This window comes from Xanthomonas sp. BRIP62418, assembly GCF_003993495.1.
Classification (GTDB): domain Bacteria; phylum Pseudomonadota; class Gammaproteobacteria; order Xanthomonadales; family Xanthomonadaceae; genus Xanthomonas; species Xanthomonas euroxanthea.
The window spans coordinates 1-230,686 of the sequence record NZ_QEZG01000040.1; the positions used below are offsets into that span (position 1 = coordinate 1).

The 230,686-nt window shown below is 66.6% G+C and carries 191 protein-coding genes, 1 tRNA gene, 1 other RNA gene, 2 pseudogenes and 1 riboswitch (1 of these 196 cut by a window edge); of the genes and pseudogenes, 89 read left to right on the forward strand and 106 right to left on the reverse strand.

Annotation, left to right across the window (positions count from 1 at the left end):
* Positions 1-79: 79 nt before the first annotated feature.
* The 15 genes from EO174_RS12950 (at position 80) to queE (ending at position 13,292) form a co-directional block, all read left to right on the forward strand.
* Positions 80-607, forward strand: a complete 528-nt coding sequence (locus tag EO174_RS12950) for an N-acetyltransferase (RefSeq protein WP_126944855.1) — start codon at positions 80-82, stop codon at positions 605-607.
* 11 nt (positions 608-618) lie between these two features.
* Entirely contained in the window at positions 619-1,257 is a 639-nt protein-coding gene (locus EO174_RS12955) for an alpha/beta hydrolase (RefSeq protein WP_343132546.1), read from the forward strand.
* Positions 1,258-1,331: 74 nt separating this feature from the next.
* Positions 1,332-2,060, forward strand: a complete 729-nt coding sequence (locus tag EO174_RS12960) for a YebC/PmpR family DNA-binding transcriptional regulator (protein WP_104584708.1) — start codon at positions 1,332-1,334, stop codon at positions 2,058-2,060.
* 112 nt (positions 2,061-2,172) lie between these two features.
* Entirely contained in the window at positions 2,173-2,697 is a 525-nt protein-coding gene (gene ruvC / locus EO174_RS12965) for a crossover junction endodeoxyribonuclease RuvC (RefSeq protein WP_016904120.1), read from the forward strand.
* 157 nt (positions 2,698-2,854) lie between these two features.
* Positions 2,855-3,439, forward strand: coding sequence for a Holliday junction branch migration protein RuvA (gene ruvA / locus EO174_RS12970; RefSeq protein WP_023904818.1), 585 nt, complete (start codon positions 2,855-2,857; stop codon positions 3,437-3,439).
* A 52-nt stretch (positions 3,440-3,491) separates the two neighbouring features.
* Positions 3,492-5,399, forward strand: a complete 1,908-nt coding sequence (locus tag EO174_RS12975; RefSeq protein ID WP_126944861.1) for a potassium transporter Kup — start codon at positions 3,492-3,494, stop codon at positions 5,397-5,399.
* A 130-nt stretch (positions 5,400-5,529) separates the two neighbouring features.
* Positions 5,530-6,564, forward strand: coding sequence for a Holliday junction branch migration DNA helicase RuvB (gene ruvB, locus EO174_RS12980; protein WP_126944864.1), 1,035 nt, complete (start codon positions 5,530-5,532; stop codon positions 6,562-6,564).
* Between the two features lie 52 nt (positions 6,565-6,616).
* Positions 6,617-7,075 (forward strand): tol-pal system-associated acyl-CoA thioesterase, encoded by a 459-nt coding sequence (ybgC, locus tag EO174_RS12985; protein WP_126944867.1) that lies wholly within the window; start codon positions 6,617-6,619, stop codon positions 7,073-7,075.
* Between the two features lie 11 nt (positions 7,076-7,086).
* Positions 7,087-7,866 (forward strand): protein TolQ, encoded by a 780-nt coding sequence (gene tolQ, locus EO174_RS12990; RefSeq protein ID WP_016904125.1) that lies wholly within the window; start codon positions 7,087-7,089, stop codon positions 7,864-7,866.
* A 235-nt stretch (positions 7,867-8,101) separates the two neighbouring features.
* On the forward strand, positions 8,102-8,551 hold the full coding sequence (gene tolR / locus EO174_RS12995; protein WP_016904126.1) for a protein TolR: 450 nt from the start codon (positions 8,102-8,104) through the stop codon (positions 8,549-8,551).
* Positions 8,541-9,581 (forward strand): cell envelope integrity protein TolA, encoded by a 1,041-nt coding sequence (gene tolA / locus EO174_RS13000; RefSeq protein ID WP_104584700.1) that lies wholly within the window; start codon positions 8,541-8,543, stop codon positions 9,579-9,581. Before tolR ends, tolA begins: the two co-directional genes overlap by 11 nt.
* Positions 9,582-9,843: 262 nt before the next feature.
* Complete coding sequence (tolB, locus tag EO174_RS13005) at positions 9,844-11,163, forward strand: Tol-Pal system beta propeller repeat protein TolB (protein WP_104584698.1); 1,320 nt, start codon at positions 9,844-9,846, stop codon at positions 11,161-11,163.
* A gap of 57 nt (positions 11,164-11,220) precedes the next feature.
* Positions 11,221-11,739: a peptidoglycan-associated lipoprotein Pal gene (gene pal, locus EO174_RS13010; RefSeq protein WP_016904129.1), complete on the forward strand. Its 519-nt coding sequence runs from the start codon at positions 11,221-11,223 to the stop codon at positions 11,737-11,739.
* A gap of 6 nt (positions 11,740-11,745) precedes the next feature.
* A complete protein-coding gene (gene ybgF / locus EO174_RS13015; protein ID WP_126944870.1) occupies positions 11,746-12,564 on the forward strand; it encodes a tol-pal system protein YbgF in 819 nt (272 codons plus the stop codon).
* A gap of 44 nt (positions 12,565-12,608) precedes the next feature.
* Entirely contained in the window at positions 12,609-13,292 is a 684-nt protein-coding gene (gene queE / locus EO174_RS13020) for a 7-carboxy-7-deazaguanine synthase QueE (protein ID WP_104584694.1), read from the forward strand.
* A 190-nt stretch (positions 13,293-13,482) separates the two neighbouring features.
* Here queE and EO174_RS13025 read toward each other — a convergent pair whose 3' ends face one another.
* The gene (locus EO174_RS13025) at positions 13,483-14,349 is read right to left on the reverse strand and encodes an aldo/keto reductase family oxidoreductase (RefSeq protein WP_126945326.1); all 867 of its coding nucleotides are present in this window, start codon (positions 14,347-14,349) and stop codon (positions 13,483-13,485) included.
* 526 nt (positions 14,350-14,875) lie between these two features.
* Between EO174_RS13025 and EO174_RS13030 the strand changes: the two genes are divergently transcribed.
* Positions 14,876-15,097, forward strand: coding sequence for a hypothetical protein (locus EO174_RS13030; RefSeq protein ID WP_126944873.1), 222 nt, complete (start codon positions 14,876-14,878; stop codon positions 15,095-15,097).
* On the forward strand, positions 15,094-15,417 hold the full coding sequence (locus EO174_RS13035; protein WP_164739163.1) for a hypothetical protein: 324 nt from the start codon (positions 15,094-15,096) through the stop codon (positions 15,415-15,417). Before EO174_RS13030 ends, EO174_RS13035 begins: the two co-directional genes overlap by 4 nt.
* A 228-nt stretch (positions 15,418-15,645) precedes the next feature.
* Here EO174_RS13035 and EO174_RS13040 read toward each other — a convergent pair.
* The 3 genes from EO174_RS13040 to EO174_RS13050 form a co-directional block, all read right to left on the reverse strand.
* Positions 15,646-15,721, reverse strand: a tRNA-Lys gene (locus tag EO174_RS13040).
* 47 nt (positions 15,722-15,768) lie between these two features.
* The gene (gene queC / locus EO174_RS13045; RefSeq protein ID WP_016904340.1) at positions 15,769-16,443 is read right to left on the reverse strand and encodes a 7-cyano-7-deazaguanine synthase QueC; all 675 of its coding nucleotides are present in this window, start codon (positions 16,441-16,443) and stop codon (positions 15,769-15,771) included.
* Positions 16,444-16,676: 233 nt separating this feature from the next.
* On the reverse strand, positions 16,677-17,570 hold the full coding sequence (locus EO174_RS13050) for a LysR family transcriptional regulator ArgP (RefSeq protein ID WP_126944876.1): 894 nt from the start codon (positions 17,568-17,570) through the stop codon (positions 16,677-16,679).
* 103 nt (positions 17,571-17,673) lie between these two features.
* Here EO174_RS13050 and EO174_RS13055 point away from each other — a divergent pair, with 103 nt between their 5' ends.
* On the forward strand, positions 17,674-18,297 hold the full coding sequence (locus EO174_RS13055) for a LysE/ArgO family amino acid transporter (RefSeq protein ID WP_104584718.1): 624 nt from the start codon (positions 17,674-17,676) through the stop codon (positions 18,295-18,297).
* 26 nt (positions 18,298-18,323) lie between these two features.
* Positions 18,324-18,749: a GNAT family N-acetyltransferase gene (locus EO174_RS13060; protein WP_126944879.1), complete on the forward strand. Its 426-nt coding sequence runs from the start codon at positions 18,324-18,326 to the stop codon at positions 18,747-18,749.
* 140 nt (positions 18,750-18,889) lie between these two features.
* On the opposite strand, the gene EO174_RS13065 is transcribed toward EO174_RS13060, so the two are convergent.
* Complete coding sequence (locus EO174_RS13065; RefSeq protein WP_126944882.1) at positions 18,890-21,049, reverse strand: methyl-accepting chemotaxis protein; 2,160 nt, start codon at positions 21,047-21,049, stop codon at positions 18,890-18,892.
* Positions 21,050-21,564: 515 nt separating this feature from the next.
* Positions 21,565-21,771, reverse strand: coding sequence for a hypothetical protein (locus EO174_RS13070; protein ID WP_016904346.1), 207 nt, complete (start codon positions 21,769-21,771; stop codon positions 21,565-21,567).
* A gap of 117 nt (positions 21,772-21,888) precedes the next feature.
* Between EO174_RS13070 and EO174_RS13075 the strand changes: the two genes are divergently transcribed.
* The gene (locus EO174_RS13075; RefSeq protein ID WP_126944885.1) at positions 21,889-22,599 is read left to right on the forward strand and encodes an rRNA pseudouridine synthase; all 711 of its coding nucleotides are present in this window, start codon (positions 21,889-21,891) and stop codon (positions 22,597-22,599) included.
* Positions 22,600-23,743: 1,144 nt separating this feature from the next.
* On the opposite strand, the gene EO174_RS13085 is transcribed toward EO174_RS13075, so the two are convergent.
* From EO174_RS13085 to EO174_RS13105, 5 genes are all read right to left on the reverse strand, one after another.
* Entirely contained in the window at positions 23,744-24,505 is a 762-nt protein-coding gene (locus tag EO174_RS13085; protein WP_241240010.1) for a hypothetical protein, read from the reverse strand.
* 155 nt (positions 24,506-24,660) lie between these two features.
* Entirely contained in the window at positions 24,661-25,065 is a 405-nt protein-coding gene (locus EO174_RS13090) for a response regulator (protein ID WP_104584674.1), read from the reverse strand.
* A gap of 78 nt (positions 25,066-25,143) precedes the next feature.
* A complete protein-coding gene (locus EO174_RS13095; RefSeq protein ID WP_126944888.1) occupies positions 25,144-25,626 on the reverse strand; it encodes a hypothetical protein in 483 nt (160 codons plus the stop codon).
* A 138-nt stretch (positions 25,627-25,764) separates the two neighbouring features.
* The gene (gene recQ, locus EO174_RS13100; RefSeq protein WP_024939934.1) at positions 25,765-27,561 is read right to left on the reverse strand and encodes a DNA helicase RecQ; all 1,797 of its coding nucleotides are present in this window, start codon (positions 27,559-27,561) and stop codon (positions 25,765-25,767) included.
* Between the two features lie 242 nt (positions 27,562-27,803).
* Complete coding sequence (locus EO174_RS13105; RefSeq protein ID WP_102580821.1) at positions 27,804-28,361, reverse strand: Dps family protein; 558 nt, start codon at positions 28,359-28,361, stop codon at positions 27,804-27,806.
* 90 nt (positions 28,362-28,451) lie between these two features.
* On the opposite strand from EO174_RS13105, the gene hrpA reads away from it, so the two are divergent.
* Positions 28,452-32,573, forward strand: a complete 4,122-nt coding sequence (gene hrpA, locus EO174_RS13110) for an ATP-dependent RNA helicase HrpA (RefSeq protein WP_126944891.1) — start codon at positions 28,452-28,454, stop codon at positions 32,571-32,573.
* A gap of 106 nt (positions 32,574-32,679) precedes the next feature.
* Here the strand turns inward: hrpA and EO174_RS13115 are convergent.
* From EO174_RS13115 to EO174_RS13165, 11 genes are all read right to left on the reverse strand, one after another.
* Positions 32,680-32,756, reverse strand: a non-coding RNA gene (locus tag EO174_RS13115) — sX9 sRNA.
* Positions 32,757-32,818: 62 nt separating this feature from the next.
* Complete coding sequence (locus tag EO174_RS13120) at positions 32,819-35,455, reverse strand: TonB-dependent receptor (RefSeq protein ID WP_126944893.1); 2,637 nt, start codon at positions 35,453-35,455, stop codon at positions 32,819-32,821.
* 102 nt (positions 35,456-35,557) lie between these two features.
* Positions 35,558-36,592 carry a glucokinase family protein gene (locus EO174_RS13125; RefSeq protein ID WP_126944896.1) on the reverse strand — a complete coding sequence of 345 codons (1,035 nt, stop codon included), beginning with the start codon at positions 36,590-36,592 and terminating at the stop codon, positions 35,558-35,560.
* Between the two features lie 301 nt (positions 36,593-36,893).
* On the reverse strand, positions 36,894-38,435 hold the full coding sequence (locus EO174_RS13130) for a PhoPQ-activated protein PqaA family protein (RefSeq protein ID WP_126944900.1): 1,542 nt from the start codon (positions 38,433-38,435) through the stop codon (positions 36,894-36,896).
* Between the two features lie 64 nt (positions 38,436-38,499).
* Entirely contained in the window at positions 38,500-39,012 is a 513-nt protein-coding gene (locus EO174_RS13135) for a hypothetical protein (RefSeq protein WP_126944903.1), read from the reverse strand.
* A gap of 163 nt (positions 39,013-39,175) precedes the next feature.
* Positions 39,176-40,279: a pyrroloquinoline quinone biosynthesis protein PqqE gene (gene pqqE / locus EO174_RS13140; protein ID WP_126944916.1), complete on the reverse strand. Its 1,104-nt coding sequence runs from the start codon at positions 40,277-40,279 to the stop codon at positions 39,176-39,178.
* Positions 40,276-40,554, reverse strand: a complete 279-nt coding sequence (pqqD, locus tag EO174_RS13145; protein WP_115677205.1) for a pyrroloquinoline quinone biosynthesis peptide chaperone PqqD — start codon at positions 40,552-40,554, stop codon at positions 40,276-40,278. The genes pqqE and pqqD overlap by 4 nt, the downstream gene beginning before the upstream one ends.
* Complete coding sequence (pqqC, locus tag EO174_RS13150; protein ID WP_126944919.1) at positions 40,551-41,303, reverse strand: pyrroloquinoline-quinone synthase PqqC; 753 nt, start codon at positions 41,301-41,303, stop codon at positions 40,551-40,553. Before pqqC ends, pqqD begins: the two co-directional genes overlap by 4 nt.
* Positions 41,300-42,199, reverse strand: coding sequence for a pyrroloquinoline quinone biosynthesis protein PqqB (gene pqqB, locus EO174_RS13155; RefSeq protein ID WP_104584653.1), 900 nt, complete (start codon positions 42,197-42,199; stop codon positions 41,300-41,302). The genes pqqC and pqqB overlap by 4 nt, the downstream gene beginning before the upstream one ends.
* A gap of 66 nt (positions 42,200-42,265) precedes the next feature.
* Positions 42,266-42,346 carry a pyrroloquinoline quinone precursor peptide PqqA gene (gene pqqA, locus EO174_RS13160; RefSeq protein WP_002812057.1) on the reverse strand — a complete coding sequence of 27 codons (81 nt, stop codon included), beginning with the start codon at positions 42,344-42,346 and terminating at the stop codon, positions 42,266-42,268.
* A complete protein-coding gene (locus tag EO174_RS13165; protein WP_126944922.1) occupies positions 42,315-42,659 on the reverse strand; it encodes a hypothetical protein in 345 nt (114 codons plus the stop codon). The genes pqqA and EO174_RS13165 overlap by 32 nt, the downstream gene beginning before the upstream one ends.
* Here EO174_RS13165 and EO174_RS13170 point away from each other — a divergent pair.
* Both EO174_RS13170 and EO174_RS22960 read left to right on the forward strand, forming a co-directional pair.
* The gene (locus EO174_RS13170; protein ID WP_164740196.1) at positions 42,637-44,820 is read left to right on the forward strand and encodes a bifunctional (p)ppGpp synthetase/guanosine-3',5'-bis(diphosphate) 3'-pyrophosphohydrolase; all 2,184 of its coding nucleotides are present in this window, start codon (positions 42,637-42,639) and stop codon (positions 44,818-44,820) included. The two genes, EO174_RS13165 and EO174_RS13170, sit on opposite strands and share 23 nt — an antisense overlap.
* A 240-nt stretch (positions 44,821-45,060) precedes the next feature.
* Entirely contained in the window at positions 45,061-46,575 is a 1,515-nt protein-coding gene (locus tag EO174_RS22960; RefSeq protein WP_164740197.1) for a hypothetical protein, read from the forward strand.
* Between the two features lie 60 nt (positions 46,576-46,635).
* Here EO174_RS22960 and EO174_RS13190 read toward each other — a convergent pair whose 3' ends face one another.
* Positions 46,636-48,738 (reverse strand): glycosyltransferase, encoded by a 2,103-nt coding sequence (locus EO174_RS13190; RefSeq protein WP_164740198.1) that lies wholly within the window; start codon positions 48,736-48,738, stop codon positions 46,636-46,638.
* Between the two features lie 241 nt (positions 48,739-48,979).
* On the opposite strand from EO174_RS13190, the gene mrcB reads away from it, so the two are divergent.
* The 5 genes from mrcB (at position 48,980) to EO174_RS13215 (ending at position 55,874) form a co-directional block, all read left to right on the forward strand.
* On the forward strand, positions 48,980-51,424 hold the full coding sequence (gene mrcB / locus EO174_RS13195) for a penicillin-binding protein 1B (RefSeq protein ID WP_119131132.1): 2,445 nt from the start codon (positions 48,980-48,982) through the stop codon (positions 51,422-51,424).
* 14 nt (positions 51,425-51,438) lie between these two features.
* The gene (locus EO174_RS13200; protein ID WP_104584642.1) at positions 51,439-51,963 is read left to right on the forward strand and encodes a hypothetical protein; all 525 of its coding nucleotides are present in this window, start codon (positions 51,439-51,441) and stop codon (positions 51,961-51,963) included.
* Between the two features lie 245 nt (positions 51,964-52,208).
* Positions 52,209-54,215 carry an ATP-dependent DNA helicase gene (locus EO174_RS13205; protein WP_115677716.1) on the forward strand — a complete coding sequence of 669 codons (2,007 nt, stop codon included), beginning with the start codon at positions 52,209-52,211 and terminating at the stop codon, positions 54,213-54,215.
* Positions 54,216-54,243: 28 nt separating this feature from the next.
* Complete coding sequence (gene tsaB / locus EO174_RS13210; protein WP_126944931.1) at positions 54,244-54,963, forward strand: tRNA (adenosine(37)-N6)-threonylcarbamoyltransferase complex dimerization subunit type 1 TsaB; 720 nt, start codon at positions 54,244-54,246, stop codon at positions 54,961-54,963.
* A complete protein-coding gene (locus EO174_RS13215) occupies positions 54,960-55,874 on the forward strand; it encodes an ADP-ribosylglycohydrolase family protein (RefSeq protein ID WP_126944934.1) in 915 nt (304 codons plus the stop codon). The genes tsaB and EO174_RS13215 overlap by 4 nt, the downstream gene beginning before the upstream one ends.
* A gap of 83 nt (positions 55,875-55,957) precedes the next feature.
* On the opposite strand, the gene EO174_RS13220 is transcribed toward EO174_RS13215, so the two are convergent.
* The gene (locus tag EO174_RS13220) at positions 55,958-56,833 is read right to left on the reverse strand and encodes an energy transducer TonB (RefSeq protein ID WP_104584634.1); all 876 of its coding nucleotides are present in this window, start codon (positions 56,831-56,833) and stop codon (positions 55,958-55,960) included.
* Positions 56,830-57,780 (reverse strand): glutathione synthase, encoded by a 951-nt coding sequence (gene gshB, locus EO174_RS13225; RefSeq protein WP_104584632.1) that lies wholly within the window; start codon positions 57,778-57,780, stop codon positions 56,830-56,832. Before gshB ends, EO174_RS13220 begins: the two co-directional genes overlap by 4 nt.
* A gap of 239 nt (positions 57,781-58,019) precedes the next feature.
* On the opposite strand from gshB, the gene pilG reads away from it, so the two are divergent.
* The 10 genes from pilG (at position 58,020) to EO174_RS13280 (ending at position 73,340) form a co-directional block, all read left to right on the forward strand.
* Positions 58,020-58,421, forward strand: a complete 402-nt coding sequence (pilG, locus tag EO174_RS13230; protein ID WP_104562659.1) for a twitching motility response regulator PilG — start codon at positions 58,020-58,022, stop codon at positions 58,419-58,421.
* 17 nt (positions 58,422-58,438) lie between these two features.
* Positions 58,439-58,801 carry a response regulator gene (locus tag EO174_RS13235; RefSeq protein ID WP_126944939.1) on the forward strand — a complete coding sequence of 121 codons (363 nt, stop codon included), beginning with the start codon at positions 58,439-58,441 and terminating at the stop codon, positions 58,799-58,801.
* Positions 58,801-59,331, forward strand: coding sequence for a chemotaxis protein CheW (locus EO174_RS13240; RefSeq protein ID WP_014508568.1), 531 nt, complete (start codon positions 58,801-58,803; stop codon positions 59,329-59,331). The genes EO174_RS13235 and EO174_RS13240 overlap by 1 nt, the downstream gene beginning before the upstream one ends.
* A 39-nt stretch (positions 59,332-59,370) precedes the next feature.
* A complete protein-coding gene (locus tag EO174_RS13245; RefSeq protein ID WP_104584630.1) occupies positions 59,371-61,407 on the forward strand; it encodes a methyl-accepting chemotaxis protein in 2,037 nt (678 codons plus the stop codon).
* A gap of 113 nt (positions 61,408-61,520) precedes the next feature.
* On the forward strand, positions 61,521-68,834 hold the full coding sequence (locus EO174_RS13250; protein WP_126944942.1) for an Hpt domain-containing protein: 7,314 nt from the start codon (positions 61,521-61,523) through the stop codon (positions 68,832-68,834).
* A gap of 7 nt (positions 68,835-68,841) precedes the next feature.
* Entirely contained in the window at positions 68,842-70,029 is a 1,188-nt protein-coding gene (locus EO174_RS13255; protein WP_126945341.1) for a chemotaxis protein CheB, read from the forward strand.
* 35 nt (positions 70,030-70,064) lie between these two features.
* Positions 70,065-70,541, forward strand: a complete 477-nt coding sequence (locus EO174_RS13260) for a chemotaxis protein CheW (RefSeq protein ID WP_119127710.1) — start codon at positions 70,065-70,067, stop codon at positions 70,539-70,541.
* 282 nt (positions 70,542-70,823) lie between these two features.
* On the forward strand, positions 70,824-71,351 hold the full coding sequence (locus EO174_RS13265) for a GNAT family N-acetyltransferase (RefSeq protein WP_115677709.1): 528 nt from the start codon (positions 70,824-70,826) through the stop codon (positions 71,349-71,351).
* 196 nt (positions 71,352-71,547) lie between these two features.
* The gene (locus EO174_RS13275) at positions 71,548-72,612 is read left to right on the forward strand and encodes a N(4)-(beta-N-acetylglucosaminyl)-L-asparaginase (RefSeq protein WP_126944948.1); all 1,065 of its coding nucleotides are present in this window, start codon (positions 71,548-71,550) and stop codon (positions 72,610-72,612) included.
* Positions 72,609-73,340: a copper homeostasis protein CutC gene (locus EO174_RS13280; RefSeq protein ID WP_126944951.1), complete on the forward strand. Its 732-nt coding sequence runs from the start codon at positions 72,609-72,611 to the stop codon at positions 73,338-73,340. Before EO174_RS13275 ends, EO174_RS13280 begins: the two co-directional genes overlap by 4 nt.
* A gap of 1,489 nt (positions 73,341-74,829) precedes the next feature.
* On the opposite strand, the pseudogene EO174_RS13305 reads toward EO174_RS13280, so the two are convergent.
* Positions 74,830-75,882 (reverse strand): annotated as a pseudogene (locus EO174_RS13305) (sialidase family protein); the annotation flags it as partial.
* Between the two features lie 111 nt (positions 75,883-75,993).
* Between EO174_RS13305 and EO174_RS13310 the strand changes: the two are divergent.
* Complete coding sequence (locus tag EO174_RS13310) at positions 75,994-77,373, forward strand: alpha-L-fucosidase (protein ID WP_119127716.1); 1,380 nt, start codon at positions 75,994-75,996, stop codon at positions 77,371-77,373.
* A gap of 304 nt (positions 77,374-77,677) precedes the next feature.
* On the opposite strand, the gene EO174_RS13315 is transcribed toward EO174_RS13310, so the two are convergent.
* From EO174_RS13315 to EO174_RS13365, 10 genes are all read right to left on the reverse strand, one after another.
* Positions 77,678-77,893, reverse strand: a complete 216-nt coding sequence (locus tag EO174_RS13315) for a hypothetical protein (RefSeq protein WP_104582973.1) — start codon at positions 77,891-77,893, stop codon at positions 77,678-77,680.
* A 318-nt stretch (positions 77,894-78,211) separates the two neighbouring features.
* Positions 78,212-80,059 carry a beta-galactosidase family protein gene (locus EO174_RS13320; protein ID WP_126944960.1) on the reverse strand — a complete coding sequence of 616 codons (1,848 nt, stop codon included), beginning with the start codon at positions 80,057-80,059 and terminating at the stop codon, positions 78,212-78,214.
* Positions 80,060-80,407: 348 nt separating this feature from the next.
* Positions 80,408-82,750, reverse strand: a complete 2,343-nt coding sequence (locus tag EO174_RS13325) for a GH92 family glycosyl hydrolase (protein WP_126944963.1) — start codon at positions 82,748-82,750, stop codon at positions 80,408-80,410.
* Between the two features lie 134 nt (positions 82,751-82,884).
* A complete protein-coding gene (locus EO174_RS13330; protein WP_126944966.1) occupies positions 82,885-84,336 on the reverse strand; it encodes a glycoside hydrolase family 125 protein in 1,452 nt (483 codons plus the stop codon).
* 439 nt (positions 84,337-84,775) lie between these two features.
* Positions 84,776-87,436: a glycoside hydrolase family 3 C-terminal domain-containing protein gene (locus EO174_RS13335; RefSeq protein WP_126944969.1), complete on the reverse strand. Its 2,661-nt coding sequence runs from the start codon at positions 87,434-87,436 to the stop codon at positions 84,776-84,778.
* Between the two features lie 531 nt (positions 87,437-87,967).
* Positions 87,968-90,658, reverse strand: a complete 2,691-nt coding sequence (locus EO174_RS22970) for a glycoside hydrolase family 2 protein (protein WP_164740200.1) — start codon at positions 90,656-90,658, stop codon at positions 87,968-87,970.
* 21 nt (positions 90,659-90,679) lie between these two features.
* Positions 90,680-93,166, reverse strand: coding sequence for a family 20 glycosylhydrolase (locus EO174_RS13350; protein WP_343132548.1), 2,487 nt, complete (start codon positions 93,164-93,166; stop codon positions 90,680-90,682).
* 246 nt (positions 93,167-93,412) lie between these two features.
* A complete protein-coding gene (locus EO174_RS13355) occupies positions 93,413-94,468 on the reverse strand; it encodes a glycosyl hydrolase family 18 protein (protein WP_126944972.1) in 1,056 nt (351 codons plus the stop codon).
* A 14-nt stretch (positions 94,469-94,482) separates the two neighbouring features.
* Positions 94,483-96,168 (reverse strand): alpha-L-fucosidase, encoded by a 1,686-nt coding sequence (locus EO174_RS13360; protein ID WP_126944975.1) that lies wholly within the window; start codon positions 96,166-96,168, stop codon positions 94,483-94,485.
* 210 nt (positions 96,169-96,378) lie between these two features.
* Positions 96,379-99,057, reverse strand: a complete 2,679-nt coding sequence (locus tag EO174_RS13365) for a TonB-dependent receptor (protein ID WP_126944978.1) — start codon at positions 99,055-99,057, stop codon at positions 96,379-96,381.
* A gap of 716 nt (positions 99,058-99,773) precedes the next feature.
* On the opposite strand from EO174_RS13365, the gene EO174_RS13370 reads away from it, so the two are divergent.
* Positions 99,774-100,772 (forward strand): glucokinase family protein, encoded by a 999-nt coding sequence (locus EO174_RS13370; protein WP_206515073.1) that lies wholly within the window; start codon positions 99,774-99,776, stop codon positions 100,770-100,772.
* A gap of 141 nt (positions 100,773-100,913) precedes the next feature.
* On the opposite strand, the gene EO174_RS13375 is transcribed toward EO174_RS13370, so the two are convergent.
* Both EO174_RS13375 and bioA read right to left on the reverse strand, forming a co-directional pair.
* Positions 100,914-101,648 (reverse strand): 16S rRNA (uracil(1498)-N(3))-methyltransferase, encoded by a 735-nt coding sequence (locus EO174_RS13375; protein ID WP_104648203.1) that lies wholly within the window; start codon positions 101,646-101,648, stop codon positions 100,914-100,916.
* Entirely contained in the window at positions 101,639-103,057 is a 1,419-nt protein-coding gene (gene bioA / locus EO174_RS13380) for an adenosylmethionine--8-amino-7-oxononanoate transaminase (RefSeq protein WP_126944984.1), read from the reverse strand. Before bioA ends, EO174_RS13375 begins: the two co-directional genes overlap by 10 nt.
* A 41-nt stretch (positions 103,058-103,098) precedes the next feature.
* Between bioA and nudE the strand changes: the two genes are divergently transcribed.
* The 7 genes from nudE to EO174_RS13415 all read left to right on the forward strand — a co-directional run bounded on the left by nudE (position 103,099) and on the right by EO174_RS13415 (position 109,367).
* Positions 103,099-103,647: an ADP compounds hydrolase NudE gene (gene nudE, locus EO174_RS13385; RefSeq protein WP_164739160.1), complete on the forward strand. Its 549-nt coding sequence runs from the start codon at positions 103,099-103,101 to the stop codon at positions 103,645-103,647.
* A complete protein-coding gene (gene cysQ / locus EO174_RS13390; RefSeq protein WP_104582985.1) occupies positions 103,644-104,444 on the forward strand; it encodes a 3'(2'),5'-bisphosphate nucleotidase CysQ in 801 nt (266 codons plus the stop codon). Before nudE ends, cysQ begins: the two co-directional genes overlap by 4 nt.
* Positions 104,445-104,604: 160 nt before the next feature.
* Positions 104,605-105,564, forward strand: a complete 960-nt coding sequence (gene mazG, locus EO174_RS13395) for a nucleoside triphosphate pyrophosphohydrolase (protein WP_343132547.1) — start codon at positions 104,605-104,607, stop codon at positions 105,562-105,564.
* On the forward strand, positions 105,561-105,896 hold the full coding sequence (locus EO174_RS13400) for a YnfA family protein (RefSeq protein ID WP_104648201.1): 336 nt from the start codon (positions 105,561-105,563) through the stop codon (positions 105,894-105,896). Before mazG ends, EO174_RS13400 begins: the two co-directional genes overlap by 4 nt.
* A 321-nt stretch (positions 105,897-106,217) precedes the next feature.
* Positions 106,218-107,327, forward strand: coding sequence for a glycine cleavage system aminomethyltransferase GcvT (gene gcvT / locus EO174_RS13405; RefSeq protein WP_104648200.1), 1,110 nt, complete (start codon positions 106,218-106,220; stop codon positions 107,325-107,327).
* A 144-nt stretch (positions 107,328-107,471) separates the two neighbouring features.
* Positions 107,472-107,867, forward strand: coding sequence for a glycine cleavage system protein GcvH (gene gcvH / locus EO174_RS13410; protein ID WP_104533961.1), 396 nt, complete (start codon positions 107,472-107,474; stop codon positions 107,865-107,867).
* Between the two features lie 1,020 nt (positions 107,868-108,887).
* Positions 108,888-109,367 carry a hypothetical protein gene (locus EO174_RS13415; RefSeq protein ID WP_039519650.1) on the forward strand — a complete coding sequence of 160 codons (480 nt, stop codon included), beginning with the start codon at positions 108,888-108,890 and terminating at the stop codon, positions 109,365-109,367.
* A gap of 131 nt (positions 109,368-109,498) precedes the next feature.
* Here the strand turns inward: EO174_RS13415 and EO174_RS13420 are convergent.
* A pseudogene (locus tag EO174_RS13420) lies at positions 109,499-109,594 on the reverse strand (pyridoxine 5'-phosphate synthase); the annotation flags it as partial.
* Positions 109,595-110,078: 484 nt separating this feature from the next.
* Positions 110,079-111,422 carry a serine hydrolase domain-containing protein gene (locus EO174_RS13425; protein WP_180496716.1) on the reverse strand — a complete coding sequence of 448 codons (1,344 nt, stop codon included), beginning with the start codon at positions 111,420-111,422 and terminating at the stop codon, positions 110,079-110,081.
* Positions 111,423-111,792: 370 nt separating this feature from the next.
* Between EO174_RS13425 and EO174_RS13430 the strand changes: the two genes are divergently transcribed.
* On the forward strand, positions 111,793-113,154 hold the full coding sequence (locus EO174_RS13430; RefSeq protein WP_126944987.1) for an MFS transporter: 1,362 nt from the start codon (positions 111,793-111,795) through the stop codon (positions 113,152-113,154).
* Between the two features lie 541 nt (positions 113,155-113,695).
* Positions 113,696-114,049: a DUF1304 domain-containing protein gene (locus EO174_RS13435; RefSeq protein ID WP_119131152.1), complete on the forward strand. Its 354-nt coding sequence runs from the start codon at positions 113,696-113,698 to the stop codon at positions 114,047-114,049.
* Between the two features lie 247 nt (positions 114,050-114,296).
* On the opposite strand, the gene EO174_RS13440 is transcribed toward EO174_RS13435, so the two are convergent.
* Both EO174_RS13440 and EO174_RS13445 read right to left on the reverse strand, forming a co-directional pair.
* Positions 114,297-116,771, reverse strand: a complete 2,475-nt coding sequence (locus tag EO174_RS13440; RefSeq protein WP_104582992.1) for an acyl-CoA dehydrogenase — start codon at positions 116,769-116,771, stop codon at positions 114,297-114,299.
* Positions 116,768-117,691, reverse strand: a complete 924-nt coding sequence (locus tag EO174_RS13445; protein ID WP_164740201.1) for an alpha/beta hydrolase — start codon at positions 117,689-117,691, stop codon at positions 116,768-116,770. The genes EO174_RS13440 and EO174_RS13445 overlap by 4 nt, the downstream gene beginning before the upstream one ends.
* Positions 117,692-117,828: 137 nt before the next feature.
* Between EO174_RS13445 and EO174_RS13450 the strand changes: the two genes are divergently transcribed.
* Complete coding sequence (locus EO174_RS13450; RefSeq protein ID WP_104582993.1) at positions 117,829-118,437, forward strand: TetR/AcrR family transcriptional regulator; 609 nt, start codon at positions 117,829-117,831, stop codon at positions 118,435-118,437.
* A 105-nt stretch (positions 118,438-118,542) separates the two neighbouring features.
* Here EO174_RS13450 and EO174_RS13455 read toward each other — a convergent pair whose 3' ends face one another.
* From EO174_RS13455 to EO174_RS13465, 3 genes are all read right to left on the reverse strand, one after another.
* Positions 118,543-121,380: a TonB-dependent receptor gene (locus EO174_RS13455; protein WP_104648198.1), complete on the reverse strand. Its 2,838-nt coding sequence runs from the start codon at positions 121,378-121,380 to the stop codon at positions 118,543-118,545.
* Between the two features lie 240 nt (positions 121,381-121,620).
* The gene (locus EO174_RS13460; RefSeq protein ID WP_180497030.1) at positions 121,621-122,457 is read right to left on the reverse strand and encodes a hypothetical protein; all 837 of its coding nucleotides are present in this window, start codon (positions 122,455-122,457) and stop codon (positions 121,621-121,623) included.
* Between the two features lie 152 nt (positions 122,458-122,609).
* A complete protein-coding gene (locus tag EO174_RS13465) occupies positions 122,610-123,500 on the reverse strand; it encodes an Hsp33 family molecular chaperone HslO (RefSeq protein WP_126944990.1) in 891 nt (296 codons plus the stop codon).
* A 74-nt stretch (positions 123,501-123,574) separates the two neighbouring features.
* Between EO174_RS13465 and mtgA the strand changes: the two genes are divergently transcribed.
* The 3 genes from mtgA to EO174_RS13480 are packed head-to-tail and all read left to right on the forward strand — an operon-like array spanning position 123,575 to position 125,752.
* Positions 123,575-124,315 (forward strand): monofunctional biosynthetic peptidoglycan transglycosylase, encoded by a 741-nt coding sequence (gene mtgA, locus EO174_RS13470; RefSeq protein WP_104582997.1) that lies wholly within the window; start codon positions 123,575-123,577, stop codon positions 124,313-124,315.
* Between the two features lie 2 nt (positions 124,316-124,317).
* Positions 124,318-125,364 (forward strand): glycosyltransferase family 2 protein, encoded by a 1,047-nt coding sequence (locus EO174_RS13475; protein ID WP_104582998.1) that lies wholly within the window; start codon positions 124,318-124,320, stop codon positions 125,362-125,364.
* Positions 125,324-125,752 carry a CBS domain-containing protein gene (locus EO174_RS13480; RefSeq protein WP_104648196.1) on the forward strand — a complete coding sequence of 143 codons (429 nt, stop codon included), beginning with the start codon at positions 125,324-125,326 and terminating at the stop codon, positions 125,750-125,752. Before EO174_RS13475 ends, EO174_RS13480 begins: the two co-directional genes overlap by 41 nt.
* Before the next feature lie 642 nt (positions 125,753-126,394).
* Here EO174_RS13480 and EO174_RS13485 read toward each other — a convergent pair.
* The 4 genes from EO174_RS13485 to EO174_RS13500 all read right to left on the reverse strand — a co-directional run bounded on the left by EO174_RS13485 (position 126,395) and on the right by EO174_RS13500 (position 131,790).
* The gene (locus EO174_RS13485) at positions 126,395-128,350 is read right to left on the reverse strand and encodes an AsmA family protein (RefSeq protein ID WP_126944993.1); all 1,956 of its coding nucleotides are present in this window, start codon (positions 128,348-128,350) and stop codon (positions 126,395-126,397) included.
* Positions 128,351-128,408: 58 nt separating this feature from the next.
* Positions 128,409-129,053 (reverse strand): hemolysin III family protein, encoded by a 645-nt coding sequence (locus EO174_RS13490; RefSeq protein WP_115677689.1) that lies wholly within the window; start codon positions 129,051-129,053, stop codon positions 128,409-128,411.
* A 75-nt stretch (positions 129,054-129,128) separates the two neighbouring features.
* Positions 129,129-130,733 (reverse strand): peptide chain release factor 3, encoded by a 1,605-nt coding sequence (locus EO174_RS13495; protein WP_115677688.1) that lies wholly within the window; start codon positions 130,731-130,733, stop codon positions 129,129-129,131.
* Positions 130,734-130,869: 136 nt separating this feature from the next.
* Positions 130,870-131,790 (reverse strand): M23 family metallopeptidase, encoded by a 921-nt coding sequence (locus tag EO174_RS13500; RefSeq protein WP_115677687.1) that lies wholly within the window; start codon positions 131,788-131,790, stop codon positions 130,870-130,872.
* Between the two features lie 128 nt (positions 131,791-131,918).
* Positions 131,919-132,039: riboswitch (SAM riboswitch) on the forward strand.
* Between the two features lie 71 nt (positions 132,040-132,110).
* Between EO174_RS13500 and EO174_RS13505 the strand changes: the two genes are divergently transcribed.
* From EO174_RS13505 to EO174_RS13515, 3 genes are read left to right on the forward strand one after another with little or no spacing between them, the layout of a single operon-like run.
* On the forward strand, positions 132,111-133,142 hold the full coding sequence (locus EO174_RS13505) for a homoserine O-succinyltransferase (protein ID WP_126944996.1): 1,032 nt from the start codon (positions 132,111-132,113) through the stop codon (positions 133,140-133,142).
* The gene (locus EO174_RS13510; protein WP_126944999.1) at positions 133,139-134,356 is read left to right on the forward strand and encodes an O-succinylhomoserine (thiol)-lyase; all 1,218 of its coding nucleotides are present in this window, start codon (positions 133,139-133,141) and stop codon (positions 134,354-134,356) included. Before EO174_RS13505 ends, EO174_RS13510 begins: the two co-directional genes overlap by 4 nt.
* Positions 134,353-135,441, forward strand: coding sequence for a homoserine dehydrogenase (locus EO174_RS13515; protein WP_164740202.1), 1,089 nt, complete (start codon positions 134,353-134,355; stop codon positions 135,439-135,441). The genes EO174_RS13510 and EO174_RS13515 overlap by 4 nt, the downstream gene beginning before the upstream one ends.
* A 201-nt stretch (positions 135,442-135,642) precedes the next feature.
* On the opposite strand, the gene EO174_RS13520 is transcribed toward EO174_RS13515, so the two are convergent.
* On the reverse strand, positions 135,643-136,638 hold the full coding sequence (locus EO174_RS13520) for an alpha/beta hydrolase (protein WP_104583005.1): 996 nt from the start codon (positions 136,636-136,638) through the stop codon (positions 135,643-135,645).
* Between the two features lie 113 nt (positions 136,639-136,751).
* Positions 136,752-138,134: an L-serine ammonia-lyase gene (locus EO174_RS13525; protein ID WP_119131157.1), complete on the reverse strand. Its 1,383-nt coding sequence runs from the start codon at positions 138,132-138,134 to the stop codon at positions 136,752-136,754.
* A gap of 85 nt (positions 138,135-138,219) precedes the next feature.
* Here EO174_RS13525 and EO174_RS13530 point away from each other — a divergent pair, with 85 nt between their 5' ends.
* Positions 138,220-138,453 (forward strand): glutaredoxin family protein, encoded by a 234-nt coding sequence (locus EO174_RS13530; protein ID WP_126945002.1) that lies wholly within the window; start codon positions 138,220-138,222, stop codon positions 138,451-138,453.
* 674 nt (positions 138,454-139,127) lie between these two features.
* On the opposite strand, the gene EO174_RS13535 is transcribed toward EO174_RS13530, so the two are convergent.
* From EO174_RS13535 to EO174_RS13545, 3 genes are read right to left on the reverse strand one after another with little or no spacing between them, the layout of a single operon-like run.
* Complete coding sequence (locus EO174_RS13535; protein ID WP_126945005.1) at positions 139,128-139,697, reverse strand: YceI family protein; 570 nt, start codon at positions 139,695-139,697, stop codon at positions 139,128-139,130.
* Positions 139,698-139,708: 11 nt separating this feature from the next.
* Positions 139,709-140,272, reverse strand: a complete 564-nt coding sequence (locus tag EO174_RS13540; protein WP_126945008.1) for a cytochrome b — start codon at positions 140,270-140,272, stop codon at positions 139,709-139,711.
* A 2-nt stretch (positions 140,273-140,274) separates the two neighbouring features.
* Positions 140,275-140,940, reverse strand: a complete 666-nt coding sequence (locus tag EO174_RS13545; protein WP_119131161.1) for a YceI family protein — start codon at positions 140,938-140,940, stop codon at positions 140,275-140,277.
* A 96-nt stretch (positions 140,941-141,036) separates the two neighbouring features.
* On the opposite strand from EO174_RS13545, the gene EO174_RS13550 reads away from it, so the two are divergent.
* The gene (locus EO174_RS13550) at positions 141,037-144,612 is read left to right on the forward strand and encodes a hybrid sensor histidine kinase/response regulator (RefSeq protein WP_126945011.1); all 3,576 of its coding nucleotides are present in this window, start codon (positions 141,037-141,039) and stop codon (positions 144,610-144,612) included.
* Positions 144,613-145,091: 479 nt separating this feature from the next.
* Entirely contained in the window at positions 145,092-148,628 is a 3,537-nt protein-coding gene (locus EO174_RS13555; RefSeq protein WP_232099341.1) for a two-component regulator propeller domain-containing protein, read from the forward strand.
* Between the two features lie 72 nt (positions 148,629-148,700).
* On the opposite strand, the gene mdtD is transcribed toward EO174_RS13555, so the two are convergent.
* Positions 148,701-150,122 carry a multidrug transporter subunit MdtD gene (mdtD, locus tag EO174_RS13560; protein ID WP_126945014.1) on the reverse strand — a complete coding sequence of 474 codons (1,422 nt, stop codon included), beginning with the start codon at positions 150,120-150,122 and terminating at the stop codon, positions 148,701-148,703.
* A gap of 445 nt (positions 150,123-150,567) precedes the next feature.
* On the opposite strand from mdtD, the gene EO174_RS13565 reads away from it, so the two are divergent.
* Positions 150,568-152,106, forward strand: a complete 1,539-nt coding sequence (locus tag EO174_RS13565; protein WP_126945017.1) for an AraC family transcriptional regulator — start codon at positions 150,568-150,570, stop codon at positions 152,104-152,106.
* Here the strand turns inward: EO174_RS13565 and EO174_RS13570 are convergent.
* The 17 genes from EO174_RS13570 to EO174_RS13650 all read right to left on the reverse strand — a co-directional run bounded on the left by EO174_RS13570 (position 152,103) and on the right by EO174_RS13650 (position 165,040).
* Positions 152,103-153,887 (reverse strand): hypothetical protein, encoded by a 1,785-nt coding sequence (locus EO174_RS13570; protein ID WP_126945020.1) that lies wholly within the window; start codon positions 153,885-153,887, stop codon positions 152,103-152,105. The two genes, EO174_RS13565 and EO174_RS13570, sit on opposite strands and share 4 nt — an antisense overlap.
* Before the next feature lie 39 nt (positions 153,888-153,926).
* The gene (locus EO174_RS13575; protein WP_104583015.1) at positions 153,927-154,613 is read right to left on the reverse strand and encodes a glycoside hydrolase domain-containing protein; all 687 of its coding nucleotides are present in this window, start codon (positions 154,611-154,613) and stop codon (positions 153,927-153,929) included.
* A 41-nt stretch (positions 154,614-154,654) separates the two neighbouring features.
* Positions 154,655-155,701, reverse strand: coding sequence for an NUDIX hydrolase (locus tag EO174_RS13580; protein ID WP_206515070.1), 1,047 nt, complete (start codon positions 155,699-155,701; stop codon positions 154,655-154,657).
* Between the two features lie 4 nt (positions 155,702-155,705).
* Positions 155,706-156,341, reverse strand: a complete 636-nt coding sequence (locus EO174_RS13585) for a hypothetical protein (RefSeq protein WP_126945023.1) — start codon at positions 156,339-156,341, stop codon at positions 155,706-155,708.
* The gene (locus tag EO174_RS13590) at positions 156,338-157,408 is read right to left on the reverse strand and encodes a hypothetical protein (protein WP_126945026.1); all 1,071 of its coding nucleotides are present in this window, start codon (positions 157,406-157,408) and stop codon (positions 156,338-156,340) included. The genes EO174_RS13585 and EO174_RS13590 overlap by 4 nt, the downstream gene beginning before the upstream one ends.
* Before the next feature lie 19 nt (positions 157,409-157,427).
* Entirely contained in the window at positions 157,428-157,787 is a 360-nt protein-coding gene (locus tag EO174_RS13595) for a hypothetical protein (protein WP_015472452.1), read from the reverse strand.
* A 67-nt stretch (positions 157,788-157,854) separates the two neighbouring features.
* Positions 157,855-158,517 carry a RebB family R body protein gene (locus EO174_RS13600; protein ID WP_126945029.1) on the reverse strand — a complete coding sequence of 221 codons (663 nt, stop codon included), beginning with the start codon at positions 158,515-158,517 and terminating at the stop codon, positions 157,855-157,857.
* Complete coding sequence (locus EO174_RS13605; RefSeq protein WP_011051980.1) at positions 158,514-158,759, reverse strand: RebB family R body protein; 246 nt, start codon at positions 158,757-158,759, stop codon at positions 158,514-158,516. Before EO174_RS13605 ends, EO174_RS13600 begins: the two co-directional genes overlap by 4 nt.
* Before the next feature lie 23 nt (positions 158,760-158,782).
* On the reverse strand, positions 158,783-159,118 hold the full coding sequence (locus tag EO174_RS13610; protein ID WP_119131168.1) for a hypothetical protein: 336 nt from the start codon (positions 159,116-159,118) through the stop codon (positions 158,783-158,785).
* 106 nt (positions 159,119-159,224) lie between these two features.
* On the reverse strand, positions 159,225-159,503 hold the full coding sequence (locus tag EO174_RS13615; protein ID WP_011051978.1) for a RebB family R body protein: 279 nt from the start codon (positions 159,501-159,503) through the stop codon (positions 159,225-159,227).
* A gap of 52 nt (positions 159,504-159,555) precedes the next feature.
* Positions 159,556-159,822, reverse strand: a complete 267-nt coding sequence (locus EO174_RS13620; protein WP_011051977.1) for a RebB family R body protein — start codon at positions 159,820-159,822, stop codon at positions 159,556-159,558.
* A gap of 30 nt (positions 159,823-159,852) precedes the next feature.
* Complete coding sequence (locus EO174_RS13625; RefSeq protein WP_011051976.1) at positions 159,853-160,122, reverse strand: RebB family R body protein; 270 nt, start codon at positions 160,120-160,122, stop codon at positions 159,853-159,855.
* 22 nt (positions 160,123-160,144) lie between these two features.
* Positions 160,145-160,438: a RebB family R body protein gene (locus tag EO174_RS13630; protein ID WP_011051975.1), complete on the reverse strand. Its 294-nt coding sequence runs from the start codon at positions 160,436-160,438 to the stop codon at positions 160,145-160,147.
* A gap of 796 nt (positions 160,439-161,234) precedes the next feature.
* On the reverse strand, positions 161,235-162,299 hold the full coding sequence (gene hemE / locus EO174_RS13635; RefSeq protein ID WP_104569691.1) for a uroporphyrinogen decarboxylase: 1,065 nt from the start codon (positions 162,297-162,299) through the stop codon (positions 161,235-161,237).
* 14 nt (positions 162,300-162,313) lie between these two features.
* The gene (locus EO174_RS13640) at positions 162,314-162,565 is read right to left on the reverse strand and encodes a WGR domain-containing protein (RefSeq protein ID WP_104533988.1); all 252 of its coding nucleotides are present in this window, start codon (positions 162,563-162,565) and stop codon (positions 162,314-162,316) included.
* Between the two features lie 823 nt (positions 162,566-163,388).
* Entirely contained in the window at positions 163,389-164,501 is a 1,113-nt protein-coding gene (gene aroB / locus EO174_RS13645; protein ID WP_126945033.1) for a 3-dehydroquinate synthase, read from the reverse strand.
* Positions 164,498-165,040, reverse strand: coding sequence for a shikimate kinase (locus tag EO174_RS13650; protein WP_047129095.1), 543 nt, complete (start codon positions 165,038-165,040; stop codon positions 164,498-164,500). Before EO174_RS13650 ends, aroB begins: the two co-directional genes overlap by 4 nt.
* Before the next feature lie 343 nt (positions 165,041-165,383).
* Between EO174_RS13650 and pdxH the strand changes: the two genes are divergently transcribed.
* From pdxH to EO174_RS13695, 9 genes are all read left to right on the forward strand, one after another.
* A complete protein-coding gene (gene pdxH, locus EO174_RS13655; protein ID WP_104583021.1) occupies positions 165,384-165,983 on the forward strand; it encodes a pyridoxamine 5'-phosphate oxidase in 600 nt (199 codons plus the stop codon).
* Positions 165,980-166,450, forward strand: a complete 471-nt coding sequence (aac(6'), locus tag EO174_RS13660) for an aminoglycoside 6'-N-acetyltransferase (RefSeq protein ID WP_126945036.1) — start codon at positions 165,980-165,982, stop codon at positions 166,448-166,450. The genes pdxH and aac(6') overlap by 4 nt, the downstream gene beginning before the upstream one ends.
* Positions 166,451-166,590: 140 nt before the next feature.
* A complete protein-coding gene (locus EO174_RS13665; protein ID WP_005995044.1) occupies positions 166,591-167,007 on the forward strand; it encodes a YjfI family protein in 417 nt (138 codons plus the stop codon).
* Positions 167,008-167,019: 12 nt separating this feature from the next.
* On the forward strand, positions 167,020-167,790 hold the full coding sequence (locus EO174_RS13670; RefSeq protein ID WP_104583023.1) for a PspA/IM30 family protein: 771 nt from the start codon (positions 167,020-167,022) through the stop codon (positions 167,788-167,790).
* 25 nt (positions 167,791-167,815) lie between these two features.
* Positions 167,816-168,898, forward strand: a complete 1,083-nt coding sequence (locus EO174_RS13675; protein ID WP_119131172.1) for an ion channel — start codon at positions 167,816-167,818, stop codon at positions 168,896-168,898.
* Complete coding sequence (locus EO174_RS13680) at positions 168,895-169,572, forward strand: YjfK family protein (protein ID WP_164739157.1); 678 nt, start codon at positions 168,895-168,897, stop codon at positions 169,570-169,572. Before EO174_RS13675 ends, EO174_RS13680 begins: the two co-directional genes overlap by 4 nt.
* Positions 169,573-169,609: 37 nt before the next feature.
* Positions 169,610-170,014 carry a DUF350 domain-containing protein gene (locus EO174_RS13685; protein ID WP_047126964.1) on the forward strand — a complete coding sequence of 135 codons (405 nt, stop codon included), beginning with the start codon at positions 169,610-169,612 and terminating at the stop codon, positions 170,012-170,014.
* Between the two features lie 12 nt (positions 170,015-170,026).
* Entirely contained in the window at positions 170,027-170,602 is a 576-nt protein-coding gene (locus EO174_RS13690) for a DUF1190 domain-containing protein (RefSeq protein WP_104583026.1), read from the forward strand.
* 1 nt (position 170,603) lies between these two features.
* Positions 170,604-171,770: a glutathionylspermidine synthase family protein gene (locus tag EO174_RS13695; protein WP_126945038.1), complete on the forward strand. Its 1,167-nt coding sequence runs from the start codon at positions 170,604-170,606 to the stop codon at positions 171,768-171,770.
* 562 nt (positions 171,771-172,332) lie between these two features.
* On the opposite strand, the gene EO174_RS13705 is transcribed toward EO174_RS13695, so the two are convergent.
* Positions 172,333-173,703: an MFS transporter gene (locus tag EO174_RS13705; protein WP_126945044.1), complete on the reverse strand. Its 1,371-nt coding sequence runs from the start codon at positions 173,701-173,703 to the stop codon at positions 172,333-172,335.
* A 99-nt stretch (positions 173,704-173,802) separates the two neighbouring features.
* On the opposite strand from EO174_RS13705, the gene soxR reads away from it, so the two are divergent.
* The 6 genes from soxR to EO174_RS13740 all read left to right on the forward strand — a co-directional run bounded on the left by soxR (position 173,803) and on the right by EO174_RS13740 (position 184,106).
* A complete protein-coding gene (gene soxR, locus EO174_RS13710; protein ID WP_104583137.1) occupies positions 173,803-174,249 on the forward strand; it encodes a redox-sensitive transcriptional activator SoxR in 447 nt (148 codons plus the stop codon).
* A 211-nt stretch (positions 174,250-174,460) separates the two neighbouring features.
* Positions 174,461-176,452: a M1 family metallopeptidase gene (locus EO174_RS13720; RefSeq protein ID WP_164740203.1), complete on the forward strand. Its 1,992-nt coding sequence runs from the start codon at positions 174,461-174,463 to the stop codon at positions 176,450-176,452.
* 790 nt (positions 176,453-177,242) lie between these two features.
* Positions 177,243-180,401 carry a TonB-dependent receptor gene (locus EO174_RS13725; protein ID WP_164739155.1) on the forward strand — a complete coding sequence of 1,053 codons (3,159 nt, stop codon included), beginning with the start codon at positions 177,243-177,245 and terminating at the stop codon, positions 180,399-180,401.
* Positions 180,402-180,600: 199 nt separating this feature from the next.
* Positions 180,601-181,362, forward strand: coding sequence for a SapC family protein (locus tag EO174_RS13730; RefSeq protein ID WP_126945047.1), 762 nt, complete (start codon positions 180,601-180,603; stop codon positions 181,360-181,362).
* A 4-nt stretch (positions 181,363-181,366) separates the two neighbouring features.
* Positions 181,367-182,404: a cupin-like domain-containing protein gene (locus EO174_RS13735; RefSeq protein WP_126945050.1), complete on the forward strand. Its 1,038-nt coding sequence runs from the start codon at positions 181,367-181,369 to the stop codon at positions 182,402-182,404.
* 184 nt (positions 182,405-182,588) lie between these two features.
* Positions 182,589-184,106 (forward strand): tryptophan halogenase family protein, encoded by a 1,518-nt coding sequence (locus EO174_RS13740; protein WP_126945053.1) that lies wholly within the window; start codon positions 182,589-182,591, stop codon positions 184,104-184,106.
* A 169-nt stretch (positions 184,107-184,275) separates the two neighbouring features.
* Here the strand turns inward: EO174_RS13740 and EO174_RS13745 are convergent, their stop codons facing one another.
* The 4 genes from EO174_RS13745 to EO174_RS13760 all read right to left on the reverse strand — a co-directional run bounded on the left by EO174_RS13745 (position 184,276) and on the right by EO174_RS13760 (position 189,390).
* On the reverse strand, positions 184,276-185,283 hold the full coding sequence (locus EO174_RS13745; RefSeq protein WP_126945056.1) for an MBL fold metallo-hydrolase: 1,008 nt from the start codon (positions 185,281-185,283) through the stop codon (positions 184,276-184,278).
* A 236-nt stretch (positions 185,284-185,519) separates the two neighbouring features.
* Positions 185,520-185,924: a hypothetical protein gene (locus EO174_RS13750; protein ID WP_126945058.1), complete on the reverse strand. Its 405-nt coding sequence runs from the start codon at positions 185,922-185,924 to the stop codon at positions 185,520-185,522.
* A gap of 244 nt (positions 185,925-186,168) precedes the next feature.
* The gene (locus tag EO174_RS13755; protein WP_126945061.1) at positions 186,169-187,566 is read right to left on the reverse strand and encodes a trypsin-like peptidase domain-containing protein; all 1,398 of its coding nucleotides are present in this window, start codon (positions 187,564-187,566) and stop codon (positions 186,169-186,171) included.
* 438 nt (positions 187,567-188,004) lie between these two features.
* Positions 188,005-189,390 (reverse strand): APC family permease, encoded by a 1,386-nt coding sequence (locus tag EO174_RS13760; RefSeq protein WP_126945064.1) that lies wholly within the window; start codon positions 189,388-189,390, stop codon positions 188,005-188,007.
* 194 nt (positions 189,391-189,584) lie between these two features.
* On the opposite strand from EO174_RS13760, the gene EO174_RS13765 reads away from it, so the two are divergent.
* The 6 genes from EO174_RS13765 to cydB all read left to right on the forward strand — a co-directional run bounded on the left by EO174_RS13765 (position 189,585) and on the right by cydB (position 197,719).
* Positions 189,585-190,349, forward strand: coding sequence for a LuxR family transcriptional regulator (locus EO174_RS13765; RefSeq protein WP_104583040.1), 765 nt, complete (start codon positions 189,585-189,587; stop codon positions 190,347-190,349).
* 277 nt (positions 190,350-190,626) lie between these two features.
* Positions 190,627-191,568: a proline iminopeptidase-family hydrolase gene (locus EO174_RS13770; RefSeq protein ID WP_104583041.1), complete on the forward strand. Its 942-nt coding sequence runs from the start codon at positions 190,627-190,629 to the stop codon at positions 191,566-191,568.
* Between the two features lie 810 nt (positions 191,569-192,378).
* The gene (locus tag EO174_RS13775; RefSeq protein ID WP_126945067.1) at positions 192,379-193,440 is read left to right on the forward strand and encodes a polysaccharide lyase family 1 protein; all 1,062 of its coding nucleotides are present in this window, start codon (positions 192,379-192,381) and stop codon (positions 193,438-193,440) included.
* 263 nt (positions 193,441-193,703) lie between these two features.
* Positions 193,704-195,092: an amino acid permease gene (locus EO174_RS13780; protein ID WP_126945070.1), complete on the forward strand. Its 1,389-nt coding sequence runs from the start codon at positions 193,704-193,706 to the stop codon at positions 195,090-195,092.
* Between the two features lie 213 nt (positions 195,093-195,305).
* Positions 195,306-196,703: a cytochrome ubiquinol oxidase subunit I gene (locus EO174_RS13785; protein WP_126945073.1), complete on the forward strand. Its 1,398-nt coding sequence runs from the start codon at positions 195,306-195,308 to the stop codon at positions 196,701-196,703.
* Positions 196,703-197,719 carry a cytochrome d ubiquinol oxidase subunit II gene (gene cydB / locus EO174_RS13790; RefSeq protein ID WP_126945076.1) on the forward strand — a complete coding sequence of 339 codons (1,017 nt, stop codon included), beginning with the start codon at positions 196,703-196,705 and terminating at the stop codon, positions 197,717-197,719. Before EO174_RS13785 ends, cydB begins: the two co-directional genes overlap by 1 nt.
* Positions 197,720-197,755: 36 nt before the next feature.
* Here the strand turns inward: cydB and EO174_RS13795 are convergent, their stop codons facing one another.
* From EO174_RS13795 to EO174_RS13865, 15 genes are all read right to left on the reverse strand, one after another.
* Positions 197,756-198,595 (reverse strand): prolyl oligopeptidase family serine peptidase, encoded by an 840-nt coding sequence (locus EO174_RS13795; RefSeq protein WP_164740204.1) that lies wholly within the window; start codon positions 198,593-198,595, stop codon positions 197,756-197,758.
* A 106-nt stretch (positions 198,596-198,701) separates the two neighbouring features.
* The gene (mgtE, locus tag EO174_RS13800) at positions 198,702-200,063 is read right to left on the reverse strand and encodes a magnesium transporter (protein WP_104583046.1); all 1,362 of its coding nucleotides are present in this window, start codon (positions 200,061-200,063) and stop codon (positions 198,702-198,704) included.
* A 143-nt stretch (positions 200,064-200,206) separates the two neighbouring features.
* Positions 200,207-201,937, reverse strand: coding sequence for a phosphoenolpyruvate--protein phosphotransferase (ptsP, locus tag EO174_RS13805; protein WP_104583047.1), 1,731 nt, complete (start codon positions 201,935-201,937; stop codon positions 200,207-200,209).
* A gap of 58 nt (positions 201,938-201,995) precedes the next feature.
* Entirely contained in the window at positions 201,996-202,265 is a 270-nt protein-coding gene (locus EO174_RS13810) for an HPr family phosphocarrier protein (protein WP_016904613.1), read from the reverse strand.
* Positions 202,258-202,650, reverse strand: coding sequence for a PTS sugar transporter subunit IIA (locus EO174_RS13815; RefSeq protein ID WP_016904612.1), 393 nt, complete (start codon positions 202,648-202,650; stop codon positions 202,258-202,260). The genes EO174_RS13810 and EO174_RS13815 overlap by 8 nt, the downstream gene beginning before the upstream one ends.
* A 523-nt stretch (positions 202,651-203,173) precedes the next feature.
* Positions 203,174-204,046: an RNase adapter RapZ gene (gene rapZ, locus EO174_RS13820; protein WP_164739153.1), complete on the reverse strand. Its 873-nt coding sequence runs from the start codon at positions 204,044-204,046 to the stop codon at positions 203,174-203,176.
* The gene (hprK, locus tag EO174_RS13825) at positions 204,043-204,993 is read right to left on the reverse strand and encodes an HPr(Ser) kinase/phosphatase (protein ID WP_016904610.1); all 951 of its coding nucleotides are present in this window, start codon (positions 204,991-204,993) and stop codon (positions 204,043-204,045) included. Before hprK ends, rapZ begins: the two co-directional genes overlap by 4 nt.
* Positions 204,990-205,448, reverse strand: a complete 459-nt coding sequence (locus EO174_RS13830) for a PTS sugar transporter subunit IIA (RefSeq protein ID WP_104583048.1) — start codon at positions 205,446-205,448, stop codon at positions 204,990-204,992. The genes hprK and EO174_RS13830 overlap by 4 nt, the downstream gene beginning before the upstream one ends.
* 21 nt (positions 205,449-205,469) lie before the next feature.
* Positions 205,470-205,787: a ribosome-associated translation inhibitor RaiA gene (gene raiA, locus EO174_RS13835; RefSeq protein ID WP_006451270.1), complete on the reverse strand. Its 318-nt coding sequence runs from the start codon at positions 205,785-205,787 to the stop codon at positions 205,470-205,472.
* Between the two features lie 88 nt (positions 205,788-205,875).
* Entirely contained in the window at positions 205,876-207,315 is a 1,440-nt protein-coding gene (locus tag EO174_RS13840; protein ID WP_126945079.1) for an RNA polymerase factor sigma-54, read from the reverse strand.
* Between the two features lie 40 nt (positions 207,316-207,355).
* Positions 207,356-208,075 (reverse strand): LPS export ABC transporter ATP-binding protein, encoded by a 720-nt coding sequence (gene lptB, locus EO174_RS13845; protein ID WP_016904606.1) that lies wholly within the window; start codon positions 208,073-208,075, stop codon positions 207,356-207,358.
* Positions 208,075-208,623, reverse strand: a complete 549-nt coding sequence (gene lptA / locus EO174_RS13850; RefSeq protein WP_104583050.1) for a lipopolysaccharide transport periplasmic protein LptA — start codon at positions 208,621-208,623, stop codon at positions 208,075-208,077. The genes lptB and lptA overlap by 1 nt, the downstream gene beginning before the upstream one ends.
* Positions 208,601-209,176, reverse strand: coding sequence for an LPS export ABC transporter periplasmic protein LptC (gene lptC / locus EO174_RS13855; RefSeq protein WP_104583051.1), 576 nt, complete (start codon positions 209,174-209,176; stop codon positions 208,601-208,603). The genes lptA and lptC overlap by 23 nt, the downstream gene beginning before the upstream one ends.
* A complete protein-coding gene (locus EO174_RS13860; RefSeq protein WP_104583052.1) occupies positions 209,173-209,721 on the reverse strand; it encodes an HAD hydrolase family protein in 549 nt (182 codons plus the stop codon). Before EO174_RS13860 ends, lptC begins: the two co-directional genes overlap by 4 nt.
* 49 nt (positions 209,722-209,770) lie before the next feature.
* Positions 209,771-210,772 (reverse strand): KpsF/GutQ family sugar-phosphate isomerase, encoded by a 1,002-nt coding sequence (locus EO174_RS13865; RefSeq protein ID WP_104648157.1) that lies wholly within the window; start codon positions 210,770-210,772, stop codon positions 209,771-209,773.
* 53 nt (positions 210,773-210,825) lie between these two features.
* On the opposite strand from EO174_RS13865, the gene EO174_RS13870 reads away from it, so the two are divergent.
* The 3 genes from EO174_RS13870 to EO174_RS13880 all read left to right on the forward strand — a co-directional run bounded on the left by EO174_RS13870 (position 210,826) and on the right by EO174_RS13880 (position 212,766).
* Positions 210,826-211,053 carry a BolA family protein gene (locus tag EO174_RS13870; protein ID WP_104543115.1) on the forward strand — a complete coding sequence of 76 codons (228 nt, stop codon included), beginning with the start codon at positions 210,826-210,828 and terminating at the stop codon, positions 211,051-211,053.
* Positions 211,054-211,171: 118 nt separating this feature from the next.
* The gene (gene murA, locus EO174_RS13875) at positions 211,172-212,446 is read left to right on the forward strand and encodes a UDP-N-acetylglucosamine 1-carboxyvinyltransferase (protein ID WP_104583054.1); all 1,275 of its coding nucleotides are present in this window, start codon (positions 211,172-211,174) and stop codon (positions 212,444-212,446) included.
* Entirely contained in the window at positions 212,443-212,766 is a 324-nt protein-coding gene (locus EO174_RS13880; RefSeq protein ID WP_104583055.1) for a hypothetical protein, read from the forward strand. Before murA ends, EO174_RS13880 begins: the two co-directional genes overlap by 4 nt.
* A gap of 210 nt (positions 212,767-212,976) precedes the next feature.
* Here the strand turns inward: EO174_RS13880 and EO174_RS13885 are convergent, their stop codons facing one another.
* The 5 genes from EO174_RS13885 to purM all read right to left on the reverse strand — a co-directional run bounded on the left by EO174_RS13885 (position 212,977) and on the right by purM (position 216,853).
* Positions 212,977-213,660 (reverse strand): DUF3108 domain-containing protein, encoded by a 684-nt coding sequence (locus EO174_RS13885; RefSeq protein ID WP_115677656.1) that lies wholly within the window; start codon positions 213,658-213,660, stop codon positions 212,977-212,979.
* 3 nt (positions 213,661-213,663) lie between these two features.
* The gene (locus EO174_RS13890) at positions 213,664-214,491 is read right to left on the reverse strand and encodes a DUF3108 domain-containing protein (protein ID WP_126945082.1); all 828 of its coding nucleotides are present in this window, start codon (positions 214,489-214,491) and stop codon (positions 213,664-213,666) included.
* Positions 214,492-214,556: 65 nt separating this feature from the next.
* Positions 214,557-215,210, reverse strand: coding sequence for a phosphoribosylglycinamide formyltransferase (gene purN, locus EO174_RS13895; protein ID WP_126945085.1), 654 nt, complete (start codon positions 215,208-215,210; stop codon positions 214,557-214,559).
* 36 nt (positions 215,211-215,246) lie between these two features.
* Positions 215,247-215,705 carry a hypothetical protein gene (locus EO174_RS13900; RefSeq protein ID WP_126945088.1) on the reverse strand — a complete coding sequence of 153 codons (459 nt, stop codon included), beginning with the start codon at positions 215,703-215,705 and terminating at the stop codon, positions 215,247-215,249.
* 14 nt (positions 215,706-215,719) lie between these two features.
* Positions 215,720-216,853 carry a phosphoribosylformylglycinamidine cyclo-ligase gene (purM, locus tag EO174_RS13905; protein WP_206515071.1) on the reverse strand — a complete coding sequence of 378 codons (1,134 nt, stop codon included), beginning with the start codon at positions 216,851-216,853 and terminating at the stop codon, positions 215,720-215,722.
* Between the two features lie 22 nt (positions 216,854-216,875).
* On the opposite strand from purM, the gene EO174_RS13910 reads away from it, so the two are divergent.
* From EO174_RS13910 to hda, 3 genes are read left to right on the forward strand one after another with little or no spacing between them, the layout of a single operon-like run.
* Positions 216,876-217,988 (forward strand): DUF2066 domain-containing protein, encoded by a 1,113-nt coding sequence (locus tag EO174_RS13910; protein WP_164739151.1) that lies wholly within the window; start codon positions 216,876-216,878, stop codon positions 217,986-217,988.
* On the forward strand, positions 217,985-219,151 hold the full coding sequence (locus EO174_RS13915) for an AI-2E family transporter (RefSeq protein WP_104583061.1): 1,167 nt from the start codon (positions 217,985-217,987) through the stop codon (positions 219,149-219,151). The genes EO174_RS13910 and EO174_RS13915 overlap by 4 nt, the downstream gene beginning before the upstream one ends.
* Positions 219,148-219,849, forward strand: a complete 702-nt coding sequence (gene hda, locus EO174_RS13920) for a DnaA regulatory inactivator Hda (protein WP_119131193.1) — start codon at positions 219,148-219,150, stop codon at positions 219,847-219,849. The genes EO174_RS13915 and hda overlap by 4 nt, the downstream gene beginning before the upstream one ends.
* Positions 219,850-220,535: 686 nt before the next feature.
* Here hda and murU read toward each other — a convergent pair.
* The 4 genes from murU to EO174_RS13945 form a co-directional block, all read right to left on the reverse strand.
* Positions 220,536-221,246: an N-acetylmuramate alpha-1-phosphate uridylyltransferase MurU gene (gene murU / locus EO174_RS13930; protein ID WP_126945097.1), complete on the reverse strand. Its 711-nt coding sequence runs from the start codon at positions 221,244-221,246 to the stop codon at positions 220,536-220,538.
* Positions 221,243-222,265 (reverse strand): phosphotransferase, encoded by a 1,023-nt coding sequence (locus EO174_RS13935; protein ID WP_126945100.1) that lies wholly within the window; start codon positions 222,263-222,265, stop codon positions 221,243-221,245. Before EO174_RS13935 ends, murU begins: the two co-directional genes overlap by 4 nt.
* A 58-nt stretch (positions 222,266-222,323) precedes the next feature.
* Positions 222,324-222,596, reverse strand: coding sequence for a GlsB/YeaQ/YmgE family stress response membrane protein (locus EO174_RS13940; protein WP_104583065.1), 273 nt, complete (start codon positions 222,594-222,596; stop codon positions 222,324-222,326).
* Between the two features lie 169 nt (positions 222,597-222,765).
* Positions 222,766-224,259, reverse strand: coding sequence for a M20 family metallopeptidase (locus EO174_RS13945; protein WP_115677650.1), 1,494 nt, complete (start codon positions 224,257-224,259; stop codon positions 222,766-222,768).
* A 157-nt stretch (positions 224,260-224,416) separates the two neighbouring features.
* On the opposite strand from EO174_RS13945, the gene EO174_RS13950 reads away from it, so the two are divergent.
* Both EO174_RS13950 and EO174_RS13955 read left to right on the forward strand, forming a co-directional pair.
* Positions 224,417-224,791, forward strand: a complete 375-nt coding sequence (locus EO174_RS13950; RefSeq protein ID WP_321186573.1) for a helix-hairpin-helix domain-containing protein — start codon at positions 224,417-224,419, stop codon at positions 224,789-224,791.
* A 476-nt stretch (positions 224,792-225,267) separates the two neighbouring features.
* On the forward strand, positions 225,268-226,041 hold the full coding sequence (locus tag EO174_RS13955) for a HutD family protein (RefSeq protein WP_126945357.1): 774 nt from the start codon (positions 225,268-225,270) through the stop codon (positions 226,039-226,041).
* Positions 226,042-226,173: 132 nt separating this feature from the next.
* On the opposite strand, the gene EO174_RS13960 is transcribed toward EO174_RS13955, so the two are convergent.
* The 5 genes from EO174_RS13960 to EO174_RS13980 form a co-directional block, all read right to left on the reverse strand.
* A complete protein-coding gene (locus tag EO174_RS13960; protein WP_126945103.1) occupies positions 226,174-227,910 on the reverse strand; it encodes a sulfite reductase flavoprotein subunit alpha in 1,737 nt (578 codons plus the stop codon).
* A complete protein-coding gene (locus EO174_RS13965) occupies positions 227,907-228,881 on the reverse strand; it encodes an FAD:protein FMN transferase (protein WP_164740205.1) in 975 nt (324 codons plus the stop codon). The genes EO174_RS13960 and EO174_RS13965 overlap by 4 nt, the downstream gene beginning before the upstream one ends.
* 67 nt (positions 228,882-228,948) lie before the next feature.
* Positions 228,949-229,752 (reverse strand): DUF4198 domain-containing protein, encoded by an 804-nt coding sequence (locus EO174_RS13970; protein ID WP_126945106.1) that lies wholly within the window; start codon positions 229,750-229,752, stop codon positions 228,949-228,951.
* Between the two features lie 173 nt (positions 229,753-229,925).
* Complete coding sequence (locus tag EO174_RS13975) at positions 229,926-230,441, reverse strand: DUF2271 domain-containing protein (protein WP_126945109.1); 516 nt, start codon at positions 230,439-230,441, stop codon at positions 229,926-229,928.
* 20 nt (positions 230,442-230,461) lie between these two features.
* On the reverse strand, positions 230,462-230,686 hold the 3' portion of the coding sequence (locus tag EO174_RS13980) for a PepSY-associated TM helix domain-containing protein (RefSeq protein ID WP_119131201.1). The gene runs 414 nt beyond the window's last position; 225 of the gene's 639 nt are visible here — the last part of the coding sequence; its start codon lies beyond the right edge, outside the window; its stop codon occupies positions 230,462-230,464.

Sequence of the window (230,686 nt, forward strand, 5' to 3'; positions counted from 1 at the left end):
CCCCAATCCCCAATCCCCGCTTGCGGCAACGAAGCCGCATGCGCGAAGCTGCCACGTCCCCCCGGCATGAGACGCCCGCATGACCCGCATCCGCCGCGCCACACCGGACGATGCCGAAGCCTTGTCGCTGCTGGCTGCGCAGACGTTCACCGAAACCTTCGGGCATCTGTACCCGCCAGAGGATCTGCACGGCTTTCTGCAGGAGACCTACGCGGTCGAGCGCGCACGCATCGTGCTGGCGCATCCGGACTATGCGATCTGGCTGCTGGAGATGGACAACCTGCTGGTCGGCCACGCCGCCGCCGGGCCCTGCGGGCTGCCGCACCAGGACGTGCGTCCCGGCGACGGTGAGCTCAAACGGCTGTATCTGTTGAAGGACTACCAGAACAGTGGCTGGGGCAGCCGCCTGTTCGAGACCACGCTGGAATGGCTGGAGCGCGACGGCCCGCGCACGCTGTGGATCGGCGTGTGGTCGGAGAATTTCGGCGCACAACGCTTCTACGCCCGCTACGGTTTCGAAAAGGTGGGCGAGTACGATTTCCCGGTCGGCAAGATCCTCGACCGCGAATTCATCCTGCGCCGCACCCCGCGCATTGCGGCCGACTGAGCGACACGCCGATGCCAGCGGGTGCGCGACGTGCGACCGCAACCGCCGGCGTGCTGCTGGTACACGGCGTCTGGAATACCGCGCACTGGCTGTTGCCGCTCGCGCGTCGGCTGCGTGCCGAGGGCCTGGCGCCGGCGCTGTTCGGCTACGCCAGCGTGCTCGGCGGTCCGGCGCAGGCGGTGCCGCGGCTGATCGAACGCCTGCAGGCGACCGGCGCGCAGTGGCTGGTCTGCCATAGCCTGGGCGGGCTGGTCGCGCTGCAGGCCCTGCGCACCGCGCCCGCATTGCCGGTGCGCCGGGTGGTCTGCCTGGGCTCGCCGTTGTGCGGCAGCGCTGCGGCGCGCGGCCTGGCCCGGCGCGGCGGGCGCTGGGCGCTGGGGCGCAGCGCGGCCTTGCTGCAGCACGGTGTCGCGCACTGGGACGGCGAGGCGGAGATCGGCCAGGTCGCCGGCACCGTCGCGCGCGGGGTGGGGCGCTGGCTGGCGCCGCTGGACGGCGGCTCGGACGGCACCGTGGCGCTGGCCGAAACCCGCCTGCCGGGGCTGCGCGACCATTGCGTGGTGCAGGCCAGCCACAGCGGTCTGTTGCGTTCGCCCGAGGCCGCGCAGCAGGTGCTGCGCTTCCTGCGCCACGGCCGGTTTGGCCACTGAACGCCGCGCCCCGGTGCGGGCGAGCAATCAGGTAAAATTCGCGCCCTGTCATTCAAGCCAGTCTGGAACCACCCATGGGTAGAGGCCCCTCCATCGAAGGCCGCAAGAACGCCTCCGACGCCAAACGCGGCAAGATGTTCACCAAGATCATTCGCGAGATCAGCGTCGCCGCGCGCGGCGGCGGTGGCGATCCGTCCAACAATCCGCGCCTGCGCGTGGCGGTGGACAAGGGTCTGTCGGCGAACATGTCCAAGGACGTGATCGAGCGCGCCATCAAGAAAGCCACCGGCGAGCTGGAAGGCGTGGAATACGAGGAAGTGCGCTACGAGGGCTACGCCCCCGGCGGCGTGGCGGTGATCGTGGACTGCCTGACCGACAACCGCGTGCGCGCGGTGGCCGACGTGCGCCATGCCTTCAGCAAGTGCGGCGGCAACATGGGCACCGACGGCTCGGTGGCCTTCATGTTCAAGCGCCTGGGCGTGCTGAGCTTTGCCGCCGGCACCGACGAAGACACCCTCACCGACGCGGCCATCGAAGCCGGCGCCGACGACGTGGTGGTCTATCCGGAAGACGGCGCCATCGACGTACTGACCGCCCCGGAGGCCTTCGCCCAGGTCAAGCAGGCGCTGACCGCCGCCGGCCTGGAGCCGGCCCACGCCGAAATCACCTTCCGCGCCGAAAACGACATCGCCGTCGACGGCGACACCGCCGTGCAGGTCCGCAAGCTGCTCGACATGCTCGAAGACCTGGACGACGTCCAGGACGTGTATTCGAACGTCGACCAGTCGAGTCTCGGCGCCTGATGAAGGCCGGGATGGCGGGATTCGGCATTCGGGATTCGCAACAGCAATGCGATCGCCGTACTGCATGCGCATCACCAATCCCGAATCCCCAATCTCCAATCCCGGCCGCTCGATGACCCGCATCCTGGGCATCGATCCCGGCTCGCAGCGGACCGGGCTCGGCATCATCGACGTCGATGAGAGCGGTCGCAGCCGGCATGTCTATCATGCGCCGCTGGTGCTGCTGGGCGAGGGCGACTTCGCCCAGCGGCTCAAGCGCCTGCTGCACGGGCTGGGCGAGGTGATCGAGACCTACCGGCCGCAGGAAGTGGCGATCGAGAAGGTGTTCATGGGCAAGAGTGCCGATTCCGCGCTCAAGCTCGGCCACGCGCGTGGGGCGGCGATCTGCGCGGTGGTGCTGCGCGACCTGCCGGTGCACGAGTACGCTGCCACCGAGATCAAGCTGGCGCTGGTCGGCAAGGGCGGGGCGGACAAGGTGCAGGTCCAGCACATGGTCGGCATCATGCTCAACCTGAAAGGCAAGCTGCAGGCCGACGCCGCCGACGCACTGGCGGTCGCCATCACCCACGCCCACGTGCGCGCCACCGCGCAGCGCCTGGGCGTCAATACCCAACAGGCCTGGAGCCGCAAGAAATGAGAATCGGGATTCGGGAGTCGGGATTGGGGATTCGAAAAAGCGGGTCCGCCTGTGCTGAGCTGATGGGGCTGTACGCGGCAGTCGTTAACGGCCGCGCGGGGAATAACCAATCCCCAATCCCCAATGCCCAATCTCGGCACCTCCTTGGAGGTGCCCAATGATCGGCCGCCTGCGCGGGATCCTGGCCTACAAGCAGCCGCCGTGGCTGGTGATCGACGTGGGCGGGGTGGGCTACGAGCTGGAGGCGCCGATGAGCACCTTCTACGACCTGCCCGATGTCGGCCGCGACGTGATCCTGTTCACCCACTACGCGCAGAAGGAAGACAGCGTGTCGCTGTACGGATTCCTGCGCGAAGGCGAGCGCAGGCTGTTCCGCGACGTGCAGAAGGTCACCGGCATCGGCGCCAAGATCGCGCTGGCGGTGCTGTCCGGGGTCAGCGTGGACGAGTTCGCCCGCCTGATCACCAGCGGCGACATCACCGCGCTGACGCGCATCCCCGGCATCGGCAAGAAGACCGCCGAGCGTATGGTGGTGGAGCTGCGCGACCGCGCCGCCGACTTCAGCAGCGGTGCGCCGATCACCGGCCAGCTCGGCCCGGATGCGGTGTCCGAAGCCACGGTGGCGTTGCAGCAACTAGGTTACAAGCCGGCCGAGGCCGCACGCATGGCACGCGAGGCCGGGGCAGAAGGCGACGAAGTCGCCACGGTCATTCGCAAGGCCCTCCAGGCCGCGCTCCGCTAGGCTGCGCTGTCTTCCTCTCCTTCACGCCACTTGGCGATACCCTGCCCACTTCATGTCCCAGACCCCCACTTCCGCAGCTGGCCACGGCCATGCGCCTGCCAATAGCCATATGGCCTTGGTCATCGGCGCCATCGGCGTCGTCTTCGGCGATATCGGCACCAGTCCGCTGTACACCCTCAAGGAGGCGTTCTCGCCGCACTACGGGCTGACCAGCGATCACAACACCGTGCTGGGCGTGCTGTCACTGGCGTTCTGGGCGCTGATGGTCACGGTGACGCTCAAGTACGTCACCATCATCATGCGCGCCGACAACGAGGGCGAGGGCGGCATCATGGCCTTGATGGCGCTGACCCAGCGCACCATGCGCAACGGCTCGCGCTCGGCGTACGTGGTCGGCATCCTCGGCATCTTCGGCGCCTCGCTGTTCTTCGGCGATGGCGTGATCACCCCGGCCATCTCGGTGATGGGCGCGGTGGAAGGCCTGGAAATCGCCGCGCCCAGCCTGCATCCCTTCATCGTGCCGATCACCGTGATCGTGCTGCTGGTTGTGTTCATGGTGCAGCGCTTCGGCACCGAAAAGGTCGGCAAGGTGTTCGGGCCGATCACCTGCCTGTGGTTCCTGTCGCTGGGGGCGATCGGCGCCTGGAACATCATCGATGCGCCGGAAGTGCTGAAGGCCTTCAATCCGTGGTGGGCGATCCGCTTCTTCATGGAGCATGGCTGGCACGGGGTGTTCATCCTCGGCGCGGTGGTGCTGGCGGTGACCGGCGGCGAGGCGCTGTACGCGGACATGGGCCACTTCGGCGCCAGGCCGATCCGCCACGGCTGGTATTTCTTCGTGCTGCCGATGCTGCTGCTCAATTACCTGGGGCAGGGCGCGCTGGTGCTCAATCACCCCTCCGCGCTGAAGAACCCGTTCTTCGAAGCGGTGCCGGGCTGGGCGCTGTATCCGATGATCATCCTGGCCACGCTGGCGGCCGTGATCGCGTCGCAGGCGGTCATCACCGGCGCCTATTCGGTGGCCCGCCAGGCGATGCAGCTGGGCTACATCCCGCGCATGCTGATCAAGCACACCTCGCGCACCACCATCGGCCAGATCTACGTGCCCGGCATCAACTGGCTGTTGATGGTGATGGTGATCGCGCTGGTGCTGATCTTCCGCAGTTCCACCAATCTGGCGGTGGCCTACGGCATCTCGGTGTCGATGACCATGCTGATAGACACGCTGCTGCTGGCGCTGGTGGCGCGGTCGTTGTGGCCGCGCTGGCGCAACTGGGTGCTGCCGCTGTGCGTGGTGTTCTTCTTCATCGAGCTGGCCTTCGTCATCGCCAATGGTGCCAAGCTGCTGCAGGGCGCCTGGTTCCCGCTGGCGCTGGGCATCGTGGTGTTCACCCTGATGCGTACCTGGCGCCGCGGCCGCGCGCTGCTGCGCGAGGAAATCCGCAAGGACGGCATCCGCATCGACAGCTTCCTGCCGGGCCTGATGCTGGCCCCGCCGGCGCGCGTGCCGGGCATGGCGGTGTTCCTCACCGCCGACCCGATGGTCGTGCCGCATGCGCTGATGCACAACCTCAAGCACAACAAGGTGCTGCACGAGCGCAACATCTTCCTCAACGTCGACACCTTGCCGATCCCATACGCGCCGGCCGACAAGCGCCTGCAGATCGAATCGATCGGCGACGAGTTCTACCGCGTCTATGTGCGCTTCGGCTTCATGGAGACGCCGGACGTGCCGCTGGCACTGATGCGCTCCTGCGACCAGGGCGGCATCCATTTCGACCCGATGGACACCACCTTCTTCGCCAGCCGCGAGACCATCGTGGCCAGCGCCAACCGCGGCATGCCGATCTGGCGCGACAAGCTGTTCGCGCTGATGCATCGCAACGCCGCCCCGGCCACCGGCTTCTTCCGCATCCCCGGCAACCGCCTGGTCGAGCTGGGCGCCCAGGTCGAGATCTGAGGCCGCCTGCGGCGGCCCGGGATTGGGGATTGGGGAGTCGGGATTGGCAAGAGCGTAGCGCCGGAGGCGCCTCGCAGCCCATACTAGCTAGCTGCCAATCCCGAATGACGAATCCCCAATCCCAGCTCTAATGGACCGCATCATCGCCAGCAATGCCACCCGCGAAGACGATGCCGCCGATGCGAGCATCCGGCCCAAGCGCCTGGCCGACTATCTCGGCCAGCAGCCGGTGCGCGAGCAGATGGAGATCTACATCGAAGCGGCCAAGGCGCGCGGCGAGGCGATGGACCATGTGCTGATCTTCGGCCCGCCCGGCCTGGGCAAGACCACGCTCAGCCATGTCATCGCCAACGAGCTGGGCGTGAACCTGCGCTCGACCTCCGGCCCGGTAATCGAAAAGGCCGGCGACCTGGCCGCGCTGCTGACCAATCTGCAGCCGCACGACGTGCTGTTCATCGACGAGATCCATCGCCTCTCGCCGGTGGTGGAAGAAGTGCTGTACCCGGCGATGGAAGATTTCCAGATCGACATCATGATCGGCGACGGCCCGGCCGCGCGCTCGATCAAGATCGACCTGCCGCCGTTCACCCTGATCGGCGCCACCACCCGTGCCGGCCTGCTGACCGCGCCGCTGCGCGACCGCTTCGGCATCGTGCAGCGGCTGGAGTTCTATTCGCCGCAGGAACTGACCCGAATCGTGATTCGCTCGGCGGCGATCCTGGGCATCGACTGCACGCCCGAAGGCGCGGCCGAGATCGCCCGCCGCGCGCGCGGCACCCCGCGTATCGCCAACCGGCTGCTGCGGCGTGTGCGCGACTTTGCCCAGGTCAAGGCCGCCGGGCATATCGACCTGCCGGTGGCGCAGGCGGCGATGCAGATGCTCAAGGTCGACCCGGAAGGCTTCGACGAGCTCGACCGGCGCATGCTGCGGGTGATCGTCGAACACTTCGACGGCGGTCCGGTCGGCGTGGAATCGCTGGCCGCCTCGCTGTCGGAGGAGCGCGGCACGCTGGAAGACGTGATCGAGCCCTATCTGATCCAGCAGGGCTTTCTGATCCGCACCGCGCGCGGCCGCATGGTCACCACCAAGGCCTATCTGCACCTGGGCCTGAAGCCGCCGCGCGATCGCGCCCCGGGCATCGGCGAGCCGGGAGAGCTGTTCTGATGGTGCCCCGTTTGTCGCTCGCCCGGCCCGTCTCGACCAACCCTCCGTGCCCATGACCGCCGACGCCCGATTCCCGTCTCCCGATTTTCCGCCAGTATTCAGTTGGCCGACACGCGTGTACTGGGAAGATACCGACGCCGGCGGGGTGGTCTACCATGCGCGCTACGTCGCCTTCATGGAGCGTGCGCGTACCGAATGGATGCGCGCGGCCGGTTACGGGCAGGAACGCCTGCGCCAGCAGCACGAGCTGGTGTTTGCGGTTCGCTCGATGCAACTGGATTTCCTCAAGCCGGCCCGGCTCGACGATGCGCTGTCAGTGTCGGCAGTGTTGCTGCGATGCAGACGGGCCAGCCTGCTGTTTGCGCAGTCGGTACGTCGCGAGGGCGAAGTGCTGCTGACCGCCGAGGTGCGCATTGCCGCACTCGGCACCGGCGACTTCCGCCCGCGCGGGATGGACGATGCGCTGTATGACGTGTTGAAAGCTCTAGAAACCCCAGAATCCGATTACTGAGGAACAAACGGATGTCGATTGCATTGCTCCTGGCCCTGCAGGACACGGTAGTGGAAGCACTACCGCAGGACGTTGCCGCCGCTGCGGCACAGACCGCCAGCGTGGCGCACAACAGCAGCATCAACTATGTCGATCTGATCCTGCGGGCGAGTATCCCGGTCAAGATCATCGTGCTGCTGCTGCTGATCGGCTCGTTCATCAGCTGGGTGATCATCTTCCGCAAGGCGCGCGCCTTCAAGCAGGCCAACCGCGAGGCGGACGAGTTCGAAAACCGCTTCTGGTCCGGCGCCGATCTGGCCAAGCTCTACGCATCGGCCACCGACCGCAACCGCACCGTCGGCGGCCTGGAGTCGATGTTCGAGAGCGGCTTCCGCGAGTTCTCGCGGCTGCGTGACCGCCGCCGGCTGGACGGGCGGGTGCAGCTGGAGGGCGCGCAGCGTGCCATGCGCACCGCCTTCACCCGCGAAGTCGACCAGCTCGAGCGCAATCTCGAATTGCTGGCCAACATCGGCTCCACCGCGCCGTACGTCGGCCTGGTCGGCACCGTGTTCGGCATCATGGTGACCATGCACGACATGGTCAGCAGCGGCGAGCAGGCCGGTATCGCGGCCGTGGCGCCGGGTATTTCTGAAGCCCTGTTCGCCACCGCCATCGGTCTGTTCGTGGCAATTCCGGCCGTGTGGGCCTACAACCGCTTCACCACCCGCGTGGAACGGCTGTCGGTGCGCTACGAGACCTTCGCCGACGAGTTCAGCTCGATCCTGCAACGCCAGGCCGGCGCGGACGAGTGATGCACGCGCCCTGCGACAGCCGGCAGGTAGGCCAATCTCCTGCCATGGCCCGCACACCCCGGTGCGCGGACGTGGCCGGGGTGGCAGCCGCTCATGCCCGATTCCCGCTGCGCAGGGACTGGGCAGGCCAGCCACGCGCGACAGCTCGCACCCGCGTGTGCGAGGGATTGGATGGGCGAGTCCGCCGCAAGAGCCCGCACATCCATGTGCGGGGGATCAATAGGAACGTTCCGCGATGATTTCCGGTATTTCCCGCCGTAAGAAGCGCAAGCTCAAATCCGACATCAATGTCGTGCCGTACATCGACGTGATGCTGGTGCTGCTGATCATCTTCATGGTGACCGCACCGCTGCTGACCCTGAGCACTGACGTGAACCTGCCGAGCTCGCGCGCCAAGGCGCTGGAGAGCAAGCAGGATCCGGTCGTGGTGGTGGTCGCTGCCGACGGCCAGCTTGCCCTGCAGCTGCCCAAGGGCAAGCCGCAGGCCATGGACGTGGCCGCGCTGCAGGCGCAGCTGGCCGCGATCGTGGCGCAGGACAAGGACGCGCGCGTGGTGGTGGCCGGCGATCGCGCCGCGCCGTATCAAAAGATCATGGACGCCATCGACGTGCTCAAGCAGGCCAAGGTCGAGAAGGTCGGCCTGATCTCCGACTCCGGCGGCACTGCAGGCAGCGATGCACGCTGACGCACTCCCCACCCAGACCGCACGCGAGGATGGCTGGCTGCGACCGGTCATGCTGGCCCTGGTCGTGCACGTGCTGGTCGCGCTGGTGTTCATTGCCGGCTGGCTGTGGTCGCCCGAACGCTCGGTCGAGCCGGCGGCGGGCGATCCCAGTATGGAAGCCTCGCTGGACGTGTCCGCGGCCGAAGCACGCGTCGCGCGCCAGGCGCTGAAGGCCACGCCGGTGGAGGCACCGCCACCGCCCGCGCCGCTGCCCGAGCCGGCGCCGGAAGATACCGTGCCGCCGCCGCAGCCGATTCCCGAGCCGCGTCCGCAGGATGCGCCCACGCCGCAACAGGCGCAGGCACAGGAGCGCGTCGCGCAACCCGACAAGGTCGACCAGGACCGTGTCGATGCGCTGGCACTGTCGGCGGAAAAGGCCAAGCAGGAGCAGGAAGCCAAGCGCCGCCAGGAGCAGATCGACCTGACCGAGCGCAAGCGCCAGGAAGAGGCCGAGCAGAAACTGCGCCTGGCCAAGCAGCAGGAAGAAGCCGACGCCAAGAAGAAGCAGGCTGCCGCGCAACAGGCTGCCGCCGATGCCGAGCGCGAGAAGAAGATCGCCGAGATCCGCCGCCAGCGCGAGCAGGCCACCAAGGAGGCCGCGCTGGCCGAGCAGAAGCTGCGCCAGGTCGCCGCCGCGCGCGCGCAGCAGGCCTCGTCGGCTGCCGCCGCCAGCGCGCAACCGACCGCAGGGCAGGGCGGCACCAGCACCGATCTGTCGGCCAAGTACGCCGCGGCGATCCAGCAGAAGGTGCTGGCGCAGTGGGTGCGCCCGCCGTCGGTGCCGCCGGGCCAGAAGTGCACCATCAACATCCGCCAGTTGCCCGGCGGCAGCGTGATGGAAGCCAAGGTGGCGCCCGGCTGCCCGTACGACGAGGCCGGCCAGCGCTCGATCGAGGCCGCGGTGCTGAGCGCCCAGCCATTGCCGTATCGCGGATTCGAGTCGGTCTTCCAGCGCAACCTGACGTTTGTGTTCACCGCCCAGGACCAGTAAGCACAGGTCACGGGTGGCCGGGGCGCGGCAGCACAGCCTGCGCTGCGCCTCGGCAGGGAAGCGGTAGCGATCCACTGCCTGGTGCAGGTCTGCCGGGCAACCGAGCGGCGCGCCACCGCAAGCCCGCTGGCTCTAAACTGACGCAAGCGCCTGCTGGTGGACCACTCGCTCCATTTTCACGCTGTCTCGTTCACGATTGCGAGTATGTTCACTCGCTGATTGGTATCCCTTGCACACTTTTCCTGCCCGATCCGAGCCGTCCATGAAAAAACCGCTGCGTTGGCTAGCTGCCTTGACCGCCCTGTTGTTGCCGCTGAGCGCACTTGCGCAACAGCAAGGGCTCACCATCGATATCGTGGGCGGTAGCGCCTCGGCGACACCGATCACCGTCGTGCCCATGCCGTACCAAGGTTCCGGTACTGCGCCACAGACCGATGTGTCTGCCGTCGTCGGCGCCGATCTGGACCGCTCCGGCCAGTTCCGCACGCTGCCGGTTGCACAGATCGTCGAAAAGCCGACCCGTGGCACCGAGGTGCAGTTCCAGACCTGGCGCACGCTCAAGCAGAACTACATCGTGGTCGGCCGCGTCATGGACGCCGGCGAAGGCGCCTACCGCGTGGAGTACGAACTGTTCGACGTGGCCAAGGGCGAGCGCCTGCTCGGCCTGGCGATGACTGCGCGCGCCAACGCGATGCGCGATGTCTCGCACCAGATGGCCGATGCGATCTACGAGAAGATCACCGGCGTGCGCGGCGCGTTCTGGACCCGGATTGCCTACGTGACCGCCAGCGGCAAGGGTGGCGCGATGCGCTATGCATTGATGGTGGCCGATTCGGATGGCTACAACCCGCAGACTATCGTGCGTTCGGCCGAGCCGCTGCTGTCGCCGAACTGGAGCCCGGACGGCAAGAAGCTGGCCTATGTGAGCTTCGAGCGCGGCAATTCCTCGATCTACCTGCAGGACATCGCCACCGGCGCGCGTGAACTGGTGTCCAGCTTCCGCGGCATCAACGGTGCGCCGTCGTTCTCGCCGGACGGGCGTCGCCTGGCGCTGGCACTGTCGCGCAGCGGCAACCCGGAAATCTACGTGATGGACCTGGGCAGCAAGCAGCTGACCCAGCTGACCAACCACTTCGGCATCGACACCGAGCCGACCTGGGCGCCGGATGGTGGCAGCATCTACTTCACCTCCGATCGCGGCGGTCGTCCGCAGATCTATCAGGTCTCTGCCAGCGGCGGCAGCGCCAACCGCGTGACCTTCCAGGGCAACTACAACGCCACCGCTAGCGTGTCCTTCGACGGCAAGAAGATCGCCGTGGCGCAGGGCAGCGGCAATAGCTACCGCATCGCCATGATGGATCGCAGCCTGGGTTCGCCGAGCTGGAGCACGCTCTCGCCGGGGTCGCTGGACGAGTCGCCTAGCTTTGCGCCGAACGCCAGCATGGTGCTGTACGCCGCACGTGAGGGTGGCCGTGGCGTGCTCTACGCCGTCTCCGCCGACGCTCGCGTCCGCCAGCGTCTGGTCCTGGCCGATGGCGATGTGAGAGAACCCGCATGGGGGCCTTACCGAACCGCGCATTAATGTTAATATTTCGCTGCGTTAAACCACTCATTGGCCCAGAGCCTCCATAGGTATCCCATGAACAAGTCCACCCGCGTCTTGCTTGTCTCCCTGTTGTCCGTTGCCGTGCTGGCCGGTTGTTCGAAGAAGGTGAAGGAAACTCCGCCTCCTGCGACTGACACCACCGCTGGTTCCTCCGTTCCAACCGGCCCGTCCACCTCTGGCCTGTACGGCCCGGGCGACCTGGATACCGATGCCTGCCTGCGCCAGCGCGTTGTCTACTTCGATCTGGATCAGGACTCCCTGAAGCCGGAATTCCAGGCCATCATGGCGTGCCACGCCAAGTACCTGCGTGACCGTCCGTCCTCGCGCATCACCCTGCAGGGCAATGCCGACGAGCGCGGTTCGCGCGAGTACAACATGGGTCTGGGCGAGCGTCGCGGCAATGCCGTGTCGTCCTCGTTGCAGGCTGCCGGCGGTTCCGCCAGCCAGCTGACCGTGGTCAGCTACGGCGAAGAGCGTCCGGTCTGCACCGAAACCAGCGAAAGCTGCTGGTCGCAGAACCGTCGCGTTGAAATCGTGTACACGGCTCAGTAAGAAGCGATGCGCTTTCGAGTGACATCCCTGTTCGTCGCGGCGGCCCTTGTGGTCGCCGCGCCGGCGCACGCGCAGCGAGCCAGTCTCGCTGATCGTGTTGCCGTGCTTGAGCAACAGCAGGCCAACAGCCAGGCCAACAACGATCTTCTCAATCAGCTGCAGCAGGCGCGTTCGGACCTGCAGGGCTTGCGAGCGACCGTGGAGCAGCTGCAGCACGACAACGAACAACTCAAGCAGCAGTCCAAGGACCAGTATCTGGATCTGGACGGACGCCTGAACCGCCTGGAAGGGGCAGGTGGCGCAACGCCGCCATTGCCATCGCCCGCCGGCAGCGTCACACCGGCCCCGGCTCCTGCCGCGCGGCCTGCAGCGGCGGCAACTTCCGAGAAGCCGCCCAGCGTACATGGCGATCCAGGCACGATGGCCGTCAGCAATGACGAACGCACTGCCTACAACGTCGCCTTCGATGCATTGAAGAACGGCAAGTACGACGATGCCTCGCAGTTGTTTTTGAGCTTTCTCGAGCTCTATCCCAATGGCGTCTACACCCCAAATGCCTTGTATTGGTTAGGCGAAAGCTATTACGCCACCCGAAATTTCCAGCTGGCCGAGGCGCAGTTCCGCGATCTGGTCAGCCGCTATCCCACGCATGACAAGGCCTCTGGCGGCCTGTTGAAGCTTGGCCTGTCGCAGTATGGCGAAGGCAAGAACGACGAAGCCCAGCAGACCTTGCAGCAGGTCGCAACGCAGTATCCCGGCTCCGACGCAGCGCGCGTGGCCCAGGAGCGTCTGCAGTCCATCCGTCTCGGCCAGCAACTGCGCTGAGCCGTGTTGCGTTCGCGCCTTCGGGCGTGGCGCATACTTTGCCCATGAACGCCGCCGCCGTCCCCAGCGAGATCGTCCAGTCGCCGTTGCCGCGATTAAAGATCACCGAAATCTTCCTGTCCCTGCAAGGCGAAGCCGAGGCCGCCGGCTGGCCGACCGTGTTCGTGCGTCTGACCGGTTGCCCGCTACGCTGCCACTACTGCGATACCGCCTACGCCTTCCATGGCGGTGAATGGCACGACATCGACGCGATCGTTGCCGAAGTCGCCGGCCACGGCGTGCGCCATGTCTGTGTGACTGGCGGCGAGCCGCTGGCGCAGAAGCGCTGCCTGGTGCTGCTGCAGAAACTGTGCGATGCCGGCTTCGATGTTTCGCTGGAGACGTCCGGCGCGCTGGACGTGTCGGCGGTCGATCCGCGCGTCTCGCGCGTGGTCGACATCAAGACCCCCGCATCCGGCGAGCAACTGCGCAATCGCTGGGAAAATCTGCCGCTGCTGACCGCACGCGACCAGATCAAGTTCGTGATCTGCAGCCGCGCCGATTACGAATGGGCGCGCGAGATCGTCGCGGCCCATGCGCTGGACCGCCGCTGCACGGTGTGGTTTTCGCCCAGCAAGAGCGAAGTGACGCCGCGGCAGCTGGCCGACTGGATCGTGGCCGATCGTCTGCCGGTGCGCTTCCAGATGCAGCTGCACAAGCTGCTGTGGAACGACGAACCGGGGCGCTAGGCGCGACCGACACGACGCCTGCGCGTACCGCCAGGCAGGCGTACCCGATACCCGGCATCGGCGTCTGCCAAGCGTCCACCGTGCGTGCTGACGCGCCGTCCGCATCCGCCTGGCGAGCACTGGCGATGTTGCGTTGGCCGCTCCGATCCGGCGCTCGGCGCGCTGCCCGGCGGGAGGCAGCGGTGCGCGTCTACGCAGCGATCCTGTTCAATTCTTCGACGGCATCGGCCGGCAGTTTCAGTTCCGCTGCGAACAGATTGGCGCGCAGGTGCGCCACCGACGAAGTTCCCGGAATCAGTAGGATGTTGGGCGAGCGCTGCAGCAACCAGGCCAGTGCCACCTGCATCGGGGTTGCGGCCAGGCGCCCGGCAACAGCGGCGAGCGTGGACGATTGCAACGGCGAGAAACCGCCGAGCGGGAAGAACGGCACGTAGGCGATGCCGTCGCGCGCGAGCGCGTCGATGAGGGCGTCGTCGTGCCGATGCGCGACGTTGTACATGTTCTGCACGCAGACGATGTCGGTCATGGCGCGTGCCTCGGCCACCTGCGTCGCGGTGACGTTGCTGATGCCGATGTGCCGCACCAGGCCATCGCGCTGCAGCGCGATCAGGGTCTCCAGCTGTTCGGCAATCGAGCCTTCCGCCGGTTCCTGCGTCTTGAACATCACGCGCAGGTTGACCACCTCCAGCGTTTCCAGCCCCAGATTACGCAGATTGTCGTGCACCGCCTCGACCAGTTGCTGCGGCGAGAAGGCCGGCAGCCAGGAACCATCCGCGCCGCGGGCGGCGCCGATCTTGGTGACGAGGGTCAGCGCCTGCGGGTAGGGATGCAGTGCCTCGCGGATCAGTTGATTGGTGGTGTGCGGCCCGTAGAAATCGCTGGTGTCGATATGGTTGACGCCGTGCGCCATCGCGTCGCGCAGTACCGCCAACGCGCCTTCGCGATCCTTGGGCGGGCCGAACACGCCGGGCCCCGCGAGCTGCATCGCGCCGTAGCCGATGCGGGCGACGCTGCGATCTCCAAGAAGAAACGTGCCGGCTTTTTCGATGTTGCTCATGGCGTTGCGCTCGCGTGTCGTTGAGCCAACAACGATAGGAAACGTGGCGCGGCATGTGAATTCGCATTTGCTGCGGAGCCGGTTCGCTCCCGCCAGGGCGTGTGACATATGGGCGCAGCCGCATCGGCCCAGCCGATCGTCCAGCGGGATGTGCCGAAGTTTCAGCTTTTGCTGGCGCGGCGGGCAGTGCTTTCGCCGCGTCGCGTCGCAACCGCCGCGTCGTCGCGGCGGTGTGTCTTTGCGTTGACAGGCGCCAAGCGGCGGAGCGAGTATTCCAGCGTCGCCGCCCATTCGGCGACCGGGATTGGTCTCCCGACGACTCAGGCGCACCAGCGCCCATCGATCGATGCAAGGCGCTTTTTTGTCGCCCTACATCGCGCGGGGGTGCGTGCTTGCCATCTTTATGGCGGGCGGTACGCGGGGGGCTTCGGCCCCGCCGGTCCCTGAGTCCGGTAGACCAACCCGTACCGTCCGCCACCCCGCTTGGTCTCGGGTTGGCGGACTCCACTCTACTCAGGAGTTCTGCATGTACTACGACACCCAAGAAGCATCCGCGTCTGCGGCAGACCGAATCGTCCACCATTTCGATCCGGCCGCCAACGCATTCGAATGGAACCGTGCAGCCTCTTTCAACCTGACGCCGCGCGGCGAAGGCCCCAGCACACCCGTTCACCCGCTTACGTCTGCCTACCGTCGTCTGGTTGCGGTGATCGTTGGCGTCGATGGCCCCTCGGAGATGCAGCGATGAGCGCCAACAGGCAATTCCGCGTCTGTGAGGGTGTGGTTCTCAGCGTCGAGGCGATGCAGGGCTATGTGCTGGCGATGCTGCATTCCGACGCGCGGCCCGATGCGTCGCCTGTCCTGATCGCCTGCGAAGCCACTGGCTTTGATGAGGTCTTGCCGGGCAGCGATGCGCAGAGCGTCGTGCTGGGCCGCCTGCATGTCTGCATGCGTGTGGACGCGGCAGTGGACGTGCTCAGGTGGCTGCGCAAGCAGGCGCGCGCCGTCGGGGCCGCGCGACGAACGCGGCGCGTGCAATCGCGTGTCCAGAAGACGCGAGCCAGGTGATCAGCGGGAGTGACACGGCCGCCAGCACCGGGCCCGGGACCTGACGGCCGGCGCAGCGTGATCGGGCGGGAGGGGCCGGCTTGGGTGGCGCCGCGCGCGCTGCGATAGGCGCTGCACCCCATCCAACCGCGTGGCCGTGCAACACGTTGCATGGCTGCGCAGTTGCCGGTGGATTGTCCGCAGGCACAAAAAAAGCGCCCTGGGCGCCCTTTACGTTGTTGATCTGATTGGTGGGCCGTGATGGATTCGAACCATCGACCAAAAGATTAAAAGTCTTCTGCTCTACCGACTGAGCTAACGGCCCACTGTCCCGGCAGCGCGCCGGGGTGCGCATTCTACCCTACACCGGCGTCAAGGCGAAATGGCGTAGTGGGTGGGGTCCGGGACGCCGGCGTCGGCAAAACCGGCCGCGCGCAGGCGGCAGGCGTCGCAGTGGCCGCAGGCGCGTCCGTCGGCGTCGGCGCGGTAGCAGGACACGGTCAGGCCGAAGTCCACGCCCAGGCGCACGCCTTCACGCACGATGTCGGCCTTGCTGAGGAACTGCAGCGGTGCATGCACGCGCAGGCCGGCGCCTTCCACGCCGGCCTTGGTGGCCAGGTTGGCCAGCACTTCGAAGGCGCGCACGAATTCGGGCCGGCAGTCCGGGTAACCGGAATAATCGACCGCGTTGACGCCGCAGAACAGGTCGTTGGCGCCGATTACCTCGGCCCAGCCCAGCGCCAGCGACAGCATGATGGTGTTGCGCGCCGGCACGTAGGTGACCGGAATGCCGTCGCCACCGGCGTCGGGCACGTCGATGTCGTCGGTGAGCGCCGAGCCGCCGATGCTGCGCAGGTCCACGTCCACCACCTTGTGCGCGATCACCCCCTGCGCGGCGGCCACGCGCGCGGCGGCGTCCAGCTCGGAGGTATGGCGCTGGCCGTAGCGCACGCTCAGGGCATGCACGGCAAACCCCTGCTCCTGCGCAAGCGCGATGACGGCAGCGGAATCCATGCCCCCGGACAACAGAACAACGGCTTTTTTCATGACGGATCGGCAATCACAACGGAATAGGCGGAAAGGCTAGCAGGCTCGGCGTGGCACGGCGAGCCGGTCGCTGCTGCGGCGGCAGCGCGATGCCGGGCAACGCGGCTGTGCCAAGCGCGCGCGGGCAGGGTAGCGACCGTATCTGCACGTCAATTCGGTGCGACATCCTGCCGGCAGTTGCGCGCCTCGGGCTTCGGAGGTGCCTGCCCGCTTCGCGTGCGGCACGGCCGGTCTCAGCGCAGGCTCGCGGCCGCCGCCTTGCGCAAGGCCTGGCCAAGTTGCTGCAGGGCGCGCGAGCGCACTGCTGCGCACTGCCAGTACAGCGGCACATCGAGCCAGCGGCCGGGATCGATGATGACCACCTGCCTGTCACGCACGGCGGGGGTGACCATCGATTCTGGCGCCAGACACCAGCCGAGTCCGCGTGCGGCAGCTTCGACAAAGCCGGTCGAGGTTGGCAGGTAGTGGATCGGCGGCGCCACCTGCACGCGGGTGATGCGGCGGACGAAGCGGGTTTGCAGCGTGTCCTTTCGGTTGAACACTAGCATCGGTGCGCGCGCGAGAGCCGCTGCACTCAAGCCCTGCGTGAAGTGCGTCGCAACGAATGCGGCCGATGCGATGGCGTGATAACGCATCACTCCCAGCGCTTGCACGTTGCAGCCCTGCAACGGCTTGCGCTCGGCAGTGACGGCGCCGAGCACCGCGCCCGATCGCAACAACTCCAAGGTGTGGTCCTGGTCGTCCATCTGCACATCGAACAGAAAACCATGTGCGCGATGCAGCGCCGACAAGGCCGCCAGGAACCAGGTCTGCAGCGAGTCGTCGTTGACGGCGATGGCCAGCGTGCGCGGATGCCCGGCGTTGCTGTCGCCGGGAAGGAAATCGGCAATCGCTTCGGACTCCAGTACCTGCATCGGCTTCACGCGGCGCAGCAGGCGCTCGCCGGCCGGAGTAGGGCGGCAGGGAGCCTTGCGGATCACCAGTACCTGGCCGAGCCGGTCTTCCAGTGCCTTGACCCGCTGCGAAATTGCCGACGGCGTCACCGACAGCCGCCGCGCAGCGGCGTCGAAGCTGCCTTCCTCGAGAACGGCAGCGAATGCAGCCAGTTGCGGATGCAGCAGATCCATGGCGTCCGGCAGGATTAGAAATTCTAAGCAGGATACAGAAGATTTAGTTTTCCTAATTGCAGCGGAACGCCCAGCATTGGCGCCTGTGATCCGGGAGGTGCTCGTGTTACTTCAAGCCGCAATCTCTGGCTTCATCGCCAGCGCAGGTCTCATCATTGCAATCGGTGCGCAGAATGCATTTGTGCTGCGGCAGGGACTGCAGCGCCAGCATGTCGGTCTGGTGGTGGCGATCTGCGCGTTCGGTGACATCGCGCTGATCGTGCTGGGCGTGGCCGGGATTGGCGTGCTGGTAACGCAATGGCCGGAGTTGTTGCAGGGACTTCGCTATGCGGGAGCTGCATTTCTTGCGGCATATGGCGCGCTGGCTGCACGCAGGGCCTGGCGTGGCACCAGCACACTGGCGCCGGCGCAGACCGGCGCGCAACGCTGGCAGCGCGCCATGCTGGCGTGCCTGGCCTTTACCTTTCTCAACCCGCACGTCTATCTGGACACGATGCTGCTGCTCGGCAGTCTGGCTGCGCGTTACCCGGGTCCGTTGCGCTGGGCGTTCGCGTCGGGCGCGTGCCTGGCCAGCATCACGTGGTTTTCCGGGCTGGGCTATGGCGCGCGTCTGTTGCAGCCGGCTTTTCGCGATCCGCGCGCATGGCGTGTGCTGGATGCGGCGATCGCGGGATTCATGCTGGTGCTGTGTGCCCTGTTGTTGCTGCCCTCGCAGGCGCTACCCTGAGGCCTCACCGTCCCGGAGCTAGTGTCATGTCGCCGCTGCGTGTCTCCACCGATCCATCCGCGCTCGATATCGCGCTGATCCATCGCTACCTGGCGCAGCACACCAGCTGGGCCAGGGACATCCCGCTTGCGGTGGTACAGCGCTCCATCGCCAATTCGCTGTGTTTTGGCGGGTTCTTGGAGGGCAGGCAGGTCGCCTTTGCGCGCGTGGTTTCCGACTACGCAACCGTTGCGTACCTGGGCGATGTGTTCGTGTTGCCCCCGCACCGGGGCAAGGGCTATGGCAAGCAATTGATGGACGCGGTCATGGCGCACCCCGATCTGCAGGGGCTGCGCCGTTTCAGCCTGGCAACCAGCGATGCGCACGGCCTTTATGCGCGCTACGGCTTCACCCCGCCGCTGTCTCCGCAGTCGCTGATGGAGCGCTATTTTCCCGGGCTCTATACGCGCTAGCGTTGTCGTGCCGACTGCCGCGCGGCCGCACCGGCATGGTGCGGCGCGCGGCAGAAGGGCGCCTCAAGCTGCTGCCGCGCTGCGTGAGGCGAGCCGCGTAATGCGACCGACCTCGCCATGGTGCAGTGCCGACCGCTGGCTCAGGCGTGGCGGGCCTTGCTCAGCAGCTGTGCGACCGGTGCCGCTGCCTGCTGCCGCGTCTGCCGTGCGTCGATCTTGAAGATCGCCACCGCATCGGTGAGCTGCACCGCCTGCTCTTCCATCGCACGCGCGGCAGCAGTGGCTTCTTCCACCAGTGCGGCGTTCTGCTGCGTGGTTTCGTCCATATGCGTGATGGTCTGGTTGACCTGCTCGATGCCGGCCGACTGCTCCTGGGAGGCTGCAGAAATTTCGCCCATGATGTCGGTGACACGTTGCACGCTGGCCACCACCTCGCCCATGGTTTCGCCGGCGCTGTGCACCAATGCCGAGCCCTCGGCCACGCGTTGCACCGAGTCGTCGATGAGGTCCTTGATCTCCTTGGCGGCGCCGGAGGAGCGCTGCGCGAGCGTGCGTACCTCCGAGGCCACCACGGCAAAGCCGCGCCCCTGTTCGCCGGCACGTGCGGCTTCCACTGCCGCATTCAAGGCCAGGATATTGGTCTGGAAGGCGATGCCGTCGATGACGCTGATGATGTCGGCGATCTTCCTGGACGAGGCCTCGATACCGCTCATGGTGTCCACGACCTTGCCGACCACTTCGCCCCCTTGCGAGGCAACGCGTGCGGCGCCGATCGCCAGCTGATTGGCCTGGCGTGCGCTTTCGGCATTCTGCCTGACGGTGGAGGTGAGTTCCTCCATCGATGCTGCGGTTTCTTCGAGATTGGCCGCCTGCTGTTCGGTCCGTTGCGACAGGTCCTGGTTGCCGGCGGCGATTTCGCTGGCCGCGGAGTTGATCGACACGGCCGATTGCTGGATGTTGCCGACGATCTGCGCCAGCTGGTTGGCCGTGGCGTTGGCGTCATCGCGCATCTGTGCGAAGACACCGCGGAATTCGCCACTCATGCGTGCGGTGAGGTCGCCTGCGGCGATGGACTGCAGCAACGACGACAGCGACTGCAGGTTGCCGTCGGCCGTGGACATCAGGTGGTTGAGGCTTTCGACCATGATGCGGAAGTCGAACTGGAAGTGCTCGGCATCGCCGCGCGCGCTGAAGTCGCCATTGGCCGCGGCCTGGGCGAGATGCTTGATCTGGTGATTCATCGCCGACAGGTTGAGCTTGACCTGCGACATGGTGTCGCTGAAAACGGCCTTTTCGCCGGGCAGCGGCTGCATGTCTTCGGAGAGTTCGCCAACGGCATACCGCCCCATGATGCGTGCCAGATCGGTTTGCACTGCCACATGCGAGGCAACCAGCAGGTTGGTGTCGTTGGCCATGCGCCCGTAGTCGCCCGGGAAGGCCGCCGCATCGATACGGAAGCTGATCTGGCCGTTGTCGTGATGCCTGGCCATGTCGGTTTGCGCGGTGATCAGGTTACGCAGCTGCAGCTGCATCTTGTCCATGGCCTTGAGCAGGCGGCCGGTTTCGTCGTTGGCGCTGGTGTGCACATCGTTGTGCAGGTTGCCGGCTGCAATGGCCTCTGCAGTGCGTGTGGCCTGGCTGAGCGGCTGGGTCAGGCTGCGGGTGATCAACCAGGCCAGCAGTGCACTGATGGCCAGCGCGGTGATGCCGCCACTGGCCAGGATGACCTTGCCACGATGCATCGAGGCAACGGCGGTTTGATAGGCTTCCTTGCTGAGCCGGCGCTCCAGCTCGGCATTGGCGCGGATGGCCGCCTGCTGTGCGTCCATCGCGACGGCGGCGTCGCCCTGCAGCAAATCCTGCGCTTGCTGGTTCTGGTCGTGAATGCCGTACTGGAGAATCTGGTTGTTGAACTTCACCGACACGTCGCGCTTTTCCTGCAGCAGCTGGAGCGCGTTCTTTTCAGGGGCACTGCTCGGCAAGGCCGTCAGTGCGTCATGCGCCTCCTTGTAGCGTGCACGGTTTTTTTCGATCATCTCCATGCTGCGGCGGTTGGCGGCATCGCCGGACACCATCACGATGTCGCGCAGGCCGATCGCCACATTGGTATTGGCGTCGAGCATTTCCGAGGACAGCTGGATCTTCTCCATGTTGCTGTTGACGATGGTATCCAGCTCGAAACGGGCGTTGGACATGGTGACCAGGCCGGTCGCAACAAGCAGGCCCGACAATAGGATCAAGATGCCAAAGGCCATGCCCAGGCGACGGCCGACATTGAGGCGTTGCAGATATGTATTCATTACCGCATCCAGGTAGTGCAGCTGAGGGGCTCGATGAATGGGTCATCCACCAGAGCGTCTTGCCCAGCTAACGGCCGGATCGCGACGAGCTAAAGGTACGTATCTGAAATGACTTAGATTGAATTCATCGTGCGGAAGAAATTTCCCGACAGCCGTCCGCAGCGGCCTGACACCCGTGCATGCACTGCGTGTTTGTGGCGTCTATCGCTGGATCGAAGCATGCCAACCGCAGAACGATTTTCCGACGTTTCGCCGACATGTGGCGACCCCCTGGAGCGCAGCGGATGCTTTGACAGGATCGCATCCGCTATGTATCGCAATACCTGCAATCCGCTTGTCTTTGGTAAGCGCCGGTGCTGGTGCAGCGGCGTGTTCCGGCGATGCGATCTACTCTGATGCCATGCGACACGGGCCTTGCCACGTGCACCTTGCAAGCCGGCATGGCCGGCTGTTGAAGCGGCGCCGCGCATCGCGCGTGAGGCGTCACGCGCATGGCGGCACTGTGGCTCTTGCGCTCAACCTTCCAGCGCAGCAAGTACCTCGGCATGAAGCTGCTCGGCGCCGCTTTCAGTATTGAAGCGTGCAAAGATTTCCTCGCCGGAGAGCAGGCCGACCCGGACCGAGTGGCAATACGATCCGAAGTTTTCGCCTGCGTTGAAGGGATCGCTGATGACGGAGATGTGGTTGAGGCGGACCCGGGTGGTGCCAAACTTGATGAACATCTGCAATCTCCTGTGTGAGCGCCCAGTTTCCCACTTTGTCGGGCAGCGCAGAAGCCGGCCTCACGCATCCGTCGACCCAGCACGTACACTGCCGTCCCCTGAAGCCGAGCCCGCCCGATGTCCGATCCGATCCGTCTCGATAAATGCGTGGCCGCGCGGTTTGGCTGCTCGCGTGGAGAGGCGCAGCAATACATCGAGGGCGGCTGGGTCAGTGTGGACGGGGTCGTGGTCGAAGAGCCGCAAGCCTTGGCGACCGCGGCGCAGGTGACGCTGGCAGAAAACGCCGTGCTCGAACCTGCCGAGCCTGCCACGCTGCTGCTGCACAAACCGGCAGGCATGAGCGCCGAGGCGGCGCTGGCACTGGCCACAGTGGAAACGCGCAGCGCCCTGGACCAGCTCGAGATGCGTGTGCTCAAGCGGCACTTCCTGCGTCTGCAGGCGCCGCTGCCGTTGGAGGACGCGGCGAGCGGTTTGCTGGTACTGAGCCAGGACGGCCGCGTCCTGCGCAGGCTCAGCGCCGACGCTACCTCCATCGAACAGGAATTCCTGGTGGAGGTGCGCGGGGACCTGCGCCCATATGGCATGGCGCGGCTTGCGCATGGCCTGGTGTATCAGCAGCGCAGCCTGTCGCCGTGCAAGGTGAGCTGGCAGAACGAGGAGCGTCTGCGCTTTGCGATCAAGCACGTGCAACCCGGCCAGCTGCGTTACATGTGCGGGGAGGTCGGGCTGGAGGTGGTCAGCATCCGGCGCCTGCGCGTGGGCCGCGTGTCGCTGGGCAAGCTGGCCATCGGCCAATGGCGCTATCTGCCGACAGGCGAGCGTTTCTGACGGGCAGCGCGTGATGGATGCGCGTGGCTGCCATGCGGCGGCATGCCGCTGCTGCCGACATGCATGCAGCAAGCATTGCGTAACGGCACCATGGCGGTGTCACTGCCCGGCGCCGTTGTTCAGGCCATTGCGGCATTGATGCGCTGTCAGGCCCACACGTAAAACGTAGCGACCGTGCCGGGCAATAGCGACGCGCGTCGGCCGAGTCTTGCGCGCTCGGCAATGCACTGCGATTGCGGGGTGAGCGCAAGCTGCGTTGCGCATCCCGATGCCGGGGTCGCCTGGTTCGTGGCTTACTTCTTGTTGCGTTTTTTCTTGGCGCGCGTCACCAGCCAGAACACAACGGCAATCACGCCGACGACCAGAATGATGAAGGCCGGTGACAGAAACGAATTGTCGCCCATGGGAATTTCCTGAAAATCTTCGCAGCCGAGTGCTGCACTGACGTCAGCCTAGCGAGCGGCCTGCTTGATGGCGTGAAATACGCTGCAGCGGCCGCGCGCAACCGCGCCGCGTCGCCTGGCCCCGCAAGCGCGCGCGACGGCTGCAAGCGCGTTCGCGTGTACCTGCGTGCCGACGCAGCGGCTGCAATACAGGCGCGACCGAGCACGTGTTCGCCTGCCGGCGGCAAGCTGACAGGTCTGCAGCCGGAAGCGCAGGAACAGCAGCGACCAGCCACCTGCTGGGGAGAGGCTGGCAAACCAATGCATCCGACGGCGTCGCGCAAGCTCAGCCAAGGCGGATATCGGCACGGATCCAGCTGCAGGTTCGGGAATCTCGTAACGTCCGCTGGAGCACAGGCGCAGTGGTCGCACACGCATCAGATGGTTCGACGGCACACTCGAGCGAGCCGCCTGTGCGTGCGCACGGCTGACTTCTTCGCCTGAAAGGCGCGCGCATCCACGCTGGTGGACGATCAACCAACCACGACCCAGGCGCGTCACGCGATGCCGGCGATGTTCCGGCGGGGGGCGTGCTCAGCGCCTCGCGAGTTGAACGGCCCAACAGGCCTCGCGTCCGGTGGCTGCAGTTTAAATGGGGCGTGCGGCACGTAAATCGGGACTGCGCCGACAGCGTGTCGGGTCATCCCCGACGATCGTCAAGCCGTCGGGCTGCGCTCGTCCCCGAGCGCAGCCATGTCAGGTCAGGGGAAGGTTGCGCTGCAGCGGAAGCCGGCGCAGTCGATCTGCACCGTACTGCCGCCACTGCAGGCGGCGGTGAAACGCGTGGCGCTGTGTGCCTGCACCGTGCCGCAATTCAGGCCGCTGCTGATGCCCTGGGCGCGTGTGCTGGCCGATTCGGTGGACATCGCCGGGCCCGCAGGCGCAACCGTGGCTGCGACCTTGCTGGCCGGTGCTGCTGTGCCTGCCTGCACAGGCGGGGCGACCTCGCCTGCCAGCGGCAGCGTGACGGCTTCGCCGGGTGCACTTTCGGTGCCGGAGGCGGTTGCCGCGACGTGTGCGTTGTCGCCCTGTAACGGCTGGCCGCGGTCCTCGCGGTGGCGGTCGAAGCTCAGCGTCTGTCCGAATACCAGCTGGATCCAGCTCGGGTAGGTGTAGCCGGTGCCCTTGCCGTGATCGACGATGGCGCCGATCGCGCCGCCGATCAGGATGTTGCCCCAGATCCCGATGTTGGCGCGCGAGATGGAACGACCGGCGGCATTGCGCTGACCGGGCAGCACGCAGCTGACTTCCAGGTCGCGCGAGGACCGGCGTACCTGCACGGTCTGCCCGGACTTCAGGGTGAACCGTCCCTTGTCGTTGCTGAGGGCGCAGTCGGCGCCAGCGATGAGGTGCCCATCGGCAGTTTTGGTATCCACACGGATGGGCTGGGTCGCGTCGTTCATGACCGTCGCGCAACCGCTCAACGCAGCCATGGCCATGGCTGCGGTCACTAGGTGTTTCATGTTGTCCCCTGGCGTAAGGCATGGTCGGGCCAGGCGGGCATGGCGCCGCGTCCCTGGCACAACCGTGTCGTGATCAATCCCCGTTGCCGACACATCGCATCGGCCGCCACTTCATACCGGGATTGTGGGTCGCCGTCCAGTCGCGACCCTCTGCATCAGGCGACCGGAGTGGGAAGTATCCGGTGCTTGGCCATCACGCTGCGGATCGCGCTCAGCAGCTGCTCGGGGGTATACGGTTTCTCGAGGAAGGCCACGCCATCCGGCAGGATCTCTTCCACATACTCCACCGCCAGCCCGGAGGTGAGCAGCACGGGCAGGTTGTAGGGGGCGTGCGCGGTCTTGAGCGCCAGATCCACGCCGGTCAGGCCGCCCGGGAAATGGATGTCGGAAAACAGCACATCGACGCGCGGGTCGCTTTCGATCAGGGCCAGGGCCTCCTCGACCGAGCCGGCGCTGCGGCAGGTAAAACCATAGCTTTCCAGCACAAGGCAGCTGAGTTGTCGGGTGCCATCGCCGTCTTCGACGACGAATACAACTGGCCGTTCCTTGTTCTGTGACATGAGCACGTCTCGTAAGGCAGGCCACATTCTCAGCGATGCGGCAGTGAACCCTCTGTCAACGCAGACGGAGCCGTACGGTTACCAGCCGAACGGGCCAGGACCATAGCCGCCGGGGCCGTAGCGCGGCCCGAATAGCGGGCCTTCGCCGCGCCCGACACTGATGCTGACGCCGATCTGATGCGCCTTGCCGTCATCGTCGTAATAGGTCTTGCAGGAATTCAGGTTGACCGCCTGCCAGTTGCTGTTGCCGCCGCGGTTGGAGTAGCCCATGCCGGTTTCGACCGCGCCATGCAGCTTGCCCTGGCATTGTTCGGCGCGTTCGGCCGCAAGCGAGGCCGCGCTGGGGCGGGTCAGCGCAGGCTTGGGGCCGCTCTTGTCGCCATAGAAGGTGCCCGGCGGGTCGGTGCTGTACGCGGGGTCGGAGCGGTACTGCACCGGGGCTTGCGGAACGCTCAGGTCCAGCGATTGCGCCGATCCCGGCTCGGCGCTGCGCCCGCCGGCCTGGGCGAGCGCGCTGCCGGCGGCAAACAGAGTGGCCAGGAGAAGCAGGCTGCGTTTCATCGGATGGACTCTACCAGGAGGGACAGACAGCGCGTGCCAGATCGACTTGTGAAACTAGCAACGGCTGATTGAATGCGCGCTGTCGATTGCGCGGATTTTCATGCCGGCGCCGTCACCGCGATGGCACACGCTGCTGCATCAGCCCTGCTCGCGCACAATCTCGATCAGCTGCGCCCCATAGCGGGCGAGTTTGCCGCCGCCGATACCGCCGACACGCGAGAGTGCGTCGATGCTGGTGGGCCGCTGTTCGGCGATATTGCGCAGCGTGCTGTCGTGGAAGATCACGAAGGCCGGCACGTTCTGCTCCTTGGCCAGCTCCGCGCGCAGGCCGCGCAGGGCGTTGAACAGCACCAGGTCCTGCGGCTGCACCGGCAGGCCGGTGCGTTGCGCGCTGCGCTCGCGCCCGGCAGCCGGGTTCTCGCGGCGCATCATCACCTGGCGCTCGCCCTTGAGCACCTGGCGGCTGGCGTCGGTCAGGCGCAGGCCGCCATGGCCTTCGCTGTCGACCTCCAGCAGGCTGGCGGCCACCAGCTGGCGGAACACCCCGCGCCAGGTGCGCTCGTCCAGGTCGCGGCCGATGCCGTAGGTGCTCAGCTGGTCGTGGCCGAGCTGCTTGATGCGCTCGTTCTCGCTGCCGCGCAGGATGTCGATCAGGTGGCCGACACCGAAGCGTTGCCCGCTGCGGTACACGCAGCTGAGCGCCTTCTGCGAGGCCACGGTGGCGTCCCACGCGGCGGCGGGCGTCAGGCAGTTGTCGCAGTTGCCGCAGGGCTTGGGATAGGTCTCGCCGAAGCCGGCCAGCAACACCTGGCGGCGGCATTGCATCGATTCGCAGTAGCCGAGCAGGTGATCGAGCTTGGCGCGCTCCAGCCGCTTGCGCTCCTCGGCTGCCTCACCCTGTTCGATCATCTGCTTGAGCAGCACCACATCGCCCAGGCCGTAGCAGAGCCAGGCCTCGGCCGGGTCGCCATCGCGGCCGGCGCGGCCGGTTTCCTGATAATAGCCTTCCAGCGACTTGGGCAGATCCACATGCGCCACGAAGCGCACGTCCGGCTTGTCGATGCCCATGCCGAAGGCGATCGTGGCGGCCATGATGATGCCGTCCTCGCGCAGGAAGCGGCGCTGGTTTTCCGCACGCACCTCGGCCGGCAGGCCGGCGTGGTAGGGCAGGGCGTTGAAGCCTTGCGAGCACAGATACTGCGCGGTCTCTTCGACCTTGCGCCGCGACATCGCATAGACGATGCCGGCCGAGCCGCGGTGACGGCCCAGGAACTCCTGCAGCTGCTTGCGCGCGTTGTCCTTCTGCACCACGGTGTAGCGGATGTTGGGGCGGTCGAAGGAACTGACGAAGTGGCGCGCGTCGACCAGATCCAGGCGTTCGGCGATCTCGCGCTGGGTCGGCGGGTCGGCGGTGGCGGTCAAGGCCATGCGCGGGATATGCGGCCAGCGTTCGTGCAAGACGGTGAGCTGGCGGTACTCGGGGCGGAAATCGTGGCCCCATTGCGAAACGCAATGCGCCTCGTCGATGGCGAACAGCGCGATGCGGCTGCGTTCCAGCAAGGACAGGAAGCGCTGGGTCAGCAGGCGCTCCGGCGCGACGTAGAGCAGGTCAAGGTCGCCGGACAGCAACGCACGTTCGACCCGCTGGGCGTTTTCCGCGTCCAGCGTGGAATTGAGGAATTCGGCGCGCACGCCGAGCTGGCGCAAGGCCTCGACCTGGTCCTGCATCAGTGCGATCAGCGGCGAGACCACAATGCCGATACCGTCGCGCAACAGCGCCGGCACCTGGTAGCACAGCGACTTGCCGCCGCCGGTGGGCATCAGCACCAGGGCATCGTTGCCTGCCGCGACGTGTTCGACAATGGCTTGCTGTGGGCCGCGGAAGTCGTCGTAACCGAAGACGCGGCTGAGCAGTTCGTGGGCGGGGGAAGACATCCGCCTAGGATACCGCGCGGGTCAAGCCCTGGCCGGTGTCAGGCGGGCGGTGTTGCGCAACGGTGCGTCGGGGATTGCCGCGATGTGAATGCCGGGGGACATGTTTCGCGACGCGGAGAGGACCGCAACCCGCCGAGTCAGGGGCGCGCCGAAGGCGCGGGGTGTGGCCGGCGATGGAGCAGGGGCCCAAGGTTCCGGTGCAGCGAAACCTTGGGCACACTCGCAGGGGCCAGGCCCAGGGGTTACTGCAGCAGCGAGCGCAGCATCCAGGCGTACTTCTCGTGGGTCTGCAGGCGCTGGGTCAGCAGGTCCACGGTCGGGTCGTCGCCGGCGTCGTCGGCGGTGCCCAGCACCTTGCGCGCGGTGCGGCAGACCGCTTCGTTGCCGCTGACCAGCTGGCGCACCATTTCACGCCAGTCGGCACTGTCGCTCAGCCCCTGTTCTTCCGGGATCGAGGTCAGGGCGACGAACTCGCTGTAGGAGCCCGGTGCGTTGTAGCCCAGGGCGCGGATGCGCTCGGCCACTTCGTCCAGCGCCGCCCACTGCTCGGTGTACTGGGTCTCGAACATGGTGTGCAGCGAGTTGAACATCGACCCGGTGACATTCCAGTGGAAGTTGTGGGTCTTCAGGTACAGGGTGAAGGCGTCAGCCATGTAGCGGGCCAGACCGTCGGAGATCTGCTTGCGATCACCGTCCTTGATCCCGATATCGATGTGTGGTGCCGATGCTGCGGCGACCGGCAGTGCGTCCAATGCTTCATTGATGACGACGGGCTTGTTGGCGTTCTTTTTCTTGGACATGGGAATGGTCCTCCTGAGGAAACAGATATCGGGTCACAATAGACAGGCTAAAGGATCCGCTGTCATTCAATCTTTCACATTTTTCGATCAATGAGCGCTATCGACACCGACCTTGCCAACACCTTGCGTGAGCGCCGCCGCGCCGTCGATGGCGCGATGAGCCGCGACCGTGGCCGGTTGCTCGGTCTATGGTCGCGCTGGCAGGGCAAGCCCGGCAACCCGCAGGTGCGCGAGGCCTTCGAGCAGGCGCTGGCAGCGTCGCAGGCGCAACGCCAGGCGCGTGCCGAGCAGCAGCCGGCCATCACGCTGGACGAGCAACTGCCGATCGCGCGCGAGGCCGAGCGCATCATCGCGCTGATCCGCGACCATCAGGTCGTCGTCATCGCCGGCGAGACCGGCTCGGGCAAGACCACCCAGCTGCCCAAGCTGTGTCTGGCGGCCGGGCGCGGCGCGGCCGGCATGATCGGCTGCACCCAGCCACGCCGGATCGCCGCGCGGGCGGTGGCCGCGCGCGTGGCCGAGGAGCTGAAGACGCCGCTGGGCACCACGGTGGGTTTCCAGGTGCGCTTTACCGACCGGGTCGGCGAGCAGTCGCGGATCAAGTTCATGACCGACGGCATCCTGCTGGCCGAGATCGCCAGCGACCGCTGGTTGTCGGCCTACGACACCATCATCGTGGACGAGGCGCACGAGCGCAGCCTCAACATCGATTTCCTGCTCGGCTATCTCAAGCAGCTGCTGCACAAGCGCTCCGATCTGAAGTTGATCGTCACCTCGGCCACCATCGACACCGAGCGCTTCGCCCGGCATTTCGACAACGCGCCGGTGATCGACGTGGAAGGCCGGACCTTCCCGGTCGAGGTGCGCTACCGGCCGCTCGAAGGCGAGGCCGACGACGGCGGCGACGGCGAGCGTGGCAATGGCCGCGATGGCGAGCGCACCGTCAACGATGCGATCGTGGCGGCGATCGACGAGATCACCCGCATCGATCCGCGTGGTGACGTGCTGATGTTCCTGCCCGGCGAGCGCGAGATCCGCGATGCGCACCAGGCGCTGGAACGGCGCAAGTACCGCGAAACCGAAGTGGTGCCGCTGTACGCCCGGCTGTCGGCGGCCGACCAGGACCGCGTGTTCAACCCGGGGCCGCGCCGGCGCCTGGTGCTGGCCACCAACGTGGCCGAAACCTCGCTGACGGTGCCGCGCATCCGGTATGTGGTGGATCCGGGCTTTGCGCGGATCAAGCGCTACAGCCCGCGCCAGAAGCTGGACCGCCTGCATATCGAGCCGATCTCGCAGGCCAGCGCCAACCAGCGCATGGGCCGCTGCGGCCGCATTGCCGAAGGCATCTGCTACCGCCTGTATGCCGAAGCGGATTTTGCCGCGCGGCCGGCATTCACCGACCCGGAAATCCGCCGCTCGTCCTTGTCGGGCGTGATCCTGCGCATGCTGCAACTGGGGCTGGGGCGGATCGAGGAGTTCCCGTTCCTGGAAGCGCCGGACGAACGCGCAGTCGCCGACGGCTGGCAGCAGTTGCTGGAGCTGGGCGCGATCGATGCCAATCGGCGCCTCACCGCCATCGGCCGCCAGATGGCGCGCCTGCCGGTGGACGTCAAGCTGGCGCGCATGCTGGTGGCTGCGCAACAGCACGGTTGCCTGCGCGAGATGATCATCATCGCCGCGTTCCTGGGTATCCAGGATCCGCGCGAGCGCCCGCCCGAAGCACGCGAGGCGGCCGACAACGCGCACGCGCTGTTTGCCGATGCACGCTCTGAATTCGTCGGCATCCTGCGGTTGTGGGAGGCCTACCGACAGGTGCACGAGGACCTCACCCAGTCCAAGTTGCGCGATTGGTGCAACCGGCATTTCCTCGGGTTCCTGCGCATGCGCGAATGGCGTGAGCTGCATCGGCAGCTGCGCCTGTTGTGCGAGGAGCTGGGGTGGAGCGAGGAGCCGGCCGCTGCGATGCTGGCGCCATTGCTGGCAGGTGCCAGCGCGCCTGCGCGCGAGGACGGGCACAACGCCAACCGGCCGACGCGCGGGCAGTTGCATCGCGCTGCGCGGCTGGCGCGTGAAGGCAAGCCGGATCCGACTGCGCCACCTGCGCAAGCCACGTCCGCCGCTGCCAGCAAGCAGGCCGACCTTGCCGAGGCCTCGGCGCGCATCAGCGAGCGCGAACGCGCGGCGGCGTATCAGGCCCTGCATCGTGCGCTGTTGGCCGGCCTGCCCACGCAGATCGGCCATCGCACCGAAAAAGGCGATTTTCTCGCCGCGCGGCAGCGCCGGTTCGTGCCGTTTCCCGGCTCGGCACTGGCACGCAAGCCGCCGCCGTGGATGCTGGCCGCCACGCTGCTGGATACGCAAAAAGTCTGGGGCATGACCAATGCCGCGATCGAGCCGGACTGGGCGATCGCCGAGCTGGGGCATCTGCTGGCACGCAAGCATTTCGACCCGCATTGGTCGCGTGCGCAGGGGCAGGTGGTGGCATCCGAGCAGATCAGCCTGTTCGGCCTGGTGCTGGCGCTGAAAAAGCCGGTCCACTTCGGCAAGATCGATCCGGCCGGCGCACACGACCTGTTCGTGCGCCAGGGCCTGGTCACCGGCGAGATCAATACGCGTGCGGCGTTCATCGCCGACAACCTCAAGGTGCTGGAGCAGGCGCGCGAGGAAGAAGCCAAGCTGCGTCGTGCCGGCATCGTCGCCGACGAAGACTGGCAGGCGCGCTGGTATCTGGATCGCATCCCGGCCGAGCTGCACTCGGCCAGCGGGCTGGATGCATGGTGGAAGACCTTGCCGCCGGACAAGCGCCGCGGCCTGCACTGGACGTTGAACGACCTATTGCCCGGCGAAGGCAGCGAGGCCGACCGGTTTCCGAAGTATTTCCCGCTGGGCGATGCGCGGCTGCCCTTGCATTACCGCTTCGAGCCGGGCGCCATCGATGACGGGGTGACGCTGGATGTGCCGCTGCACCTGCTCAATGCGCTGGATCCGGCGCGGCTGTCGTGGCTGGCGCCGGGCTTCGTCGCCGACAAGGCATCGGCCCTGATTCGCAGCCTGCCCAAGGCGCAACGGCGCAACTATGTGCCGGCGCCGGATTTCGGGCGCGCGTTCTACGAGGCCTACAGCATCGCCTCGGCCGACGCTATCCGTGGCGAGCTGGCGCGCTTCCTGACCAAGGCCACCGGCACGCAGGTGGCGGCGCTGGATTTCGACGAAGAGTCGCTGGACACGCATCTGCTGATGAACCTGCGCCTGCGCGATGACGACGGCAAGGTACTGGCCGAGTCGCGCGACCTGGACGGATTGCGCGCACGCTTTGGCGAGCGTGCCGGCCAGGCCTTCGCCGCACGCGCGGGGCGCGCGCTGGCGGCCGAGGGCTTGCGCGATTTTCCGTCCACGCCGATTCCCGAGCAGGTGGCCGGCGAAGCCGGCGTGCCGGCGTATCCGGCGCTGGTGGACCAGGGCGAAGATGCGGCGCTGCGCATCTTTGCCGACCGCAACGAAGCGGCGCAGGCGCATCCGCGCGGCGTGCGCCGGCTGCTGGAAATCGCGCTGGCCGACAAGATCAAGCAGGCGCGCAAGCAACTGCCGGTGTCGCCCAAGACCGGCCTGCTGTACGCGGCGATCGAATCGCAGGAGCGGCTGCGCGGCGATCTGGTCGATGCCGCGCTCAACGCGGTGCTGGCCGATGGCCTGGGCGCGATACGCGACCCCGGTGCCTTTGCGCAGCGCCGCGACGAGGCCGGCAAGCGCCTGTTCGGCGAGGCGATGGAACGGCTGACGCTGGCCGAAAGCATCCTTGGCGCCGTGGCCGAACTCAAGCCGCTGCTGGAGGCGCCGTTGATGGGCTGGGCGCGCGGCAACCTGGACGATATGGAACAGCAGCTGCGCGCGCTGGTGCATGCCGGCTTCCTGCGCGAAACACCGGCCGAGGCACTGGCCAGTTATCCGCGCTATCTCAAGGCGATGATCCTGCGGACCGAGCGTGCCAAACGCGATCCGGCCCGCGACCAGGCGCGCATGCTCGAACTCAAGCCGTTCGTGGATGCATTGGACCAGGCGGCCGCGCGTGGGTTGCAGCAACGTGATGAGTGGCAGTCGCTACGCTGGGATCTTGAGGAATTGCGCGTGTCGGTCTTTGCGCAGGAGCTGGGCGCCAGGTCGGGCGTGTCGGCGAAGAAGCTGTCGCAGCGGGTGGCGGCGTTGCGCAACTGAGTGGTGCTGGCGCTGGTGACGACGGCTTGCCGTCATCACCAGCGCGCTGCCATCAGCGCAGTCCTGTCATCAACGGGTTGCTCATGCCGCGCGCTGCGCTTGAAGCCACTAACGAAACATAGCGGCCAGTGGTCGGCTGGGCGTGGACGGCGCGCCCGGAACCGGCCTGCACGAGGTGTACGTGCCGATTCCGAGCACGGGCCGCGCCCGCCTGGCGGTGAGCGCAGCCGTTTTGCCAGCCGCTGCTAGAACTTCATGTGCAGGCTTGCCATATAGCGGCGCCCGCTTCTGTAGCGACCGGCCAGGTGGTCGGTGTCGCCGAGATACTGCAGGTATTGCTCGTCCAGCAGGTTCTGCGCGTCGATCTGCAACGACCAGTTCGGACTGAACGCATAGCCGATGCTCGCGCCGAGTTCGGCATAGTCGTCCACGCTTGCCGGCGCGGCGCCGGCCACGTAACCGCCGGCCAGGTAGCTGTCGCGCCAGTTGTAGGTCAGCCGCGCGTTGAGCGGGCCCTTTTCGTAGTACGGGCTGACTGCCACGCTGTTGCGCGACTGGTAGGGCAGCGCGTCGCCGGTGTTGTTCTGCCCACTGGCGTAGGTGTAGTTGGCGGTCAGGCCAAAGCCGCTGTCGCCGAACGGCTGCTGGAACGCGATGTTGAAGCCCTTGACCTTGCCATCGCCGGCGTTGCGTGGCCGCTGGATGCTGTAATCGCAGTAGCCATCGGCGGTGCAACCGTTGCTGCCGAGCAACTGCGCCCAGCTTTGCGGCGCGGTATCGCGTAGCGCGTTGTACTGGCGTTCCACGCTGGCGCTGGTATCGATGTAGTTGTCGATCTTCTTGTAGAACAGCGACCACGCCACCACCGACTGCTGGGCAAAGTAATACTCGGCCGACAGGTTGAAGTTCCAGGATTCGTACGGAGACAGCTCGGCATTGCCGCCGCTGCCGGTCAACGTGGTGTCGTTGAGGAAGGTGTTGTTGACCATCTGGTTGTACGGCGCCCAGGCGATCACCTTGGCCGCGGCAAACCGGAACACCCAATCGTCGGCGGCCTCGTAGGCCAGCGTGAGCGAGGGCAGCAGGAAATCCTCCTTGCGCGTGCGGGTCTGCCACAGGCTGTCGGCGTTCTGCAGGGTGGGCGTGCCGCTGTAGACGAAGCCGCTGCCCTCGGTTTTCGAATCCACATAACGCAGCCCGAGATTGCCGCGCAGGCCGCCGCCGGAGAAATTCAGCTGGGCATAGGCGGCGTTGTTGGTCTGCTGCAGCGCCCAGGTGTTGTTGAGGTAGCTGGCCGGGTCCGGCGCGCCGTAGTCGACCGGGCTGTTGCGGATCCAGTCCAGCACATTGTTGCGGCCTGCCTGCACGTGCCGGCCGTGGTCCGGATAGAAATCCGGCAGATCGGTGAGCCCGATCGTGCCTACATCGGTCAGCGTTCCCGGCGTCACGCCGCCATAGACGTTGAGCTCGAAGCGCTCCTCGTGCTTGCCATGACGCACGCCCAGCAGCAGTTGATTGAACACGCTGTCGAATTGCAGATTCAGATCGAGCTGGCCATAGGTGTCCTTGCTTTCGGTGGAAAAGATGCCGTTATTGCCGAACCAGCCGTCGGCCGAGCCCCAGTTGGCCGGATCGCGCGCACGCGCCGGGTCGTCGAAGCGGATGCCGCGCCGCGTGTCCCAGCTGAAACCGCCGTTATAGAACGGTTCGATGAAGTACTGCGACAGGTCCTTGTTCTCGGATCTGCTTTGGCCCAGCTGCCCGTTCACTCCCCAGCCATCGCCGCGAAACGCGCCGCGCAGGTCCAGGCCCTTGGTGGTGACTTCCGATTCGCGCACGTTGTTGTCGTAGATCACGGTGCCGCCGAGCGGGTCGGCATTGGCGCCGGAATGCCCACTGGTCACCACGCCGTTGCGCAGGCCGCCGAGTTGATCCACTGCCGCCACGGTGCCGGCATTCCAGGTCAGGAAGCTGTACATCGACTGGTTGTAGTTGTCGAAGTTCTCGTTGATGTACAGGCCGCTGAGGTTGAATTCCAGCGCCTCGCTGGGCTTGAGTTGCAGGTTGACCACGGCGCTGTCGCGCTCGCGATCCTGCTGGAACCAGGCCGCGTTGATCGAGTTGGGCACGTCCGCATCGGCGGGCACGCCGCCTGCGGCATTGGCAAATGTGCTGGCCGGCGCATAGCCGAACACTTCCATGCCGCGGCGATCGACGCGCTCTTCGTAATGCTGCGCCGATACCGCGATGCCGAAGGTGTCGGCCGCGTTTTTCCAGCTATACAGCAGCGCGGCATTCGGTTTTCCTTCGCTGGCCTGTGCGCTGTAGCTGTAGCCGACGGATGCGGCCACCTCGTTGACGTCCAGGTCCAGCGGCTGCCGGGTATGCATCAGCACCGTGCCGCCCAGGCTGCCCTCGGTCAGGCGTGCTTCGGAGGATTTGAGGATTTCCGCGCGGCCCAGGATCTGCGGCGCCAGCAAGGTGTAGTCGAATCCGCGGCTGGGTTGCTCGCCGTAGAGCCAGATCGCCTGTGCCACCGGGTGGCCGTCCAGGAAGGACAGATTGAGGCTGGGGTCGGTGCCGTCGATGCTGACGCGCTCGCCCTGGCCGAAGCGCCGGTCCAGGGTGACGCCGGGAATCTGCGACAGCGCCTCGGCCACGTTGGTGCTTGGAAACTTGCCGATGTCTTCGGCGGTGATCGCTTCGGAAATGCCGGCGTTGTTGCGTTTGGTGTCGAGCGACTTTTCCAGGCTGGCACGGATGCCGACCACCTGCACGGCATCCAGGTCGGTGGCCTGTCGGTCGAGCGCGTCCTGGGCTTGCGCAGCGAATGCCAGCGACAACGCGATCGCGCTGGACAGCAGGGTGATGCTGTATTTCATGATGTCTCTCCTCATCACGCACAGGGAAGGACGGCGGGCTGCTGCTCGCCGGATGCGGGGTCTTGCAGACGCGCGCTCGGGACCGAGCGCGTGGTGGATCGCTTACGACAGGTCAGCGTGGTGTTGCAGATACCAGTTAGCCGCGCCAAGCACGCCCAGTTGCCCGTGCTCGACCAGCTTGACCGGGATGCGTTCGAGCACCGCGCGCATGCGGCCCTTGGCCAGAAAGCGTTCGCGGAAAGCGCTGTTCTGCAGGAACGGCCCGATCGTCGGCAAGAAGCCGCCGGCCAGATAGATGCCGCCGGCCGCGCCGTAGGCCAGCGCCATGTCGCCGACCGCGCTACCCAGCACGGCGGAGAAGATCTGCAGGCACTCGCGTGCCAGCGCATCGTCTTCGTGCAGCGCGGCATGCGTGATCGCGGCCGGCAGCCGATGGCGCGGGGTGGCGCCATGCAGTTCGCACGCGGCGTTGTACAGGTGCAGCAGGCCGGGCCCGGACAGCACATGCTCGAGTGGCAGATAGCGCTCGCCACGCAGCAGGATCCGCAGCAACTGCAGTTCCATCACGTCGTTGCTGGCCAGGGCGACCTGGCCGGCTTCGGTGGCGAGCACGATCGGCCGCGGCCTGGCATCGATCCAGACCGCCGCACCCAGCCCGGTGCCGGGGCCGACCACCAGGATCGGGCCGGTGGCGCGCGCATGCCGCGGGGTCGGCCCGCTCAGTTGCAGCGCGGCGCGTTGCTCCATCAAGGGGGCGGCGTAGGCCACCGCTTCGAAATCGTTGACCAGGTGCACGCTGGGCACGGCGAGCGCGGCGCGCATGCGGCCAGGCGAAATCGTCCACGGCAGGTTGTTGCTGATGAAGCTGCCATCGTCCAGTGCGACCCCGGCACTGGCGATCACCACGGCTTCGACATCGCGTCCGGTCTGCAGGAAGTCGGCAAGGATGGCGTCCAGACTGGCGTGTTCGGCGCAGCGGTAGGTGCGGTAATGCGCCAGCTCGGCTGCAGCGTTGTCCGCCTGCGCGATGTGGCCGACCCGCACATGCGTGCCACCGACGTCGGCCGCGATGAAGCCGGTGGCAACCGGTGCGGTGGGCAGGCCGGTAGCGAGAGCAGAACGCGAAGTCGCAGCCACGTGCAGTCCTTTGGGTTCGTCCGGTCGGCCAATGCAACCGGCGAGTAGCGGCCTGTGTAGAAGTTGGTGACAACGATGTCAATGGTTCAGTCGGGTTGGATCGATCTTGCTGGCAGGCTCAAGTGCAGGATCGCCCGATTCAGCGCTGTCTGCGCGGAGGCGATTGCGCAGTGCGGAAGGCGCGCGCGGGTCACTCCTGGCCTGCGACGGTGGCGCTTGTCGCCATCCGGGGACTGGACCATCGTGACATCGACATCGACATCGACATCGACATCGACATTCGATACCGACAGCCTGGTTGTCAGTTGTCGGCGGAGTCGCCCAGTCGGCGCGCGGCTGCCGTAGAGGCAGCGCCCGGCAAGGTGCTGCAGGCCGCGCCGTCGGTGGGTGGTGCCTGCGTCGGGTACTGCTGCTTGCCGAGCACATAGGTCTGGCTGGTGGCGACGAAGCCGTCCGCGTAGGTGGCCTCGACGAAGTACGCGCTCCAGCCGGCTTCGGGCATCCGTACCGGTACCGACACGGTGTTGCCGCGTGCCGGCGTGATCGGCGTGGCGCTGTAGCGAATGCCGCAGGCATGGCGGAAGTCGCGCGCCACCGGGTTGCTCGCCTGCCACAGGCGCAACTGCACAGGGCGCTCGGAGGAGTGGAAGCGGAGCTGCGGGTGTTCGCCTGCGCGCAGCGAATCGCGCACCTTTGGCAGCGCGCGTTGCTGCTGCAGCCGGGTCACGAAGGGCACCAGGCTGTCGACGATGAAGGCGCGGATGCCGTTATGCGCGCTGTTGGGCACCATGCGCAGCGCCTTGCTGCCGGGCAGCGCGTTGTAGAAGAACTGCGTGTTGTCCGGCAGGAAAAAATCGTCGCCACTGGCATTGACGATGTACTTGGGCACGGCCAGGCGTTTGCGCTGCGGCGTGTGCAGATAATGCAGCGGATCCTGCAGTTGCACCAGTTGCGCAAAGGCCGGTGTGTGCAGCTGTGTGGTGATGCCCTGCCTGGCGTAGGCGTTGAATGCGATCGGCCAGTTGCCGCCATAGCTCCGGTACATGTGCTCGAGCACCGCCGGCAGATTGAGGATGTCGATCACCAATGGCACCACGGCCTCCACGCGCGCATCGGCAATGGTGGCATGCCAGCTCGCCCAGCCACGCTTGGAGGCGCCGGCGAGGATGAAGCGATGAATCTGCAACGGCGCCAATTCGCGTTCGGCCAGGCTCATGGTGCGCGCGATGGCGGCGGCCATCGGCACATGCAGCGGCAGGGTCTTGCGTTGCTGCGGCGATGCCAGAAACAGCGACCAGCTGTAGGCGACGCTGTCGTCTTCGCGGCGCGGCGTGCCGTCGTTGCGATAGGTCAGCGCCTGGCTGGGGATATCGCCCAGCGCAATCACCACGGTGCGGCTGCGCTTTGCCAGCGTCGCCAGGGCCTCGGGCGACAACTCGCTGGACGGCTGCGGCGCGCCGCCATCGGCTGGATGACGGGTGCCATTGGTGGAGAGCAACAGTGCACGTGTCGGCAGCGCATCCGTGGGGACATAGATCGCGACATCGTGTTGCCAACTGGCCGGCTGCACCAGTGCCTCGGGCGACCATTGCTGCGAGGTCAGCAGGTAATCGCGCCGCTCGACGCCGGCCACCGGGCGGGTGGCCACACGCCGGTAGACCAGCGGCTGGCGTTCGATGGCATCGTGATAGCACACCAGCGCCTGGTCGATGCCGACCTCGGGCGCGTCGGCGCACTGCTGCGCTGACAGGGCGGCTGCAGGGGCCGCGCCTGCAGGCGCAGCACCTGCAAACCAGCCCAGCGACGCCAGCAACACCAGGCTGCAACGTGTCATCGACCGCATGCGTGTTCTCCCAGTGGCGTGGGTGCGCCAGCCCGCTGGCGGGCCGCGCGGTGCCCGGTTGGGCTTACTTGATCCGGCGGACCTTGGCCTGGGTGTTGTAGCCCTCGATCTGCAGATACCACACGCCGACCAGGCCCGGCTTGATCTTGACCTTGGGCGCGGTCTTGCGCACGCCCGACAACGTGGCGGCGTCGGTCTGCTCCCAGTCCTGGCCATTGGCGAGCGTGTAGACGCGCCCGGTCGAAAAACCCTTGAACTCGCCAACGATGCTGCTCTCGATCGGCTCCTTGCTGCCGAAATCGAAGAAGCCGCGGTTCTTGACGATCACTTCCTGGCGGCCGGCTTCCTTGGCCTGTTCGACCACGACCGCAGCTTCCTCGGCGACCTTGCCCTGCAGCCAGTCGTTGAGCGCGGCCAGTTCGCCGGCATCGAGCTTGTCCAGGCCGGCGGCCTTGAACTGTTCGGCGCTCATCTGCGACTGCAGGTCGCCCTGCACCGCGCGCTGTGCCAGGGCCGGGGTGGCGTTCAGGGCAAGGGTCAGGCAGACCAGCAAGGGAATGCGGCGCGCGAGCGACATGGAAGCCATCCAGAAGACGAAGAGGCCGCTAGTGTAGACGCTGGAGCGCAGCGTGCAGCCTGAGACCACAGGTGCTGATGTGTGCGGGACAGCCCAAGCCGCCTCGCACAGCGTGGAGGCACCACCAGGGTGTGGGGGCGCTCCGCCACCGGCGACGTAAGGTCTACGCGGGCACTTTCGCGCGCTCGGGACGGCGGTAAACCAACTCCGGTGCCGGCGCTGCAGCTTCGCGTTCGGCGGTGGCGCGCACCTCGGCATGCCGCGGCGAGCGTTCGCAGACCGGGTCCAGCGTGGCGGCATCGCCGCTGAGCGCCAGCGCCTGGCAGCGACAGCCGCCCCAGTCGATCTCGCGCTTGGGGCAGCCCTGGCAGACCTCGGGCATCCACGCGGTGCCGCGGAAGCGCACGAAGGCCTCGCCGTTGTTCCAGATGTCGGCCAGCGAACGCTCGCGCAGGTTGTCAAAGCGCAGGCCGTCGATGGTTTCGGCTGCGTGGCAGGGCAGCACGTCGCCGCGCGGGGAGATGTTGACGAAGCGCTGGCCCCAGCCGCCCATGCACGGCTTGGGCTGGCGGGCGTAGTAATCGGGGGTGACGAAGTCGATCGCCAGGCGGTCGCCGAGCTCGCGGCGGGCGGTTTCCACCGCATCAATCGTGGCCATCAGCTGCGCGCGGCTGGGCATCAGCGCGGCGCGATTGCGCAGGCCCCAGCCGTAGTACTGGGTGTGCGCCACTTCGATGCGTTCGGCCTGCCACTCCAGCGCCAGCGCGATCATGCCGGGCACGCGCTCGGCGTTATGGCGATGCAAGACCGCATTGAGCGTCAGCGGCAGGCCGCGCGCACGTACGGCGGCGGCAAACGCGCGCTTCTTCGCCAGGCTGTTGCGATAGCCGGCGATACGGTCGGCACCGGCCGGGTCGACATCCTGCACGCTCAGCTGCACATGCTCCAGCCCGGCCGCCTGCAGCTGGTCCAGCATCGGCTCGCCGCCGGCCACGCCGGAGGTGATCAGGTTGCTGTACAGCCCGAGCGCGCGTGCGTGCGCCACCAGCTCGGGCAGGTCCTTGCGCAGCATCGGTTCGCCACCGGAAAAATGCGCCTGCAGCACGCCCATGTCGGCTGCCTGCTGCAGCAGCGAGCGCCAGCCGGCGGTATCCATTTCCTCGCGCAGCGCCGCCAATGCGATCGGGTTGGAGCAATACGGGCAGGCCAACGGGCAGCGATGGGTCAGCTCCAGCAGCACCGACAGGGGTGGCGGGGCGATGGTCATAGCCGCAGCAGACGCTTTTGATGCAGCGTGTTGGTGAGTTCGATCACGTCAACTTCGATATCGGCCGCGTCGGCATCGAATTCGCCTGCCAGTTCCTGCGCGATCTGCGCCAGCGAGCGCGCGCCGTCGTAGCGCTGCGCCACCACCAGTGCGATCTCGTCCAGCTCGACCACCCGTTCCGGCGCCAGCAGCACCCATTGGTCGCGCGCGCGGTCGTGCTGCAGGCGCACGCCTGCGCGCAGGGCCGGCTGGCTGTCGCGGGTGATGCTGCTCACGCTGCGGCCCGGCTGGCGTCGCGGGCGGGTACGAACGCATCCGGCCACACGATGCCCGGGGCGACGTAGGCCACGTGCAATGCGTCCAGCTGCGCCCACAGCACTGAGCACTTGAAGTGCAGCGCGGCCTTGACCAGGTCCTGTTTCTCGACGGTATCGGCGTGCTGCTTGACGTAGTCCAGCGCAAAATCCGAATCACGGGGCGCTTCGGTCAGGCGATGCTCGAAATAGGCCAGCGCTTCGGGCGAGACGAAGTCGTAATGCTTGAGCATGCCGGCCACGCGCCGGCCGATGATGTTGGGGGCGAACAACTCGGTCAGCGAGGAGGCGATCGCTTCGAGCAGGCTTTTTTCGCGCACGAACTGCAGGTAGGCCTGCACCGCGAACCGGGTGCCGGGCAGCAGCGCACGGCCGGATTCCACCAGCGTGCGGTCCAGGCCGAGCGCGTCGGTCAGGTGCAGCCAACGGGCAATGCCGCCATCGCCGGGGCTGTTGCCGTCGTGATCGAGGATGCGTTGCCGCCAGATCCGCCGCAACGCCGGGTCGTCCATGCGCGCCAGGATCGCGGCGTCCTTCAATGGAATGCAGCGCTGGTATTCGAAGCGGTTCAGCGCCCAGGCCTGGACCTGGCCGCGATCGAGCTTGCCCTCGTGCAGCAGCGCGTGGAAAGGATGCTGGTCGTGATACAGGCGGGCGCCGATGGCGCGCAGGTCCGCCTCCAGTTGGTCCGGGGTGAGCAGGGTGGTCACAGGGTGATCTCCAGGCCGTCGTAGGCGACGTCCCAGCCGCTGGCACGCGCACTGGCGTACTCCGGCGAGTGGATGTCGAGCACGGGATTGGTGGTGTTGAGATGGATGAAGATCTTGCGCGCCACCTCCAGCGGGGCAAACGCGGCAATGGTGCCGTCGGGGCCGTCGATGCTCATGTGGCCCATGCGCTGGCCGGTCTTCTGGCTGATGCCCAGTTGCACCATCTCGTCGTCGCGCCACAGCGTGCCGTCGAAAAACACCAGCTCGGCGCCTTGCAGGCGCGCGCGCAAGGCATCGGTCATCGCCGCGCAGCCGGGGATGTAGTGCACGCGGTGCTGGCCATCGTCGATGGTCAGCCCGAGGGTTTCTTCATTGGAGCCGGCCAGGTCGCCGCCGCTGCGCGATTCCATGAACAACGGCACCTTCCCCGGCACCGAGAAGGGCGTCAGCTGCAGGCCCAGCAGCGATAGTGGCGTCTCCAGCGCAAACGGCTGGCGCTGCACGTAAGCCGGATTGACTGCATCGAAGATGGGGTTCTGCGACAGCAGGTCCAGCACGCGGCGGCTGGCATGCAGCGAGAACGCCTGGCTCTCGCGCATCGACAGCAGCCCGGCGATATGGTCGATCTCGCCGCTGGTCAGCAACACCGCTTCGATCGGCGAATGCCGCAGACCGCGTTGCGGCCAGAGCGCGGGCGTTGCGAGGAGTTGTTGACGGAAATCGGGTGAGGCGTTGATCAGGACCCAACGCTGGCCATCGGCGCTGACGGCGATGCTGGCCTGGGTACGACGTTGGGCACCGTCGGCTTGTTGCCATGCCCGCCGGCTGGCGGGTGTGTGGCAATTCCACTGCGGGTGCCCACCGCCGGCCGCCGATCCCAGAACGATGATGCGCATGGAGAACTGTTACCTATCTGCCGGCAATCGCCGGTCATGCATCGGGAGGAAGGGCGGCAGGTGCGCTCAGAATTCGCCGGAGACGTAGCAGTTGATCTCGGCGCCACAGTTGACTTCACGAACGACAGGCTTCTTCCAGGTCTTCATCGGCTACCTCGCAGTTGGTTGGAATGACGTGGCCGCGGCAGGACGCAGCGGCGACGCCAATGGAGGATAGGCAGGCGGTCTGGGCGAGTTGTAAAAAGCATGTAAAAAGCCGATTGACCGTGCTGATCGGCTTGCGGCGCTGCACCAATCGTGGCCCGCAGCGGTTGCGAATCAAGACCTTGGCGGGTGAACCGACCATAAGCGCAGGCGCATGCCAGTGCGCCGACCACGGCGCACTGCGCGTTGTGGAGAAGGTGACGCGCACGTTACCGTAGCTGTCAGCCCCTTTGTTGTTGCCGATCGCCGTGTCCACCGCTGTGACCAGTTCCTCTTTCGAGCGTCTGCATGCCTTGCTGCAGCGTCCTGCCCTCGCATCGATCGCGCCAGACCTGCGTGACGCGCTGGCGCAGGCCTGGCACCAGCAGCCTTCGCCGAGCGAGGACGTGCCCTGGGCGCTGCTCGCCGACACGCTGGACGCGTTGGGGTTGCTGGCGGCCGACGAGGCGACCCTGATTGCGGCACTGTTGCTCGACCTGCCGGCGCTGCGCGGCGCGATCGCCGGCCTGCCCTGGCAACCGGCCGAGCGCCGTGTGGCGGTGGAAGGACTGCTGGACGGGCTGGATGCGGCCGACCAGGTCTGGGCCCTGCACGCCGGTCGCGAGGCCGGGCGCAACAGCGAAGGCCTGCGGCGGCTGTTGCTGTCCATCATCCACGACCTGCGGGTGGTGCCGATCCTGCTGGCACGGCAGTTGGCGCGCATGCGCGTGGCCGACCGCCTGAGCGAAGAGCAGCGCCGTGCACTGGCCCAGCTCACCCGTGACATCCATGCGCCGCTGGCCAACCGGCTGGGCATCTGGCAGGTGAAATGGGAGCTGGAGGACCTGGCGTTCCGGCACCTGGAGCCGGACACCTACCGCCGCATCGCCCGCGAAGTGGACGAAACCCGCGTGGCGCGCGAGCGCTATCTGGATGCGGTCAAGCGCACCTTGTCGACGACGCTGGCGCAGCAGGGCCTGCGCGCGGACGTGAGCGGGCGGCCGAAGCACATCTACAGCATCTGGCGGAAGATGCAGAAAAAGCGCCTGTCCTTCGACCAGCTGTACGACATCCGCGCGGTCCGGGTGATGGTCGACGACGTGGCCGCCTGCTATGCCGCCCTGGGGGCAGTGCACTCGCTGTGGGCACCGGTGCCGAGCGAGTTCGACGATTACATCGCCCGGCCCAAGGCCAACGACTACCGCTCGCTGCATACCGCGGTGGTCGGCCCGGAAGGGCGCACCATCGAAGTCCAGATCCGCACCCACGAGATGCACGCGCAGGCCGAGCTCGGCGTGGCCGCGCACTGGAAATACAAGGAAGGCGGCAAGGGCGGCGAGAAGGCCTTCGACCGCAAGATCCAGTGGATGCGCCAGTTGCTGGAACAGGTGCAGGACGGCGACCACGGCGAACTGGCCGGTGCGCTGGATGCCGAGCTGATCGAAGACCGCGTGTATGCGCTGACGCCCAAGGGCGAGGTCATCGACCTGCCGCAAGGCGCCACGCCGCTGGACTTCGCCTACCACGTGCACACCATGGTCGGGCATCGCTGCCGCGGCGCGCGCGTCAACGACCGCATCGTGCCGCTGACCTACCGGCTGCGCAGCGGCGACCGGGTGGAGATCATGACCGCCAAGGAAGCCGACCCGCGCCGCGACTGGCTGCTGGCGTCCAACGGCTTTCTGGCCAGCGGGCGCTCGCGCGACAAGGTGCGCGCCTGGTTCCACAAGCTCGACCGCGCGCGCAACGTGCAGGCCGGCAAGGACCTGCTCGATCGCGAGCTCAAGCGGCTGGGCCTGCAGCACGCCGACCTGGGCGTGGCCACGCGCAAGTTCCACGCCGAGACGGTCGACGACCTGTACATCCAGGTGGCGCTGGGCGATACCGGGCCCAACCAGGTCAGCCGCGCCCTGCTGGAGGCCGAACGGGCCGCCTCGCAGCCCGCGGTCCCGGCGCCACCGCGGCCCACCGCGCGCCGCGAGGGCCTGGGCAAGTCCAAGTTCACCGTGCAGGGCGTGGGCAATCTGCTGGTGCAGCTGGCACGCTGCTGCCAGCCGGTGGCGGGCGAGCCGATCGCCGGCTATCTGACCCGCGGCCGCGGCATCACCGTGCATCGCACCGATTGCGCGGCATTGTCGCGGCTGGCGGCGGCGCATCCGCAGCGCGTGCTCCCGGTGGAGTGGGGCCAGGCCGGCAGCGGCTACGAAGTGGATGTGCAGGTGCGCGCGGTCGACCGCCGCTGGCTGCTCAAGGACATCACCAACCTGATCGCGCAGGAGGACGCGCACGTGCTGGAAATCAACAGCGACAACGTGCGCGACACCGGCAGGGCGCAGCTGCGCCTGCGCCTGAAGGTCAGCGATTACGGCCAGCTGTCCAGTCTGCTTGGCAAGCTGGACGCGCTGCCCGGCGTCAACGAGGTGCGGCGACTCGGTTGAGTGCGCCGCCGCTCGCCGGCGCCAATCGCTTTGGAACAGACCGCACCCACAGCAAGCGAGGGGTGCCTGCCTGACGATTCCCGATTCCCGATTCCCGATTCCCGATTCCCGATTCCCGATTCCCGAATCCCGAATCCCGAATCCCGAATCCCCCAAGCCCACATCGTCTTCGCAGCAGACAGCTACCATGACCCGGTGAACGCGTCCCCCTCAGGTCGCGCCAAGGACGGACGCCACCGCATGTTCCCGCTTCCGCGCTGGGCCCGATCGCCCCGCCTCTGGGCGCCATTGCGCAGCCGCGCGCTATGGCGCGTGGTGCTGGTGTTGTGCGCCTGCCTGTTGCTGGCCGCGGTCGTGCTGCGCAAGCCGCTGGCCGATTGGCTATGGCCGGACACGCGCATCCAGCAACTGCTGCAGCGCGGCGATGCGGCGCTGTCACGCGGCCACCTCAGTGCGGCCGACGGCAACGGCGCGCGTGAACTGTTCGCGGCCGCGCTTGCCCTGGACAGCGACCGTGGCGAGGCCCGCGCCGGCCTGGCGCGCACCGGTGCCGCCGCCGTGGTGCAGGCACGTGCGGCGGTCGCAGCCGGGGACGCCGCCGCTGCACAACGTGCGTTGACGCTGGCGAACGCGCTGGAGGTGCCGCAGGCGCAGACCGCCCCGGTCGCGCTGCGCCTGCGCGCGCTGCAGGCGCGTCGGGCCGGCCTGGATGCCTTGTTCGCCCAGGCGGTGTCCGCGCAACAGCAAGGGCGCCTGGATGGCAGCCCGGACAGTGCGCTGCCGTTGTACCAGCGCATCCTGACCCTGGCGCCGGACCGTACCGATGCGCTGGAAGGGCGCGAGGACGCATTGACCGATCTGCTGGCGCAGGCCCGCCACGCACTGGCGCGCGATGCGCTCGGCGATGCGGCGCTGTTGCTGGCCGCCGCCAAGCGCTACGACCCCGGGCATGCCGATGTCCCGCTGACCGAGGGCCACTACCACCGCGTGCTGGAACAGCGCCGTCAGCGCGCCGAGGGCCTGTTGCGGCGTGGTCGCCTGGCACCGGCCTCACGCGATTTCAACGCAGTGCTGGCGGCCGAGCCGGAGGATGCGGCCGCCCGGCGTGGGCTTGAGCGGGTGGCCGGCGAATATGCCGCGCAAGCCGGCCGGCAGGCGGCGGACTTCCAGTTCGACGCCGCGCTGCAGTCGCTGCAGGAAGCGAAAGCCTTGCTGCCGGGCGCTGCGTCGATCGCCCAGGCCGAGCAGGCCATTGCGCGTGCACGCGATGCACAGCGCAGCCCGGAAACCGGGTTGTCGCGCGGTACCCGCGAGCGCCGCCTGCGCGCGCTGCTGCAGCGGGTCACGGATGCCGAAGCGCGACAGCAATGGATGACGCCTCCCGGCGCCAGCGCCTACGACGCGGTGCGTGCGGCGCAGGCGCTGGCACCGCGCGATCCACGCGTGCTGCAGGCCGCCGCACGTGTGGTGCCTGCCAGTCAGCGCTGCTTCGAGGACGAGCTGCGCAACAACCGCCTGCGTGCCGCGCGCGGCTGTCTGGATGCCTGGCAGGCGCTGATGCCCGGTGACGATGCGCTGGCCGGCGCGCGTCGCCGGCTAGCGCAGCGCTGGGTCGCGGTGGGCAGCGAACGCCTGGGACAGGAGGACGCTGCCTTCGCACGGCGCGCGCAGGACGAGGCGCACCAGCTGGATCCGGAGCTGCCGGAATTGGCCGAGTTCACACGCCGGGTCAAGGCGGTGGCGGAGCAGCGCTGACGCCGCGGCCGCCTGCGGCGGCGGCGCCCTGCACGCCCTGCCCGAACTCCCGGCGGCCACTCACCCTGCAATAAACAGCTCGCGCACCGTGCCGCGTGCCGCATCCAGCGAAAAATGCCGGGCCACGTTATGCAAGCCGTTGTCGGCCAGGCGCTGCCACAGCGCCGCATCGCGATACAGCCGCACGATTGCATTGGCGAATGCGTCGGCGTCGTCGGCCACGCAGACGTCCTGGCCGTCGCGCAGATGCATGCCTTCCACCGCGCAGGTGGTGCCGACCACCGGCTGCCCATGCGCCATGCTCAGATTGATCTTGCCCTTGACGCCTGCGCCGAAGCGCAGCGGCGCCACCGCGATGCGTGCGGTCTCCATGAACGGCAGCAGATCCGGCACATGCCCGTGCAATTGCACGCCGGGGCATTCGTCGGCCAGCAGTCTCAATGCCTCGGGCATGTCCGCGCCGATGCAATGGAAGATCACCTCCGGCAGGTGCGCGCGCACCTGCGGAAAGATCGCGCTGAGGAACCACTGCACCGCATCCACATTCGGGGAATGCCGGAAGCCGCCGACGAACACCAGGTCGCGGCGTTGCTCGAAGCGGTGACCGCTGCCGGCCACCTCATGCAGATTGGAGAGCAGGGCGGTGCGGATCTGCGGTGCGTCCGCCTGCAGTTGCGCCTGTTCGGCCGCCGAGACCAGCAGCGTGACGTCGGTGGCGGCCATGATCTCCAGTTCGCGCAGGCGGGTGCGTTCTGCCGCGCGCAACAGGTTGGCATCGCCGGCCAGCTCGGCCCCGCGGCGCTCGCGCAGGTAATGCAGGTCGACGGTGTCGAACAGCGTGCGCGCTTGCGGGGCGTAGCGTCTGAGCAGCGGCAGGCAGGCGTGCGCAACGTGGTGACGCACCAGCAGCACCACGGCAAACCGCGGGCCGTGCGTGCGCAGCCAGCTGCCGAAGCCCTCGAGAAACGGCGCGTACCAGACTTCCACGCCCAGTTGCTGCAGTGCCTGCGTGTGCCGTCCGGCGTGCTCGCGGCGGGTTGGCACGAACACCACGTGCGCGCCTTCTTCGCACAGCAGGCGGATCAGATTGAACTGCCGCAACGAGCCGGAGTCGCGATCCGGCTGCGGCACGCATTCGTCCAGGATCAGCACCTGGCGCTGGCCACGATGCAGCAGCGCAGGTCCGGGAACCGTGCCGACCGGCAACTGCGTTGCCAGCGCCTGCTGCCACTTGTCGGCGAACACGCCTTGATTGCGCACCTGATACGCCTTTACCCCGGTACGGGTGTCGGTGCCATTGCTGGTGCCCTCGTCATGCACCACCACGCTGGCCGGCTGCACCAGCACCCGGTAGCCGGCCGCACGCACCGCAAAGGCCAGGTCGGTGTCCTCGTAGTACGCCGGCATGTAGCGGCGATCCAGCCCGCCCAGCGTCTGCAACAACGCGCGTGGCAACGCGATCGCCGCACCGGAGCAATAGTCCATCGCACGCACATAGGCGTAGCGCGGGTCGTCGGCCGATTCGAAACGGCCATAACTCCACGCGCTGCCATCGGCGAATACCACGCCGCCGGATTCCTGCAGGCGTCCATCCGGATACACCAGCTGCGCGCCGACCAGGCCGGCGGTGGGGTGCTGGGCAAAGGTGTCGATCAGCCGATCCAGCCAGCCGGGCTGCGGGATGGTGTCGTTGTTGAGCAGCACCACGTAGTCGCCGCGTGCCAGTGCGATGCCGTCGTTGCAGGAGGCGATGAAACCGCCATTGCTGACGCGCCGGTGGTAATGCAGGCCTTGCACCTGCGGCAGCTGCGTCTGCGTGGCATCGCTGCTGCCGTCGTCCACGACGATGATCTCCACCTCCAGCAACGGCGGATGCGCCGCCAGTGCGCGCAGGCACGCCAGCGTGTGGGCGATGTGGTTGTAGACCGGAATCACCAGCGTCACGCGCGGGACGGCGCTGTGCGGAACGGCAAACGCGGCAAACGGCGCCGCCTCCGGCAACCACAACGGCGTGCCGAGCGCCGCCGGCGGCGCCTGCGTATGCACGCGAATGCGCTGCCAGGTGGCGCGCCAGCCGCGCGTGCGCATGCTTGCCACGCTGCGGTGGATCAGCCCGAGCACGCGATTGAACAGATAGCGTGCATCGGCCAGGGACATCGACATTCCGTTGGAACTCCAGACATGGCGTGACGAAGAAAACCCAGCGGGCAGTCGTCGGTGGGCAAGGACCGCGCAAGGCAGGCGCAGGGTACGAAGGGTACCCGCAGATGCAAAGCGCGGTCCGTGCCCGCCTGCCGGCAGGCGTCGCAGGTTTTGTTAGCCGCTCTTAAGTCAAAGGGTCCGGCTGACCACAACCACGACAGCGCTGCGCTAGACTCGCCGGACTCTACATTCTCGCATCCCTGTGCCCCGACGCCACGACAACGACGCTCCCGACGATTTCGAGGACGATTCCACCGAGCAAGGCTCCCGCTGGCAACGCAGGCTGATTGTCTGGGCCTTTGCGGCATTCGCGCTGGCGCTCGGTTTCCTGATTCCCTATACGGTGTATCTGAACAAGCAGGTCACCCAGCGTTTCGGCGAGCTGCGCTGGCAGATCCCGACCCGCGTGTACGGGCGGCCGTTGGTGCTGGCGCCAGGCAATGCGCTGGATGCGGCCACCCTGAAGACCGAGCTGGATGCAGCCTCCTACCGCGACGACGGGCAGGCCAAGCTGGCCGGCACCTACCAGCAGGACGGCAGCCGCTTCACCATCGCCAGCCGCGGCTATGTCGATGTGGACGGGCGCGTGCCCGCGAAGCGCGTGGAAGTCAGCCTCTCCGGCGGGCGCGTGGCCAGCCTGCGCGACGCCGGCGACCGCAAGGCGCTCAAGAGTGCGCGGCTGGATCCGGCGCGCATCGCCACGCTGTACGGGCAGAAGCAGGAAGAACGCCGCCTGGTGCGCATGGAAGAAGTGCCCGAGCTGCTGGTCACCGGCCTGCAGGCGGTCGAGGACCGCGACTTCAACAGCCACCACGGCATCGACCTGAGCGGCATGGTGCGCGCGGCCTGGATCATGGCGCGCTCCGGCGGCCAGGTCCGCCAGGGCGCCAGCACCCTGACCCAGCAGCTGGCACGCAGCGGCCTGCTCGGCATCGGCAAGGAACAGACCCTCACCCGCAAGTTCAACGAGATCCTGTACGCGGTGATCATGGAGGCGCGTTACGACAAGCGCACCATCCTGGAGGCCTATCTCAACCAGGTCTACCTGGGCCAGCGCGGCGGGCAGGCGATCCACGGCGTGTCCTCGGGCGCGGAGCTGTGGTTCGGCCGCGAGCTCAATTCGATGACCACCGAGCAGATCGCCTTGCTGATCGGGCTGGTCAAGGGGCCGTCCTACTACGACCCGCGGCGTAACCCGGAGCGCGCGCTGGATCGGCGCAATTTCGTGCTGGGCAAGCTGCACGAAAACAACCTCATCGACGCGGCCGAATACAAGCGCGCACTGGCCGCGCCGCTGGGCGTGCCCACCGAGCCCGGCCTGGTCGCGGCCAATCGCTTCCCGGCCTATGTGGACTTGGTGCGGCGCCAGCTGGCGCACGACTACCCGGAAGGCGTGCTGCAGGGCGCCGGCATGAGCGTGCTGACCGGCATGTCGCCGTCCGCGCAGGCGTATGCCGAAGGCGCGGTGACCGGCACCATCAAGCGGCTGGACAACAAGAAGCGCCCACCGCTGCAGGCCGGCCTGGTGCTGACCGACGTGCACAACGGCGATGTACTGGCGGTGGTCGGCAGCCGCGATGTGGCCAAGCCGGGCTTCAACCGCGCGGTCGAAGCGCAGCGGCAGGTCGGCTCGTTGCTCAAGCCGTTCGTGTACCTGCTGGCGCTGGCCTCGCCGGATCGCTGGGCGCTGTCCAGCTGGGTCGACGATGCGCCGGTGACGGTGCAGCTCAGCCGCGGCAAGACCTGGTCGCCGGGCAATTCCGACAACCGCAGCCACGGCACGGTGCGGCTGATCGATGCGCTGGCGCATTCCTACAACCAGGCCACGGTGCGCGTGGGCATGCAGGTCGGCCCGGAGCGCATCGCCCAGCTGATCCAGGTCCTGGCCGGCATCAAGGCCGATACCAATCCGTCGTTGATCCTCGGTGCGACCGACCAGAGCCCGTATGGCATGGCGCAGCTGTACCAGTTCCTGGCTGCCGGCGGCGAGATCCAGCCACTGCATGCGGTGCGCGGCGTGCTCGATCCGCAGGGCAAGCTGCTCAAGCGCTACGACAAGACCCCGGCGCCGGCGCAGGAGGGCGATTCGGTGGCGGCCAACCTGATCAGCATCGCGCTGCAGCAGGTGGTCAGCGGCGGCACCGCACGGCAGTTGCTGGGCGATGGCCTGGGGCGGCTGTCGCCGGCCGGCAAGACCGGTACTTCCAACGACGGCCGCGACAGCTGGTACGCCGGCTACACCGGCGACCACCTGGCGGTGATCTGGATGGGCAATGACCAGAACGAGCAGACCGGCCTGTACGGCGCCACCGGCGCGATGCGGGTGTGGTCGAGCATCTTCGCGCGGCTGCCGAGTGCGCCGTTGAAGGTCAGCGGCAAAGGCCTGGACTGGCAGTGGGTGGATGCGGCCGGCACCGGCGTCACCGATGCTGGCTGCCCGGGCGCGCGCCAGTTCCCGTTCGTGGTCGGCTTCACGCCGGCCTACGCCCCCTGTGCCGGCAATGCACCGTCGATCGAAGGCGTGCCCGGCGACGCAGCCGCGCCGGCCGAGCAATCCAGCGGTGGTGGCTGGCGTCGCTTTTTCGGTCTGGAAAAGAAGCCGGAAGACCCCGCGCCGGCGCCCGCCGCGGCTCCACCTGCACGTTGAACTGGAGTGACCCGATGAACCGACTGCACCGTCTGCTTGCCCTTGCTGGCGTGTCTGCCGCACTGACCGCCTGCGTCAGCGCGCCGCCGCCGCCGCCGCCGACCCCGGTGGACCCGACCACGCCGACACAGCGGCTGTTGCTGATCGAACGCGAGGCCGGCGTCGACGACACCGAGCTGTCGGTGCAGCCATTGCGCGACCCGCAGGTGGACGATCTGCGCGAGACCGCCAAGAGCAAGCGTCAGTCCGGTGATCTGGCCGGCGCGGCGGCGGCGCTGGATCAGGCCGTGGGCCTGGTCTCCGGTGATCCGGCCATCCTGCAGGAGCGTGCCGAAGTGGCGGTGCTGCAGGCCGATTGGCCCGCCGCCGAGCGGTTTGCCAAGCAGGCCATCGAGCTGGGCTCCAAGACCGGGCCGTTGTGCCGTCGGCATTGGGCCACCATCGAACAGTCGCGGCTTGCGCGCGGCGAGAAGGAAAACGCCGCCTCGGCCAAGTCGCAGATTGCCGGCTGCACGGTGCCAGGCGTGAAGCGCTACTGAGCACGCAGCGATGCCGGTTGCGCGTGCCGCAAGGCGAGCGCGGCGGCGTGTGCTGCAGCCGGTGTCGCGCGCGCAGCCGTGCGACGCGCCATTGTCGCCCGCACCGCCGCCAGCGGCGCCGTGCAGTGCGGCGTGCGGCATATGCCAGCTGCGGGGGCGGTTGCCGTCGCTGGCCCGCAGGCGCAACCCACCCGGCATCACCGCGCACGCGCTAGGCTGTCGCGCTTGCCCCAGCTTTCGGTCCCATGTCCCAACTTGCCACTGCCAGCATCGAGGCGCTCAGCGAGGGCGGGGCGCTTGCGCGTCAGCTCGATGCGTTCGCGCCGCGTGCTGCGCAATTACGCCTGACCGGCGCCATTGCCGAGGCGTTCGAAGCGCGCGATGTGCTGTTGGCCGAGGCCGGCACCGGCACCGGCAAGACCTACGCCTATCTGGTGCCGGCGCTGCTGTCGGGGCTGAAGACCATCGTGTCGACCGGCACGCGCGCGCTGCAGGACCAGTTGTTCCATCGCGACCTGCCACGCGTGCGCGCCGCGCTCGGCATCGGCCTGCGCAGTGCGCTGCTGAAGGGCCGCGCGAACTACCTGTGCAAGTACCGCACCCAGCAGGCGCGCGGCGAACCGCGCTTTGCCACGCCCGAGCAGGTCTCGCAGTTCCAGCGCATCGTGGCCTGGAGCGGGCGCACCCAGTTCGGCGACATGGCCGAGCTGGAAGCCTTGCCGGACGACTCGCCGCTGCTGCCGCTGGTGACCTCCACCGTCGACAACTGCCTGGGCACCGAATGCCCGTTCTACGGCGAATGCTTCGTGGTGCAGGCGCGCCAGCGCGCGCAGGCGGCCGATCTGGTGGTGGTCAACCACCATCTGCTGCTGGCCGATCTGGCGCTCAAGCAGGAAGGCTTCGGCGAGATCCTGCCCGGCGCGCAGGCCTTCGTCATCGACGAGGCGCACCAGCTGCCGGAACTGGCGGCGAACTTCTTCGGCGAAAGTTTCGGCATGCGGCCGTGGCAGGAGCTGGCGCGCGATTGCATGGTCGAAGCGCGCCTGGTCGCCGGTGCGCAGGCCAGCCTGCAGGAACCGATCCTGGCCCTGGACGAGGCCTTGCGCGGCCTGCGTGCGGGCATGGAAGGCCTGCCCTCGCGCGGCACGCAATGGCGCGCGCTGGCCAGGCCGCAGGTGCGCGAAGGCTTCGATGCGGTGCTGTCGTCGCTGGCGCGCCTGGGCGAGGCCTTGCTGCCGCTGCGCGAGGCCTCGCCCGGCTTCGATGGCTGTTCTGCGCGCGCGCAGGAAGCGCTGGCACGGCTGTCGCGGTGGCTGGGCGAGGACGCGCCAGTGCCGGATTTCGACCAGGAGCTGCCGGACACCGTCGACAACGACGTGCTGTGGTACGAACTCAGCCCGCGCGGGTTCCGCTGCCAGCGCACGCCGCTGGATGTGTCCGGCCCGCTGCGCGAGCACCGCGAGAAATCCCATGCGGCCTGGGTGTTCACCTCGGCCACGCTGGCGGTGGGCGGCGAGTTCGACCACATCGCGCAGCGCCTGGGCCTGAGCGATCCGGTGACCCTGTTGCAGCCCAGTCCCTTCGACTGGGCGCGCCAGGCGCTGTGCTATCTGCCGCCGAACCTGCCCGATCCGGCAGCACGTGGATTCGGCACCGCGCTGATCGCGGCGCTGACGCCGGTGCTGGAGGCCTCCAACGGCCGCGCCTTCCTGTTGTTCGCCTCGCACCGCGCGCTGCGCGAAGCGGCCGAAGCCTTGCGCGGTGCACCGTGGCCACTGTTCGTGCAGGGCGAAGCGCCGCGTGCCACCTTGCTGCAGCGTTTCCGCACGTCCGGCAACGGCGTGCTGCTGGGGTCGGCCAGCTTCCGCGAGGGCGTGGATGTGGTTGGCGATGCCCTGAGTGTGGTGGTGATCGACAAGCTGCCGTTTGCCGCGCCCGACGACCCGGTGTTCGAAGCGCGCCTGGATGCGATCCGCCGTGACGGCGGCAACCCGTTCCGCGACGAACAGCTGCCGCAGGCGGTGATCGCGCTCAAGCAGGGCGTGGGCCGGCTGATCCGCAGCGAGACCGATCGCGGCGTGCTGGTGCTGTGCGACCCACGGCTGGTGAACAAGGGCTACGGCCGCACCTTCATGACGTCGCTGCCGCCGTTTGCGCGCACCCGCGAGATCGGCGATGTGCGCGCGTTCTTTGGCGTCGCCGAGCCAGTGGGCGACAATGGCGTGCTCGCGCTGCCGTTCGGCGACGCCTGAGCGTCCCCTTCCTGCCTGCGGTCCTGCCATGAAAGTCCTCGCGTTCGAGACCTCCACCGAAGCCTGTTCCGTCGCGCTGCACATCGACGGCCGCGTGCTCGAACGCTTCGAACTGGCGCCGCGTCGGCATGCCGAACTGGCGCTGCCGTGGGCCGAACACCTGCTCGCCGAGGCCGGGATCACGCGCCGCCAGCTCGATGCGATCGCGGTCGGCCGTGGCCCGGGCGCGTTCACCGGCGTGCGCCTGGCCATCGGCATCGCGCAAGGCATCGCGCTGGGCCTGAACCTGCCGGTGCTGGCGGTGTCCACGCTGCAGGTGCTGGCCTTGCGCGCGCCCGCCGAGGCGAGGCAGGTGCTGGCCTGCATCGATGCGCGCATGGGCGAGGTGTATGCCGGCGTCTTCGCGCGCGATGGCGACACACTGCAGGAGCTGGCAACGGAAGTGGTGTGCGCACCGCAGGCCTGTGTCGTGCCGGACACGCTGCACCGCTTTGCCGGTGTCGGCAGCGGGTTCGCCGCTGCCGATGCAGTGCTGCAACAGCGGTTCGCAACGCAGCTGACCAGCATCGATGCCGCCGCGTTGCCGCATGCGGCCGACCTGCTCACGCTGGCCGTGCCGGCGCTGCTGCGCGGCGAAGGCGTGGCGCCGGAGCGGGTGGAACCGGCCTATCTGCGCGACAACGTGGCGCTGACCCTGCTCGAGCAGCAGGCCGCCCGCGCAGCCAAGGCCGCTGGCGCCGCGCCATGAACGACGACCTGCAACGCGCGCGTTTCCGCGGCTGCCTGCTGGGCCTGGCGGTGGGCGATGCGCTCGGCACCACGCTGGAATTCTGCGCGCCCGGCAGCTTCACGCCGATCGACGACATGCGCGGCGGCGGCCCGTTCGCACTGCGCGCCGGGCAGTGGACCGACGACACCTCGATGGCCCTGTGCCTGGCGCACAGCCTGCTGTATCGGCAAGGCTTCGACGCCGCCGACCAGATGAACCGCTATTGCAACTGGTACCAGCACGGTTACCTCAGCAGTACCGGCGCCTGCTTCGATATCGGCGCGACCGTGCGGCAGGCGCTGGAGCGCTATCTCGATGGCGGGCCGGCCTTCAGCGGCAGCACCGATCCGCGCTCGGCCGGCAATGGCTCGCTGATGCGGCTGGCGCCGGTGGCGATGTATTACGCGCACCGCCCCGCCGAGCTGGGCGAGCGCGCCGCCGACAGCTCGCGCACCACGCATGCCGCTGACGAAGCGCTGGATGCCTGCCGGCTGTTCGCCTTCCAGTTGCGTGCCGCGCTGCTCGGCAGCCAACGCCAGCAGGTGTTGCAGGCCCGCTGCGAAGGGCTGTCGACACCGGCGCTGCGAGCGTTGTCGGTGCGCGACCATCGGGCGGTTCCCGCCGCCGGGATCCGCGGCACCGGCTATGTGGTCGATGCGCTGTCGGCGGCGCTCTGGTGCTTCGCCACCACCGACACGTTCGCCGATGCGGTGCTGCGTGCGGCCAACCTGGGCGACGATGCCGACACCACCGCGGCCATCTGCGGTCAGCTGGCCGGTGCGTTCCATGGCATCGATGCAATTCCCGCCGCCTGGCGCGCGCGCGTGCAGGATGCCGACGCCATCATCGACCTGGCCGATCAGCTCTACGCAGCGGCGCAGGTCACCTGAGGCCGCACGCACCGCACGCGCCAACGCCGTCTGCCGGGCAGGCATGCCGCAGAAGGACGCGTCCTGATCGGACGCGCGACAGCTCAACGATCGTCGTGCAGCTCGCCGCCAGGCAGGAACAGCCAGGTGCGGGTGACCTGCAGGATATCCACGTCGTCCTTGGTCCTGGGCAACGGCGGGAACGGCTGTGCCAGCTGCACCACCCGCAGCGCTGCCGCATCCAGGGTCGGGGTGCCGCTGGAGATCAGCACGCGGCTGCTTTCCACGCTGCCGTCGCGGCGCACGCCCACGCTGATCACCACCTTGCCGCCGAGCCGGCGCCGGCGCGCCTCGTCCGGATAGTTGAGGTTGCCGACGCGCTCGGCGCGATCCACCCAGGCACGCAGGTAGTTGGCGTAGGCGTATTCGCGGGTACTGGCCGAGACGAACTTGCGGTTGGGGCGCTTGGCGTATTGCTCCGAGCGCAGATGCACCTCGGCGGCAAGCCGGGCCATTTCCGCGTCGCGTTGCACGCGTTGCGCATCGGTGGGCGAGAGCGGGTCGGTCTGCGGGTTCGGCTGCGCGGTGGGCACGGTCTGCTCGCCGCGGCGACTGGTGACCACGCGGGTCTGGGTCGGGTCCGGCGCCTGCACCGTGGTCGCACGCTGCGCCTGCGGTGCCAGCCCGCTGCGGTCCTGCGGCACCACGCCGGGCTGGCTGTCGCGCGGGCGTTGCGCGGTGGCGTGATCGCCGCCGCCCTGCTGGTTGGCCTGGGCCAGGAAATCGGCCTGCCTGGGCGTCAGCGGGGTGCTGGTCTGGCTGAAGATCACATCCAGCGTCGGCACCAATGGTGCGTCCTCGCTGACCGCAAACCCCACGCCGAGGATCAGCGCGCCGTGCAGCAGCAGCGAGATCACCAGCGTCGCGGTCAGCCGGCGACGCTCGTCCACGGCAGCCGGCTGTGCCGCGGCCGCGCTCATTGCGCCGCGCCGGCCTCGATCGCGTCGAACAGCAGCCCGGCGATGTTCAGGCCGAACTGCGCATCCAGCTCGCGCACGCAGGTGGGGCTGGTGACGTTGACTTCGGTCAGGTAATCGCCGATCACGTCCAGGCCGACGAAGCGCATGCCGCGGCGGCGCATTTCCGGGCCCACCTGCGCGGCGATCCAGCGGTCGCGCTCGGACAGCGGCCGGCCTTCGCCGCGCCCGCCGGCGGCCAGGTTGCCGCGGAATTCGTCGCCTTGCGGAATGCGGGCCAGGCAGTAGTCCACCGGCTCGCCATCGACCAGCAGGATGCGCTTGTCGCCGGCGGTGATGTCGGGGATGAAGCGCTGCGCCAGGGTCAGCTTGCGATTGCCGTCGGTCAGCGTTTCCAGGATCACGTTGAGATTGGGGTCGCCGGTGCCGCTACGGAAGATCGAGCGCCCGCCCATGCCGTCCAGCGGCTTGAGCACGGCCTGGCCGTGTTCGAGCACGAAGGCCTTCAGTGCCGCCGCATCGCGGCTGACCAGGGTCGGCGGGCAGCACTGCGGAAACAGCAGCGCGGCCAGCTTCTCGTTGTAGTCGCGCAGGCCCTGCGGGTCGTTGACCACCTGCGCGCCGGCGCGCTGGGCCACGCTCAGTACCTGGGTGTCGTAGATGAACTCCGCATCCACCGGCGGGTCCTTGCGCATCAGCACCACCTGGCCGGGACCGAATGCCAGCTCGGCGAACTCGCCCAGGGTGAACCAGCCGGTCGTGTCCTCGCGCACGCTCAGCGGCGCGACCTGCGCCACCGCGCGTCCCTCGCGCAGGCTGAGTCCGCCGGGGCGTACATACTGCAGGCGGTGACCACGCCGCTGCGCTTCCAGCAACATGGCGAAGGTGGTGTCTTTGGCGATCTTGATGGAGGCGATGGGATCCATCACCACGACGACGTCGAGCGACATGGGCAGCTAAACCTTTAGAACAGGCTGCCGATGGTAACTTCAAGCGGTGGGCGATGGCGCGCCCGGCCGGTCGTGGATGCGCGACTTGCCGGCCGACCCGCAGCCGTCCACAGTCGGAACGTCCGCCTGGCGGGCCCCCGGCAACGCACCCTTGACAGTCAATGCGGGTCTTGGGATATACATGTCGTTTCGCAGCGACGCCGGAAGGGAAGAAGCGTCGCGCGTCCGGGGATATTTGCATGACTGAAAACATGGCTGCGGGTGGGGAACTCGCAGGACTGAAGGTGATGGTGATCGATGATTCGAAGACCATTCGCCGCACCGCCGAAACGCTGCTGAAGCGGGAAGGCTGTGAAGTAGTGACGGCGACCGATGGTTTCGAGGCACTGGCCAAGATTGCCGACCAGCAACCTCAGATCATTTTTGTCGACATCATGATGCCGCGCCTGGATGGGTACCAGACGTGCGCGTTGATCAAGGGCAACCAGCTCTTCAAGTCGACGCCGGTGATCATGCTGTCGTCCAAGGACGGCCTGTTCGACAAGGCACGCGGCCGCATCGTCGGCTCCGAGCAATATCTGACCAAGCCGTTCACACGTGAAGAACTACTGAGCGCGATTCGCACGTACGTCCACGCCTGACCAGGGGGAAAGGCAACATGGCTCGAATTATATTGATCGAGGACTCGCCCACCGACAGGGCAGTCTTCAGTCAATGGCTGGAAAAAGCAGGCCATACGGTCGTCGCCACCGACAATGCCGAGGAGGGACTTGCGCTGATTCGCGGCCAGGCGCCCGATCTGGTGCTGATGGACGTGGTGCTGCCCGGCATGAGTGGCTTCCAGGCAACGCGTGCATTGGCGCGCGACCAGGCCACCAAGGACATCCCGGTGCTGCTGGTCAGCACCAAGGGCATGGAAACCGACAAGGCCTGGGGGTTGCGACAAGGTGCCAGCGACTACATCGTCAAGCCGCCGCGCGAAGACGACCTGATCGCCCGCATCAAACAACTGGTGCGTTGATGCGTTCTCCATTCGACATTCTCGAAGACTACGAGCGTCGTAGCCTTGCGCACGCCACGCCGCTGCCGGAACGCCAGTTCTCGGCCGATATCTGGCGCGGGGTCGGTTATCGCGTCGGTACCCGGCGGCTGGTCTCGGATTTCCGCGAAGTGGCGGAAATCGTGCCGATGCCGCCGGTCACGCCGGTGCCGGGCGCCCAGCCCTGGTTGCTGGGCGTGGGCAACCTGCGCGGCAACCTGTTCCCGGTGATCGATCTGAAGCAGTTCCTGGAGGGCCGGCGGACGGTGCTGCAGGAAGGCCAGCGCGTGCTGATCATGCGCCAGAGCGGCGGCGACGTCGCGCTGACCATCGACGAGCTGTACGGCCAGCGCAGCTTCGAGCAGGCCCAGGCGGTCGAACCCGGCGAGCTGGCACAAGGCCGCTACGCCCACTTCATCGACCGTGCCTTTCGCAACGAGACGCAGGACTGGGGTGTGTTCTCCCTGGCGTTGCTGTCGCGCACCCCTGAATTCCGGCAGGCCGCGGCCTAAGCCGCGGCCCCGCCACGTCATACAGATCGAGGTCGAACCATGAGTACCGCCCCGGACGCCCGCAAGACCAACAAGCTCGGCAGCGTCAGCACCAGCTTCTGGCTTGGTTTGCTGGTGTTGTCGATGATCGTGTTCGGCGCCAATACCGGCGTCGCCACCTGGCAGGGCAGTCGCCTGGCCGGTGCCGGTACCGGTGCGGCCGATCTGCAGGTGCTGTCGCAGCAGCTGGCCAACCAGGGCCGCGAAGCGGTGTCCGGCGACCCGAAGGCGTTTGCCGCGTTCAAGGAGACCAAGGGCCGCATCGACAGCACAGTCAGCGAACTGGATGGCCGCTACGGCAAGGAAGGCTCGGTTGCCAGCGCGATGGCCCAGCTCAAGGCGACCTGGGTGCCGCTGAGCAAGAATGCCGACCAGATCATCGCCAGCGAACCGGCGGTGCTCGGCCTGTCCGGCAACGCCGAACGCTTCTCCGGCAGCGTGCCGCAGTTGCAGGCGCAGTTGAACGAAGTGGTGCGCGCGATGACGGTCAGCGGCGCGCCCGCGGCACAGATCTACAACACGCTGCAGCAGGTCGTGGTCGCCGGCACCATGGCGCGCCGGGTGACCGAAATGCGCGCCGGTGGCGCCAATGCCGCCGCCTCCGGCGATGCGCTGGCGCGCGACGCGGTGGTGTTCACGCAGATGCTCGAAGGCCTGCGCGCAGGCAACGACGAGCTGGGCATCGCCGCGGTGCGCAACCCGGCCGCGCTGTCGGCGCTGGAGCAGTCGCAGGCGCAGTGGGCGACGATGAAAAAGGACGTCGACGCCATCCTGGCCAGCTCGCGCAACCTGTTTGCCGCGCAGTCCTCGGCCGCCGCGCTGACCGCCGGTTCGAACAGGATGCTGGACGACAGCAAGAAGCTGTTCGATGCGTTCTCGGCATTCGGCTCGGTGCGCGACACGCGCCTGTTTCCGAACTTCTGGCTGGGCGTGGTGTCCGGCCTGCTGGCGTTGCTGGCCATCATCGGTTTCGTCTGGAGCTCGGTGCGGGTGCGCTCGCGCGAGCAGGACGTGCGTTACCAGGCGCAGGTGGAATTCAACAGCCGCAACCAGCAGGCGATCATGCGGCTGCTGGACGAAATCAGCTCGCTCGGTGAGGGCGACCTGACGGTCAAGGCCTCGGTGACCGAGGACATGACCGGCGCGATTGCAGACGCCATCAACTACGCCGTGGACGAGTTGCGCCACCTGGTGACCACCATCAACGACACCTCGGCCAAGGTCGCCGTGTCGACGCAGGAAACCCAGGCCACGGCGATGCAGCTGGCCGACGCGGCGGGACAGCAGGCCAACCAGATCACCACTGCCTCCGAGCGCATCAGCGAAATCGCCGCCAGCATCGAACAGGTCTCGCGCAACTCCACCGAGTCGGCCGAAGTGGCGCAGCGCTCGGTGGTGATCGCCGCCGAGGGTGCCGGGGTGGTGCGCGAGACGATCCAGGGCATGGACCAGATCCGCGACCAGATCCAGGAAACCTCCAAGCGCATCAAGCGCCTGGGCGAATCCTCGCAGGAGATCGGCTCGATCGTGGAACTGATCAACGACATTTCCGAGCAGACCAACATCCTGGCGCTCAACGCCGCGGTGCAGGCCGCCTCGGCGGGCGAGGCCGGCCGCGGTTTCGCGGTGGTGGCCGACGAAGTGCAGCGCCTGGCCGAACGCACCTCGGGTGCGACCCGGCGGATCGAAGGCCTGGTGCAGACCATTCAGGCCGATACCAACGAGGCGGTCAGCTCGATGGAGCAGACCACCTCCGAAGTGGTGTCCGGTGCACGCCTGGCCGAAGACGCCGGCACCGCGCTGACCGAAATCGAGCGCGTGTCCAATGCCTTGAACAACCTGATCAAGAACATCTCCATCGCCGCGCACCAGCAGTCGGCCGCAGCGACGGACATCACGCAGACCATGGGCGTGATCCGTCAGATCACCAGCCAGACGTCGCAGGGTGCGGAGCAGACGGCCGAGTCGATCGGCAACCTGGCTCAGCTCGCTGCCGATCTGCGCCGTTCGGTCGCCGACTTCAAACTGCCGGCGTGAGCACGACGCGGAACGGGAAAGGATCAGCAGATGGCGCGTAGTCGCATGACGTCGATGCAGGAACAGACCGGTGGCCGCCTTGGCGGTACCCCGGCCGTAGGCAGGGGGCTGCAATGAGTGCGCTTCGCGATGCGATGAGTCACGCCGCGCTGGGCTGGGTCAAGCCGGAGCTGGACGAAACCTTGCGCCAGGCGCGCAACGAGATCGAGTACTTTGCCGAAGAACCGTCCGACACCAGTCGGATGCGCTTCTGCGCCGGCTATCTGCACCAGGTGCAGGGCACCTTGCGCATGGTCGAGTTGTACGCCCCGGCGATGGTGGCCGAAGAGCTGGAGCTGCTGGCCCAGGCCGTGCAGGTCGGCGAGGTGGCCGACCGCGACGAAGCCTGCGCCATGCTGATGCGCGGCACCGTGCTGCTGCCCGATTACCTGGAGCGCCTGCAGAACGGTCACCGCGATATTCCGATCGTGCTGCTGCCGCTGCTCAACGAGATCCGCGCCACCCGTGGCGAGCCGGGCCTCAGCGAGAGCGTGCTGTTTGCCTTCGATCCACAGGCCGGCGTCGCCACCGAGGCCGAGCTGGATCATGCCCGCGGCAGTCTGAGCGGGCGCAATCGCGAGTTGCTCGACACCGTCGGCAACGCGGTCAAGGAGGAATTGCTGCGCGTCAAGGATGCGCTGGACCTGCACCTGCGCACCGGCGGCGAGATCGCCGAACTGCAGACCCAGGTCAAGGATCTGGGCAGCGTCGCCGACACCCTGGGCATGATGGGCCTGGGCGTGGCGCGCAACGTGGTCGTGCAGCAGCGCGATGCGCTGGCGCGCGTGGTCGATGGCCAGGTGCAGATGGACGAAGGCGTGCTGCTGGACATCGCCGGCGCGCTGCTCTATGTCGATGCCTCGCTGGATGACCAGGTCGCCAGCCTCGGCGCCGATGTGGGCGACGGCAATGAAGCCAGCAACAGCGCCACGTCGTCGGAAGTGCGGCGCACGGTGGACGTGCTGGCGCAGGAGGCGATCGCCAATTTCGGTGCGGCGCGCGAGCATTTCGTCGCCTTCATCGAGACCAACTGGGACCACGCGCGCCTGACCGATGTGCCGCATCTACTTGGCGAAGTCGGCGGTGCCTTGCGCATCCTCGAACTGCCACAGGCTGCCGACTATCTGGAAGGCGTGCGCCGCTACGTCGACCTGGAACTGATCGGCAAGCAGCGCGTGCCCAGCGGTCGCCAGCTGGACACCCTGGCCGACGCGATGGCCAGCCTGGAGTACTACCTGGAAGCCCTGCGCGAGCGCCGTCCCGGCCGCGAAGAGATCCTGGACATCACCCGCAACAGCCTGGAGACGCTGCGCTACTGGCCGCTGCCCTCGGGCCAGCCGTCCGAGCTGCCGGTCGGTGCCGATCAGCCGGGCAGCGTGGCCGAGCCGCTCGCCGCCTCGCTCGCACAGCAAGCCGGTGCCCCGGCGGCGGCCAACGACGCCGCACCGACGCCGTCGCTGGAATGGGCCAACGAAACCGTGGTCGAGGCGCCGTTTGCCGCCAGCGTGGTGCACGACACCGGCGCTGCCGCCACCGATACGGTGTTCTCGTTCGACCCGGTCGCCGCCGAGGAAACCGTCTCCGGCCAGGCGCACGTGCCGTTTACGGTGGCACCGCTGGACCTGTCCGACGATGGCGCGCAGGCGCCCGGCGACTGGCAGCTGGAAACCACCGAGCAGGCCGCACCGATTGCCACGTCCGTGTTCGACCCGGTGTCGGCCGAGCAGGACGGCAGCGTGTCGGCCGATGCCGCGCAAGTCAGCTACACCGTAGATTTGAGTGCGCTGGAGCAGGACGACAGCGCCACGCCGGCGGTTGCCGAGCAGGCGCCGTTGCAGATCGAGCAGATCGCATTGCCGGGCGATGCCGACCAGACCGAGGCACCGCTGGATTTCATCGCGCAGGCCGGAAGCGGCCGCGTGCAGACCAGCATCGACGATGCGTTCTCGCCGCCACCGTTGCCGCCCGTCGCGCCGCAGGAGCCGGCCGACCCGTTCGTCGAATCCGTGCCCGAACCGCAGCCGGCCCCGGCCGACGACGCCGCCGGGCAGGGCACTGCGCGCGTGCAGCAGGCGGTGGTCAGCGAGTTCGAACTGGACGCCGCATCGACGGCGTTCCTGGCCCAGCTCGATGCGGCCGCCGCGCAGTTCGAGGTGGAGCGTCCGCAGGCAGCGCAGGCGCCCGATGCCGACGCCCAGGCTGCGAAGGCAGCGCCCGGACCGGCCGTGAGCGAACCGCTCCAGGCCGGTGCTGATGCCGATGCCGGCATCTTCGGTGGCTTTGGCGACAGCGATATCGACGACGATATCCGCGACGTGTTCCTGGAGGAATTCGACGAAGAACTGGTCAACCTTGGCCAGCTGCTGCCGGTATGGCGTGCCGCGCCGCACAGCCAGGACAACCTGCGCCCGATCCGCCGCGTCTTCCACACCTTGAAGGGCAGCGGCCGTCTGGTCGGTGCGCACGTGCTCGGCGAGTTCAGCTGGAAGATCGAGAGCATGCTCAATCGCGTGCTCGACAATTCGCGGCCGGCCAGCCCGGCGGTCGTGGCGATGGTCGAGCTGGCCTACGAGGTGCTGCCGCAGTTCAACGCCGCCTTGCGCGACCAGGGCCGCATCAGCGCCGACCTGCCGGCCATCCAGGCAGTTGCCGAGCGCGTGGCCGCAGGTGAAGAGGCCTATTACGTGGCCGCACCGGCGATGCCGGTGGCGGCGGAGGTTGCCTTCGTTCCGGCAGCGGCGGGCATGTTCGCTGCGAGCGGCGGCACACCGGCGTCGGTGGACAGCGTGCTGCGCGAGATCCTGGAAGCCGAAGTCGCCACCCATCTGGACACTGTCAACGCGTGGCTGCAGGCCAGCCAGGCCGAGCCGCAGTTGGCGAGCGAAGAATTGCTGCGCGCCGTGCACACCATGAGTGGCGCGTTTGCGATGACCGACGTGCCGGAAATCACGCTGGTGACCACGCCGGCGGAGAGCTACGTCAAGCGTCTGCTCGCCGCCTCGCTGACCCCGTCGCAGGAGGGCATCGACGCCATTGCCGCAACGGCGGCGGCAATCGCCACCACCGTGACCGCCCTGCGCGCCGATGCGCCGTTGATTCCGTCGTTTGCGCCGTTGACCGAGCGCCTGCGCGCGCTGGTGGAGACGCTGCCGGAAGCGCAGTGGCCGCCGCAGGCATTCCTGGACGAACTGGAGGATCTGGAGGCGCCGGGCGAGATGGCCGTCGGCAGCGCGTCGGCGGTCGAGCTGACCGGTGCGCAGGACCTGTCGCCGTATCTGGACGCCAGCGCACTGCCGTCGGATGCGGCCGATACCGGCGCGCCCGTGCATGCCGCCGATGACGTGGCGCAGGATGCCGCAGCGCCCGCCGACGCCGACGCCGACGCAGCGATTGCGGTGGACGAACTGGCCGAGGCCGAGGCCGAAGACACCTCGGCGCTTGCGCTGGAAGCACCGGCACCACACGACGAGGCGCAAGCGGCTGACGTTGCTGCGCCGGAGCAGGAGCAGGGCGCCGATTCGCTCGAGGCCGCGCAGGCACTGGCCGCGGATGCACGCGCATCCGATGCGGTCACCGGGCAGGCCGTCGACGCGTTGCACGGCGATGCTGTCCAGCACCAGCACCAGCACACAGACGACGCCGAAGCCGCGTCGCTTGGCACCGATGCGCACGACACGCCGGCCGATGAGCCGGTAGTCGACGCCGATGCCTGGGATGCGACCGGACTGCAGCAGGCCGGCAGTGTCGATACGATGTCGCACGAGCCAGCAGGCGACGTACCCGGGGCAAGCGAGCACGTGGCCGTGGACGAGCTGTCCGACGCGGAAGCCGCGTTGGGTGAGACGCAGACGCTCGCCACGCCGGACGCCGGGCAGTTCGATGCCGAGCACGCAGACGCCGGGCAGCAGTGGCCGGGCGAGCACGCGGCCGTGCACGACCAGCAGGATCAGTACGACGGCAACGTCACCGCACAAACCGGGGCAGGGGCGGGTGATGGCGTAGCGTCCACCGACGACGCGCCTGTCGAGACCATCGAAGCATTGGAAGCGGTGCATGCGCAGGGCCCGTTGGCCGACCAGACGCACGCGGAGACGAACGAAGACTGGACGGCGGATACCGCGGCGCTGGACGGCGAATCGGCCGGGCAAGACGACCACGTTTCCACATCTCACGACGAGGCTACCGGTGCGCAGGCCCAACACGCGCAGCTGCCTGTCGACGAGGCAGCGCAGTACGACGCTGCCGCGTTGTCGCACGCTGCCGACGCGCACGTTGGCGAACAGCAGCAGGTGGAAGACACTGCGCGGTCGGGCGAGCAGGCGTCTGCCGGACAGCACGCCCCGTTGGACGAGCCGGTGTACCTGCAGGAACCTGCGCATGCGTACGAGCCGGCGCAGTCGGAAGCGCACGTCGATTCGGGTGAGCAGGAGCGCGTCGACGGACAAGCGCATGCGCATGCCGATGAAATCGAGCACGTTGCAGAAGAGGATGACGCTGCGGCAGCGCAGCAGACGGCAGAGGCAGAGCAGACTGCAGAAGCAGAACAGTCCGCAGACGCGGAGCACGCTGCGGAGGCACAGCAGGCTGCCGAAGCGCTACCCGAACACACCATCGAGTCGGTGCAGGCCTTCGAGATGGCGCAGGTCGCCGACCAGGTCGAAGAGACCGGCGATCCGCAATCGGAAACTGCACCGGAGCTGCAGTCGGACCTCGTTGCTGACGCGGATGCGGAAACCCATGCCGATGCCGAGGTCCACGCGCAGCATCGCGACGCAGACGCAGACGCAGACGCAGACGCAGACGCAACACTCGGCGCGACTACCGCAACCGATCCTGCCGAGCATTCCGAACACGTCGAGCAAGTTGAAGGCGTTGGGCAAACCGAACACGTCGAATACGTCGAGCATCTGGAGCCCGGCGAACCCGGCGAACCCGGCGAACCCGGCGAATCCCCAAGCGAACCCGAAGACGCCGCAGCCGTGGCCTTCAGCGCGCCGGTGGAAGACGCCGCGGCGGCCGAGACCACCGCCAACGCTGTGGGCGCAGCCTTCGATACCGGCCCGCTCAACTTCGACCAACTCGATGGCGAACTGGTCGACATCTTCGTCGAGGAAGGCCGCGACCTGCTGGACCATTGCGATGGCCTGATCGCCCGCATGCGCGAAGTGCCGGAAGACCGCGAGGTCCTCAACGGACTGCAGCGCGACCTGCACACGCTCAAGGGCGGCGCGCGCATGGCCGGCATCAATGCCATCGGCGATCTCGGCCATGCGATCGAGTCGCTGCTCGAAGCAGTGGCGGCCAACCGGACCGACATCGACCGCGACGACGTGCGCCTGTTCGAGCGCGGCTTCGATCGCCTGCATCAGCTGTTGACCCGCACCGGCATGCACCGCGCCGTGGCGATGCCGACCGACCTGGTGGACGCCTTCGAAACCCGCACCCGCGGCCGCAATGCCGCAGAACCCAGCGACGCCGATGTGCGCGCGATCGCCAGGGCATCGGTGGAGCCGGCACCGCTGTCGGCGCCGGTGCCGGTCGAGGGCCAGAGCGAGGACGACTTCCTGCCGCGCGTGCAGCAGGAGCAGGTGCGCGTGCGTGCCGACCTGCTCGACCGCCTGGTCAACCACGCCGGCGAAGTGGCGATCTACCGTTCGCGGCTGGAACAGCAGATGGGCGCCTTCCGCGGCGCCATGGGCGAACTGGATCGCACCAACGCCCGTCTGCGCGACCAGCTGCGGCGTCTGGATCTGGAAACCGAAGCACAGATCGTGGCGCGCTATCAGCGTGAGCAGGACCAGGGCGACCGCACCTTCGATCCGCTGGAACTGGACCGCTTCTCTACCCTGCAGCAGCTCAGCCGCGCGCTGAACGAATCGGCGGCCGACCTGGGCGGCTTGCAGGGCGTTCTGGAAGACCTGTCGCGTCAATACGACGGCCTGCTGCAACAGCAGTCGCGCGTCAGCTCCGAGCTGCAGGACGGCCTGATGCGTGCGCGCATGGTGCCGTTCGACGGCCTGGTGCCGCGCCTGCGTCGCGTGGTCCGCCAGGCCGCGACCGATACCGGCAAGCAGGTGCATCTGCTGCTGGAAGGCACCCAGGGCGAACTGGATCGCAACGTGCTCGATCGCATGGTCGCGCCGCTGGAACACATGCTGCGCAACTCGGTGGCGCATGGCCTGGAAGCGCCGGAGCAACGGCGCGACGCGGGCAAGCCGGAAGAGGGCAGCATCGCGATCCGCCTGCGCCGCGAAGGCTCGGAAATCGTGCTGGAAGTGGCCGACGACGGCGCCGGGCTGGATCGCGAGGCGATCCGTCGCCGCGGCGAGCAGCGCGGCCTGATCGAACCCGGCCAGGAGCTCAGCGAGGCCGAGCTGGACGGGCTGATCTTCGCCTCCGGTTTCAGCACCTCCGAGCAGGTCAGCCAGCTGGCCGGCCGCGGCGTGGGCATGGACGTGGTGCGCAACGAAGTGCGTCAGCTCGGCGGCTCGGTGGACATCCACTCGGTACGCGGCCAGGGCGTGACCTTCACCTTGCGCCTGCCGCAGACGCTGGCGGTCACCCAGGCGGTGTTCGTGCGCATCGGCGACACCACCTTTGCGGTGCCGGTGGGGTCGGTCAGCGGTATCGGCCGCATCTCGCGCAGCCGCTACGAGTCGGGCGAGGGTGGCTACCACTACGCCGGCGAAGAGTACGTGCTGCACGATCTCGGCTCGCTGGTCGGCCAGGCCGCCGCGCGTGCCGATGGCCAGGCGCAGGTGCCGTTGCTGCTGGTGCGTGCAGGCGACCTGCGTGCAGCGGTGGCGATCGACCAGGTGCTGGGCAACCGCGAAATCGTGGTCAAGCCGGTGGGTCTGCAGATCGCCTCGGTACCGGGCATCTACGGTGCCACCATCACCGGCGATGGCCGCGTGGTGGTGATCCTGGACGTGGCCCCGCTGGTGCGTCGCTATCTCAGCCAGCCGGCGCGTCCGGCGCTGGAAACTCCGGCCGAATCGCAGCGCCAGGTGCCGTTGGTGATGGTGGTGGACGATTCGCTGACCATGCGCAAGGTCACCAGCCGCGTGCTGGAACGCCACAATCTGGATGTGACCACCGCACGCGATGGTGTCGAGGCACTGGAACTGCTCCAGGAGCGCGTGCCCGACCTGATGCTGCTGGACATCGAAATGCCGCGCATGGACGGCTACGAGCTGGCGACCGCGATGCGGGCCGACCCGCGCTTCAAGGCGGTGCCGATCGTGATGATCACCTCGCGCAGCGGCGAGAAGCATCGCCAGCGCGCCTTCGAGATCGGCGTGCAGCGTTACCTGGGCAAGCCTTACCAGGAGTTGGATCTGATGCGAAACGTGTATGACCTGCTGGGGATCGCCCGTGTCCGAGACTAATGGCGCAATGGGAACTCCGGTCGCCCTGCTGGGCCGGCCCGGGCAGGCGCGCGAGCGCCTGCGTGAAGCGCTCGGCCTGGCCGGCGCCCACGTGGTGCTGGAAGACGAACCGGCGGCGGTGGACGTGCAGATGCTGCGCGATGCCGAGCCGGTGGCGGTGCTGGTCGCGCTGGAGCCGTCGATCGAAGACGCGCTCGAGGCACTGGAGCCAGCCTTCAACATGCCCGGCGTCACGGTGATCTTCGACGAGGCCGAGCTGACCGTGCGCCGCGAGGGCTGGGAAGCGCAACGCTGGGTGCGCCATCTGGCCGCCAAGCTGCATGGCCATGCCGATGTGTTGCCGCCAGGCACCGAGAGCGAGCCGTCGCTGCATCCGGAACCGGGCCTGGAACTGGCGCCGCGGCAGCACTCGGACCTGCAGCTGGACCAACACCTGCAGGCAGCCGCGCACGCGTTCGACAGCGTGCCCGGCGATGCCTTGTTCGCGCGTGGCGCGGGCACGTCCGAGGCCGCAGCGGCGGCTGACAAACCGGCCCTGACGCTGGGCGATTCCAGCACCTGGGGCCTGGTCGACGAGGTCGCGGTGGTGGTGCGCCCGCGCGCCGAATTGAACATGGACGCGCTGTCGACCGGCGGGCTGTCGCTGGTGGAGCTGGATCAGGTCGGTACGACCACCGGTGCGGTGCTGGTGCTGGCCGGCATCGGCGGCCCGGATGCGATCCGTCGCCTGCTGTCTGCGCTGCCGCCGGAGTTTCCGCGCGCCGTGCTGGTGCGCATGACCCTGGATGGCGGCCAGTACGGCAACCTGGTGCGGCAGATGGGACGCGTGTCGGCGTTGCCGGTCGACCTGGGCGAAGCCGGCCAGGTGATTACGCCGGGCAGGGTCTATGTGCTGTCCGACGATATCGGCGTGCAGCACCATGCCGGCGCGCTGGCATTCGTCGCGCAGGCCGATCCGGCCGGGCTGGTGGCCGCGTTGCCGCCGGCCGACAGTGCGGTGCTGATGCTCAGCGGCGCCAACGAGGCGCTGGTCGAGCCAGCGCTGGCGCTGGCCGAGCAGGGCGGCTGGCTGGCCGGTCAATCCGCCGACGGCTGCTACGACCCGGCCGCGGCGGCGCGTCTGGCGCGCCAGGGCATTCTGACCGGCGACCCTGCGCAGCTGGCGCAGGCGTTGGCGCAGCGCTGGCCGGCGTAAGCCGGGCGCTTCCTCTCAAGAACGGAACAGGTGCGATGAGCTACGCCAACAATGACGAAATCCGCGGCGTCCTGATCCAGGCCGGCAGCGAGCGCGTGCTGCTGCCCAACGCCACGGTGGCCGAGGTGATGTCGCGGGTGGCGGTCGAACCGATGGCGGAGATGCCGCGCTGGGTGGTCGGGCGCATCGACTGGTATGGCTGGAAGGTGCCGCTGCTGTCGTTCGCGCGTCTGAGCGGCATGGGCGACGAGCCGACCGCAGTCAACAACAAGGTGATCGTGCTCAAGGCCTTGGGCGGCAATCCGGCGCTGCCGTACTTCGCCTTGCTCACCGCTTCGTTCCCGCAGCTGATCTCGGTGCCGCGCGATGGCCTGCTGGCCGATGCGTCCGAAGATGCGCTGCCCGACGGCGTGCACATGCGCGTGCTGCTGGGCGAGCAGAGCGCATTGCTGCCGAACCTGGACGCGATCGAAGCGCAGCTTGCGCAGGCGCTGGCGGCGCTTGCCGCGTAACACGCCGTTGCTGGACGACGACACTGCCGGCTTGCCGGCGATGTCGCGATGAAGGGCGGGATGGGCGCAGCAACGGCCAGGCGGGCATTGCCGTTGCTGGGTGCAATGGGTGCCGGCATGGCCGATGCCTGAGATCTCTTGCTGCCTGTGGGCGGCCGTTAGCGGGGGCGTGATCTGTATGCGTCAGCCTGATCCACACAGCACGCATGCCGCGCGCACGGCGCGACCGCGGCCGTGACGAGCCTTCCCGTCTTCGCACCCGTCCAGCACGCCGACGGTGTGATGCTGTGCGATCTGGCCGTCGTCGATCCGGCGGCGATGGCCGACTACCACAGCCGTAATCGCGCGCATCTGGCCGCTGCGATGCCGCTGCGGCCGCCGGCCTTCTACACCACCGACGGCTGGCGTCGGCTGAGCATCGCCTACCGCACCGCAGTGCCCGGCGAGCGCGAATTGCAACTGGTGTTGCTGCGCGAGGCGCAGGTGATCGGCACGGTCGGCCTCACCCAGATCCAGCGCGGTGCCTTCCAGGGCTGTCATCTGGGTTACGGCCTGGATGCGCAGCAGCAGGGGCGCGGCTTGATCCAGTGGGCGGCCACGCAGGGCATCGCGTTTGCGTTCGGCCCGCTTGGCCTGCACCGGGTGATGGCGCAATACGTCCCCGACAATCTGCGCAGTGCGCGCGTGCTGCAACGGCTGGGCTTTCAGATCGAAGGCTATGCGCGCCGTTATCTGCAATTGAACGGCGTCTGGCGCGACCATGTGTTGACCAGCAGGTTGCGCGATGACGCTGACGCCTGTGGCGGGTGAGTCTTTTCGCCCCTGATCGTGGGGGCGGCCCGGCTGCGGCGCGCATGCAGCAGGCCCGACGCAGCGCTGGTTGTGCGCGGATCCGCAGCCGACAGCGCCGCAAGGCGGTTTATCGGCGCGCGGCGCTGCCGCATGATGGAAGGCTGTCGCCGCGCAGTGCGGCTGCCTGTTTTCTTCCTGCATGGAGTTCGCCCGGATGATCCAACGTCGTCACTTCCTCAAGAGCGCCACGCTTGGTGCGATCGCCTCCGGCCTGGCCGGGTGGGGCGCGCGTGCGCAGGCGGCCGTCGGTGCCGGCACGGGCGGACGCGTTGCCGCGCTGCCGCGCGGCGCGGCGCGGGTGATTTCCACCTGGGATTTCGGCATTGCCGCCAACCAGGCAGCCTGGAACATCCTCGGCAGTGGCGGTATCGCACTGGATGCGGTGGAAGCGGGCGTGCGCGTGCCCGAAGCGGACCCGAGCAACCCGACCGTCGGCCTGGGCGGCTATCCGGACCGCGACGGGCGGGTGACGCTGGACGCCTGCATCATGGATCATCTGGGCAATTGCGGCGCGGTGGCATCGCTGGAAGACGTGGTGCACGCGATCTCGGTGGCACGCGCGGTGATGGAAAAGACCCCGCATGTGATGCTGGTTGGCGATGGCGCGCGGCAGTTCGCGCTGGAACAGGGCTTTCCGCAGACCAAGCTGCTCACGCCCAGCTCCGAAGCGGCGTGGAAAGAGTGGTTGAAGACCTCCAAGTATTCGCCGGAAGCCAATATCGAAAACCGCGCCTGGCGTGATGCCAAGCTTCCGGGCGGCAAGGACAACCACGACACCATCGGCATGCTGGCGCTGGATGCGCACGGCAACCTGTCCGGCGCGTGCACCACCAGCGGCATGGCGTGGAAGATGCACGGCCGGGTCGGCGACAGCCCGATCATCGGTGCAGGCCTGTACGTGGACAACGAGGTGGGCGGCGCGACCTCGACCGGCGTCGGCGAAGAGGTGATCCGCAATGTCGGCAGTTTTGCGGTGGTGGAAATGATGCGCCAGGGCAAGTCGCCGGCCGATGCCTGCCGCGAGGTGGTGATGCGGCTGATCCGGCGCAAGCCCGAACTCACCCGCACCTTGCAGGTCGGATTTCTGGCGATGAACAAGCGCGGCGAGGTGGGGGCGTTCGCGATCCAGAAGGGTTTCAGTTATGCGGTCTGCGATGCGCAGCGGCAGGACCTGCTGGTGCCCGGCGAAAGCCACTACACCACCGAGCCTGCGGCATGAGCGTGTCGGGGCTGGAGGTGGCCGCCGATTCGGTGGGTTCGGCATTGGCGGCGCAGGAAGGTGGTGCGATGCGGGTCGAGCTCTGCGGCGGCCTGGACGGCGGCGGGCTGACGCCCTCGTTCGGCACGCTGGCGGTGGTGCGTGAGCGGTTGCAGATTCCGCTGTATGTGTTGATCCGTCCGCGCGTGGGCGATTTCGTCTTCGATGCGGCGGAGGTCGAGGTGATGCGGCGCGATGTGGAGCAATGCGTGCGGCTGGGCTGCGATGGCGTGGTGTTGGGCGCGCTGGATCTGCATGGGCAGGTCGACATGGGCACGATGCGGGTGTTGATCGCCGCGGCCGGGTCGCTGGGTGTGACCTTCCACCGTGCGATCGACGTCAGCGCCGATCCGGCGCGTGCGCTGGAAGATGCGATCGCGCTGGGGTGCGAGCGCGTGCTGACCTCCGGTGCGCGTGCAAGCGCGCTGGAAGGGATCGACACCATCGCAGCGCTGGTGCAGCAGGCGGGCGACCGTATCAGCATCATGCCCGGTGCGGGCGTGTCCGAAAGCAACGTGCTTGCGCTGCGTAACGGCACGGGGGCGCGCGAGTTCCATGCCTCCTCACGTGGCCCGGTTGCGGCGCAGGTGCATGCGCCGCATGCGTATATCTCCGACCTGGGGGGCGACTACCAGCGCACCGATGTGGCGCGTGTGCGGCGGGTTGTGGGGTTGTTGCAGGAGCTGTGAGGCGCTGTGTCTCGATGGTGGAGCATGTGATCCGGGACCTCTTTGCACGCCGTGGCCGGCAACCAGGTGAAGTGAAGACGTAGCATGGGATCTGTAGTTTGGCTGCCGGGTCCTCGACCAACCAGGCTTTGTTGCGTTGAAACGGCGGCAACGCTCAGGAGCATGTTGTGTTGAGCTCAGACGGGGCACTGTGGAAGAAACGAACGCAACGCGTTTGATCTGCTGCTTCGTTGCAGGGCCCTTGCCCGCCCACCATCGCGGGACACGCCGCAAGTACGTCCCTGTAGGCTCTGGCGCGGCATCCATGCCGCTCAAGGTCCCGCGACGGTGAGCGGGCAAGGACCGGTCGAAATGGTCGGTGTGCGTGGACAAGCGCAGGAGCTGCGGTCGGCGAGTTGCTTGTGCAGTTCCATCAGTGCACGACCAACGTAGGAGGCGCGATGTCCTTGCCGGTTCCGGGACCCTTGGCGGCATGGATGCCGCCACGGAGCCTCCAGGGATGGATTCACGGCGTGTCCCGGAAGTGGTGAGGGCATCGCGCCCTCGACCAACCAGGCTTTGTTGCGTTGAAACGGCAGCAACGCTCAGGAGCATGTTGTGTTGAGCTCAGACGGGGCACTGTGGAAGAAGCGAACGCAACGCGTTTGATCTGCTGCTTCGTTGCAGGGCCCTTGCCCGCCCACCATCGCGGGACACGCCGCAAGTACGTCCATGTAGGCTCTGGCGCGGCATCCATGCCGCTCAAGGTCCCGCAACGGTGGACGGGCAAGGACCAGTCGAGATGGTCGGTATACGTGGACAAGGGCAGGAGCTGCAGTTGGCGAGTTGCTTGTGCAGAGTTGCTTGTGCAGTTCCATCAGTGCACGACCAACGTAGGAGGCGCGATGTCCTTGCCGGTTCCGGGACCCTTGGCGGCATGGATGCCGCCACGGAGCCTCCAGGGATGGATTCACGGCGTGTCCCGGAAGTGGTGAGGGCATCGCGCCCTCGACCAACCAGGCTTTGTTGCGTTGAAACGGCAGTAGAGCTCAGGAGCATGTTGTGTTGAGCTTAGACGGGGCACTGTGGAAGAAGCGAACGCAACGCGTTGATCTGCTGCTTCGTTGCAGGGCCCTTGCCCGCCCACCATCGCGGGACACGCCGCAAGTACGTCCATGTAGGCTCTGGCGCGGCATCCATGCCGCTCAAGGTCCCGCGACGGTGAGCGGGCAAGGACCAGCTGAAATGGTCGGTATGCGTGGACAAGCGCCGGAGCGGCGGTCGGCGAGTTGCTTGCGCAGTTCCATCAGTGCACGACCAACGTAGGAAGCGCGATGTCCTTGCCGGTTCCGGGACCCTTGGCGGCATGGATGCCGCCGCAGAGCCTCCAGTGACGGATTAACGGCGTGTCCCGTATGTGGTGAGGGCACCGTGCCCTCGACCGTTCGATCTACTGCGCACTTTCCGGCAATGACTGCGGCGATCTCGTGTCATCTGCCTCGCTGCCAAGGCGTGTCGGATCCAGGACGACATGCTTGATGCGTTGGCGCTTCCAGGTGTAGCTGATATGGACCAGCCCATCGCGGGTCTGGATCACCGCCGGATAGGAGAACTCGTCCTTTGCGCTGTGTTCCAGCGTGAGGGCGCGTTGCCAGTGCACGCCATCGGCTGATAGCGCCACCGCAAGCGTGCCGCGACCGTCCCACCAGTGCTTGCCGGCGATGCCGGGGTTGTAGACCAGCAGGGCGCGGCCGTCGCGCAGCATCACCGCGTCTGTGCCGGCGTTGGGATTCTCCACGGCCAGCAACTGCATCGGTTGCCAGTGCAGGCCGCCGTCATTGGAGAACGTACTGAACACCTTGTCCTGCTGGCTGCGCCCGAGCACCTGCACGCGCCCGTTCGCATGCAGCAGGAGGCTAGGCTGGATCGCGCCGATCGCCGCCGGATCATTGAGCGGCATGCCGCGTTGCCAATGCGCGCCGTCGTCGTCGCTCCATTCCAGATGCGCGCGCCAGCCACGGTCTTCGCTGCTGCTGGGCGAAAGGATGCGTCCGTTCGGCAATTGCACCGGCTTGTTCTTGATCGGGCCGAGGATGCCGTCGGGCAGGCGCTGCGGTGGCGACCAGTGCGCACCGTCATCATCCGAGGTAATGCGCAGGCCCCACCACTGCCGTGGATTGGGGCCGAGCTTGTAGTACAGCTGCACCGGGCCGGCGCTGGACTGGAACAGCACCGGATTCCAGGTCGGCAGTGCGGCGCCATCCGCGCCGGCATGCGCGCCGTCGGCGATGCGTCGCGGCGGCTGCCATTGCCGCACGCCGCGCTGCGCGAGCCAGACACCGACATCGGCCGCTCCCTCGTGCGTGCCGCCGAACCAGGCGGCCAGCAGCGTGCCGGCGCGGGTCTCCAGAAGCGTGGAGGCGTGCGCCTGTGGCGTCGGTGCGGGATCGGCGATGAACTCGCTGAGCACAATGGGCGAGGGCGGCGGCATGCGCGGTTCGGCGTGGACGGCGAAGGCGGCAAGGCTTGCGACCAGGCAGGTCGACAAACGTGACGGATGCATCGTGGTCCAGTCCTGTGCGGATTTTAAAGATACCTATTTATCATCTATTAAATACCATATGCTCTGGTCATCCCAGGCGGCCGTGGTCGCCGACCACTGCGAGGACCCGCGATGTCATCACACCCGCTCTCCCCGTTGCGCTGGCTGGCCGCCCTCGGCCTGACCGCGCTGACCCTGCCCACCGCCATCGCGCAGAACTTTGCCGAGGTCAAACCCTCGCCGCAGCAGGTGGCCTGGCAGGATCTGGAATTCGGCGTGATCGTGCACTTCAATCCCAACACCTGGCTGGACCAGGAGTGGGGTGACGGGACGGCCAGCGCCAAGACCTTTAACCCGACCAATGTGGATCCGGGCCAGTGGGCGCGCGCGGCCAAGTCGGCCGGTGCGAAGTACGTGATCCTGGTGGCCAAGCACCACGACGGGTTTGCGCTGTGGCCCACTGCCGAGAGCAATTATTCGGTCAAGAACAGTCCGTGGATGGGCGGCAAGGGCGACCTGGTCAAGCTCACCAGCGATGCGGTGCGCAAGGAAGGCATGGGCTTTGGCGTGTACCTGTCGCCGTGGGATCGCCACGAGCCCAAATATGCCGATTCCAAGGCCTACGACAAGTTCTACGCTGCGCAGTTGGTGGAGCTGGCCTCGCATTACGGCCCGATCACCGAGTGGTGGCTGGACGGCGCCGGCAGCGCCGGTCACGTGTACAACTTCGACAAGTACATGGAAGAGCTGCGCACCTACCAGGCCAACGCGATGGTATTTGCCGATACCGCCTTGTTCGAGTACGGCGACGTGCGCTGGGTGGGCAACGAGGCCGGCTTCATCGAAGGCGAAAACTGGAACGTGATCGATCGCCACGGCTACCTGCGCTGGCGCCCGGTGGAAGTGGATACGCCGCTGCACAAGCTGCAGTGGTTCTGGCATCCCAACAGCGACCAGACACTCAAGAGTGTCGATGAGCTGGTGGAGATCTGGGAAAAGAGCGTCGGCCTGGGCGGTCAGCTGGTGCTGGGTCTCGCGCCGGACAAGCGCGGCCTGTTGCCGGAAGCCGATGTTGCACGCCTGCAGGAACTTGGCCAGGCGCTGCAGGCGCGCTACGGCGCAGACAGGAATCTGGTGGCCGGCAACATCAGGAAGACCGACGGCATCGACGCGGCAGTGGACGGCGATCGCGAGACGTTCTGGAGTGCGCCGGCCGGTTCGCATAGTGCGGTGCTGGAGCTGCAGTTCAAGCAGCCGGTGACCTTCGACAGTGCGCTGAGCATGGAGTGGATCAACGACGGCCAGCTGGTGCAGAAATACGCGGTGGAAGCCTGGCAGGACGGCAAGTGGGTGCCGCTGGCGAAGGCGCAGGCGATCGGGCGGATGAAGATCGATCACTTCGCGCCGGTGACCGCATCGCGGGTGCGCCTGAATATCCAGTCCAGTGCGGATGCGGTGCATATCCGCGAGTTCCAGTTGTTCAATACCGGCAAGGGTGCGGCGACGCGCTGAGCGCGGTTGATCGGGTTGTAGGCGCTGGGCAATACGTGCCGATGGCCCGGGCCGGCTCCCGACCGGGAGCCGGTTGGCCATGCGTTGACAGGTGGCATCGCACAGCGGTTGCGCGCGGCCACAGTGCGCCCGCGACGCAGATTGCGCACTGGTGTCGCAGGGACTCAGTCGTACGCGCGCAGGCTGTTATCGAGATGACACGGTGTGCAGTGTCTGCTGCATGGGCGACGCGCGGCGCTCGATGCATTCACGTGATCCGGGCCGCTGGCAACGCAGACACGCTGTCGCCGGCGCGCGGCTGCGCTCAGGTGGCGCTGTCGTCGCGTTCCTGTGGCGGCAGCAGGATCTGCGGCTGCCTGGCCGAGTGGGTCTGGCTCAGGAAGGTCATCAGGTGCGCCGCTTCGGTGCTGCCGATCGGCTGGCCGGGGGCGGGCTTGCTGTGGACGTGTTCGGCAAAGGCGTGCTGGGTCTGCTCCGGAACCGCGGAGACAGGGTCTTGCGTAACGGTGGACGACGACATGAAACGCTCCTGGAACTCACGAACTGACCGTCGCCCGATGGAACGACGGGAATGCGCCACTGCCTTCCACAACGGCGTGAGCCGGTGATCTTGCCTGGAATGCGATCAGTCCGATACCGCACAGGTAGCAGACCCTATGCGGGCAGTTGACCTCCAGATAGCGGCGGGCGCGCGGTAGTCTGAAGGCCGGCCAGCCCCGGGAGCGCCAGGCGGGTTGCCTGGCGGTTGGTTTGGCCCATCGGCGGACACGCACAGGCGGCTTGCGGTTGCCAAGCCGGCGGGTGCGCGAGCGTCAGCCGCCGGCCATCCGTCTGCCCCCTACTCCTTCGGCGTGATCCACACCTGCTGCTGCAGGCCGCGCACGCCGGGCTTGGCGGTGCTGTCCAGGTCGAACACCACCACGGTGTTGTCGCCCTTGCGCTGGAACGGGGCCGGGAAATACAACGCCCGCTGCGGGCCGATGGCCCAGTGGCGGCCCAGGTTGACGCCGTTGGCCCAGGTCACGCCCTTGCCGAAGGCGCGCATGTCCAGGTAGGTGTCGGCCGGTGTGCCGATGCGCAGCGTGCCGCGATGGAAGGCGGGGCCTGCGACGGCGTTGCGGGTCCAGCCGCGGATGCTGTCGGGCGAGCGCATCGGCAACGGGAAGGCCTGCCAGCCGGTGAGCTGCCGGTTGTCCAGCAGCACCGGGTCGACCAGCCCGGCGCGGCCGTCGGCCATGCGCGGGCCGTAGTTGATGCGGCCGCTGTTTTCGACCAGGACATCCAGTGTGTGCTGGCCTGCAGGAATATCCACATCGGTGGAGACCTGCTGCAGCCGGCGTTCGACACTGCCGACCGGCTTCTGATCGACGTACACCCGCGCGACATCGCGCACCTCGCCCAGGTACAGCGGCCCCTTGCGCGGGCCGGTGACGGTGGTGCGGTAGAGGATGTAGCCGTAATCCTGGCCGAAGTGCTCCATCGGCTGCGGGGTGTCGATGGCGATCGGTGCGGGCAGGTTGTCCCACAGCGAGGCGGATTCGCGCAGCGGCGTTTCCGGCAGGGCCGCCGTGTCGATCGGTGCCGGCAGCGCCGGCGGCTGCACGCCGGTGACCCGGGCGATGGCCTCGCGCATCAGCGCGAACTTGGGCGTGGGATGACCGGCTTCGTCCAGGATGGCGTCGTAGTCGTAGCTGGTGGTCTGCGGGGCGTAATGGTCGCTGGGGTTGCCCTGGAAATTGGCACCATTCATGAAGCCGAAACTGGTGCCGCCGATGAACATGTAGAGATTGGCCGAGTGGCCCTGGCGCAGGATCCACTCCAGCTCTTCGGTCTGTTGCTTGGCATCGGTGCTGGCATGCGGCTTGCCCCAATGGTCGAACCAGCCGGCCCAGTATTCGCCGACCATGCGCGGTTGCCCGGGGCGGAACTTGATCAGTTTGTCGAACGCACTCTTGGCCTCGCCGGGGGCGAAGTTCACCACCGCCAGGGTGTCCGGCAAGGTGCCGTTGGCGAGCATGTCGGCGCCGTCGGAGGTAAACAGCAAGGCGTCGTCGAAGCCAGCCTTGACGTACATGGCGCGGTTGTCGGCCATGTAGGCATGGTCGTCGTCGTAGGAGCCGTACTCGTTCTCGACCTGCACGGCGATGATCGGCCCACCGTTGTGGTTGAGCAACGGGCGCACCTGTTGGTACACCGCATCCAGGTAGGCCTGGCTGGCGGCCAGAAAGCGTGGGTCGCGGCTGCGCACGCGGATGTTGTCCTTGCCGAACAACCAGGCCGGGTAGCCGCCGGCTTCCCACTCGGCACAGGTGTAGGGGCCAGGACGCAGGATCACGTTGAGGCCTTGTGCGGCGGCTTCGCGCACGAACGCGGCCACGTCGTTGTTGCCGGAAAAATCGAACCGGCCTTGCTGCGGTTCGACCAGGTTCCAGAACACGTAGGTCTCCACCGTGTTCAAGCCCAGTGCGCGCGCCTTCTGCAGGCGGTCCTTCCAGTAGGCGCGCGGGATGCGCTGGAAATGGATGGCGCCGGAGAGCAGTTGATACGGCTTGCCGTCGCGCACGAACTGCGTGCCTTGCGTGCCGAAGCTGGGCCAGGTGTCGGCGTGGGTGTCGGCGGCACTGGCGGCGGCGGGAAGTGCCAGCGCGAGGGCGAGGACGAGGGGGCTGAGGGTGCTACGCAACATGGGCAATTCCCGGCGGTGACGAGTGACTGGTGACGATGGGGGTGGATTGGTTTTTGCGTGAGGCCGCTTGCGTGTTGGCCCTCATCCGCCCTTCGGGCACCTTCTCCCGCTTGCGGGAGAAGGAAAAGGCAAGCCTCCCGCTTGCGGGAGAAGGAAAAGCAAGCCTTCCGCTTGCGGGAGAAGGAAAAGCAAGCCTCCCGCTTGCGGGAAAGGAAAGGCAAGCCTCCCGCTCGCGGGAGAAGGAAAAAGCAAGCCTCCCGCTTGCGGGAGAAGGAAAAGCAAGCCTCCCGCTGCGGGAAAGGGAAGGGCGGCCTCCCATTGCGATTGGCGCGATGCCGGGCACGTACGCTATGCGAACGACGGCGGTAGATCCTCCTTGTTCGCGCCGAAGGCCGGATTCGGCTTGGCGCCCATCGTGAATTCCAGCGTGCCGCCGGCGGCCAGATCGGCATGCCGCATCCAGCTGCGGTTGATCGGTTTGCCGTTCCAGGTCAGCGACTGCACATAGACGTTCTGCGCGCTGTTGTTGTTGGCCACGATGCGCAGCGTGCGGCCGTTGCCGACATCCAGTTCTGCGCGCTTGAACAGCGGGCTGCCGAGAACGTAGTTGCCGCTGACCGGGTCCACTGCGTACAACCCGAGCGCGCTGAGCACGAACCAGGCGCTCATCTGCCCGCAATCCTCGTTGCCGGACAGCCCATTGCGCGCATCGTGGTACTGCTCGCGCAGCAGCCGGCGCACCATGGCCTGGGTCTTGTACGGCTGGCCCGCGTAGGCGAACAGGTAGGCCACGTGATGGCTGGGCTCGTTGCCGTGCGCGTACTGGCCGACCAGGCCGTCGATATCCGGTGGCGCATCGGCCGGCAGCTCGGAACTGGTGGAAAACAGTTCGTCGAGCTTGGCCACGAAGCCGTCGCGGCCGCCGTACAGGTCCATGTAACCGTACAGGTCGTGCTGGTTGAGGAAGGTGGCCTGCCAGGCGTTGGACTCGGTGAAGTCGCGCCACTTGCTGATGTGGCCCATGCCGCGCGGGTCGAACGGGGTGGCCCAGCTGCCGTCTTCCAGTCGCGCCTGCACGAAGCCGCTGTCGCGATTGAACACGTTGCGGTAGTTGCGCGAGCGCTCGCGCAGTGCGCGTGCATCGTCGGTGGCACCAGCGGCCTGGGCCAGGTGCGCGCAGGCCCAGTCGTCATAGGCGTATTCCAGCGTGCGGCTGACCGCTTCGTCCACCTTGTCGGCGGGGATGTAACCGAGTTTGCGGTAGTCCGCCAGGCCGTGGGTGGTGTCGTCCATCGCGCGCTTGCGGTAGGCCGGCCAGGCGGCTGTGTAGTCGATGCCGGTGAAGCCCTTGGCATGCGCTTCGGCCAGCACCACTGCGGAGTGGTAGCCGATCATGCAGCCGGTTTCCACGCCTTGCAGCGGCCAGATGCCCACGCCGTCCGGGCATTCGTTGGCGCCGCGGACCAGGCACTGCACCAGGTCCGGCACGCGCTCGGGTTGCACCAGGGTGAGCAGCGGGTGCGCGGCGCGGTAGGTGTCCCACAGCGAATAGGTGCTGTAGTTGTGATAGCCCTTGGGTGCGGTGTGGATCTGCAGGTCCATGCCACGGTAACGGCCATCCACGTCGCTGAAGAGGGTGGGCGCGAGCAGGCTGTGATACAGGCCGGTGTAGAAGATGCGGCGTTGCGCATCGTCATCGCTGTCGATGCGCACGCGTGCCAGTTCCTTCTCCCAGGCGGCCACGGCCTGCGCATGCACGCGGGCGAAGTCGAAATCGGGCAACTCGGCATCCAGGTTGGCCAGCGCATTGTCGGCGCTGACGGCGGAGATGCCGACCTTGACCAGCAGCGGTGCGTCGGATGCATCGGGAAAGTGCAACGCCGCCTTGAGGTGGGTACCGTCGCGGCTGCGCGTGCCGGCAGGCAGCGCTTGATCTTCGTCGTACAGCTGCACGCTGGCGAACGGCCGCGACAACCGCAGGGCAAAGTAGATGTAGCGCCCCTTGGCCCACTGGTGGACGCGGCGCCCGCCTGTGATGGTCTGTGCATCGACCACGCGCAGCTGCGCATCGCTCACGCGGGTGGGGATGCCGGGTTTGTCCTGCATGCCGTGGCACAGGTCCAGCAGCACGTGCGCCGGCTTGCCCTTGGGGAAGTGGTAACGGTGCAGGCCGGCGCGCGTGGTGGCGGTGAGCTCGGCATGCACGCCGCTGTCCTTGAGCCGCACGCGGTAGTAGCCGGGCGAGGCGGCTTCATCGCTGTGGTCGTAGCGCGAGCGGTAGCCGCTGTCCGGCGCATCGAGTGTGCCCGGCACCAGCTTGACCTCGCCGGTGGCCGGCACCAGCAGGACGTCCAGCATGTCGCCGATGCCGGTGCCGGACAGATGCGTGTGCGAAAAGCCCATGATCGAGCCGTCGGACTCGTGGTAGCCGGAGCACGAATCCCAGACCGCGTTGTAGGTGTCCGGGCTCAGCTGCACCATGCCGAACGGCAGCGTCGCACCGGGAAAGGTGTGGCCATGGCCGCCGGTGCCGATGAACACATCGACATGGCGCGTGAGCTCGGCGCGGGCGCGCGCATCGGCCGGCAGTGCGTAGTTGCCGGCGCGTGCGCGGGCAAGCCCGGGCAGGCCGGTGCTGCCGAACAGGGCTGCTGCGATGGCGCCTTGGAGAAAACCGCGTCGTGTTGCCATGGTGTGGTCTCTGAATTTGCGGGCCGATGCCGGGGCACCCTCATCCGCCCGTCGGGCACCTTCTCCCGGCGGGAGAAGGGAACATCAAGCGCTGCGCCGTCTGCCCGGGATGGCAGATCGCGCGCTTCGAACCATCAGCTACTGCGCAGCAGCTGGGGTTTGCGTTGGTGCAGGTCGATGATCAGTTCGCCGAACAAGGTGTTGGCCCAGGCGAACCAGTCGCGGGTGAAGGTGCTCGGGTTGTCCTTGTCGAAGGCTTCGTGCATGAAGCCGGTGCCGGCATGGGTGGTCTTCAGCCACTGCAGGCATTGGCGCAACTGTGCATCGTCGTCGCTGACCAGCGCGTACTGGATGATCGACATCGGCCAGATCGTGCCCATGCCGCTGTGCGGGCTGCCGACGCCTTCGGCCGCACGGCCGCGCGAGAAGTACGGATTGCGTTCGCTCCAGGCCAGCTGGCGGGTGCGCAGGAACACCGGGTCGGCGCGGTCGCAGCAGCCCAGGTAGGCCAGGCTGAGCAGGCCGGGGGCGTTGGCGTCGTCGATGAACAACTGGTTGCCGTAACCGTCCACTTCGAACGCCCAGTACGCCTGGCCGTCGCTGTCGCGCAGTTGGCCGAACTGGCGCGTTGCCGTTTCCACCTCGTCTGCCAGCGCGGTGCAGTCGGCGGCGAACGCGGCATCGCGGTGCAAGGCCGTGCTCATCGTGGCCAGCTGCCGCAGCGAGGCCACCGCGAACAGGTTGGCCGGCACGAACAGCGGATACACGCAGGCATCGTCGGAGGGGCGGAACATCGAGTGGATCATGCCGTTGGGCCGGGTCGGCTGGCCGTAGCCTTCCAGCACCAGCGTCTCGGTCGCCAGCGGCGAGGGCCGCTGGAACACGTACGGGCCGCGGTTGTCCTTGCGCTGCTGCTCGCGGAAGGTCCTGACCACCACGTGCATCGCCGCGCGCCAGTCGTCGTCGAACGGGGCGGCATCGCCGGTGGCGCGCCAGTATTCGTGCGCGATGCGGATCGGGTAGCACAGCGAATCGATTTCCCACTTGCGCTCGCCCACGCCGGGCTTCATCTCGGTGATGTCGTTGAGCGACCACTTCAGGCGTTGGGTCTGGCCATCGGGCAGGAAGGCGTTGGCATACGGGTCGAGCCGGATGCAGGCGGCCTGGCGCTGGATCAGGCCATGGAACATGCGCCGCAACGCAGGGTCGCGCCTGGCCAGCGGCACGTAGGGATGCACCTGGGCGGAGGAGTCGCGCAGCCACATCGCGTGGATGTCGCCGGTGATGACGAAGGTGTCCGGCTTGCCGTTGCGGGTGCCGGTTTCCACCGTGGTGTCCAGCGTGTTGGGGTAGCAGTTCTCGAACAGCCAGGCCAGCTCGGGATCGGCGATGCGCGCCTTGATCTGCACGATCTGCTGCTCGACCGCCTTGCTGACGAAGCGGCGCTGCGGCTTGGGTGGGCGCTTGCTGACGAAGGTGCCGACGGCCGTGGAGGTGCCGGCGGCGAAGGCGGGCAGTGCGCCGGCCAGCAAGCCGGCGCCCGCGCTGGCGCCGAGCAGCTGAAGGATGTCGCGGCGGGTGTGCATGAGCTGGAACTCCCTGGATTTCAGCAAGCGGTCGACGCAGCGGACATCGTTCCATCGGCGGCATCACGTGCCCGGCCGATGATGAGACCTATGCATGACCAATTCCCGATGACCATACAACGTGTGCGCCGAATGTGCATAGTGCGTCCGCACAATTCGGCCCCGTATGCGTGGCCTGCGGCAGTGGTGGTGGTGGCTGGTCCACGTCCATTGCGGTCGTACGACATCGCCTGGCTGCCGTGCAATCACGGTCATCGCGGTGGAAACGTGCGGCGGGATCGGCAGGCCGGCACGGCGCCGACCGGCCTGGTAGCGGAGCCGGCGCGTGCCGCCTCGCCTGATCTCGGGCAATGTCGCCGACCGCAACGTCCTTCCGCTGCCCCATGCAACAGGCGCCGGCCCTCACAGCCGACGCCGTTGCCTGCCGCACCCCAACCGCTCATTTCGGCAATGGCGAACGCCCCGAGATCGAAAACGCTGCCGCCTCGCCGACCGCGCCGGTACCGGGTTGGCCGCCGCCGACAAACAGCGTGTAATCGCCGGCTTCCACCGCACGCTGCCCGCTGCGATCCACATCGCTCAGGGCGCGCGCATCGAGGGTGAAGGTGAGCGTGCGCTGCTCACCCGGCTGCAGGTGCACACGCTGGAAGCCGACCAGGCTGCGCAACGGCGACTGCGGGCGCTGCGGATATTGCAGATACACCTGCGCCACCTCATCGCCAGCGCGCGTGCCGGTGTTGCGCACGCTGGCGGTCACCTGCAACGCACTGCCAGCTTGCAGGGTTGCAGTGGACAGCTGCGGCGCGCTGTAGGCAAAGCTGGTGTAGCTCAAGCCATAGCCGAACGGAAACAGCGGCTCGCCCTTGAAGTAGCGGTAGGTGCGGCCCTTCATGTCGTAGCTGACGTAGGGCGGCAGGTCCTTGGTGGAGCGATAGAAGGTCACCGGCAGGCGCCCGCCGGGGGTGTCGTCGCCGGCCAGCATGCGTGCGATCGCGGTGCCGCCGGACTGGCCCGGGTACCACGCCGCCACGATCGCGTCGGCATGGGCCTTGGCCCAGTTCAACGCCACCGCGCTGCCGCTCATCAGCACCACCACCAGCGGCTTGCCGGAGGCCTTGGCGCGTTCGAGCAGCGCCTGCTGCGGGGCGGGCAGGGCGATGTCGTTGCGGTCGCCGCCATCGAAGCCGGGCACGTCGATGCGCAGTTCCTCGCCTTCCACATCCGGCGACAGGCCGACGAAGGCCACTACCGCATCGGCCTGCGCCACCGCCTGCTCTGCCTCGGCCAGTTGCGCCGCCGCCGGTGCCAGCCACTCCAGGCGCAGGCCCTGGTCCTGGCCGCGGTGCTCCATTTCCAGGCGGATCCTGCGCGGGCGGGTGTCGTCGAAGTGCAGCACGGTTTCCACGCTGCGGCCATCGGCGTTATGCATGCCGGCCGGCACGTGCTTGTCTTCGGCATTGCCGGCGACCACCAGCTTGTCGTCGATGTACAGCCGCACCGGATCGTGGCCGGCGCAATCGAAGCAGCGCGCCACCCGTACCGCCAGCGTGTAGTCGCCCGCGCTCGGCGGCAGCAGCTCGCCGCTCCAGCGCACCGCATAGCGATCGGCCGGCACGCCCTTGGCGGGTGCGACCTGGTCCCAGTTGAAACTCACCACACGGTCCTGCCGCACCACGCGCGCAGCACCGGTCATCTCGACGTTGTCGAAATATTCGCCACGCAATCCCGGCTTGCCGTCGCTGCGCAGCGCGGTTTCCGGAATCATGCCCGGCACGCCGGCGGCCAACGGTGCACCTTGCGCATAGCTCACCTGCTGGGTGCCGAAGCGCTGGCGCAGGCCGAGCAAGGGCGTCACCGGCTCGGAGGAGGTGCCCTGATAGTTGGCTTCCAGCGCCGCCAGGGCATCGGCGTTCGGGCCGATCACCGCCAGCCGCGTGCCCGGTTTCAGCGGCAGGGTGCCGGCATCGTTCTTGAGCAATACGATCGACTCGGCGGCAGCCTTCAGCGCCAACGCGCGGTTGGTCGCGTTGTCGATGTCCTTGGCGCCGAGCCTGGCATACGGATCCTTGCGCGGCGCTTCCAGTTCGCCCAGGCGATAGCGCGCCGCGAACAGGCGCACCAATGACTGGTCGAGCAGGGCTTCGTCCACTTCGCCACGTGCGATGGCCGTGCCCAGGGCGCGATACGCGTAGCCGCAGTTGAGATCGTGCCCGGCCTTGAGCGATGCGGCCGAGGAGCCGGCATTGTCCGGGCGGAAGTAATGGAACTGGGTCATGTCGTCCACCGCATCGCAGTCGGACACCACGAAGCCCTTGAAGCCCCAGTCACCACGTACGCGGCCGTTGAGCAGCCAGTCGGCGGCGCAGGCCGGCGTGCCGTGTAGCGAGTTGTATGCGCACATCACCGAGCCGGCCTGGCCGTCGATCAAGGCGGCGCGGAAGGCGGGCGTGTAGGTCGCCTCCACATCGCGCGGCGACACGTCCACGTCGAAGCTGTGCCGGCCCGGCTCCGGGCCGCTGTGCACGGCGATGTGCTTGGGCGTGGCGATGGTGCGCGGGTGACCGAGGTCCTCGCCCTGCAACCCGCGAATGAAGCCCACCGCCAGTTGCCCGGTGAGGAAGGGATCCTCGCCGTAGGTTTCCATGCCACGGCCCCAGCGCGGGTCGCGGAAGATATTGATGTTGGGCGACCAGATGGTCAGGCCCGCGTAGCGCTTGTGGTCCTTGCCCGGGCCGCCGGCCTGGTTGAACTTGGCGCGCGCCTCGGTCGACACCACCGTGCCCACCTGCTGCATCAACGCCATGTTCCAGCTGGCGGCCAGGCCGATCGCCTGCGGAAACACCGTGGCGTAGCCATTACGCGCGATGCCGTGCAGGCCTTCGCTCCACCATTCGTAGGCGGGGATGCCCAGGCGCGGAATTGCCGGCGCATCGTTCATCGCCTGCGCGACCTTTTCCTCGCGGCTCATCTGCGCCACCAGCGCGGCGGCGCGCTGCTCCGGCGTGCTGCTGCGGTCGGCGGGCGCGGCATGCGCGATGCAGGGCAGGCCCAGGCCCAGCCCCAGTGCCATGGCAAGACGCGATACAAACACGGATGACATCGATTCACTCCTGCGCAGCGGCGAGATTCGCCCGGGGTCGTTCTGGTGTTGCCGCAGGGGCTGCGGCGGGTTGAGGATCTGGCGTGGCGGCGTCATGCGCGCCATCGCCCGTGGAGGATGTTGCTGTTACCGCGGCGGGCCCTCACCCGCCCCTGCGGGGCACCTTCTCCCGCCCGCGGGAGAAGGACAGCCAACGCGGGACGAGGCCGCGCGAGGGAGGAGAGGGGCGCGCCTTGGGAGAGGGCACGCACGGCAGGAGATCACGTCGTTTTCCTAAGGTGGATGCGATGCAAGGGTGCGAAGAGTGCGTATGACAGGAAACCAAATCTGCGGGAGACGCCATGCGCGCGAAACGCATTCGCGGAACAAGCGCATGCACGAGCGGACAGCGAGTCCTTCTTCCGCCGGGCGGGAGGCGCCCTACGCGTGAGATGCAGACGCGGACCAAGCGCATGCATGGACGGAGATCGCGTCCTTCTCCCGCCTGGCGGGAGAAGGTGCCCGAAGGGCGGATGAGGGCCAGCTCGCCGCTCATTTCGCCGCCGCTGCCTCCGGCGGTTCCGGCGGCGCGCCTGCCAGCGTCGATGCCAGGTCGCGCACCTGCAACGCAGACTGCACCTGCGCCATCGGCAGCTTGCTGGACACGTGCAGCGTCAGCGGTTCGCCCGGCAGCAGGTCGAAGGCGTTATCGGCCACACTGACGTCCAGGTCGCCGAACGACAGCCACACCTCGCGCGCCAGCGTGTCGCTGGACAGCGTCAGCGCATAGCCATCGCCATCGGCGCGCCACTGGCTGTCGATCTTCGCGGTCGGCAAGGCCAGCTGTTTGGCCGGCGCGAAGAACACCACCTCGCGCGACAGTAGCTTGGCGCCATCGAACAATTCGAACACCGCGTAAGTGCGTTTCGGATCGGCACTGCCCAGCAGTTGCTTGTCGCTGAAGTTGCCCACCTGCAGGCTGCTGAGCGGCTTGACGGTGGCCTTTTCCTCGCGCTTGCTCAGCAGCTTGCCGTCCATGCTCATCACCCGCATGCGCCAGCGGGCCGTCAGCGGAGTGGTGCGGTCGGACACCAGCGACACCTCGGTCTGGCCCTTGTCGTTACGCAATGCGGCGATCAGCTCCGGCGCATAGAAGCGGCGGGCGTGGTACTGCAGCGCCTTCCAGCGGCCGTAGTAGTCCACGCTGGACCACGACGCACCCGGCCACACATCGTTGAGCTGCCAGTACAAAGAGCCCATTGACTGCGGGCGCGAGGCGCGCAGATGCGAGGCGGCCAGGCTGATGCCCTCGGCCTGCATCAGCTGGCTCAGGTAGACGAAGCTCTCGAAATCCTTGGGTTCGCCGAATTCGCGACGGATGTACAGCATCAGCCGCTTGTTGCCGTTGCCCTTGTCGAACTTCTGATGCACGCGCATCACCGGCGATTCCGGGTCCATGTCGCCGGGTTCGGCGAAGGCACGCACGGTGCGCATATCCGGGAACGACTGCAGGCCGTACTCGGACATGAAACGCGGGGTGACATTGAGATATTCGGTCACCGGCAGCGCGGGGCCGCCCCAGACCTTCCAGTAATGCATGTCGCCATCGGTGGCCTGGTCGGCGGCGCCATCGAAGTTGGTGCCCGGCGAGGTGGACCAGTACGGCACGTCGCTGTCGTAGGTGGCCACCACCTCGCGGAACACGGTGCCGAACAAGGTGGTCATGCCGCGCTCGATGCGGCTGCGTTCTTCCGGGTCCACCGACTGCTTGAACTTGACCCGGTCGCCCCAGTTTTCCCAGCCGGTCTGCACTTCGTTGTTGCCGCACCACAGTACGATGCTGGGATGGTCGCGCAGGCGCTTGACCTGTTCAATTGCTTCTTGCCGGGTGTTCTCGCGGAACTCCACGTCGTACGGCGGCACCGCGCCGCCGAACATGAAGTCCTGCCAGATCATGATGCCCAGTTCGTCGGCCACCTCGTAGAAACGGTCGTCCTGGTAATGCCCGCCGCCCCACATGCGCAGCATGTTCATGTTGGCATCGCGCGCATCCTGCAAGGTGCTGCGCATGCGCTCGGCAGTAACGCGCGCGGGGAAGGCATCCAGCGGGATCAGGTTGGCGCCCTTGGCGAAGATCGGGATGCCGTTGATCACGATCTCCATGCTCTTGCCCCAGGTGTCCTTTTCGCGGCGCAGCTCCACCGAGCGCAGGCCGGTGACGCGCTTGATCTGCTGGCTGTCGCCATCGGCGTCGCGCACGCTGGCCACGAAGGTGTAGCGGTCCTGCGCGCCGTAGCCGGCCGGGAACCAGCGCTTGGGCTTGGCGATACGCACCGGCAGATCGATGCGGTTCTGGCCCGGGTCGACCACCGCCTGCTGGGTGAACTGGCCGACCTTCTGGCCATCCGGTCCCAGCACGTCCAGCGTCACCTGCACCGGCCCGCTGCGGCCGGCCTGCAGTTCCAGCTGCGCCTGCAGCTGCGCAGCGTCCGCGTCCACGCGCTGCTGGGCGATATGCAGCCCGTCCACGCGCACCGCATCCCAGGCTTCCACGCGCACATCCTTCCAGATGCCGGCGTTGACCATGCGCGGACCCCAGTCCCAGCCGTAGCTATACGGCGCCTTGCGCACGTAGGTGGAGCTGTGGCGCGATTCGGGCTCGTCGCCGAAGGCCGAATCGTAGGCGCCCGGCAGCGCGTACGGCTGCTTGGCCAGCCACGGCTGGATCTTCTTGATCGGCGAGAACAGCTTGACCTCGAGCACGTTGTCGCCGCGCTTGAGCAGCGGTTTGGCATCCACGCGCCACTGCCGGAACATGTTGTCGGCGCTCAGCAGCGGCTTGCCGTTGAGGGTGACCTCGGCAAAGGTATCCAGGCCGTCGAACACCAGTTCGACATGCGCGCGCTTGAGCGTGGCCGCATCCACGTTGAAGCGGGTCTGGTATTGCCAGTCGCTCAGGCCCGCCCACTGGATCTTGCCTTCGTTGTCGCGATAGAACGGGTCCGGCACGATCTTGGCGGCGATCAGGTCGGTCTGCACCGCGCCCGGCACCTGCGCCGGCAGCCAGGCCGCCGCTTTCGGATACGTCCTGGCCTGTTCCTGGCCCGGCACCAACCGCACCTGCCAGCCGCTGTCCAGGGGCGTTGCCGTGGGCGGAGCCGCCCAGGCCTGCGAGATGGCAAAGGCCAGGGCTAGCCCGAGGCGGGCGGGGGCAGGAATGCAACGATGGCGGGACAGGGGCATGGGTGACTCTCCTTGGATGGATCAGCGCGTGGCGGCGGGGGGCGCCTGCGCAGTGGTTTCAATCAACTGGACGGCGCCGATGGCATACAACGGGCCGCGAATCGGCGCGGTGAAGCGCAGGCATAGATCGTGGATGCCGGTGCGTGCAGGCAGTGCGGTTTCCAGCGTGAACTGTTCGCCCAGCGTGGCGCTATTGGGCAATTGCACGCTGGCGACCAGCTCGCCCTCGCAGCCCAGGCGCACTTCCAGCTCGCCGCGGCGCGTCTTGGCGGGGTACTGCACCACCTTGGATTGCTCGTGCGCCAGGCCGAAGTTGTTCGGCAGGCGTGCAGCCTCGATGCGGATCGCGCCGATGCCATCCAGGCGCGCCTGCGGATAGAGACGGCAGGCATGGAACAGGTCGACGTTGTAGACCGGCGTGTCGGCGCCGGTCATCTCCGGCAACAACGGTAGGCGCAGGCCGAGCGCACCGGTCTGCACGCAATCGCGCAGGCCCTGGGTGTCCACGCGCAACAGACCGGCACGCTCGAACGTGCGGCTGCGCGTGGCCGCCAGCGCGGTGCCGCCGGCATCGAAGGCGGTGGCCTTGACCGTGGTCGGCAGCTGGATCGTGAACGGCGCCTCGTAGCGCGGCGATGCCGGCGTGGGATCGCTGCCGTCGGTGGTGTAGTGCAGCGTGCCCGCACCGGCCTGGGTGCCGAGTGCCACCTTGGCCGGGCCACCGGCCAGCACCGGGTTGGGGCCGCCTTCCAATGCGATATCGGCGGCGAAGGCGCCGTCGCTGTAGTCGATTCCCAACGCTTTATAACGCTGCAGCTGGGCCGGCATGCGCGCCAGGAAATCCTTCCAGTTGCGCGCAGCCGCAGGCGACCAGGTGACGTCGGCCACCGCGGACAGCCGCGGGAACAGCGCATGGTCGATATGCCACCTGGATGGAATGTATTCGGACCACAATGCGCCCTGCGCGCCGAGGACATGCGTGGCCTGCTCGGCAGTCAGTGTGCTAGGCACCGGGTCGAAGGCGTAGACCTTGGACAATGGCAGCACGGTCAGGCGGCCGTTGGGCTCGTCGCTGCGGGTGGTTTGCAGGTTGTCCAGATACAGCCAGTCGCCCGGCGCCAGCACCACGTCGTGGCCTTGCTTGGCCGCAGTGACCGCACCTTCGGTGCCACGCCACGACATCACCGACGCACTCGCCGGCACGCCGCCTTCCAGAATTTCATCCCAGCCGATCATGCGCCGGCCGTGACTGGTGAGGTAGGCCGCAAGCTGTTCGTTGAACCAGCCCTGCATCGCATGCGCGTCCCTGACCCCCAGCTTGCGCATCTGCGCGCGTACCGCAGGCGAGGCTTCCCATTGATCCTTGACCGCCTCGTCGCCACCGATGTGGATATACGCTGACGGGAACAAGGTCAGCACCTCGTCCAGCACGTTGGTGATGAAGCGCAGGCTGCGTTCGCTGGTGTTGAACAGGTACGGATTGACGCCCCAGTCCACGCCGACCTGGGTGCGCTGGCCGGGCACGCCGACGTCTTCCGGATACGCTGCCACCGCCGCCTGCGCGTGTCCTGGCATGTCCAGCTCCGGCAGCACGGTGATGTGCAGGCGTGCCGCGTAGGCGAGGATCTCGCTGATCTGCTGCTGCGTATAGAAACCGCCATAGCGCTCCGGCGTGCCGTGCCGGCCGGCGCCGGGCGGGGTGCGCCAGGCGCCCACCTCGGTGAGCTTGGGATAGCGCTTGATCTCGATGCGCCAGCCCTGGTCGTCGGTGAGGTGCCAGTGCAGCACATTGAGCTTGTGCGCGGCCATTGCATCGAGCACATGCTTGACCGTGGCTACGTCGTGGAAGTGGCGGGCCACATCCAGATGCTGGCCGCGCCAGCCGAAACGCGGCCAGTCGCGGATCGCCACCGCCGGCACGGCGACATCGCCCTTGCGCGCGTCCGGCGTCATCAGTTGCCAGGCGCTGATCGCGCCATAGAACAGGCCCGCGCCATCGCGCGCGGCGATGCGGATGCCGTTGCCATCCACGTCCAGGCTATAGCCTTCCTTGTGCGCCACCGGCGCCTGCGGTGTGCGCTCCAGACGGATGCTGTGTGGCGACGCCGTGGTTTCGGTGCGTACTTCCAGGGTCAGGCCACGGGTGCGTTGCAACAGGCTGGCCAGTGACTCGGCGCTGCGGCGCACCTCGGCATTGCCGGTGGGGATGGAGATCACCGTGCCGGTGCCGACGCGGAAGCTGCCATTGCCGCGCCTGGCTTCGGCCGGGGCGGGAATCAGCGGCAGCGGTGCGGTGGTCGCAGGCAATGTCGAGGTGGTGCGGGGATGGTCCGCAGCGGGCGCGGTCGCCGTCTGGCGCTGGCCACACCCTGCCAACAGCATCGCCGCAAACGTCACTGCAAGCAGGCGCCAGGAACGTGGCCGCGCTGACAGCGGGCGCGACGACACGCCGCCCGGCAACGGCCGCTTGGAGAATGGTGAGCGCAGGTTCGGTGCGGCGTTCGACATCATGCAATCACATCCCGGTGTGGCGGGGGAGACACGGCAGCCACGCACAGTAGCAAAGCCATGCCGGATGACGCAGGGACTGGCGCACGCTTCGTCGGGGTGCGTGCGCTGTTTTGCAGGAACCACGCATCGGTGTGGTTCGCTGCAGGACGGGCGCGGGGAGTGTGCACATCGGCTTGCCGTGGACGCATTCCGATGCGGACACCGCCCGCGCCCGCCAGGTACTGCAGCGGTGCGATGGCGCGTTTAGCGCTGCGCAGTCGGCAATTCGTCCCACACCTTCGGGTCTTCGGCGCCCAGCACCCAGCAGCTGAAACCTTCCAGGCCGTACTGCTTGACCAGGTCGTAGCGTGCCTTGAAGCTGCGTGCGTCCGGGCGGAACACCCACTCGCGCATGTCGTCGCGGTAGAAGTAGAACCACGATTCCTGCTCGACCGGATCCCACTGCACGGTGGCGTTCTGTTCGATCGCCAGCGGGAAGGATTCGTCGGCATCGATATACGTGGCCGAAATATTCGACGCTTCGGTGCCGTCTTCCTTGACCGGATTACCGGTGTACCAGCGGTAGCCGTAGGTGGCGATGCCAAGCGAGAGCTTGTCCTTCGGCACCTGGGTGATGGCGTAGTCCAGATGCTTCTTCATCCACACCATGCCGTCGACCGGGCCCGGCGTGGTCCAGCGGGTGTGCTGGTCGTAGGTCATGATGCTGACCAGGTCCGCGGCCTGGCCCAGCGCCTTCAGGTCGTATGCGCCGCGCCAGTATTCCCACATCCACTTGGAGAACTGGCCACCTTCGGCATGGCCCGGTGCGTTGGGCACCACCGCCACCGACATCTTGAAGCCGGCCTTGTGCAGTGCATCGGCGGTCTGCTTGACCATCAGCGTATAGGCGTCGCGGTCGGTCCAGGCGATGTTCTCGAAATCGAACTGGAAGCCGTAGTACTTGTGCTGCTTGCCGTGGATCAGCAGCGATCCGATCATGCGCTTCTTGGCGGCTTCGTCGTGCATCAGCTTGTGGAAGCCGTCGCGGCCGGTGGTCATCGACAGGATCGGCATCACCCGCAGGTTCTTCTGCTTGGCGATGTCGTACAGGTACATGTTGGGCGTGCCGTTGACCAGGCCGTTCTGGTCCACGCCATACCAGGTCGGTACCACCACATCGATCTTGTCGACATTGGCCAGGAACGAGTTGGTCGATTTCTGCGTGTTCATCAGATAGAACAACGCGGTGGGGGTTTTGGCCAAGGCCGGCGCGCAGACCAGCGCCAGCGCCAGCAGGATCCAGGTCAATCGCTTGCTCATGAAAACAGCATCCGTCAGGGAGTGGAGGAAGAAGAAAGATCGATGCGGAACACGTACGCGCTCTCGCCGACCGGCTTGGCCGGCAATTTCAAATGCAGGCCGTCGGCGCGTTGTTCGAACGGTATCTTTTTGCTGTTGGCCAGCAGCGTCACGCCGCGCACGCCATCGGCCGGCGTGAGCGAGCGGATCACCGCCTCGCCATCGGTCGGCCAGCCGAGCTCGATCGCATACAGCGCGCCATCACGTGTGGTGAAGCGGAAATCTTCGGCGGTGTAGGGCTTGGTCTTGACGTCCTGGAAGGTGCCGCCAACCACTTCGGTCGGGCCTTCGCCGTACACGCGCCAAGGCTTGCTGTCGTAGATCGCGCCGCCGTTGGTCTTGAGCCACTTGCCGATCGCCAGCAGGATGCCGCGCTCGGTATCGGGGATCGAGCCATCGGCCCTCGGGCCGATGTTGAGCATCAGGTTGCCGTTCTTGGCCACCACGTCGGCCAGCATGTGGATGATGAAGGTCGGCGACTTGTAGGTGTCGTTCTCGATGTAGCCCCACGACGCATTGCTGACCGAGGTATCGGTCTGCCAGTGGGTGGGATGGATGCCGGTGAGCTGGCCGCGCTCGATGTCCAGCGTGCCGGCGCCTTCCGGGAAGGCGCCGAGCTTGTAGTTCACCACCACGCCGCGATCGGCCTCGGTGCGTGCCGCGCCCTGGTTGTAGTAATACGCAAGCATGGTCGGCAGGCTGCTGCGGAAGGTGGGGTGGGCAATCCACCAGTCGAAATAGATCAGGTCCGGCTGATAGGTATCGATCAGCTCGGTGGTGCGCGCCAGCCAGTCATCCAGCCAGGCCTGCGACACCGGCGTCCAGTCGTTGGCCACATCGGCATCGTCCTTGCCCGGCAGGCGCACCTGCGCCGGGCCGTACAGCGCGGCATAGCGCGGGTCGTTGACGTCCGAGTCGAAGGTGCGCCCGCCGTCGAAGAACCAGTTGTGCTCGGCGCGGTGCGAGGACAGGCCGAAGTGCAGCCCCTGCGCGCGGATCGACCTGGACAACTCGCCCAGCAGATCGCGTTTTGGCCCCATCTTGACCGCGGTCCAGTCCGACAACTTGGAGTCGTATAGCGCAAAGCCGTCATGGTGCTCGGCCACCGGCACCACATAGCGGGCGCCGGAGTCACGGAACAGCTTGGCCCAGCCATTGGGGTCGAACTTGGGCGCGGTGAATTTGGGAATCAGATCCTTGTAGCCGGAGCTCGCCTGCGGCCCGTAGGTCGCCACGTGATGGGCGAACTCCTTGGAGCCTCGCAGATACATGTTGCGCGAATACCACTCGCTGCCGAACGCCGGCACCGAGAACACGCCCCAATGAATGAAGATGCCGAACTTGGCATTGTCGTACCACGCCGGCGATTGATAGGCCTTTAGTGCCGCCCAGTCGGGGCGGAACGGGCCTTTGCGCGCGCCCTGTTCGGCTTCGCGTACCAGCCTTTCGCGTTCGGGTGCGTACTTGGCGGTGGCATTGAGCCACTGCTGGTCGATCTGTTCCGGACTGAGCGTGGTGGCGGTCGGCGCGGTGGGCGATTGCGCGTGCAACGACAGCACCGGGCAGGCCACCAGCAGAGCGAGCGCGAGCGCACGACTCCTGGGTACAGCTCCGGCGTGGCGGCGGGATGGAGCCGCAAACACGCGGCTATCGGTCGTCATGGGAACTGCACTCCTGTTGAGCAAGACGCGCCGGCAGTGCTGCAGCCGTGCGTGGATGGCAAAAGCGGGACTGGCCATGCTCCCTCAGCGGCGAAGGGGCGTGGCCAGTACCACTGTTTGGTGCATGCAACAACCTGCCGCCGCAGCGCGCAGGGCAAGTCCAAAAAAAAGCGCGCCACCGTGGAGGGGCGGTGGCGCGCCGGTGCTACATCAGAACTTGAAGTTCAGCTGGGCCTGATAACCGCGGCCGTTCTTGTAGAACGCCGTGGGGGTATCGCGTGTGTTGCTGAAGACCCGGTAGGTGGAATCGAGCAGGTTGGTCGCGCCGAAGGTGATGCCCATGTAATCGGTGATCTGGTACGAGGCATTCAGATCCAGCTGCTTGTAGGCATCGGCGAAGTCACGCGATTCCAGCCGGCCGATCTGGGTGAAGTACTTGGAGCGATAGCTGTAGTTCACGCGTACCGTCCAGTCGCCATGTTCCCAGTACGGGATCACGTTGTAGGTGTCGCGCGACAGGTAGGGCAGGTTCAAGCCCGAGCTGGAATCGGATTCGGCGAACGTGTAGTTCGCCTGCAGGCCAAAGCCCAGACCGAAGGTCTGCTGGTAGTTGACCGACACGCCCTTGACCTTGGCATCGGACACATTGACCGGCGTAGTGACCTGATACAGACCGGCAATGGCCGGGGGGGCCGGATTCAGCTGCTGGGAAGTGGTGGTGCTGACGATGTAGGAGCTGATGTCGCGGTAGAACACTTCACCGGACAACATGCTGGACGGAGCGAAATACCACTCGGCCGCCAGATCGTAGTTGGTGGATTCGTACGGCTTCAGATCCGGGTTGCCGCCGTTGGCGGTCAGGTCACCGGTACCGCTGTTGATGGTGAAGGTGCCGGCCAGATCGGCGTAGCGCGGACGTGCGATGACCTTGGCCGCCGAGAAGCGCAGCACGGTATCGTCGGTGATGTCGTAGGCGATGTTGAAGCTCGGCAGCGCCTTGCGATAGTCGTTGGTCTCGGCGACACGGTCGAAGTTGCTGCCGCCGTCGTTGCTCTGCCAGAACTCGGACTTGTCGGTGGTGTCGACCAGGCGCACGCCGACGTTACCGCGCCACTGGCCGGACTCGAAGTTCAACTGCGTATAGACGTTCTGGGTGATTTCCTTGACCTGGAACGAGGCACCGAAATCGGTGCGGTACGGACCCTGCGGCTGCGACAACAGATAGTTGCGCACGGCATTGAGGCTGGCGGTCGGCCAGGTGGTCAGGTCGCCGCTGGCGCCCAGGCCGTCGTACAGGCTGCTGGGCGTGCTGCCCGGGTTGAACTGTGTCAGCGAGACCGCGTCGGTGGAGTTGATGCGGTTGCCGCGCGCGTCCACGCCATTGTTGTGGTTGATGTACTTGTAGCCGAACTGCAGCTTGGTGAACGGGCCCCACTCAAGGTCGCGCGAGGCGTCCCACTGGAAGTACTTTTCCTCGTCCTTGCTCTTCTGGTACGCGATACCGCCGGCTTGCATGATGCCGGTGTTGGTGCCGGGGATGTTCCCCTGCTGGCCCGGTGCCAGGCCTGCGGGATTACCCGGCAACACCCAGTTCGAGGCGCCGCCGTTGTCGTAGTTCACCGCGGTGTTCTGGCCGTCGAAGGCGTAGTTGTAGCCGCCGTCCTGCATCAGGAACTTCATCAGGTATTCGGGGTTCTTGCCACCTGTGGCCTGCGTGCTGCCGACCTGGCTGGTGAACACCCACTTCTCGCCGGACCAGTCGTGGCGCAGGTTCAGGCTCTTGGTGGTGACCGTGCTTTCACGATAGTTCGCATCCAGCTGCGCGTACGGTTGCCCGGCGGCGCCATCGCTGACCGTGGCCGAGGTCACTACGCCGTTTTCCACGTTGGCGCTGGTGATCTTCTGGCGGTCGTCATTACATGCCGGGCACACATACCGCGCCTGGCTGAAGTTGTTGTACTTGCCCTTGATGTACAGGCCGGTCAGGTTGAACTCGTTCTGTTCGTTGGGCTTCCACTGCAACGCACCCTGCAGGCCGCTGCGTTCGCGGGTCTGCTGGAAGAACGCGCTGCTGATGCCGGCCGGCACGCGGGCGGTGGCCACATCGCTGCCGTCGCCGGTGATGGTGGCGCTGGCAGGAATGTTGGCGCCGGTGGTGTAGCCGAAGTATTCGATACCGGCACGCGCCAGGTCCTGCTTGTCATGCGTGGCGGAGATCAACGCGCCGAAGGTCTCGTCGTCGTTCTTCCAGCTCCACAGCGCCGAGCCGCGCGGATTGCCTTCTTCCGAACGGTCGTTGTAGTTGTAGCCGACCGAGCCGCGGATGGTGTTCTTGGGCAGGTCCAGCGGCTTGCGTGTGTGCACGATCACGGTGCCGCCGATCGAGCCTTCGTCGATGCGCGCTTCCGGGGTCTTGTAGACCTCCATCAGGCCGATGATTTCCGGCGACAGCAGGGTGTAGTTGAAGGTACGGCCGCTGGTGTCGGTCGGGTTGCCGCCCCAGTCGCCCGAGGCGATGGTCTGGCCGTTGAGCAGCACGCGGTTCAAGGCCGGGTCGGTGCCGTTGATGCTGACCTTTTCGCCTTCGCCGAACTGGCGATCGACGCTGATGCCCGGCAGGTGCGACAGCGATTCGGCGGCGTTGATGTCCGGGAACTTGCCGATGTCTTCGGCGCTGATCGCATCGACGATCGAGTTGGCCGAGCGCTTGACCGACTGGCTCTTCTCCAGCGATGCGCGGTAGCCGGTGACGGTGATGGTGTCCAGCTCAGTGGTCGCCGACGGTGTGGCGGCAGGAGCCTGTTGGTCTTGTCCGGCAGCCATTGCAGAGCCGGAGCAGTACAGAGCGGCGGTGATACAGAGTGCTAACGTCGTGGTGCGGCTGTGCATGGCTAAACCTCGTTGGTTAGTGCTGTGAGCGCGCCGCCTCTGGAAGGCGTCACGCGCTCGGCGTGGCCGGCAAAACAACACGCCCTGACCGATCGCGGTGACCTCACTGGCGCGCGCCATGAGAGGCGGGTCCAGGTGATTCGCGTGGTAGAGGAGGTGTCCCCCGTGTGGTGAAGCGGTGGAGCGGATGCGACTTCAGCGAGCGAACATCGGGTGATGGCCCACTCACGAATCTGGAATGCGCCGACGAGGGAGTCGCCCGTTCTTGAGTACCGAACAGTCCATGGCCCCTCCTGCCAGAACCCCGATTTGGATCGAGTCTCGCGTAGCGTTGACAGCGTTGTCAACACATCGTCACAGATCTCTGAAGCTGCTGCGATTGCGCTGCAATGCAGCATTTCCCGGCGAGGCCGCGCAGGGTGCCGAAGCGACTGCGCAGCGCAGCAATGATGTACCTGCGGTGTGATCGGCTGTTTCTATGGGGATTGGCGCATAGCCCGATACGGCGTCTCGATTTGTGCTGAAATCGTTGCCCGGGGTGCGGATTTTCAGTGGATGATGAAATTGGCGGCATCCTGTTCAAATCGTGATCGCCACGGTTGCGTTACAAGGCGATTACTGACAACGTTGTCTATCCGTGACCGTTCGTCGGATAACGGAAGATGACGCCAGCCCGCGACCACTTATCAGGAGAATGCGTGAGCGCAAGCAGTCCAATGGAAGCGGTGGCCTTTCCACGCCCCGAAACCTTCGTTGCCGCAGACGTTGGCGGGACGCATGTACGCCTGGCGCTGGTGTGCGAAAGCGTCGATCCACGCCAACCGGTCACGGTGCTGGACTATCGCAAGTACCGATGCGCCGATTATCCGGGTCTGGCCGAGATCATGGCCGCGTTCTTCGCGGAGCTGGGCTGCGCACCGGTGATGCGCGGCGTCATCGCCAGTGCCGGTTATGCGCTGGAAGACGGCAGCGTGATCACCGCCAATTTGCCGTGGGTACTGTCGCCGGAGCAGATCCGTCGCCAGCTCGGCATGCAGGCGTTGCATCTGGTCAACGATTTCGAAGCGGTGGCGCATGCGGCCAACTACATGACCGGCAATCAGGTCATGCAGTTGTCCGGCCCGCCGCAGGGCGCGCCGGGTCCGGCGCTGATACTCGGCCCCGGCACCGGCCTGGGCGCGGCGTTGTGGATTCCCAATGGCGCCAACCCGGTGGTGTTGCCGACCGAGGCCGGCCACGCCGCGCTTGCGGCCGCCAGCGATCTGGAAGTGGCCCTGCTGCAGGAGCTGCGTCGCACGCGCACGCACGTGGCCACCGAGCATCTGCTGTCCGGCCCGGGCCTGTTGAATCTCTACACCGCCCTGGCCGCGCTGCGTGGCGTGCCGGTGGTGCATGCCAGCCCGGCCGACGTCACCGCCGCGGCACTGGCTGGCGAGGACATGCTGGCACGCGACGCGCTACAGGCGTTTTGCGGCTTCATGGGAAGCGTGGTCGGCGACATGATGTTGCTCTACGGCGTGCGCAGCGGCGTCTATCTGGCGGGTGGCTTCCTGCCGCAGATCGCCGCGTTCGTGGCTGCAAGCGATTTCGTCGCACGTCTGCTCGACAAGGGCCCATTGCGTCCGGCGCTGGAGCAGGTGCCGGTCAGCATCGTCGAGCACGGCCAGCTCGGTGTGATCGGTGCGGCGAGCTGGTTCCTGCAGCACGGCCGCTGAGTCCTGCGCATCGCCAGGTGCAGCAAGCCGGCTGCACCGAACCGATCAATTCCGCACTCCCGTAGGAGCGCACCCGGGCGCGACGAAGCGTGCCCGATAACGCCCGGTCGCGCCCGGGTGCGCTCCTACGACGACACCGCGCTATAGATCCCCGAACCGCGACTGCAGCGCCGCAATCGCCGCCAGCCCCGCTGTTTCGGTGCGCAAGATGCGCGGTCCCAGTTGCAGGCCGCTGAAACCGGCCTCGGTGAGGGTCGTGCGATCGCGCGGCGACCAGCCGCCTTCCGGGCCGATCGCCACGATCACATGCGGTTGCGCACCCAGCGCCAGGCTGCCCAGGCGATGCTCGCCGTGCGGGTCCAGCGTCAGCCGTAGTGCCTGCGGGTCGCTGGCTCGGGCCGCCTCCTGCAGGCCGTGCGGCGCCGCGATCGTGGGAACGCGTGCACGCCCGGATTGTTCGCAGGCCGACACCACCACGCTGCGCCAATGCGCCAGGCGTTTTTCCATGCGCGCCGGGTCCAGCTTGACCTCGGTGCGCTCGGCGTTGACCGGCACCACCGCCGTCACCCCCAGCTCGGTGGCCTTCTGCAGGATCAGGTCCATCTTCTCGCCGCGCGCGATGCCCTGGATCAGGGTGATCGACAATGGCGATTCGTTGCACAGCGGCTCGACCCGGTCCACCACTGCGCGCGCCTCGCGTTTGCCGGCCAGGGTGATGCGCGCGTGGTAGTCGCTGCCGTCGCCGTTGAACAGAACGCAGGCATCGCCCTCGCGCAGCCGCAGCACGCGCAGCAGGTGATTGGCCGAGGCTTCCGGCAGCGTCAGTTCCTGGTCGCAGTGCAGCGGCAGTGCCACATGGGAACGGGTCAGGCGCATGCAACGGCCTCCTCGATGGCGTGGCGGGTGGTCGCCGCCAACAGCGCAAGTTGCGCGTCGTCCACGCAGTACGGCGGCATCCAGTACAGCACGTCGCCGAGTGGGCGCAGCACCACGCCCTTGTCCAGTGCGGCGCGATAGGCCTTCAGGCCTACCCGTGCCGCAGACGGGAACGGCGTGCGCTTGTCGCCGCCCTGCGTGAGCTCGAAGGCCACGATCATGCCGGCCTGGCGCACGTCCGCCACCGCGGGGTGTTCGCCGATCTGCGCCGCAAGCGCGCTCATGTGCGCGGCGGTGCGCTGGTTGCGTGCAATCACGTCGTCGTCTGCAAAGATCTGCAGGGTCGCCAACGCGGCCGCGCACGCCAGTGGATTGCCGGTGTAGCTATGCGAATGCAGGAACGCGCGCTCGCGCGAGTCGTCCAGGAATGCATCGTACAACTGCTGCGTGGCCAGTACCGCCGACAACGGCAGGAATCCGCCGGTCAGTCCCTTGGACAGGCACAACAGGTCGGGCATGATTCCGGCCTGTTCGCAGGCGAACAGGCTGCCGGTGCGGCCGAAGCCGGTGGCGATCTCGTCGGCGATCAGGAACGCGCCATGCGCGTCGCACAGTTCGCGCGCACGGCGCAGGTAGGCCGGGTGATACATGCGCATGCCGCCTGCGCACTGCACGCGCGGCTCCAGGATCAGCGCGCAGATTTCGCCGGGCGATTGTTCGAACACCGCCTGCAACGCATCGGCCGCCTGCAGTGCGTAGTCTTCCGCGCTCTGTCCGGGCTCGGCCAAGTAGGCATCGGGCGAGGGCGCAAAGATCGACTCCAGCAGCAACGGCGCATACACGCGCCGATACAGCGGAATGTCGCCGACCGACAGCGCGCCGATGGTCTCGCCGTGGTAGCCGTTTTCCAGCGCGACGAAACGCGTGCGGCGGTGCTCGCCGCGGTTATGGAAGTAGTGGAAGGCCATCTTCAAGGCCACTTCCACGCCGGCCGAACCATTGTCGGCAAAGAACACCTTGGACAACGGCGCGCGGCCGGCCTGGCGCGGCGCGATCGCCAACAGGCGCTCGGCCAGCTGCACGGCGGGCGCATGGGTGAAGCCCGCCAGCATCACCTGCTCCAGTTCGCCAGCCTGGCGCGCGATGGCCGCGCCGATGCGCGGCTCGCTATGGCCGAACAGGTTGGTCCACCAACTGCTGACCGCGTCCAGGTAGTGGCGACCGTCGTGGCCGATCAGCCACGCACCATCGCCACGCGCGATCGGCACCAGTGGCAGTGTGTGCGGGTGTTCGCGCATCTGCGTGCAGGGGTGCCACAGCACCTGAAGATCGCGTTGTCGCCAATGTTCGTCAGCTTGGGAGGCTGCCGGGTCTGCTAGGATTTCGGGTTCATGAACATGTCGATGCATACGCCTATTCTATCGGTCGGCTCCGCCGCTGCGTGCTGCGCATGAGCCCGCGCCTGCCGACCATCCACAAGATCACCGATCTGGGTGACGGGCCGTTCCGTCGCCAGCAGCTGGATCTGGAGTTCTCCAACGGCGAGCGTCGCCTCTACGAGCGCCAACTCAGCCAGGGCCATGGCGCGGTGGTGGTGGTGCCGATGCTGGATGCCCAGACCGTGTTGCTGGTGCGCGAGTACGCCGCCGGCGTGCATCGCTACGAGCTGGGCCTGGTCAAGGGCCGCATCGATGCCGGCGAAACGCCGGAGCAGGCCGCCGACCGCGAACTCAAGGAAGAAGCCGGCTACGGCGCGCGCCAGGTGCAGGTGTTGCGCGCAATGACGCTCGCTCCTACTTATATGAGTCACCAATCCTGGTTGGTGCTGGCGCGCGACCTCTATCCCGAGCGCCTGGTCGGCGACGAGCCGGAAGAGATGGAAGTGGTGCCCTGGCCGATCGCCCGTCTGGACGACTTGATGCTGCGCGACGATTTTTCCGAAGGCCGCTCGCTGGCCGCCTTGTTCATTGCGCGCGAGTGGCTGGAGCGCAACCCATGATCCGCATCCCGATGGAACTGCGCGAAACCGTGATCGCCATTGCCCGCGAGGCGGGGGCGGCGATCATGGATGTCTATGCGCAGGATTTCGCGGTGGAGCTCAAGGACGACGCCAGCCCGTTGACCCAGGCCGACCTGGCCGCCAATCGTGTCATCGTCGACGGCTTGCGCCGGGTCACCCCGGATGTGCCGGTGCTGTCGGAAGAATCCGCGCACGTGGCCTGGGAAGACCGGCAGTTCTGGACCAGTTACTGGCTGGTCGATCCGCTCGACGGTACCCGCGAGTTCGTCAAGCGCAACGGCGAGTTCAGCGTCAACATCGCACTGATCCACATGGGTGCGCCGGTGCTCGGCGTGGTGCAGGCGCCGGTCGATGGCCGGGTCTGGTATGCCGCCCGGGGCGAGAATGCCTACCGCCGCGATGGCGATCGCGACGAGATGCTGCATACGCGCACGCCGGCGGCCACGCCGCTGCGGGTCGCCGCCAGTCGCTCGCATCGCGACGCGCGCACCGCCGCCGCGCTGGAGCGCATGGGCCAGATCGACGTGGTCGCGCAAGGGTCGTCGTTGAAGTTCTGCCGCATCGCCGAGGGCGACCTGGACGTGTATCCGCGCTTCGGCCCCACCTCCGAGTGGGACACCGCGGCCGGCCAGTGCGTGCTGCATGCCGCCGGCGGTGTGCTGCTGGCCGGCGGCACCGGCAAACCGTTCCGTTACAACCGCCGCGACACCTTGCTCAATGGCGATTTCATCGCGCTGGGCGATCCCAATCTGCCGTGGCGCAGCTGGCTGGTGTGAGCAGCGCTGGCGGCCTGCGCGCTCGCCGGATGGCTCCGGTGGCGGCGCGTAGTGCCGACGCCGCCATGTCCGGCGCAGTGCTTCCCCATCGCCTGCCATCAGCTGCTACGGATCGCCTTGGCACGCCACTCAGCTGCACCACACCTATCAGGAAGACACCATGTCCGAGTCCCCGCCGACCGGCGACATCCAGCGCTTGCTGCAACTGATGGCGCGTCTGCGCGATTCTGAGCATGGCTGCCCGTGGGATGTGGAGCAGACCTTCGCCAGCATCGCCCCGTACACCATCGAGGAAGCCTACGAAGTCGCCGACGCCATCGACCGTAACGACCTTGCGGGTCTGCGCGACGAGTTGGGCGACCTGCTGCTGCAAGTGGTCTTCCATTCGCAGATGGCCGCCGAGCAGGGCGCATTCGGATTCGCCGAGGTGGTCGCCACGCTCAGCGACAAGCTGGTGCGCCGCCATCCGCATGTCTTCGCCGAGCAGAGCGCCGACGACGCGCAGGCGGTGAGCGCCAACTGGGAGCAGATCAAGCGTGCCGAACGTCGCGCAGCGGGCCATCAGGACGACTCCGCACTCGCCGGCATCGCACGCGGCCTGCCGGAGTGGCAGCGCTCCACCAAGCTGCAATCGCGCGCGGCGCGGGTCGGCTTCGATTGGCCCGGCCCGGCACCGGTGCTGGAAAAATTGCAGGAAGAAATCGAAGAGCTGCGCGTGGAGTTCGCCCGTGGTCCGGTCGCCGACAACCAGGCACGGCTGGAAGACGAACTCGGCGATGTGTTGTTCGTCTGCGCCAACCTGGCGCGCCATGCCAAGGTCGACGTGGGGGCGGCGCTGCGGCATGCCAATCTCAAGTTCGAGCGCCGCTTCCGCGCCATGGAGGCGCAGGCACAGGCGGATGGCACCGCGCTGGCCGCGCTATCGCTGCACGAGCAGGAAGCGCTGTGGCAACAGGTCAAGCGCGGCGAGCGCGGCAGCGCTCCATCCACTCCCGACCAACCGGGCGCCGCGACGCCTGTCACTGCCACGCCGGTGCGCAGCGATCGGGCACCCGACATCTCGGCGCAGCAACAGGCCGATGTCGACACGCAGGGCCTGGACAGGTCAGGCCGCGCGTGAATTTCGCACCGACCACGCTGCTGCTGTTCGCCGCCACCGCGGTGGCGGAGCTGGTCGGTTGCTACCTTCCTTATCTGTGGCTGCGCAAAGGCGGCAGCATCTGGTTGCTGCTGCCGACGGCATTGAGCCTGGCTATCTTCGTCTGGTTGTTGAGCCTGCATCCCGATGCCAGCGGGCGGGTGTACGCCGCCTATGGCGGGGTCTATATCGCCAGCGCACTGCTGTGGCTGTGGTGGGTGGACGGAGTGACGCCGACGCGTTGGGATCTGCTGGGCGCCGCCTGCTGCCTGCTTGGCATGGCGATCATCATGTTCTCGCCGCGCAGCGCCTGAGCGCGCACGCGCGCCGGCGTCTGCGCGGCGCAAACCACGGCTGCCTGCTCGGTGCGGTGGGACGCAATGAAGACCAGGTGCCCGGGGCGGCGAGCCACCGCGGCACTTGCGTGGCCGCGACCGTAGACGCCGACGGTCGCGCGCGACGGACAGGCGGGCAGGCGGACAACTGCTTCATCGCACGCAATAGGTGGAGGCGTTCAAGGCGTTGGCCATCGCGGCCAACCGACAGGGCGCGGCCGCGTACTGCCGCGCGCTGCGCCGTTCCCCCAAGCGCGGCCGGGCGGCGATAATGGACCTCTTTCCCTTGGACCGGTGCGCATGACCCAGAAGACCATCCTCAACGACACCCATCGTGCGCTTGGCGCCAAGATGGTCGACTTCGGCGGTTGGGACATGCCGATCCACTACGGCTCGCAGCTGGACGAGCATCACCAGGTGCGTCGCGACGCCGGCATGTTCGACGTCAGCCACATGACCGTGGTCGACCTGCACGGTCCACGCGTGCGCGCGTTCCTGCGCTACCTGCTCGCCAATTCGGTGGACAAGCTCAAGGTCTCCGGCAAGGCGCTGTACACCTGCATGCTCAATCCGCAGGGCGGGGTGATCGACGACCTGATCGTCTACTTCCTGCGCGAGGACTTCTTCCGCCTGGTGGTCAACGCCGCCACCCGCGAAAAGGACCTGCAATGGATCGGCGAGCAGGCTGCCCGCTTCGAGGTGCGTGTGGAAGAGCGCGGCGACTTTGCGATGATCGCCGTGCAAGGCCCCAACGCGCGCGCCAAGGTGATCGAACTGGTGGATCCGGCCGATACCGCAGCGGCCAGCAAGCTCGGCCGTTTCGCAGCGCTGCAGACGCGCTCGCGCAAGGGCGTGGAGCTGTTCCTGGCGCGTACCGGCTACACCGGCGAAGACGGTTTCGAAATCGTGTTGCCGCAGGAGGCCGCAGTGGGGTTCTGGAACGCGCTGCTCGCGCAGGGCGTCAAGCCGGCCGGCCTGGGCGCGCGCGATACCTTGCGCCTGGAAGCCGGCATGAATCTCTACGGCCAGGACATGGACGACACGGTCAGTCCATACGAGGCCGCGCTGGCCTGGACGATCGCCCTGGACGAAGGCCGCGACTTCGTCGGTCGCGCCGTGCTCGAGTCGCAAAAGGCGCAGGGCGCACCGCGTCAGCTGATCGGTGTGGTGATGGATGAGAAGGGCGTGCTGCGGCATGGCCAGACCGTGCTCAGTGCTAGCGGCGAAGGCGAGATCCTGTCCGGCACGTTCTCGCCCACCCTCGGCAAGGCGATCGCATTCGCGCGCGTGCCGGCCGGCAGCATCGACGACTTGCGTGTGGACATCCGTGGCAAGCAGGTGCCATTGCGCGCGGTGAAGTTTCCGTTCGTGCGCGACGGCCAGGCGCAGCCCGGCGTCCTAGGCGACTGAGTCAAACGCTGCCGGGCAGGTCAACGTCCGGCAGCGTGCAGCATCCATCGCCGCCAATCGGCCGGCACGCGCGTGCACCTGTGTTGTCGTGCGGTCTAAACTAGCCACCTGTCCCCAACCCATCAGTTTCCCCGGAGCACACCCATGAGCGAGATCCCTGGCGACCTCAAGTTCCTCAAATCCCACGAGTGGGCCCGCGTCGAAAGCAGCGGCCGCGTGACCGTCGGCATCTCCGACCATGCGCAGGGCCTGCTGGGCGACTTGGTCTACGTCGAACTGCCGGGCGTCGGCGACACCGTGCAGGTCGGCAATGGCGCAGCGGTGGTGGAGTCGGTCAAGGCCGCCTCGGACGTCTACAGCCCGGTCAGCGGTACCGTCGTCGAGGTCAACAGCGCACTCACCGACAAGCCGGAAACCATCAACGAGGACGCCTACGGCGATGGCTGGATCTTCGTGGTCGAACTCGACGACAAGGAAGAGCTCAACGACCTGCTGTCGCCGGACGACTACGCCGAGCTGCTGGAAGACGACGCGCACTGACCTCGCTTCGCACGTCGCACCAAAAAATCCGGATGGCCGCTCGTTGGAGCGGCCATTTTTTTTTGCCTGCGCGGCGGTGGCAGCACGCCGTCCCCGCCTGGCGATGGCGTGCGCGTTGCCGATCGGCGTGCAACCGGCCAGCGACGGCCGTCGATCGCAGTCCAGGTGTTTGTCGATGTTCGACAGCGACGACCTCGCCGGGAACATGCGCACGCCACATCGTCGAGCACGACGCGGCTGTCGCGGTGTCGGATTTCTGGCGTGAGCCAGTCGTGAGGAGAGGGCGTGCAGCCGGTGAAAAACGGTTGCCGCATCGCGTGCATCCAACCTCGGACACGGTGTGCAACGCATGCCGTTGGCAGCGCATGCCGATGCACATACGGGGCGAGAACGGCGCAAGAAGTTTGCGCATTTCTGCTTGTGCGACGCCTTGAGCAAGGTTGGCGGATAAAAAATTTTCAGCTGGCGGACAGGCGGCGCACGCTGCGGCGACCACGCCTGCGCCGCGACGTCGGTGCAGTGGGGAGCATCGCGCTTGTTTGCCTCGCTAAAAAAAAACAGCACAAAAGAAGTGCTTTTTTGAAAACGTCGTTGCACCACCGCATGCGAAGGGCAGCTGCACGCGCCATCATGCGGCGTCTTGGGACCACCTCGACAGGACACATCGCCACCAGGTGTCGAAAAAAAAATGCAAAAGAGTGTTGACAGTAAAAAAAAGCGTGATTAGGTTTCGCCCAGCAGACGTTGCTGCGAAAGAGAGTGAGCAGAATCGACATCAAGCCGACACGCTTGTTCCCGATGTCCACCAAAGCGTTATCCACGGTGGAGTTGGGTCCGCTTCTCTCCAAGAAAGCAGCAGTCGCTCCGATCACGCACCCGCGTCGCTGTCTGATGCGGGTGTTTCTGTATCCGTCCCGTCGCGCATTACCTGCGGACGGTTCCCGACGACGGCGTGCCGTTGCGGGGTTTGCTTCAACTGGGCGTTTCACCTCCATAGTTCACTGACGAGGAGCCAATTACATGGCCACTGCAAAAGCTGCGAAAAAGAAACCCACTGCCAAGAAGGCAGTGAAGAAGACTGCCGCCAAGAAGGCAGTCAAGAAGGTCGCCAAAAAGGCAACCGCCAAGAAGGCAGTGAAGAAGACTGCTGCCAAGAAGGCCGTCAAGAAGACTGCAAAGAAGGCAACCGCCAAGAAGGCAGTGAAGAAGACTGCAAAGAAGGCAACCAAGAAGACTGCCGCCAAGAAGGCAGTGAAGAAGACTGCAAAGAAGGCGACCAAGAAGACTGCTGCCAAGAAGGCCGTCAAGAAGACCGCCAAGAAGGCAGTCAAGAAGACCGCGAAGAAGGCAGTTGCCAAGAAGGCGACCAAGAAGTCCGCCACCAAGAAGACTGCCGCCAAGAAGCCTGCTGTGAAGAAGGTCGCCAAGAAGAAGCCGGCCGTTCGCAAGAAGAAGGCCGCTCCGGTCGCGCTGCCCGCAACCCCGGCGCCGCTGATCTGATCTGCAGTACCCGATCGCCGTAGATATCGAGCTCTCTCCCCGACGCCCAGCGGGGAGGGAGCTTTTTTATTGGCTCCCCCACGGCGGCCATGATCCGGTGAATGTCGATCGCGCGCAGACAGTCGTAGTCGATCGCCATCCAGTACCAGGGTGACCTGCTCGGGCCGCGTGGCACGGCATAACGCCAGCAGACCTGGATAACCGTCCCGCGGTGGCGCAAACGCATTGCGATCGCCACCCAACGCATCGCGCGCTGCTTGGCGGGATGTCAGGCCGGGTAACTGTGCCTATCGCCGCACTGGCGCCACTGGCCATTCTCCACTCGCTACTCGCCACTCGCTTTCCCGGGTCCAGTGCTGCTGGTGGGCTCGGCTGCTGCGCCGCCCACGCAACGGGCCATCGTCTGTCCCGACCGGTAGTGCCGCCATCTCTTGGTGTCGCGCTGATGTGTCGGTCAGTGCGAAGCGGGAGAGATGCACTCGGTCGCATCGCGCGGAGGGTGAGTTGTCCGCTCGCTTCTTGGCTAGCTCCTTTGCGCGCACGCGACAAGGTTGTCCAGGCATGCGTTGGCCATGACCGGTAGCCATGGCGATGGAGCGATGGTTAGCCTGCCGGCCACCGATGTCGAAACACTCGACCCGGTCCCGCTGCGGGCCAGAAACAACACAGGCGGCCGAAGCCGCCTGTGTGCGAGAGCGCAGCAAGCTCCGTTTAGCGCGGCGATGCCACCGACTTGCCGGACGAGGCACCCTTGCCGGCAGGATCGGGACGCTCGGCCAGCATGTTCTCGCTACCGAAGTCGCCATCCACGTCGATATCCAGCCAACGCTTGGCAGGCAGGCCCAGCGCACGGTCCAGGATGGTCGGCAACATGCCGGAGGGCAGGCCGCTCTCGCCGTTCCACATGATCGCGATGCCGAGATCGCGCTCGGGCAGCAGCGCGACCAGGCCGCGGTAGCCCTGCACCGCGCCGGCATGGAAGACGACCTGGTGGCCGGCGTAGTCGAACACGCGCCAGCCCAGCGCGTAGCTGGCAGCGTCCACACGCTCGTGGCGCCAACCCGAGCGCATCTCCCCTGGCGTGGAGATCAGCGGCGCGTGCAGCGTCGCCAGCAGCGGCGCAGGCAGCACGTCGGTGCGGTGGCCGGTGTGCGCGAGCAGCCACTGCGCCATATCGCTGGCGCTGGCATTGACGCCGGCAGCGGGAGCAAGACGGTAGTAGGTCGGCTTGGGCGTCAGTGACACCCAGCCGTTGCGGCTGCGCACGTGCGGGCGCGCCCAGCGCGGGCTGGCCTGGATACCGGCCAGTCCCATGCTCGCATCGTTCATGCCCAGCGGCTTGAAGATGCGGCGCTCCACCGACTGCTCGTAGAAGCTGCCCGATGCAGCGAACACCACATCCCCGACCAGGCTGAAGGCCACGTTCTGGTATGCATAGCAATCGCCCGGGGCGCAGCGCAGCGGCGCGGCGGCCAGCTTGTGGCTGAGCGAGTAGTAGTCGACGTTGGATTCGATATCGTTGTCGTAGGCATTGCGGGTCAGCCCGACGCGGTGGCTGAGCACCTCGGCGACGGTGAGTTGCCGGGTGGCGACGTTATTGCTGAGCTGGAAGCCGGGGACGTAGTCCACCACCTTGCTGTCCCAACGCAGCACACCGTCGTTGACCAGCAACCCGGCCATGGTGCCGGCAAACGCCTTGGACAGCGATGCAAGACGGAACACGGTGTGGGCATCGACCGGCTGCGGGTGATTGACGTCGGTGACGCCGTAGCCGCGTGCGCTGAGCACCTTGCCGCCCTGCACGATGGCCATCGCCATGCCGGGCAGGCGATTGCCGTAGGTCAACTGGTTGGCCATCGATTCGAACGCGGCCACGTCGAAACCGGCCGCCGGGGCAAGCACCTGGCTGGCCGGGAGCGATGCACGGTATTGCAGCGGAGCGGTGGGCGACTGCACGATGGCGGCCGGCTGCAGCGCAGAGGCAGCGGGCGCGGGTGTCTGTGCGGTGGAAGAGAGAGCCAGAGGCAATAACGCCCCGAGCAGCCCGATGGCCAACGGTCGGAACCGTCGGCGCCTGCGCATTTGAGTCATGGTTGTCCCGCCTGTTCCGCTGCCTCCGACGATTCTAGCGCCGCGCTTCGCAATAGCACAAACTGCCGGAAGATGAATGGGCATCATATTGATCCTATTGACGATTTTAGGTTCATAAATCGGCCTGCGCGGCGCCTTTCCAGCGCCACTGGGAGCCCGTGCGGAAGCAACTGCAAGCAGCGTGCCTGCTCCAGCCGCGATCGATTTGCTGCGTCCTGCCCGCTGCCGCTGGTGATGCAGCGCGGCATCGGCTAACTTGCGCGCTTGTTTCGCGGGGTGCCGCCGCTGCCATGTCCTTGCTGTCGCGCCCGTCGATGCGAGCGAGCTTCACTCTATGACCAGCCCATCTTCGCCGCGCTCGGCGGCTGGCCGTTTGAACGCGGCGCTGCGCAGCTCGCCGCCGCTGGCATGGTCGTTCCTGTACTTCTTCTGCCTGCTCAGCGGTTACTACGTGCTGCGCCCGGTGCGCGAGGCGATGAGCGCGTCGGCGGATGTGGAAGCGATCTTCCCCACCGGCATGATCGCCTTCTTCGCCGCGCACGGCATGCCGCTCAAGGACTTCACCCTGCAGGTGCTGTTCACCTGCACCTTCCTGATCATGGTGCTGCTGCAGCCGGTCTACGGCGCGCTGGTCAGCCGCTATCCGCGCCGGGTGTTCCTGCCGGCGGTCTATGGCTTCTTCATCGCGACCCTGCTGCTGTTCTATGTGTTGTTCGACAGTGGCGTGCCCGGGCGCGGCATGGCGTTCTTCTTGTGGGTGACCGTCTTCAACCTGTTTGCGGTGGCGGTGTTCTGGAGCTTCATGGCCGACGTCTTCAGCAATGCCGAAGCGCGCAGCTACTACGGGTATATCGGTGCGGCCGGCACGCTGGGTGCGTTTCTCGGGCCGATCCTCACCCGCACCCTGGTCGAACGCATCGGCATCGCGCATCTGATGCTGGTGTCGGCCGGCTTTCTGGCGGTGTGCGTGGTCTGCGTGCTGCGCCTGCGCTTGTGGGCGGTTGCGCGCGAGCAGCAGCGACAGCTGGGCTCCGGTGAAGTGCCCATGGGCGGCGATGTGCTGGGCGGGCTCAAGTTGATCGTGCGCGAGCCGTTGCTGCGCTGGCTGGCCTTCATGGTGTTGTTCGGTGTTGGCGTCGGCACCTTGCTCTACAACGAGCAGGCGGCGCTGGTACGGCGGCTTTACAGCGACGCGGCGGCGGCCACCGCCTATTACGCGAGCATCGACCTGGCAATCAATGCGCTTACCCTGGTGCTGCAGCTGCTGGTGACGCGCGCGCTGTTGTCGCGTTTCGGCATCGCGCCGGCGCTGCTGATTCCGGGCGTGGCGATCATGTTGGGCTATGCCGTGCTGACGGCCTCGCCGTTGCCGATGATGCTTGCGATCGTGCAGGTGATCACCCGCTCCAGCGAGTTCGCCCTCGCCAAGCCGGCGCGCGAGACCTTGTACACGCGGGTGGATCGGCAGTGGCGCTACAAGGCCGGTGCGGCGATCGACACCGTGATCTACCGCGGTGGCGATCTCACCTTCGTCTGGGTGCACAAGCTGGTGTCGGCCTTCGGCTCCAGCGCAGTGTTCGGCGTCGGTCTGCTGGTGGCCTCGTGCATGACCCTGGGCGCGTTCGGCCTGCTGCGCGAGGCGCGCAAACTGCCCGCAGAGCGCGATGCGGAGACTGGCAATCAGGTCTCCGACTAGGAGCGGTCAACAAGCGGCCTGGCTGCGGGGGCCTTGCCCGCCCACCCTCGCGGGATACGCCGAAAGTACGTCCTTGTAGGCTCTTACGCGGCATCCATGCCGCGTAAGGTCCCGCGACGGTGGGCGGGCAAGGACCGGTCGAGATGGTCGGTGCGCACAGGCAAGCAGGGCATGAACGGCGTGTCCCGCAACCGGAGAGGGCACTGCGTGCTCGGCTGACTGAGCTTTTGACCTTGGCGGTGGGCTGCACCTAAGCGATGCCGCTGTTTGGAACTAGCCGCGTTTGCCTTTGGGCGAGCGTGGCGAGCAGATAGATCAGGTGTAGAGCGCTTGATCTGCACCCTGGCTGCAGCACTTGTGCCCGCGCAACAACCATCGCAGGACACGCCGCCGATGTCCGCAGTCGCGACGCTCCGATCATGCATGCAGGTCCTGCACATCCTCCGTCTCTTGCCGGCGCGCCGGGTTCCGCCGCCTGTTCCGAGTAGCAGGGCCGCAATCGCGGCTATGCTGGCCGCCACATCCACCATGCCGGTCTGCCATGTCCCTGTTCGCCATCGTCGCCGGTCTGTGTGTCGCTCTGCTGCACGTCTACATCATGGTGTTGGAGATGGTGCTGTGGACGCGGCCGCTGGGCCTGAAGACCTTTCGTAATACCCTCGAGAAGGCGCAGGCCACGCGCGTGCTGGCAGCCAACCAGGGGCTGTACAACGGCTTCCTGGCTGCGGGACTGTTCTGGGGTGCGTTGCAGGCCCGGGCCGATGTGCTTGGCTTCTTTCTGGGCTGTGTCGTCGTGGCAGGCGGCTACGGCGCCTACAGCGTCAACCGTCGCATCTTCGTCGTGCAGGCGTTGCCCGCGCTGATTGCCCTGGCCTTGCTGTGGTTGCCGCGCTGAGGCGGCCTTCCCCGCCTTCTGTAGGAGCGAACCCGGCCGCGACGGGGCGTCACCGGTAATGCCTCATCGCGGCCAGGTCCGCTCCTACCTTGGCAGCACGCTGAGGCTGCAGGCGCGGTGAACTGGCCGAAGACCACGGCGACAGGCAGGCAGCCGCGAGATGGTCGGTTTCCACACCAGCCGGTCTCCACACACGACGACGGCGGGCCGAAGCCCGCCGTTGTCTGCTGTCACCTTGCCCTGCGCCTTACGCTGCTTCGCGCGGTTGCTGGGCCTGCGGCTTGTCGTAGTAGCTGGCCGCTCGCAACTCGTGCGGCTCGAAGTCGTCCACGGTAATGGTGTCCATCATCATCTCGCGCAACTCTTCCAGCTGCCTGCGCTCGTCGCCGGTGATCACGCCTTCGGCCACCGCCTCGTCCAGCTGTGCGGTGAAACCCAGCGCTTCGATGCCCTTGGTCTTGAGCGCCTTGAGGAACTTGCGCTCCACCGGCTCGGCCAGCACGGCCTTGGCCAGATAGCTGGCGATACGCCCGCCCGGATTGTTGGCACAGGGGGTCAGGAACACGCCCTGGGCCAGGCGGTCGCGCGCTTCGTTCGGCGTCATCAGGATCGATGCCACGCGGTGCCCCAGGCGGTCGCCCGGCGCTTCGGCACGACGGCCCAGCGGGAAGATCAGCAGCCACATCAACCAGCCCACCGGCCGGATCGGGAAGTTGCGCAGCGCCGCCGACAGCGCGGTTTCGATCTTGTGCACGCTGTCATGGAACGCCCATGCCAGCAGCGGCTGATCGGTCGCCGGCGCGCCTTCGTCGTGATAGCGCTTGAGCATCGCGCTGGTCAGGTAGATGTGGCTCAGCACATCGCCCAGCCGGCCGGACAGGGATTCCTTGAACTTGAGCTTGCCGCCGAGCATCAGCATCGACACATCGGCCATCAACGCCAGGTTGGCGGAATAACGATCCAGCTTGCGGAAGAAGCGACGCGTGTACGCATCACCCGGCGCTGCACCGATGCGTGCGCCGGTCAGCCCGAACCAGAACGAACGCACCGCGTTGGAGATACCGAAGCGGATATGACCGAACAGGCTCTGGTCGAACGCTTCCAGACCACGGCGCGTATCCGGATCCTGCGCCGCCTGCATTTCCTTCATCACCCACGGATGGCACAGGATCGCGCCCTGGCCGAAGATCAGCAGGCTGCGGGTCATGATGTTGGCACCTTCCACGGTCACGCCGATCGGCGCCGCCTGCCAGGCACGGCCGGCGAAGTTGCGCGGCCCAAGGATGATGCCCTTGCCGCCGATCACATCCATCATGTCGCTGACCACTTCGCGGCCCATGGTGGTGCAGTGGTACTTGGCGATCGCCGACGGCACCGACGGCACATCGCCACGGTCCACCGCTGCGGCAGTGGCCTGCGACAACGCACTGATCGCATACGCCTTGCCACCGATCCGTGCGAGCGCTTCTTCCACGCCTTCGAAGCGGCCGATCGACAGACCGAACTGCTTGCGAATGCGCGCATACGCACCGGTGACCACCGCGGCGTACTTGCCGCCACCGCTGGCCGTTGAGGGCAGGGTGATCGAGCGGCCCACTGCCAGGCACTCGTTGAGCATGTTCCAGCCCTTGCCGACCATTTCCACGCCGCCAATCAACTGGCTCAGCGGGATGAACACTTCCTCGCCATGGATCGGGCCGTTCTGGAACGGCGAATTGAGCGGGAAATGGCGACGGCCGATTTCCACGCCAGGGGTCTCGCGCGGCAGCAGCGCCAGGGTGATGCCGATGTCCTTCTTGTCGCCGATCAGGCCATCCGGATCGTAGGCGCGGAATGCCAGGCCGATCAGCGAGGCGACCGGCGCCAGGGTGATGTAGCGCTTGTCGAAGGTGAGCTTGACGCCGAGCACGTTGGCGCCGTTCCACTCGCCCTTGCAGACGATGCCGTAGTCGGGGATCGAGGTCGCATCGGAGCCGGCGAACGGGCCGGTCAGGCCGAAGCACGGCACCTCGGCACCCACCGCCAGGCGCGGCAGGTAATAGTCCTTCTGTTCCGGCGTGCCGTAATGCAGCAACAGCTCACCCGGCCCGAGCGAGTTGGGCACGCCGACGGTGGAGCTGACCACGCTGGAGATCGAGGACAGCTTCTGGATCACCTTGTGATGCGCCAGCGCACTGAAGCCCAGGCCGCCGTACTGCTTGGGAATGATCATGCCGAAGAACTTGTTCTTCTTGATGTACTCCCACAGCTCCGGCGGCAGGTCGGCGTGGACATGGGTGATCTCCCAGTCGTTGACCATCTTGCACAGCTCTTCGACCGGGCCGTCCAGGAATGCCTGCTCTTCGGCGGTCAATTGCGGCTTGGGGTAGTTGAGCAGCTTCTGCCAATCCGGATCGCCGGTGAACAGCTCGCCTTCAAAGCCCACCGAGCCGGTTTCCAGTGCGATGCGTTCGGTCTGCGACAACGGCGGCAGTACCTTGCGGAAGAAACCCATCAGCGGCGTGGTCAGCAGCGGCTTGCGCAGGAACGGCAACAGCACCGGCGCGGAGACCAGCACCACCAGCACGGCAGCGACGATGGTCGCGGTGAGATTGGCCCCCAGCAACCAGCAGGCCACCAGCACACAGGCGCTCAGCGCAACCCAGGTGGCAAGGCGCATGCGGTGATAGGCAGCGATGCCCGCCGCCAGGATGACGAAGAGAAACGGTGCAACGATGCTCATGGTCTTGCTCCAGTGACATGCTCGGTAATGTTGGACGCTGCGATGGTGCCAACCGGGGGCAGTGCGTCCAGATAATGCAACACGGTTGCGGTAAACGTGGTGTTGTCGTCGCCGGCCAGCATGTGCGTGGCATCGGGCAGATGCACGTGCTGCGCATGCGGCGCGATCGACAGGAATTCGCTGATGGTGTCCGGCGTGACCAGATCGCTGCGCCCGCCGCTGATCAGCAGGAGCGGGCAACGCACCTGCGCGGCGGCGTCCAGCAAGGTCTGCTGCTGTGCGTGCGGGTCCTGACCTGCCAGCTCATCGACCAGCCGCGGATCCCAATGCCAGTGCCACCTGTTGTCCGCCCGCTGCCTCAGCAAGGCCTGCAGCTGCTCGGCCGTCTTGCGCGGGCGTTGCGGCAGATACGCGGCAATTGCGTCGGCAGCGGCATCCAGCGATGCGAAACCCTCCGGATGCGCGGTCATGAAACGCAGGATGCGCTCCACGCCTGCGGTATCCCAGCGCGGCGTGATGTCGACCAGGACGATCGCGCGAAACAGGCCGGGCCAGCGCGCCTCCGCAAGCAGGCCGAACAAGCCGCCCATTGATGCGGCGACCAGCACCGGCGGCGCGGCCTGCTCGCCCGCCAGCACAATCAAGTCGTCGGTGAATTGCGTTGCCGAGTAGGGCAGGCCAACGTCGTTGAAGCCGGAGTCGCCATGACCGCGCGCGTCGTAGGCCAGCGCCCGGTAGCCAGCGTCGGCCAGTCGAGCCGCAGTGCTTTCCCAGGCGTACCGGGTCTGTCCAAACCCATGTGCCAGCAACACCGTCGCTGCGTTGCCCGCGCCTCGCTCCGACACCGCAAGCGAGGTATCGCCAGCAGTGATGCGAATGCTGGACGCACTGTGGGCAAGGCTAGAAGGAGAGGAAACCATACCTCATGGTATGGACCTGCCCGGGCCACTGTCAATACTGCCAAGTATGGACGGTTAAGCCATTGAATCGTGGCAGTTGTGTGTCCGTTGTGTGATGCATACTGCAACTGACGCAAGCGTATGGTTAAATCGCGTCAATGAATGACATCCCCGACCCGAGCCTCACCACGCCCCGCGCCACGTCCGGTCGCGGCAACCGCCTCAGTGCGGACGATTGGGCGCAGGCCGCACTGGACCTGATCGCCGAACAAGGCGTGGGCGCCGTCGCAGTGGAGCCGCTGGCACGCCGTCTCGGCGTGACCAAGGGCAGCTTCTATTGGCACTTCCCCTCCCGCGATGCCTTGCTGCAGGCAGCGCTCGAACGCTGGGAGATCTTCGAACAGAAGGAGGTGTTCGGCAGCCTGGAAGACGTCCCGGACCCCAGCGCACGCTTGCGCGCGCTGTTCCAGCTGGTCGCGCACGAAGTCAAACCGCATGTCATCTACAGCGAACTGCTCAAGGCACTCGACCACCCGGCCGTGCGTCCGGTCATCGACCGCGTCTCGCAGCGCCGTCTCGACTACCTGATCGCCTCGTTCCGCCAGGCCGGCCTGAGCCGCACCGACGCCCAACACCGTGCGCGCCTGGCCTACGCCGCCTACGTCGGTTTCCTGCAACTCTCATTGCAGTTGCAGCAGCCCAAGCAAGCCCGCGAAGACTTCGAAGCCTACGTCGAGCATGTGATCCAGACGTTGATTCCGGGCTAGGTTTCAGGCGTCCGGCATACGTCGATGTCTGATCGTTGAGCAAAGAAAAACCGCGACTCTTTCGAGCCGCGGTTTTTGGTTACGCATTACATAAACAGCCGATTATCAGAACTTCTGGGTGTAACGCATGTAGTAGAAGCGACCCGGGATTTCGTACTGCGAGTCAAAGCTGTTGGCAAATGCCGTTGCCGACTGCGGCGGATCACGATCAAAGGCATTGTTCACACCCACGGTGACGCGGGCATTCCAGGGTGCTTTCCAGTAGGCGCTGATGTCTGTATAGGTGACACTCGGCACGTGGTTACGCGGAGCAGCTCCCGCACTGGTAACGCGATCGGCATCAGAGCAGAGTAGGCCGATATTGGTCGGGTTGGCCAAGTTGGCACCAGTACAGTTTTCGACCTGCGAGCTGTAATAACGCATTGCAACCGAGCTGCCGACGTCGCCCAATTCCCAATTGGCCATCAGGTTAGAACGCAAGCGCCAATTGTTGTCTCGCGCCGAGCCACCGCGATACAAACCCACACGCTCTTCGGGGTCCTGCAAAGGCTTATCAACGGTGAACTTGGTCAAATAGGTTGAGTCCCAAACAAAGCTGAAGCTTCCCCACGCGGTTTCCGGCAAGCGATAGCCGAACGTGAAGTCAAAACCTTCGGCTTCGATGCTGGCAATGTTGCGAGGAACGGCAAGCATGTTCGAGATTTCACCGGTGCTTTCGCGGGTGATCAACGCACAGGTCGACTGGATGCCAGCGACATAGCAGCTGTCCAGCAATTCCTGGGCAGTCTGGGTATCGATCGCATTTTCAATCTTGACGGTCCACCAGTCGACTGCGATGTCCAGACCCGTCACGAAGCCTGGGCTGTAAACGAAGCCGAGCGTTTTGGATGTGGAGGTCTCAGGTCCGAGGGCCTCGCTGCCGCCTACGGTGGTGCGGATCTGCGAATTTGCCTGAGCATAAGGCGTTACACCTGCGCAGGAGCCCGGAATTGCACCGTTGACGCTACCATCGGTGTACGAGCCGGCGCACGGATCGCGAACGTCTTCAAAGGTGTCACTCACGCCCGAGAACAGTTCGCTGATGGACGGCGCCCGGAACCCTTCCGACCAGTTACCACGGATCATCAAGTCAGTGATGGGCTTCCAGCGAAAACCAAACTTGCTGTTGGTCGTGTCGCCGAAGTTGCTGTACTTGGAGTAACGCGTAGCCAGACTGAAATCGAGCAGCTGGGCGCCCGGCAAATCTGCCAACAGCGGCACTGCCAACTCGAGATAAGCTTCGTCCAAGTCGTACCCGCCACTGGTTGCGGTACGGGCATTGCCGGTTGTGTCACCGGAGTTGATCAACGCATCCGGATCGTCAAAACCGGATTCTTCCCGATGTTCAACGCCCAGCGAGAAGGCGAACGCACCTCCCTGCATATCGAACAGCTCGCCACCGATGCTGCCGTAGTAGCTCTTCTGCTCATAGCCGTAGACGTCATGTGCCTTGAAGCCAGCATAGTCAATCATCTCAGGCGTCATCGAACCGGCGCCGCCCAGCAGATTCAGCGGGACGCAGCCATCAATCGTCGAGGCAGCCGTACCGCAACGGGCCACACCGGTTGCATCGACAAAGGACGGACCCAGCGCACTCCGCAGAGCAGAAATGTTGAAGAAGCCAGTCGTGATGTCGGTCTGGTCATTCTTGCCGTAAAACATGCCCGCTTCCCAATTGAAGAAGCGGCTGCCAACTTCGAAGTCACCTTCGAAAGCGCCGTTAAAACCGTACGTTTTGACGTTCTGCGAGTAGATGCGGCCACCGGTCTCGTTTGCACGATACTGGATGTAGTCGATGTCACGGCCGAAGTTGTTATAGATGTTGTCGGCATCGATGACGATGTTGGCACCGTTGGTACCTGGGGCAGCGCGACCGAGCACGATCGGCATTGCCGCCAGAACCTGGGACGACTCGCGTTCGTTGTAGGTAACTGTCGTCTTGAAGCGCACGTTATCGGTGATGCTCAAACCTGCATCAGCGAAAACGGACTTACGCTCCTGAGGAGTTACCAGGTAGTTGGTCGGAGCGAAGTTGTAGCTGTCCGCTGCCGTATACGGCCGGGTAGTGGTACCGCCGTTACCAGTCACAAAGTAGCCAGGCGCGCCATTCAGCCGCGTCGCACCATTGCTGGTGGCACCGGTGGGGCCAAACACTGCAAAGCGACCGCTTGGAGTGGTTGAGCTGTTGCCGGTACCAGGAACAGCACCAAACACTGGAACTGCAGAGATTTCGCGGTCACCCGCCCAAACGGGCTCTTCCTTTACATAACCCACGCCCAAGGTCGCGTGCCAGCGATCGCCAGCCGAGCCAATAGTAAAATCATAGGACTCGCGGCTGCCGTCGCCTTTATCGTACTGACCGTAGTAGGCGTTCGCTTCCGCGCCATCGAAGTTCTGACGCAGAATGATATTGACCACACCGGCGATAGCATCAGAGCCGTAGATCGTGGAAGCGCCATCCTTCAGGACTTCGATGCGCTCGACGGCAGCAGTCGGAATCGTGTTGAGATCGACCGCGCCGCCCAGGCCGGTGCCGCCGACCCAGCGACGACCGTTGACCAGCACCAGGGTGCGGTTGGAGCCGAGGTTACGTAGGTTGACGCGGGTCTCACCGTTACCACCATTGTTGACGTTGGTGTTGAGTGCCGAGCCATTGGTGCTGATGTTCTGAATCACATCGCCGATCGAGGTCAAACCCTGCGATTCGATCTGCTGACGGCTCATGCTGAAGACCGGCTGCGATGTTTCCACGTCGGCGCGCTTGATGCGCGAACCGGTCACCTCGATCTTGTCGAGGTTGGTGGTGCCGCCGGCTTCCTGGGCGATGGCGGTACCGGTACCGCCGACGCCCACGACAAGCGCGAGGACGACTGCATCGCGCAGCTTGTTGGACTTGCAATTCATTAGCTCTCTCTCCAAGTGATCTTGGGTACTGCCAAGGGTTGTTTGCCTGTCGGGGGGTCCGAAGAAGCGGATCCAAAACGTCAGGGTGAACCGATGGTATATGCGTTATGCGAGAAATTAAAGTCCCGTTAACGAAAAAGAAGAAAGGCGTGAAAGACGGCGTGGGGCACATTGCCAGAACGAAAAACGCCACCGGCTGCGGGCCGATGGCGTCACATCAAATCATTTCAAATCAATGGTTTAGAGGTCTTGCTCGTACCGGACGTACGGAATCGTACCGTCGCTGTTGCTCTCGTTGCTCGGCGCAAACGGGTTCTTGCCACGGGAAATCACGTTCTCGGCGCCGACCGTCAACTGGCCGCTCCAGGGGGTACGCCAGGTCAGGCCCAGGCCCAGACCTTCCCACTTTTCCGGCTGGCCGGGAACATCGACGACGCGGCCGATGACGTTGGCGCTGAAGGCGCCGTAGCCGCCACCGACGCTCAGGGTCTTGCTGTCCCACTGGTCGGCGATCGCCGGCGAAACGTCGGCCAGCGGCACCAGGCGCGCGCGCGCATAGGTCCCGCCGATCGAGACGAAGCCCTCGCGGCCAATGTTCTTCTGCCCGAATACGGTCAGGTCGTTCTGTTCGACGCGGGTCAGCGGTGCCTTGCCGGCACCGATCAACCAGGCCGGCAGGGTGTCGCGGCCAGTGCCGGCGGTGACGCCGGCGCGGGCGCCAGCGCGGTTGAAGCCCAGCGTGGCCGAGACGCGGCGCGATGCTGCGGCGCTGTCTTCCTCGTCGTCGCCAATGCCTGCAAGCAGACAGTGGCTGGCGAGTCCGTTGATGTTGGTGCCGCGGCTGCTGTTGCAGATCAGGCCCAGCGAATCGCCGGAGGTCAGGCCGAAGGCCGCGTCCAGCGAGTTGCGACCGAAGTGCCAGCGTGCGCCAGCCTTCTGCTCGCCAGTGGGCTCCAGGTACAGAAAGGCTTCGACCTTTCCGCTGCCCTTGTTCCACACCGGCAGGATGGTGCTCTCGCGCAACTGCTGGGATGCCGACTGCGCGTGCGCACCCGTGGCTGCCGCGAGGGCAACCAGCAAAGCGAGCGGAAGGCGAAGAAGGTGTCGCATACCAGAGTTCAGACCCAGGGGCAGTTGTTAAGTTCCCGAGAGCGGGCAATCAGAATGCTAGGGCGTTTATGATTATTTAACAAGTAGCCGCGTTCCCCGGAATGCAGCACCAACGCTATCTATTGCAACCTTTCCGGCGCGTCCAATGACGGCTGCGCCCCGCTGAAAAATACGTCCAGCGCGGTCAACGGAAAGTGATACTCACGCCCGCAGAACTCGCAGCGGACCTCGACCTCGCCGGTCGCCTCGGCAGCGGCACGCGCCTCGTCTTCGCCCAGCGATTGCAGCATCGAAGCGACCCGCTCGCGCGAGCAGGAGCAGCCGAAGCTGAGCGGCTTGCTGCCCAGCAACTGGGTGTCTTCCTCGTGGAACAACCGGTGCAGCAGGTCCTCGCTGGCGACCGAGAGCAGTTCCGGTGCGCCCAGGGTGTCGAACAGGGCGCCGATGCGGGTCCAGCCATCGTTGTCGCCTTCGTCGCCAGGCAACTTTTGCAGCAACAGGCCGGCGGCCTGGTCCGGGCCCGCGGCCAGCAGCAGCCGGGTCGGTAGCTGCTCGGATTGATGGAAATAGGTTTCGAAGGCTTCGGCCAGGTCCGGCGCCTGCATGCCGACCAGGCTCTGGTAGCGCTGTGGTTCACGCGGGTCCAGGCCGGGGTTCTCGATGGTGATCGCCAGCAGCGCGGCCTCGCCCAGTTCGCGCAGGTCGGCGGGCGCATCGGCACCGTCGGCCAGCTGCACGATGCCGCGCAAGGTGCCGGCTGCGGTGCATTCGGCGAACAGGGTGCGCAGGGTCTGGTTGCCGCGCAGTTGCACCGACAGGCGCCCGTCGACCTTGGTGTGTCCGGTGAACAAGGCTGAGGCCACCGCTGCTTCGCCGAGCAACTGGCGGGCGGCGGGCGGGTAGTCGGCCGCTCCCTGGATGTCGTGCCAGGCCTGGGTCAGGCGCACATGGACGCCGCGCACGCCAGCGGCAGGCAGCAGGAAACGGGAAAGCTGATCGTGATCGGTCATGGGGACATCGGACGTAAGGGACGCCGGTTGCCGGATAATGCAACGAGCATCGGAATGAAAGGTCGTAGCGAACAATGGGGACGGATGCATTGGATGGCAAGCAGGTGGCGCCAGCGCGGCGCGCGGGGCGCTGGCTGCGTTGGCTGTTGGCGGCCCCGCTGCTGTTCGCTGCCGCGAGCGTGTTGCAGGTGCTGGTGCTGCGGGTGATCGATCCGCCGGTCAGCAGCATGATGGTGGGGCGCTATCTGGAAGCCTGGGGCGAGGGCGACTGGCGTTTTTCGCTGCACCAGCAATGGCGCGACTACGACAGGATCGCCGCCAGCCTGCCGATTTCGGTGGTGGCTGCGGAGGATCAGCAGTTTCCGCTGCATCACGGCTTCGACCTGCAGGCGATCGAAAAGGCGCGCGACCACAATGCGCGCGGCGGACGCGTGCGCGGGGCCAGCACGATCAGCCAGCAGGTCGCCAAGAACGTGTTCCTGTGGCAGGGCCGCAGTTGGCTGCGCAAGGGCCTGGAGGCCTGGTACACGGTGCTGATCGAGTTGCTGTGGCCGAAGCAGCGCATTCTGGAGATGTATCTCAACGTGGCCGAGTTCGGCGACGGGGTGTACGGCGCGCAGGCCGCTGCCCGGCAGTTCTGGGGCAAGGATGCGGCGGGGCTGTCGCCGGGCGAATCGGCGCGTCTGGCAGCGGTCCTGCCTTCGCCACGCCGCTATGACGCACGTCGTCCCGGCGCCTATGTGCAACGGCGGGCGGCATGGATCCAGCGGCAGGCGCGCCAGCTGGGCGGCCCCGCGTATCTGCAGGCGCCATGAGCATGCAGACGTCCGGCCCCGCCCAGCTGCCGTTGGCAGCAGACCGCCTGACGGTGGTGATTGCGGCCTATAACGAGGAGACCAGCATTCCGCAGCTGCACCCGCGCCTGTGCGCAGTGCTGGCGGGCTTGCACGGCGTGCAGACGCATGTGCTGTATGTCGATGATGGCAGCAGCGACGGCACCTGGAGCGTGCTGCAGGCGCTTGCCGATGCCGACCCGCAGGTGAGCGCGGTGCGGCTGTCGCGTAATTTCGGCAAGGAAGTGGCCATTTCTGCCGGCCTGGACCATGTGTTGCCCGGTGCGGTGGTGCTGCTCGATGCCGATGGACAGGACCCGCCGGAGCTGATTCCCGAATTCGTCGCGCTGTGGCGCGCCGGTTACGACAACATCTTCGGCACGCGGATTTTTCGCGAGGGCGAGAGCTGGTTGAAGCGCAGCGCGGCGCATGCGTTCTATCGGGTGATCCGGCAGTTGTCGCGCACGCCGATTCCCGCCGATACCGGGGATTTCAGGCTGCTGTCGCCGCGGGTGGTGGAGGCCTTGCAGCAGCTGCGCGAGCGCCACCGTTTCATGAAGGGGCTGTTTGGCTGGGTCGGGTTTCGCCAGGTGGCGCTGCCGTATCGGCGTGCGCCGCGGCTGTCGGGGCGCAGCAAGTTCACGGTGTGGCGGCTGTGGAACTTCGCGCTGGATGGCATCACCAGTTTTTCCACCGTGCCACTGCGCGCGGCGACCTATCTGGGCTTGCTTACCGCGCTGGTGGCATTCCTGTTCGGTGGCTGGGTGGTGATCAAGGCGGCGCTGATGGGCGACCCGGTGGCCGGCTGGCCGACCATGATGTCGGTGATCCTGTTCCTTGGCGGCATCCAGCTGATTGCCCTGGGCCTGATCGGCGAATACCTGGGCCGGTTGTATGACGAGGCCAAGCAGCGTCCGCTGTACCTGGTCGATACCCACCGCGGCGTGGTGGGAGTAGTCTGCGACCACCAGACCAAGCGCGGAGCGGGCCATGCAGACCGTACGACAGCTATTGGGGACCAAGCAGGTTGAGGTGTTCGCCGTGGCGGCAGACGCTGCAGTGATCGAGGCGATCCGGATGATGGCCGAGAAAGGCATCGGCGCGGTATTGGTGATGGACGGACCACGGCTGGTCGGCATCGTGTCCGAGCGCGATTACGCGCGCAAGGTGGTGCTGCGCGACCGCGCTTCATCGACCACCAGTGTTGCCGAGATCATGAGCACCCAGGTGGTGACGGTGTCGCCGTCAGACACGGTGGAGCGCTGCATGCAGTTGATGACCGACGGACGCTTCCGGCATCTGCCGGTGCTGGACAACGGGCGCGTGCAGGGCGTGATTTCCATCGGCGATCTGGTCAAGGCGGTGATCGAGCGCCAGCAGCACGATATCGATCAATTGCAGCGTTACATCGCCAGCTAGAGCCGTGCCGGCTGGGTTCCCTGCGTCTTGCCTTGAACGGCGCTTCTGCCCGGGCTGGCTTGATGAGTGTGGCGGGCAGAGAGATGAGTGTCAGGGGGTTTTATCTGCAGCCTATTGCAGGGCCCTTGCCCGCCCACCATCGCAGGACACGCCGCAAGTACGTCCTTGTAGGCTCTTACGCGGCATCCATGCCGCGTAAGGTCCCGCGACGGTGAGCGGGCAAGGACCTATCGAGATATTCAGTGTGCATGGTCCAAGCAATGCACGATGCATTCGTTCGATAGCGATGCGGATCAACGTCCGATCCCCTTCGTGCTACCAGAAGCTTTTTCACGTGGCCTTCGACCGACTTTTTGGTGCGGTGTCCTTGCCGGTTGCAGGACCGTATAGCGGCAGGGATGCCGCCACCAAGCTTCCAAGGACGAATTCACGGCGCGTCCTGCGAGCGGTGAGGTGCCGCGCACGACTCACCGAGCGTTTGCCTGAGCATCCTGCCTGCAAGAACCGATGACGCTGTTCGCCATCGCTGCGTGTGTCTGTTGAGAAGTGCACCCGTCAAAGAAAGTGCATACGCTCAACACGTAGCCACCATCGCTGCAGCGTTTGGCAGATTTGCTGGTCGCCCAAGGTATTGCCGCGAGCTTACTTCGCGAACTTGCCACCGCAGTCGCTGTCCTTGCCCGGACCCGGTTCGAAGGTCGCGAGCAAGGCGGCGGGCGGGGCGATCATGCCCAGGCCGACTGCAAGCGCGCCACGCAGGCCCAACGCCTTGAAGTCGGGACGGAAGGTCGGATCCTTGAAGCTGCCGCCGATCCGCAACGGCGAGCGCAGGCTCAGGATGCTGCGGTCTTTCGGGCGCGGGCGCAGCAGCAGGTTTAGCGTCTCGTCCTTCAAGCTGATGCTGCCTTCGCCAACGATGATGGTGTCGGTGCTGTCGAAGGCCAGCGCACGCGATTGCATCAGGCCGTCCTGCACCCCGAAGTCGCCGAAGATGCAGCGCACCGGAATCTGACGGTCCTTGGTGACCAGATATTTCAGCGACTCGGCGATATCCAGCCCGGCCAGTTCCATGATCAGGTTGCCGACATGCCCACGGCCCATGCCGACGCCGATCGTGCCGTCGGCGGTACCGAGCATCGCTCCGATCGAGTTGCCGCGGCCACGCAGATCGAACTCGCCGCCGATGGCACCCGAGGCTTGTTTGGCAAGCGTCGTGTCGGGGAACAGCTGATCCAGCCGGATGCCGCGAAGGCCAGCCTTGAGCTGCGTGGTGATCACCTCGTTGCGCGCATCCATGCGGATGGTGGAGCGGATGTCGCCGCCGGCAACGCCGAAGTTGAGCGGATCCAGCTGCAGCAGACCGTCCTTCAATGTCAGTGAGGCGTCCATGTCGTCCAGCGGCCATGATGGCGCATTGATGCGCTGCGCGCGCCAGCGCACCTGCGCATCCATCGCACGCAGCTTGGACAGGTCATAAGGTGTGCTGGGCAGCACGCGGGCGCTGGCTGCGAGTTGTGCGGCCTGCTTTTTCTGTTCGGCGTTTGCCGACTCGTTCGCGCCGGTCTTCGGCGGTGCGCCGACAAAGCCTGCCAGGTCGTCGAAATCCAGGCGTTTGGACGCCAGATCCGCACGCAGGAACGGACGCTTGTTGCGCAGGTCCACTTCCGCGGTACCTGCCAGATCGCTATCGCCGGCGGTGCCGGTGAACTTTTCGTAGCGCCAGAGCTGGCCGTTGCGGCGCAGATGACCATCGAGCTTGTACGGCGGCGTCGACGGCATGGCTACGCCGGTCAGCGGATACAGATCCTGCATGTCCTGGCCGCTGAGTGCCATTTGCAGATCGAAGACCTGGAACTGGAACGGGTTGGTCAAGGTGCCGCGCACGTGCGTGCGGGTGGCGCCGGCGCTGCCGCGCAGATCGATACGGAACGGATGCTCGCTCTGACTCAGTTCCAGCGGCGAGGCGGTGTTGCCCTTGAGCGTGAAGGGATAGCCCTTCCAGCGGCCCTTGCCATCGATGCCGATGGGCGCCGCACGCTGGTCGCTGCTCGGCGGGGCGAGGCTGTTGATTGCCACATCCACATCCGAGCGATTGGCTGCATCGATGTATTGCAGGCGCCCGTTGTTCACCAGCAGGCGGCCAAGGCGCGGCATGGTGCCATCGCCATCGTCCTGATCGAAGACCCAGTTGCCGGGATGGGTGTCGTCGCCGGCTTCCAGCAGGACGGTCGGGTGATCCAGACGGATTTCCGGCAGACGCAGCTTGCCGCGCAGCAGCGGCCACAACTCGACATCGATCTCGGCCGAGTTGAGCTCGGCCATCGGCCCGCGCTTTGACCATGCCGCATTGGCCAGGCTCAGCCGATTGCCGCGCACCGTGGTCGTGCGGCCCAGCTTCACATCCAGATAGCCGAGGTGGAATTCGCGACCGGTCTTGGCACTGACCAGGCGCTCGACCGGGCCACGCAGCCAGTTCCACTGGAACAGCAGCACGAAGACCACCACGATGGCGGCGACGATGGCGAACCCGGCAAGCCAGCGTCGACGACGTGGCGTGGGGGAAGGAGATGCAGCTGAGGTGTCGGTCACGTTGTTCACGCGGGCCATGGTTGGCGATGGCTCGTGCACGGCGCGCGAACGCGCCGCAGATCGTGCCTCACATGACCTGCGCAATCACCGCAACGAAGTGGCAAGCGCTGCCGGCCAGCACGAACAGGTGCCAGATTGCATGGAAATAGCGCTGGGTGTCGCGCTGGTAGAAATACGTGCCCAGCGTATAGAAGAGTCCGCCGGCCAGCAGCCAGCACAGAGACCAGGTATCGACAGAGCGCAGTAAGGGCTGGATCGCCACGACGATCAGCCAGCCCATCGCCAGATACAGCACCGTCGACAACAGGCGGAAACGACCGGTGAAGAACAGCTTGAAGATCACCCCGGCGGCGGCAATCGTCCAGATCGCGGCAAACAATCCCCAGCCCCAGGAGTCGCGCAGATTGATCAGCGTGAACGGGGTATAGGTCCCGGCGATCAACAGATAGATCGCGCAGTGATCGAGCACCTGCAGGCGCGCCTTGGCGCCCGGATGCGGAATGGCATGAAACAGCGTGGAGGCGACGTACAGCAGTACCAGGGTGGCGCTGAAGACGATGGAGGTGGCCAGTTGCCAGCCATCGCCATAGATGGCGGCCAGCGTGATCAGCACCGAGCCGCCAGCCAATGCAGCAATGGCACCCAGGCCGTGGGTCACGGCGCTGGCTATCTCGTCGCGCAGGTCGGTCGAGGGGGAGGCGTCTGCGTTCATGCCAAAAAGGTACCGCAATTGCGAGCAATTCGCATCGCCGGCAGGTGCGGTTGCGCGCCTTGGTTCAAGCCGCGGTCAATCGATCGCCCTGGCATGCGCATGCTCGCGCGTGGCAGAGAAACGTACGTCCGGCGCGCGTTCCTGCGCCAGCTGCAGGTTCACCCGCGTCGGGGCGAGATAGACCAGCTGGCCGGCGGCGTCGATCCCCAGATTGCCGGCATTTTTCTCGCGGAACTCTTCCAGCTTCCTGGCGTTGTCGCAATGCACCCAGCGCGCGGTGGTGACGCTCACCGGTTCGAAGATCGCATCCACGCCGTATTCGTCCTTGAGCCGGTAGGCCACCACGTCGAACTGCAGCACACCCACCGCGCCCAGGATCAGGTCGTTGCTCATCAACGGGCGGAAGAACTGCGTGGCGCCTTCTTCGGACAGCTGCGCCAGGCCCTTTTGCAACTGCTTGAGCTTGAGCGGGTCGCGCAGGCGTGCACGCCGGAACAGTTCCGGTGCGAAGTTGGGAATGCCGGTGAACGACAGCGATTCGCCTTCGGTGAACGTGTCGCCGATGGAGATGGTGCCGTGGTTGTGGATGCCGATGACATCGCCCGGCCAGGCTTCGGCGGCGATCTCGCGGTCGGAGGCCATGAAGGTCAGCGCATTGGCCAGCTTGACGTCCTTGCCGCTGCGCACGTGCAATGCCTTCATGCCGGCGGTGAACTTGCCCGAGCACACGCGCATGAAGGCCACGCGGTCGCGATGCTGCGGGTCCATGTTGGCCTGGATCTTGAAGACGAAGCCGCTGAGCTTGGCCTCGGTCGCCTCGACCCGGCGGCCGGTGGTGTCGCGCGCCTGCGGTGGCGGTGCGTGCTCGATGAAGAAATCCAGCAGCGGTTGCACGCCGAAGTTGTTGACGCCCGAGCCGAAGAACACCGGCGTCTGCTGGCCGGCGCGGTACGCCTGCAGGTCGAACGGATTGCTGGCGCCTTGCACCAGTTCCAGTTCGTCGCGCAGTTCGGCCAGCATCTGTGCGCCGATCTTTTCGGCCAGGCCCGGGGCATCCAGCGACGGGAAGATGGTCGAATCCTGGCGGGTGAAGTTGCGGCCCTGTTCGTACAGGTGCACCTCGCCGGTGATCAGGTGCACCACGCCCTTCAGGCGCTGGCCCATGCCGATCGGCCAGGTGACCGGGGCGCACTGGATGCCAAGCACGGTTTCGACTTCATCCAGCAGATCGATCGGGTTCTTGCCCTCGCGATCGAGCTTGTTGATGAAGGTCATGATGGGGGTGTCGCGCAGGCGGCAGACTTCCATCAGCTTGATGGTGCGTTCTTCCACGCCCTTGGCGACGTCGATGACCATCAGCGCCGAGTCCACGGCGGTCAGCACCCGGTAGGTGTCCTCGCCGAAGTCGGCGTGGCCGGGGGTGTCGAGCAGATTGACGATCTTGCCCTCGTACGGGAACTGCATCACCGAGGAGGTGACCGAGATACCGCGCTCCTTTTCCAGCGCCATCCAGTCCGAGGTGGCGTGACGGGCGGCCTTGCGGCCCTTGACCGAGCCGGCCATCTGGATCGCACCCCCGAACAGCAGCAGCTTTTCGGTCAGCGTGGTCTTGCCCGCATCGGGGTGGGAAATGATGGCGAAGGTGCGGCGGCGCGCGGCTTCGTTGGAGACGTCGGACATGGGCTGAGCGCGCCCGGGCGGACGCCTGCGGAAACTGAGGAAGCCGGTGATTATAGCGGCTTCGCCGCGGCGGGCCTCTGTGGCCCTGGCCTGGCCTTCCCGGTCGGTAGCCCGGCGCTTGCCGGGCGGCCGTCACTCACGGTGCCGGCGAGGGGAACTGCAACTCGCCCTGGGGGCCCAGCATCCGGAACGGCAACGCGATCAGGCGCAGGTCCGCATTGCGCTGGAGCGCGAAATGCAGGTGGGGGGCGGTGCTGTAGCCGGTATTGCCAGAGGCGCCCAGGCGCTCGCCGGTGCGCACCACCTGGCCCGGGCGCACCGCCACGCCATCGGGCGCCAGATGGGCATAGATGGCCATGCTGCCGTCGGCATGCAGCACCCGCACCAGGTTGCCGCCGGCGGCGGCCTGGTCCTGCGGGCCGCCTTCGATGACATCCTGCCGCACTTCCATCACCACGCCCTCGCGCGCTGCCAGCACCGGCGTGCCCTGCGGCAAGGCGAAGTCCACCGCATACCAGTTGGGCGCATCGGCATGGCTGAAGGCCCCGCCGAAGCCCTGGTCCACGCGTATCGGCGCATCGCGGAACGGGAGCCGGTAGCGCACCTGCTGCTGCGGGCGGGCCTGCGGATCGCCGGGCACCAGATCGAGCGTGAGTCCCAGGCCGGCCAGGCTGCGCTGGTTGCTGGCTGGATACAGCCGGGCGAGCAGCCGGCGTTCGTGCGCCGCCAGTTGCACCGTCAGCGGCAATGCCGGCACGGCGCGATAGTCCTCGCTGGGCGGTGCGCTCAGCTGCACCTGTGCGGGTCCGGCCAGCGGGTTGCTGACCCAGGCCAGGTAAGCCGGGGCCTGCCACTCCAGTTGCAGTGACGGGCCGATGTCTGCCGATGCAGCCGCAGTCTGCGCAGCTGCGACCGCTGGCGAGCTCGCAGGCGTGTTCGCGGCACCGGGCCAATGCCAGCGCTGCTGCGCGTTGGCCGGCGCGATACACGCCAGGGCCGCAATGATGAAAGACCGGGCGAGGGCGGTCGGGGTGCTGCGAGACACGTGGTGGGGCACGTGGTCGGCTCAACTCAAGGGGCCTCAAGTATGCAGTCCATCACAGGCCGGAGTGGTATCGGATGAAAATATATCTTTCCATCCGCATGAAGAGATTGACATCGCAAAAAAGCGGTGGCATCTTGGCTCCACCATCGAGACCGGCGGAGGGACAGGCCCTTTGATGCCGGGGCAGCCAGCGGAGCGCGCAAGCGCCCGCGTTTGGTGCCAAATCCTGCGGGGACCACCGCGTCCGCCGAAAGATGGTTCGAATCGTGCCTTGCGCACGTCGAACGCGAGCTCCCGCGAAGCTCGATGGCCGATCCACCCCGGATATCGCCATGAGCCTCGTGAATACAGCATCGCCGTCCACACCCGATTACATCGATATACCCGCTGCCACTGATGACGGCGTGCTTGCCGTGCGCGGCGAACTGGTCATTGCCCTGCCGATGCGCCATGCCGGCATGCGCGAGCTGCGGCTGCGCTATGAACTGGTCGGCGCCGCCAGTGCGCCGGTGGTGTTCGTGGCCGGCGGGATTTCGGCGCATCGCCATCTGGCCGCCAGCGGCCTGTTCCCCGAGAAGGGCTGGGTGGATGGCCTGGTCGGTGCCGGCCGCGCGCTGGATCCTGCCTCGCGGCGCCTGTTGTCATTCGATTTTCTCGGCGCCGACGGCACGCTGGATGCGCCGATCGATACCGCCGACCAGGCCGATGCGATCGCCGCATTGCTGGATACACTGGGTATCGCGCGGTTGCACGGCTTCGTCGGCTACTCGTATGGCGCGCTGGTCGGCCTGCAGTTCGCCAGCCGCCATGCCGCCCGCGTCGGCACCCTGGTTGCGGTCAGTGGTGCGCATCGCGCGCATCCGTATGCCGCCGCCTGGCGCGCACTGCAGCGCCGTGCGGTGGCGCTGGGCCAGCTGCAATGCGCCGAAAATCATGGGCTGGCACTGGCACGGCAGTTCGCCATGCTCAGCTACCGCACCCCGGAAGAATTCAGCGAGCGCTTCGACGCGCCGCCGGAAGTGATCAATGGCCGCGTGCGCGTGGCCGCCGAAGACTACTTGGATGCCGCCGGCGCGCAGTACGTCGCGCGCACACCGGTGACCGCCTACCTGCGGCTGTCCGAGTCCATCGACCTGCATCGCATCGACCCGGCGCAGGTACGAGTGCCCACCGTCGTCGTTGCGGTGGAGGGCGACCGCCTGGTGCCGCTGGCCGACCTGGTCAGCCTGGTCGAAGGGCTGGGGCCGCGCGGCAGCCTGCGCGTATTGCGCTCGCCGTACGGCCACGACGCCTTCCTGAAAGAAATCGATCGCATCGACGCGATCCTCGCCACTGCCCTTCGCCTCACCGGAGAAACCGCATGAGCTTTCGTGACCCCGCCGACGCCCCCTGTACCGCTGCCACCGCTGCCGTCCGCGCCGGCATCGACCGCGACACTGCCTATGGCGCGGTGACGCCGCCGATCGTGCTGTCGTCGAATTTCTCCTTCGATGGTTTCGGCAACAAGCGCCAGTACGACTATACCCGCAGCGGCAACCCGACCCGTGACCTGCTCGGCGAAGCGCTGGCCGAGCTGGAAGGTGGCGCCGGCGGGGTGATCACCTCCACCGGTATGGGCGCGATCAACCTGGTGCTCAATGCGTTGCTGCAGCCGGGCGACACCCTGGTGGTGCCGCACGATGCCTACGGCGGCAGCTGGCGGCTGTTCAATGCGCTGGCCAAGAAGGGCCACTTTGCGTTGGTCACCGCCGATCTGACCGACCCGCGTTCGCTGGCCGACGCATTGGCGCAGTCGCCTAAGCTGGTGCTGATCGAAACCCCGTCCAACCCGTTGTTGCGCATCACCGATCTGCGCTTCGTCATCGAGGCGGCAAAGAAGGTGGGCGCGCTGACCGTGGTGGACAACACCTTCCTGTCGCCGGCACTGCAGAAGCCGCTGGAGTTCGGCGCGGACCTGGTGCTGCATTCCACCACCAAGTACATCAACGGCCACAGCGATGTGGTGGGCGGTGCGGTGGTCGCGCGCGATGCCGAGCTGCACCAGCAGCTGGTGTGGTGGGCCAATGCGCTGGGCCTGACCGGGTCGCCGTTCGATGCCTTCCTCACCTTGCGCGGCCTGCGCACGCTGGACGCGCGCCTGCGCGTGCACCAGGAAAACGCCGACGCGATCGCCGAGCTGCTGGACGGCCATGCGGTGGTCAATCAGGTGTATTTCCCCGGCCTGGCTGCGCATCCGGGTCATGCGCTGGCCGCGCGCCAGCAGAAGGGCTTTGGCGCGATGATGAGCTTCGAGCTCGATGGTGGCGAAGCTGCGGTGCGCGCGTTCGTCGATGGCCTGCGCTACTTCACCCTGGCCGAGTCGCTGGGCGGTGTGGAAAGCCTGATTGCGCATCCGGCCTCGATGACGCATGCGGCGATGACTGCCGAAGCACGCGCTGCCGCCGGGATTTCCGATGGCCTGCTGCGGCTGTCGATCGGGATCGAATCGGCCGAGGATCTGTTGATCGACCTGCGCGCCGGCCTGGCGCGTGCCGAAGCGACGCTGACCACCGCAAGCCGCAAACAGGTCGACGCGTGAGCACCGTGCTGCCTGTTTCGCGCCGCGCTTCGGCGGCAGCGGTGACGCCGACACCACGGCTGGCCTTGCTGGGCACCGGGACGGTGGGGCGCGCGTTCGTGGCGCGCTATACCGCGTTGCAGGAGCGCCAGCTGCAGTTGCCGCGCTTCGACTGGCTGGCCAATTCGCGGATTGCCCACGATTGCGGTACCAGCGCCGCGCAGGCCTTGCAACAGGCCAACGCCGCACCGCGTGGCCAGGCCGTGCTGCAACCCTGGGCAGAAACCACCGCCTTGCGTGCCGGCGATCTGCTGGTGGACGCGACCGCCAGCGATGTCGTTGCCGATTGGCACGTGGAATGGCTGCTGCGTGGCGTGCACGTGGTCACTGCCAACAAGCTGGGCCAGGGCACCGCGTTGTCGCGCGCGCAGGCCTTGCACGCGGCACGTCACGCCAGTGGTGCGCACTACGGCGACAGCGCCACCGTCGGGGCGGGGCTGCCGGTGTTGAGCAGCGTGCGCGCGCTGGTGGCAGGCGGCGACCATATCCATTCGATCGAAGGCGTGTTGTCCGGGTCGCTGGCCTGGCTATTCCATCGCTACGACGGCAATGGTGCGTTTTCCGATTGCGTGCGTGAGGCGATGGCGGCCGGCTATACCGAGCCGGATCCGCGCATCGACCTGTCAGGCGAGGACGTGCGGCGCAAGTTGCTGATCCTGGCGCGCGCGGCGGGCTGGCAGCTGGAAGCCGACCAGGTGCATGTGGAATCGCTGGTGCCCACGCGCATTGCGCGGCTGCCGCTTGACGCATTGGATGCGCAGCTGGACGCGCTGGATGAGGTCGTCGGCGCGCGCTGGCAGCAGGCGCGCGCTGCAGGACGCTGCCTGCGCTTTGTCGGCCGCGTGGATGCGCATGGCGCCAGCGTTGGCTTGCGCGAGCTGGCGCTGGATCACCCGCTCGCCGGTGGCGCCGGCACCGATAACCGTGTGGCCATCAGCAGTGATCGCTATCGCCAGCAGCCCCTGCTGATCCAGGGGCCGGGCGCGGGCGCGGAGGTGACTGCGGCCGCGTTGCTGGATGACGTGTTGCGGATTGTGGCTGGGTAGTAGGGGAAGAACGCGGACAGGCGCTGCCTCCGCCTGAGAGCAGCTGCCGGTGCGCATGCAGTCGGTGGCATCATCGGCTGCACGGCTGGTCCGCTGTCCGTTCTGTACGTTGCAAACGCATCGCAGCTGCAGCTCGCCCGTTCGCGGGCTGCAGCTTCACAGATGCGTTGGTCATGCCGATCGCTTTGTCGTCGGCACTGCTTACTGCGCAATCGCCTTCAACAACGCGGCATTGAAACGTGTCGGGTCCTGCACCTGCGGCGAGTGGCCGAGGTCGGCGAACTCGACCAGCGTCGCGTTCGGGATCGCTTCCGCTGCCCGCTTGCCCAGCTTGGTGTAATCGCCGACCCGTGCCTTGACCTCGGGCGGCGCGGTGTCCTTGCCGATCGCGGTGCGGTCCTTGAGGCCGATGAACAAGGTGGTGGGCACGGCGAGCTTGGGCAGTTCGTAGACAACTGGTTGGTTGAATACCATGTCGTAGGTCAGCGCCTGGTTCCAGGCGACCGCCTGCCTGCCGTTGCCCAGCGACATGCCGGCCTGCATGCGCGCCCAGCGTTCGAACTCGGGCTTCCATTGGCCGGCGTAATAGACCTCCATCTGATACTTCTTGATGCGTTCGAAACTGATCTTCAGTTCGTTGTCGTACCACGCATCGACGCTGCGCCACGGAATGCCTTCGGCCTTCCAGTCTTCCAGTCCGATCGGGTCGACCAATGCCAGGTGCTCGGTGGCCTGCGGATACATCAGTGCATAGCGGATGGCGAGCATGCCGCCCATTGAATGACCGACCACCACGGCACGTTCGATGCCCAGCTTCTTCAGCAGTGCCTGCGTGTTGTCGGCCAGCTGCGCGAAGGAAAACTGATAGGCGGCCGGTTTGCTGGATTTGCAGAAGCCGACCTGGTCCGGCGCGATGACGCGGTAGCCGGCCTTGCTCAGTGCGGCAATGCTCTGCTCCCAGGTGGCGGCGCAGAAGTTCTTGCCGTGCAGCAGTACGGCGGTACGCCCGTTGGGCTTGCCGGTGGGCGCGACATCCAGGTATGCCATTTCCAGCGGCTGCTGTTGCGAGGTGAACGCGAAGGTCTTGACCGGGTAGGGGTAGTCGAAGCCCTCCAGGCGTGGGCCATAGCGGGTTTCCTGCGCCATCAGGGGGCCGCAGGCAAGGGCAAGGGCGAGAGTGCAGGCAAGCTGTCGCATCGCGATCTCCGTCGGAATCCAGCGTCAGACGGTACACGGGGAAATGTCGTGGGGACGTACAGCGTCGCTGCGCCGGGTGGACATGCATGGCGCGGCCCAGGGCCGCGCCCGGCTCAGCATTCGATGACGTTCACCGCCAGCCCGCCGCGGCTGGTTTCCTTGTACTTGTCCTGCATGTCGCGGCCGGTGTCGCGCATGGTCTTGATGACCTTGTCCAGCGACACCTTGTGCTTGCCGTCGCCGCGCATGGCCATGCGGCTGGCGTTGATCGCCTTGACCGCGCCCATCGCGTTGCGTTCGATGCACGGGATCTGCACCAGGCCGCCGATCGGGTCGCAGGTCAGGCCCAGGTTGTGTTCCATGCCAATCTCCGCGGCATTCTCGATCTGCCCGGGATTGCCGCCCAGCGCGGCGACCAGGCCACCGGCCGCCATCGAGCAGGCCACGCCCACTTCGCCCTGGCAGCCGACCTCGGCGCCGGAAATGGAGGCGTTCTCTTTGTAGAGAATGCCGATGGCCGCAGCGGTGAGCAGGAAGTCGAAGATGCGCTGCTCGGACGCGCCGGGGCAGAAACGGTCGAAGTAATGCAGCACCGCCGGGATGATGCCGGCCGCGCCGTTGGTGGGCGCGGTGACCACGCGGCCGCCGGCCGCGTTTTCTTCGTTGACGGCCAGGGCGTAGAGGTTGACCCAGTCCAGCGTGGTCAGCGGATCGCGCATCGCCGCTTCCGGTTTGGAGGAGAGCTCGCGATACAAGGCCGGCGCGCGCCGCGAGACGTTCAGGCCGCCGGGCAGTGTGCCTTCCTGGCGGATGCCGCGCTCCACGCAGGACTGCATTGCCGCCCACAGCTCGCGCAGGCCGGCGCGAATCTCGTCCTCGCTGCGCCAGCTCTTTTCGTTTTCGAACATCAGCGCGGCGATGCTCAGGCCACTGCGCGCGCATTGCGCGAGCAGTTCGTCGCCACTGAGGAAGGGGTAGGGCAGCGGCGTTTCGTCGGCCACGATGCGGTCGTCGGCGGCATCGTCCTGGTTGACCACAAAACCGCCACCGACCGAGTAGTAATCGCGCGTGGCGATCACCGCCTCATCGGCGTCGTAGGCGGTAAAGCGCATGCCGTTGGTGTGGTACGGCAGCTTCTGCCGCTTGTTCATCGGCAGGTCGCGCTTTTCGTCGAAGGCGATGACGTGCTGGCCCATCAGGTTGATGCGCTTGCTGGCGCGGATGCGCTCCAGCGTGGTCGGGATGATGTCCGGATCGATCAGGTTGGGGCGATGGCCCTCCAGGCCGAGCAGCACGGCCTTGTCAGTGCCATGGCCGCGGCCGGTCAGGGCAAGCGAGCCGAAGACTTCGGCGCGGATGCGCACCACATCGGGCAGGCGGCCGGCGTCGAGCAGCCAGCGATGCACGAAGCGCTCGGCGGCGCGCATCGGCCCCACGGTGTGGGAGGAACTCGGACCGATGCCGATCTTGAACAGGTCGAACGTGCTGACAGCCATGCTTGCCGGAGAGGTGAGCGTAAAGGCGGCTATTCTAGTCGGTCGGCGATTGCCGCACGGCTGCAGCGCAGCATGAGACCTCCCGATGGCCTTGATCCTGTACCAGCGCGACGACTGCCACCTGTGCGACCAGGCCGTGGAAGTGCTGGCGCAGGCACGCGCTGGCGAGTTCAGCAGCGTCTTCATCGACGGCGATGCGGCGCTTGAGGCCGCTTATGGGGAGCGTGTGCCGGTGCTGTGCGATGCGGATGGGCGCGAGCTGGACTGGCCGTTCGACAGCCGGCGGTTGCGCGAGTGGTTGGATGCCGGCACGCGATGATGCGGCTTGCGCGCACTCGGCACGCGCCAGATGTGGATTCTGAGCGGCTGAAAACGACGTCGCGCCGGTCTGGTGCGGAGCGGATGATCTGGGCCTTCGCTGCAAGGCGTCCGATCTGCTGCTTGGCTGCCGGACCCTTGCCCGCCCACCATCGCGGGACACGCCGCAAGGACGTCCATGTAGGCTCTTACGCGGCATCCATGCCGCGTAAGAGCCCGCGACGGCGGGCGGACAAGGGCCAGTCGAGCTGGTCGGTGTGTATGGTTTTCAACAGAGCAATCGGCAAAGTTCTGGTGCGGTGTCTTCGCCGGTTGCGGGACCGTGTGGCGGCACGGATGCCGCCACCGAGCCCAGGGACGGGTTCACGGCGTGTCCCGCGAGCGGTGAGGGCGCCGCGCCATCGACCGATTTCGCCTGAACTTCGAGCTGTCGATGCTGTTCCGCGACCAGGCGGCCGCGGCTGAACTGGCCGGCTTCAGCGTTTGACCTTGGCTTTTGACTGCACCCAACAAGATGGGGCCAACAAACTCATTTTGTCGGCAGCCCGTTCAGCCGTACCCGGGGTGGATGCCTAGCTGTCGCGCGGTGTCATCCTGTTCCCAGGCATAAAAAAACGGCGGACCCGACGAGGTAGTCCGCCGTTCAATGGCCGCGTCCGGTTGCGGCCGATGGCGTTACTTCGCCTTGAACACGACCTTGGTGCTGATCGCGGTTTCGTTGGGGATGGTCTTGGTATCGGCCCAGTCGCCGCCGCCCACGCCGAAGTCCAGGCGCTTGACCGTCGCCTTGCCGGCCAGCACCGGCTGCGCGCCCGGGGTCCAGGTGAAGGTCAGCGTGACCGGCTTGCTGACGCCGCGCAGCTCCAGGGTGCCGTCGGCAGCGTACTGGTTGCCGCCGAGTGCGCGGAACTTGTCGGCGCGGTAGCGTGCGGTGGCGAACTTGGCGACGTTGAAGAAATCCGGGCCCTGCAGGGTCGAATCACGGTCGTTGTTGCCGCTGACGGCGCTGGCCAGCGGGATGCGCACATCGAGCTTGGCGCCGGCCAGGTTGGCCGGGTCGAAATGCAGCGTGGTGTCGAAACCGGGGAACTTGCCGGTGAAGACTTCGCCGTCGTACTTGCTGGCGAACACCAGCGACGAGCCGGGCGCCTGCACGTAGTCGGCAGCGAGGACCGGGGCGGCGGCGAACGTGGCCACCAGGGAGGCGGCGACCAGTAGGGGAGAGGCGAACAACTTGGACGACATTGGGGAATCCTTTAAGGTTTGGAAGAGAGCCAACCGCGCGGCAGCATCCGCACCAGGGTGGCGTCACGCTGGAACAGGTGGTGGTAGAGCGCGGCGCCGGCATGCGCCAGCACCACGGCAATCAGCAACCAGAAGCCCCATTCGTGGATGAAGTGCGCAATCGCGCGCAATTGTTCGTCCGGCGGGCTGAGCTTGGGGACGGCAAACAGGCCAAACCAGCGGAACGGGCGCAGGCCGCTGGTGGAGTCGTACAACCAGCCCGACAGCGGCATTGCGAAGATCATCGCGTACAGCAGCCAGTGGGTCAGCCCGGCGATGCGTTCCTGCCAGCGCGGGGTGCCGGCCACCGGCGGCGGCGCGCCCGCATAGAGGCGCCAGCCCAGCCGGACGACCACCAGTGCCAGCACGGTCAGGCCCACCGATTTGTGCGCGGTGTAGACCCAGAAGTATTTCGGCGTCTTGGGCAATTCGCCCATGGTCAGGCCGACGATGCCCAGCACCAGGATCAGCAGTGCGATCAGCCAGTGCAGGGTCTGGCTGACACCGCCCCAACGTTCGACGTTCTTCAGGGTCATGCTCAGGATTCCGGGCTGGTGGCAGTGTCGGCGGCGGGTGCGTTTTGTGGCTGTGGCTGCGGTTGCGGCGCGTCGTCGTCGGCGCGGCCTTCGCGCACGGCTTCGGCTTCGATGCGCAGTTCCACTGTATCGCCGATCATCGATTTCCACGCGTCGATGCCGAACTCCGCACGGCTCAGCGTGGCCGTGGCCGAGAACCCGGCGGTGCGCCGGAACGGCGGCAGCGGATGGCGCTTGAGCGCATTGAGGGTGACATCCAGGGTGACCGGGCGGGTGACCCCGTGCAGGGTCAGATTGCCGGTGACCCTGGCGTGGTTCTGCCCGCTGGCTTCCACCTGCGTGGAGACGAAATGCGCGTCGGGAAACCGCTCGGCGTCGAGTAGGTTGCGGGCCAGCGTGGCCTCGTTCCACTTGGCATCGCCCAGGTCGGCGCGGTGCAGGGGCACGGTGACGTCCAGGCGCGCCGCAGCCCAGTCGTCCGGGTCGAACACCAGCGTGCCGCTGCTTCCGGAAACGGTGCCCAGTGCCTTGGAAAAGCCGGCGTGTTCGACCGCGAACAGCACCCGCGTGTGCACCGGATCCAGCGCGTAACGCACCGGCGCGGCGGTTGCGGCAAGGCTGGTCACGGCCAGGGCGGGAAGCAGCAACAGGCGGGCGAGGGTTGTCATGGGCGGATTCTAGACATATCCCGCTGCAGCGCGCTTGGCTTGCGCTCGCAACGATCCGTTGCGAGCATGCGGGCTGGACGTGGAAAGGATGCCCACATGCGTGCGCTTGTTGTTTTGCTGGTCTTGCTGCTGGGCGCAATGCCCTGTGTGGCGAAGATTCCGGAGATTCCGCGTTTCCGGATCGTGGGTCCCAGCGACGGACTCCCATCGACCATGGTGGTTGCGATCCACCAGGATCGCGCCGGTTATCTATGGCTTGGCACCCTGGATGGTCTGGTGCGGTACGACGGCGCAGGATTCAGGACCTGGCGACATGATCCTTCCGACCCGGCATCGTTGCCCTGTAACGCGATCCAGGCGCTGCACATCGACGCGCTTGACAGGATATGGATCGGCTGCGGCAAGACGCTGAGCGTCATGGATGCCGGGCGAGGCCATTTCCGGCACTACCGCACGGTCGACTATCCGTTGATGAAGGACGGCGAGATCTACAGCATCACCGCGTTCGACGGCGATATCTGGGCCGGAACCACGACCGGCGCACTGATTCGCATCGATACCTCCGGGGCGATGTCGTCGGTGGATCTGGGTGCGGTCGATGGCGACCTTGACCAGGCCATGGTCATGAATCTTGCGGCGGACAACCGGCAGCGGCTGTGGATCGGAACCAGCAGTGGACTGGCGTACTACGACGGAAAACGTCTGCACCGCGTCTATGTCCCGGACGAACCGAACCGTCAGTCTGCCATCTTCGGTCTGCAATGGGCGGGGGACCGTCTGTGGCTGGGGAGCGAGTCGGGGTTGCACGTCATGGGCCCGGACGATCAATGGCCGCCGCTGCCCTGGGGGACGATGTTCGGCACCGGCAACGAGTTCTGGGGTGCAGTGGCTGCCCCGGACGGCGAATTCTGGTTGGGAAGTGGACGCGGTCTGTGGCGGACCCGCGGCGAGCGTCCACCGGTCCCTGCCTTCAGCGGAGAGGGGGCATTGTCACGCCGTAATGTCATTGGCCTGCTTGGAGCCGCTGATGGCGGGCTATGGGTTCCGATGCATGGCACCGGCCTTGGGTATTTGCCGGCAGACTGGAAGCGCACAGCCGTGCTCAAACCGGCGGTGCCGACGGGTGATGCCATCTATTGCAACCTGGCCCCGGCCACACGTTCTGGTGGCTTGTGGCAGGTCGATGCGGAAGGTCGCTTGTTGCGCGTCGATCCAAGCACTGGCGACACGTTTCAGACAGGCTTGCAGTCGTCGCAACTCAAGGACATGGAGTTGGTGTCGGCGCTGGAGGATCGCCTGCAACGTGTCTGGCTGGGCAATCTGAGCTTTGGCCTTTCCCGCATGGACCTGCGTACCGGTGAATTCATCCACTGGCCGTCCGATGGCCCTGAACCGGCGTCGGCGCTATCGGCGCCTGACTGGATCATCGAGGATGGCGATACGGTGTGGATGGCCTTCATCGACATGCTGCAGCAGCGTGATTTGCGTAGCGGGCGTGTCTTGCAGCGCATCACGCAGCAGGACTTGCACGGCTTGCGCGATATCGCCGTACAGCAGCTGGAGCAAGGCCCGGACGGACGTGTCTGGGTTGCAGGCGAAGGCGGCATGTTTGCCTGGGACCAAGCGTCACACCAGTTCGTGCCGGTTGCAGGGCTGGAAGGGACGCAGATCCAGGCGTTTGCCAGCCAATCGCCGGAGATGGTGTGGGTGTATCGGGCCGTCGGTGCAGAACAATGGAAGAAAACCGCAACACGTTGGGTGCGCGTGCGTCAGGTGGGCCAGGCCGACGGCCTGACCGGGTTCGACGCGTCCGCAATGCGGATCGACCCGCGTGGCAGGGTCTGGATTTCCAGCTTGCGCGGGCTATGGCGCATCGACCCTTCGGTGACGCCGACACGCCTACGCAACATCGGGACACGCGATGGATTGACCAGCCAGGAGTTCATTCAGCATTGTCTGCTGATGGCGGGCGATACCCTGATCGGCGCGACCAGCGATGGCTCTACCGTGCTGCTGGATACCGCAATGCCCGATATCGCACCGTTTGTTCCGGCACTGCAGCTGGAACATGTCAGCGTGCTACGCAACGGTGCTCGCATCGCGTTGCCAATGGATCGCCCGTTTCAGCTGGGACCTGGAGATCGGCAGTTGCAGATCGTCAGCCGTCTGCTGTCGTACAGCGACCCGCTGTCCAATCGTTACCGCAGTTTCTTGAAAGGCTTCGACACCGAATGGCAGACCTCGGGCAACGCGGGAATCCGAGAATTCGCCAGCTTGCCTGCCGGTAGCTACGAGCTCACGCTGCAGGGGGTGGACCCGCTGGGCAATCGCTCACAGATGCGCTCGCTGCGGTTCTCGGTCAATCCACCATGGTGGCGCAGTGACGCAGGCATCGCGCTCATTTTCCTGCTCGTGCTGCTGCTGGGCGCATTGCTTGCGGCCGCCTATCGCCGCCGTGTGCGCATGCGCGCGCAATGGCAGCTGGCCCAGCACAAACGCGAGCTGGCCGAACAGGCCTCGTTGGCCAAGACGCGCTTTCTGGCGACCCTCGGGCATGAGGTGCGCACGCCGATGACCGGTGTGCTGGGCATGAGCGAGTTGCTGCTGCAGACGCCACTGGATGGACGTCAGCAGGGCTATGCCAGCGCGATCCAGTCGGCAGGCAAGCATCTGCTGCGGCTGGTCAACGATGCGCTGGATCTGGCGCGGATCGAAGCCGGCAAGCTGCCGCTGGATTATCGCGACTTCGACCTGCGTCAGCTGATCAGGCAGGTGGCCGAGCTGGTGCGCCCGAGCGCTGAGCAGAAGCAGTTGGCCTTTGCGTGCGAGCTGGATGACGCGCTGCCGCCGGCATTGCACGGCGATGCCAGCCGGGTGCAGCAGATCCTGCTCAACCTGTTGTTCAACGCGGTCAAGTTCACCGAGCGTGGCAGCGTCAGCCTGCGTGTGGCGGTGGCGCCGCAACGCCCCGGGCAAGGCATCCGGATCGAGGTGTGCGATACCGGCCCGGGCATGAGCGCAGAACAGCGCGGACGCCTGTTCCAGCGCTTCGAGCAGGCCGAAGGCGCAGTGACGCTTGCCCGGCATGGCGGCAGCGGCCTGGGCCTGGCGATCTGCCGCGAACTGGCGGCGGCGATGGGCGGTGCGGTGACGGTCAGCAGTGAACTGGGGCAGGGCGCGTGCTTTGTGGTCGAGCTGCCGCTGCGCTGGGTGAGTGCGCTGCCCGCAGTGCCTGCGTCTGCCCGCGCAACCTCGCCGCAGGCCCAGGCGCCATTGCAGTTGCTGCTGATCGAAGACGACCCGACCGTGGCGCAGGTGATCGTTGGCCTGCTGCAGACCCGTGGCCACCAGGTCACCCATGTCCTGCATGGTCTGGCGGCGTTGGCCGAGCTGAGTACCCGCAGCTTCGACGCGGGCCTGTGCGACCTGGACCTGCCAGGTATCGACGGTGCGGCACTGGTGACGCAGTTGCGCGCGCGCGGCGTGCGCTTTCCGATCGTCGCGGTCACCGCGCGCGCCGATGCCGACGCAGAGCCGCAGGCGATGGCTGCCGGCTGCAATGGCTTCCTGCGCAAGCCGGTCACCGGTGAGTTGCTGGCACAGGCACTGGCAGGTGTGCTGGCAGATGCCGCCGATGCGCGCGCCGCCCGGCTGGCGACTCACGGCGGCTAACGAAACGTGGCAAGCGCGCGGCAGCTGATTGGGGCCGGCGCGCCCAGCGCCGGAGCGTACAGCTGGCACACGCGGGTTCCGAGCACCGCCGCGGCCCCTGGCGGCAGCGCAGCGCTTTCGTCGGCCGCTCCGAGGTCATTCCGAAGCCACCTGCCGTGGAGCGGGAACGGTGCAGTCCCGTCAGGGAGTCCGCGCGGCCGCGCAGGTGGCGATGGCGAGGGCCGAGCATGAAGGACGTGCTGCTCTCGTCGCTTGCCCCGTCGCACCGTTGCTGCTTGGCGCGCATGCAGCAGCGGTAAACCAGATCGACCCCGTGCAGGTGCCGGTTCGGCCTTGGGTGAAAACGGGTGCGCGGCGTGGCAAGCTCGCTCGGGCTTGCTCGCACCGCGCGTGGCCCGCACTATGCGGCGACTTGTCGTGAAACCTGTCCAGTGCGCCTTTTTTTGTGTTTTTCCTATTGGTTGATCGCGGCAGCGTCGCTGTGTCTGTGCGCCACGCTGCAGCCTGCATGGGCGAGCTCGCGCGCGCTGCTGACGCCGGTCCCCAGCCAGATCACGGTTGCCGACGGGCTGCCCTCGGACACCGTCAGCGAGCTTGCCGAAGACCAGCAGGGCTATCTCTGGATCGCCAGCGATGACGGATTGGCCAGATTCGATGGACGCAACTACCGCATCTGGCGGATGGAAGAAGGGCTGACCAGCAACGCGATCTGGACCATCTGCGTCGATCGCGACAATCGGGTGTGGATGGGTTTCGAGAACGGCGGTGCCGGTTTTCTGGAGCCCAAGACACGCGCGTTCAGGCGGCTGGAGAGCCCGCAGTTTCCGGAGCTGCGCGAGATCACGGTGTGGGCGCTGGCCCACACGCCAAACGGCGATGTCTGGCTTGGCACGGCCGCCCACGGGCTGTATCGGCGGCGTCCCGACGGCAGCATGCAGCGATTTTCCAACGTGCCAGGCGACCCGACCAGCCTGCCGTCCGACAGCGTGATCGGGTTCGCGGTCGCGCCTGACGGAACGTTGTGGATCGGCACCCATGGCGGGCTGGCTCGCTGGGACGGCACGCACTTCCAGCGGGTGCCGCTGCCTGGAACCACGCAGGCGGTCAATCGGCTGTACATGGAACGCAACGGCGGCACCTTGTGGGTATCGGATGTCGTCGGCGATGCGTTTGGTGTGGACGCCAATGGCCAGGCGCGGCCCCAGCCGTGGCAGAAGGCGGTGAGCAAGCGGCGGGTCATGGGTGTGCTGCTGCATGATCGCAACGGGCGCTATTGGCTGGACACCGACGGCGGCCTGGGCCTGTCTACTGCAGGAACCGACATCAGCAGCGTGCCGGTCTACAGCCTGTCGGCGCACGGCCTGGTCCGGCGGAACTGGATTGCGGCCTACGAGGATCGGGAGGGCGGGCTGTGGTTTGCAGCGCTCGAAGGCGGCCTGTGGCACCTGCCGCCGCATTGGGACACTTTTGCGGTCGTGGCCTCCCACGGCGGCGATCCACAGTCGCTGACCAACCCGTCCGTGCTGGCGACGGCGCCGTCGGCTGCGGGCGGCGTCTGGCTGGCCGGCTCACGGCACGTGCTGGAATATCTCGATACGGTGACCGGCCAACTGCAGACCCACCTGGCCAACATCGACGCCCGTCCGCCCGACTCCATGCTCGAAAGCCGGCGCGGCTTGGTCTGGATTGCCGTCGAAGGAACATTGATTCGCTATGACCCGCAGACCCGGCAGGCCAGACGCTGGCAGTTGCGCGAGGATGTCGAGCCCGATCCCGACGGTGCCGCGGACCGACCGGGCTGGATGGCAGAGGACGCACAGGGTCGGCTGTGGGTGACGGTGCTGGAATACGGCCTGCAGATCCGCAACCAGGAGGGGCAACTGCTGCGGACCATCGTCCATGGCAGCCATGGACTGGAGCCATTGACCATCCTGGACATACGGCTTGGCCCCGATGGTCAGATATGGCTGAGCAATAACGCCGGTCTACGGCGCTGGGACCCCGCTGCCGACCGCTTCGTCCCCGTCGACGGCACGCCGTCCCTGCCGACGTACCTGTTCCGGCTTGGAGAGGGAGGCGTGGTCTGGACCGGCTTGGCTGGCGAGATCCGGCGCTATCTGTGGGACGGAAAGCGGCTCAAGCACCTGGATACGGTCGGAAAAGAGCAGGAGTTTCCGATGGTGGCGCCCAATGGCCTGGTGGTCGACGCCAGGGGCGTGGCCTGGGTGTCCAGCCAGCGCGGCCTGATCCGGATCGATCCCGGCAGCCGACTGGTGCGTGTGTATGGGGTGCACGACGGGCTCCCCAACCAGCAGCTGCAGATCAATACCCTGGTGCAGGCCGGCAGCGGGCGGGTCGTGGCTGCATCGCCCGACGGTGTGGTGGTGTTCGATCCGGCCACGATGCGCCCCAGCACACGCCGGCCGCCGTTGATCATCGAACGCGTGGGCTTGCGGCGCGGGGAGCGTGGCCTGGATATCACCGGGCAAGAGCCGCTGACGATGCAGGACGACGATCGCGACCTGCACATCGTCGCGCGCCTGCTCAGCCTGGCCGATTCGGAGTCCAACAGTTACCGCTTCCGGCTGAGTGGCTACGACCCGGACTGGATCGATGTCGGACCCAGTGGCGAACGGCTGTTTTCGCGACTGCCCGCAGGGCATTACACGCTGGAAGTGCAGGGCCGCACCGCCGATGGAATCTGGTCGGCCAGCCAGACGCTGCGCTTCCAGGTATTGCCGCCGTGGTGGCTGGCGCCGTGGGGGCTGGTCCTGCTGGGCGTGCTCGCCCTGTGCATCGTTGCCGCGGCGGTGCTGTTGTATCGCCGCCGCCTGCGGCGCTTGAATGCCTGGCAACTGGCGGTGCACAAGCAGGAACTGGCCGAGCAGGCGTCGTTGGCCAAGACGCGTTTCCTGGCCACGCTCGGCCATGAGGTGCGTACGCCGATGACCGGTGTGCTGGGCATGAGCGAGCTGTTGCTCAAGACCTCGCTGGACAACAAGCAGCGTAGCTATACCGAATCGATCCGCCGTGCCGGCGCGCATCTGCTGCGCCTGGTCAACGATGCGCTGGACCTGGCACGGATCGAATCCGGACGCCTGGAACTGGACCTGGAGCCCTTCTCGGTACGCCAGCTGGTGGCCGAGGTGGAGGGCTTGATGGCGCCGCTGGCGCAGGAACGCGGCCTGCGTTTCAGCCTGGAAGTGGGGCTGCTTGGCGACATCACCGCCAGCGGCGATGTCACCCGCATCCGCCAGATCCTGCTCAACCTGCTCAGCAATGCGATCAAGTTCACCGAGCGCGGGGTGGTGGGGCTCAAGCTGACCACGCTGGGGTCGTACCAGGGGCTGCGTTTCGAGGTGGCCGATACCGGGCCGGGCATCAACGCCGATCAGAAAGCACGCTTGTTCCAGCGCTTCGAACAAGGCGACGGCGCCAAGACCACCTCGCGCTACGGCGGCAGCGGTCTGGGCCTGGCCATCTGCCAGGAACTGGCGATGGCGATGGGCGGGCATATCGAGGTGATCAGCCGGTTGGGCGCCGGCACGCGCTTCGTGGTCGATCTGCCGCTGCGCTGGGTCGCCTCCAACGCCACGCTCGGCGGCGAGGTGGCACGCACCGGAGGCGCGGTCGCCCCGCAGCGCATCCTGCTGGTCGAAGACGACCCCACCATCGCCGAGGTCATCGTCGGCCTGCTGCGTTCGCAGGGGCACTCGGTGGTGCATGCACCGCACGGGCTGGCCGCGCTGACCGAAGCGGCCGACAACCCCTTCGACCTGGCCTTGCTGGACCTGGATCTTCCCGGGCTGGACGGCTTTGCGCTGGCACGGCAGCTGCGCGTGTTCGGTTACGACATGCCGTTGATTGCGGTGACCGCACGCTCGGACGAAGAGGCCGAGCCCACCGCGCAGGACGCCGGCTTCGACAGTTTCCTGCGCAAGCCGCTGACCGGCGACATGCTGGCCGACACCATCGCCGAGGCACTGCAGCGCGAACGCCCGCGTGATCAGATATAGCGCCATGTACCGCGGCCGGGATCGCACACGCCATTGACCCGCGCCGCGCTAGGCGATGTCGCCCAGCCATCGCTATTCGGCAACTTCCTCCACCTGCCTGGGATGCGGCCGCGTCTCGGCCAGTTGCCAGAAGATCAGCGTCGAGGACAAGGTGATGCCACCGACGCACAGGAAGGTCGCATGCAGTGCCGCCGTGGCGCCGTGGCTGTCGCCCAGATGCGTGTTGAAGGCGGCCAGCAGACTGCCCGCTGCCGCCGCGCCGAAACCGGTGGCCAGCATCATCACCATCGACAACAAGCTGTTGCCGGGGCTGGCCTGCTCGCGATCCAGGTCGCGCAGGGTGACGGTGTTCATGACGGTGAACTGCAACGAGTTCACCGCGCCAAAGCAGGCCAGCTGCAGCAGCCGCAGCCATAGCGGCTGGCCGACATTGACCAAGGCGAAACTGGCCATCGCCAGGCCCACCAGCACGGTATTGAGCATCAATACGCGGCGGTAGCCGAAGCGACCGACCAGCTTCACGGCGGCCCGCTTGGCGGCCATGCCGGCCAGCGCCACCGGCACCATCATCAGCCCGGCATTCATCGGGCTCATGCCCAGGCCGACCTGCAACAGCAGCGGAATCAGGAACGGCATCGAGCCACTGCCCACCCGCGCGAACAGGTTGCCCAGGATGCCGATGCGATAGCTGGCCACCTTGAACAAGGCCAGCGGAAACAATGCCGCCGGCGTACTGGCCGCATGCAGCCAGTAACCGGCCAGCGCAGCAAGCCCGCCGATTGCCAGCAGCATGACGAAGGCGTGGCGCAGGCCGAGTTCGGAGATGCCGTCCAACGCCAACGACAGTGCCACCATGCCGAACGCCAGCATCAGATAGCCGATCAGATCGAAGCGCTGGCGCGCATCGCCGTAGTGGTCGGGCATGATCTTCAGCGCGGCAATGAAACCGATCACGCCAATCGGCAGGTTGATCAGGAACACCCAATGCCAGGAGGCGACTTCGACCAGGTAGCCACCCAAGGTGGGGCCGATCAACGGTCCGATCAGCGCCGGGATCGCGATGAAGCTCATTGCGCGCAGGAAGTCGGCGCGCGCCACGGTCTTGAGCACTGCCAGCCGCCCCACCGGCAGCAGCATCGCCCCACCGATGCCTTGCACCACGCGCGCGGCCACCAATTGCGGCAGCTGTTGCGCGGCCGCGCACAGCAGCGAGCCCAGCGTAAACACGATGATCGCCGCCAGGAAGGTGCGCCGCGTGCCGAAGCGGTCCGCAATCCAGCCCGAGGCGGGGATGAACATCGCCACCGCCAACGCATAGCTGAAGACCACCGACTGCATCTGCAGCGGGCTTTCGTGCAGGCTGCGCGCCATCGACGGCAATGCCGTATTGACGATGGTCGCATCCAGCATCTGCATGAAGATCGCCAGCGACACCAGCCACAGCAGCGGCTTGATGGTGTCGTAGGCGCGCAAGGTGGGCACGGGCTGGGACATGAGCATCGCCATCGGGAAGACAGCGCATTATCCCTGCGCGCGCGTGCAGAACGTCGCAACACTATATACGACGCCATTGCTTGAGCCCGTCGCAGCGTCGCAGCGCCGCAGCGGCAACGAGTGAGACGCGCCGCACCCAATCCAATTGCGGACAAGCCCGATGCTACGAATCGTCGGGAACGGGCTGTGGCGGCGTGCTAATGCCAGATCTGGCTTGCACCAAGCGGTTGTTTTGCTGGCGAATCGTTTTGCGCCTGCCACCGTCCAGTCACCGCAAGCGAGCGTTGTCTCACATCAGGGTGGATCGACCGAGGGCGGGCGAGGGGAGCGTTCGTAGAAAAAGCGGAATGCACGCTTGGAGCTTTGCCGACGGTCTGGTCAGGGATGGCGCGACTTGGGTCTGGCCGCCTTCCGAGCGCGCCAGTAGATCAGGTCGAAAGCATCCATGGAAAAGCAAGTCTTTGATGTAGTGCAGCGCGCCTATTTCCCAGGCGATCCCTTGGAGAAAATGCTGGGAAAGATCGCTGCACAACTGTCGCAGAGCGCGATCACGAACGGCGCGGTATGTAAGTTTGTCGCGGTGGAGCATCACGGTCCGCCGGGTCCGGTCCTGGCAGAAACCCAGCCCCCGCCCACGCAGTGTTTTCCCGTCCAGCACGGCCGGCAAGTGCTCGGCACACTGAATGTCACGCCGGCTCAAGAACGAATGACCCCGGAGGCGATGACGCTGTGCCAGCAGATTGCAAAGTATTGTGCGTACCTGATCAAGCGCGATGCCGCGCGGGCGTTCGCGCAAGACCGGTTTGGTCGCGCCCTGTCGATCGTGGGCGTGAGCGAAGAGGTCTGGACGATCGACGAATTTGTCGAGCACGCCGCATACAGTTGCTTGCCGGTCATCGTGCGCGGCGAGTTCGGAACCGAGAAGGAAAAGGTGGCCGTTTTGCTGCATGCAGCTGCACCCTGGCGGGAGGAGCCGTTCGTTGCGATCGACTGCGCCGCTCCCGGCGACGCACCGGCAGCATGGTTCGAGCGCGCAATGGCAGGAACGCTGTTCCTGCAGGGCGTGGACGAGCTCGATGACGCGCTACAGCGCCAGTTGGCCGGGCAGCTTTGTGGCCTCGGCGGGCCATGGTCCGCCGTGGACGGCGAGGACTCGCCACGCGTGGTCGCCTCCACGACCGCTGATCTGTCGCGCCGCGTACGTGCCGGACGCTTCTCGCGGGCGCTGCTGTCGCAACTGGATGTCCTGTCGATCGAACTTACCCCGTTGCGCAAGCGACGGACAGATATCGGCTTTCACGTCGAGCACGTGCTGGATCGGCACGGCCTGAATCACGGCCAGGTGGTCACCGAAGTGCTGATGGACGCCCTGACTTACTACCCCTGGCCGGAAAACCTCCAGGAGCTGGAGCGGGTGGTGCTGCGCCTGGCGGTCATGACCGCCTGCAGGCCGGTCGGCAGCGCCGACATCCAGCGCCACGCACCGCGTCTGTTGGAAGGCCGGGTGCAGGGAGCGCAGCACGATGCATGCGCGACGATGTCGCAACCGGCCGATCTTCCGGCTGAGCCTACGCAGCCGGAAACGCCGGTCGACTGGATCGCCGGCCTTCCGCATCGCCCCGGCCAGCGTCTTGCCAGCCTGCACGACGCGCTGCGGCGCGCCCTGGTGCATCTGGGTGAGCACTATGCCGAGCCGCTGACCCTGGGCGATCTGGCCCGGCAGGCGCACGTCAGCCAGTCGCATCTGGGCTTTCTGTTCCGCGACGAACTCGGCACCCCGTTCAAACCGATGCTGCAGCAGCTACGGATCGAAAAGGCCAAGGAGCTTTTGCATCAGCAGCGCAAGCTGCGCATCACCGAAGTGGCGCTGAAGGTCGGTTTCGGCGACCTGAGCCATTTCGAAAAGAGCTTCCGACGGCTGGTTGGGGTGAGCCCGCGTGAGTTCCGTAACGCCGGTGCCCAAGTCGGTGCGTCATCGGTCTAGGCGTTAGGTAGCAGTGTCTTGATGGTTTCGTGCTGCTTGGACAGCAGATCACGCAGCACGAACTCTCCGATCAGCGCAGCAGCTGCCTTGCGCTGACCGTCGATGTCCAGCAGCGCCGCATATGCATTGCCCTGATCGGACGGGCTGGAATGGAAGGGTGCCTGCGCGGCAGTAGCCGTCGTGAGAGTCAGAAACGCGACAACCGTTTTTGCGAACGGCGGTTTCTTGTTGTTGACGAACACCACCAGCGTGCACTCGTAGCTAAGACCTCCCACCCGTGGCGTGTTGTGGGGTTGGGCCAGGACCTGGACATTCTCGCCGAGCCAGCGTCCGACTGCTTGCTCGAATACGGCAATGTCCAGCCCACGTAGCTGTTTGTGGGTCACCCGTGCCACCGCCGCCATGTCCACGCCGGAAAAACGCAGTCGGTCGATCGCCAGATAAGGGCTCTGGCCGAGGATGCTCATCAACCGCAGATCATCGCTGAAAGCTGCCGAAAGCACGACCGGCGAGGTGAAGGACGCCGACATCAGCGTGAGCAGGGTGCCGGTGCCGTAGCGTGCGGCAAGGATGCGCGTGCGCGTTGTATCGGTCGGTTGCCCGTTGACGTAGTCCGGTGCGGCTCCCAACGTGCGCGCACGTACTGATGCCATTAACGCGTTCACCAGCGCGGTGGCGTCGTCGCCAGCTTGCCCGACGTGTCTGCCCGCCATTACATCGAGGACGTCTTGAAAATGCTGCAGCTGCGCTCTGGACGCGTACCAGGCGTGGATTGCGGCCACACGTTCGCGTCGCTTGGCTTCCTTATGCGCGCCCAGTGCGAGCGGGTCGCTTGCGATCTCGCACAACATCAGCAGATTCTCGCGCAGATGATAATCCAGGTCCGGTAACGGCAATTGCCAACGCTCCTGCGTGCCACCAGCAGTTGCAATGGTCAGGTGTCCGTTTTCCATCTCCGACCAGATCGTGATCGCTTCGATCGTGTCGCGGCGCGGAAGGCTCACGTCGATCAATTCCATCAGTATGCCGCGTGGACTTGCCGGTTCCGTGACAATCCGGTCGACATAGGTTTCCATGAGGTTGGCGTGCCAGGTGTAACCCAGGCGATAGAGCACGAATGGCTTGATCCCGTCGTTCAGCACGATGCCTGGCGGGGATGGGGTATCGCGCTCCCCGATCTTGGCGATCTCCACACCGGTATAGGCGGACAGGCCGGTGCGGTCACGCTCGAAGACCCGGCGTAATGTCTGCGGCGCGTCACAGGTGACCAGACACCTCACGTCGACTGTGTTCGGACCCCATTGCGCACGTGGAATGGGGTAAAGCTGCTCCGACAGCGGAGATTCGGGGGCCGTCAGCAGACTGAGCTCGAAGGCGATGAGGACGCCGGCCTTCTTCATCTCATCGACGACGATGTCCTCAATTTCCGCATGCAGCGCATCCTGCACGGATGTGGGGAGCCAGGGGTCGATCGCGACCTGCGTGTCCCAATCCGAGCTTCCCGAATCGAACAGGTGCTGGTCCTGCCCTTGCAATAGGTCCATGCATGCTGTGAATGCATTGCCGCCCTTGATGTAGAAGCGTGCCAGCGGCTGGTCGTCGCGCAACATGAATCGCTCGCGCACCGCGATGCATAGACCCGCGATACGATCCTGGATGGTGCCCAATGCCTGGATCACCGCAGAGCGCACGTTGGGATAGCGCGCCGCGTCGTTGATCCGTTTGGTCAACTCGCCGCTGATCGCACGGCGCAGTTGTTCTTGTTCGGGAGATTCCTTCATGGCGTGGTCTCGGCTCGCAAAGGGGAAGGGGGCGTTTGCTCAGGGAGCGCTTGGATCTGCGGCGTCGGAGTAAGTGAGGTCGATCTGCAGACCATCGCAGGGCGTTCCCGGCAGCGACAGCACCGCGTTCTGTTCGCACTGCCAGAGCGCGGCATGCGCATAACCGCAGCCGGCCGGATCGGATGCGGTCACCGTCTGGATGTCGCCGGCGTAGGTGTGGGTGTTGGCGTTGGCGACGCGCCAGGCCCAGACCTGCAGCGTCGGCCCCGGCGCGAGTGCGGCAACCAGGCTGGCGGCCAGTGCGTGCGAGCAATATAGGCCCGGTGCATAGCCGGCAGCGACCAGTGCCGCGATCCAGGCGCGGATGTAGGCGACTCCAGCGTCACTGGGTTCCCCGCCGTCTTCCCAGTCAAGATAGACCGTCGCACCAACGGGAAAGCCCTCTTGATCGGCCAGGAAAGCCGCGTTTGCGCCGTCTACGCTGCCCTGGTCTGCGGTCACGGTATGCGAGCCCGGACCGGCGCTCTGTTGGCCAAGATAGATCGGCGCAAGCCCCCAGCCATTGGCGACCAACGTCGGTCGCCATCCCATCCATCCGGTATCCGCATGGCTGGGCGCAGGCGCCAGGTAATAGCCGCACCAGGCCAGCCCGGTCTGTGTCTTCAACCAGGCGAGCGCGGGCAGTCCCGGAAAGCGGTCGGTGTCAAAGCCGATGTGGAAGGTCATGGTGAAGCTCCGCGTGTGGCGAGGGCTGGTGGAACGGGTAATCAAACAGTGACTTGCAGATGCATGGCGATCAGCGCGTACCAATCGATGGCATGGCGTCTGCTTGCCTGCCACCTTCTGTCATAACTGGTTGGGGTGGGCGAACCCGGATGGTCAATGCGTGCCTGGGCGTAAGCCGCGTTGCTTACAGCGGCCCGCGACAGGACTTGGTAGGTACCCAGATAGGCGCGCAGTTGCGATTTCTCGACGCGTTGCACGCCTTCGATTTCCCAATCGCAGACTGCGCTGCTGGTCGGTCGATTGCCGCTTGCGCGCGGAACAGTGGCCCGATTGATGGATGTCGCAATGTCATCCAGAGAAAGCCTGGTCGAGAAACACGCCAGCCAGAACGATTTGCGTTTCGGGTCGGTCAGTTGCACGGGCGGATCGCTCGGGAAGTCGCTCGAGTTGTCGAGCGAAAAACCGGTCTCCTCGGCAAACTCGCGCCGCGCCGCAGTCTCGGGAGATTCGCCGTCGTGGATGCCGCCACCGGGTAATGCCCATTGGGCTGCCTGATTGACGATGCTTGGTGGTTGGGCGGCTGCCCAGTCATCGAGCGCGGCCGCGATCGCCTCGGCCTGCGCGCGCGGGGTGTTCCATTGCAGGGGATTGCCGCCGGCAGCGGCGATGCTGGATGCGAGCGTGGCGGTATCGGCCTTGATGCACGGAGAAAACGGAATGGCCGGGCGGCGTGCAATCGTCACATCGATGAGATTCTGGACTGCGAACAGCGCGTTGTTGGCGATCACTTTCCCGTCGGGAGTGGCGATGCATGCGTTTCTTGCACGATCGAGTGCGCTTGCTGCGTCGGGAAAGACGGGTATCCCGTCGCACAAGACCCCGTTTGCCGCCTGGTATGCGTTACCTAGCCGAACCCGGGCAGTGTTCCAATCCTGCGCTGGATCCGCATTGGTCTGACATACCAGCGCAAGCGCTTCCATCGCCAGTACCGGCGCCGCGTATTCCGCCCACCACTGATTGAGTAGGCGTTTGCGTGCAATCAGATAATTGCCGCCCCCATCCGACACCGCCGCATAGACCTGTGGCATGCCATCAGCTCCGGTCCGGCGTCGATGGGGGCGATCCTTCCGGCGGCGGCGAGTCGGGTATGCCGGCGCTCATTGCCTGCTCGGTCTGCTGCTGCGCGGCGGCCACCGCCGCAGCGGCGGCCTGTTCGGCCTGCTGCAGTGCCTGGTTTGCGCTATCGATCGCCTGGTCATTGCCAGCTGCGGCAGTCGCCGCGGTTGCGGCCTGCATCGCCGCCTGCACTGCCATATTGCTGGCCGCCATCGCCTGATCGATCTGGGCTTGCGCCGCTTTCAGCGCCGCTTCGATCTGCGAGGATCCTGACGATTGCGCAGTGGAGGCTGGTGTCTGGTTCGGGGGCGTGGGCTGGGTATCGTCGGACATGCTGGTATCTCCTGAAGTGGACGCGGAATGGAGCGGGGTGACGGCATCGGCACGCGGTGGTCGCGTCGGCGCGGCGAGTGGTGCGGTTTCGGTTGGGCGCTGCGCTGCAAGCGCGCGCAGCCTCTCACCCAGTGCGTTTTCGGCCTGCGCCATGCCCTGGCGTGCGGCCGCCAGGGCAGCGGCGCGACCTGCATGCACCGCTTCGCGCGCCGCGTCGGCGGCGCTGGTCGCAGGCGGAGCCTGGTCGCCGGCCGCAGCAGGCGGGGGCGGTGCGCTCACTGCGTGGCCTCCGCATCCGTGTCTTGCGAGGTGGTGGGTGATGCAGGTGCGGCACCGAAGTCGCGGAGCGAGATGATGCCGCCGTTGACCTGCAGCAGTGCAGCCAGGGCGTCGTTGTGCATGGTGAACACGCAGCTGCTGCCATCCTGGCCCAGCACGCCACGGCTGGGCCGGTTGGCCGCCAGGAAGGCCTGCGCCGACTGCAGGTAGAGGCGGATCGCATCGCTGGCCGCCTGGTCGCCGCCGTCGCCTCGATAGCGGGTGTGCTGGACAATCTGCTGGGCCGCCAGCGATAGCCGCGCGAAGCCGAGCTGGCGACCGCGTGCCAGCCATTCGGCAACGCTGCGCTCGACCTCGTTGGGCGAGGGCAGTCCCTGGACCTGTGGGCAATCCAGGATGGTGAACAGCTGCGGCAGCAGCGTCTGCAGCGCCGAGGCCGCCACATGCGCACGTTCGTCCTCAGCGGCGATGGTGGCGGTGCAGGCCAGATAGAAGCGGTAGTAGTCGCAGAATTCCAGCGGCGTGCGCGCCTGCTCGATGGCGAATGCCGCCGCTTCCTGCTGCAGTGCCGGCGTCATGTTGTCCGGCGGCGCGTCGGCGGCCAGCTGGCGGAGTGCCAGGCTTTCTTCCATGTCCAGCGACTGGAACACGCCGGCGCCATCGACCTTCAACTGTGTCAGCAGGCTGCGGCCTGCGGCCAGGTCGCTTGCGGTGTACAGGGCGTTGTCGCGGAAGATCCGCTGCAGCTGCGCCTTGACCACCGAGCCAGTGTCTCCGGCTTCGGCCTGCGCCAGCGTGCCCAGGTCGGTCGGGCTCAAGGTCATCAGCTTGACCGGGCTGACCCTCAGCTCCAGCTGCGGCAGCAACGCCAGACGCGAGCCGTGCAGGCCTTGCTGCACTTCGTCGAGCAAGCTGCTCTCGTCGGGAAAATCGTAGCGCACACCGGGCGACTGGATCGCCCATGCCAGCCACTGGGTGCCTCCATCGATGAAGGCCAGGCACTGCCTGCCCAGCGTCGAGAGCATCGTCGGCATCGAGATGAGGCGGCCTGCGATCGAAACGGACATTGCATGACTCCTTGTGGATTCAACCGGCGGGAAAATTTTTCAGTACCAGGCCGGCCGCCGAACCGATCCTGGCAAAGTCGTCGGTGGCGCCCTGCATCAGCGCCTGCGCCTGGTTGAGTGCAGTGACGTACTTGTCATCGCCGGTGGCCAGGTACTGCGCCATCGCCACGCCGACGGCGGTGGTGGCGATCGTGGAGACATTGCGTAGCGCGTCGGTGGCGTCCTGCACCGCAATGGCGGTGGACTGCGCCACCGATTGGTAAGCCTTTCCGGCTCCGCTGGTCAGCACGACCTGCGGGCTCATGGTCGCCAGCTGCACCTGGTTGATGACATCGATGACCTGCGCATTGACCTTTGTCGGTTCCATCTTGGTTCCCATGGAATGATCGGCCGCCTTTCAATGAGGCCTGGTGGTAGGGGGAGCTGACCTCATCTCTGCAGACGCCCTATGACTGAGCAGGCGGCGCAGGTGCAGGTGCAGAGCTAGATGCAGATGCAGGTGCAACAGGAGCAGCAGGTGCAGATGCAGCAGCGACAGGGGGTGTGCCTGTAGCTGCAGCTGCGGGTGAAGTTGCGGCTGCAGCAGCAGGAGCATCAGAAGTGGCAGCATGATCGAGGCCGGCACCGGAAGCGGGGGGAGTGGCGGGCAGGGGCGGCGGGACGCTCAGCGCATGCACTTCCATGAGGTCGGCGGTTGCGGTCGCGGCATCTGCCGAGGCGCCTTGTGCTTGCGTCTTCAGCACGTCGACGGCCGCCTTGGCTTCGGCCGCGGCGGCGGCGATGAGCGCTGCAGGCGGGGGCGGTACGGGGGGAGGACCTGGCAATGGCGCGACCGTCGGTGGTGGTCCGGGTGGTGCAGGCGGTGGTGGCGGCGGAACCGGGAACGGTGCCGAGATCATCTTGGCGCAGGCGGCGGTGATCGCTGCTGCATTGATCATGCCGGCGCCTTGCTGCCGATTGACGGCGTTGTGCATTGCCATGCCCAGCGTCTCCAGCATCACGGCATCGAGCATGCCGAGCGCCTGTGCGGGTGCCTGACCGGTGGTCAGCGTCACGATGCTGCTCACCGCATCGACGATCTGGCTGTTCACGCTACTGTCGTCGATCATGACGAAGTCGCTCCCTTCTGGATGATTAAGGCAAGGATTTGAGTGAGAGCTGCATCGGCGAGCACCTGTCCGCGCTGCTGGTTGGCGACCGCGTTTTCCATTGCGAGCGCGATGGAATCCGACAGCGCCAGATAGGTCGCCCCCATCGCGAAGGCCGGCGCCTGGCCGATCGCCATCGCTGCACCTGTAGCGGCGGTACCGATCAGGCTGGCGACGCTTGCGACCTGCGCGCTTGGTTCCATGACGGGGCACTGGCATCAGTGTCCTAGGCCAACGACGGCCTGCGCTGTTCAACGCCAGCCGACGCCGAGAACAGCACGGTGTTCTGTGGTTCGTGTCTGCACGCGTACTGCAAGGCCACGCCATCGGGCACGCGTTCCAGGAATGCAAAATTGCCCTGCGGCACGTCGATCATGTTGCCCAGCTTCTGGCGATAGACCAACGGCTGCGCTCCGGGAATCACAGGCAGGATGCCGTCGAACTCGACGTTGATCACTGCCTTTTGATGCGGCGCGAATGTCGCCACGATGGTGCGGCCCCGGATCAGTCTGACGGCGACATCCAGGGTGTTGGACGTAGGGATATGACGTAGTTGCAGCATGAGGCGTCCTTTCTCGATTCGGCCAGCGAACTGCGTGGTGGTTGCAAAGGCTTCGCGTATCGAACCAGGCGCCGCTCGTGCGGCAGCAGCGACGCCTGGTGGCCGATTAAGTCAACCCGGCGCTGAGGATTTCCCGGGTGGCGACACCATCGGACGCGGTATCGATCGAATACAGCGTGGACACGCCCTGAGTCGTCGACGCCTGCATCGTCACGTAGGACTGCTGCTGATTGTTGGTGGCGTTGTGGGCGGCGTTGGACAGCGCCTGGCTGGTGGCAACGAACAGGTTGCCCATTGCAATCGCCGGCGCATCGCCGAGGACCTTGGTGTTGACCTGGGAAACGGAATCGGTGATCTGGCTGTTGACGGCGGTCGGAAAGGCCATGGTGATAGCTCCTTGAGGTAGGAAAAGAACGAAGACGCTGCGGCGTTAGCGGTTAGCCGAACATCTTCTTGGTGGCGGCACCCGTGGCGCCGGTATCGAGCGAATACAGCAGCGAAACGCCCATGGTGGTTGCTGCCTGTGCGGTGACATACATCTGTTGTTGCGCGAGTGTTGCGTTGTGTGCCGCGTTCGCCAGCGCCTGCGCGGTGGCCTGGTACAGATTGCCCATGGCTGCGGCAGGGGAGCTTCCCAGTACCTGCAGGTTGGCCTGGGTGACCGAGTCGGTGATCTGGTCGTTGACGGCGGTGGGAAATGCCATTGGCGAATGTCCTTGGCGTTAGCCGGGCCGTCAGACGCCCAGGATCTGCTTGGTGACCACGCCGGTACTGGCGGTGTCGATCGAGTACAGGGTGGCCACGCCCATGGTGGTGGCCGATTGCGCAGTGACGTAGCTCTGCTGCTGCGCGTTGGTCGCGTTGTGGGCGGCATTGGCCAGCGCCTGCGCGGTGGCCTGATACAGGTTGCCCATGGCGATGGCGGGAGCGTCGCCCAGCACCTTGGTATTGACCTGGGTAACGGAATCGGTGATCTGGTTATTGACGGCGGTCGGAAATGCCATTTTCTTCTCCTAAAGATGTGAGTTAGCGCGACACGAGTCCGGGCACGCCGGTGCTTAGAATCTGCTTGGTGGCTACGCCGGTGGTGGCGGTGTCGATGGAGTAGAGCGTGGCCACGCCCATGGTGGTGGCCGACTGCGCAGTGACATAACTCTGCTGCTGTGCGTTGGTCGCGTTGTGGGCGGCATTGGCCAGCGCCTGCGCGGTGGCCTGGTACAGATTGCCCATGGCGATGGCCGGGGCGTCGCCCAGTACCTTGGTGTTGGCTTGGGTGACGGAGTCGGTGATCTGGTCGTTGACGGCGGTTGGAAATGCCATGCTTTTCTCCCTGTTTCTCGAATGAGTGAAGCGCTTGAATAAACGTGACGATGTCGAGGTTCGGCAGGCGGCCTGCCTGTCCGGAGATGTGTTGCAGTGGCACCGCATCACCGTGGAGAAACAGTAAATCTCCTTGGTCCGGGAAAATTGGTTTAAACGACGGCAATGCCGGGCTTATCGACGTGAAGCCCGATCCGCTTTAGAGCGGCATGCGATGTAAAGACGCGTTTTGGAACGGCGTGCGGGGAATGTCGTGGTGAATCGCAAAGGCAGTTACAGAAGGACCATGCAGAACAGGCGAGCACAGGCTGCTCCTGACGCAAAGGCAGCAAAGCTCGCGTCCGCTTGGCGACTCTCTGCGGCAAGTTAATGGGCAGCCGGTACGCTGTCGGTGCCTTGCGAAACCGGAGCCCACGCGCGTGGATGATTGACCGCGTTGCGGTTGAGCTCGGCGCGCATCACGTCGCAGTGACGTCGGCAGGGCGCTCACTGCCGCACATCACTGGAGTGGCGAGATCACGTTCAACGGAACGAGGCGGGAGGGCCGTGTTTGGAGTGGATGCAGGCTTGATGCAGGTGACGGCATGGAGGCTGGCCTTGCTATCGCTGAAGACTGCCTTCGTCACTGTGCCGCATGCCTGGGGCGGCCTGGCAGCATCCCATAAGTATCGGCGGTGCTGCCGATCTATTGCCGATGCAGCCACCGCCCGTCATCACGCTCAGCGCGCGCTGCTCGGGTGCGCGCGCTGAGCGGCGGTCGACAGCACACCGGTGCGCTGTCGACCCGTGCCTTGGATTACCGCTTGCTCAGCGTCTGCACCGCGTCCACCAGCACGCCCACATGTTCGGGATTCATGTCTGGCGACATGCCGTGGCCGAGGTTGAAGACATGGCCTTCGCGCGAGCCGCCGTTGCCCTGGGCATAGCTGTCCAGGGTCTTGCCGACTTCGGCGCGGATCGCCTCGGGCGAGCCGTACAGGGTGGCCGGGTCCAGGTTGCCCTGCAGCGCGACGCGGCCACCGGCGCGCTGGGCGGCGTCGGCCAGTGCGATGGTCCAGTCCACGCCTACCGCTTCGGCGCCGCTGGCCGCCAGCTCGCTGACGTAGGCACCATTGCCCTTGCCGAACAACACCAGCGGGGTGCGCTCGGCACCGTCGCCGCGTTCCAGCTCGCGCGCGATGCGGGTGAGGTAGGGCAGCGAAAACTCGCGGTACATCGCCGGCGACAGCACGCCGCCCCAGGTGTCGAATACCTGCAGTGCCTGCGCGCCGGCCGCGCGTTGCGCCGACAGGTAGGCGATCACCGCATCGGTGACGGTACCGAGCAGGTGATGCAGCACCTCCGGCGCATTGAAGGCCATGGCCTTGATGCGCGCGTATTCCTTGCTGCCGCCGCCTTCGATCATGTAGCAGGCCAGCGTCCACGGGCTGCCGGAGAAGCCGATCAGCGGCACCGCGCCATCGAGCTCACGGCGGATCAGGCGCACCGCATCCATCACGTAACGCAGCTCGGTTTCCATGTCCGGTACGCCCAGCCGATGGATCGCGGCCGCATCGCGCACCGGGTGGCGGAACTTGGGGCCTTCGCCTTCGACGAAGTACAGCTCCAGGCCCATTGCATCGGGAATGGTCAGGATGTCGGAGAACAGGATCGCCGCGTCCAGCGGGAAGCGTTGCAGCGGTTGCAGCGTCACTTCGCAGGCGATCTCGGGGTTCTTGGCCATGCCCAGGAAACTGCCGGCGCGCGCGCGGGTGGCGCGGTATTCCGGCAGGTAGCGGCCGGCCTGGCGCATCAGCCAAACGGGGGTGCGGTCCACGGGCTGGCGGTTGAGGGCGCGCAGCAGGCGATCGTTCTTGAGCATGGGGAGAGGTGTCCTCAAAGCGGCGCGTCGGCGCCGCCGGTGATGAGTTGGAAGCCGCGTTTGAGGTGGGTGTCGCGCGCCTTGTCGAAGGCCCGGTCCGCTTCGTCCTGCAGCAGGTATTGGTCGCGTCGCAACTGCGAGCGTCCACCGATCTCGCCGCTCTCGCGCAGCAGCTCCCAGCCGCCGAACAGATCCGGTTGCAGGGTCAGCTGGACGTAGCGAAGCGGCGCGTTGCCGCCAGGATCGTGTTGCAAGTGGATGCGCATGGCGCCGATTGTAGCCGGGCGGTGCTGAAGGCTGGGAGGCAGTGGACGCGCCGGGTTGCTCCAGGTGCGAAGGTCCAGCGGGCAGCGGTGGCAATCGGCGCGGTGGATGTCCGCCGGCCGGCGCGTCGAGTGGCGGCTCTCCGCCGCGCTGGTGAAAGGCGGGCGGCGCGGTGGCGGATGGGCGCTCTGCTTGGTCCGTGCAGGCGATCGGCAGGCACTGCGTAGGAGCGCCCCTGGGCGCGATGGGGATTTATCGGGAAGGCCCTGTCGCGCCCGGGGGCGCTCCTACGAAGAGCGTAAGGTCGTGCGACCGACGGCAGCTGGGTGCGGCTGTCCAGCATTCCGTGTCTGGCCGGCCGGCCTCACCCGCCGGCAAGGGCCGCGTGTGCCACCAGACTCCTGCGTGGGCGACGTTCCGCCTCATCTGCGCAGGCGATCGGCAGGCAGGCACTGCGTAGGAGCGCACCTGGGCGCGATGGGGATTTATCGGGAAGGCCCTGTCGCGCCCGGGGGCGCTCCTACGAAGAGCGTAAGGTCGTGCGACCGACGGCAGCTGGGTGCGGCTGTCCAGCATTCCGTGTCTGGCCGGCCTCACCCGCCGGCAAGGGCCGCGCGTGCCACCAGGCTCCTGCGTGGGCGACGTTCCGCCTCATCTGCGCAGGCGATCGGCAGGCAGGCACTGCGTAGGAGCGCACCTGGGCGCGATGGGGATTTATCGGGAAGGCCCCATCGCGCCCGGGGGCGCTCCTACGAAGAGCTGAAGGTGGGGCGGTCGACGGCAGCGGGGCGCGGCCATCCAGCGTTCCGTGCGTGCCGGCCGGCCTCAGCCCGCGAGGATGTCCAGCACTGCTGCCTCGTCGACGTCGGGCACCACCTCGGCCTTGCCGATGCCGCGCCACAACACCAGCCGCAGGCGGCCGGCGATGTTCTTCTTGTCCAGCCGCATGCGCCCCAGCAGGGCCTGTGGCGACAGGCCGGCCGGAATGTCGGTGGGCAGGTCGAAGTCGCGCAGCAGCGCGCGCAGCGCCTCGGTGTCCTGTGCATCGCTCATACCCAGCGCAGCCGACAGCCGCGCGGCCAGCACCATGCCCACCGCGACCGCTTCGCCATGGTTGAGGTTGTCGTTGCCGGGCGCGCCGTAGCCCTGTTCGGTCTCGATCGCATGGCCGAAGGTGTGGCCCAGGTTGAGCAGCGCACGCTCGCCCTTTTCCAGCGGATCGCGCGCCACGATGTCGGCCTTGTGCTCGCAACTGCGTGCGATCGCCTGTGCGAGGGCGTCGGCATCGCCCTCCAGCAGCGCCCGGCGTTCGGCATGCAGCCACTGGAAGAACAGCGGGTCGCGGATGGCGCCGTACTTGATCACCTCGGCCAGCCCGGCGCGCAGCTCGCGCGCGGGCAGGGTGTGCAAGGTGTCGGTATCGGCGATCACCGCGCGCGGCGGATGGAACGCGCCGACCAGGTTCTTGCCCTGCGGGATGTCCACCGCGGTCTTGCCGCCGACCGAGGAATCCACCATTGCCAGCAGGCTGGTGGGCAGTTGCACGCAGTCCACCCCGCGCATCCAGCAGGCCGCCGCGAACCCGGCCAGGTCGCCGACCACGCCGCCGCCCAGCGCGAACACGCAGGCGTCGCGGGTGGCGCCCAGTTCGGCCAACGCCGCAATCGCGGCACCGAAATTGTCCAGTGTCTTGGAGGCTTCGCCGGCAGCGATCACCAGCTCGCCCAGCTGCAGGTCCGGGCGCGCCTGCAACAGGGCCTTGCGCACCCCGGCGGCGTAATGCGGGGCCACCTGCGAGTCGCTGAGCAGCAGCACGTGGCGGCCGCGCACATGGCTGGCCAGGCGTGTGCCGTCGGCCAGCAGGCCGGGCGCGATGGTGATGGTGTACGGCTGCGCGCCGTCGACATCGACGCTGCGCGAAGAACGGGGGAGTGTCATGCGGGGGTACTCGACATGCGCCATTGCGCGGCCAGGCGCAGCACCAGCTGCGCGGTGGCCTCGGCGGGGGAGAAGTGATCGGTTTCCAGGCTGAGGTCGGCGACCTCCTGGTACAGCGGGGTGCGCTGCGCGGCCATCGCGTGCAGCACCTGCTCGCGGTCGGCGCGTTGCAACAGCGGCCGGTTGCGGTCGCGTGCCAGCCGGGTGAGCTGTGCCGGCACGCTGACGTGCAGGTACACCACGAACCCACGCGCGCGGATGCGCTGGCGGTTGAGCGGGTCCAGTACCGCGCCACCGCCTGTGGAAATCAGCTTGTTGTCCTGCTCCAGCAGCGTCTGCAGGGTCTGGACCTCGTGCTGCCGGAATCGCGCTTCGCCGTGCTGTTCGAAAATGGCCGGGATGCTGCTGCCGACCTGCTCGACGATGGCCTGATCCACATCGACGAACTCCAGCCCGAAGCGCTCGGCTAGGCGGCGGCCGATGCAGCTTTTTCCGGCGCCCATCGGGCCGACCATCACGAGATTGGGAGCGGGGTTCATGCGCAGGGATCGTAGCATTCAGGCCCGTGCATCGGGCCGGTCGGCATGGACTGAAACCATTTCCGCGGGCGCGCGTCGGCTGCGCGCCGCAGCTTCGACACCCCGCTGGGGGGAGATCGACCGCAGCCATGGCTGGCGATGGATCGGCGGCGCGCTCCGCGTGGCGAGCGCCTGGCGGCCAGGCGTCAGTGGCGCGAAGACGCCGGGAAACACGCCCCCGACGTGCCTTGCCGGGGTCGGCCGCAGCCCTGGCGGCGGGCAAGCCGCTGTCGGCTGCCGCGCATAGGCGAAGCAGGCGCGATGCGCCCACAATAGGCGCCAATCTTGCTGCCCTTGCACCGTCATGACCGATCTGTATGCAGAAGCCCTTGCCACCTTTACCGCGCTGTACGCCGAGGCGCACGCCGGCGCCGAGCTCGAAGCCAGCGCAATGACCGTGGCCACCGCCAGCGTCGACGGCCGGCCGAGCGCACGCACCGTCCTGCTCAAGGCCTTCGATGCGCGCGGGTTCGTGTTCTACACCCATCTGGACAGCGCCAAGGGCCGCGACCTGCAGACCCATCCGCAGGCCGCGCTGCTGTTCCTGTGGCGCAGCCTGCGCGAGGCCGGCATCCAGGTGCGCATCGAAGGCGGCGTGCAGCTGGTCGGTGCAGAGGAGGCCGATGCCTACTTCGCCTCGCGCCCGCGCATGAGCCAGATCGGTGCCTGGGCCTCGCTGCAGTCGCAGACGTTGGGCTCGCGCGAGGAGTTCGACGCGGCCATCGCCAAGGTCGAAGCCACCTTCGAAGGCCGCGAGGTGCCGCGCCCGGATGGCTGGGGCGGGTTCCGGGTGGTGCCGCAGGCGTTCGAGTTCTGGTACGGCGCCAGGTTCCGCCTGCACGAGCGCTGGCGTTACGAGGCCGATGCGGCCAGCCACTGGAGCAAGCGGATGCTGTATCCGTGAGCACGCCGGCCGGCTGGCGGGTGCGCGCGGCGGTGGGCGCCGATGCGCAGGCCTTGCTGGCCTTGCGCCTGGCCTTGTGGCCGGATGCCGAGGACAGCGTTGCCGACGATGGCGTCACCGAACTGCAGGCCGCGCTGGCGCGTGCAGACGCCAGCCATCTGCTGGTGGTGGACGAGGCAGATGCGGCGCTCGGGTTTGCCGAGGTGTCGGTGCGCCACGACTACGTCAATGGCACCGAAAGCACGCCGGTGGGCTTTCTGGAAGGCTGGTATGTGGCTCCGGCCTGGCGCGGTCGCGGGCTCGGTCGCGCGCTGGTGGCGGCGGCGGTCGCGTGGACGCGGGATCGGGGTTGCACGGAGCTGGGCTCCGATGCGCAGCTGGACGACGGCGGCGCCCAGGCGGCGCATGCGGCGTGCGGCTTCGAGCCAACTGAACGGGTGGTCTACTACCGCCTGCAGCTGGCCTGACCGGCTGACTTCCGGCCCTTTCTGCCGGTCGCGGACAGTCTGTAGTATGTCCGCCCATTGCACGCATGTTGCTGTATCACCGCAGCTCCATCACCGCAGTTGCTTCACCACCGCCGCATGACCAAAGGACAGGACATCGTATGACGCAGTACACCACTGTCGAATTGCACGGCCTGCTGGCCGAGCGCTACCGCGACCAGCCGATCGAGGTCGAGCTGATCGATGGGCTGGAACCGGCCATCAACCTCACCCTGGCCGACCATGGCGACATGCAGATCCAGGTCGCCGCCTCCGGCTCGCAGGTGTTCGTTTCCACATTGCTGGCCAACGCCGACCAGGTCAGCGACCGCGCGGCGTTCAACGACGCCTGCCTGCGGCTCAACCCGCTCAATCCCTTGTCCAACCTGGGCCTGGTGCAGGTCGACGGCAAGGATAGCTACGTGGTCTTCGGCGAACTGTCGGCGTCGTCCACGCTGGACCAGATCGACGAGGAAATCCAGACCCTGGCGGCCAATACGCTGGATGCCGCCGAATCTCTCAAGCCGTTCTTTTCCTAAAGGCGTGTTGTCATGAGTATCTTTTCAAAGCTGATCACGCTGCTGCGTGGCACTGCACACGAAACCGGCCAGAAGGCGGTCGACGCCAACGCGCTGCGCATCCTGGACCAGGAAATGCGCGATGCCGGCGCCCAGCTCACGCGTTCGCGCGAAGAGCTAACCAAGCTGATGGCGCAGAGCAAACTCGCCCAGCAGAAGATCGACGCGCGCGCCGGCAAGATGGCCGAATACACGCGCTATATCGAAGGTGCGCTGGCCAAGGGCGACGAATCGCTGGCCCATGATGTGGCGACCAAACTGGCCGCGCTGGAAAGCGAGGATGCCGGCGACAAGGCCTCCAAGACATCGCTGGACCAGTCGGTGGTGACGCTCAAGGCCACCATCCAGAAGACCGAAAACCAGCTGCGCGGTATGCGCCAGCAGATCGACACGGTCAAGGCCACCGACGCAGTGCAGAAGGCGCAGGCGGCGATTGCCGCGCGCCATTCCGGCGCCAGCAGCAAGATGGGCTCGGCGCTGGAATCGCTGGAGCGGATCAAGGCGCGTCAGGCCGAAACCTCCGCACGCATCGAATCGGCCGAAGAGCTGGAAGCATCCAGCGGCGATGGCGATCTGAACCGGCGCCTGGCCGCGGCCGGCCTGATGGAGGGCGAATCCAACGCCGCCGCGGTGCTGGCACGCTTCAAGAAGCCGGCCCAGCTCGGCCACGACAGCGCCGGCGGCAGCGCGCCGCTGATCGGCCAGGTGCGCGACGTGCAGCAGGTTCCGCGCAGCGACAGCTGACCGGCCGCACGGCACAGGACGCGCCATGATCATCGTCGGAAAGCTGTTGCGGGTGGTGCGGCGCCACGTGCGCCGCGTCAGCTGGGGCATGGTGGCGCTGGCATTGCTGGCGCACATGGGGCTGAGCTGGGTATTGCTGCTGCTGGCCGGCGAGCACACGCTCGTCGGCCTGGACGCATTCCCGTATTACTACATGACCACGGCCACCACCATCGGCTATGGCGACCTGTCGCCGGGCTCGGTGGCCGGGCGCTACATTGCCGCATTCGTGTTGATGCCGGGCGCAGTGGCATTGTTCGCCACGGTGCTGGCCAAGACCAGCGGCGTGCTCATCACCTTCTGGAGGCGCCACCACATGGGCAAGATGGCTTACGCCGATCTGCGCGGGCACACCATCCTGATCGGCTGGCAGGGCGCCGCGTCCACACGCTTGCTGGAGCTGTTGCTGTCCGACACCGCCACCGACGACGAAGGCGTGGTACTGATCGCCGAGGGCGTGGCCGAGAATCCGATGCCCGACCACATGCGCTTCATCGCCGCCGAGTCGTACACGCACACCGAGGTCTACCTGCGTGCGGGCATCGCGGGTGCGGCGCGGGTGATCGTCAACCCGCCCTCGGACGACCAGACCCTGGCGGCGGTGTTCGCGCTGATGGCGCATGCGCCGCGTGCGCACATCGTGGCGCACTTCGCTTCGGCCAGCGCGGCGCGGCTGGTCGGTTGCCACTATCCGGCGATCGAATGCACACGGCCGATGACTGCCGAGATCCTGGCGCGCGCTGCGCAGGACCCGGGCAGCGCGGCGATCACCGCCGAGCTGCTGTCGGTGGACGATGGTCCGACCCAGTTCAGCCTGGCGGTTCCTGCGGATGTCGATCCGCTGGAGTACCGCGTGCTGGCCGCCGATTTCAGCCAGCGTGGCGCCCTGCTGCTGGGCCTGCGCGCGCCCGACGGCGCGCTGCGCTTGAACCCGCCAGCACACACCGCCGTGCCGGCCGGTGCCATGCTGTATTACCTGGCCGAGCAGCGCGTGCCCGTGTCTGCCATCGCATGGCAGGCCCTGCGCACTGCGGCCGTGTCCCGTTCCCCATCGCCACAAGGTGCATGACGATGAGTTTTTTCAGCAAGTTGTTCGGTCAACCACAACCGCCGCCGTTGCCCAGCTCCGGCACCGGCGCCATCGGTCACGCGTTGCCGCTGGGGCTGCGCGTGGGTGGGCAACTGGAGATCGATACCACGTTGTACCGCATGGCACCGGAGGCCATGACCGCCGAGCTGCCGGGCGGGCATCAAGGCATTCCGTGCTACGGCCACGTCAATCTGGGCGATGGCTATTCCCTGCATCGGTTCTACCTGGACGATGACGCGTTCCTGCAGGTCACCACCGTGGGCGGCGATCTGGAGGCGATGAAGGCCTTCGTGTATTGCGAGACGGTCAATCCGCCCAGCAAGCAGGCGTTTCAGGAGTTCGTGATGCAGCATCCGCATCTGGGTGCGGCGCAGATCGACTACGCCGGCAAGCGCTGGCAACGCGCCACGCAGTCTACAGACGATGCCGCGCGGATTCCGCCGATCGCCTATGACGAGGTGCTGTACCGCTATCAGCCGCCGCGCCGCGATGGCGATCTGACCCATTACGCCATGCTCTACAGCCGCGATGTGCCGGAGCTGCAGCGCGAGGAATTCCTGCTGGTCACCGGCGAGGATTCCGGCCCCAATGAATTCTGCGTCACCTATGCGGTCGGCATCGATGTCACCGTTGCCGATCTGGATATCACTTGAGCGTGCGCGCTCGTCCTCCACTTACCCTGGTCCTGTCATGAACCCGATCAACCTGCAGAGTTTTCTCGCGTTTCTTTCCTACTTCGGCACCGGCCTGGGCGTGTTGATCGTGGCGGTGGTGCTGGTGACCCTGGTCACCCCGCACAAGGACTTCACCCTGCTGCGGCAGGGCAACGTGGCGGCGGCCACCGCCCTGGCCGGCAACCTGATCGGTGTGGCATTGCCGCTGCATTCGGCCATCACCCATTCGGTGAGCCTGGTCGATGCGCTGATCTGGGGCGCGGTTGCCTGCGGCATCCAGATCGTGGCGTACCTGCTGGCCAACCTGGTGGCCGGGCGCATCTCGCGGCAGATCACCGACAACGTCACCGCCGCCGGTATCTTCTCGGCCGGCGTGTCGATCGCGGTCGGGCTGATCAATGCCGCGGCGATTACGCCGTAACGGAGCGCAGGCATGAAGCGATCACGCAATCTCAAGCTCACCCTGATGGCAGCATTGCCGGCCGCCCTCGTCACCGGCTGCGGTTCCGAACCGGAGACAGGGGTGGTACTGCAGTCGGCCTCCGACTGCTACCAGATCAAGCAGGAACAGACCGACATCCAGCAATGCCTCAAGGCCTATGACGAGGCGGTGGCCAAGCATCAGCAGGCCGCGCCGCGCTTCAGTACGCGCTACGAGTGCGACGAGCAGTTCGGCAGTTGCACGGCAGTGCAGACGGCGCAGGGCCAGCAGAGCTGGATCCCGCCGATGGGCGGGTTCCTGCTGGGTTACGCGTTGGGCAACATGACCGGTGGTGGCGGTTACCGCTATGGCGGCGCGATGCCGCTGTACCGCGATTACCGCAGCGGCGGGTACTACAAGCCCAATGGCGATCTGGCCAGCAACCGCGTCGGCACCGTGCGCGGGCGCAGCGGCGCCATCGACATGCCGTCGCGTGCGATCACCGTGTCGCGCTCGGGTTTCGGCTCCAGTGCGGCCGCGCGCAGTTCGTTCGGCAGCGGCGGGCGCAGCTCCGGGTACGGCGGCTGACATGCAACGGATCGCAATCGCCGAGCGCCCGGACTGGCGCGAACAGGCCGAATCGCTCGGTTTCCATTTCCACACCATCGACGGCGAGCGCTACTGGGATGAAAGCGCGTACTACGCGTTTACGCTGCGGCAGATCGAGGACGACATCGAGGCGCCCACGCAGGAACTGCACGATATGGCGATGCAGTTGGTGGACGAGGTGGTGGGCTCGGAACAGCTGATGACACAGCTGGCGATTCCGCCGTTCTACTGGGACTGGATCGCCACCTCGTGGAAGGACCGCGACCCGCATCTGTACGGCCGCATGGACCTGGCCTATGCCGGCAACGGCCCGGCCAAGTTGTACGAGCTCAATTACGACACGCCGACCTCGCTGTACGAATCGGCGTATTTCCAGTGGCTGTGGCTGGAACAGCAGATTGCCGCCGGTGCGTTGCCCAAGGGCACCGATCAGTACAACCTGATCCAGGACCTGCTGTGCGAGACCCTGGGCGCGTTGGCGGCCGATGGCGCGCTCGGCGCGCAGATGCATTTTTCCGCGGTGCGCGACTCGCTGGAAGACCGCGCCACGGTGCGCTACCTGCGCGACTGCGCGCATCAGGTGGGCATCAGCACCGAGGAAGTGGCCATCGAGGACATCGGCCTGAGCGCCGATGGCTGGTTCACCGATGAGCAGGACCGGGTGATCCACACGCTGTTCAAGCTCTACCCGCTGGAATTCATGATGGAAGAACGCTTCGGGCCGGCATTGATTGCCAACCGTGTGCGCCTGATCGAGCCGGCATGGAAATCGGTGCTGAGCAACAAGGGCATTCTGCCGCTGTTGTGGGAGCGGCATCAGGGCCATCCCAATCTGCTGCCGGCGCGCTTTGCGCAAACCGGCCAGGCACCGACGGCAGGCTGGGTACGCAAGCCGCTGCTGTCGCGCGAGGGTGCCAATATTTCCCTGGTCAGCGCACAGGGCGAGGCGGCGCACACAGACGGCCCGTATGTGGACGGGCCGGCGATCCTGCAGGCGCACCATCCGTTGCCGGTATTCGATGGCCGGCACGCCCTGGTCGGCAGCTGGATGGTGGCCGATCGTCCTGCCGGGCTGGGCATGCGCGACGACGATGGCCCGATCACCCGCGACACCTCGCGCTTCGTACCGCACGTGATCGTGGACTGACGCAGCAAAGGGTGTGCGTCGCCACTGCGAGGTGGCGGTGCCGTGTGGCGCGATCGCCTTGCCTCCGGTGATGAGTAGGGTTCGTCTCGGGGGATAGCTGTGTCGGAAGCCCCGTGTCGCGCTGCACGGCGCAACTGCCGCTTCGCACCGCCTGACACACACCGCGATGGCACGCAAGCCCCGCGCGGCCTGCCGGGCAGCGCAGGTTTTCCACACCCCCTGTGGATGGAAGTTGCACAAGGCTGTGGACAAGTGGGCGCAGGCCCCGGCCTGCAATGCTGTCAAGATGGGTGGCGAAAAAATGACCAGTCGTTCGTGGGCGAGGTGGTTCCCTCGCTATCGCAGCGATCCCGGCAGGATCGGCAAAGTCGCGTGCGCCCCGATCGCTGCGATGCGCTGGCCTGCAGTGCGCCCTGCCAACGCGCGGTGCTGAGCATGCGAATCGTGTAGGGCGCACGTGCGGTGCAGGCAAGGCGCGCGATACGCAGCGACCGACCGCGATGCGCCTGCGCTTGCGACCAGTGCTCGCCTGCGGCGACAGCTTGCGCACACCGCGCAGCCATCACACCCGCCGCGCCACGAAAAAGCCCGCCACGGCGAGCAGCCACGCCAGGGCGAACACGCTCAGGTACGCGGCCGAGGTTGCGGAGGCCAGCAGCGCGGCAAACAGCGCGCCGGCCAGCGCCAGCATGCCGGCCACCGCGATCGCCTCGCTCAACTGCAGCGCCGAACTGTTGGCGCCTTGCTGCGCCGGCGGCGACAGCGACAACGTCAACACCGACAGGCTCGGATACAGCAGGCCCATGCCCAGGCCGGTCAGCGCCCAGCCGGCAATCGCCACCGGCACCGGGATGACCGGCCACACCGCACCTGCGCTGATCACGATGCCCAGCGACATGAAGCACGCACCGGTCTTGAGCAGGCGTGGGCGCGACCAGCCAGCGCGGCTATGGCCCTGGTACCAGGAGCCACTGAACCAGCCCAGCGCACCGACGCTCAGCGCCACGCCGGCCAGCAGCGGCGACAGGCCACGTTCGCGCGACAGCAGCAACGGCAGGAACGCCTCGAACCCGAAGAAGGCCGCCGCTGCGATACCGCGCAGCGCGATCACGCTGGGCAGGCCACGCGCAAGCCGCAGCGTGCCGGTCGGCAACAGCCGCCAGGCGCAGCACACGCTGAGCAGCAGTGCCGGCAGCATCGCCAGCAACGCGACCGGGCCGTGCAGCTGCCCGCCCAGATACACGCCGAGCACACCCAGGGCCGCACCGATCGCCCAGCGCAACTCAGAATGCGATGCGCCGGTGGTGTCGCTCGACCAGCTGCGCCCGCGGATCGCCGGCCACAGCATCAACCCGGCCGGGATCGCCAGCAGCGGCACCGACAGGAACACCCAGCGCCAGCCCACGTGCTGCACGATCAACCCGCTGATGCCCGGCCCGATCAACGAGGGCACCACCCAGCCGGCCGAAAACGCGGAGAACACGCGCGGCCGCAAGGCGTCCGGATACAGGCGCCCGACGATCACGTACAGCGCCACCGAATACGCGCCGGCGCCCAGGCCCTGCAGCAGGCGCCCGGCAATCAGCACGGGCATGCTCGGTGCCAGCCCCGCCACCAGCAGGCCGATCACAAAACACAGCAGGCCGTAAGCCAGCGCGCCACCCGGGCCGCGACGGTCGCTCCAGCGCCCGGCAGCCGTCATGCCGACCACACTGGTCGCCAAGGTGCCGCCAAATGCCAGCGCGTACAGTGGCAGGCCGTTCAATGCGCGCGCAACGGTGGGCATGGCGGCGGCCACCGCCAGCGATTCGAAGGCGTTGAGCGACACCAGCGCCACCATGCCCAGCGTTGCCGCGCGATACGGAGCGGCCAGGATGGAGGTGGGGCGGGTGTCGCCAGGCGAGGCGGCGGATAGGGCGGTATCGGTAGTCATCGAACATCCAGGACGGCAGTGTGTAGAACCATGAGCACGGTGCTTGCACCGCTCGTGGCCGCGCAGCATCCTGCCTCAACCAAGGTTGAGGTCAAGGCAATGCAGCGTGAGTTGTCGGTGGGTGAGGTGGCCAGGCGTAGTGGCGTGGCGGTGTCGGCATTGCATTTTTACGAGCGCAAAGGCCTGATCCAAAGCCTGCGCACGGCAGGAAACCAGCGCCGCTATGCGCGCGATGTGCTGCGACGCATCGCCGTGATCCGCGTCGCGCAACGGCTCGGCGTGCCGTTGCAGCAGGTGCTGGACGCGTTCTCGGTGCTGCCGGACCAGCGCACGCCCACCCGTGCGGAATGGGCACGCATGTCGGCGCGTTGGCGTGGGCAGCTGGATGCGCGTATCGCCGAGCTGCAGGCCTTGCGCGACCAGCTCACCGACTGCATCGGCTGCGGCTGTCTGTCGCTGCGCCGCTGCCGGTTGAGCAATCCGGGCGACACGCTGGCCGAAGGTGGGGATGGTGCCTTGCGATTGTCGCGGCTTGCTGCCGACTGAGGAGGAGCACGCCGGCTGCGCTGCCTGACGGCAGCGCGGGCGCGATCGGTATCTGCAGGCCGTGCGCGGGCCGCAGCTGCTGCGCCGCTTGCATGCCCAAGGCGCGCCTGTCGCCGTCCCGGGTTACGGTCGCAACCGGGACCAATGGCAGTGCCGTGAGGGGCGAAGGCGACCGTAGGATGGGGGTTCCCTCCGCCGCAGGACCTTACGCATGTTCCCCACCTTGCGCCGATCGCTCGCCGTTGCGCTGTCGCTGGCGTGCATCACCGCCAACGCGCAGGCCGCGCCTGCAACCAACGCCACCGCGCCGGCGAGCGCGTTCGATCCGCTGGCCCTGTTCGCACCGCTGCAACTGCCCGACGCACCCAACGCCTACCGCAGCGGCAGCGGCGTGCCCGGGCCGTTGTTCTGGCAGAACCGTGCCGACTACAGCCTCGACGCCAGCATCGACCCGGCAACGCACACGCTCACGGGCGAGGCGGCGATCCACTACACCAACCGCAGCCCGGACACGCTGGACGTGCTGTGGCTGCAGCTGGACCAGAACATCTACCGCGCCGATGCGCGTGCTGCCGCCAGCCGGCCGTCGCGCCGGACCCAGTTCACCGACGGCATGCAGATCGCCAGTGTCGAGATCGACGACGGCGGGCGTCGCCAGCCTGCGCACTTCGTCGTCGACGACACCCGCATGCGGGTGGACCTGCCGCAGCCGTTGGCGGGGCAGGGCCAGGCGCTGACCGTGCATATCCGCTACCGCTACACGATTCCGGGCACCTGGGGCGGGCGTACCGCGGTCAGTGCCAGCAAGCAGGGCGAGATCTACGAGATTGCGCAGTGGTATCCGCGCATGGCCGTGTACGACGATCTGCGCGGCTGGGACACGCAGCCGTACCTGGGCTCGGAGTTCTATCTGGAGTACGGCGACTTCGACTACGCGGTGACCGTGCCGGAGGGCTTCCTGGTGGCCGGCTCCGGCGCACTGACCAATCCGGCCGAGGTGCTCAGCCGCACCGAACAACAACGCCTGCAACAGGCGCGTGGCAGCGATCGCACGGTGCTGATCCGCACGCCCGAGGAAGTGGGCGCGCGCGCTGCCAGGCCGGCGGGGAGCAGCACGCGCACCTGGCGCTTCCATATGGACAACACCCGCGATGTGGCGTTCGCCGCCTCGCCTGCGTTTGTATGGGATGCCGCACGCATCAAGTTGCCGGGCGGCAAGCAGTCGCTGGCGATGTCGGTGTACCCGCTGGAAGGCGTGGGCGCGGACAAGTGGAACCGCTCCACCGAATACGTCAAAGGCGCGATCGAACATTTCTCGCAGTGGTACCCGTATCCGTGGCCGGCCGCGATCAACCTGGGCGGCTACGGCGCGGGCATGGAGTATCCCGGCATCGTCTTCGACGGTTTTGAAGATGGCGGCAAGGAGCTGTTCTGGATCACCGCGCACGAGATCGGCCACACCTGGTTCCCGATGATCGTCGGCTCCAATGAGCGCCGGCATGCATTCATGGACGAAGGCTTCAATACCTTTATCGATGTCTATGCGTCCGATGCCTTCAACAAGGGCGAGTACGCACCCAAGCGCGACTCGGAATATGCGCCCAAGGGCGGCAACCCGGTCGATGAAATCCTGCCGTTGCTGGCCGATACGCGCGCGCCGACGTTGATGGACAATGCCGATTCCACCAGCGAGACCTACCGCCATCCACTGACCTATTTCAAGGGCGCATTGGGGCTGGTGCTGTTGCGCGAGCAGATCCTCGGGCCGGAACGCTTCGATCCGGCCTTTCGCAAATACATCGCAACCTGGGCCTACAAGCACCCCACGCCATCGGATTTCTTCCGGCTGATGGAAAGCGAGAGTGGCGAAAATCTGGCCTGGTGGTGGCGCGGTTGGTATCTCAACAACTGGCAGCTGGATATGGGCATCAGCGAGGCCCATTACATCGATCACGATCCTGCCAAGGGCCTGCAACTCACGCTGCGCAGCAGCCAGAAACTGGTGATGCCGGTCACCGTGCGGGTGGATCTGGCCGACGGCAGCCATCTGGACCGCCGCGTGCCGGTGGAAACCTGGCTGCAGACCACCGCACCCAAGCTGACGCTGCCGACCACGCAGAAAGTGCTGCATGTGACGCTGGATCCGGACCATGTATTGCCCGATGCCCAGCGTGGCGACAACCAGGTAAACACGATCGGCTAGCGGCTGCCGATGCATGCATCGGCGCTGCAATGGCGCAGCTGTTGCAGGCTTGCGGCACACCGTCTCACCGCCACCAACGGCGCAATCGATTGCAGCGATTGCGCCGTTTTTCGTGGCGGCGTGCGGCCCGATGTCATGCGCAGACGCGCCGCGATGCACGCGCATCGGCGCCAGCTGCCAGGTGCACGCGTCGCCGAGCGCATCGCCACTGAAGGCTGCCGCGTTGCGATCACCGCGACGCTTTGCGCAACGGTTCCATGCCGTGTCCGCGCTGCGCGGCAATGAGATGCGGCAACGCCATTGCGGCGCAATTTTTGCGGTCGCCCGCTGGTAACGCTTACAGCCACGCTGCGTCTGCATCCGGGCTGCGGACTCAAGCGCGCGCGGTGTTTCGTGCCTGCGTGTGGCCTTGTGTGTTTGCTGCAACGCACGGTGACAAGCCCCGGCACGCGTGACTAGGCTGCGCCGCGTGTTAGCGCTATCAGTCCTGCATCGCGTGCTGGCACGGGGTTGCGTGCAGGGGCGCTCGATGGCACGCGGGGCGCAGGCGTTCCGATTGGGAAGGCAGTCGCAGGTGCTGTACAGGTCGAGGCGCAGGCCGCGTTCGTCAGGAACGTGGCACACGCACGGCTGGCATCAAGGGGGATCTGCCGGCGTTCGAGGCGGCGGGTCGGATGAAGTACTGCAGGCAGACAGGTCGTGTGCCGTCCAAGGTGCGTGGCCAGGCAAGCGCCGCGTCGCATTCCGCGACCACGGCCGTGGGTGTTGGACCAGACCCGAGGATAGATCGATGCGTCGTACGTTGAGCAATGTGAAGTCGAAGGCCATGTTCACCTTTGTCGGTGGCATCCTGGTGATCAATCCGGCCTTCGCGCAGGAGGCTCCTGCGCAGCAGGTGTCGCCGCCGCAGTCCAGCGCACAAACTGCCACCACCCTGGATGCGGTCAACGTGACCGGCATCCGCAGCAGCCTGGACCAGTCGATGGGCATCAAGCGCGACGCTGCCGGCGTGGTGGATGCAATCAGCGCCGAAGACATCGGCAAATTTCCCGACACCAATCTGGCCGAGTCGCTGCAACGCATCACCGGCATCTCGATCGAGCGCCGCGACGGCGAAGGCGCGCAGGTCACCGCACGCGGCTTTGGCCCGCAGTTCAATACGGTCACCCTCAACGGCCGCCTGATTCCCGGTGCCGATGCATTCGGCGCGCCTGGCCAGACCCCGATCGGGGGCGTGGATGTGGGCACGCGTGCGTTCAATTTCGCCCAGCTCGCCTCCGAGGCCATCACCGGGATCGAGGTCTACAAGACCAGCCGCGCCACCGCACCCAGCGGGGGGATCGGCGCCACCATCAACATCCAGACCGACAAGCCGTTCAACCATTCCGGCGTGGTGGCCAATGCCGGCGCCAAGATGGTGTCGGATCGTTCGCAGCCGTTCGGCGATTCGCTCACCCCCGAAGTCTCCGGCATCTTCAGCTACACCAATCCCGACAAGACCTTCGGTATCGGCTTGAGCGGCAGTTACCAGAAGCGCCACGGCGGCTCGGTGCAGGCCACCGAAAACACCTGGAACATCCAGCGCTGGACCGGCACCGATCCGGCCTTGCGTCCGGATGCGGTGGTGACCAACGCCCCGGCGATCGGCCAGTTGTACGGCATGCCCAACGACCTGCGCTATGCCTTCGCCGACTTCCAGCGCGAGCGCACCAACGGCCAGGCGGTGATGCAGTTCGCGCCCAGCGACAGCCTGACCCTGACCCTGGACTACACCTATTCGTCCAACGAGATCCGCGAAGAACGCGGCGAGCAGGGCATCTGGCTGCAGCGCGCCAACAGCTTCACCGATCTGACCTTCGACACCGGCCAGGCGGTGGCCACGCCGGTGTACCTGCGCGATGTGCCCAACGGTGCCAAGGACTTCGGCATGGAGCAGCAGCGCAACGAGCAGAAGTACACGCTCGGCTCGCTCGGCTTCAATGCCGATTGGCAGGTGAACGACCGCTTCCAGCTGTCCTTCGATGCGCACAACTCCAAGACCAAGAGCCTGCCCAACGACCCGGTCACCGGCGGCAGCGCCACGTATTTCAGTTTCGCCGGCACCAACAACTGCAGCAACGGCCCGTCCTGTGGCGGCCAGTGGGGGCAGGAGCTGCGCTTCAATGGCGGGCTGCCGATTGGCGCGCGCACCTGGTATCCCACCGCGGCCGATTCCCTGGCCGGCACCAACGGCGTGCTCAACCCGGACTTCACCCCCGCCGAACTCGGCTCGCAGGTCCTGCGCATCTTCTATCAATCGCAGGTCACCGAGATCAAGGAAGGCCGCATGGACGGCACCTTCGACTTCGAGGACGGGCGCTTCCAGTTCGGCGTGAGTACCGCCAATACCACCATGAACCGGCTTACCAGCGACACCAACTCCACGCTGGGCGACTGGGGCGTGGCCAACGCCGGCAACGAGCCCGGCATGCAGGCGCTGCTGCGGCCGGTGAGCATCACCGGCATGTTCAAGGACTTCAACGCCAACGGCGCTGCGCCCAATGCATGGCGCGGCGATGCCGATCAGCTGGCGCTGTGGGGTGGCAGCCAGTACGGCGCCACGACCCGCTACAACCCGCAGTACAGCGCCGATAACCAGGTGGAAGAGAAGACCCGCGCCGCCTACGTGCAGCTGGAACTGAAGGGCGACATCTCCGGCATGACCACCAATACCCGGCTGGGCCTGCGCTACGAGCGTACCGATGTGGAATCCACCTCGCAGGTGGCCACGCCCACGGCGTTGCTGTGGCAGGCCAACAACGACTTCCAGCTGTTGCGTTCCACCGAGCAGCAGCCCTTCAGCGAAAAGACCAGCTACAACTACATCCTGCCCAATCTGGACTTCAGCATCGACATCTCCGATCAGCTGAAGGGGCGCGCCTCGTTCGGCCAGACCATCGCGCGTGCGCCCTACAACAACCTGATCGCCGGCCCGACGCCGAATACGCCCAATGGCTCGATCCTGATCAATCCCTCCAACCGGGCTGGCGGCAGCGCGCAGAATCCGCAGCTGGATCCGCTGGAATCGGACAACCTCGACCTGGCGCTGGAGTGGTACTTCGCCGATGCCAGCTACGTGTCGGCCACGTTCTGGAACAAGCGCGTCAGCAACTTCATCGGCAATACGGTCTCGCGCGAATCCCTGTACGGGCTGAGCGATCCCACCTCCGGCCCGGATGCACAGTCAGCGCTGGCGTTCCTGCAGAGCGGGGCCTGCGCAGCGCAAGTGGGGGCGTCGGGCAACGACGTCGCCGCCGCGTGCTCGGCCAACGACACCTCGCTGTTTGCGGCGATGGCCTTGCTGCGCAACGCCGCAGCCACCGGCGGGCTGGCTGCCTACAACGGCAGCTCCGCGCAGAGCCTGGCACTGGAGAACGCCTACGACATCGTCGGCAATGCCTCCGACCCGTTGTATCAGTTCGATGTGTCGCGCCCGGTCAACCAGAACAAGGCCAATATCCACGGCTGGGAACTGGGCGGGCAGTACTTCTTCGACACCACCGGCTTCGGCATCTATGCCAACTACACCATCGTCGAAGGCGATGTGGGCTTCGACAATACCGTGATCGATCGCGACCAGTTCGCGCTGCTCGGCCTGAGCGACACCGCCAATGTGATGCTGATGTACGAAAAATACGGCTGGAGCGCGCGTCTGGCCTGGAACTGGCGCGACGAATACCTGATCGCCGCCAACCAGGACAATGCCAACCGCAATCCGTACTACGTCGAGGCCTACCAGCAGTGGGATCTCAGCGTCAGCTACAGCTTCAGCAAGCAGCTTTCCGTGGGCTTTGAGGCGATCAACCTGACCGGCGAAGACGTGCGTTGGCATGGGCGCTCGGACAAGCAGATCATCCGCCTGATCGACCAGCAGCCGCGCTACACGCTGGGTGTGCGTTACGCGTTCTGACAGGCCGGCTGCGCTCAGCTCTCCTCCCAGTGGGCGCAGCGACGCGGCTTGCGACAGGGCTGGCTCCCATGCTGCTGTGCCGCTTGCCGACCTGTCGCTTTTTGGCAATGCTCGCCACGGCAGGCGCGGCACCGGGCGGCGCGATCGACGCATTCCTCGTAATGCGGTGCTCCATCGCGGAGCACCGTGGGAGTTTCAGATGACGCGGTACGCAGTGCTCAACAACGTGGCGCATCACGATCTGCGCGTCATCCTGCGCTTTGGTGCCGAGTTCGGCGACGCGCTCGGCCTGGTGCCGGCGTTTGTCACCGAGTACGCCGAGCTGCAGCGCGAGTACCCGTTGCTCTTTCGCAAGGATCCTGCCGCCGGCGGCTACCAGTCGGTCGCGCTGCTGGGCTTTGCGCAGGACGAGAACCTGTTCCTGCAGGAGGGGCGCTGGGCAGCGAGCTATCTGCCGGGCATCGTGGCCAAGGGGCCATTTTTGATCGGCTTCCAGGAGCAGCGCATCGATGGCGTGTTGGCACAGGAGCCGGTGATCCACGTCGATCTGGAGCATCCACGCGTCAGCCGCCATGAAGGCGAGGCGGTGTTTCTGCCGCAGGGCGGCCATAGCCCGTATCTGGAGCATGTCATCGATGTGCTGCGCGGCATTCACGACGGTGTGGATGCCGGCCAGGCGATGGCGGCCGCCTTCGACACCTTGGGGCTGATCCAGCCGGTGCAGCTGGATGTCACGCTGGATGCCACCCACGCCACCACGCTGGAAGGCCTGTTCGTCATCGACCGCGAGCGGCTTGCTGCACTCGATGCGTCGTCGTTGCAGCGATTGCACCGGGCCGGCCATCTGGAGGCTGCGTTCCTGATGCTGGCCTCGCTGCACAACGTGCGCCGGCTGATGGCCGAAAAGCAGCGCCGCCTGCAGCAGGTGCACGCTGCATCTGCGACCGCCGCATTCGCCTGAGCGCATGACGACCGGCGCAGCCATTTCCTCCATCGCGCCCATCGCCGAGTGCCGCGATTGCCATCCCGGCGCGCTGCCGCTTGCTGCGCTGTGCGAGGCGGCCGAGCCGGTGGTGCTGCGTGGCATCGCACGCCATTGGTCGCTGGTGCAGGCCGGGCTGCGCAGCGCCGACGAGGCGATGGCGCTGCTGCGCGCGCACGATGGCGGGCGCGCCTTGCAGTATTCCCATGGCGGCCCGGAGATTGCGAGCCGCCCGTTCTACAGCGACGATTGCGGCGCGCTGAATTTCGATGTGCAGCGTGGCAGCCTGAGCAGCTTGCTGGAGGCCATTGTCACGCATCGCGATGACCCGCAGCCGCCCACCTACTACCTGGCGTCGTTGCCGATCGACGACAACCTGCCGGGCTTGCGCGCGGGCAATGATCTGGATGTGGCCGCCAGCGGCATCGCGGTGCAACCGAGCATCTGGATCGGCAATCGCGTCATCGCCTCCTGCCATTACGATGTCCCCAACAACCTGGCGTGCTGCGCGGTGGGGCAACGTCGCTTCACGCTGTTTCCGCCCGCGCAGGTGGCCAACCTGTATCCCGGCCCGCTGGATCCCACGCCGGGCGGGCAGGTCGTCAGCATGGTGGATTTCGCCAACCCGGATCTGCTGCGGTATCCACGCTTCGCCCAGGCGCTGGCGCAGGCACGCACCGCCGTGCTGGAGCCGGGCGATGCCCTGTTCATTCCCGGCATGTGGTGGCATCACGTGCACTCGCTGCAGCCATTCAACGTGCTGGTCAACTACTGGTGGAACAGCGTGCCTGCGCACCTGCCGGCGCCGATGCCGGCGCTGTATCACGCGCTGTGGTCCATCCGCGACCGCCCGGCAGCGGAAAAAGCGGCATGGCGCGCCCTGTTCGACTACTACGTGTTCGGGCCGGCCGAGCGCGCGGGCGAGCACCTGCCCGAGCAGGCGCGGCATGCGTTAGGCCCGATCGACCCGATCCTCGCGCGACAGCTGCGTGCGATGTTGATCGGCAGGCTCAACCGCTGATGTGCGCGATCGGCGTCCAGGCGACTGGTCGGGCCACTGCGCAGCTGCGCCGTCCGGCGCAACCGGTGTGCGGCATCCGCGTGGGCCACCCAGGCGAGCGGTCACGGCGTGGCTTCTGCGTCACCCACACGTTCGAGCACGATGCTGTGCCGGCCAACCGACATCCACCCCACAGGAGCGCGCAGTGAGCCAGGCCCCGATTCGCAAGGTCGTCATCGCCGGTGGCGGCACCGCCGGCTGGATCGCCGCCTGCGCGCTGTCGCATCAGTTCCGCGACCTGCTGGAGATCACCCTGGTCGAGTCCGAGCAGATCGGTACCGTGGGCGTGGGCGAATCCACGGTGCCGCCGATCCGCAGTTTCCATCGCTTCCTGCAGATCGACGAGCAGGAATTCCTGCGCGCGGTGGCCGGCACCTTCAAGCTGTCGATCTCCTTCGAGCATTGGCGCCGCCAGGGCGAGCGCTACATCCATCCGTTCGGCGTCACCGGGCAGAGCACGCTGGTATGCGCCTTCCATCATCTATGGCTGGAAAGCCAGCGCCGCGGCATGCCGGGCAGCTTTGGCGATTACTGCCTGGAAACCGTGGCATCGCGCCTGGATCGCTTCGCACTGCTGCGCGAGCCCGCGGTCAATTACGCCTATCACCTGGATGCCGCGCTGTATGCCAGGTTCCTGCGCACGCGCAGCGAGGCCTGCGGTGTCAGGCGCATCGAAGGCAGGATCCAGCAGGTGGCGCTGCAACCGGACAGTGGCGATGTCGCCAGCCTGGTGCTGGAAGACGGGCAGGTACTCGAGGGCGACCTGTTCATCGATTGCAGCGGCTTTCGCGGCCTGCTGATCGAACAGGCGCTGCACACCGGTTACGAAGACTGGAGCCATTGGTTGCCCTGCGATCGCGCCGTGGCGGTGCAGACCCAGGCGCTTGGCCCGCCGGTGCCGTACACCCGTGCCATCGCGCACGAAGCCGGATGGCGCTGGCATATCCCGCTGCAGCATCGCGTCGGAAATGGTCTGGTCTTTTCCAGCAAACACCTGTCCGACGACGAGGCGCATGCCAAGTTGCTACGCGATGTGGCCGCGCCTGCGCTGAAAGACCCCTGGCTGGTGCCGTTTCGCACCGGCCGCCGCCTCAAGGCCTGGAACAAGAACGTGGTGTCGCTGGGCCTGGCCAGCGGCTTTATCGAGCCGCTGGAATCCACCAGCATCCATCTCACCATCGCCGCCGTGGTGCGCCTGATCAGCTTGTTCCCGGCGGATGGCATTGCGCCCTCGCAGGTGGAGCTATTCAACGACATCAGCCGCGCCGAAATGGAACATGTGCGCGACTTCATCATCCTGCATTACCACGCCACCCAGCGCGAGGAACCGCTATGGCGGCAATGCCGCGCGATGGAGCTGCCCGCATCGCTCGCGTTGCGCCTGCGCGCCTGGCGCGAGCGCGCACATGCCTGGCAAGCGGCCGATGAACTGTTCCGCGTGGACTCCTGGACCCACGTCTTGATGGGGCAGGGCATCGTGCCCGCGCAGCATCACCCGCTGGCGCGCGCGATGTCCGATCACGATCTGCGTCGCCTGCTCGACGGCATTGCCCAGCCGATCCGGCACGCGGTGGACCAGATGCCCCCGCAGCAGGCATTCATCGACGCGTATTGCAAGGCCGGGGAACGCGTGTGGGGCTTGCGCAGCCCGGTCGTGGCGTAGGCAGGCGACCAACCGCGATGCAGTGCCGCTTGGTGGTTCATATGCTGCCCGCACGACGTTTTCGATCTCGCATCGCTGATTGCGCTGCGAGATAGCGCTGTCAGCCGCAGGTGGGCCACGCTGGCAACAGCGCGCGGCCAGTCCATCACCACCGTGCCCAGCTGCTCGCCTACAACTGCATCAAATCCCTGCCGACCACAATCGGCCCGGCGTAGTGCTTGCGCGCGCCCGCGCTCCACATGGCATCGGTGATCGTCGGGTCGCCGCCGGGCACGAAGTGATTGAGCACGAGCATCTTCGCATTGGCTGCCGCCGCGATCCTGCCGACGTCCTCGCTGGTGGAGTGGCTCTTGAGCAGATGGTCGAGCAAGGTCGGCGCGTTGTCGTTGGTCTTGAGCATCCTTTCCAGTGCGGGCAGGTACATCACCTCATGCACCAGGATGTCGGTGTCCTTCGCGAAGTCGGCCAGTGCGGGCAGGTAGCGCGTATCGCCGGAAAACACCACCGTGCGCTCGCGCGTGGCGAAGCGGTAGGCGAATGCGGGCTTGAGGGTGTAATGATCCACCAGCGTGGCGGTGACGGTGGCCTGGTCGTTCTGCAGCACCATGCCGGGCTGGTCGAACTCGTGCACCTGAATCAGCTGCCTGAACGGCGGGCGGCCTTCTTCGCGGATGCGCGCATCGATGTCGATGGCATTCATGTCGACAAACGCATCCACCATGCTGGCGATGCCGGGCGGCCCATACAGCCGCACCGGCGTCTGCAGCCCGCTCGCCCATGCCAGCCACACCACGTTGAGCAGGTCGGCGTTGTGGTCGGAGTGGTGGTGGGTGAGAAAGATGTCGCGCAGCGCGGGCAGGCGGATGCCGGCCTTGGCCAGCTGCTGTGCAACGCCGTTGCCGCAGTCGATCAGATAGGGCTGCCCGTCGATGACCAGCGCATTGGCGGCTGCGGCGCGCAGCGGTGAGGGCGTGGGGCCGCCCTTGGTGCCGAGCAGGACCAGCACGCTGCCGTTGGCCGGGAAGGGCGCTGGCGATGCCGGGTCCGCTGCCGCAATGGCGTCCTTCGGCTCGCGCCGGAGTGCGGCACCCAGCGGGCTCGCCACGCCCAGCGTGCCCGCGGCCAGCGCGAGGCGCAGCAGCTGGCGGCGGGAAATGCGTGGAGAAGATGCGGACATGACGGCTCCTGTCGAAGCATGGGGGAGGATGTGCCAGGCGGCGCGCGGCGCTGCGTCAGACGATCGCGAGGTGGCCGGGCCTGCGACTGCGTCACGCAAATCTCGGCACAGATGTCTGCGCGCCCGAAGACCGGAGCGCGGCAGCCGCGCCGTACGCTGCGGGCGGGGGAGCTGCGCTGGATCGGTCGCGCCGATCCAGCCGTCGCGCTCGAACGGTGAGCTTGCCGCAATGGCCGTCAGAGCTTGTGCGCGATGAACTCGTTCAACGCGGGCGAACGATAGAACGCCATGCATTGCGCAAAGATCCTGTTGAACGGCCCGCGGCGCGCTTCGTCCTTCATCGGCACCTCGGCGCGATGGAAGTCCGCCGTCTGCTCGGCCACGAAGCGATGCAGCCGTTCGGTGGCGCCGACCTTGGCATTGTCGAGCGCATAGGTCGTCAGCAGATACGAGCGGTCGCGTAGCTGGTCGGAAGTGTACTTGCCGCTGCGTTCGTAGTTGTTGTCCAGGCACAGCTGAAGCGCGTATGCCTTGACGTCGTCGCGATTGGCTGGTGCGCCGGCTGCGCTGGCGGTGACCTGTAGCGACAAGGCCAGCAGTGCAGCTGCGGCAACGAGGTGAGGAGTGCGTTGAACGGGCATGCCGATCCAGGTGAAGGAGGATCTGCCAAGTCTGCATCATCCGCACGCTGCAGATGAAGTGCTGCAGGCGGCTCGACGCGCGTGTTCGATAATGTTCCCAGGGCGACGCAGCACCATCGAAGCACAGAGAACGGGGCAACTGGATCTATCCATCAGGCGCGCCGAAACATCAACCGCATTCGGCGCAGGCCAGGCGTCGTCGCACGCGGCAGGCGAGACCCCGCCTGCCACGTGCATCACCCGCTTATTGGCCGAAGTAGGTGGAAATGCTGGAATACACGTCCGAGAAGCGCGAGTAGTAATCCGGATCGGTCTGCGCGGTGCAGTACGAGTAGCCGCCGTACAGGCCGCCGCGCAGCTGGTACGCGCCACCGCTGGCGACGGTGAACAGGCCCGAGCCGGACGAGCCGCCCTCGGTGACACCATCGTTCCACACCACCCGATACAGCGGGCTCTTGCCGTCGATGCTGGTGCTCAATCCATTGACGGTGCCCAGCGAGTACTTCTTGACGTCGCCGGAGGGATGGTGGATGCCGACGATCGCCGTGCCGGTCGCGCCAATCGCGGCGCTGTTCCATGCCGCGTAGAACGCGCCGCTTGGCGGTGCGGTCTTCAGCTCCAGCAATGCGGTGTCACGCGTGGTGTTGGCGTGGCGCAGGAACGCACCGCCGGTCAAGGTGGTGGCCTGCGCGCTGGCGGTATTGCCGTTGCAACTGGCCGCATCGTAGAACCAGTACGTCTGCAGTGTGTTGGCGACGGTCTGCGTGCTGATGCAATGTGCCGCGGTCCAGAACAGGTTGCGCTTGGGCGAGTTGGTGTTGTTGAGCAGCGTGCCGGTGCACAGGAACGAGCCCTGGCTGGTGGTGAACACCATGCGCGCCACTGCCTTTGTGGCATTGGTGAAACCGGTGGTGGGATTGGCGCGGCAGACGACATCGTTCTGGCAGGAATCGCTCTCGCCGATGGCAATGGTCATCATGTCGCGCGGGCTGGCGGTGGGGCTGATGTCCAGATGCGACAGCTGCGGGATGCTCAGGCTGAAGTTCTCCGGATACTGGCCGGCCGGCAGCGACAGTTCCACCAGCAGGTTCTCGCCGCTGACGGTGGGCGACCAGCCGATCGCATCGCCGCCGGCGGCGAAGCTGGCACCGGATTGTTCGAACACCCGGCCGTCGTCGCCGGCAAAGCGCAGCGTCACCTTGGACGGATCACCCGGGGTGGCGCCGGCGCCACGCAGGATCAGCGACGCACGCAGCGAGGCCGCCTGCGCGGAGCCGACCTTCAGGGTCGCCACGCGCGAGCCATCCTTGGCCATCTGCCAGTCAAGCGTGGCCAGGTTGACCAGGGGCTTGGCGACCGTGCGCGAAAAACCGATCTGCAAGGGCTGCCCATGTTTGACCTGTGCGATGCGGCGCTCACGCACGCGACTGATCTCGGTACCGGTGGGCGCAGTGAGTTGCACCACACGCGTGGGCAGGATGCCGCCACGCAGACTTGCCGACTGCAATGTCGCCGCACCGAGTTTGGCCGCTTGCGGCGCGGTGCTCACCGGCGCTGCGTCCATTTCGGTCGGCGGCGCTGCCAGTGCGGAGCCGGAAACGGCGGAAAACAGCGCCAGGTACAACGCATTCTTGCGATTCATGGGTAGTCCTTCTCGTCAGGGAACGGCAGGCTGCGGCGGGGGCCACGTCCTGCGGGCGCCATCGTTGGCGCCGAACGAGACTAGCGAATGTTTAAAGCTGAATATGTGCTGAAAATCTCGTTCAGAGATTGGCAGTCCACAAAAAGATAATCGCGTTTTGCGCGCAGCTCCACGCGTGCACGCGCAGCCATCTTGTCTTGCACACGCGCGAGGCGCCGCAGCGCAGGCGCGCCTTAATCGTTTGCACCACGTACACCGCCATACAGGCAGCAACGCGATCGTGCACTGCATCTGCAGCGACGCCTGGATCGAGCCGTCAGGCGATACAGGCAGGCCGCATGTGGAAAGGCTTGCGGCCCTCACCCGCGCAGGCCTGAAGGTGGCGTGCGCTACCCGGATGTCGGCACGGGTAGTGCCTGTAGGCGAAGGCGCTGCAGGTTATTCCAGCGCGTCGCTGGCGCGGAAGTCGGTCGAGCGGCCGCTGGCCTTCAAAAACGCCAGGACCGCAAGGCCGATCACCATCCAGGCGGTACCGCCAAGTTGCGCATGCCGGTCGGCATTGATCAGCACGTAGGCCAGGATGAGGATGCCGATCAACGGCGTCGCAACATGCAACAGCAGGCTGCGGCCCCGTCCGCGAAAATGCCACAGCACCGCCACGTGCAACAGGATGAAGGCGGTCAGCGCGCCGACGTTGCACAGCGAGGACAGCAGCGCGATCTGTCCGACGAAGACTTCGCCCAGCACCATGCTCAAGCCTGCCACCAGCAGGATGGCGCGCTGCGGCACGCCGGTGCGTGGATGGATGTAGCGCAGGAAGGCGGGCAGCTGGCGGTCGCGTGCCATGGCGAACAGCAGCCGCGAGGTGGCGGCCTGCGCCACCAGTGAATTGGCGATCGCCGCACTGATTGCCACTGTGAGCGCAATGACGACCTGCAACCACGGCCCGGCGATCAGGCGCCCGATCTCGAAGAAGGCATCGTTGGAGGCCTGCGCGCTGGGATAGCGTTGCAGGGTGGGTTGCAGCAGCGCGGCCAGCCAGGTCTGCAGCACGAACAGGCCGGCCACCAGCAACAGCGCCAGCAGGGTTGCCCGGCCGACCACGCGGTTGCCGCCACGGGCCTCTTCCGACAGCGTGGAGATCGCATCGAAGCCCAGGAACGACACCACCGCCACCGACAAGGCGCTGAAGATCAGCTGCGGCGAAAAGGCCTGCGGGTTGTAGAAGGGACGCAGGTTCCACTGCGCACCATTGCCGCCATGCTGGATCGCCACGGTGGCCAGCACCACGAACACCGCCAGCACCACCAGCTGCGCGTAGAGGAAGAAGCGATTGGCACGCGCAGTGGTTTCGATGCCGCGCAGGTTGACCAGCGTGTTGAGCACCACAAAGAAGGCGATCCAGGCCGGCTGCGGCACCGCCGGCAGCACGTTGTGCATGGCATTGGCGCCGACCACGTAGAGCAGCGTGGGCACCAGCAGATAATCCAGCAGGATCGCCCAGCCGGCCAGAAAGCCCATGCCGCTGCTCAGGCCGCGGCCCACATATGCATACACCGAGCCGGCCACCGGAAACGCCTGCGACATCTGCTGGTAGCTCAATGCGGTGAACAGCATCGCCACGAAGCCGACCAGGTAGGTCAGCGGCACCATCCCGGCGCTGATGTCGAACACGCCGCCGAAAATGGAAAACGGCGCGGTCGGTACCATGGACACCAGACCGTAGATCAGCAGGTCCTTGAGCGTGAGCTGCCGCTTGAGTTCCTGGGTGTAGCCAAAGCGTTCCAGCGCAGCCGCGTCGTCGCGGCGGGGTGTGTCGGTCATGCAGGTGTCCGCTGAAAGGAGTGCCGGGTCGCGACGCAGACGCGGTAGAGCGTCTGAACGGCGATGCTGCAGTGCAACTGCCGGCCTGGCATTGTGACCATAATGTGGCCGCCAAGCCCATCCATTGGTAAAAATGCTAGGTTTTCCATGCTGGATGCGCTCCAGCGGCACACGTCGACACCGAAGGACCCACCATGTTCGACACTCTGGCCAGCCTGGGCCGCGATCTGCAGGCGCTGCACACGCTCAATGCCTGCCTGGATCGGGTGTTTGCCGATGTCTGCGGACTGGGATTTCAGTCGTTGGTCTACGACTACGCGCCGGTCCCGCTGAGTCTGGAAGGTGCCCTGATCACGCCGTCGGTCTTCATGCAGCGCAACGCGCCAGGCGATATGCAGCACGTCTGGTGCGAGCACGGGTATTACCAACATGACCCGGTTCAGCAGCGTGCCACGCGGCGTACCACGCCATTCGTGTGGTCCTATCGCAACGATGGCGACATGGAGGGCGTGGAATACGTCGGCAGCCAGCATCGGCAGGTCACGCGCTATCTGTGCGATAGCGGCATGGGAACCGGTGTCACCGTGCCGTTGCATCTGCCTGGCGGCGCGTTTGCGACATTCAGTGCCGCAGTGGACGCCGTCGCGGCCGAGGCGCCACGGCTGGCCGAAGCGCAGCTGTCGCCCTTCCTGCTGCTGGCGCATGCCTTCCAGGCACGTGCGCAGGAGTTGCTCGATCCGCAGGAACGCCGCTGCCACCACATTGCATTGACCCGCCGCGAGCGCGAATGCCTGCAGTACTCGGCCAGGGGGCTGACAGCCAAGAGCATCGCCGCTGCGCTCAACCGTTCCACCGCCACGGTGAACCTGCATCTGAACTCGGCAGCACGCAAGCTGGGTGCGCGCAATCGCGTCGAGGCCGTGGTGCGTGGCATGCATTACCGGTTGCTGGAGCCGTAGGCGCGTCTGGTTCGGCGGCTGCGCCGACGCCTCAGCGATAGGCGACAGACGATAGGCGATAGCGAGTTCGCGCTGGCCAAGGCCTGCGAGCGGCGCGTGCCATCGCAGTGCTGTTCGATGGCATCCGGGCCACCAACGGCATGCGCAGCTGGATCGCATCGCCTTGGTCGGGCGTCTGTCCCCGAAAGCAGCGCGAACCTGGGAGTTTTGCCAGTTAACGCGCGGCGGTTCGCCCGCTAGGCTCGGCGCTCATTCTTGCCGTCAGCAGGCGTAGGTCATGCAGTCCACCGAGGGTTACGTCCAATTCCATGGGTACCGCACCTGGTACCGCATCACCGGCGACCTGCGCAGCGACGCCTGCCCGCTGATCGTGCTGCACGGCGGCCCCGGCTGCACCCATGACTACGTGGACAGCTTCAAGGACCTGGCCGCCAACGGCCGCGCGGTGATCCATTACGACCAGCTCGGCAACGGCAAGTCCACCCATCTGCCCGATGCCGACCCCGGCTTCTGGACGGTGGGGCTGTTTCTGGACGAGTTGCAGGCCTTGATCACGCAGTTGGGGCTGTCGCAGTACGCGTTGCTGGGGCAGTCCTGGGGCGGGATGCTGGCCGCCGAGCATGCGGTGCGCCGGCCGGCCGGCCTGCGTGCGTTGGTGATTGCCAACTCGCCGGCGTCGATGGGCCTGTGGCGCGCTGCCGCGCTACGGCTGCGCGCGCGCCTGCCCGAGGACATCCAGGCGGTGCTGGATGCGCACGAAGCGGCCGGCACCCTGGACGCCCCGGCCTATCGCGCTGCAAGTCAGGTGTTCTACGCCCAGCACGTCTGCCGCGTGCTGCCGTGGCCTGCCGACGTGGCGCGCACCTTCGCCGCCATCGATGCCGACCCGACCGTGTACCACGCCATGAATGGTCCGACCGAATTCCACGTGGTCGGCAGCCTGCGCAACTGGAGCATCATCGAGCGCCTGCATCGCATCAGCGTGCCCACGCTGGTGCTGTCGGGCAAGTACGACGAAGCCACGCCGGAAACGGTGGAGCCGTACGCGCGTCTGATCCCGGACGCGCGGTGGCATGTGTTCGCCAATTCCAGCCATATGCCGCATGTGGAAGAGCGCCCGGCGTGCATGCGCCTGGTCGGCAATTTCCTCGACGACCACACGCCGTGGCCCGGTGCGGAACTGGCGCATGCGTCCACGCTGGCCAGCCGCGCGGTGTGAGCCGGTGGGGCGGGGGCGTGTGAGTCCGCGCGATCCCGAGCGTGCCCGGCCTGCCGGGCGCTGCTGCGGTGCGTCTCGATGCAGCCTGCGCTGCGGCCTGCGCATCGCAAGCGTCGGTGTGGCAACGTTTTAAGAGTCGTCGTCTTGGGACATGCAGATGCGCCGCAACGGCGTGTCGCTACCTCCACGCATCCACTGCCGATCGCCACGCTGCGGTCGGACATTCCCTCAGGCACCACGTGGTCGCGCTGAAGTGGCCTGACCTTGCCGATAGACTTGTCATGGCGCCAGCGCTCGCCCACTGTCGCGAGTGATCAAAAGCGCAATCACGCCTCGTCTTCAGCAAAGCGCATGTAATGCCGCGCAAACCGCGCGCCGGTGCGATGGCACTGCTGCTACGCACCACTACCTCTGACGACTCACAGCACGCGGTCGTGTGCAGCTACCACCGCGTCGCGTCCGGTAAATGCACATGGATTCTTGAAAAGCGCATTCGCCACTAGCAACTGCGGTCGAAAGCGCGCGTGAGCAAACCGGCATCAGTCTGCGTTTGCATGCATGGAAAACACATCTGCCTACATAAGAAAACAACGCGCACGACACCGCGCTGTCCTGTCCCGGGTGTCTTCCGCTGTCTCTTTTGCATGTCCTGCCAGAAGAACACCGTGGTGCGTCAAAGTTTCAGTGATGGATAATTGTTTTATGTTTTAAATCGCGCGAAGAATGCGGCCCCCACGCACCGCTTTGCTGTTGTCGTCGCTACGGCGCAGGCAGCACGCATCGCTTTTCCACTTCTTTGGGAGAGGCTGCATGATGATCAAGACATTCCATGGCGCACTGGCGCTTGCACTGTCCGCTTGCGCTGCGGGCGCCATTGCCGGCCCGGTCGGGTACGGTGCCGCCACCACCGGCGGCGGCAACAAGACACCGGTCAACGTGGCCACCTTCGAGGCGATGCAGGCGGCCATCGAGAGTTACTCCGGCAGCGGCGGGTTGGTGCTCAACTACACCGGCAAGTTCGACTTCAGCACCATCAAGGACGTCTGCGCCCAGTGGAAGTTGCCGGCCAAGACGGTGCAGATCAAGAACAAGAGCAACATCACCGTCAAGGGTGCCAACGGCTCGTCGGCCAACTTCGGGCTATGGGTGGTGGGCAATTCCAGCAACGTCATCATCCAGAACATGACCATCGGCCTGCTGCAGGGCGGCGAGGATGCCGACTCGATTTCACTGGAAGGCAATTCCAGCGGCTCGCCGTCCAATATCTGGGTGGACCACAACACCGTGTTCGCCTCGTTGACCAAGTGCTCGGGTGCCGGCGATGCGTCTTTCGACGGCGGCATCGACATGAAGAAGGGTACCCATCACGTCACCGTGTCCTACAACCACGTCTACAACTATCAAAAGGTCGCGCTCAACGGATACAGCGACAGCGACACCAAGAACTCGGCCGCACGCACCACCTATCACCACAACCGCTTCGAGAACGTCGAATCGCGCGTGCCGCTGCAACGTCGCGGGCTGAGCCACATCTACAACAACTACTTCAACAACGTCACCACCTCGGGCATCAACGTGCGCATGGGCGGGGTGGCCAAGATCGAGTCCAACTACTTCGAGAACATCAAGAACCCGGTGACCTCGCGCGACAGCAGCGAGATCGGCTACTGGGACCTGATCAACAACTACGTCGGCAGCGGCATCACCTGGAGCACCCCGGACGGCAGCAAGCCTTACGCCAACGCCACCAACTGGATCACCACCAAGGTGTTCCCCGAACCGCTGGGCTACACCTACAGCATCACCCCGGCCGCACAGGTCAAGGCCAAGGTGATCGCCACCGCCGGTGCGGGCACCAACCTGGCCGAGTAAGCGGCAACGGCCTGCGCGCGCACCGATCCCCGGCATGTCCGGGGATTTTTGTCGGTGCGAGGCAGCAGGTTCGCGCATCGCCGGTTGCGGCCAGCCACGGTGGTCACTGGTGGTTGCGCACCGGGAGGCCGTGCTCCCCGTGCGGTGGATGCGGGCAAGAGCGCTCCGGGCTGATCGACTCCCGCTCCCGGGCCGGCGTCAAGAGGCGCGGCAGGCGCCGCGACGCGGTATCGTGTCGCGATCCCATCCATCCAAGCCCGTCCATGCCGCTTCCGACCGATCCCGTTGCTGAGCACGCTCCGTCCGCCGCGCCCGCGTTGCGCCATGCGCTGAAACCGCGGCAGTTGATGATGATGGGCCTGGGTACGGCGATCGGCGCCGGGCTGTTTCTGGGCTCGGGCGTGGGGATCCATGCGGCGGGGCCGGCAGTGCTGGTGTCCTATCTGATCGCCGGAGCGCTGGTGATCATCGTGATGAACGCGCTGGGCGAAATGGCGGCCTCCAAGCCGGCCAGCGGGGCGTTCTCGGTGTACGCGGCCGATGCGATGGGCCCGACCGCCGGTGCGACGGTGGGCTGGTTGTGGTGGCTGCAGATCGTGGTGGTGATCGCCGCCGAAGCGGTCGGCGCGGCGGGCCTGCTCGCCTCGGTCTGGCCGGCGTTGTCGGTGCCGTTGCTGGCAGTGGTGTTCATGGCCACCTTCACCGCGATCAACCTGCTGGGCGTGCGCAATTTCGGCGAGTTCGAATTCTGGTTCGCCATCCTCAAGGTCGTGGCGATCGTGGTGTTCCTGCTGATCGGCGTGGCCCTGCTGGCCGGCTGGTTGCCCGGCGTGGTGTCGCCGGGGCTGTCCAACTTCACCCAGAACGGCGGGTTCGCGCCGAAGGGATTGGCCGGCATCGGCTCGGCGTTGCTGGTGGTGGTGTTCGCCTTCGGCGGCACCGAAATCGTGGCGGTGGCCGCTGCGGAAACCGCCGACCCGGGCCGCAGCCTGGCACGCACGATTCGCACCGTGGCCTGGCGCATCCTGGTGTTCTACATCGGCTCGATCAGCGTGATCGTGGCGGTGGTGCCGTGGACCAGCGCAGCGCTCAGCTCGCCGTTCGCTGCGGTGCTGGAGGTGGCGCGCATTCCCGGCGCGGCCACCGCCATCACCCTGGTCGCCGTGGTGGCCTTGCTGTCGGCGCTCAACGCCAACCTGTATGGGGCCTCGCGGATGATCTTCTCGCTGGCGCAGCGCGGCGAAGCGCCGCGGGTGCTTGGCAGGACCAGCGGCGAGCAGGTGCCGCTGGTGGCGGTGATCGCCAGCGTGCTGTTCGGGTTTGCCGCCGCCGCGCTGGAACTGCTGTACCCCAACAAGGTGTTGCCGATGCTGCTCAACATCGTCGGTGCCACCTGCCTGCTGGTGTGGACGATCTCGCTGCTGTCGCAGCTGATCCTGCGCGCACGCGCCGACCGCGCCGGCGTCGTATTGCCGTTCCGCATGCGGGGTTACCCGTTGCTGACCCTGCTGGCCCTGGCGATCCTGGCGGTGATCTTCGTGCTGCTGGCGTCGTCGGTGGACACCCGCGCGCAGTTCCTGTCGATGGTCGGTCTGACTGTCTTCATCGCCGTGGTCAGCGAGCTTGCCCGGCGGACGCGCGGCGCCGCCTAGCATGCCGTAGCGCCTTGAACGCGTACCATCTGGCGGCAGGACAGGCGCGACGGTTTGACGCAGATGCGACCCCGTGTCGCATCGGGAACCCACTCGAGCGTCCCTATCATGATGCGGTAGCGTAGGAGGTCGCGATCGGCCACCGCAGCGAGTCTCGGCGATCGATCTGCACCCGGTGCGCTGCGGTTTCCCCATTCTCCTGGAGGACTCTCCATGGATGCCTTGCTGTTATCGCGGATCCAGTTCGGATTCGTCATCGCATTCCACGTGCTGTTTCCCGCATTCACCATCGGGCTGTCCAGCCTGCTGGCATTTCTCGAATGGCGCTGGCTGCGCACCCGGCTGCCGGTGTGGCGCGAGCTGTATTTCTTCTGGCAGAAGATCTTTGCCGTGTCCTTCGGCATGGGCGTGGTCAGCGGCATCGTGATGGCCTTCCAGTTCGGCGCCAACTGGCCGGAGCTGAGCCGGATCGCCGGTAGCGTGATCGGCCCGTTGCTGAGCTACGAAGTACTGACCGCGTTCTTCCTCGAGGCCAGTTTCCTGGGCGTGATGATGTTCGGCTGGGGGCGCATCTCCGAGCGCCTGCATTTCCTGGCGACCTGCATGGTGGCGCTGGGCACGCTGTTTTCCACGTTCTGGATCCTGTCGTCCAACAGCTGGCTGCAGACCCCGGCCGGCTATGAGGTGGTCGACGGCATCGTGCATCCGGTGGCGTGGCTGAAGATCATCTTCAACCCCTCGTTCCCGTACCGGCTTGCGCACATGGCGCTGGGCTCGTTCATCACCACCTGCTTCGTGGTCGGCGCGGTGGGGGCGTGGTATCTGCATCGCGGCGTGCATCGCGAGGCCGGGCTGCGCATGCTCAAGCTGGCGGTGGCCTTCGCGGCGATCACCGTGCCGCTGCAGATCTTCGTCGGCGACATGCATGGCCTGAACACGCTCAAGCACCAGCCGATGAAGATCGCGGCGATGGAAGCGCACTGGCATGACGAGGGCCAGGACAAGGGCTTCCCGCTGGTGCTGTTCGCCTTGCCCAACGCGCAGGCCGAGCGCAACGATTACGAGGTGGCGATCCCGCGCCTGGGCAGCCTGATCCTGACCCACAGTCTGGAAGGCAGCATCAAGCCGTTGACCTCGGTGCCGGCCGCCGATCGCCCGCCGGTGATGCCGGTGTTCTTCGCCTTCCGCATCATGGTCGGGCTGGGCTCGTTGATGCTGCTGGTGGCCTGGGTCTCGGCGTTCGCCTGGTGGCGCGGCAAGTTATTGCAGTGGCGCTGGCTGCTGGCGGCCTGGCGCTGGATGCTGCCGAGTGGCTTCATCGCGCTGGTCTCGGGCTGGTTCGTCACCGAGATGGGGCGGCAGCCGTATGTGGTGTACGGGCTGTTGCGCACTGCCGATGCGGTGGGCCCGCAGTCGACGCTGATGACCGCGATCTCGCTGGCGGTCTACGTGGTCGGCTATGCCTTCGTGTTCGGCTGGGGCATCTGGTACCTGGTCAAGATCGGCAAGATCGGGCCGACCCCGCATGACGCGCCGCAGCTGGACCACGGCGAGCACACGCCGGCACGGCCGCTGTCGGCGGCCGATGAACCGATCGACGGAGCCGCATGATGGACATGAGCAGCGTATTGCCGGTGGCGTGGTTTGCGGTGATCGGCTTCGGGGTGCTGATGTACGTGGTGCTGGATGGCTTCGTGCTCGGCATCGGCATCCTGGCGCCGTTCCGCAAGGACGAGGCGCAGCTGGACCTGATGATGAACACCGCCGCGCCGATCTGGGACGGCAACGAGACCTGGCTGGTGCTGGGCGGGGCAGGGCTGCTGGCAGCGTTTCCCAAGGCGTATGCGGTGATCCTGTCGGCGCTGTACCTGCCGGTGTTGCTGATGGTGATGGCGCTGGTGTTCCGCGGCGTGGCGTTCGAGTTCCGCTTCAAGGCGCATCGCTCGCGGCGGCTGTGGAGCAATGCCTTCGCTGCCGGCTCGATCCTGGCGACATTTGCGCAGGGCGTGATCCTGGGCGCGCTGGTGCAGGGCCTGCCGATCGAAAACGACCGCTATGTCGGCGGCATCTGGGGCTGGTTCAGTCCCTTCGCGATGCTGACCGGCGCCGCACTGGTGTTCGGCTACGCCTTGCTCGGCAGCACCTGGCTGATCCTCAAGACCGAAGGCCACGTGCAACAGCTCGCGCGCCAGCTGAGCCGGCCATTGACGATCAGCGTGTTGATCTTCATCGGCCTGGTCAGCGCGTGGCTGCCATCGCTGCAGTCGCATGTGATGGACCGCTGGTTCAGCGATGCCCATTACCTGTGGCTGATGCCGGTGCCGGTGCTGGTCGCCCTGGTGGGGTTCGCGCTCTGGCGTGCCACCGACGCGGGGCGGCCGGATACACCGCCGTTCCTGCTGGCGATGGGCCTGTTCGTGCTCGGCTTTCTCGGCCTGGTGCTGGGCATGTGGCCGTATCTGGTGCCGCCGGTCTACACGATCTGGCAGGCCGCCGCGCCGCCGTCTTCGCAGTTGTTCGCGTTGATCGGCCTGGTGGTGCTGCTGCCGCTGATCCTGGGGTACACGGTGTGGTCGTACCGCGTGTTCCGCGGCAAGATCACCGCCGATACCGGGTACCACCATTGATCGAGCGGAGACGCATGCGCGCGGCGAGCCGCCCGCTCAGCGCAGGCGCTGCCTGAACATCCATTCCCACATCGCCGGGTCCGCGTAGGTCGCGTCCCAGGCATTGTGGTTGCCGTCCGGATATTCGCTGTAGCGCACGTTGGCGCCGATGCCCTTGGCGGCGCGGTACAGCGCACGGTCGTCATGCGGTGGCACCGAGTCGTCCTTGGCGCCATGGAACATCCAGATCGGCACGTGCCTGAGCTGGGTGACCGCAGCGGTGTACGGGTCGGCCTCCTTGGCCACCAGGCTGACGTAGAGCGTGCGACGCTCGTCGCGCGGCGCCTTGAGTGCGCCGCAGATCGGCACGATCGCGGCAAACCGCTGCGGCTGCATCAGCCCGATTTCCCAGGCGCCATAGCCGCCCATCGAGATGCCGGTGAGATAGGTGCGCTGCGGGTCGGCACCGAATTCGGCACTGGCCGCATCCAGCGCGGCGATCGCCATGCGTGCATTGATGCCCAGCCACTCCTCGTCGTCGGGCACCTGCGGCAGCACCACCAGGGCAGGGAACTCGGCGGTGTGTGCGCTCAGGTAGGGACCAACGCCGACCTCGGCCTGATCGCGTCCGTTGTCGCCGCGTTCGCCCGAGCCATGCAGGAACAGCACGATCGGGCGCGGTTGCGGCGCCGTGGAGGCCGGTACGAACACCTGATAGCGGTAGAGCCGTCCTTCCAGCTCCAGCGTGCGGGTGACGAAATGGCCGCGGCGTCCGTCGTGGTGGCGCTCAGCCATGCTGGAACAGCCGGCCAGGACCAGCGCCACAATCGCAAGAACAAGACAACGACGGATCACGCAGACCTCCTGACCAATGACAGACCCGCAGTATCGCCGCATGCAGGTGTGCTGGCATGTCGCGCTGCGGCGATTTTGCCGACTCTTCATCCGATCCTTGCCGCTGTATGCCCGGCACCACGTTCGGCGCAAGCACCGGATACGGCAGCTACGGCAGCAGGATCAGCGTCGCCAGGCCGAGGAAGCTCAGGAAGCCCATCACGTCGGTCAGCGTGGTCAGGATCACGCCACCGGCCAATGCCGGGTCGAAGCCCAGCCGCTTCAGCGTCACCGGGACCAGTACCCCGCCGAAGGCGGCGGTGAGCATGTTCAAGGTCAGCGCGGTGCCGATCACCAGCGACAGCATCGGCTGGCGGAACCACGCCAGCACGATCAGCCCCAGCCCGATCCCCAGCACCATGCCGTTGATCAGCGCGACGGTGAGTTCCTTCTTCAGCAAGGTCATCACATTGGAGGAGCCGATCTGGCCCAGCGCCAGGCCGCGGACCATCAGCGCCAGCACCTGGGTGCCGGCGTTGCCGCCCATGCCGGCAACGATCGGCATCAGCGCCGCCAGGGCCACCAGTTTGGCGATGGTGCCTTCGAATTCGCTGACGACGCTGGAGGCCAGGAACGCCGTGCACAGGTTGATGCCCAGCCAGATCAGGCGGCGGCGGAATGCGCGCCGCGCCGGGCTGAACATGTCCTCGTCCTCGTCCAGGCCGGCCGCGCTCATGGCCTGGTGCTCGGCCTGTTCGCGGATGATGTCGACCACGTCGTCGATGGTGATGCGGCCGAGCAGGATGTTGTTGTCGTCCACCACCGGCGCGGAGATCCAGTCATGGTCGGAGAAGCGCCGTGCGACCTCGTCGGAGCCATCGCCCACGTCGATCGCCGGTTGTTCGTCGTCGATCAGGCGATTGACCGGCGTGCTGTCCTCGTGCGTGACCAGCGCGGCCAGCGACACCCGGCCCAGATACTGATGGCGTCGGCTCACCACGTACAGGTGATCGGTGTGATCGGGCAGCTCGCCGCGCAGGCGCAGATAGCGCAGCACCACATCGACATTGACGTCGGCGCGCACCGTCACCACGTCCGGATTCATCAGGCGGCCGGCGGTGTCCTCCGGATACGACAGCACCTGCTCGAGCCGCTCGCGGTTCTCGCGGTCCATCGACTTGAGCACTTCGTCGATGACGGTGTCGGGCAGGTCTTCGACCAGGTTGGCCAGATCGTCGATGTCGAGGTCTTCGACCGCGGCGACGATCTCGTCGGTGTCCATGTCGGCCAGCAGGCTTTCGCGCACTTCATCGCCGACATGCAGCAGCACTTCGCCGTCGTCTTCCGGGTCGACCAGGCCCCACACCACTTCGCGCTTGCCGGGCGGCAGCGACTCCAGCAGGTTGCCGATCTCCGCCGGCGCCAGTGTATTGACCAGCCGGCGTACCGGGCCCAGGCGTCCGCTATCCAGCGCATCGGACAGCAATCGCAGCTGTCGCGCGGTCTTGTCGTGGCGGACGGCTTCGGCCATGCGCGGCTCCCTGCAAGAGTGGACACGTCCCGATGGAAGACGCGGTGCTGAGTCAGCACGGCATTATCGCTTGCGCATGGTGACGAAACATACAGTGCGAAGGGCAACGCGCAGGACCATCCCCTGCGCGATGACGCAATCGCTCAGCGCATCAGGCCCTGCGCGACATTGGCCAGCCACTTTTCGATCCCCTTGCGGTCGCGCGCGCGCAGCAGTTTTTCGCCATGCACGCGCAACTCGCCCAGGTGGATGTCGCGCACCGCACGGCGTACCTCCAGCAGCGTGGCCGGATGCAGGCTGAACTCGGTGAGCCCCAGGGCCAGCAACATCGGGACGAAGCGCGGGTCGCCGGCGATCTCGCCGCACACCGCCACCGGCTTGCCGAACGCGCGCCCGGTGGCGATCACCTGCGCGATCAGGCGCAGCACCGCCGGATGCAGCGGCGAGTACAACTCGCCCAATGCCTCGTTGTTGCGGTCCACCGCCAGCAGGTACTGCACCAGATCGTTGGTGCCGATCGACAGGAAATCGATATCGTCGATAAAGCAGTCCAGCGCCAGCGCCGCAGCCGGCACTTCGATCATTGCGCCGAGCGGAATGTGCTCGGCGATCTCGTGGCCTTGCTCGCGCAATTGCGCGGCCAGCTTCTTGATCTGCCGGCGCAGCAGCTGGACTTCCTCGCGGCCGCTGACCATCGGCACCAGGATGCGCACCGGCCCGTAGCCGGAGGCGCGCAGGATCGCGCGCAACTGCGCCTGCGCCACCGCAGGCCGGGCCAGCGACAACCGCACCCCGCGCAGACCCAGCGCCGGGTTGTCTTCGTCGCTCAAGGTCAGGCCGGTGCGGTCGGCCTTGTCGGCGCCCAGGTCCAGGGTGCGGATGGTGACCGGTCGCCCGCTCATGCCCAGCACGGTGTCGCGGTAGGTGTGGAACTGTTCCTCTTCGTCCGGCAGCTCGTTGCGCTGCAGGAACAGGAATTCGGTGCGATACAGGCCAAGGCCGCTGGCGCCGAGTGCGTGCGCCTTCGCCACGTCCTCCAGCGATTCGGCATTGGCCAGCAGCGTGATATCGACGTTGTCGCGCGTGCGCGTGGGCTTGGAGCGCAGCCGGCCCAGTTCGCGCTGTTCCTTGGCCAGCGCGCGCAGGCGCTCGCGGTAGTCGCGCAGATGCTCGGGCTTGGGATCGACGATCACCTGGCCGGAACCGGCATCGACGATCAATACATCGCCATCGTCGATCCGCTGCACCGCATCGCTTACCCCCACCACCAGCGGCAGGTGCAGGCTGCGCGCCAGGATCGCGCTATGCGACAACGCGCTGCCGGCGGTGGTGACGATGCCGACCACCCCTTGCGCCTGCAACTGCGCCAGCTCCGAGGGTGCGACGTTGTCGCAGACCAGGATCTCGCCGGCCACGCCCTTGAGGTCGGGCGCGCGCTTGTGCAGGAACGCGTGGATGCGGCCGATGACGTGATCCAGGTCGTCCATGCGGCTCTTGAGGTAGGCGTCCTCCATGCCGTCGAACACCGCTGCCAGCCGGTCGCGCTGCACGCGCAAGGCGTAGTCGGCGCTGTAGCGGTGGGTGCGGATCAACTCGTCCAGGCCTTGCAGCAGCTCCGGGTCGTCGAGCAGCAGCGCATGCAGTTCGAGGAATTCGCCGACTTCGCGCGCAAGCGCGCCATGCAGGCGGTCGCGCAGCTGCTGCATCTCGGTGCGTGCCGCCTCGATCGCCAGATGCAGGCGCTGCAGCTGCGTCTCCACCTGGCTGGCGGGCACGCGTTGTTCGGCCACTTCCAGCGTGTGGCTCTGGCGCACGCGCGCGCGTCCGAGTGCGTTTCCGCGCGAGGCGGCGTGTCCACGCAGACGCAGGCTCATGTGCGCCCCTGGCGCGGCCGCGCCCTGTCGGTCAGCCCCGCACCGACCCCGCGCATGCTCAGCTGTCCTCGTCGAAACGACGCTCGAACAGGTCCACCAGCGCCTGCAGGGCCTGCGCTTCGTCTTCGCCATCCAGCCGCACCACCACGCTGGTGCCTTGGCCTGCGGCCAGCAGCATCACGCCCATGATGCTCTTGGCGTTCACCTCGCGGCCCTTGGCCGCCAGGGTGGCGTTGCTGCGGTAGGACGACAGCGTCTGCACCAGCTTGGCGGTTGCCCGCGCATGCAGTCCGAGTCGGTTGGAAACTATGAGTTCGCGTTCAAGCATCGTCGATGATCGCTCCGTTGCGGGTGCCTGCCGCCGCGGTGGCGGGCAGCTCCTGCAATCCTTGTTCGGGGTAGTTCATCACCCGCAGCAGCATCGGCAGGCTGAGCGCGGACACCCGCCGAACCGGCGTGCCGAGCTTTGCCAACCGGCTGGCGAGATTGCTGGGGCTGGCGCCGTACAGGTCGGTCATGACCAGCACGCCATCGCCGCTGTCGACCCGTCGCATCGCCGACGAGGCCTGGGGCAGCAAGGCGTCCAGGTCTGCATCGAGCGGCACGTCGAACGCTTCGGTCTTCAGCGGCAACTGCCGCAACAGCCCCGTCGCCACGTTCAACAACGCCGCGCCGATGCCGGGATGAGTAATGAGGAGAATGCCACAGGCCATGCCGAAACGTTAACAGGTCGGCATGACCGCGCGATAGCGTCTGCCGGCACCGATGTGTTGCGAAATGAATAGCCGTTTAGGACCGCCGCAGCGTCTCGCGTGCACTGCATGCAGCAAGCGTGCCGCTGCGGCATGGCGATGATCGCGGCACCCGGAGTCTGCCAATGCGAACCGCATCACAAGCGAACGCTGCAGCGCGCACTTGCCAGGCAGTCCCCGATCAGAACGCGCAGACGAATGCACCGATCAAAAGTTTTTCCCGCAGACCCAATGCCTGCGCCACGCCGAACAATCTGCGCCCGCAGCAAAACTAAGGAAGCAGCAGTGACAAGGACGGCCTGCAGCTCCAGATGAGCCACCAAGATCAAAAGCCTCGACAGCAAGCGCGGGGCAGGGACCCGATGCCGAGGCCAACCCGCAAGGCCAAGCTTCAAAGCACAGATGTCACCGACCGTACGCACATTACAAGCCGCATGACACCGCTTTGACGATTCCCCAATCCCGATTCCCCAATCCCGGCCCTTCAATCCTGCTCGCGATGAAACGTCGCCACTTCCGGCCAGCCCTGCTCGCGCGCATGCCGCGCCATGCGCTCGGCCAGATACACCGAGCGATGCTTGCCGCCGGTGCAGCCGAAGGCGATGGTGACGTAGCTGCGGGTGTCGTTGCGCAGCCGCGGCAGCCATGTATCGAGCAGGTCCACGATCTGCGCGCTGTAGCGCACCACGTCCGGTTCCTTGTCCAGATAGTCGCGCACGCCGGCATCGCGGCCGGTCAGCGGGCGCAGCTCCGGGTCCCAATGCGGGTTGGGCAAGACGCGCGCATCGAACACGAAGTCGGCCTCGGCCGGCACGCCACGCTTGTAGGCGAACGATTCGAACAGCAGCGACAGCCGGTCGCTGGTGCCGAGCGCAAACTCGGTGACCACCCGGCGACGCAACTGGTGCACGTTGAGCGCGCTGGTGTCGATGATGGCATCGGCCTGCGCGCGCAGCGGTTCGGTCAGCTGCCGCTCGCGGGTGATCGCTTCCGGCAAGGCAAGGCCGAGATGGCTGAGCGGATGGCGGCGGCGGGTATCGGCGTAGCGCTTGATCAGCGCCTCGTCGCTGGCCTCGAAAAACAGCAGCCGTGCCTCGATGCCGTATTCCTGCGCGGCCTGGCGCCATTGCGCCAGCTGGGTCAGGTCGCTGCGGCTGCGCACATCGATGCCCACCGCCAGGCGCTGGTCGCCGAGCGGGTTGCCACGCAGGCGGCTCTTGACGAAGTCCGGCAGCAGTTCGACCGGCAGATTGTCCGAGCAGTAGTAGTCCAGGTCCTCGAAGGTCTTCAACGCGACCGATTTGCCCGAGCCGGACAGCCCGCTCACGATCATCAACGTGGAGGGCGCGGTACTCATGGTGTGCGTCGCTCCAGCAGGTTGCTGTGGCGGGCGATGAACATCGCCGCCGGGTCGATGCCCTTGGTGCGCAGGATATGCAGCCGCGTGGCCGCCTCGGTCAGCACCGCCAGGTTGCGGCCGGGCATCACCGGCAGGGTGATCAGCGGCACGTCCAGGTCCAGCACATGCCGGCTGCCGGAATCGCCGGTCAGGCGTTCGTAGCCGGACGGGGTGGGCTCGGTCATCGGGCGGGTCAGGTGCACGATCAGGCGCAGGTACTTGTTCTTCTTCACCGCGGTGTCGCCGAACATGTCGCGCACGTTCAACACGCCCAGGCCGCGCACTTCCAGCAGGTCCTGCAGCAGTTCCGGGCAGGTACCGTCGAGCACGTCGGGCGCGATCTGGGTGAACTCCGGTGCGTCGTCGGCCACCAGGCGGTGACCGCGGCTGAGCAGTTCCAGCGCCAGCTCGCTCTTGCCCGAGCCGGCCTCGCCGGTGATCAGCACGCCGATCGAATAGATCTCCATGAACACGCCGTGCAGGGTGACCCGCGGCGCCAGCGTGCGCGCCAGGTGGTAGGAGAGGTGATTGAGCAGTTCGTGGCCGCGCTTGGGCGAGATCCACAGCGGCGTGTTGGATTCGTCGGCGGCCGCGCGCAGGTCTTCCGGGCAGGACTGGTTCTTGCTGATCGCCAGCGCCAGCGGCTGTACCTGGATGATCTTCTCGATGGTCTCCCAGCGCTGGCGCGCATCCAGCGAGTCCAGCCAGGCCAGCTCTTCGGTACCCAGGATCTGCACCTTGTTGGGATAGATCACGTTGAGGTAGCCGGCCAGCGACGGGCGGCGCGCATTGTTGCTGCCGGCCTCGATCTCGCGGTGCTCGCCCTTCTGGCCGGCGACCCAGCGCAGCGCCAGCTTGTCGCGCTGCTGATCGAACAGTTCGCGTGCGGTGATGCTGGTATTCATGCGGCGCTGGCCTGTGGTGGCGGTGCGTCGGTGAGCAGCGCCATCAAGGCGTCGGCGTTGGGGGCGGCACGCAACTGCTGGCGAAACTCCGCATCGGAAAACCGTTCGGCCAGCTCCGACAGCAGCATCAGGTGCTGGTGGGTGTAGTGCGCAGGCACCGCCATCGCGAAGATCAGGTCCACCGGCTCATCGCTACCGAAGGCCACCGGCGTGTCCAAGCGCAGCAATGCGCCACGCGGCTCGGTGAGGTTGGGGCAGCGCCCGTGCGGGATGGCGATACCGTGGCCGATGGCGGTGCTGCCCAGGGCCTCGCGTTCGCACAGGTTGGCGTAGAGCTCGTCGGCACCGGCCTGGCGGCAGGACAGCAGGTCGGCGGCGGCATGCAGGACGGTGTCGCGATCGGCGGCCGGCGACACCACGGTGCGCACGGCCGCCATCAGATCGGTTAAAGGCATGAGGGCATCAAGCGGGAAGCGTCATGCGAGATTGTCGCGCACCTCGCGGGCATGGTGGTTACATTTCTTTTCCTTGTGCTTGAGCACCAGGCGGTCGAGCTTGTCGACCAGCAGGTCGATGGCCGCGTACATGGTGGAGCCGCTGGCATCTGCGTGCAGGGTACGACCGGGAAGGTTGACGGTGGCGACCACGTGATGGTCTGGCTTGCGAACGGCCAGCTGGGTCCGGACTTCACAGTGCTGGTCGAAATGGCGCTGCAGTCGCTGCAGCTTGCTTGCCACGTACTCCCGCAGCGCGGGGGTCACTTCAAGCTGGTGGCCATACGTCTCGATACGCATCGGATACCTCCATTGGTCGGGTGGGCCAATGAACCGTTCCGGTGATCCGACGAACCCGGCGCAGGCCGGCGTTGCGGTGGCTGCAACGTCAGGCGATACGGACGCGTTCGTGGGAGGCGGAAATGTTCATGGCCTCACGATACTTCGCAACGGTGCGCCGCGCCACTGGTACGCCGGAGGTTTTCAGCAGGTCGGCCAACTTGGCGTCCGACAGCGGCTTGCGCGGGTTTTCCGCCTCGATCAGGCGCCGGATCATGGCCTGGATGGCGGTGCTGGAGGCCTCGCCGCCGCTGTCGGTGTCGATGCCGGAGGCGAAGAACGAGCGCAGCGCGATGGTCCCGCGCGGGGTGCGCACGTACTTGCGGGCGATCGCACGGGAAATGGTGGATTCGTGCAGGCCGAGCTCGCCGGCGATCTCGCGCAGGGTCAGCGGGCGCAAGGCCTGCGCGCCGAATTCCAGGAACCCGGCCTGGTGCTGCAGCAGGCAGCGCACCACCCGCAGCAGGGTCTCGCCGCGCGCTTCCAGGCTCTTGAGCAGCCAGCGCGCCTCCTGCAGCTGGCCGCGCAGATAGCCGGCGTCGGATTCGCCGCAGCTGCGGATCAGGTTCTCGTAGCCGCGGTGGATGGTGACCTTGGGCTGGGCGCGACCGGCCAGCGAGGCCCGCCACACGCCACGCTGGCGCCAGATCACGCAGTCCGGCACCACATAGGTGTCCTGCGACAGGTCGCCGATCTGCTTGCCCGGGCGCGGGTCCAGCGAGCGCACCAACTGGATCGCCTGGTCGACATCGGCGGTGGAGCGCTTGAGTTCGTGCGCCAGACCGGCCACGCCGCTGCGCGGCAGGCGCTCCAGCGGGCCGGCGACGATCTGCAGCGCCAGTTCGCGCCCCGGGGTGGCCGGGTCGAGCACAGCCAGCTGCAGTGCCAGGCATTCGCCCAGGGTGCGCGCACCCACGCCGACCGGGTCGAAGCGCTGGATCTGGTGCAGCACGGTGAGCACGTCGGCCTCGTCCACTGCCGCGCCCAGCGCCAGCGTTTCCAGGATGGCCGACAGCGGTTCGCGCAGGTAGCCGTCTTCGTCCAGCGCATCGATCAGCATCGCGCCGATCTGGCGGTCGCGCGGCGACAGCGGCGACAGGTGCAGCTGCCACAGCAGGTGGTCGGCCAGCGTTTCGGCTTCTGCCACGCGCTCGGCGGCATCGCCGGATTCGTCATCGTCGAAGCTGCCGCCGCTGCCCGAACCTGTCCACTGCAGTTCGTCCTGCGACCAGTCGTCGTCGCGCTCGGCCGGCGTCGGTTCTTCGCGCGGGGTGTCGTCGGTGGAGGCGGCCGACGATGCTTCCACCGGAAGCGCGTTGGCCGCATGCGCGGCTTCGTCGGCCCATTCCAGCAGCGGATTGGTCTCCACCGCTTCGGCGATTTCCAGTTCCAGCTCGGTGGTGGACATCTGCAATAGCTTGATCGCCTGACGCAACTGCGGCGTCATGACCAACTGCTGTCCTAGCGATGTCTGGAGCCGGGCTTTCATGCGGGCACTGACTGGGAAAATCGATGGCGCGGCGACGCGCTCAAAGGCGGAAAGTTTCCCCCAGATACACGCGACGGACGTCGGGATTGGCTAGCAGCGCATCTGGTGCCCCCTGCGCCAGTACGCCCCCCTCGGCGAGAATATACGCGCGATCGCAGATTCCCAAGGTTTCGCGCACGTTGTGATCGGTGATCAGCACGCCGATGCCGCGTTCCTTGAGGTGGATGATGATGCGCTGGATCTCGCCGACCGAAATCGGGTCGACGCCGGCGAAGGGTTCGTCGAGCAGCATCATGCGCGGCTTGGCCGCCAGCGCGCGCGCGATCTCGCACCGCCGCCGCTCGCCGCCGGACAGGCTGGCGCCCAGCTGGTCGGCCACGTGGGTGATCTGCAGTTCTTCCAGCAGCGAGACCAGTTCCTTCTCGCGGCCGGCGCCATCCAGCTCTTCGCGCAGCTCCAGCACCAGGCGGATGTTGTCGGCCACGGTGAGCTTGCGGAAGATCGAGGGCTCCTGCGGCAGATAGCCGACGCCAAGCTTGGCGCGGGCATACATCGGCTCGGCGGTGAGGTCGCGGCCGTCCAGCTCGATCCGTCCGGCATCGGCCTCGACCAGGCCCACGATCATGTAGAAGCAGGTGGTCTTGCCGGCGCCGTTGGGGCCGAGCAGGCCGACCACTTCGCCGGCCTCGAGTGTGAGGCCGAATTCCTTGACCACTTCGCGCTGCTTGTACTTCTTGCGCAGACCGGTGGCGACCAGCATTACTTCTTCCCCTGCGGCTTGGCCGCGGGCTTGGCGGCCGGCGTTGCGGCCGCCGGCGCCGCGGTCTTCGGCTGGATGATGGTGCGCACGCGGCTGCCGTCGCCGCCGCTCTGCATGTTGCCGGTCTTGGTGTTGTAGACCATGCGCTGGCCGGCGTTGGTGCCCTTGGGCGAGTCGACCTTGTAGTTGCCGGTCAGCACGATGACTTCGTTGGCAACCTGGTACTCGATGTTGTCGGCCTGGCCGTTCATCATCGCGCCGTCGTCCATCTGCTGCTTCAGCGTGGCCTGCTTGCCGGTCAGCACGACGCGGTCGGTCTGACCATTCTTCTGGAAGATGTCGGCGGTGTCGGCGTGGATTTCCAGCGTGCCCTGGGTGATCACCACATTGCCGCTGAAGCGGCACTTGCCGCTGTCGTCGAGCATGTTGCAGTCGTTGGCATTGGAGTCGATCGCCATCGGCTGATTGCGGTCGCTGGTCTTGGCCATCGCAAGGGCAGGCAGCAGCAGCGCGGCAAACGCCAGCTTAGCGGGCAGCATTCGGTTCATAACGGGTCTTGACCTGGGAAAGGAGCTTGTACTGGCGTGATTTGAGATCGGCCTCGAAGCCGACCCCGCTCTGCATGATACCCGGCCGGCTCATGCTCACCGGGGCAGCGGTCTTGGCGAGATTCTGCTGCGGGAACACGTCCAGGCTCTGGGTACGGAACGTGGTCGGCGGGGTCGCGCCGCCGGTGGGGCTGTCGCCCTCGACATCGCCGCGCAGGCGCAACTCGTCGCCCTTGGGGCTGATCCAGCCGGTCTTGGAGCGCAGCGTCCACGGTTGATTGGTGTTGTCGGGCAACAGGAACACCGGGGTGGTGACCTCGGAGGTGCGATCGGCGCGGTTGCGATGCATCTCCGGCGCGCGCAGCGTCATCGATTCCTTGCCGGTTTCCTTGTCCAGCGCAATCAGTTCGAAATCGCGCAGCACGTAGTCGGCGCGCGAATCGTCCACCGCCGCCGCAACCGGGCGCGCGCGCTGCTGCCAGGCCGACCAGCCGGAGACCACCGCAGCGGCCAACAACACCACGCCCAGGGTGGTGCGCCAGTTCCAGCTCATGCGGAAAACCTTTCGATGATGCCCTCGATCTGGCCTTGTGCGGCCAGCACCACGTCGCAGACCTCGCGCGCGGCACCTTCGCCGCCACGTGCCCGGGTATGCCACTGCACGCGCTCGGCGATCCACGGGTGCGCGTTGGCGGGTGCGACCGGCAGGCCGACCGCCAGCAGGGCCGGCAGGTCGGGCAGGTCGTCGCCCATGAACAGCACCTGGTCCAGCGACAGACCGTGCTCCTGGCACAAGGCCAGCACGGCCAGGCGCTTGTTCTTGACCCCGATCTGCACGTGCAGGCCCAGATCCTGGCCGCGCTTTTCCGCCGACAGGCTGGCGCGGGCAGTGATCAGCGCGACATGGATGCCGGCATGGTCGAGCTGCTTGAGCCCCTGGCCGTCGAGCACATTGAAGGACTTGCTCTCGTTGCCGGCATGGTCGTAGTACAGGCGGCCATCGGTCAGGGTGCCGTCGACGTCGAAACAGGCCAGGCGGATACGCGCGGCGCGGTCGGTGATGTCGGCGGGCAGGTGCTGCAAAGGGGAATAGGGCATCGGCACGGATCGGTGAGAACGGGGTTCCAACGGTAGAAAACTGAACCTGTTAAACCACTTTGGCGCGCAACAGGTCGTGAATGTTCAATGCGCCGACCGCGCGCTGCTGCGCATCGACCACGATCAAACCGTTGATCTTGTAATCCTCCATCAGCCGCGCGGCTTCGGCGGCCAGCTGGTCGGCGCCGATGGTGCGCGGGTTGCGCGTCATCACCTGGGCAATGCCGGCGCTGCGCACGTCGATGTCGCTGTCCAGCGCGCGGCGCAGGTCGCCGTCGGTGAACAGGCCGATCAGGCGGTCCTGGCCATCGACCACCGCGGTCATGCCCAGGCGCTTGCGGCTCATTTCCATCAACGCCTCGCTCAGGCTGGCGTCCTCGCGCACGCGTGGCAGGTCATCACCGGCGTGCATCACGTCGGTGATGTGCAGCAGCAGGCGCCGGCCCAGGCTGCCGGCCGGATGCGAGCGCGCGAAGTCGTCGGCGGTGAAGCCGCGTGCGTCCAGCAGCGCCACCGCCAGCGCGTCGCCCATTGCCAGCGAGGCGGTGGTGCTGGAGGTGGGCGCCAGATGCAGCGGGCAGGCTTCGGCGGACACGCTCACGTCCAGGTGCACGTCGGCGGCCTGGGCCAGCGACGAGCTCGGGCGCCCGGTCATGGCAATGATCGGGTTGCCCTGGCGCTTGAGCACCGGCAGCAGCATGCGCACCTCGTCCGATTCGCCCGAATAGGACAGCGCCAGCACGATGTCGGCCTCGGTGATCATGCCCAGGTCGCCGTGCCCGGCCTCGCCCGGATGGACAAAGAACGCCGGCGTGCCGGTGGAGGCCAGGGTGGCGGCGATCTTGCGCGCGATATGCCCGGACTTGCCCATGCCAGTGGCCACCACGCGCCCGCGCGAGGCCAGCACCAGCCGGCAGGCCGCGGCGAAGTCGCTGCCGATCCGCGCGCCCACGCCGGCCAGCGCCTCGCGCTCGATCTCCAGCACGCGCTGGCCGCTGGCGACCAGGCTGGCGTCGCTGACGGTGGCGGAGGGCAGGTGCGAGACGGCCATGCGGGACTCGGGTGAAGAGTAGAATGTGCGCTCATTTTATGAGGAAACGCCCTGTGGACGCCGAAACCATCCGTAAACTCATCGAATCCGGCTTGCCCGAAGCCCGCGTCGAGGTGCACGGCGACGACGGCGTGCACTTCGAGGCGACCGTGATCAGCCCCGCATTCGCCGGCAAGGCGCCATTGGCGCGCCATCGCATGGTCTACGCGACCCTGGGCGAGCTGATGGGCGGGGCGATCCACGCGCTGCAGCTCAAGACGCTGACCCCCGACGAAGGCTGAGCGTCAGTCGATCCTGGCCGATCGGGCTGCGCCCCCGCCCCGACTGCCAAGTGCCGGCCGACTCCTGGCGACCCCTTACATTTCCCCCGACGTCCCTTTTCGGATTCCCCAAGCTCCCATGGCAAAAATCGTAGTGACCGGCGGCCAAGCGCTGCATGGTGAAGTCAATATTTCCGGCGCCAAGAACGCGGTGCTGCCGATCCTGTGCGCGACCCTGCTGGCCGATGCGCCGGTGGAGATCAGCAACGTGCCGCACCTGCACGACGTGATCACCACGGTGAAGCTGCTCAGCGAGCTGGGCGCCGAGGTGACCATCGACGAAGGCACGCTGGCCAAGGGGCGCTCGATCCTGGTCGACCCGCGCTCGGTCACCCACCAGGTCGCGCCCTATGAGCTGGTCAAGACCATGCGCGCCTCGATCCTGGTGCTGGGCCCGCTGCTGGCGCGCTACGGCACTGCCGAAGTGTCGCTGCCCGGCGGCTGCGCGATCGGCTCACGCCCGGTCGACCAGCACATCAAGGGCCTGCAGGCGCTGGGTGCGGAGATCAGCGTGGAAAACGGCTACATCAAGGCCACCAGCAATGGGCGCCTGAAGGGTGGCCGCTACGTGTTCGACATGGTCAGCGTCACCGGCACCGAGAACGTGCTGATGGCGGCCGTGCTGGCCGACGGCACCACCGTGCTGGAAAACGCGGCGATGGAGCCGGAAGTCACCGACCTGGCCGACTGCCTGATCGCGCTCGGTGCACAGATCGAGGGCGCCGGCACGCCGCGCATCGTGGTGCAGGGCGTCGAGCGCCTGGGCGGCGGGCACCATGCGGTGCTGCCGGATCGTATCGAGACCGGCACCTTCCTGGTCGCCGCGGCGATGACCGGCGGCAGCGTCACCGTGCGCCGTGCCCGTCCGGACACCCTGGACGCGGTGCTGGACAAGCTCACCGAAGCCGGCGCGACCATCACCACCACCGCCGACAGCATCACGCTGGACATGCACGGCAAGCGCCCGCGCGCGGTCAACCTGACCACCGCGCCGTATCCGGCGTTTCCCACCGACATGCAGGCGCAATTCATGGCGCTCAACTGCGTGGCCGATGGCGTGGGCGTGATCAACGAAACCATCTTCGAAAACCGCTTCATGCACGTCAACGAGCTGCTGCGCCTGGGCGCGGACATCCAGGTCGAAGGCCACACCGCGATCGTGCGCGGTGCCGAGCGTCTCAGCGGCGCGCCGGTGATGGCGACCGACCTGCGCGCCTCGGCGTCGTTGATCCTGGCCGGCCTGGTGGCCGACGGCGACACCAGCATCGACCGCATCTACCACCTGGACCGTGGCTACGAAAACATCGAGGAGAAGCTGGGGGCGCTGGGCGCGACCATCCGGCGCAGCGCATGATCCTGCGCGGGCGGTTCACCACCCGGCGCAAGATCCTGCTCGGCGTGATCGTGCTGATCCTGGCGTGGCTGGCCTACGCCTGGTCGGTCGGCATGGCGATCACCCAGGGCGTCGAGTTCAAGGACATGGACTGGAACAACGACGGCACTGCCAGCCGCGACGAGATCGCGCAGTCGTTCTATGCGGTGGCGGTGAAGAAGACCGTCGAAGGCAAGCGCCATTGCGACCTGTTCTACTGGCGCAAGAATGACCAGCAGATTCGGGTGGACTGCCGCACGGTGTTCAGCACCGGCGACGACAAGGCCGCGGCAAAGCCCTAAGGGGTGAGCGTGTCTCTGCCTGCTGCGGAGATTCCGCACCGCGCCTGATCGAAATGAAGAGCCCGGCTGGCAGCCGGGCTTTTTATTGCAGTCGGAGGGCGGCTGCCGAGCAGGTCCCACGACCTGGTAGGAGCGTGCCTGCGCGCGACGGCGCATGACCGATAACGCCCCGTCGCGCGCGGGCACGCTCCTACGATGCGTGCCTGGCGCTCAGCGCAACGCCTTGATGGTCAGGTCCAGCGCGTCCTGGCCCTTTTCCTTCTGCAGCAGGCGCGCCGGCACCGGCAGGTCCTTGACTACCCAGGCAATCAATTCCTTGTCACCGTCCACGCGCGACACCTTGGTCGCCTGTTCCTGCTTGCCGTTGACGGTGATGGTTTCCTTGCCGACCACCTTGTAGCTCATCGGCTTGATGCGGCCTTCGTCGACCATGCGGTAGTTCAGCGGCTTGCCGGCGGCCAGGTCGCGGGTGATGGCCAGGTTGATCAGCAGGGCATCCATGTCGCCGGGCTGCAACTTCACCGGGCCCCGGCGGTCCGGCTTGATGTCGCCACCCCAGGTCGCCTGGCTGGTCTTCCAGTCGTAGTTGGCCGTGACGTTGCGGCGCTTGACCATCATCGACGAGGTGTCGTTGCTGCTGACCGGGCGCAGCTGGCCGTTGCTCTCCTCGAACACCGTGCTCTGGGTCAGGTTGGCCAGCTGGTTCTGGATGGTGAGCGTGTAGCGCCACTGGTTGGCGCCGGCGGCGGCCAGGGTCATGGTGCCGTTGGCCTGCATGCCCATGTAGTTGGCCGAATAATCGGCCTGGAACGGCTGCATGGCGAACGCGGGCAGGCTGGCTACGGCCAGTGCGGCAGCGGCAATCAGCGAACAGGTGCGGGAAACGGTGTGCATGGGTCAGGCTCCTTGATATTCGACCAGGCGTAGATCGACCTGATCCTCACCTTTGTCACGTTGCAGGATGCGCACCGGCGTGGGAACCCCGTTGGCGATCCAGAGGATGGTTTCGTTGTCACCGCTGTTGACGCGGTACACGCGCAACGCGTCGTAGCTCAGGTCGCCGACCTGCACCACCTCGGTGGCATCGGCGACCTTGTAGTCGTATTTGCGCACCCGGCCGACATCCACGTAGCGATAGCTCAGGCTGCGTCCGGGTTGCGCATCGCGCATCAGCGACAGGTTCAGCGACAGCGCGCTCTGGTCGCCGCGCTGCAGCGGAATCGGCTGCTGGCGCTCCTTCTTCAGATCGCCGTCCCACCGGGCGCTGGCGGTCTGCCAGTTGTAGACGCCGGTGACCTTCTTGCCGAAGAACATCGCCTTGCGCACGGTGCTCTGGCTCAATGGCACATAGGTGTCACCATCGACGCGGAACACCGTGCTCTGTTCCAGGTTCAGACCGAGAATGCTGGCAAAGCCCTTGCGGCCGCGTACCGACATGTCGATGCGCCACTGGCTGCCCTCGCCGTCGCTGACCTGCATGGTGGCATCGCCGGCTTCCTTGCCGCGGTAGAACGCCTGGTACGTGGCCACGAAGGGCTGCAGTGGCGGCGGCATCCAGCTGCTGGCAGGCAGGGCGGCTGCAGATGCAGGCGCCGTCGGCGGCGCCGCAACCGGAGCGGCGGCAGCTGGCGCAGGCACGGCAGCGGCCTGTTGCGCACGGCCGGCACCGGCCGGAACAAGCAGGACGGCGGTCAACAGCGCGGTGGCGATCGGGAGGGGTTTCATGCGCTGAGAGCGAGGCACGGGGCCGCCAGGATGTCCGAGACAGGATGAGGAGGGCGTATCCGCATTCAGGCGAGTGCGGTGTCAGCGGACTCTAGTCGCAATGGCGTAAACAGGCACTGACCGTCGATGTGGACGCCATCGCCACGCACCTGCACACGCCCGCTGGCAAGCAGGTCCAGCGTGGCCAGCAGCAGCGGGTGTTCGCGCGCCAGCACGCGCGCGGCCAGCTGCTCGGCGCTGTCGTCGGGCAGTACCGGTACGCGCGCCTGCGCGATCACCGTGCCGGCATCCAGTTCCGGCACCACCAGATGCACGCTGGCGCCATGTTCGGCGTCGCCGGCTTCCAGTGCGCGGGCGTGGGTGTGCAGGCCGCGGTACTTGGGCAGCAGCGAGGGGTGGATATTGAGCATGCGCCCGGCAAAGCGACGCACCAGCGGCTCGCCGAGGATGCGCATGTAGCCGGCGCAGATCACCCAGTCCGGCCGCGCGGCGGCGATCGCATCGCCCAGCGCGGCGTCGAAGGCGGCACGGTCGGCGAAGTCGCGCGGGCTGGCGCTCCAGCGCAGTGCCTCATCGACCTTGTGCAGGGCCGGCGCCTGTGGGCGATCGGAAAACACGCCCACGACCTCGGCCGGCAGCCGGCCGCTGGCGATGGCATCGAGGATGGCCTGCAGGTTGCTGCCGCGGCCGGAGGCCAGCACGGCCAGGCGCAGGCTCATGCGGTGGGATTCGCTGATGTCATGGGGCAGTGCGCGTCACGCTGCAGTGGCGGTGGGAGCGAACAATGCCTTGACCTGCGGGCGCAGCAGCACCACCAGCGTAAACACGCCGACGACGGTACCGAACGGCATGAAGGAGCAGGAAATGCCGGCCACGATCAGGCACAGCAGGTGCCGTCTGCGCTGGGCAATGCAGCGGCCGGCGTAGGCCATGAACGCTGCCAGCGTCAGGCCGCAGACAATGAACACACCTGCGAACACCACGAAGAACCAGCCGAACAATCGCGGATCCATCGGTGGTGCATCCGTGCTGGCCTGTGTCATGGGCAGGTGCCCGGTGACGATCGCAATGCCCATGAACAGGTGGATCAACGGGAAAAGCGAAAACACGGCGGTGATGGCGGCCAGCACATAGTGAAAGATCGACAGCAGTTTCAGGTGCTGGAGATCGTCAGCGCTGGCCTGTGCCGGCAGTGCGTGTGGGGCAGCGTCCATGCAGGTCTCCTCGGTCAACCGATCCGCACGCGCTCATCGCCCTGCGCCGGCACCACCTGGCCGATGCGCCAGTGCGCCAGCGACTGCGCCTCCAGTGCCTGTTCCAGCGCGACGGCCTGCTCGGGTGCGGCGACCAGCACGAAGCCGATGCCGCAGTTGAAGGTGCGCCACATTTCCGCATCGGCCACCGCGCCTTCGCGCTGCAGCCAGGCGAACACCGGCGGCAGCGTCCAGGCGGTGGCGTCGATGTCCAGGCCCAGGCCGTCGGGGATCACCCGGATGATGTTTTCGGTCAGCCCGCCGCCGGTGATGTGGGCCATGGCGTGGATGCTGTCGCCATGCGACTTGAGCAGCGCCAGGATCGGCTTGACGTACAGCGCGGTCGGCGCCATCAGCGCGTCGATCAGCTTGACGCCGTCGTCCAGCACCAGCTCGGCCGGGGCGCCGGCACGCTCGTAGATCCTGCGGATCAGCGAGTAGCCATTGGAATGCGGGCCGGACGAGGCGATGCCGATCAGCACGTCGCCGGCGCGCACCTGCGCGCCGTCCAGCAGCTGCGATTTTTCCACCGCCCCGACGGTGAAGCCGGCCAGGTCGTACTCGCCCGGCGGATACATGTCGGGCATCTCGGCGGTTTCGCCGCCGATCAGGGCGCAGCCGGACAGCTCGCAGCCGCGCGCGATGCCGCCGACCACGGCCGCGGCGGTCTCCACGTCCAGCTTGCCGGTGGCGAAATAATCCAGGAAGAACAACGGCTCGGCGCCCTGCACCAGCACGTCGTTGACGCACATGCCGACCAGGTCGATGCCGATGGTGTCGTGCCGGCCCAGCTGCTGGGCCAGCTTGAGCTTGGTGCCGACGCCATCGGTGCCGGACACCAGCACCGGCTCCCGGTACTTGCCGGACAGGTCGAACAAGGCGCCAAACCCGCCCAGGCCACCCATCACCTCCGGCCGGAAGCTGCGCTTGACCAGCGGCTTGATGCGTTCGACCAACGCATTGCCGGCGTCGATGTCGACACCTGCCTCACGGTAGGTCATGGGCGAGGGATTGGAAGGCGTTGGGCTGGTCACGGGCGGGGAGGGCTCGGCTGTAAAGGCGGCGATTTTAGCAGCCACGTTGGCGCTGGCGTCCCATTCGGGCAACAATTCACCCGGATACGCTTACGTCATGGAACCGTCGATGCGCCGCAGTCTCGCTTTCTTTCTCGCCCTCGTGGTCGCCATGCCCCTCGCGCCAGCCTTTGCGCAGGCCGATCTACGCACCGAAGGCGACGTCGCCAAGGCGCAAAGCGCCTATGAGGCCGAAGTGCCGGTCAACAGCCAGAGCGAGTCCGATCGCCCCGGAGCGCTGGCGCGCGCGCTCGGTGCGGTGCTGGGCAAGGTCTCCGGCGACCGCGGGGTGATGAGCCGCCCAGGCGTCTCGCAGGCACTGCGCGGCGCGCCGGGCTATGTCGAAAACTACGATTACCGTCAGGACCAGGGCACCTCGCGCACCGGGGCGCCGACCTTCCGCACCGTGCTGGTGGCGCGCTTCCGGCAGTCGGACGTGGATGGCCTGATCGCCGCACTGGGGCTGCCGGTGTGGCCGCTACCGCGGCCCAAGCCGGTGCTGTGGCTGGCCATCGACGACGGCAGCGGCCCGCGCCTGGTCGGCGTGGCGCAGGCCAATGCCGCGCGCAGCGTGCTGGACCGGGCGATCGAGCGCGGCTACCGGCTCGGCCTGCCCGGCGGTGCCGCCGCCGAGCAGGTGCTGGCCGGCGCGATCTGGCGCAAGGACACCGCCGCGGTGGCGCGCGCATCGGCCAAGTACAGCCCGCCGATGCAGTTGATCGGCAAGCTCTACCGCAATGACGCCGGCTGGACCGCCGACTGGGTCTTCGTCGACAACGGCAACGTGCTGTCCAGCTGGACCAGCAGCGACGGCGATGCGCGTCGTGCGATGGCCGCCGGTGCCGATGGCGCGGCCGATGCCCTGGTCAAGCGTTACGCCAAGCGCGTGGATTCGGGTGTGCCCGGTGTCTACCGCGCGGTGATCACCGGGATCGGCAGCGCCGACGACTATCTGCGCGTCTCCGCCGCGCTGCAGGGCGTGTCGGTGGTGCGCAGCATCCGCCCGGTCAGCGCCAACGGCGACCGCATGGAAGTGGATCTGGAATTGCTCACGGGCATTTCCGGCCTCAACCGTATGCTCGGCGACAACAGCCCGTTGGTACCCGTGTCGGTGCCGACCGAGGGCCCGATCATTCTCGAAAACGAGCACGCCGAGTACCGCCTGAAATGACCTTGACTCCCGAAGCCGAAATCGCCCTGTTTCTGCGTCGCCTGAAATGGGTGGCGGTGACTGTCGGCGTGTTGTGGGTGGTCTCGCTGCTGTCGCCGATCCTGACGCCGTTCGTGCTGGCGTTGCTGCTGGCCTGGCTGGGCGATCCGCTGGTGGATCGCATCGAACGCGCCGGCCGCTCGCGCAATATCGCGGTGGTGTTGGTGTTCGTGCTGGCCCTGCTGCTGTTCGTGCTGGCGCTGATGATTCTGGTGCCGATGATCGAGCGCCAGATCATGACCCTGATCGACGCGCTGCCGCAGATGCGGACCTGGGCGATCAGTACCGCCATTCCGTGGCTGGAAGCCAAGACCGGCGTGGAACTGATGGGCTGGCTGGACCCGGAGCGCCTGATCGACTGGATCCGCAGTCACTGGGAACAGGCCGGCGGCGCCGCCAAGACCTTCTTCGGCTACGTGCAGCGTTCCGGCTTTGCGATGGTGACCTGGGTGATCAACCTGGCGTTGCTGCCGATCCTGGCGTTCTACTTCCTGCGCGACTGGGATCGCCTGGTCGAGCGGGTGGCCGCGGTCATTCCGCGTGCCTACATCGGTACTGTGAGCCGGCTCGCACTGGAATCCAATGACGTGCTGGGCGGCTTCATCCGCGGCCAGTTCCTGGTGATGCTGGCGCTGGGGGCGATCTACGCCGCCGGGCTGTCCATCATCGGGCTCAATCTGGGCCTGTTGATCGGCATCATCGCCGGCTTCATCAGCTTCATTCCGTATCTGGGCGCCACCACCGGCATCGTGCTCGCCCTGCTGGCGGCCGTGGTGCAGGCGCAGGGCTTCGACCTGAAGTTGCTGATCGGCGTCGGCGTGGTGTTCACCGTCGGCCAGTTGCTGGAAAGCTATGTGCTGACGCCGCGCATCGTCGGCGACAAGATCGGCCTGCATCCGGTCGCGGTGATCTTTGCGGTGATGGCGGGCGGCCAGTTGTTCGGCTTTCTCGGCATGCTGCTGGCGCTGCCGGTGGCGGCGGTGGCCAATGTGCTGCTGCGCTATGCGCATGAGCAATACACGCGCAGCGATCTGTATGCGGGCGAGCGCGCCGGCATCGTGCTGCAGTCCACGCCCGAGCGCAGCGTGATCATCGACCCAAGCAAGGACACGGATCGCTCGTGAGTGTTCCGCAGTTGCCACTGGCGTTGCGCGCGCCGCCCGATCAGCGATTCGATAGTTACATCGCCGCGCCTGATGGCCTGCTGTCGCAGCTGCAGGCATTGGCGGCCGGGCAGGTGAGCGACTGGCTGTATCTGTCCGGCCCCGCCGGCACTGGCAAGACGCATCTGGCGTTGTCGTTGTGCGCGGCCGCCGAACAGGCCGGGCGTGCCCCGGCGTACCTGCCCCTGCACGCGGCCACTGGCCGGTTGCGCGATGCGCTCGAGGCGCTGGAAGGACGCAGCCTGGTCGCACTGGACGGTGTGGAAAGCATCGCCGGGCAGCGCGACGACGAAGTGGCGCTGTTCGATTTCCACAACCGCGCGCGCGCCGCCGGCACCACCTTGCTGTACACCGCGCGGCAGACGCCCGATGGCCTGGCATTGGTATTGCCGGACCTGCGCTCGCGGCTGTCGCAGTGCATCCGCATCAGCCTGCCGGTGCTCGACGACGCCGGGCGCGCGGCCGTGTTGCGCGATCGTGCGCAACGGCGCGGGCTGGCGCTGGACGAGGCAGCAATCGACTGGCTGCTGACCCATAGCGAACGCGAACTGGCCGGACTGGTGGCGTTGCTGGACCGGCTGGATCGCGAATCGCTGGCTGCCAAGCGCCGCATCACGGTGCCGTTCCTGCGGCGGGTGCTGGAGGATCGCGGCTCTTAGAGCGGCCGATAGAATTGCTCTGCTCATTGCTTGGCAGGTGGAGGCTGCTTTGCGCTTCCCATCAGCACATCCATCCGCAGTGCCCAGGGACCTGAGGCACATCGCCTAAAGCTTGCAGAGCAGATGGTCTGTGGTTCTGTTGCAAGGCCCTTGGCCGCCCACCATCGCAGGACACGCCGCAAGTACGTCCGTGTAGGCTCCGGCGCGGCATCCATGCCGCTCAGGGTCCCGCGAGGGTGAGCGGGCAAGGACCAGTCACGTTGGTTGGTGCGCAGGGCTCTTCTCGCGGCAACCAGCAACCTGTCTAGTGCGGTGTCCTCGCCGGTTGCGGGACCGTGTAGCGGGATGGATGCCGCCACACGGTCCCCAGGAATGGGTTCACGGCGTGTCCCGCAAGCAGTAAGGGCGCCGCGCCCTCGATGCGGTGAGTTTGCTGCAGGGCCCTTGCCCGCCCACCATCGCGGGACACGCCGCAAGTACGTCCATGTAGGCTCCGGCGCGGCATCCATGCCGCTCAGGGTCCCGCGACGGCGGGCGGGCAAGGACCCGTCGAGAGGGTTGGTGCGCATGGATAACAGCAGGCGCGGCGGCATTCGGGTTGGATGCAAGGCCCGTCAGGATGGTTGGTGTGCGTAGTTCGAGCAACGCACGATGCGCGGCTGGCCGGTTGCAGCGCTTGGTTGCGGTCAGCCGCCGTCGCGCAGCAATTGGGCATCCAGCTCTGCCAATCGCTGCGGCGTGCCGACATCGGTCCAGCGTCCGGCATGGTGGATGCCATCGATCAGCCCTGCCGCCATCTGCGCGCGCAGGATTGGCGCCAGCGCAAACCGTGGTGCCGCGCCGCTGGGCTCCGGCAGCTGGCCGATGACCGATGGCCAGTCGCGCAGCAGCGCCGGTCGATACATGCCGATGCCGGAATAGGTGAGCGTTGCCGGCAGGTCCTCGCGCACCTTGCCATCGGCATCCAACGCAAAATCTGCGCGCGCTGCATAGGCGGGGCGTTCGACCAGCACCAGCTGCGCCAGGCCCGCCGGCGCGGCCGACAGCCGCGCGAAATCGAAATCGGTCCAGATATCGCCGTTGACCAGCAGGAACGGCGCATCGCCCAGCAACGGCAATGCATGCAGCATGCCGCCGCCGGTTTCCAGCGGGGTGGCGCCCTCGAAGGAATACGTCAGCCGCAGCCCGAACGCGCCGCCATCGCCCAGTACCTGCGGAAATTGGTCGGCCAGCCACGAGGTATTGATCACCACCTCGTCCACGCCCAGTGCGGCCAGCTTGCGTAGATGCCAGACGATCAGCGGTGTGCCGCCGACCGACAGCAGCGGCTTGGGCGTGTGTTCGGTCAACGGACGCATGCGCTCGCCAAAGCCGGCCGCAAAGATCAGCGCCTTCATGCGCCGGCCTGTGCGGAGCGTGCCACCAGGGCAGGTTTGACCAGCTTTTCCAGCAGGCCGACCAGCGGCGCAAGGTCGGGATGACGCGGCAACACCTCGTCCAGATAGGCGATGAAACGTGGCACGTTATCCAGATACCAATGCTTGCCGTCGCGATGGCTCAGGCGCGAGAAGATGCCGAGATTCTTCAGGTGCCGCTGCACGCCCATCCAGTCCGCATCGCGCAGGAATTGCGCCAGCGGCGGCACCGGCAATCCGGCCGCTGCCGCACGTGCGTGGTAGCGCTCCAGCCAGCCATCCACGCGCGCCAGCGGCCAGCTCACCGAGGTGTCCTTGAACAGGCTGATCGGGTCGTAGGCGATCGGGCCGATCACGCAATCCTGGAAATCCAGCACCGCCGGCCCGTCGCCGACCGGCATCAGATTGCGCGGCATGAAATCGCGATGGGTGAACACGCGCGGCTGCGCCAGTGCGTTGTCCATCAAACGGCGCTGCACCAACTGCAGCTGCTCGGCATGGCCGCAGTCCAGCTGCAAGCCGAGGTGGCGGCCGAGGAACCATTCTTCGAACAGGCCGGCATCGCGTTGCAGCAGCGCCTCGCCGAACTCGCCACTGTCGGCAGGTGGCGGAATGCGCTGCAGCAGCAACAACTGAGTGATCGCAGCATCCAGCAACGCGTCGGCATTGGCGTCGGTCAGCACCTGCGCCAGGGTCGGCACGCCCAGGTCTTCCAGCAGCAGGAAGCCGGTTTCAAGATCCTGCGCAAGCACCTGCGGCACCCGCACGCCGTGCTGGCCGAGCAGGGCGTGCATGCGCAACCAGGGCGCCACATTTTCCAGTGCAGGTGGCGCATCCATCAGGATGCGGTCCACGCCGCGTCCCTGGGTACGCCAGTAACTGCGGAATCCCGCATCGACCGAGGCACGTTGCAGCGTGACCTCAGGGGCGTTCAACGCATGCTGCGCCCATTGCAGGCGGAGCGCAGCGCGCGCGGTATCTGGAGTCAATGATGACGTCATGGGTGAATGCTGTGTCGTGAAGTGAGGCGCAGCCTGGTCGAAAACGACGCAGGTTCGATCAACGCTTGCTGCCGCTGAACAGCCGCAGCAGTGCCAGGATTGCGATCGCACCCAGCAACGCACCGAGGAAACCGGCCGGTTCGCCGGCGTGGTACCAGCCCATGTAGCGGCCGAACCAGCTGGCGACCAGTGCACCGGCGATGCCCAGCACGATGGTCAGCAGGCAGCCCAGGCGCTGCGTGCCAGGGGTGATGAAACGGGCCAGCAGCCCGACCACGAAGCCGACCAGAATGATGTAAAGCCAGCTGTCGCTACCGAAGAGAGTGTTCATCGCAGGCACTGAGGGGAGGGGATCGGCAGACTAGCATTCGCCGCCGCCGCGACCACGTGTGCCGCGCTGGCTGTCGCCATGGCGTTGGGGCTGCATCCATATGCGCGCGCCGCAGCGCATGGCGACGCGCTGGGCAGCCCCGACATGCGCGGGGCGGCCCAGGCATCAATCAGCAGCAGCCATGCCCGCCATGACGGGTGCCGCTGTCGGCCGCCACCGGCGAGCCGCTGGTCTCGCCGCGCAGGCAGGCGGCGTGATGCTCGGCAATCACCTTCGACACGCAGGCCGTCACCCGCTTGCCCATCGGGATGTGCAGGAACTCGTTCGGCCCATGCGCATTGGAATGCGGGCCAAGCACGCCGGTGATCATGAACTGCGCGCCGGGGAACTTCTCGCCCAGCATGCCCATGAACGGGATCGAGCCGCCTTCGCCCATGTACATCGCCGGCTTGTCGAAGAACGCCAGGCTGGCGTCGTCGATGGCCTTTTCCAGCCACGGCGCCATCGCCGGCGCATTCCAGCCGGACGAGGCCTTTTCCAGCTCCAGCGTTACCTGGGCGCCATTGGGCGGATCGCGCAGCAGCGCTTCCTTGAGCAGTTCGCCGCAGGCCTTGCCGTCGGCGGTCGGCGGCAGCCGCAGCGACAGCTTCACTGCGGTCTGCGGACGCAGCACGTTGCCGGCCGACGCCAGCGGCGGCATGCCGTCCACACCGGTGATCGACAGCGCCGGGCGCCAGGTGCGGTTCAACACCAGCTCGGTGAGGTCGTCATGCATCGGCACCAGGCCCTCGACCATCGGGAACTTGTCGAAGATGGCGGTATCCAGCGTCGCCGCTGCGGCCTTGGCCTGCGCCAGCCGTTCGGCCGGCACGTCCACGTGCAGTCCGTCCAGCAGGATGCGGCCGCTGGCTTCGTCCTCGATCCGCGACAGTAGCTGGCGCAGCAGGCGGAAGCTGGACGGCACCACGCCGGAGGCATCGCCCGAATGCACGCCTTCCTCCAGTACCTTCACGCTCAGGTTGCCGCCGGTCAGCCCGCGCAGCGAGGTGGTGCACCACAGTTGCTCATAGTTGCCGCAGCCCGAATCCAGGCACACCACCAGCGACGGCTTGCCGATGCGTGCGGCCAGATGATCGACATAGGCCGGCAGGTCGTAGCTGCCGGATTCCTCGCAGGCTTCGATCAGCACCACGCAGCGCGCATGCGGCAGGCCCTGGGTACGCAGCGCCAGCACCGCCGCCAGCGAACCGAAGATCGCATAGCCATCGTCGGCGCCGCCGCGCCCGTACAGCTTGTCGTCGCGCAGCACCGGTTCCCACGGACCGAGGTCGGCATCCCAGCCGGTCATTTCCGGCTGCTTGTCCAGGTGGCCGTACAGCAGCACGGTGTCGTCGCCCGATTCGGTGCCGGTGGCCGGAATCTCGATGAAGATCAACGGCGTGCGGCCTTCCAGGCGCACCACCTCGACCTGCATGCCGTCGATCGCCTGCGCGCGCGCCCAGGTTTCCATCAGGGTGACGGCCTGCTCCATGTAGCCGTGCGCGACCCAGTCGGCGTCGAACATCGGCGATTTATTGGGAATGCGGATGTAATCGACCAATTGCGGGACGATCTCGCGGTCCCAGGTGTCGCTGATGAATTGGTCGATCTTGGCGCTGTCCATGGAGGCTCCGAATACGTGGCGTAACGGCACATTCTACGCCCGTGCCTGGGGGTAGGTATTTCCCTACAAGCCGGCGCGCAGTTCACCGGCTGTGTGAAAAGTTCGTTGGCGATAGGATTGCTGCATGTGGCGCGGGACACTGGCTCCGCCGGCAGGAATGCTGGCTAGGACCATCACCCAAGCCACAAGGAGCGTTGCAATGAGGTCATTTACCGTAGTCCTGAAGTCCCTGCTACTGGCGTTGCTGTTGTCCTCGAATGCGTATGCACTCGACAAGGTCGATATCAACACCGCGTCTGCTGAGGAATTGGACAAGGTGCTGACGAATGTCGGGCGATCAAAAGCCGAGGCAATCGTCGAGCACCGTCAGGCAAACGGTCCCTTCAAAAGCGCCGAGGAACTGGCACTGGTCAAGGGCATCGGACTCAAGACGGTCGAACGGAATCGCGACCTGATCGAAGTAGGAGCCACGATGGCTCCCGCCAAGAAGGCTGCCAAGGGGGCGGCGGTGAAACCGGTGGGACGGCGTTAAGGGGAAAGGATCCGAGATACGGTTCGACGCGAGGATGCGTGGCCGCAACCTAACTGGACAGGATGTCCGGGGGATGGCTGGAAGCCGACAAGGACGTGGAATCGCCCGGTGTTGCACTTGGATGTGCAGCCGGGCGTTTTTCGTTTTGGGGACTCGACGCGGATTGGCTGGCGCGCGTGGCCATTCCGGGGACGCCGGTGGTGCGGCGGAAATGAGTGATGCAGTGGGCCACTCGTAGCGCTCTGCTCCTGGCGGTAAGCCCACTCCGCTGGTCAACCGTCAGCCTGTGGCATACGTTTCAACTGCAGGCTTCCGTCTGCTCAGCGGCATCTTGCAGGTGATTGCTGGTTGCCAGCACGTGCCCAGCATTATTGGTTGATGGTATTGCCCGCATCTGTCGCGGAGCCCGGTCGATACGCTGGCGCGCCGAGCCGGGGGATGACGGACCACCGCAGCGCTTCAGGCACAATGCGCCGATGCAGCCCACAGACCTGAGCAGCCGGGTGATTCCGGCCACTGACTACCGCCGCGAGCGGTGGCGCAATCAATTGGGCTGGACGCGCGAGATCCTGTGCCTCGGCGATGCCGACGCGTGGGCGCTACGCCTGTCGATCGCCGAGATCGAACAGGATGCGGTGTTTTCTGCATTCCCAGGCATCGATCGCGAGCTGGTGCTGTTGCACGGCAATGGTATGCGGCTGCAGTTTGGTGATGCTGGCTGCGACAGAAGTGCAGGTGCAGGTGCAGGTGCAGGCATTGGTACTGCTACTCCTACTGCGACTGGCGGCGGCACTGGCGGCAAAAACGATAGCGGCAGCGACAATGAGGGCGGTGGCGCTGGGCGTGGCGGCCATGATGCTGGAGGCGATGGTGGCATCGGTGCTGCTGGCGGCAATCATCGCAGCTGCACATTGCTGCCGCCGTACCAGCGCGTCCGATTCGCAGGCGAAGAAAGGGTGCATGCGATGCTACTCGACGGACCGACCCAGGATTTCAATCTGATGTGGCGGCGCGATCTGCTGCAGACCCAACTGCTGCATCGGCCGCTGGTCGGCACCATGCTGTTTTTCGCCGATCCGGGCAGCGCCTGGGCGATCCATCTGCTCGCAGGCCAGGCCAGCTTTGGACGCGACAGCGGTTTGCCACCGTTGGCTGCCGGCGATACCGCATGGCTGAGTGCCTCCACGCGCACCCGCTATGTGCTCGATGGCGGCGGCGAGTTGCTGGCGATCCGGGTGAGTCCGGTCTAGGGCGTTTCACTTATGCCGTGAGCACACAGCCACCGCAGGCATCGATGATGCGGATTGCAGCAACGGGCGCGCTGGCCTGGCTGCCAGGTCGTCGCTGCGTTGATCGCTGTTGGCAGCGCTGCACCCGAGGGTTCAATACACGTCGCGGCGATAGCGGCCGTTGCGTAGCAGTTCCTGTCTGGCCTCGGCACCGAGAATGGCATCCAGGGTCCGGTCAAGCTCCGGTGCCATGCCGCGCAGGCTGCCGCAGACGTAGATGCAGGCGCCTTGATCAACCCAATGACGCAAGCGGTCGGCAGCGGCGGCCAGTGCGTGTTGGACATAATGTGGTGGCTGTTGCTGATCGCGCGAGTAGACAAGCTCCAGGCGCTCGATCCAGCCATCCTGCTGCCACTGCTGCAGCTCGTCGGCGTACAGCGCGTCGTGCGCGGCATTGCGTTCGCCGAACAGCAGCCAGTTACGACGCGCGCCGGTCGCGATGCGTGCACGCAGATGCGCGCGCAGACCGGCGATGCCGGTGCCGTTGCCGATCAGCAGCATGGGCTGCTCGGGTGCGGGCGGGTGGAAGCCGGGGTTGCTGCGCAGGCGCAGCGCGATGGCTGCGCCGATCGGTGCATGGACGCAGAGCCAGCCGCTACCCAGGCCCAGGCTGCCGTCGGCGTGCCGGTGCTCGCGCACCAGCAGTTCGGCATGGCCTTCCTCGGGAATGGAGGCAAGCGAGTAGTCGCGATGGGGCAGGGCGGCCAGGCGGCGCACCATTGCTTCTGCGTCCATTGCTGAGCTCAGGCCTGTCCTTGTAGCTATGCCTGCAGCCGCCTCTGTATTCGTACCCACACCTGGGCCACTTTCGCCTCCGGCTTCTGCTTCTGCATCGGGACTGGCACCGGCACCCACATCGATACCGAGAGCGGCATCGGCATCGACGGGAAGTTGCGCGCCGCCGAGCCAGTCGCGCAGGGGGCGGCCGTCGATGTACTGCGCGCCATCGCGTTGGTTGCGCTGCAGCCAGGACTCCACCGCGTCCGGCGTGTTACGCGGTGCAATCTCCGCGATATCGCCTGCGCTCCAGTGCGGCAATGCGCCATCACATGGCACCAGGCGCAGCCGGTAAATCGGTGCGCCCGCGCTGCCGGGATTGACGTGGATGCGCTCGCGTAGCTGCCAGGCGGTGTAGGTCGGCAGGCTCCAGTCCGACTGCGTCGCGAGTGCGGGCGCCAGTTCCGCCAGACGGCCTTGCCAGTGCTGCAGTGCGTTCGGGTCGGCGTTATCGACCTCGATGCGCTCGAACAGGCGCGTGGCGCCGCGCGCCTGCAGCCGATCGTCGAGGCGCCGGCCGAACGCGCAGAAGTGCGCATAACCACGGTCGCCCAGGGCCAGCACCGCGTACTGCACGGCAGTCAGATCCTGCGCGTCGTCGGCAAGCCAACTGCGCTCGGCCGACTGCGCGTGGTCGGGTGCATCGCCTTCGCCGGTGGTGCTGACGATGCACAACAGCCGCGGCACGCGTACGAGTTGATCGCGATCGACGGCCTCGATCGGCAGCGCATGCGCGCCGACGCCTGCCGATCGCAGCGCGGCAACGCTGCGTTGCGCCAGTTCGCGCGCAAATCCGGTCTGGCTTGCCCAGACGATCAACACGCCGCTGGCGTCTGCGCGTTGTGCGCCAACGCGCGTGCGCGCACGCAGCAGCACGGCCGTGCACAGGCCCAGGTACAGCGCCAGGCCGAGAGCTGCCAGTTGCCAGCGCTGCGGCGTGGGAGCAATCCACCATGTGCCGTCATGCAAGCCGCCCAGCCAGCCGACGACGCCGGCAAGCGCCAGCAGAACCAGCCCATTGCCCAGCCACACGCGTGAGGTGGCGCTGCTCATGACGCGGACAGGTGGCGTTCGAACACCGGGCTCATGGATTCGAGCAGAATGCCGTCCTTGCGCACCAGAAATCGCACGGCCAGGTCCGCCTTGCGTGCACGAGCAAGACCGGCATCGACGCCAAGCACGGTCATCGCGGTGGCCCAGGCGTCGGCCTGCATCGCATCGGGAGCCAGTACGGTGACCGCCGCGGGGGCATGCGGAACGGGCGTGCCGCTGCGTGGGTCGAAGGTATGCGTATAGCGCGTGCCATCGGCATCGAAGCGGTGCCAGCGATCGCCGGAGGTGGCCACTGCCAGCCCCTCCAGTGCCAGCACGCGTGCCGGCAGCGCGGTGCCGGCATCTTCGTCGGGGGCCGATTCGACCAGCACGCGCCACACGTTGCCATCGGGCTTGCGCCCGTAGCCGAACAATTCGCCGCCGACCTCGATCAAGGCACTGTCGATCCCCGACTGCAGCAAGGCGCGATGTACGCAGTCCACACCAAACCCTTTGGCGATGCCGGACAGATCCAGTGCCGCTGCGCCCGGCTGCAGCACGCGCCTGCCATCCAGCCGCAGGCGCTGCCAGCCGCAGCGCAGGCTGGCCAATGCGATCGCCTCCGCTGTCGGCACCCGCTGACGCCCGCCGGCAGCGCCGAAACCCCATAGCTCGACCATCGGGCCGACGGTGGGATCGAAGGCGCCATCGCTGGCCTGTGCAATCTCGAGTGCGGCGCTCAGCACCGCGTGGAATTCGTCGGGCAGGCGGTGCCAGCTGCCTGGCGGTGCGCGGTTGTAGCGGCTGATATCCGAATCGGCTTGCCAGGTGCTCATCTGCGCAACCACCCGGTCCAGTGCGGCCTGGATGCACGCATGCAAGGGGTGCAGATCGCGTCCGCGCGGCGCCACCAGCTTCACGCTCCAGGTGGTGCCCATGCTGCGGCCGCCGAGCGTGGCAATGGCGTGGTCGGCGGAAGACGGTACGGGCATGGACGGATCGTATGAAAATGGGGCGGCAGGATGCACGCTGTGCGCGCTCCTGCCGCGTGCCGGCAGATTACTGCGGCAGCACTTCCAGCGTGGCGACATAGCCCAGGCGGCGCTGCCTGGCCTGCGGCAGCGAGGTTTTCTTGTCTTCGGTGGTGGTTTCCAGCCAGTACATGCCGGCCTCCGGCCAGGTCACGCTGAAGCCGCCCTTGGCATCGGTGGTGAGCTTGATCTCGTTCTGCGCATCGCGATAGCGGGTACCGCCGCGCACGATCTCGATCTCCAGCCCGGCCGCCGGCTTGCCATCCAGTTGCAGCGTGAACCGCGCCGCCTCGCCGGCGACCAGATCGTTGGGATGGGTCACCGGCACCAGCTCGATGCCCTTGCCGCTGGGCTTGAACACGGTGGTGGTCGGCGCGCCGCGGGTGACGAAAGTTTCCACGCGATTGAAGGACTGCGAGACCTGCAGGTCCTGCGCGTTCTTCGGCACCTCGGTGGCGAAGCGGGCTTCGTCGCCGCGCCAGCGCTTGGGCTTGCCGTCTTCCTTCCAGCTGGCGAACAGGCCGGCGTTGACGATGCTCAGCTTGTAGGTGCCGGGTTGGGTGAGCTGCAGATCGAACACGCTGCGGTACTTGCCGGTGGCCGGATTTTCCGGCGTGAGCGCGCTGCCATCGGGTGCGGTGATGCTCAGCTTGTCCAGGCGCAGCGGCACGTGGTTGAAGTAGAACAGGTCGTTGGAGACCGCCGCATCCACGGTGATCCACGGCGCCTCGCCGGCGATGACGGTCTGCGACGGCAGCAACCAGGCCTTGTGGGCGAGTGCGCTGACCGGCAGTGCGGCGAGCAGGGCGACCAGGACGAGCGAACGTTGCATGACAACTCCTTGAAGGACGATAAGGGCGGTGGGCACGTGTCTGATCAGCGCGCGTCGCTGCGCTGGCTGGATGCGTGGGACAAAAAAGCGGGAGACGATCTGCTGAAGCGGCTGCAGCGGGCGCCAGCGGGGTAGGGACGCAAGCGGCCCGCGCCACCGGCCGACGCCAGGCGTTACGGCTTGGCGACCAGGCTGACGACGCCCAGTTCGCTGCTGCCGCTGGCCTTGGCGCTCTGCGGCGCCTTGGCCGGCCAGCTGAAAGGCACCTTGACCAGCTCGCGGCCGCCGACCTCGCGCGCGGCTTCCACCACCAGCGTGTACTGGCCGGCCGGCAGCGACGTCAACGTGCCCTTGGTGTCGGAGAACGACAGCGCATGCACGCCGGCCGGGCGGGTGGGGCCGGTGACGCCGTCGACCGGCACCTCCAGGGTGCGCCCGCTCTTGCGCCACCACTGGCGCAGGTCCGGCAGCCACTTGGTGCCATGGCCTTCGGCGGTGTCCTTGGATTGATACCAGACCGCCAGGTTGGCGGCGACCTTCTGGTCCGCGCCTTCCAGCCAGATCGCCACATACGGGCGGTGGTACTCGGCGACGTTGAGCTTAGGAATCTCCACGTTGATGTCGAGCGTGGCGGCGTATGCCGGCATGGCGAGCAGGCCGCTCAGGGCGATGGTCAGGGTGGCGCGCATGATCGTCTCCGGTAGAAAGGTCAGTGGATCAACAGCAGGGCGAGCAGTAACGGAATCAGCAGGCCCAGGCCGACCAGCGGCCAGGTCATGCGGCGCTGGCGCGCATGCAGATGCAGCAGGAACAACCCGGTGATGCAGAACACCAGGCAGGCGATGGCGAACACGTCGATGAACCAGCCCCAGGCCGGCCCTGCGTTACGGCCCTTGTGCAGGTCGTTGAGATAGGCGATGGCGCCGCGCCCGGT

Coding starts and splice junctions, on each gene's coding strand:
- EO174_RS12950 (WP_126944855.1), top strand. CDS start 80: ATGACCCGCATCCGCCGCGCCACACCGGACGATGCCGAAGCCTTGTCG.
- EO174_RS12955 (WP_343132546.1), top strand. CDS start 619: ATGCCAGCGGGTGCGCGACGTGCGACCGCAACCGCCGGCGTGCTGCTG.
- EO174_RS12960 (WP_104584708.1), top strand. CDS start 1,332: ATGGGTAGAGGCCCCTCCATCGAAGGCCGCAAGAACGCCTCCGACGCC.
- ruvC (WP_016904120.1), top strand. CDS start 2,173: ATGACCCGCATCCTGGGCATCGATCCCGGCTCGCAGCGGACCGGGCTC.
- ruvA (WP_023904818.1), top strand. CDS start 2,855: ATGATCGGCCGCCTGCGCGGGATCCTGGCCTACAAGCAGCCGCCGTGG.
- EO174_RS12975 (WP_126944861.1), top strand. CDS start 3,492: ATGTCCCAGACCCCCACTTCCGCAGCTGGCCACGGCCATGCGCCTGCC.
- ruvB (WP_126944864.1), top strand. CDS start 5,530: ATGGACCGCATCATCGCCAGCAATGCCACCCGCGAAGACGATGCCGCC.
- ybgC (WP_126944867.1), top strand. CDS start 6,617: ATGACCGCCGACGCCCGATTCCCGTCTCCCGATTTTCCGCCAGTATTC.
- tolQ (WP_016904125.1), top strand. CDS start 7,087: ATGTCGATTGCATTGCTCCTGGCCCTGCAGGACACGGTAGTGGAAGCA.
- tolR (WP_016904126.1), top strand. CDS start 8,102: ATGATTTCCGGTATTTCCCGCCGTAAGAAGCGCAAGCTCAAATCCGAC.
- tolA (WP_104584700.1), top strand. CDS start 8,541: ATGCACGCTGACGCACTCCCCACCCAGACCGCACGCGAGGATGGCTGG.
- tolB (WP_104584698.1), top strand. CDS start 9,844: ATGAAAAAACCGCTGCGTTGGCTAGCTGCCTTGACCGCCCTGTTGTTG.
- pal (WP_016904129.1), top strand. CDS start 11,221: ATGAACAAGTCCACCCGCGTCTTGCTTGTCTCCCTGTTGTCCGTTGCC.
- ybgF (WP_126944870.1), top strand. CDS start 11,746: ATGCGCTTTCGAGTGACATCCCTGTTCGTCGCGGCGGCCCTTGTGGTC.
- queE (WP_104584694.1), top strand. CDS start 12,609: ATGAACGCCGCCGCCGTCCCCAGCGAGATCGTCCAGTCGCCGTTGCCG.
- EO174_RS13025 (WP_126945326.1), bottom strand. CDS start 14,349: ATGAGCAACATCGAAAAAGCCGGCACGTTTCTTCTTGGAGATCGCAGC.
- EO174_RS13030 (WP_126944873.1), top strand. CDS start 14,876: ATGTACTACGACACCCAAGAAGCATCCGCGTCTGCGGCAGACCGAATC.
- EO174_RS13035 (WP_164739163.1), top strand. CDS start 15,094: ATGAGCGCCAACAGGCAATTCCGCGTCTGTGAGGGTGTGGTTCTCAGC.
- queC (WP_016904340.1), bottom strand. CDS start 16,443: ATGAAAAAAGCCGTTGTTCTGTTGTCCGGGGGCATGGATTCCGCTGCC.
- EO174_RS13050 (WP_126944876.1), bottom strand. CDS start 17,570: ATGGATCTGCTGCATCCGCAACTGGCTGCATTCGCTGCCGTTCTCGAG.
- EO174_RS13060 (WP_126944879.1), top strand. CDS start 18,324: ATGTCGCCGCTGCGTGTCTCCACCGATCCATCCGCGCTCGATATCGCG.
- EO174_RS13065 (WP_126944882.1), bottom strand. CDS start 21,049: ATGAATACATATCTGCAACGCCTCAATGTCGGCCGTCGCCTGGGCATG.
- EO174_RS13070 (WP_016904346.1), bottom strand. CDS start 21,771: ATGTTCATCAAGTTTGGCACCACCCGGGTCCGCCTCAACCACATCTCC.
- EO174_RS13075 (WP_126944885.1), top strand. CDS start 21,889: ATGTCCGATCCGATCCGTCTCGATAAATGCGTGGCCGCGCGGTTTGGC.
- EO174_RS13085 (WP_241240010.1), bottom strand. CDS start 24,505: ATGAAACACCTAGTGACCGCAGCCATGGCCATGGCTGCGTTGAGCGGT.
- EO174_RS13090 (WP_104584674.1), bottom strand. CDS start 25,065: ATGTCACAGAACAAGGAACGGCCAGTTGTATTCGTCGTCGAAGACGGC.
- EO174_RS13095 (WP_126944888.1), bottom strand. CDS start 25,626: ATGAAACGCAGCCTGCTTCTCCTGGCCACTCTGTTTGCCGCCGGCAGC.
- recQ (WP_024939934.1), bottom strand. CDS start 27,561: ATGTCTTCCCCCGCCCACGAACTGCTCAGCCGCGTCTTCGGTTACGAC.
- EO174_RS13105 (WP_102580821.1), bottom strand. CDS start 28,361: ATGTCCAAGAAAAAGAACGCCAACAAGCCCGTCGTCATCAATGAAGCA.
- hrpA (WP_126944891.1), top strand. CDS start 28,452: ATGAGCGCTATCGACACCGACCTTGCCAACACCTTGCGTGAGCGCCGC.
- EO174_RS13120 (WP_126944893.1), bottom strand. CDS start 35,455: ATGAAATACAGCATCACCCTGCTGTCCAGCGCGATCGCGTTGTCGCTG.
- EO174_RS13130 (WP_126944900.1), bottom strand. CDS start 38,435: ATGCGGTCGATGACACGTTGCAGCCTGGTGTTGCTGGCGTCGCTGGGC.
- EO174_RS13135 (WP_126944903.1), bottom strand. CDS start 39,012: ATGTCGCTCGCGCGCCGCATTCCCTTGCTGGTCTGCCTGACCCTTGCC.
- pqqE (WP_126944916.1), bottom strand. CDS start 40,279: ATGACCATCGCCCCGCCACCCCTGTCGGTGCTGCTGGAGCTGACCCAT.
- pqqB (WP_104584653.1), bottom strand. CDS start 42,199: ATGCGCATCATCGTTCTGGGATCGGCGGCCGGCGGTGGGCACCCGCAG.
- pqqA (WP_002812057.1), bottom strand. CDS start 42,346: ATGAAGACCTGGAAGAAGCCTGTCGTTCGTGAAGTCAACTGTGGCGCC.
- EO174_RS22960 (WP_164740197.1), top strand. CDS start 45,061: ATGTTCCCGCTTCCGCGCTGGGCCCGATCGCCCCGCCTCTGGGCGCCA.
- EO174_RS13190 (WP_164740198.1), bottom strand. CDS start 48,738: ATGTCGATGTCCCTGGCCGATGCACGCTATCTGTTCAATCGCGTGCTC.
- EO174_RS13200 (WP_104584642.1), top strand. CDS start 51,439: ATGAACCGACTGCACCGTCTGCTTGCCCTTGCTGGCGTGTCTGCCGCA.
- EO174_RS13205 (WP_115677716.1), top strand. CDS start 52,209: ATGTCCCAACTTGCCACTGCCAGCATCGAGGCGCTCAGCGAGGGCGGG.
- tsaB (WP_126944931.1), top strand. CDS start 54,244: ATGAAAGTCCTCGCGTTCGAGACCTCCACCGAAGCCTGTTCCGTCGCG.
- EO174_RS13215 (WP_126944934.1), top strand. CDS start 54,960: ATGAACGACGACCTGCAACGCGCGCGTTTCCGCGGCTGCCTGCTGGGC.
- EO174_RS13220 (WP_104584634.1), bottom strand. CDS start 56,833: ATGAGCGCGGCCGCGGCACAGCCGGCTGCCGTGGACGAGCGTCGCCGG.
- gshB (WP_104584632.1), bottom strand. CDS start 57,780: ATGTCGCTCGACGTCGTCGTGGTGATGGATCCCATCGCCTCCATCAAG.
- pilG (WP_104562659.1), top strand. CDS start 58,020: ATGACTGAAAACATGGCTGCGGGTGGGGAACTCGCAGGACTGAAGGTG.
- EO174_RS13235 (WP_126944939.1), top strand. CDS start 58,439: ATGGCTCGAATTATATTGATCGAGGACTCGCCCACCGACAGGGCAGTC.
- EO174_RS13240 (WP_014508568.1), top strand. CDS start 58,801: ATGCGTTCTCCATTCGACATTCTCGAAGACTACGAGCGTCGTAGCCTT.
- EO174_RS13245 (WP_104584630.1), top strand. CDS start 59,371: ATGAGTACCGCCCCGGACGCCCGCAAGACCAACAAGCTCGGCAGCGTC.
- EO174_RS13250 (WP_126944942.1), top strand. CDS start 61,521: ATGAGTGCGCTTCGCGATGCGATGAGTCACGCCGCGCTGGGCTGGGTC.
- EO174_RS13255 (WP_126945341.1), top strand. CDS start 68,842: ATGGGAACTCCGGTCGCCCTGCTGGGCCGGCCCGGGCAGGCGCGCGAG.
- EO174_RS13260 (WP_119127710.1), top strand. CDS start 70,065: ATGAGCTACGCCAACAATGACGAAATCCGCGGCGTCCTGATCCAGGCC.
- EO174_RS13265 (WP_115677709.1), top strand. CDS start 70,824: ATGCTGTGCGATCTGGCCGTCGTCGATCCGGCGGCGATGGCCGACTAC.
- EO174_RS13275 (WP_126944948.1), top strand. CDS start 71,548: ATGATCCAACGTCGTCACTTCCTCAAGAGCGCCACGCTTGGTGCGATC.
- EO174_RS13280 (WP_126944951.1), top strand. CDS start 72,609: ATGAGCGTGTCGGGGCTGGAGGTGGCCGCCGATTCGGTGGGTTCGGCA.
- EO174_RS13310 (WP_119127716.1), top strand. CDS start 75,994: ATGTCATCACACCCGCTCTCCCCGTTGCGCTGGCTGGCCGCCCTCGGC.
- EO174_RS13315 (WP_104582973.1), bottom strand. CDS start 77,893: ATGTCGTCGTCCACCGTTACGCAAGACCCTGTCTCCGCGGTTCCGGAG.
- EO174_RS13320 (WP_126944960.1), bottom strand. CDS start 80,059: ATGTTGCGTAGCACCCTCAGCCCCCTCGTCCTCGCCCTCGCGCTGGCA.
- EO174_RS13325 (WP_126944963.1), bottom strand. CDS start 82,750: ATGGCAACACGACGCGGTTTTCTCCAAGGCGCCATCGCAGCAGCCCTG.
- EO174_RS13330 (WP_126944966.1), bottom strand. CDS start 84,336: ATGCACACCCGCCGCGACATCCTTCAGCTGCTCGGCGCCAGCGCGGGC.
- EO174_RS13335 (WP_126944969.1), bottom strand. CDS start 87,436: ATGTCATCCGTGTTTGTATCGCGTCTTGCCATGGCACTGGGGCTGGGC.
- EO174_RS22970 (WP_164740200.1), bottom strand. CDS start 90,658: ATGCCCCTGTCCCGCCATCGTTGCATTCCTGCCCCCGCCCGCCTCGGG.
- EO174_RS13350 (WP_343132548.1), bottom strand. CDS start 93,166: ATGTCGAACGCCGCACCGAACCTGCGCTCACCATTCTCCAAGCGGCCG.
- EO174_RS13355 (WP_126944972.1), bottom strand. CDS start 94,468: ATGAGCAAGCGATTGACCTGGATCCTGCTGGCGCTGGCGCTGGTCTGC.
- EO174_RS13360 (WP_126944975.1), bottom strand. CDS start 96,168: ATGACGACCGATAGCCGCGTGTTTGCGGCTCCATCCCGCCGCCACGCC.
- EO174_RS13365 (WP_126944978.1), bottom strand. CDS start 99,057: ATGCACAGCCGCACCACGACGTTAGCACTCTGTATCACCGCCGCTCTG.
- EO174_RS13370 (WP_206515073.1), top strand. CDS start 99,774: ATGGAAGCGGTGGCCTTTCCACGCCCCGAAACCTTCGTTGCCGCAGAC.
- EO174_RS13375 (WP_104648203.1), bottom strand. CDS start 101,648: ATGCGCCTGACCCGTTCCCATGTGGCACTGCCGCTGCACTGCGACCAG.
- bioA (WP_126944984.1), bottom strand. CDS start 103,057: ATGCATCGACATGTTCATGAACCCGAAATCCTAGCAGACCCGGCAGCC.
- nudE (WP_164739160.1), top strand. CDS start 103,099: ATGAGCCCGCGCCTGCCGACCATCCACAAGATCACCGATCTGGGTGAC.
- cysQ (WP_104582985.1), top strand. CDS start 103,644: ATGATCCGCATCCCGATGGAACTGCGCGAAACCGTGATCGCCATTGCC.
- mazG (WP_343132547.1), top strand. CDS start 104,605: ATGTCCGAGTCCCCGCCGACCGGCGACATCCAGCGCTTGCTGCAACTG.
- gcvT (WP_104648200.1), top strand. CDS start 106,218: ATGACCCAGAAGACCATCCTCAACGACACCCATCGTGCGCTTGGCGCC.
- gcvH (WP_104533961.1), top strand. CDS start 107,472: ATGAGCGAGATCCCTGGCGACCTCAAGTTCCTCAAATCCCACGAGTGG.
- EO174_RS13415 (WP_039519650.1), top strand. CDS start 108,888: ATGGCCACTGCAAAAGCTGCGAAAAAGAAACCCACTGCCAAGAAGGCA.
- EO174_RS13430 (WP_126944987.1), top strand. CDS start 111,793: ATGACCAGCCCATCTTCGCCGCGCTCGGCGGCTGGCCGTTTGAACGCG.
- EO174_RS13435 (WP_119131152.1), top strand. CDS start 113,696: ATGTCCCTGTTCGCCATCGTCGCCGGTCTGTGTGTCGCTCTGCTGCAC.
- EO174_RS13440 (WP_104582992.1), bottom strand. CDS start 116,771: ATGAGCATCGTTGCACCGTTTCTCTTCGTCATCCTGGCGGCGGGCATC.
- EO174_RS13445 (WP_164740201.1), bottom strand. CDS start 117,691: ATGGTTTCCTCTCCTTCTAGCCTTGCCCACAGTGCGTCCAGCATTCGC.
- EO174_RS13450 (WP_104582993.1), top strand. CDS start 117,829: ATGAATGACATCCCCGACCCGAGCCTCACCACGCCCCGCGCCACGTCC.
- EO174_RS13455 (WP_104648198.1), bottom strand. CDS start 121,380: ATGAATTGCAAGTCCAACAAGCTGCGCGATGCAGTCGTCCTCGCGCTT.
- EO174_RS13465 (WP_126944990.1), bottom strand. CDS start 123,500: ATGACCGATCACGATCAGCTTTCCCGTTTCCTGCTGCCTGCCGCTGGC.
- mtgA (WP_104582997.1), top strand. CDS start 123,575: ATGGGGACGGATGCATTGGATGGCAAGCAGGTGGCGCCAGCGCGGCGC.
- EO174_RS13475 (WP_104582998.1), top strand. CDS start 124,318: ATGCAGACGTCCGGCCCCGCCCAGCTGCCGTTGGCAGCAGACCGCCTG.
- EO174_RS13480 (WP_104648196.1), top strand. CDS start 125,324: ATGCAGACCGTACGACAGCTATTGGGGACCAAGCAGGTTGAGGTGTTC.
- EO174_RS13490 (WP_115677689.1), bottom strand. CDS start 129,053: ATGAACGCAGACGCCTCCCCCTCGACCGACCTGCGCGACGAGATAGCC.
- EO174_RS13495 (WP_115677688.1), bottom strand. CDS start 130,733: ATGTCCGACGTCTCCAACGAAGCCGCGCGCCGCCGCACCTTCGCCATC.
- EO174_RS13505 (WP_126944996.1), top strand. CDS start 132,111: ATGAGCCTCGTGAATACAGCATCGCCGTCCACACCCGATTACATCGAT.
- EO174_RS13510 (WP_126944999.1), top strand. CDS start 133,139: ATGAGCTTTCGTGACCCCGCCGACGCCCCCTGTACCGCTGCCACCGCT.
- EO174_RS13520 (WP_104583005.1), bottom strand. CDS start 136,638: ATGCGACAGCTTGCCTGCACTCTCGCCCTTGCCCTTGCCTGCGGCCCC.
- EO174_RS13525 (WP_119131157.1), bottom strand. CDS start 138,134: ATGGCTGTCAGCACGTTCGACCTGTTCAAGATCGGCATCGGTCCGAGT.
- EO174_RS13530 (WP_126945002.1), top strand. CDS start 138,220: ATGGCCTTGATCCTGTACCAGCGCGACGACTGCCACCTGTGCGACCAG.
- EO174_RS13535 (WP_126945005.1), bottom strand. CDS start 139,697: ATGTCGTCCAAGTTGTTCGCCTCTCCCCTACTGGTCGCCGCCTCCCTG.
- EO174_RS13540 (WP_126945008.1), bottom strand. CDS start 140,272: ATGACCCTGAAGAACGTCGAACGTTGGGGCGGTGTCAGCCAGACCCTG.
- EO174_RS13545 (WP_119131161.1), bottom strand. CDS start 140,940: ATGACAACCCTCGCCCGCCTGTTGCTGCTTCCCGCCCTGGCCGTGACC.
- EO174_RS13550 (WP_126945011.1), top strand. CDS start 141,037: ATGCGTGCGCTTGTTGTTTTGCTGGTCTTGCTGCTGGGCGCAATGCCC.
- mdtD (WP_126945014.1), bottom strand. CDS start 150,122: ATGTCCCAGCCCGTGCCCACCTTGCGCGCCTACGACACCATCAAGCCG.
- EO174_RS13565 (WP_126945017.1), top strand. CDS start 150,568: ATGGAAAAGCAAGTCTTTGATGTAGTGCAGCGCGCCTATTTCCCAGGC.
- EO174_RS13570 (WP_126945020.1), bottom strand. CDS start 153,887: ATGAAGGAATCTCCCGAACAAGAACAACTGCGCCGTGCGATCAGCGGC.
- EO174_RS13575 (WP_104583015.1), bottom strand. CDS start 154,613: ATGACCTTCCACATCGGCTTTGACACCGACCGCTTTCCGGGACTGCCC.
- EO174_RS13580 (WP_206515070.1), bottom strand. CDS start 155,701: ATGCCACAGGTCTATGCGGCGGTGTCGGATGGGGGCGGCAATTATCTG.
- EO174_RS13590 (WP_126945026.1), bottom strand. CDS start 157,408: ATGTCCGTTTCGATCGCAGGCCGCCTCATCTCGATGCCGACGATGCTC.
- EO174_RS13595 (WP_015472452.1), bottom strand. CDS start 157,787: ATGGGAACCAAGATGGAACCGACAAAGGTCAATGCGCAGGTCATCGAT.
- EO174_RS13600 (WP_126945029.1), bottom strand. CDS start 158,517: ATGATCGACGACAGTAGCGTGAACAGCCAGATCGTCGATGCGGTGAGC.
- EO174_RS13605 (WP_011051980.1), bottom strand. CDS start 158,759: ATGGAACCAAGCGCGCAGGTCGCAAGCGTCGCCAGCCTGATCGGTACC.
- EO174_RS13610 (WP_119131168.1), bottom strand. CDS start 159,118: ATGCTGCAACTACGTCATATCCCTACGTCCAACACCCTGGATGTCGCC.
- EO174_RS13615 (WP_011051978.1), bottom strand. CDS start 159,503: ATGGCCTTTCCGACCGCCGTCAACAGCCAGATCACCGATTCCGTTTCC.
- EO174_RS13620 (WP_011051977.1), bottom strand. CDS start 159,822: ATGGCATTTCCCACCGCCGTCAACGACCAGATCACCGACTCGGTCACC.
- EO174_RS13625 (WP_011051976.1), bottom strand. CDS start 160,122: ATGGCATTTCCGACCGCCGTCAATAACCAGATCACCGATTCCGTTACC.
- EO174_RS13630 (WP_011051975.1), bottom strand. CDS start 160,438: ATGGCATTTCCAACCGCCGTCAACGACCAGATCACCGACTCCGTCACC.
- hemE (WP_104569691.1), bottom strand. CDS start 162,299: ATGCTCAAGAACGATCGCCTGCTGCGCGCCCTCAACCGCCAGCCCGTG.
- EO174_RS13640 (WP_104533988.1), bottom strand. CDS start 162,565: ATGCGCATCCACTTGCAACACGATCCTGGCGGCAACGCGCCGCTTCGC.
- aroB (WP_126945033.1), bottom strand. CDS start 164,501: ATGACACTCCCCCGTTCTTCGCGCAGCGTCGATGTCGACGGCGCGCAG.
- EO174_RS13650 (WP_047129095.1), bottom strand. CDS start 165,040: ATGAACCCCGCTCCCAATCTCGTGATGGTCGGCCCGATGGGCGCCGGA.
- pdxH (WP_104583021.1), top strand. CDS start 165,384: ATGACCGATCTGTATGCAGAAGCCCTTGCCACCTTTACCGCGCTGTAC.
- EO174_RS13665 (WP_005995044.1), top strand. CDS start 166,591: ATGACGCAGTACACCACTGTCGAATTGCACGGCCTGCTGGCCGAGCGC.
- EO174_RS13670 (WP_104583023.1), top strand. CDS start 167,020: ATGAGTATCTTTTCAAAGCTGATCACGCTGCTGCGTGGCACTGCACAC.
- EO174_RS13675 (WP_119131172.1), top strand. CDS start 167,816: ATGATCATCGTCGGAAAGCTGTTGCGGGTGGTGCGGCGCCACGTGCGC.
- EO174_RS13680 (WP_164739157.1), top strand. CDS start 168,895: ATGACGATGAGTTTTTTCAGCAAGTTGTTCGGTCAACCACAACCGCCG.
- EO174_RS13685 (WP_047126964.1), top strand. CDS start 169,610: ATGAACCCGATCAACCTGCAGAGTTTTCTCGCGTTTCTTTCCTACTTC.
- EO174_RS13690 (WP_104583026.1), top strand. CDS start 170,027: ATGAAGCGATCACGCAATCTCAAGCTCACCCTGATGGCAGCATTGCCG.
- EO174_RS13695 (WP_126945038.1), top strand. CDS start 170,604: ATGCAACGGATCGCAATCGCCGAGCGCCCGGACTGGCGCGAACAGGCC.
- EO174_RS13705 (WP_126945044.1), bottom strand. CDS start 173,703: ATGACTACCGATACCGCCCTATCCGCCGCCTCGCCTGGCGACACCCGC.
- soxR (WP_104583137.1), top strand. CDS start 173,803: ATGCAGCGTGAGTTGTCGGTGGGTGAGGTGGCCAGGCGTAGTGGCGTG.
- EO174_RS13720 (WP_164740203.1), top strand. CDS start 174,461: ATGTTCCCCACCTTGCGCCGATCGCTCGCCGTTGCGCTGTCGCTGGCG.
- EO174_RS13725 (WP_164739155.1), top strand. CDS start 177,243: ATGCGTCGTACGTTGAGCAATGTGAAGTCGAAGGCCATGTTCACCTTT.
- EO174_RS13730 (WP_126945047.1), top strand. CDS start 180,601: ATGACGCGGTACGCAGTGCTCAACAACGTGGCGCATCACGATCTGCGC.
- EO174_RS13735 (WP_126945050.1), top strand. CDS start 181,367: ATGACGACCGGCGCAGCCATTTCCTCCATCGCGCCCATCGCCGAGTGC.
- EO174_RS13745 (WP_126945056.1), bottom strand. CDS start 185,283: ATGTCCGCATCTTCTCCACGCATTTCCCGCCGCCAGCTGCTGCGCCTC.
- EO174_RS13750 (WP_126945058.1), bottom strand. CDS start 185,924: ATGCCCGTTCAACGCACTCCTCACCTCGTTGCCGCAGCTGCACTGCTG.
- EO174_RS13755 (WP_126945061.1), bottom strand. CDS start 187,566: ATGAATCGCAAGAATGCGTTGTACCTGGCGCTGTTTTCCGCCGTTTCC.
- EO174_RS13760 (WP_126945064.1), bottom strand. CDS start 189,390: ATGACCGACACACCCCGCCGCGACGACGCGGCTGCGCTGGAACGCTTT.
- EO174_RS13765 (WP_104583040.1), top strand. CDS start 189,585: ATGTTCGACACTCTGGCCAGCCTGGGCCGCGATCTGCAGGCGCTGCAC.
- EO174_RS13770 (WP_104583041.1), top strand. CDS start 190,627: ATGCAGTCCACCGAGGGTTACGTCCAATTCCATGGGTACCGCACCTGG.
- EO174_RS13775 (WP_126945067.1), top strand. CDS start 192,379: ATGATGATCAAGACATTCCATGGCGCACTGGCGCTTGCACTGTCCGCT.
- EO174_RS13780 (WP_126945070.1), top strand. CDS start 193,704: ATGCCGCTTCCGACCGATCCCGTTGCTGAGCACGCTCCGTCCGCCGCG.
- EO174_RS13785 (WP_126945073.1), top strand. CDS start 195,306: ATGGATGCCTTGCTGTTATCGCGGATCCAGTTCGGATTCGTCATCGCA.
- cydB (WP_126945076.1), top strand. CDS start 196,703: ATGGACATGAGCAGCGTATTGCCGGTGGCGTGGTTTGCGGTGATCGGC.
- EO174_RS13795 (WP_164740204.1), bottom strand. CDS start 198,595: ATGCGGCGATACTGCGGGTCTGTCATTGGTCAGGAGGTCTGCGTGATC.
- mgtE (WP_104583046.1), bottom strand. CDS start 200,063: ATGGCCGAAGCCGTCCGCCACGACAAGACCGCGCGACAGCTGCGATTG.
- ptsP (WP_104583047.1), bottom strand. CDS start 201,937: ATGAGCCTGCGTCTGCGTGGACACGCCGCCTCGCGCGGAAACGCACTC.
- EO174_RS13810 (WP_016904613.1), bottom strand. CDS start 202,265: ATGCTTGAACGCGAACTCATAGTTTCCAACCGACTCGGACTGCATGCG.
- EO174_RS13815 (WP_016904612.1), bottom strand. CDS start 202,650: ATGGCCTGTGGCATTCTCCTCATTACTCATCCCGGCATCGGCGCGGCG.
- rapZ (WP_164739153.1), bottom strand. CDS start 204,046: ATGAGTACCGCGCCCTCCACGTTGATGATCGTGAGCGGGCTGTCCGGC.
- hprK (WP_016904610.1), bottom strand. CDS start 204,993: ATGAATACCAGCATCACCGCACGCGAACTGTTCGATCAGCAGCGCGAC.
- EO174_RS13830 (WP_104583048.1), bottom strand. CDS start 205,448: ATGCCTTTAACCGATCTGATGGCGGCCGTGCGCACCGTGGTGTCGCCG.
- raiA (WP_006451270.1), bottom strand. CDS start 205,787: ATGCGTATCGAGACGTATGGCCACCAGCTTGAAGTGACCCCCGCGCTG.
- EO174_RS13840 (WP_126945079.1), bottom strand. CDS start 207,315: ATGAAAGCCCGGCTCCAGACATCGCTAGGACAGCAGTTGGTCATGACG.
- lptB (WP_016904606.1), bottom strand. CDS start 208,075: ATGCTGGTCGCCACCGGTCTGCGCAAGAAGTACAAGCAGCGCGAAGTG.
- lptA (WP_104583050.1), bottom strand. CDS start 208,623: ATGAACCGAATGCTGCCCGCTAAGCTGGCGTTTGCCGCGCTGCTGCTG.
- lptC (WP_104583051.1), bottom strand. CDS start 209,176: ATGAGCTGGAACTGGCGCACCACCCTGGGCGTGGTGTTGTTGGCCGCT.
- EO174_RS13860 (WP_104583052.1), bottom strand. CDS start 209,721: ATGCCCTATTCCCCTTTGCAGCACCTGCCCGCCGACATCACCGACCGC.
- EO174_RS13865 (WP_104648157.1), bottom strand. CDS start 210,772: ATGGCCGTCTCGCACCTGCCCTCCGCCACCGTCAGCGACGCCAGCCTG.
- murA (WP_104583054.1), top strand. CDS start 211,172: ATGGCAAAAATCGTAGTGACCGGCGGCCAAGCGCTGCATGGTGAAGTC.
- EO174_RS13880 (WP_104583055.1), top strand. CDS start 212,443: ATGATCCTGCGCGGGCGGTTCACCACCCGGCGCAAGATCCTGCTCGGC.
- EO174_RS13885 (WP_115677656.1), bottom strand. CDS start 213,660: ATGCACACCGTTTCCCGCACCTGTTCGCTGATTGCCGCTGCCGCACTG.
- EO174_RS13890 (WP_126945082.1), bottom strand. CDS start 214,491: ATGAAACCCCTCCCGATCGCCACCGCGCTGTTGACCGCCGTCCTGCTT.
- purN (WP_126945085.1), bottom strand. CDS start 215,210: ATGAGCCTGCGCCTGGCCGTGCTGGCCTCCGGCCGCGGCAGCAACCTG.
- EO174_RS13900 (WP_126945088.1), bottom strand. CDS start 215,705: ATGGACGCTGCCCCACACGCACTGCCGGCACAGGCCAGCGCTGACGAT.
- EO174_RS13910 (WP_164739151.1), top strand. CDS start 216,876: ATGGAACCGTCGATGCGCCGCAGTCTCGCTTTCTTTCTCGCCCTCGTG.
- EO174_RS13915 (WP_104583061.1), top strand. CDS start 217,985: ATGACCTTGACTCCCGAAGCCGAAATCGCCCTGTTTCTGCGTCGCCTG.
- murU (WP_126945097.1), bottom strand. CDS start 221,246: ATGAAGGCGCTGATCTTTGCGGCCGGCTTTGGCGAGCGCATGCGTCCG.
- EO174_RS13935 (WP_126945100.1), bottom strand. CDS start 222,265: ATGACGTCATCATTGACTCCAGATACCGCGCGCGCTGCGCTCCGCCTG.
- EO174_RS13940 (WP_104583065.1), bottom strand. CDS start 222,596: ATGAACACTCTCTTCGGTAGCGACAGCTGGCTTTACATCATTCTGGTC.
- EO174_RS13945 (WP_115677650.1), bottom strand. CDS start 224,259: ATGGACAGCGCCAAGATCGACCAATTCATCAGCGACACCTGGGACCGC.
- EO174_RS13950 (WP_321186573.1), top strand. CDS start 224,417: ATGCTGGCTAGGACCATCACCCAAGCCACAAGGAGCGTTGCAATGAGG.
- EO174_RS13955 (WP_126945357.1), top strand. CDS start 225,268: ATGCAGCCCACAGACCTGAGCAGCCGGGTGATTCCGGCCACTGACTAC.
- EO174_RS13960 (WP_126945103.1), bottom strand. CDS start 227,910: ATGAGCAGCGCCACCTCACGCGTGTGGCTGGGCAATGGGCTGGTTCTG.
- EO174_RS13965 (WP_164740205.1), bottom strand. CDS start 228,881: ATGCCCGTACCGTCTTCCGCCGACCACGCCATTGCCACGCTCGGCGGC.
- EO174_RS13970 (WP_126945106.1), bottom strand. CDS start 229,752: ATGCAACGTTCGCTCGTCCTGGTCGCCCTGCTCGCCGCACTGCCGGTC.
- EO174_RS13975 (WP_126945109.1), bottom strand. CDS start 230,441: ATGCGCGCCACCCTGACCATCGCCCTGAGCGGCCTGCTCGCCATGCCG.